Here is a 227,868-nt window from a genome sequence, read left to right as displayed (position 1 = left end):
ACCGGTTTCGACTCCGGCGCCGACGACTACATCACCAAGCCGTTCAGCCCTCGGGAGCTCGCCTCGCGCGTCGAGGCCCTCCTCTCCCGTTCGCAGTAGCTCCGGTGGCACCGTCGGTGCAGTCCGGCATCTCCCCGCGCGCCCCCGGCAAGGCGGCGCCGCTGCCGCGCAGCGGTCGCCCGGTCGCCCGGCTGGTCGCTCCCGTCGTGCTCCGACTCGGCATCCTGGTCGCGCTGATGGCCTTCATCGGCATCCTGGGCGTGGTGCTCTCCACGCCCGCCGTCGACCGCCTCACCAACGACCTGCAGCCGGCCGCGGCCGCGAACCAGGACGCGCTGCTCATGCTCACGTCCATGGACGCCGCCGTGTCGGCGTGGGCCAGCAGCAACGACCCCTCGACCCAGGCCGCCTACGGCCAGCTCCGACAGGCCCTCCCCGTCGACCAGCAGCGGGTGCGCGAGTTCGCCGACGGCGACGCCCAGCTCGACATCCTGGTCACCCGGCAGGAGGACGCGGCCCAGGCCTGGATCACGCAGTACGCCGACCCCCGGATCGCCGCGCCGGGTGGGCCAGGGTCCTTCGACCAGCAGCGTTTCGACCTCGGGCGGGCCACCTTCGCCACCGTCCTGGACGCCCACGCGGCGACCAGCGAGGCCTTCGACCAGCGGGTGCGACAGGCCCGCGACGAGGTGCAGTGGCGCTTCCGGGGCACCATCTTGGCCATCGTCCTGCTCGCCGGCATCGCCTGGCTCGGCGTCTCGCGTGCCCGGACCCGACTGCTCAGGGAGCTCTCCGCGCCGCTCGTCGAGCTCGAGAACGTCGTGCAGAAGATGGCGCGCCACGAGCCCGACGTACGCGCGCGCCAGCAGGGGCCCAAGGAGGTCCGGGCGATCGCGGCGAGGCTCAACGACTTCGCAGAGGCGCAGGCGCGAGCCCGCTCGGTCGAGCACCGGATCCAGCACGAGCTGCGCGCTCTCGACATCGCCAAGGACGACTTCGTCTCCAACATCTCCCACGAGCTGCGGACCCCGCTGACGACCATCAGCGGCTACCTGGAGCTGGTGGCCGAGGAGTTCGAGGACACCATGGCTCCGCAGCACGAGCGGATGCTGGAGGCGACGCGGCGCAACGTCTCCCGGCTCCGGCTGCTCATCGACGACCTGCTGACGCTCTCGAAGGCCGAGAACCGGGCCACCGACCTCGAGACGGTCGACCTGGGTCCCGTCCTTCGCGACGCCGTCACCGACGTCCGGATCACCGCGGCGGGTCGCGGGATCAAGCTGGTGGTGAGCACCCCCGAGGTGGCGATGCCCGTGCTGGCCGACCGGGTCATGCTCAACCGGGCCTTCCTCAACGTGCTGAGCAACGCGGTGAAGTTCAGTCACGACGGCGGACAGGTCGAGGTCGCGCTGACCCGGGAGCTGAAGCAGGCCACGTTGACCGTCACCGACCACGGGATCGGCATCCCGGCCGCCGAGATCAACCGCCTCGGCACCCGGTTCTTCCGGGCCTCGAATGCCGTCACCAACGAGATCGCCGGCACCGGGCTCGGCGTCCGGATCGTGCAGACGATCATCGACAAGCACGCTGGCGAGGTGCGCATCGAGTCCACGGAGCGGGTGGGGACGACGGTCGAGATCCGGCTCCCGCTGCAGGCCGAACGCTCGGCGCCGCTCGCCCAGGTCATGGAGTTCCCCAGCATCACCTGAGCGGGAATGCCCTCGATTACCGCGGCGTTCGAGAGGGTGGCACACTTGTGCGCTGGTTCCGGTTCACGCTCTCCGCACGGCGCGGAGACGACCCGGCGGCTGAGAGGAACTCACCATGAAGAAGGACATCCACCCCGAGTACGTCGACACCCAGGTGACCTGCACCTGCGGCGCGTCGTTCGTGACTCGCAGCACCGTGACGTCGGGCAACATCAAGTCCGACGTGTGCTCGCAGTGCCACCCGTTCTACACCGGCAAGCAGAAGATCCTCGACACCGGCGGTCGCGTCGCCCGCTTCGAGGCCCGCTACGCCAAGAAGGCCGCTGCCTCCAAGTAGCTGCCCTCGAGCGCCGGTCCCTGCCCTCGGGCAGGGACCGGCGCTCGTCATTTCTCACCCGCCCGCACCACCGACGAGGGGACCAGCGTTGTTCGAGGCCGTCGAAGGCATGCTCACCGAGCACCGTGAGCTCGAGGAGCGGCTCGGGGCTCCGGAGACGCACGCCGACCCCCGGCTGGCCAAGCAGCTCAACCAGCGCTACGCCGCGCTCTCCTCGATCATCGGGGCCTGGCGCGAGTGGCAGCAGCTCGGCGACGACGTCGAGGCCGCCCGCGAGCTGGCCGGCGAGGACCCGGCGTTCGCCGAGGAGGCCGAGTCGCTCGTGGTCCGGCGTCACGACGCCGAGGAGCGTCTGCGGCGGCTGCTGGTGCCGCGCGACCCGGCCGACGAGAAGGACGCCCTCCTCGAGGTGAAGTCGGGGGAGGGGGGCGAGGAGTCGGCGCTCTTCGCCGGCGACCTGCTCCGCATGTACACCCGGTACGCCGAGAGCCGCGGATGGCGCACCGAGATCCTCGACGCGACCGAGTCGGACCTGGGCGGCTACAAGTCCGTCACCGTCGCGGTCAAGGCGAAGGGCACGCCCGAGCCGGGCGAGGCGCCGTACGCCCTGCTGAAGTTCGAGGCCGGCGTGCACCGGGTGCAGCGGGTGCCGGTGACCGAGTCGCAGGGGCGCGTGCACACCAGCGCGGCCGGCGTGCTGGTGATGCCGGAGGCCGAGCAGGTCGACGTGGTGGTCGACGACAACGACCTCCGCATCGACGTCTACCGCAGCAGCGGTCCCGGCGGCCAGAGCGTCAACACGACCGACTCGGCGGTGCGGATCACGCACCTCCCCACGGGGATCGTGGCGAGCTGCCAGAACGAGAAGAGCCAGCTGCAGAACAAGGAGCAGGCGATGCGGATCCTGCGGGCCCGGCTGCTCGCGGCCGCCCAGGAGGCGGCCGACGCGGAGGCCAGCGACGCCCGGCGCAGCCAGGTCCGCACGGTGGACCGTTCCGAGCGGATCCGCACCTACAACTTCGCCGAGAACCGGATCTCCGACCACCGCACCGGCTACAAGGCCTACAACCTCGACCAGGTCCTCGACGGCGACCTGCAGCCGGTGCTCGCCTCCTGCGTCGAGGCTGATCTCGCAGCACAGCTGGAAGCGCTCGAGCAGTGAGCGGAGCGAGGTCGGCCCGCGACCTGCTCCGCAGCGCGGCCGCCCGGCTCGCCGAGGCCGGGGTCGCCAGCCCGGACGCCGACGCCGCGACCCTGCTCGCCCACGTGCTCGGCACCGAGCGGTCCCGGCTGTTCCTGGTGGAGGAGGTCGCGCTCAGCGCGACGGTCGAGTACGACGCGCTGCTGGCCCGTCGCGCGGCCCGCGAGCCGCTCCAGCACCTGACCGGCGTCGCCTGGTTCCGCCACGTCGAGCTGCAGGTGGGGCCCGGCGTCTTCGTCCCGCGCCCCGAGACCGAGCTGCTCGCCGGCTGGGCGATCGAGCAGGCGCTCGCCACGGGCTCGGCCACCGGACGGACTCCCGTCGTCGTCGACCTGTGCACGGGCTCGGGGGCGGTCGCGAAGGCGGTCGTCGACGAGGTGCCCGGTGCCCGGGTGCACGCGGTCGAGCTCGACCCGGCCGCCCACGCCTGGGCGGAGCGCAACCTCGCCGGAACGGACGTCGAGCTGCGGGAGGGCGACATGGCCACCGCCTTCGAGGAGCTGGCCGGTGCCGTCGACGTGGTCGTCTGCAACCCGCCGTACATCCCGCTCGACGCCTGGGAGTCGGTCGCGACGGAGGCGCGCGACCACGACCCGCACCTGGCGCTGTTCTCCGGCGACGACGGCCTGGACGCGATCCGCGTCCTCGAGCGGCGCGCCGCACTGCTGCTGCGGCCCGGGGGAGTGGTCGGCGCCGAGCACGCCGACCTCCAGGGCGAGTCGGCGCCGGCCGTCTTCTCGGGCGCCGGACGCTGGCGCGAGGTCCGCGACCACCAGGACCTGGCAGGTCGGGCGCGGTTCCTGACCGCGCGGCTGGCACGATGAGCCCCGTGATGCTGCCGTGACCGAGCGCTACCCGACCTCGTCCGACGACGAGCGCGAGGCCGCTGTCGAGGCCGCCACCCTGGCGATCCAGCGCGGCGAGCTCCTCGTGCTCCCGACCGACACCGTCTACGGCGTCGGTGCCGACGCCTTCGACCCGGACGCCGTGCGCGCCCTGCTCGCCGCGAAGGGCCGGGGCCGCGAGATGCCGCCGCCGGTGCTGGTCAGCTCGGCCACGACCCTCGACGCCCTCGCCACCAAGGTCCCCGACTACGCACGGGCGCTCGTCGAGGCGTTCTGGCCCGGGCCCCTGACGCTGGTGTGCCACCAGCAGAGCTCGCTGCGCTGGGACATCGGCGACACCCGCGGGACCGTCGCCGTCCGGATGCCCGACCACCCTGTCGCCCTGGAGATCCTGGAGCGCACCGGTCCGCTGGCCGTCAGCTCGGCCAACAAGACCGGGCTGCCCGCGGCCACCGGGGCCGGCCCGGCCATGGAGATGCTGGGCGACGCGGTGTCGGTGGTGGTCGACGACGGTGTCTCGCCCGGCGGCGAGGCCTCGACGATCGTCGACTGCACCGGCCCCCAGGGCCGGGTCCTGCGCCGGGGGGCACTCGGGATCGAGGCCCTCAACGCCGTTCTGGAGCCGCTGGGCGCCACCCTCACGGACGAGGGGTAGCGGTTGCGGGAGTACGTCCTCGTCTTCCTCGTGGCCGCCGCGGTCACCTTCCTGCTGACCGTGGTGGCGCGTGAGATCGCGCTGCGCACGGGCGCGGTCGCCCAGGTCCGCGACCGCGACGTCCACGACGAGCCGATCCCGTACCTCGGGGGCCTGGCGATGCTCGGCGGGCTGGTCGCGGCGTACCTCGTGGCGCGCGAGCTGCCCTTCCTCTCCCAGGGCAGCGGCCCCTTCGTCTTCCGGGACGCGGGGGTGGTGCTGATCGCGGGCGCACTGATCTGCGCGGTGGGGGTGCTCGACGACCTCTTCGAGCTGGACGCGCTCACCAAGCTCGGCGGCCAGGTGCTGGCCGCGGCGTTCCTGATCGGCTTCCAGATCCAGTACGTCTTCATCCCCTGGACCGGCGGTCAGCAGATCACCATCGACCAGGCGCAGGGTGCGCTGCTCACCGGCTTCGTGGTGGTCGCCACGGTCAACGCGGTCAACTTCGTCGACGGCCTCGACGGCCTGGCAGCCGGTGTGGTCGGCATCGGGGCGCTCGCGTTCTTCGTCTTCAGCTACGAGCTCACCCGCCTCAACAGCGCCGACCGGGCGACCACGGCGGCCCTGCTGAGCGTGTCGCTCGCGGGGGCGTGCGCGGGGTTCCTGGTGCACAACTTCCACCCGGCCCGACTCTTCATGGGCGACAGCGGGTCGATGCTGATCGGGCTGGTCCTCTCCGCGAGCGCGATCACCCTCACCGGCCAGTTCTCCGGCTCCGAGCTCACCCAGGGCGGGTCGGGGGCGCGGGCGAGCCTGCTTCCGACCCTGCTCCCTCTGCTGCTACCCGTCTCGATCCTGTTGGTGCCGATGCTCGACCTGGTGATGGCCGTGGTCCGTCGTACCCGTGCTGGGCGCTCGCCGTTCGCTCCCGACAAGCAGCACCTGCACCACCGGCTGCTGGAGATCGGGCACTCCCAGCGCCGGGCGGTGGCGATCATGTGGCTGTGGGCGGCGCTGGTCGCCTTCGGCACCGTCCTCGCGAGCCTGTACGAAGGGACCGCGATGTGGGTCTCGCTCGCGGTGATGACCGCGCTGACGGTCGTGCTGACCTTCGCGCTGCCGGTCCTGCACAAGCCCAAGGTGCTGGAGGCACTGGACGATCCGGGCGAGTCCTGAGCGCTCTGGATCGTTCAATTCAGGGGCTCGGAGACTTTGTGATAGTTTTCACGAGCGCCCCGGAGGGCGCTCAACGACACTGCACACCTCGATGGACGGGCCGCCGACGATGACGACCGAGTCACTGCAGGACCCCCGCGCCAGCGGGTCGCGCGTCCTCAGGGGCGCGGCCGGGTTCGCCCTGCTGCTCGGCCTCGGTGCCGCGGTGGTGGGCGGGTTCGCCGCCGGGTCGAGCGCGGCGTACGGCGCCCTCGCCGGCACCGTCCTGGTGCTCGCGGTCCTCGGCTTCGGGTCGAGCGTTGTCAACACCGTGGCCGGGCTGATGCCCGCGGCGTCGCTGATGGTCGCCATGCTCACGTACACGCTCCAGGTCGTGCTCATGGCGCTGGTCTTCGCCGCGCTGTCCCGGTCCGGGCTGCTCGACGACACCCTGGACCGGGAGTGGCTGGCCGGGGTCGTCATCGGCGGCACGTTCGTGTGGCTCACGGCGCAGGTCGTGCTGACCACCCGAGTTCGGATTCCCGTCTACGACCTGCCGGCGGAGGACTCGACGGAGCCGGTCGCCAGCGCCGCCGGACCCCACGCACAGGGGGGTGATCGGTGGTGATCGCTGGCTGCTATTGTCCGGTTCGCGATGGCTCCGCACGAACCCCCTGCAGGGCAGCGCGACCCCAACCGTCCCCAGGGCGATCCATGGAACGCCTTCGGGTACCTCGTGTCCGGCGTGTTCCTGTACGGCCTGATCGGCTGGGGTCTCGACCGCTGGCTGGGGACGTCGTTCCTGGTGGCAGTCGGAGTCATCGCCGGTGCCGCACTCGGCACCTACCAAACTTACAAGCGCTTCCAGATCCCGGACGACGATCCGCAGGACGAGGACAAGCAGTGACCCCAGCAGCGAAGACACAGGAGACACGGTGAGCGGCATCGGCAGCGCCCTGACGATCGGTGGGATTCGCGCCGAGGGCGGGTTCACCCCGCCCGGCCCGGCGGACTTCGACCTGCCCGCCATCGGCGGCGGACACGACACCTTCGAGATGTTCGGCCAGAGCTTCGTGGCCGGCGTGACCAAGCCGATGCTGCAGATCGTGCTCTCGGCGGTCATCCTCTTCGCCTTCTTCTACCTGGCCTCGCGCAAGCGCGCCATGGTGCCCGGCAGGCTCCAGTTCGTCGGCGAGGAGGCGTACGGGTTCGCCCGCAACTCGCTGGGCCGCGACATCATCGGCAGCCGCGACTTCGCGAAGTTCGTGCCGTACCTCTTCACCCTCTTCTTCTTCATCCTGCTGAACAACCTGTTCGCGACGATCCCGTTCATCCAGTTCCCGACGTTCTCGCGCTCGGGCATGGTCTACGGGCTCGCGATCATGAGCTGGGTCATCTACAACGCCGTCGGCATCAAGAAGCACGGCTTCTTCGGCTACCTCAAACTCCAGTGCGTCCCCTCGGGCATCGGCGGCCCGATGCTCCTGCTGCTGGTGCCGCTGGAGTTCATGTCGAACATCCTGGTCCGGCCGGTCACGCTGGCCCTGCGACTCTTCTGCAACATGTTCGCGGGCCACCTGTTGCTGATCCTGTTCGCCCTCGGTGGCGAGCACCTCATCGTCGAGATGGGCGGCGCCTACGCGCCGGTCGGCATCTTGGCCTGGGTGCTGTTCCTGCTCGTCGCCTTCCTGGAGATCCTGATCCAGTTCCTCCAGGCCTACGTCTTCGTCCTCCTGAACGCCATGTACATCCAGGGCGCGCTCGCGGACGAGCACTGAGCTCCACCGCACCACAGATTCACCCCTCTGAAGTAGAAACAACCGAAAGGAAATCGCCGTGGACGGCAACCTCAACATGATCGGTTACGGCCTGGCAGCCATCGGGCCCGGTGTCGGCATCGGCCTGATCTTCGCCGCCTACATCAGCGGTGTCGCTCGTCAGCCGGAGGCCCAGAGCCGCCTGCAGTCGATCGCCATCCTGGGCTTCGCGCTCGCCGAGGCGCTCGCGATCATCGGCATCGCCCTCGCGTTCGTTCTCTAACCGGTCCGACCGCTGACGTAGGACCCGGAAGGACCTGCCCATGCAGACACAACTCGCCCCCCTCGCGGGAGAGCTGAACCCGCTCCTGCCGCACACGGCCGAGATCGTTCTCTCGCTCGTGGTGTTCGGGCTGCTGTTCTTCGCCGTGAAGAAGTTCGTCGCGCCGAAGTTCGAAGAGATCTACACCGAGCGCACCAAGGCCATCGAAGGCGGCCTCGCGGCTGCCGAGACCAAGCAGGCCGAGGCCGACGCCAAGCTCGCCGAGCTCGAGAAGCAGCTCGCCGACGCTCGGCACGAGGCGGCTCGGATCCGCGAGGAGGCTCGCGAGCAGGGCGCCGCGATCGTGGCGGAGATGCGGGAGCAGGCCCAGACGGAGTCGTCCCGGATCGTCGACCACGGCAAGGCGCAGATCGAGGCGGAGCGCCAGCAGGCGGTCACCTCGCTCCGTGCCGAGGTCGGCACCCTGGCCACCACCTTGGCCGGCCGGATCGTCGGAGAGAGCCTCGACGACGATCAGCGCCAGTCGCGCGTCGTCGAGCGGTTCCTGGCCGACCTCGAGGCCGGCACGCCCGGGAGCGGGGTCAACTGATGAGCCTCCGCGGTGCCTCGGCCGACGCCCTCGCGGCGCTGACCACTGAGCTGGAGAGCGTGCTCTCCGGTGCCGGATCGTCGGCGTCGAAGGTCAGCGACGAGCTGTTCTCCGTCGCGACGACGCTGCGCTCCGAAGGGGCACTGCGACGGTTCGCGACCGACGGCTCGATCCCCACCGACGCCAAGACGGGGCTGATCTCGCAGGTCTTCGGCGGCAAGGTCGACGGTGGCACGCAGGCCGTGCTCACCAAGGCCGTGTCGAGCCGCTGGACGGCGGCGCGCGACCTCGCCGACACGCTCGAGCACCTGAGCGTCGTCGCGGCGGTCACGTCCGCGGGCAACGACGGCGGCCGGCTCTCCGACGAGCTGTTCTCCGTCGCCCAGCTCGTCAAGGCCAACCCCGAGCTGCGCGACGCGCTCTCGGACCCGGCCCGGTCGATCCAGGACAAGAGCGCGCTGCTGCACGGGCTGCTCGACGGCAAGGCCCTCCCGGCCACCGTCTCGCTCTCCGTGCGGGCCCTCTCCGGCACCCACCGCACGGTGGGCGTCGCGCTGAACGAGTACCAGAAGATCGCGGCCGAGGTGCACGGACAGGGCGTTGCCACCGTCCGGGTCGCCCGGGAGCTGTCGGACGCGGAGCGGGGGCGCCTCGAGCAGGCGCTGTCGACCCAGTACGGCCGCCCGGTCCACCTCAACCTCGTCGTCGACCCGAGCGTGCTCGGCGGCATCCGTGTCGAGATCGGCGACGACGTCATCGACGGGACGGTCTCCAGCCGCCTCGACGACGCTCGCCGCCGGCTCGTGGGCTGACCCCACACCACCCAGACGTCAGTAGAGACAAGCAAGAGAGAAGGCACAACGATGACGGAGCTCTCCATCCGTCCGGAGGAGATCCGCGACGCGCTGCAGAAGTACGTCGCCGACTACCAGCCCGAGGCGGCCAGCAAGGAAGAGGTCGGCACGGTTGCGGAGGCCGGTGACGGCATCGCGCGCATCAGCGGACTGCCCTCGGCGATGGCGAACGAGCTGCTCGAGTTCGAGGACGGCACGCTGGGCCTGGCCCTGAACCTCGACACTCGTGAGATCGGCGCCGTCGTCCTCGGTGACTTCGACAAGATCGAGGAGGGCCAGACGGTCCGCCGGACCGGCGAGGTGCTCTCCGTGCCCGTCGGCGACGGCTACCTCGGTCGCGTCGTCGACCCGCTCGGCAACGCCATCGACGGCCTCGGCGACATCGAGACGAGCGGCCGCCGCGCCCTCGAGCTCCAGGCGCCCTCGGTGATGCAGCGCAAGTCGGTGCACGAGCCGCTCGCCACCGGCATCAAGGCGATCGACGCCCTGACGCCGATCGGTCGGGGTCAGCGCCAGCTGATCATCGGCGACCGCGCCACGGGCAAGACGACCGTCGCGATCGACACGATCATCAACCAGAAGCAGTACTGGGAGACCGGCGACCCGACCAAGCAGGTCCGCTGCATCTACGTCGCCATCGGCCAGAAGGGCTCGACCATCGCCTCGGTGCGTGGCGCCCTCGAGGCGTCCGGTGCCCTGGAGTACACGACGATCGTCGCCGCACCCGCGTCCGACTCCGCCGGCTTCAAGTACCTCGCCCCCTACACCGGCTCGGCCATCGGCCAGCACTGGATGTACGAGGGCAAGCACGTCCTCATCGTGTTCGACGACCTGACCAAGCAGGCCGAGGCGTACCGCGCCGTGTCGCTGCTGCTGCGCCGTCCGCCGGGCCGCGAGGCCTACCCGGGTGACGTCTTCTACCTGCACAGCCGGCTCCTCGAGCGCTGCGCGAAGCTCTCCGACGACCTGGGCAGTGGCTCGATGACCGGCCTGCCGATCATCGAGACCAAGGCCAACGACGTCTCGGCGTTCATCCCGACCAACGTCATCTCGATCACCGACGGCCAGATCTTCCTGCAGTCGGACCTGTTCGCGGCCAACCAGCGCCCGGCGATCGACGTCGGTGTGTCGGTCTCCCGCGTGGGTGGTGCGGCCATGACCAAGGCGATGAAGGCCGTCACCGGCTCGCTCAAGGTCGACCTCGCGCAGTTCCGCGCGATGGAGGCGTTCGCGATGTTCGCCTCCGACCTCGACGCGGCGTCGCGTCAGCAGCTCGACCGGGGCCAGCGACTGATGGCCCTGCTCAAGCAGCCGGCGTACTCGCCGTACCCCGTCGAGGAGATGACCGTCTCCCTGTGGATCGGCACCTCCGGGCGCCTGGACCGGGTCCCCGCCGGTGACGTGCTGCGCTTCGAGTCGGAGTTCCTCGACTTCCTGCGCCGTTCGCACGACGGCATCCTGTCGGCGATCCGCGAGTCGCTGAAGTTCGACGACGACACCGCGTCGTCGCTCTCGGACGCCTACGACTCCTTCCTCGACCAGTTCGAGACCTCCGACGGCGGGTCGATCAAGGTCGGCCACGAGGCCACGGCCGAGGCGCTGGGCGACGAGGAGCTCGAGCAGGAGCAGATCGTCAAGCAGAAGCGGGGCTGACCCATGGCTCTCTCGCTGCGTGAGTACCGCGCGCGGATCAAGTCGACGGAGTCGATGAAGAAGATCACGCGCGCCATGGAGCTCATCGCTGCGTCCCGCATCATCAAGGCGCAGCAGCGGGCCCAGGCGGCAGCGCCGTACGCCCGTGAGCTGACCCGTGCGGTCTCTGCGGTGGCGACGTTCTCGAACGTCGACCACCCGCTGACCAAGGAGGAGGAGAACCCGAAGCGGGCCGCCATCCTCCTCGTGACCAGCGACCGCGGCCTCGCGGGTGCCTACTCCTCGAGCGCGATCAAGGAGGCCGAGCGTCTTGCCGAGCGGCTCCGCGAGGAGGGCAAGGAGATCGACTTCTACATCTGTGGTCGCAAGGGCGAGGCGTACTTCAAGTTCCGCAGCCGCCCGGTGATCCAGACGTGGACGGGCTTCTCCGACCAGCCGTCGTACGACGTGGCCGCGGAGGTCGGGCACGCCCTGATCGAGTCCTTCCTGAAGGACCAGGGCGAGGAGGGCGACGTCGACGAGGTGCACGTGGTCTACACGCGGTTCCGGTCGATGCTCGTCCAGGAGCCCACCGCGGTGCGCCTGCTTCCTCTCGAGGTCGTCGAGGCCGAAGAGGGCGAGGGCAACGAACGAGCCGGTGGCGACGACGTGCTGCCGCTCTACGAGTTCGAGCCGTCCCCCGAGGCGGTCCTGGACGGGCTGCTGCCGCAGTACGTCCAGAGCCGGATCTTCTTCGCCCTGCTGCAGGCGGCCGCCTCCGAGCTCGCCGCCCGCCAGAAGGCGATGAAGTCCGCGACCGACAATGCCGATGAGCTGATCAAGAAGTACACGCGCATCGCCAACCAGGCCCGCCAGGCCGGCATTACCCAGGAAATCAGCGAGATCGTCGGTGGCGTCAACGCGCTCGCCGACTCACAAGCCGGGAGTGAGTGAAGAGTTATGACTGCCACTGTTGATGAGACCCAGCAGAGCACGGGAGCGGGGGCGACCGGCCGCGTCGCTCGCGTGACCGGCCCCGTCGTCGACGTCGAGTTCCCTGCGGACGCGATGCCGGAGATGTACAACAAGTTGGAGGTCGACCTCGACCTCAACGGCGAGACCAAGACGCTGATCCTCGAGGTCGCGCTGCACATCGGCGACGGCATGGTCCGCGCCATCTCGATGCAGTCGACCGACGGCCTCGTGCGCGGCGCCACCGTCACCGACACCGGCGGGCCGATCACGGTCCCCGTGGGTGACATCACCAAGGGTCACGTGTTCAACGCGACCGGTGACGTCCTCAACCTCGAAGAGGGCGAGGTGTACGAGGTCAAGGAGCGGTGGGGCATCCACCGCAAGGCTCCGGCCTTCGACCAGCTCGAGGCCAAGACCACGATGTTCGAGACCGGCATCAAGGTCATCGACCTGCTCACGCCGTACGTCAACGGCGGCAAGATCGGCCTGTTCGGTGGTGCCGGCGTCGGCAAGACCGTGCTGATCCAGGAGATGATCGCCCGCGTCGCCAAGGACCACGGTGGTGTGTCGGTGTTCGCCGGTGTCGGCGAGCGCACCCGTGAGGGCAACGACCTCATCGAGGAGATGACCGAGGCCGGCGTCATCGGCCAGACCGCCCTGGTCTTCGGTCAGATGGACGAGCCGCCGGGCACGCGTCTGCGCGTGGCGCTGTCGGCGCTGACGATGGCGGAGTACTTCCGCGACGTCCAGAACCAGGACGTGCTGCTGTTCATCGACAACATCTTCCGGTTCACGCAGGCGGGCTCCGAGGTCTCCACCCTCCTGGGCCGGATGCCGTCCGCGGTGGGCTACCAGCCCAACCTGGCCGACGAGATGGGTCAGCTCCAGGAGCGGATCACCTCGACCCGAGGCAACTCGATCACCTCGCTGCAGGCGATCTACGTCCCCGCGGACGACTACACCGACCCGGCTCCGGCGACGACCTTCGCCCACCTGGACGCGACCACCGAGCTCTCGCGCGAGATCGCGTCGCTCGGCATCTACCCCGCGGTGGACCCGCTGACGTCGACCTCGCGGATCCTCGACGCCCAGTACATCGGGCAGGAGCACTACGACTGCGCCATCCGGATCAAGCAGATCCTGCAGCGCAACAAGGAGCTCCAGGACATCATCGCGATCCTCGGTGTCGACGAGCTGTCCGAAGAGGACAAGATCATCGTGTCCCGCGCCCGCCGCATCCAGCGGTTCCTGTCGCAGAACACCTACGTCGCCAAGCAGTTCACCGGCATCGAGGGCTCGACGGTTCCGGTCAAGGACACCATCGAGGCGTTCAACAAGATCGCCAACGGTGAGTACGACCACGTCGCCGAGCAGGCGTTCTTCATGTGCGGCGGTCTGGACGACGTCGAGGCCAAGTGGGCCGAGATCCAGAAGAACCTCTGATGGCTCGCCAGGAATCGGACTCCGCCCTGCAGGTGGAGCTCGTCTCGGCCGACCGTACGGTCTGGTCGGGCGAGGCCACCATGGTCATCGCACGGACGGTGGAGGGTGACGTCGGCGTGCTGCGCGGGCACGCGCCGATGCTGTCCCTGCTGACCGAGGCGGTCGTGGAGATCGCCGACGTCGATGGTGACGTGGTGATCGCTGCCGTCGACGGCGGGTTCCTCTCCGTGGCCAACGACCGGGTCTCGATCCTGTCCGAGCACACCCTGCTCGCCAGCGAGATCAACGTCGACGACGCCCGGGCCGAGCTGGAGGCAGCACGCTCCGGTGAGCTCGACGTTCCGGACGAGGCCGAGCACCGGATCCGGCTCGCCGAGGCGCGGATCCGCGCGGTCGAGAAGACCTCCTGACCCAGGTCGTGTACGACGCTCCGATCGTGGAGTGCGGTCGGGTCCGGCATGCCGGACCCGACCGACTCCTGCGGCTGCTCGCCCGCTAGGGTGAGCAGGCGCGGGATCACCGGTTCGCGTCCGGTGACAAGGGGGACGGAATGCCGGTGTGGCAGTGGCTGCTCGACGTGGCCGGACTGCTGCTCGTGCTTCTCCTCGGCTACGGCGTCGCACTCATCGTGCGTCGCCGTCTGTTGTCTCGCCACGGGGGCACCTTCGAGCTCAGCTACCGCGTCCGGTCCGCGAGGGCAGGACGCGGCTGGCTTCTCGGCCTCGGCCGCTACTCCGGGGAGACCCTGGAGTGGTTCCGCATCTTCTCGCTCTCGTTCCGGCCCAAGGCCACCTGGCTCCGCTCGGAGCTCAGCTTCGACGGGCGCCGCTCGCCTGAGGGCGCCGAGGAGATCGCGCTCTACCCCGACCACCTCGTGATCGAGCTCAGTGACCGCGACGGCGCGCTCGAGCTGGCCATGAGCGCCGCCTCGCTGACCGGCTTCCAGGCCTGGCTGGAGGCCCGTCCGCCGGGCACGGACTGGGACCAGCGCCAGCACTAGCCGTTCGGGTGGCCGATCGGGTGGTTGGCGGCGAACAGCCCGTGCGGGTCGACCGCGTCGCGCAGGCCGGTCAGCCGGCTCCATCGGTCCACGCCGTACGCCGTCCGGGTCGCCACGGGCGACTCGGCGAAGTTGAGGTACGACCGACCGTTGTCGAAGGGCGCGAGCGCGTCACCGAGACGTCCGGCGTCGGCCAGCCCCTGCGTGGCGGTGTCCGCGTCGAGGGCCATGGCGACTGCGTAGGTCACGAACTGTCCGTCGAGGCACGACAGTGCGCCGCCGGTCGGGTCCGACCGACCGAGCGCGCCGCCGAGCTGACGCAGCTCGGCTGCGAGCAGCGAGGTGTGGGCGTCGGGTCCGGCCTCGGCGAGGAACGCGTCCACGGCGGCGTCCGGGAGGGAGTGCAGCATCGTGCTGCCCGAGACGGCCGGTACGCCGCCCTCCGGGTCCATGTGCAGCCGGACCAGGGACTTCGCCGGAACCCGGGCGAACGTGTCGATCTCCGGTCGCAGCGCGCGCAGGCCGGCCAGCAGCTCGGCGCCGCGCTCTTCGGAACCGAGCACCGCCCCGTCGATGACCGCCACCGAGCGGCCGCGCAGGAACTCGGGCAGGTCCGGGAGCGGGGGCAGCCGCATCGCCCGGAAGGAGGTGGTGACCTCGTCGGGCGCCTCCGGGGCCCAGGCGGCCCACTCGCGGAGCACCGGCTCGATGTCCGCGAGGTCCCAGAGCAGGAAGCCGGCGTACGCCGTGGAGATCGGGAAGGTCCGGAGCTCGAGCGCGGTGACGACGCCGAAGCTGCCGCCGCCGCCTCGGACCGCCCAGAACAGGTCGGCGTCGTGGTCGGCGTCGACGCGGACCTGGGTGCCGTCGGCCAGGACCAGCTCGACCGCGGTGAGGCTGTTGGTGGCCAGGCCCAGCTTGCGGGCGTACCAGCCGATGCCGCCACCGAGGCTGTAGCCGGCGATGCCGACGTCCGGGGAGGACCCGTGCAGGACGGCCGTGCCCTGGGCGGCCGCCGCGTCGACCGCGGGCTCCCAGAGCGTGCCGCCGCCGACCCGGACCACGCCGCGGCGCGGATCGGCCGTGACCTGGTCGAGGGCCGAGAGACGAAGCAGGAGCACGTCGTCGAGGCCGCGGGCGGCGAGCGGTCCGGCGTTGTGGCCGGTGGTCTGCGGGGCGACCCGGAGGCCGGCGTCGGCGGCGGCGCGCACGACCTCGACGACCTCGGCGGCGTCGCGGGGGAGGGCGACGGCCGCAGGTCGCTGGTCGACTGCGAGGTTCCAGGCCACCCGGGCGGCGTCGTACCCGCCGTCGCCGGGCAGGTGGACACGGCCGCCGCAGAGGCCGCGCAGGCTCTCGGCGCGGACGGGGGTGAGGTCGATGGTCATGCTGACTCCGTTGTCTGGGCTGTCTGGGTGGGTGTCGATACCTTCGCTTCCACCACTGGGAGCCGGCTGGGAACGGACTGGAGCTCGACCGGGAGTCCCGATCCGGGCCCGGACAGGGGGTCGGAGTCCCTATGCTGCCCGCGTGGAGGTTGCGGTCCTCGGTCCAGCGGAGGTGAGCTCTGCAGGCGTCCGGATCGACCTCGGCACCCCCAAGCAGCGGGCGCTGGTGGCCGGTCTGGCGCTGGCCCGCGGGCGTGCGGTCTCCGTCGACGGCATCGTCGACCTGCTGTGGGGCGACGAGCCGCCCCCGGGGAGCGTGGCGACCCTCCAGGGCTACGTCTCCTCGCTGCGCCGGGTGCTGGAGCCGGACCGTGCTCGCCGGGCGCCGGCGAGCGTGCTCGTCACCGTCGCGCCGGGGTACGCCCTGCGGCTGCCCGAGGACGCGATCGACGCGGTCCGCTTCGAGCGCGAGGTGGCCGACACGCACGCGCGCCTGCAGGCCGTGCCGGCACTCGGGGAGTCCCCGCTCGACACCGCGGAGCTCGCCGCCGCGGTCTCCGTGCTCGACACCGCGCTCGCGCGGTGGCGCGGCACGCCGTACAGCGAGCTGAGCGAGGCGGCGGGCGCCGTGGCCGAGCGGCACCGGCTCGAGGAGCTCCGACTCGTCGCCCTCGAGGACCGGGCGGTCGCCGGCCTGGCCCTGGGCCACCACCGCACGGTGGCGGCCGAGCTGGAGGCGCTCACCGACGCCCACCCGTTGCGCGAGCGGCTGTGGTGGCTCCGGGCGCTCGCGCTGACCCGGTCGGGGCGGCAGGCGGACGCCCTGGAGGCGCTGGGCCGTGTGCGGGAGGTGCTGGACGTCGAGCTCGGCCTGGAGCCGTCCGTCGAGCTGCGCACCCTGCAGACGGCCGTGCTCCGTCAGGACCCGGCCCTGGAGTGGGTGGCGCCCGCTGCGGCGGTGCCAACGGCGAGCGTGCCCGTCGTACCGGCTCCCGTGCCGCCGCCGGTGCGCCCCGCCGAGGTGGTCGCCCCGTGGCCGATGGTCGGCCGGTCGGCCGAGCTGCAGCTCCTCGAAGCGGCGCTCGAGGCGGCCGAGGGAGGCCGGGCGAGGTACGCCGTCCTGACCGGGGAGCCCGGCATCGGGAAGTCGCGGCTCGCGGCCGAGCTGGCCGCCCTGGCCCGCGCGCGCGGCGCGCAGGTGCTGGTCGGTCAGTGCTCGCAGGACGACGGCGCCCCGCCCCTGTGGCCCTGGCGCACGGTGCTGCAGGCCCTGGACGCGGACGTCGATCTCGGCGAGGTCGCCGACACCGGAGGCCAGTTCCGGCAGGCCGAGCTCGTCGCCGGGGTGCTCCGGGCCGCTGCCACCCGAGCGCCGACGGTCGTGGTGCTGGAGGACCTGCACTGGGCCGACGGCGCCACGTTGCGCGTGCTCCGGCTGGTCGCCGAGACGACCGAGGCGGCACGGCTGCTGGTGCTCGGCACCTGGCGCGACCACCCCGCCCCGACCGGGGCGCTGGCCGACCTGGCCGAGACCCTGGCTCGTCGGCACGCGGTCCGCGTCCAGCTCGGCGGGCTCGACCGGGAGTCGGTCGCGGGGATCGTCGAGGGCGTCACGTCCGCACGACCGTCGGGCGAGCTCGCCGAGCACCTGCGCTCCCGCACGGACGGGAACCCGTTCTTCCTGGTCGAGTACGCCCGGCTCGCGGGGGAGCGGGCCGACCTGGACACGCTGCTCGACGACGAGGGCCCGCCGACCGGGGTCAGCGAGGTGCTGACCCGTCGGTTGGGTCGGCTGCCCGAGGAGACGCTCGCCCTCCTCCGGACCGCTGCCGTCGTCGGCCGCGCCTTCGACACCCCGACGCTGGCGGGCGCCTCCGGCGTCGACGAGGACGACGTGCTCGACCTCGTCGAGCCGGCCCTGGTCGCCGGCCTGGTGCACGAGGACGGCATCGACGAGTTCCGGTTCGCCCACGCCCTGGTGCGCGACACCCTGCGGTCGACGATGTCGGCGTCGCGCCGGGCCCGGGCCCACGCCCGGGTCGCCGAGGTGCTCGCCTCGGCCGTCGGGCGCGAGACCGAGGTCGCGGTGCACTGGCGGGCCGCGGGGCCGGCGTACGCCCGACGCGCCTGGCAGGCCGCGGTCGACGCCGCCCTCATCGCCCGGGCGCTGCACGCCCATGACGAGGCGGCCGCGCTGCTGACCGACGCGCTCGACTCGCTGGACGCCGACCCGGAGTCGACCCCGCAGGCCCAGTACGCCGTGCTGATGCAGCTCGTCGACGCGTACCGCTGGGCGGCGCTGCTCCCGCAGCTGGTCGCGACCGTCGAGCGGGCTGTCGCCGTCGCCCGCGAGATCGGTGACCCGGCCGCCGTCGCGGGCGCCGCGATCGCGCCGACGTTCGGGACCCTGTGGCGCTCGGCGCCCGACGGCGAGGTCAACGACACCGTCGTCACCGCCCTGCGCACCAGCCTGGCGGGGCTGCCCGAGGGAGACTCGGCCCTCAGGGCCCGGGTCCTGCTCGCCCTGGCGAACGAGCTGCACCACCGCACGTCGTTCGCCGACCGGCGGGCTCTGGTGGACGAGGCCTTCGCCATCGCCCGCCGGCTGGGCGACGACATGCTCCTGGTCGACGCCTGCCAGGTCGCCTGCGTGTCCCTCTGGGTGGCCCGCACCGCTGCGGAGCGGCTGGCGTGGACCACCGAGTCGATGGCGCTGGCGGCCGAGCTCGGCGAGGAACGCGCGCACCTGGTCTCCGCGTGCCTGCAGGCCGTGGCGTACGGCGAGCTGGGCCGCCGCCCCGAGTTCGACGAAGCCGTCCGGGAGGCGCGCGAGGAGGCGCGCCGACTGCGGATCGCGTACGGCGAGACCGTCCTGGACAGCGCCGAGATCCCGTGGCTGGCCATGGCCGGCCGGTTCGACCGGTGCGCCGAGCGTCTCGAGCACCTCGCTCGCACCGCGCGCCAGATCTCGCACGACTTCGCCGACCACGCGGTCGTCAGCGCCACCATCGCGGTCCGGCTGTGGGAGGGACGCTGCGCCGAGGTGGTCGCGCTGCTGGCGTCCTGGTCCGGCCCGGCCCATGAGGTCCCGGCGGTGGTGACGGCGTTCCTGCTGCGCGCCGGTCGTGAGGAGGAGGCCCGCGCCCATCACGCCGAGCACGGCGCCCGGGTCGAGCAGGATACCATCGTGTCCCTCGCCAACGCCTGCTTCGCCGCCGAGGTGGCGCTCCGGCTCGCGGACGCCGAGCTCGGCGCCGCCTGCCGCAAGGTGCTGGAGCCGCTGGCCGACCTGGCCTGCTCGTTCGGCTCCGACCTGAACGTCGGCCCGGTGCGCGCCTACCTGGCGCTGGCGGCCGCGGCTGCGGGCGACCGCGAGGCCGCGACGTCGTACGCCGACCGGGCGGTCGCCCAGTGCGAGGAGTGGCGGGTCCCGCTGGTCGGACTCTGGCTGGCCGAGGCGCGCGAGCGACACGGCTTCTGATGAACTGCGGCGTGTGCCCACCGAGGTGATCCCCGCCCGCAACGCCGTGGGCCTCTCGTTCGCCCTCAACGGGCTGCTGTTCGCGACCCTCGTCTCCCGGATCCCGCTCGTGCGCGAGCACCTCGACCTCGGCAACGGCGAGCTCGGGCTGCTGCTCCTGGCGATCGCGGCCGGGTCAGTGCTGACCCTGCCGACCACCGGGGCGCTCATCCAGCGCTCCAGTGCGGCGACCGTCGTCCGGCTGGGGGCGGCGTTCGACGCGTGCGGCCTGGTGCTCGCCGCGATCGGCGCGGGCGTCGCCGAGCTGGTGCCACTCGCCGCCCTCGGGTTGTTCCTGCACGGCATCGGCATCGGCATCTGGGACGTCGCGATGAACGTCGAGGCCGCCGAGGTCGAGCGCCGGCTCGACCGGACGGTGATGCCGCGCTTCCACGCGGGCTGGAGCTTCGGCTCGATCGCGGGTGCGGCGATCGGGATTCCGATGGCCGCGGCCGACGTACCCCTGCTCGCCCACTTCGGCCTGGTGGCCGCGGTCGCGCTGAGCCTGGCGGTCCTCACCTCCCGGTCGTTCCTGCCCGCCGAGCCGGAGCCGGGCGAGTCGGCCGGTCGCGCCGCCTCGGCCTGGGCGGAGCCGCGCACCCTGGCCATCGGCGCGATGGTGCTGGCCTTCGCGCTCGTCGAGGGCACGGCCAACGACTGGCTCGCCCTCGCGCTCATCGACGGGTACGACGCCCGGCACTGGGTCGGCGTCGCCGGCTTCTCGCTGTTCGTCTGTGCGATGACCGCCGGACGGCTGTTGGGGCCGGTCGTCCTGGACCGGTTCGGCCGGGTCCCGGTGCTGCGGCTGACCGCGGTCGCGGCCGTGGCCGGGATCGCGCTGGTGGTGCTGGGCCAGCATCCGCTGCTGGTCGCGCTCGGCATCCTGGTCTGGGGGCTCGGCGCCTCGCTGGGCTTCCCGGTCGGCATGAGCGCGGCGGCCGACGACCGGGCCCGCTCGGCCGCCCGGGTCAGCGTCGTCTCGACGATCGGCTACACCGCGTTCCTCGCCGGACCGCCGCTGCTCGGGGTCGTCGGCGACCACGTCGGCACGCTCGAGGCGCTGCTCGTCGTCGCGGTGCTGATGGTCCCCGCCGCACTCAGCGCCAGCGCGGCGCGCACCGGGCCCGATGGCGGACAATGACGCCATGCCCGCGCCCCGCGTCCTGATCACCTACTGCACCCAGTGCCGATGGCTGCTGCGCGCGCAGTGGTACGCCGGCGAGCTGCTGACCACCTTCGCCGACGAGCTCGGGGAGGTGGCCCTCGCGCCGACCACCGGGGGCGTGTTCCGCATCGACGTCGACGGGGAGCCGGTGTGGAACCGCAAGCGCGACGGCGGCTTCCCCGAGATCACCGAGCTGAAGCGGCGGGTGCGCGACCTGGTCGCGCCCGAGAAGTCGCTGGGCCACGCGGACCGGGCGGAGTCCTAGGGGCAACACCAAGTTGCTCCAAGTTGCTCCAAACCTTGGAGCAGGAGGTCAGTCGAGGCGAGCGGCGAGGTCGGGCGCCGGATACCAGGCGAAGTGCTTCCCCTCGCGCCGTCGTACGAACAGGTCACGATCAGCGAGATCGGCGAGATCCTTGCGTGCCGTCGGTGACGATCCGCTGAATCTCGCACACCAGCGCCGGGTTCAGGTCCTGGTCGCGCAACTCTCGCACGCGCTGCATGGCCACGAAGTTGTTGAGGATCATCCGCTCGCTGCGATCGCGGGGCGAGCGTCCGCTGGTGATCATCTGCTTGGCAACGCGTCTTGTCGTCGAAGCGCCCTCGAGCTGGCTGGAGGCGATCGCCTCCTCGATGAGAGAGCTCACGATGTACCGGTCGCGGGTGCTCGGATTGGTGACCGCCTCGGCCATGGCGATCTGCCCTTTCGCGGTCGCGCTGATGTGGTCGAGCAGTTCCAGGATCTGGTCGGCCAGCACGTAGTCGAAGGCGTGGCCGTCCCGGTCGCGAAGCTGCGTGAGGCTCCGCGCCGAAGCGTGTCGGCGGAACCTGATCAGCGACCGCTGCTGTTCGGGAGACACCTCGACACCGGTGGACGCCCGGAATCGGAAGTCATCCCAGGCGAGGTAGGGGCGATCGTGCTCGGGGAGTGCCGAGTAGGCACCGAGGAACTCACCTGCGTCGGCCCTCAGGCCGGGATCTGGCCCGTACGGCGGAGGGGGGACCGGGACGTGGGAAACTTGGAGAACAGTGACTTGTTCCAAGTCCTGCTTCGACTTGGAACAAGTTGGAGCAGCCAGGGCGAACCCAGCAGCGCGCTCGGCCTGGCCGACCTGCCCAGCTCAGCCCCGCTCGCCGCCGGGCACCCACAGCACGTCGCCCTGCGCCCGGTTGGCGTGGCGGGCCAGGATGAACAGCAGGTCGGAGAGCCGGTTGAGGTAGGCGATCGCGACCTTGTTCATGGTCTCGTGGTGCTCCTCGAAGGCGGCCCAGGCCGACCGTTCCGCGCGACGTACGACGGTGCGCGCGACGTGCAGGTGCGCGGCGGCCGGCGTACCGCCGTTGAGGATGAACGAGCGCAGCGCGGCCAGGCTCTCGTTGTACTGGTCGCACCAGCCTTCGAGGCGGTCGACGTACTCCTGCTCGATGCGCAGCGGCGGGTACTCCGGGTCGGGGACCACGGGCGTGCAGAAGTCGGCGCCCACGTCGAAGAGGTCGTTCTGAACGCGCGTGAGCAACGCGACCACGTCGTCCTCGATCCCGCCGCCGGCGAGCGCGAGCCCGATCGTCGCGTTGGCCTCGTCGACGTCGGCGTAGGCGTGCAGCCGCAGGTCGTTCTTCGTGGTGGTGCTCATGTCGCCGAGACGGGTCTCCCCGCCGTCGCCGGTGCGCGTGTAGATCCGGGTGAGGTTGACCATGCGTCGAGGGTATCGACGTCGGTGGTTGAAGAAGTCATCACCGACACGGGAGAGAAAGTTCGGTATTCCCTGCAACCGAACGGGCCTCTGGCGCGTCATTGTGGGTAAAGATCCACCTGACGTACTCCAGGAAGGCAGCGATGGACATCACGACGGACGGACCCGTGCTGGTGCTGTCCGGCGCGTTCGACGGCCGGAGCACGATGGAGGTCCGCAACGCGCTCTACGAGCTGCTGGCCCAGCACGACGGCGATGTGGTCGTGGACCTGACCGGGGTCGAGACGATCGACCTCACGGCATTGAAGGTCCTCGCCGTCGCCACCCGCCAGGCCGTCCGCGACGGTCACCGGCTCACGCTGCGCGGCTGCCGCCCCGCCGTCCGCCGGATGCTGCACATGTCCCGGTTGATCCGCGTGCTCGAGGTCGAGCGCGCCGCGGCGACGGCTTGAGGTGTCGGATTGACCACACTCGGGGCGGTTACCAATCGGTAGCCTTGGTCCTACTCTCGTCCCATGAGCGACAAGGCCCGACCGGTTCGTGACCGTCCCTGGGTGATGCGCACCTACGCGGGGCACTCGACCGCAGAGGCGTCCAACGCGCTGTACCGCACCAACCTGGCCAAGGGTCAGACCGGTCTCTCGGTCGCCTTCGACCTGCCGACGCAGACGGGCTACGACCCCGACTCGGTGATGGCCCGCGGCGAGGTCGGCAAGGTCGGCGTACCGGTCCCGCACCTGGGCGAGATGCGCAAGCTCTTCGCCGACATCCCGCTCGGCGAGATGAACACCTCGATGACCATCAACGCGACGGCCATGTGGCTGCTCGCGATGTACCAGGTCGTGGCCGAGGAGCAGTACCCGGACCTGACGCCGGAGGAGGTCGCGGCCACCCTGGCCGGCACCACCCAGAACGACATCATCAAGGAGTACCTCTCACGGGGGACCTACGTCTTCCCGCCCGAGCACTCGCTGCGCCTGATCGGCGACATGATCGCCTACACGGTCCACCAGATCCCGAAGTGGAACCCGATCAACATCTGCAGCTACCACCTGCAGGAGGCCGGTGCGACGCCGACGCAGGAGCTCGCCTACGCGCTGTGCACCGCGATCGCCGTGCTCGACCAGGTCAGGGCCTCCGGGCAGGTCGACGAGGCCGACTTCGAGAAGGTCGTCGGGCGGATCTCGTTCTTCGTCAACGCCGGTGTCCGGTTCGTCGAGGAGACCTGCAAGATGCGGGCCTTCGTCCAGCTCTGGGAAGAGATCACGGCCGAGCGGTACGGCGTGCAGGACCCCAAGATGCGGCGCTTCCGGTACGGCGTGCAGGTCAACTCGCTCGGCCTGACCGAGGCCCAGCCGGAGAACAACGTCCAGCGGATCGTGCTGGAGATGCTCGGTGTCACGCTCTCGAAGAACGCCCGGGCGCGTGCCCTGCAGCTGCCCGCCTGGAACGAGGCGCTGGGCCTGCCGCGTCCGTGGGACCAGCAGTGGTCGCTGCGGATGCAGCAGGTGCTGGCCTTCGAGTCCGACCTGCTGGAGTACGACGACATTTTCGACGGCTCGCACGTCATCGCGGCCAAGGTCGCCGAGCTGGTCGAGGGTGCGAAGGCGGAGATCGACCGGGTCCAGGCGATGGGCGGCGCCATCGCGGCCGTCGAGTCGGGCTACATGAAGCAGGAGCTGGTCTCCAGCCACGCCGTCCGCCGGGGCCGTATCGAGTCCGGGGACGAGATCATCGTGGGCGTCAACAGGTTCGACACCACCGAGCCGAGCCCGCTGACCGCCGACCTCGACGGCGCGATCATGGCGGCCGACCCGGAGGCCGAGCGGACCGCGATCGCCAGCGTCGAGGCCTGGAAGGCCGAGCGTGACGAGGACGAGGTCGCCGCCGCCCTGGCCACGCTGGCCGAGGCCGCCAAGACCGACGCCAACCTGATGGCCGCCACGCTGGTCGCCGCCCGGGCGGGCGCGACCACGGGGGAGTGGGCGGGCGTTCTCCGCGAGGTCTTCGGCGAGTTCCGGGCCCCCACCGGGGTCAGCGGCGCCGTCGGGGTCGCAGACGCCGGCGCCGACCTGACCGCGGTCCGCGAGCGGGTGCGGCAGACGGGTGAGGAGCTGGCCGGGAACAAGGGCGGCCGGCTGCGACTGCTGGTGGGCAAGCCCGGCCTGGACGGGCACAGCAACGGTGCCGAGCAGGTCGCCGTACGCGCTCGGGACGCGGGCTTCGAGGTCGTCTACCAGGGGATCCGGCTCACCCCCGAGCAGATCGTCTCGGCCGCGGTGGCCGAGGACGTGCACTGCGTCGGACTCTCGATCCTCTCCGGCTCGCACATGGAGCTGGTGCCCGCCGTGCTCGACGGGCTGCGGGCCGCCGGTCTCGACGACGTGCCGGTGATCGTCGGCGGGATCATCCCCGACTCCGACGCCCGCAAGCTGCGCGAGGGCGGAGTGGCGGCGGTCTACACCCCCAAGGACTTCGGGCTGACCGAGATCATGGGCGGCATCGTCGAGGTGATCCGCCGGGCCAACGGGCTGGACTGAGGGTGGTCGTCCGACTGTTCCTGGCCCGGCACGGTCTCGCCGAGTACGAGACCGAGCTGGTCACCGACGACGGCGGCTCGCTGACGGTCGAGGGGCGCGCCCAGGCACGAGAGCTCGGTCGGCGCCTCGAGGCGGAGGGCATCGCCGCGGTCTGGTGCAGCCCGCTGTCGCGGGCCGTGCAGACGGCCGAGATCGCCGCGGGGGTCCTGGGCGTGGGCGTCACGGTCCGCGAGGGCCTGCGGGAGTACGGCGTGGGCTCGCTCGCGGGCACGAGCGGCAGTGAGCGGGAGGTCATCGGCCCCGTCTTCGAGCGCTGGGTCGACGGCGACGACGAGGCCACCATCCCGGGTGGCGAGGTGGTCTCGGAGAGCATCGAGCGCGTGGTCCGGGTGCTGACCGAGGTCGCCGACCGGCACGAGGGCGAGAGCGTCCTGGTCGTCAGCCACGGTGGCGCGGTGATGGCGACCCTGCCGGTCCTGGTCGGGCGCCCGCGGACCACCGCCTGGCACCTGCTGCTCGGTGGCGGCGGGTACGTCGAGCTGGTCCGCGACGGGCGGGCCTGGTCGGTGACGCGGGAGACGCCGGACCTGGGCTGAGCCGGGTCTTCGACTCAGGCGCGACGCCGTCGGACGAGGGCGAGCAGGAAGCAGGTCGCGGCGCCGGCGAGCAGGACCAGACCGAGGGTGAGGAACGTGCCCTGGACGATGCTGCTGAGGTAGAGCTTCATCGCCCCGAGGTCGCCCTGGCCCTCGCCGTCGCCGAAGCCGGACCCGTGCGTGTAGATCGAGGGAAGGTCCGAGAGGACGACCGCCACGACTCCCATCACGCTCAGGATGATCCCGGTGGGCACGGCGTCGCGGGTTGCGGTCATGGCAGCCAGACTTCCGCCCGGGACGGGAGGTCAAACCCGTCGTACGTGTCGCCCGTCACAAAGGCAAGGCACGCCTTACCTTTGTCGGGTACGCTTCTCTCGTGGCGAAGAAGTCCAAGACGAAGCTCCCCAAGACGGAGTGCTGCGTCTCCAAGTCGAAGTGCGGCCGGTGCCCCCTCCGGATGCTGAAGGAGGGCACGCTGCCCGACGGGTATACGGTCAAGCAGCGCAAGCTCGTCCGGGTCGACGGCAAGAAGGTCACCAAGAAGAAGCTTGCGAAGGCCGCCTGACCCGTCACACCAGGAGAGCACCGATGCCCGCCGCCCGCTTCGCCGAGCAGCTCAACGTCCAGATCGGCAACGAGCTCGCTGCCCACAACCAGTACCTCGCCTGCGCGGTGTACTACGACGCCCTGACCATGCCGCGGATGGCCGCGTTCTTCTACGGTCAGGCGCTCGAGGAGCGCGACCACGCGATGATGATGGTGCAGTACCTCCTCGACACCGACGCCGATGTCGCCATCCCCGGCGTCGAGGCGCCGGTCGCGGGCTTCGCCGACCTGATCGCTCCCGTCACGCTCGCCCTGGCGCAGGAGAAGCGGGTCACCGAGCAGATCAACGGGCTGCTGCGGATCGCGCGCGAGGAGTACGACTTCGCCTCCGAGCAGTTCATGCAGTGGTTCATCAAGGAGCAGGTCGAGGAGGTCGCGACGATGACCGACCTGCTCGCGGTCGTCACCCGCAACGTCGACGACATCGAGGACATCGAGGAGTACGTCGCCCGCGAGCAGAGTGGCGCCGTCGCCGATCCCACCGCTCCTCGGGTCGCCGGAGCCTGAGCCGGGACTGCCAGCAGCCCGGGCCTGCCAGACTGCTCCCGTGAGTCGGGTGATCGTGGTCGGTGCGGGCGTCGTGGGACTGACCTGCGCGGTCCGTCTGCTCGAGGCCGGGCATCGGGTCGACGTCGTCGCCCGGGACCTGCCGCGGGAGACGACGTCCGCGGTCGCGGCCGCCCTCTGGTACCCCTACCGCGCCTTCCCGCCGGACCGGGTGACGGCCTGGGCCTCCCGCACGTTCGAGGTGCTCGCAGGCCTGGCCGACGACGACGCGACCGGCGTGCGGATGGTGCCCGGCACCGAGCTGCTCGCGGAGCCGCAGGCGCAGCCCCGGTGGGCGGCGGCCGTCCCTGGACTGGAGCGGGCGACGTCGCTGCCGCCGGGGTACGTCGACGGCTGGTCGTTCACCGCTCCGGTCGTCGAGATGCCGGTGCACCTGGACTGGTTGCGCGCCCGGGTGGACGATCTCGGGGGCACCGTGACCCGCCTCAACCTCCGGGCCCTCCCGGAGGGCGGCGACGTGGTCGTCAACTGCTCGGGTCTCGGAGCCCGGCTGCTCGGCGCCGACCTGTCGGTCACCCCGGTGCGCGGTCAGGTCGTCGTCGTCGAGCAGGTCGGGCTGGACCGCTGGTGGCTCGACCCCGCGGGGCCGACGTACGTCGTACCGCGCTCGGCGGACATCGTGGTCGGCGGTACCGACGAGGAGGGTGACTGGAGCCGGACGCCCGTGCCGGCCGCGGCGACCGCGATCCTCGAACGGGCGACCCGACTCGTGCCGGAGCTCGCCGGTGCCCGGGTGCTGCGGCACCGGGTGGGCCTGCGTCCGGTGCGTCCCGCGCTGCGGGTGGAGCGGGTCGGCCGGGTCGTGCACTGCTACGGCCACGGCGGCGCCGGCGTCACCCTCGCGTGGGGCTGCGCCGAGGACGTGGTGGGTTTCGTCTAGGCTCGGCTCGTGGCTATCGCCGGGGACGACAGCCTCTTTCGCAAGCTGATCGACGCGGCGCCGGACCCGACGGTGATCGTCGACGGCGATGCACAGATCGTGCTGGCCAACCGGCAGATGCTCAACGTCTTCGGCTGGTCCGGCGAGGAGCTGATCGGGGGCCCGATCGAGGTGCTGGTGCCCGAGCGGTTCCGCCCCGAGCACCCGAGCCTGCGGGGCGGATTCATGCGCAGGCCCAGCGTCCGGCCGATCGGGGCGGTCGAGGTGTTCGCCCTGCACCGGGACGGCCGCGAGATCCCGGTCGAGATCTCGCTCTCGCCTCTCGAGACCGATCAGGGACTACTCGTCTCCGCAGCCATCCGTGACCTGACCGAGCGCCGACGGATGCAGGCGGAGGCCGACCGGATGCGCGACGAGCTGATCGCGACGGTCTCCCACGAGCTGCGCACGCCACTGACCTCGATCGTCGGCTACACCGAGCTGCTCGCCGACCTCGGTCCCGACGAGCTCGGCCCGACCGCGCGGAGCCTGGTCGGGGTGATCGAGCGCAATGCCGCCCGGGAGATGCGGCTGGTCGACGACCTGCTCACGATGGCCTTCCTCGACGGCGGTCGGCTGCACATCGCGCGCGAGCCGATGGACCTGGTCGCCCTCGTCAACCGCGTGGTCACCGATCAGCGCACGGCCGCGGCGGAGGCCGGGCTGCGCCTTCTCGTCGAGGTCGAGGACGTACGCCCGGTCCTGGGGGACTTCTACCGGCTGGTCCAGGTCCTCGAGAACCTGCTCACCAACGCCTTCAAGTTCACCTCGTCCGGGGGCGAGGTGCGGGTCCGGGTGGTCGACGACGGGGGACTCGCGGTGCTGGAGGTGACCGACACCGGCGTCGGCCTGCGCGAGGACGAGAGGGCGCAGATCTTCGAGCGTCTCTACCGGACCCCGAGCGCCGTCGCCGCGCACACCCAGGGCGCCGGGCTGGGGCTCTCGATCGTCAGCAAGATCGTCGACGCACACGCCGGCGAGATCCAGGTGGACAGCGAGCTCGGCGTCGGGACCACCTTCCGGGTGGTGCTGCCCTACCTCGACCGGTCGTCCAGCGGCCGCACCTCGATGACCGAAGCCGGTCCCAGCGCGCCGTAGACGTGCGGGTAGGTCTCGGCCGCTCCCGGTGCCGGAGGCTCCTCGACGACCGGCACTCCGACCCGGTCGGTGTCGATGACCAGCAGCACCAGCGGCTCCCTGACGTCCGCGTAGTAGCGGGCCAGGACCCCGCGCCACTGGTCCTCGCGGCTGCAATGCAGGAATCCCTCCTGCGCCAGGGTCACGCCGTACGTCGAGGTCGTGTACTCCCCGGTCACCTGCGCGGCCGTCCAGTCGGCGGCGGTGGCGACGTGGTAGATCAGCATGCCGCTCATCCTGCGGAAGGATCTGGAAGACGGCGGACGACCTCGTTGAGGGTGGTCTCGATCCGATCGAACCGGCGGGTGTGGTCGTCCTGGGCGGACCTGACCTCCGTGATGATCTCGAAGATCGACTCGAACCGGCGCGTGTGGTCGTCCTGGGCGGACCTGACCTCCGTGATGATCTCGAAGATCGACTCGAACCGGCGCGTGTGGTCGTCCTGGGTGGACCTGACCTCGGTGATGAGCTCGTAGACCGACTCCGTGTCGTTCTCGAGTCGGGTCACGCGGCGACTCATGCCGGGATCGCTCGTCATGCCTGTCACCGTATGCCGGGTTCCCGTGAGCCGCCATCGTCGTCCGGTGCCCCTGTGGACGACGTGCGAGGCCGCTTGTCTCTCAGAACAGGCGAACCGTCGGATCGTCGAGACCCCGAAGCGCGTCGTAGTCGACCAGCGCACAGGTCATCCCGCGATCCTCTGCCAGCACCCGCGCCTGGGGCCTGATTACCTGGGCCGCGAAGATCCCGCGGACCGGTCCCTTGCCGGTCAGGAGGGGGTCGCGGTTGAGCAGTTCGAGATACCGCCCGAGTTGGAGGACGCCGTCGATGTCGCCGCGCCGCTTGATCTCGACGGCGACCGAGACCCCCTCGCCGTCGCGGCACATCAGGTCGACCGGCCCGATCGCGGTCGGGAACTCCCGGCGTACGAGCGTCAGACCGGGGGAGAGCGTCCCCGGGTGCTCGGCCAGCAGCTCCTGGAGGTGCTTCTCGACGCCGTCCTTCTGCAGGCCGGGATCGACGCCGAGGTCGTGGCTGGAGTCGCTGATGACCTCCGCCAGCAGGATCCGCAGGGTGTCGTCGGTCTTGGTGCTGGTCACCGTCCACTCGGGGGTGCCGTCGTCGGTGGTGCCCTCGCGCAGGGTGCAGGGCGGCGACATCCAGTTCAGCGGCTTGTAGGAGCCGCCGTCGGAGTGCACGAGCACCGACCCGTCCGCCTTGACCATCAGCACCCGGGTGGCCATCGGGAGGTGGGCGGTCAACCGACCGGCGTAGTCGATCTGGCACTTCGCGACGACGAGTCTCACGGGCCGTGAATCTACAGTGAGCACATGTACGCCGTGCGCCTGGCGCGTCCCTCCGACCTGCGGCACCTCGCGTCGATCGAGGACGCGGGCGGCGCGCTCTTCGAGGAGCACCTCGGCGACCTGACCGGCGACGCGCTGGTCGCACCCGCCGTCTCGGGTGGCGAGCGGGCCGACCGGCCGGGATTCCTGCTCGTGGCGGGCGACCCGGTGGTGGGGTTCGCGCACGTGCTCCTGATCGAGGGCGAGGCGCACCTCGAGCAGGTCTCGGTGCACCCGGACGCGATGCGGCAGGGCGTCGGGACGGCGCTGGTCCGGGCCGCGATGGAGGAGGCCCGGTGGGCCGGTCACGAACGGATGTCGCTGGCGACGTACCGCGACGTGCCGTGGAACGGGCCCTTCTACGTCGGCCTCGGGTTCGCCGAAGTCGCTCGACCGGCACCCTGGCAGGTGCGGCTGCGCGAGCACGAGGTGGAGCTCGGCCTGGACCGCCACGGGCCGCGGATTCTCATGGACACCGCGCTCCTCAGACAACCCTGAGCGGCGTGGCCCAGGTCACTGTTACTCGACAGTAATATGTGCCATGATCCCGGCCATGTCGACCTCTCCCGAGTCATCAGAGCGCACCATCACGACCGTCGGCGTCGTCGGCCTGGGCACGATGGGCGCCGGCATCGCCGAGGTGTTCGCCCGGCACGGGTACGCCGTGGTCGGCGTCGAGAAGGACGACGAGTCGCTGGCCCGGGGCCGGCAGTACCTCGAGCACTCGACGGCGCGTGCCGTGAAGCGCGAGAAGCTGACCGAGGCCGAGCAGGCCGAGCTGCTCGACCGGATCACCCTGACCACCGACCTGGCGGCCGTCGCCGACGCCGGTCTCGTGGTCGAGGCGGTCGTGGAGTCCATGGAGCTGAAGAAGTCGATCTTCCGCGAGCTGGACGCGATCGTGGCGCCGGAGGCGATCCTCGCGACGAACACCTCCTCGCTCTCGGTCACCGACCTCTCGACCGCCACCGCGCGGCCCGGCCGGGTGGTCGGGGTGCACTTCTTCAACCCCGCGCCGGTGCAGGACCTGGTCGAGATCGTCCGCACGGTCGTCACCGAGGAGGGCGTCCTCGCGGAGGCGAAGGCGCTGGTCGAGGGGCTCGGCAAGAACCCCGTCGTCTGCGGCGACAAGGCCGGCTTCATCGCCAACACCCTGCTCTTCGGCTACCTCAACCACGCGGTGTCGATGTTCGAGGGCAAGTACGCCTCCCGCGAGGACATCGATGCCGCGATGCGCTACGGCTGTGGCTACCCGATGGGTCCGCTGGCGCTGCTCGACCTGATCGGCCTCGACACGGCGTACGAGATCCTCGAGACGATGTACCGCCAGGGCCGCGACCGGCTGCACGCGCCCGCACCGATCCTCAAGCAGATGGTCACCGCGGGCCTGCTCGGTCGCAAGACCGGCCGCGGCTTCTACACCTACGAGGCGCCCGACAGTCCGGTCGTGGTCGCCGACGCGCTGACCCCGTCGGCCGACGAGCTGCCCGAGCTGCGGCACGACATCGCGCGGGTCGGCGTCGTCGGCACCGGCACCATGGCGACCGGCATCATCGAGGTCTTCGCCAAGAGCGGGTACGACGTCACGTACGTCGGCCGCAGCCAGGACAAGGTCGGCGGCGTGGTCGCCGCGATCACCAAGAGCTTCGACAAGCAGATCCAGCGCGGCCGGGCGACCGAGGAGGCCAAGGCCGAGGTGCTCGGCCGGCTGACCGGCTCCACCTCGCTCGACGACCTCGCGGCCGTCGACCTCGTGGTCGAGGCGATCGCCGAGGACCTGGCCATCAAGACCACGCTGTTCGAGAACCTCGACGAGATCTGTCGGCCGGGGGCGATCCTCGCGACCACCACCTCGTCGCTGCCGATCATCGCGATGGCCAAGGTGACCAGTCGCCCGCAGGACGTCATCGGCATGCACTTCTTCAACCCGGCCACCATCATGAAGCTGGTCGAGGTGGTCTCGACGGTCGCGACCGACGACGCCGTCACCGAGACCACGCGGGCCCTGTGCGCGAAGGTCGGCAAGGTAGCGGTCACCTGCGGCGACCGTGCGGGCTTCATCGTCAACGCGCTGCTGTTCCCGTACCTCAACGACGCCGTCAAGATGCTCGAGGCGCACTACGCCACCGCCGACGACATCGACACCGCGATGAAGCAGGGCTGCGCGCTGCCGATGGGCCCGTTCGAGCTGCTCGACGTGGTCGGCAACGACGTCTCGCTGGCCATCCAGCGCGAGCTCTACCTGGAGTTCCGCGAGCCGGGCTTCGCCCCCGCGCCGCTGCTGGAGCACCTGGTCACCGCGGGCTACCTCGGCCGCAAGACCAAGCGCGGGTTCCGCGACTACAGCAGCCGTTAGATGTACCTGGCCGACACGTTGGTCACTGGCGGCTGATGGGCGGGAGTCCTCCGAGTGCGCCGTGGTGGCGTTCAGTGCTGTCGTGCTCGATCCAGGGGGCAAGATCGGCGGCTCTCTGGTCGTCGCTGGAAACCCCAGCCCCGCGGACGTGTGCGGGACCGGGGCTCGGGCGTCTGGTCACCGCTCGGGGAAGGTCAGCTCGGGGCTTGCTGCGAGCTCTACGAGCTTGTCGATCCCGGGAAGGTCGGTTGCGGGTGCCGAGCCGGGCGCGACGTTGTTGCCCCAGGTGGCCGCGGCGTCGATGGTGACAGTGAGTCCGTCGGCGCGTTCGACAGCCACAGCGTGCCCGCCGCCGTCGTTGCTGTAGCTCGCGACCTCGGCCGCGCTGACACCGGTCGGAAGCTGTCCCTGGTAGGCGGTCCAGCCAGCGTGGTTGAGCACGGTCTGGGGCTCGTCGTCGTGCGCGGGTGTCACGACCTCGATTTGAATCACCCCGAGCGCTCCGCCGCCGGTCCAACCGATCTTGGTGCCGAGTCTGGTGAGATGCTCACCGGTCTTGGGATCGCAGTAGGAGCTGGCCTGGACGTTGTTCGACCGTTTGCGGTCGGCGCGGTCGAGGTGCTCGCCTGACGGGTCGAGGATTGCGGCCGCAGCCTCTCGATATGCAGGCAGCGCGGCAGCCACCTGGGGGTCGTTCTCGATTGTCAGGACGTCGCCGGGCTCGGACTTCGACGCGCCGATCCCTTCCCCGCGCTGGATCGCTCCTGGCAAGACCGTGGTGTCGCCGTCGGCGGGCGCCTCGATCGTGCACGGGTCCTTCGCAGTGGGCAGCGGAGAGGTTGTGGGCGAGGTCGCGCCGGAGGGTGACCCGGCAGGGGCGATGGCGGTGCTGCCACCGCCTCCGGGCAGGTGGAGGCCGGGGAAGGTCGTGGCGACCGCTCCGGCGGCGACGAGAGCGGTCGTGACGCCGGCGGCGCTGCGGGCGTGGCGGCGTCGGAGGGCGACGCGGCCGCGACGGATGTCCAGGAGCGGGTCGGCGATGGGGACGGGTGCGCGCTGTCCGAGTGCGCGGAGTCGGTCGGCGAACTGGTCGAGGTCGTTCATCGGACTTCTCCTGGGGTGTCGCTGGTTGTGGTTGCCGAGGAGGCTGCTGGTTCGGGGGTGAGGATGCGGCGGAGTGCCGCGAGTGCGGCGGAGGTCTGGCTCTTGACGGTGCCGATGCCGACTCCGAGGTCGTGGGCGGTCTCTTCGACGGACAGGCCCCAGTAGTGGCGCAGGACGACCACCCGGCGTTGTCCTGCTGGGAGCCCGCGGAGTGCGAGCCAGAGCTCGTCGGACTCCTCGTCCGGCCCGGGAGTTGAGGTCGTGTCGGGTGGCTGTGCGGTCGGGCGTTCGCGACGCCATGGCCGACGGCTGTCGTCGATGTGTCCGTTGACCAGCATCCGGCGGACGTAGGCGTCGATGTTGCCGACGCGAGAGACGCGCGGCCAGGCGAGGTAGAGCTTGGTCAGCGCCTCCTGGACGAGGTCCTCGGCCCGGTGCGGGTCACCGCAGAGCAGCCAGGCACTCCGGTAGAGATGCGCCCGTCGTCCGGCGACATACGCACCGAAGTCCTCGTCTCGTGACACGACTTGCCTCCTGTCTTCCTCTTCATCCACGTTGACGGAAGTCATGGCCCGGAAGGTTGGCGATGTCGGCAACTTCTTTCTCATCGCCGGGGCTTCGGTCGCTCCGCGGTGTCGGTCGACTCTGCCCATCAGGGCCGTGGGGTGTTGGTGTCGTCCGGCGCTCTTGCCGGAGCAGCCGGCGGCCGACCGGTCAGCGGGATGCTGTCGGGCGAGCCCCGTGCCCGGCCCCTACGGTCCGGGCACAGCCAACACCTAGGAGCGAGCATGGCCGACCGACTGCAGGACAGGACCGCCATCGTCACCGGTGGCGCCAACGGGATCGGCCGCGGGATCGTCCGCGCGTTCGTCGCCGAAGGCGCCCGGGTGCTCTTCGTCGACGTCGACGAGGCCCGCGGCGAGGAGCTGGCCGCCGAGCTCGGCGACGCCGTCCGCTTCCTGCCGATCGACATCTCCCAGGAGGCCAACGCCGAGGTCATCCGGGACGCTGCGGTCTCGACGTACGGCGCGATCCACGTGCTCGTCAACAACGCCCACGCGAGCCGGCAGGCGCCCTTCGTCGACACCACGATGGAGATGTTCGCGCTCTCGTTCGACACCGGGTTCTACCCGGCGTTCTGGCTGATGCGCGCCTGCTACCCGGACCTGAAGCTCACCCGCGGCTCGGTGATCAACTTCGCCTCCGGCGCCGGGCTGATCGGGCGCCCCACCCAGCTGTCGTACGCCGCTGCGAAGGAGGCCGTGCGCGCCATGAGCCGGGTGGCCGCTCACGAGTGGGCCCGCGACGACATCAACGTCAACGTCATCTCGCCGCTGGCCCGCACCGAGGGCGTGGACCGGTTCCTGGCCGAGCACCCCGAGCAGGAGGCCGCGCTGCTGAGCGGCGCCCCGCTGGGACGGCTGGGCGACCCCGAGGCCGACATCGGCCGTACCGCGGTCTTCCTGGCCAGCGACGACGCGTCCTACATCACCGGCCAGACGCTGATGGTCGACGGCGGCGGCGTGATGCTGCGCTGACCGGTGACCGCCCGCGACCGCGGGTCCGGGTCGTGCGTCACCGAATCGGGCCCGTGCGGTCGAGTGGCGATCGCCGAAGGAGGGTGGGGCCGGCCGGACGGCTGACACGGGCCGCAGAACAGCGCCGACGTGAGCTCCTCGATCCTCTGGCTCGATCGTCTGGCTCGAGCCACTCGGCCGCCTTCTGGCACTCGCCAGCATGCGCCCCGAGTCGTACGGTGACCTCATGACCGACACCGGCTCAGACGCCGGCGGCGCACCTTTGCCTGGCGCGCCGGTTGCTCCGCGCGCCGAGCGAGCTGCACCCAGGGAGCCGGTCAATCCGATGGCGGTCCTCGCCTACGACAGCGCCAGGGACAGGTTGAAGAGCCAGGACACCACCCTGGGGAACCTTCGCACTCGCTCCACCACCCTGCTGTCCAGTGCCGCCGTGCTCACCACGGTCGCCGCAGCCGTCGGCCTGCTCTACACCGACTCCACCAAGGGGCCCGTCCTGGAAGAGTGGGCGTCGTGGACGCTGATGGCCCTCGTCGCCGTCAACGGCATCTGCGCCATGTGCATCGTTTGGCCCGCGTCGTCATGGGTCTTCGTACCCAGCCCGGCCAAGCTCATCGAGTACTACGAGAACGATGAGGACGAGACTGCCGCCCGGATCGGGATGGTCGAGGTGATTCGGCAGGGCAGGGAGAGGAATGACGCGGAGATCCAGTGGCGCGTCGAGGCCTTCCGTGTCCAGATCGTCGCCCTTGTCGCCGAGGTCCTCGTACTCGTGTACGCCCTGACGCGACTCCACTAGTCCGGTGCAACCAGTCACTCGTCCGGGCAGCCGGGCTCGGAAAAGGAGACCACGATGACGTTCGAGGATGACGACGGGGCCGGCGGACGCCGGCGCTTCGGCGACGATTGGGACGGACCAAACGTCTCGCCCGATGAGGAGGGCGATGCGAACCCCACGGACGACGACTCGGAGAACGACGCGGCGGACGCGAACCCCCGCGAGTAACGGCCTCACGTTGTCCTCCACAGGCTGATGCGCCCAGTGGCAGGCAGCCGGGTCGAAGGATCCGCTGTGGACGCGGTTCGTCGACCCCGCCCTCGATCCGGAGCGTCGGCGGTGGACCGATGAACGGACCATCCGGGCTGGACACGATCTGCGCCTTCGGTGACTCACCCGCGATGGATGATCCGCTGCGCCTCCGTCGAGGCCATGCTGAGTACGCCGGCGATCGGCAGGCGGAAGGTCTGCAGGGGCGCGTCGGCTTCCGTGGAGGACACGATGTGCCGATGGCTCGCCTACTCGGGTTCGCCCGTGTCCATCGAGGACCTTCTGTACAAGCCGCAGAACTCCCTGGTCGTGCAGAGCCTGCACTCCCGTCTGGGTGCGGAGCCGACGAACGGGGACGGCTTCGGGGTGGGCTGGTACGGCAGCACGGAGACGCCAGGGGTGTTTCGCAGTGCCGAGCCGGCCTGGAACGATCGCAACCTCCGGGAACTGGCGGCGCACGTCGCCTCGCCGCTCGTCTTCGCGCACATCCGTGCCTCCATCGGTTCCCCGGTGCAGCAGACGAACTGCCATCCGTTCCGGCACGGTCGTTGGCTGTGGATGCACAACGGGTACCTCGACGGCTTCGCGGCGCTGAAGCGGGACCTCCTGGTGACGGTCGACCCTGACCTGTTCCCCTCGATCGAGGGTTCGACGGACTCGGAGCTGTTCTTCTTCCTGGCCCTGACGTTCGGGTTGGCCGAGGACCCGCCGGCCGCGGTGGCCCGCGCGGTCGGCTGCATCGAGGAGACGGCGCAGCGACACGGAGTGGCGTTCCCGGTGCAGATGACGGTGGCGACCACGGACGGCCAGACCGTGTGGGCCTTTCGCTACTCCAGCGAGGGGCGCTCGCGTTCCCTGTTCCACAGCACCGATGTCTCGACCCTGCGCCACCAGTATCCCGACAACCCGATGCTGCACGGTCTGTCGGACGATGCCCGCCTCGTGGTCTCTGAGCCACTGGGCGACCTGCGGGGCGCCTGGCGCGAGGTCCCGGAGTCGACCTCCATCACGGTCCGCGGGGGTGCGGAGGAGCTACACGACTTCGAACCGGCCTAGGTCCCGTGCCTAGTCCGCTGCGGACGTCCCGCGCGCCTGAGTGAGGGACGTCGCAGCATCCTCCCGGCTGCCTGCCGGGGTGTCGCGCACCTTGTCGTGAGGGTGCCGAGCGGCAGATCGCGTGCGTCGATGCCGCGCGACCATCGGACCAAGGACGATGCACGACGGACGACGTGTGGGGGCCTGTGGAAGACCCACGCGTTCGAACGTGCGTTCGAGTAGAATTGGAGCATCATCCCGCACCGTTTGTGGAGCTCTCGGAGGCTCGCATGGACCACCCGATCCGGGTCGCCGCCCAGGTCATTGACGGTGCCCTGAAGTCGGTCGCCGATGTGAACCCGGCGTTCATGACCACCCCCGACAAGGCCGCCGCCCTGGTCGAGCTCGCCGCGATCGAGGACCGGGTCGGCGAGCTGCGGCTGCGGGTCACCGCCGACGCTTCTGACGTCGCGGAGGAGTCGGGCGCCCGAGACATCGGGGCCTGGACCGCGGCCGCGACGCGGCGTCGTCGTGGTAATTGCGCTGCCGACTTGCGCCTCGCGTTGGCGTTGGCCGACCGTCCGGTGTTGGCAACGGCGGTGCGTGAGGGTGAGGTGAACCTCGACCAGGCCCGGGCGATCGCGGTGTCTCTCGCCGAGCTGCCGGCCGACGTCGACGCCGCGATCCTCGACCAGGCCGAGGCCGCGTTGGTGGCGTACGCCGCGCGCTTCGACCCGATCGAGCTGCGCCGCCTGGGTCGTCGGATCCTCGACGTCGTCGCCCCCGAGATTGCCGAGGCCGTCGAGGCCCGGCACCTGGCCGACCTCGAAGCCTCCGCCCAGCAGCGGATGCGCCTCGGGCTGCGGTCGCTGGGTGATGGGACCACGCGGATCACCGGACTGATCCCGGACGCCACTGCGGCGCGACTGGCGACGTACTTGCATGCCTTCACCAACCCCCGCCGCGACGACGCCGACCCCGAACCAGCGGAGGCGCGGCGGACTCCGCATGGGCGGAAGGCCGCCCGCGCGTTCTGCCAGCTCCTGGAGACCCTCGACCCCACCCGGCTCCCGATCCACGGCGGCGACGCCACCACCCTGGTCGTGACCATGTCGCTGGAGTCGCTCCGCGCGGAGCTCGGCACCGCGACCCTCGGCAACCCGGCCCCGGGCGACTCGGTCGACCGGATCACCGCCGACGAAGCGCGTCGTCTGGCCTGCACCGCGCACCTCGTCCCGGCCGTCCTCGGCGGCAAGGGCGAGGTCCTCGACCTCGGCCGCTCCCAGCGCCTCTTCACTCGCGTCCAGCGCCGCGCCCTGGCCCTGACCGATCGCGAGTGCCGCGCGGAGGGCTGCCGGGTCCCGGCGCCGTGGTGCGAGGCGCATCACGCCGGTGCCCCCTGGGCCGCCGGCGGGCGCACCGACCTGGCCGACGGGATGCTGCTCTGCTCCCACCACCATCATCGAGCCCACGACCCGACTTGCACCTCCGAGCGGCTCCCCGACGGCGGCGTCCGCTTCCACAGGCGGACGTAGGCCGATGTGCGTCATTGGCGGTGAAAGGGACTGTGAGGATCGCGGACGCAGCCTGATGGTGATGGGCTGTGGGTTGGCAGCGCTCTCAACTGTGTTCTCGACTGAGAACTTGGATGTCGCATTAGTGACAGCCAAGCCGACGACCGCCCCAGCGTTAGTCGCTCGTCGGGAGTGGCAAGAGCATCTCGGCCTGCTCGGGGATCTTCATCGCGACCGGAGCAGGGTTGTCGCGGTACGACGTGCTGGCTGCGACGGATCGGACCTTCAGGGCCACATCGCGAGCGGCGAACACGAGGATCGATCCGCCGCCCGCCGCTGGCGCTAGGTCCACGTCATCAACCAGAACCGCTGGGTGTCATTCCGCTCAGCGGAGTCCCTGCGCAAGCCGCGGGCCGAGGTCCCGGGCAAGCCGGGGAGAAGACCACTCGCGGCTACATCACCGTCTCCACCTGCGCCACGCCCGAGGACCACGCCCGCGGCAACGACTGGACCGACCGGTTCGGCAACCCCGAGCACCGGATCGACAAGGTCGGCAAGCCGATCGAGAGGGTCCCGATCCCGAAGCGGTAGGTGGGTTCCCGCGCGACTCCGGTCGCTCGCCGAGGTCAGTTGCCGGGAGCCGAACCCGGCTTGACCAAACGCCGGACACCGGGCCATGGGAAAACTAGGGTCACGGGGTCTTGGCCTACCACTTCGGAGTGTGCATGTCCCGCCTGCGCCCGACCTGCGTCGCATTCGTGCTCGCCGTCCTCGCCCCCGCCGTCACCCTCGGGCTGGCGTCCGCGGCCCCAGCGGCGGCGCAGCCGGTGCCGGCAGAGCCGGTGCCGGCGGACGGCCCCCACCTCTACGCCTCGACGTACCGCTTCACCGGCACCCAGCAGACGTTCACGGTGCCGGAGGGAGTGAGTCAGGTCCAGGTCGAGGCCGTGGGGGCGGCCGGTGGCGACGGGATCGACTCCGTCGTCTCGCACGGCGGGCGGGGCGCGGTGGTGACCGGATCGCTCGCCGTCACGGAGGGGCAGACGCTCTACCTGTGGGTCGGGGGCGAGGGCGGCAGCAGCGCCGCCGGCGGCGCCCGAGGCTGGAACGGCGGGGGACAGGGTTCCCAGTCCAACACGCGAGGCGGTGGTGGCGGCGGCGCGAGCGACGTCCGCACCTGCCCGGCGGCGGTCGCGGGGTGCGACTCCATCGGCTCCCGCGTGCTCATCGCCGCCGGCGGCGGCGGAGCGGGTGTCGCCGACGCCTGCGCCACCGCCCCCTCGTGCTCGGGGTACCCGCGCGGCTACGTCCCGGGCGGGGACGCCGGGCAGTCCGGCGCGTCCTTGACGTTCGGCAGTCGCGGTACGGCGACCGGCGGGGCCCCCGGCACCGCGACGGCCGGCGGTGCGGGCGGTCCAGGCACCAGCGACACCTCCGAGTACGCCGGGTACGGCGCAACCGGCACGTTCACCACTGGCGGTGACTCGATCCGGGCGGGCGGCCGCACCTCGTTGCGCGGCGGCGGTGGCGGCGGCGGCGGGCTCTACGGCGGCGGCGCCGGCTCCCTCGTCCAGTTCTACGGCGCCGGCGGTGGCGGCGGCTCCAGCCTGGTCCCGGCGGGCGGCACCTCGACGGTGGCCGAGCGCGGCACGACGGCCTCGCTGACCATCTCCTACGACCTCGGCCCGGTCACCGAGGTGCTGGTCCGCGCGGAGGCGGGCGCCGGTGCCCTGGTCGCGACCGGCACGGACACCCGGACGATCATCGCCACGGCCCGGACGGCCGGCGGCGCCCGTTTCCCCGGGCTCGGGGTGACCTTCAGCAGCACGGACCCCGACCAGTCCTTCGGCCCGGTGACCGACTACGGCGACGGCACCTACTCGGCGACCCTCACCGGCTCGACCACCGTCGGCACCGCCACCGTCACCGCCACCGCCGCGGGCAGCACACCCGCCCACGACGTCCTGGGCACCCTCGACGTGGAGACCGAGGGCTACAGCGTCGCGGTGGCCCCCGTGGCCGAGACGCTCGTGGCCACGGGAGCCGACTCGACCACCGTCACCGCGACCGCCGTCACGACGAGCGGCAAGCGTCTCGACGGCCTCACGGTCTCCTTCACCAGCACCGACCCCGCCCAGACCCTCGGGACCGTCGCGGCTCAGGGCAACGGCACCTACTCGACCACCCTCCAGGGGTCGACGAACCCCGGGAGCGCCACCGTGACGCCCGCCGTCACCGGAGGAGGCACGCCGACCCTGACGTCCACGACGGTGACGACCGAGGGCTACACCGTCACGGTGACCCCCGTCGTCAAGACGCTCGTGGCCACCGGTCTCGACCCGACCCCCGTCACCGCCACCGCCGCCACGACGAGCGGCAGGCGCCTCGACGGCCTGACGGTCTCCTTCACCAGCACCGACCCCGCCCAAGCCCTCGGCAGCGTGACCGCGGGCGGCAACGGCGTCTACTCGACCACCCTCCGGAGCTCCACGACCGTGGGCACCGCGACCGTGACGCCCACCGTCGCCGGGGCCGGTACGCCGACCCTGACGCCCGCGACGGTGACGACCGAGGGCTACGCCGTCACGGTCGCTCCCGTGAGCAAGACGCTCGTGGCGACCGGCCACGAAACCACCCCCGTGACCGCGACCGCCGCGACCACGAGCGGACGACGCCTCGGCGGGCTGGCGGTCTCGTTCACCAGCACCGACCCCGCCCAGACCTTCGGGGCGGTGACCGAGGGCGCCAACGGGACCTACTCGGCTGCCCTCCGGGGTTCCGTCACCCGGGGAGCAGCGACCGTGACCGCGACGGTCACCGGGGCAGGCGAGCCCACCCTGGACCCGGCCACCGTGACGACCGAGGGTTACACCCTCACGGTGCTGCCGATCTCCGAGCGGCTGCTGGCGACCGGGTCGGCGACCCGGACCGTGACGGCGCGCGCCCGGTCCGAGAGCGGTCGGAACCTGTCGGACCTGGAGGTCTCCTTCACGAGCACCGACCCGGGGCAGGGCTTCGGCGTGGTCGGCGACCGCGGTGACGGCACCTACACGGTCCGGCTGACCGGCTCGACGACCCCCGGGACCGCCGTGGTCACCGCGGCGGTGACCGGCGCCGGCACCCCCGAAGTGGTGCCTGCGACGCTGGTGACCGACCCGTACCTGAAGCCGGTCGTGACCGCCTCGGTGACCTCGACCGCGGCGCCCAGGAACGGGTGGTACCGCTCACCGGTGACGGTGTGGTTCACCTGCGCCGGAAGCCTGCCGCTGACGGCGGCCTGCCCGGCGCCGGTCGTGCTGGGCCAGGGTCGCGACCAGTCCGTCACCAGGTCGGTCACCGACAGCCTGGGGTCGTCCACGTCGGTGACGAGCCTCGCGGTGAGCATCGACCAAGCCGCCCCCCGGGTCCGGGTCACCGGTGCCCGCAAGGGAGCGTCGTACCCCCGGGCTCGGAAGCTGAGCTGCCGGGCGACCGACGCTCTCTCCGGGGTCGCAACCTGCCGGGTCACCACGAAGACCTCGCGCTCCGCGAAGGGGCGCGTCGTGCGCTGGACCGCGATCGCCGTCGACCGTGCCGGCAACCGCGCGACCTCCGCGGGCCGCTACACCATCCGCAAGGCGGTCCGTCGATGACCGCGGGCGTCCCTGATTCCCTCTCCTCACGATCCGGAGCCCGCATGTCCCTCCGCACCCGCCTGCGTCCGTCGAGACTGCTGCGCGCCGGGGTGAGCCTCGCCGTCGTCGCACCGGCGTTCGCCCTCACCGCGGTGCCTGGACCCGGGGCCGCAGCGGCCGACCCGACGTACCTCCCCGCCGAGCGGGCGATCGCGAGCACGGTGACGTTCTCCTACATCGGCGCCGAGCAGCTCTTCGTCGTCCCCGACGGCATCCACGAGCTCGAGGTCGTGGCGGTCGGCGCTCCCGGTGGTGCCGTCGGGGCGGTGGACCCGACCACCGGCGGCGGGCGGGCCGCCCGGGTCACGGCCGAGCTGTCGGTCGAGCCGGGCGACCGCCTCCACGTCCGGGTCGGCGGCGGCGGCTTCGCCGGCGGGGCCGGTTGGAACGGCGGCGGCCAGCCGGTCGCCAGCAGCACGGCGACCGCCTCCGGCGGTGGCGGCGCCACCGACGTGCGCACCTGCGGTCAGTCCGACACCGGGTGCTCGGCCCTGGCCTCCCGGCTGGTGGTCGCCGCGGGCGGCGGCGGGGCCGGCCTCACCGCCGACGGCACCACCAACGTCGATCTGGCCGGCGGGGACGCGGGCGCGTCGGCGCCCGACTACGCCGGGGTCCGCGGGACCTCGGGCGGAGGCCGTGCGGCCAGCGAGACCGCCGGCGGCGCGGGTGGCGTCGACAGCTCCTACGTCAACCCCGGCCGGGGCAACGGCAACGCCGGCACGTACGGCGCCGGTGGTGCCGCTCGCTACGTCGGAGCGCCGTTCCGCGGTGGCGGTGGCGGGGGCGGCGGCGTCTACGGCGGTGGCGGGGGTGGCACCGGCCAGTACTACGGAGCAGGCGGTGGTGGCGGTTCCAGCCTGGTGCCGGACGGCGGCACGATCTCCCTCGCCGACCGCACCGTCGCCTCGGGCGTGACCATCAGCTACGACGCCGGACCGGTGACCCAGGTCGCCGTCGGCGTCGCCGACGCCACGCTCGTCTCGACCGGCGAGGACTCGACCACGGTCACCGCGACCGCCACCCTTGCGGACGGCACCAAGGTTCCGGCGCTGGAGGTGCTCTTCGACAGCACCGACCCGGCCCAGTCCGTCGGGCCGGTGACCGACCACGGCGACGGCACCTACTCCGCGACCCTGACCGGGTCGACCACCGTCGGAGCTGCCACGGTCACCGCGACGGCCCGGGGCAGCCTCCGCGTCCACGACGTGTCCGGGACGACCTCGGTCACCACCGAGGGGTACGAGCTCCGGGTCGCGCCCGTGACCGACCTGCTCGTCGGCACGGGCACCGACGAGGTCACGGTCCGAGCGACGGCGATGACCGCGGGCGACGTCGGACTCGACGCCCTCGACGTGTCCTTCACGAGCACCGATCCCACCCACGCCTTCGGCGCCGTGACGGATCACGGCGACGGCACCTACTCGGTGACGCTGACCGGGTCGACCACGGTCGGCTCCGCGACCATCGGCGCGAGCTCGGCCGGCGCGACGTCGTACGGCGCCGAGGTGACGACCGAGGGCTACGCCGTCACCGTCCAGCCCGTGCTCACGTCGCTGGTCGCGACCGGGGACGACTCCGTGCCCGTGACGGCAACCGCCCGCTCCACGAGCGGCCGGCTGCTCACCGATCTCGACGTCTCCTTCACCAGCACCGACGCGGGTCAGTCCTTCGCCGCGGTCGTCGACCGGGGTGACGGCACCTACACGACGACCCTGTCCGGGTCGACGACCCCGGGCAGCGCGACCGTGGAGCCCGCGGTCGCGGACGCGGGTGCCCCGACCCTGGTCGGGACCGACGTGACCACCGACGGCTACGAGGTGAGGGTCCGCGCGATCGACCCGATCCTGGGGACCGGGGCCGCGACCACCGAGGTCCTGGCGGTGGCCCGCCGCCTGGGCTCGACCGAGCCGTCGCTGCCGGGCCTGACCGTGTCGTTCGCCAGCACGGATCCGTCGCACCTGTTCGGGCCCGTCACCGACCACGGCGACGGCACCTACTCGGCGACGCTCACCGGGTCGGCCACGCCCGGTGTGGCGAGCATCCACGCCGTGGTGACGGGCGCAGGCACGCCCTCGACACCGGCGGTCGAGCTGGTCACCGACCCGTACGCCCGCCCAGCCCTCAGTGCAGCGCTCGGCTCGTCGGGCCCCGCGCGCGGTGGGTGGTTCCGGACCCCGGTCACGGTGACGTTCGTGTGCACCGGGACGCTGCCCCTGACGACGGCGTGCCCGGTCCCGGTGGAGCTGGCCGCGGACGGCCGAAACCAGGTCGTGACGCGCTCGGTGACCGACACCCTGGGCTCGGTGGGGTCCGTCACGACCCCGGGGGTGAACATCGACCGGACCGCCCCGAAGGTCGCGGTCCGGGGCGCGCGCTCCGGCGCGACGTACCCGAAGGTCCGGCGGCTCGCGTGCCGGGCGTCCGACGCCCTCTCCGGCGTCGAGTCCTGCAAGGTCGTGACCACCAAGCGGAAGTCGCGCAAGCGCACGGTCGTGACGTGGCAGGCGACCGCCGTCGACCGGGCCGGCAACACGACGACCACCCGGGGGAAGTACACGATCCGGGCGAAGAAGCGCCGTTGAGGCCGGACGAGGGTCAGTGGTCGTGACGCCCTCGATCCTCGGGCGGTGGTGGGCGGGTCGCGTTCCTTGTGGGTCCTTCCTCGCGCCCGAGGGGATCGACGACCCCCCTAGCGCGGGGAGGCTCCTACCCCGGCCAGGACAGGACGGTTCCACCTGGTTAGAAACACTCGGTCAGAGTCGCAGCCGCAGGTCGAGCGCCCAGGACGGGAGGTCGACGTCGTCGGCGTCGACTGTGGCGAGCAGGCGTACGCCGGTCGGGTCGGTCGAGTCGGTCGAGCGCACCGCCAGTCCTTCGACCTTGGCCACCCGGCCGTCGAGCTCGGGCAGCAGTACTCGGTCGGTGAGGCGGCCGTCGACCAGGATCGCGAGCGCGGAGGCGAGGACCGCGCCGTCGTCGTAGGCGTCGGGGCTGTCCTCGAGGGCGGCGCTGACCAGCACGGTGTGGGCGTCGAGGGTCACGGCGTCGGTCACGGCCAGTCCGTCACCGAGGTCGAGCAGCTGCGGGACTGACAGCGGGACGGCGGTGGGGTCGAGGTCGCCGTGGACGGCGGCGAGCAGCGCCGCGAGAGGTACGTCGATGGCCGCCGACGGGAGTCCGGCCGCGGGGCGGCCCCGGTGGAACCAGCGCAGCGCGGTCCCGACCCGGCACGCTCCCTCGAGGTTCAGCTGCTCGGGATCGACCGCGAGGGCCGCGCCGATTCGCGCGTAGAGCCCGGAGAGGTCGGCCGTCAGCGGCTCGGCCTCCGGCCGCGCCAGCAGTACGCCGCGCATCCGGGCCGGCGTCGATCCGGAGCCCAGGATCAGGGCGCCGGGGCCGACGGCGCAGGCCGCTTCCAGGTCCGGCTTGAGGTGCTTGGTGCCGGCCGCCTCGTCGAAGGAGTCGTGACCGTCGACCGGTGGCAGCAGGCGCAGCGGGGTGCCGGCAGCGGTCGGCGTCGTCAGCAGGCAGGCGTGGGTCGCGTCGTCCTGGACGACCAGCCAGCCCGTGTCGTACTCCACCACGCCGGAGGCGGCGCGCACCGGCGTGCCGTCCTCGAAGCGCAGCGCGGTCCGGGCCGCGACCTCGACCCGCACGACGCGGTCAGCCCCGGACGTACCCGCGCCGGACGGTGCGGTCGAGGATGCCAAGTGTGCCGCGCAGCGCGCCCTCGGAGATGACGGGGAAGATCCCGGCGGCCGCCCAGTCCGGGTGGATGTCGGCCCAGTCGTAGAAGGACGTGACGACGGTGCCGTCGCTCCCGTCGGGGTCGGGCGCGAGGCGGTAGCCGTAGACGTGGCCGATCTGCGGGCGGATCCGGCCCAGGATCGTCCAGGAGATGAGCCGGTCCGGCTCGAAGTCACGGATGGTGACCGTGACGTCGTACCTCCCCATCTCGGGGAAGTCGTTGAGCGACTCCCGGTCCATGTGCACGACGAAGCTGTCACCCGCGGCTGTCACCGGCTCGCCGGTGGCATCCTGGAGCATCCCCGAGGAGTCGATCGCCACGTGGCCTTGCGGGTCGCACAGCAGCGCGAAGACGTCCGCGGGCGGGGCGGCGACGAGCCGGCTGGTCTCGATCCGTGTCACGGCGTCGGTGATGGCGTCGGTCATGGGTCGATCGTGCCACGGGTAGCGTCCGGGCATGCGCCGGCTCGTGCTCGCCCTCGTCGCCCTGCTGCTGCTCGCCCCGGCGCCGTCGTACGGCCTGCAGGAGCTGCCGGTCGGCACCGGTGTCGACTACCAGCTCGGTGGCAACCGCGGGGTGCCCGCGCACGTCGGGATCGTGGTGCGCGACCGCACCGCGCGACCCGCGGGACGCTACGACGTCTGCTACGTCAACGGCTTCCAGACCCAGCCGGGCGAGAAGCGGTTCTGGCAGCGACGCCGCCACCTGCTGCTCCAGGACGGACGCGGCCGGCTGGTCGAGGACGAGGCCTGGGGCGAGTGGCTGCTCGACCTGCGCACGCCCGCCGAGCGCCGAGCGCTGGCCCGGATCGTCGGGCGCTGGACCGCAGGGTGCGCGCGTGACGGGTACGAGGCGGTGGAGTTCGACAACCTCGACTCCTTCACCCGGAGCAGTGGCCTGATCCGGAGGCGGCACGCCGTCGCGTACGCCCGGCTGCTCATCCGCGCCGCTCACCGGGCCGGCCTCGCCGTCGGGCAGAAGAACCTCGCGGGCCTGCGGGGCACGCGGCTGGGCTTCGACTTCGCGGTCGCCGAGGAGTGCGGGAGGTACGACGAGTGCAGTCGCTACACCGCCGTCTACGGCCGGCGGGTGCTGATGATCGAGTACCGCCGTCCGGACTTCGAGCGGACCTGTGCGGCGTACGGCGCCGCGGCGGCGGTGGTGCTGCGCGACCGGGACCTGAGCCCGGACGGCGTGCGCGCCTACTGCCCTCGATAGCCTCGACCTCATGCCGGCCCTGCACACGACGACGCTGGGGGAGTCCGGTCCGCTGGTCGCCTTCTGCCACGGCCTGTTCGGCCAGGGCAAGAACTGGACGACGATCGCCAAGGCCCTCGCCACCGACCACCGGGTGCTGCTGGTCGACATGCCGAACCACGGCCGGTCGGCCTGGCACGATCGCTTCGACTACGTCGACGTCGCCGACGAGGTCGCCGCTCTCTTCAGCGCCGACGATCCGGTCGCCCTGGTCGGCCACTCGATGGGCGGCAAGGCGGCGATGGTGCTGGCGCTGCGTCACCCCGAGCTCGTCGAGCGGCTCTGCGTCGTCGATATCTCGCCGGTCGACTACCACGGGCTCTCCGAGTTCGGCGGGTTCATCGCGGCCATGCGGGGGATGGACCTGGACGCTCTCGAGCGGCGCAGCGACGCCGACGAGGCCATGGCCGAGGCGGTCCCGAACCGGACCGTGCGGAGCTTCCTGCTGCAGAACCTGCGCCGCGAGGGCGACGGCTGGACCTGGCTGCCCAACCTCGCCGTCCTCGACCGCGACCTCGCGCTGCTCGGCGGGTGGCCGGAGGACGAGCTGGCCGGCGCGGCGCCGTACCCCGGCAAGGTGCTGTGGGTGGCCGGGCAGACCTCGGGCTACGTCAAGGACGAGTACGCCGCAGCCATGGACCGCTGGTTCCCCCAGAACCGGAGGGTCACCGTGAAGAACGCCGGGCACTGGGTGCACTCCGAGCAGTCCGAGGTGTTCCTCGAGGTGCTGCGGCGGTTCCTCGCCTGACCGCTCAGCTGCTCGCGGCCTGGCGGGCGCGGTAGGCGGCGACGGCGTTGCGGTTGCCGCAGGAGTTCGAGCAGAAGCGGCGGGAGCGGTTGCGGGACAGGTCGAGCACGATGCCGAGGCAGTCGTCGTCGGCGCAGACGTCGAGGCGGGACAGCTCGTCGGCGCGGATCACGTCGATCATGGCCATCGCGGTTTCGACCAGGAACCGGGTGGCGAGCGAGGCGTCGTCGGGGACCGCGTGCAGGTGCCAGTCCCAGTGGTCGTGGCGCACCAGCCGGGGGAGCGCCCGGGCCTCGGCGAGCATCCCGTTGACGAGCTCGACGGCACGGTCGCGGTCGGCGGTCAGCAGGTCGTAGAGCCGGGGTCTCAGGGCGCGCACCTCGTCGAGCTCGGCGCGGGTGCGCTCGTGCCGGCCGGTGTACTCGAAGCGGCTGAAGAGCTCGTCGAGGTCGGCGACGGACTCCAGCGTGTCGGGCTCGAGGGCGCTGTTGGCCAGCGTCGCGGCCGCCTGCAGGGCCATCTCGGTGTCATGGGCGAATACCACGTTGACAGGTTACTCCACGGCCCGTAGCGTCATGTTCCATGACCGCATTGACTCATGACGGCGTCCCGGTGGTCCCGAGCGCGGCCCAGGGGTCGCGGCTCGCCTCCGGGCTGGTGTTCGCCGTCGTGTCGGCGATGTCGTTCGGCATGTCCGGGGCCCTGGCCCGCGGGCTGCTCGACACCGGCTGGACCCCGGGCTCGGTGACCCTGGTCCGGGTCGCGCTCGCCGCCTCGGTCGTGCTGCCGTTCGGCGTCGCCGCCCTGCGCGGACGCTGGTTCCTGGTCCGCCGCAGTGCCCCGACCATCGTGCTGTACGGCGTGCTCGCGGTCGCCGGCGCGCAGTTCTGCTACTTCTCCGCCGTCCAGCACATGCAGGTCGGGCCCGCGCTGCTGATCGAGTACACGGCCCCCGCGGCCGTCGTGGTCTGGCTCTGGCTGCGCCACGGCCAGCGTCCGGGGCCGGTCACGCTCGTCGGGGCGGGCCTGGCCGCCCTCGGGCTGGTGCTGGTGCTCGACCTGATCTCGGGCGCCGACCTCAGCACCGCCGGGGTGCTCTGGGCGCTGGCGGCGATGGTCGGCGCGGCGTCGTACTTCCTGATCTCGGCCGACGAGTCCAACGGCCTGCCGCCGATCGCGCTCGCCGCCGGCGGGCTGGTCGTCGGCTCGACGGCGCTCGGCCTGCTCGCGCTGGTCGGCCTGCTGCCGATGGCGGCCAGCACCGACGCGACGTCGTACGCCGGCCGCGAGGTCGCCTGGTGGGTCCCGCTCGCGGTGCTCGGCCTGGTCACGGCCGCGATCGCCTACGTCACCGGCATCGCAGCCAGTCGCCGGCTCGGGTCGCGGCTCGCGTCCTTCGTGGCGCTGCTGGAGGTCGTTGCCGGCGTCGGCTTCGCCTGGCTGCTGCTCGACGAGCTGCCCCGCCCGATCCAGCTCGTGGGCGGCCTGCTGATCCTGGCCGGGGTGGTCGGAGTGAAGCTGGGGGAGAGCCGCGTGCGCGCCGAGGAGCCGGCGCTCGGCTGAACCGCTGGGAAAGTCCGGGGTCGGCTGCAACAACCTCGCCCGCCGGGGCGTGTGTTGTGCATGGATGTGGTGGTGACCGACTTCGAGGCGTGGGCGGAGGCCCGGGTCGCCGGGCTGCTCCGCTTCGCCTACCTCGTGACCGGGTCGCAGCACGCCGCCGAGGACGCGGTCCAGGCGGCGCTGACCCGCGCGTGCGAGAAGTGGACGCGGGTCAGCCGAGCCGACGACCCGGACACCTACGTGCGCCGGATGGTCGTCAACGAGCACGTCTCGTCGTGGCGTCGCTCCGGCCGCCGCGAGGTCGCGGTCGCCGAGGTGCGTGACACGGCCGTCGATGCGACGGCCGGGGTCGACACCTCCGACGCGGTCTGGCGGATGTGCTCCGCGCTGCCGCGCCAGCAGCGCGCGGCGGTCGTGCTCCGGTTCTACGAGGACCTGGAGTACGCCGAGATCGCGGCGCTGCTGGACTGCTCGGAGACCACGGTCCGCTCCCACGTCCACCGGGCCCTCACCTCGCTGCGGGCCACCCTGACGAGCCAGGAGGAGCGGTGATGGACGACCTCGAGCAGCTGGTGCGCGACGGCCTGCGGGCGCGCGCGGACGGCGTGGACACGACCGCGCCCCTGGTGGCTCGCGCGCAACGGGCGGCCCGCCGACGGCGGGGGACCCGCGCGGTGTTGGCGGCGGCCGCCGCCGTCGCGGTGGTGGTCGGGGTGTCGACGGTTCTCGACCGCCCGCAGGAGGTGACGCCGGCCCCGGCGCCCGCTCCGACGACGGCGCTCGACCCCGTCGAGCCCCCGACGCCGATGGCGCCGGACGGCTGGCGCACCGAGCGGTGGCACGACCTGGCCGTGGACGTCCCGGCGGACTGGGGCTACGGACCGGCGCCGCTGCGGACCGCTGGGGCACCCTACGTGTGCGGCTACTTCCCGGAGGCCCCCTACGTCGGCCGCCCGGTCCGCCTGGTCGACGAGTGCATCGGCGGCGGCCAGCTCCGCGCTTCGTCGGCGCCGTACGTCTGGCTCGGCGCGGACGTGGAGCCCGGCACCGTGCAGCTCGACGACGGGACCGTCCAGGAGACCGTCGAGGTCGCCGGCGCCATGCTCACGGTCGCCGCGGACGAGCCGCTGCGCCGGCGGATTCTCGCCTCGGCCCGGGTCGGTGGCGCCTGCCCTTCGGAGCTGCTGCGGGCGCCGAGTGCGAAGCTGCCCGTCGGCGACACCGGTGACGGCCTCCTGGTCTGCGGCTACCGGCAGGACCAACACCGGTTCCGGCTGGTCGGTGGGCAGCTGCTGGGAGCCGACCGGGCGCTGGCGCAGGCGGGGGCCTACGACGCGGCGCCGCCGGTCGGCAGCTGCAACGAGCCACTCGACCTGGAGCAGGTGCTGCTCCAGGCGGGAGACCGGCAGTGGGTCTTCGACCTCTCCTGCCCCGCGATCACCGAGCTCGGCGAGCCCGGCGACCGGCGGTCGCTCACCGTCGCGACGCTCGAGCCGTGGACCATCGGGTTCGTGCCGCAGACCCTCTACGGGCCGCGTACCTCCGGCATGACGGGGATGGTCGGCTTCATCGGCTGGTGGGGCCGACCTACCGGGCGTCCTGCCGTCTGACGTAGACCTCGCGCACCAGCATCAGGATCGCCGCGGCGGTCGGGATGGCCAGCAGCGCGCCGACGACGCCCAGCAGGGCCGCGCCGACCAGGGCCGCGATCACGGTGACCGCGCCGGGGATGTCGACGGACTTCGACATCACCCGCGGATAGATCACGTAGTTCTCGAGCTGCTGGTAGACGATGTAGAAGATCGCGCAGATCAGCCCGGTCTTCACGTCGGTGGCGAAGGCGATGGCGGTGACGATGGTCGCGCCGATGGTCGCGCCGATCATCGGGATCACGTCGAGCAGGGCGACCACGAACGCCAGCGCGACGGCGTACTCGCCCAGGCCGATGACGAACAGGAAGATCAGCGAGGAGATACCGGCGCACAGGGCGACGACGAAGGCGCCCGAGACGTAGCCGCCGATGCCGGCGATCACCCGGTCGCCCAGCTTGGTGACCCGCTCGCGCCGCGACGCGGGGGCCAGGCTGTAGAAGGCGTGCGTCGTGGTCTTCATCGAGGCGAGGAAGTAGAGCGTCAGCACCAAGATGATGAAGGCGTTGAACAGCGCGCCCAGCACGGCCAGGCCGACACCGAGGGCGCCGCCGAAGACGGCGCTCGCGAAGTCACCGTTGGCGACGTAGTCCCGGAGCTTGTCGAGGATCTCGTACTCGTCGTTGAAGTCCTGCACGCGGCGGTTGCGTTGCAGGTCGTCGAGCCAGTGGGGTGCGTTCTCGGAGATCTTCGAGATCTGGTCGGTGATCACCGGCACGATCGCCACGACGAACAGGGCGAGCGCCCCGAGGAAGGCCACGATCACGGCCATCACCGCGACGCTGCGTGCCAGTCCTCGCCGCTCCAGGAAGAGCACCACCGGGTTGAGACCGGCGGCGATGAAGAACGCGACGATGATCAGGACCAGCGTCGAGCCGATCTGCTCGAACAACCCGAAGAGCCACCAGGCCAGGGCGAAGCCGATCCCGCCGACCAGGCCGACGAAGAACGGCGCCCGGTGGTTCAGCGGTGGGCCGGGCTCGCCGAGGTCGTCGGGGTCCTCGGTGGTGATCGCGGCCTCGTCGCTCGGCCCCTCCGGGTCCGCGGGTGGGACCGCCGTGGCCGGGGCCTGGTCGCTCAAGCGTCGTCCTCGCCGAAGCCGGCGACCACGTCGCGCAGCGAGGCGAGCTGGGCGGTGATCGCGTCGCGGCGCTTGCGCAGTCGCTCGAGCTCGGCGCGGGTCTGGGCCAGCTCGCGCTCGGCCTCGGCGTTGCCGGAGGAGCTGATCGACTCGGCCTGGGTGCGCGCCGAGGTGACGATCTGCTCGGCCTCGCGCCGCGCCCGGCTGAGCAGCGCCTCGGCCTCGGTCTGCGCCTGCTGGCGGTGCTGGGTCGCCTGCGAGGTGGCCTGGCGGGCCCGCTCCTCGGCCGCGGTCGCGCGCTCCTCGGCCTCCTGGACCAGCTTGCGGGTCTCGGCCGTCGCGCTGTTGTGGAAGTCGGTCGCCTCGCGGGCGAGCCGCTCCTTCTCGACCGCCAGCATCCGACGGGCCTCCTGGACCTCGCGGTCCGCGGCCGCGCGGGCCTGCTCGACCTCGCGCTGCGCGGTGGTGCGCAGCTCGGTGGTCTCCTGCTGCGCGGCGAGGCGCAGCTGCTCGGACTCGCGACGCGCGGACGCGCGCAGGTCGTCGGACTCGCCGCGGGCCAGGGTGCGCTCCTGCTCGGCGTCCGCGTTGGCCCGCTGGCGCTGCTCGTCGAGCTCGGCGAGCTGGACGGTGCGCATGTCCTCGGCCTCGCGGGCGGCGTCGGCGCGGATCGCCTTGGCGTCGCGGGTCGCCTGCTCGCGGATCTCGGTGGCGTCCCGGTCGGCGGTGTCGCGGATCTCGTTGGCCTCCTCCTCGGCCAGCCGCAGCATCGCGCTCGCGCGGCCACCGAGGCCGGCGTACGACGGGTTCGCGTTCTCGGCCAGCTCCTGGCGGGTCGCCTCCAGCTGCTCCTCGAGGGCGACCGCCCGGCGCTCGGACTCGGCCAGGCTGGCGCTCAGGCCGGCCTTCTCGGAGGCGAGCTGGGTGAAGGCTCCGTCGACCGCGGCGGGGTCGTAGCCGTTGCGCCGGATCACGGGGAAGGACGGCGTCGTCGAGGTCGCGCGCGGGGCGGCGGACCGGGACGGGGCCGCGGGGGGACGGGCGGCCGGAGGGATCACCGGGCGGCCCTGCGCGGGTGCCGCCGGCTTCTCCGTGGGCTTCCCGGCGGCCTTCGCGGGCGCGGTCTGCGCCGCGCGCTTCGGGTCCACCGCGGGGATCACCTGGGTCTTCTCGCCGTCGACCGGCTCCCGGTCCGGCTCGTCGTCGAAGATGGACAGGCCCTGGTCGCTCATGGTCGAAGCATCCTTCTTCCGGTCGGGGAGTCTCGCGGTCCCATCCTCCCCGATGACGCCTAAAAAGCTCCCACCCCGGTGCCGGCGATTCCGGGACCGGGGTGGGCGGACGCTGGAGCGAGCGGGCCTCAGACGCCGCGGAAGCGGTTGATGGCGCTCTCGTGCTGGGCGCGGAGCTCGTGGTTGCGGACGCCGAGTCCCTCCTCGGGGGCCAGGCAGAGCACGCCGACCTTGCCCTGGTGGGTGTTGTGGTGGACGTCGAGGGCGGCCTGGCCGACCTGGTCGAGGGTGTAGGTGCGCGACAGGGTGGGGTGGATCTTGGCCTTGGCGATCAGCCGGTTGGCCTCCCAGGACTCGCGGTAGTTGGCGAAGTGGGAGGAGATGATCTTCTTCAGGTTCATCCACAGGTAGCGGTTGTCGTACTCGTGCATGTAGCCGCTGGTGGAGGCGCAGGTGGTGATGGTGCCGCCCTTGCGGGTGACGTAGACGCTCGCGCCGAAGGTCTCGCGGCCCGGGTGCTCGAAGACGATGTCGATGTCCTCGCCGCCGGTGAGCTCGCGGATCTTGGCCCCGAACCGCTTCCACTCGCGCGGGTCCTGCTGGGTGCCCTCCTCGTTCCAGAAGCGGTAGTCCTCCGCGGAGCGGTTGATGATCATCTCCGCGCCCATCGAGCGGGCGATCGCGGCCTTCTCCTCGTTGGAGACCACGCAGACCGGGTTCGCGCCGCCGTTGAGGGCGTACTGGGTCGCGAAGCCGCCGAGGCCGCCGGAGGCGCCCCAGATCAGCACGTTGTCGCCCTGCTTCAGGTCGCCGCCGTTCTTGGAGACGAGCTGGCGGTAGGCGGTGCAGTTGACCAGGCCGGGGGAGGCGGCCTCCTCCCAGGTGAGGTGGGCGGGCTTGGGCATCAGCTGGTTGGCCTTGATCAGGGCGATGTGGGCGAGGCCGCCGAAGTTGGTCTCGAAGCCCCAGATCCGCTGCTCGGGGTCGAGCATCGTGTCGTTGTGGCCGTCGGGGGACTCCAGCTCGACCGAGAGGCAGTGCGCGACGACCTCGGTGCCGGGCGGCCACTTGGTCACCCCGGGACCGGTCTTCAGCACCACGCCGGACAGGTCGGAGCCGACCACGTGGTACGGCAGGTCGTGGCGCTTGCCGAGCGGGGAGAGCCGGCCGTAGCGCTCCAGGAACCCGAAGGTCGAGACCGGCTCGAAGATCGAGGTCCACACGGTGTTGTAGTTGATGGCGGAGGCCATGACGGCGACGTACGCCTCGCCCGGACCGAGCTCGGGCAGCGCCACCTCCTCGACGTGCAGGGACTGGCGGGGGTCCTTGTCCTTCGAGGCGATGCCCTCGAACATGTCGGCCTCGTCCTTGTGCACCGTCACGGCACGGTAGGACTCGGGGATCTGAAGGTTCGCGAAGTCCTCGCTGGCGGTGTCACCAGCGAGAATGGCGTCGAGGATGTGCTGCACATCGGCTCCTACAGGTCAGGGTCGTCGAGGAGTGCCCAGAAAGTTGACCGAGTATTACCGGTCGGTAACGCTGCTGGCGACCACGTGTGACCTATCTGGCTCTACCGTGGCCCGGTGGACCTGACCGTGGACCTCAACAGCGACGTCGGCGAGTCCTTCGGCCGCTGGGAGCTCGGCGACGACGAGGCGGTGCTGGCCGTGGTGACCAGCGCCAACGTCGCCTGCGGCTTCCACGCCGGCGACCCGCTGACCCTCCGTCGTACCTGCGAGGTGGCGGCCGGGCACGGGGTCCGGATCGGCGCCCAGGTCGGCTACCGCGACCTCGCCGGCTTCGGGCGCCGCTACATGGCCTACGAGCGGGCCGAGCTGACCGCCGACGTGCTCTACCAGCTGGGGGCGCTCGACGGGCTCGCGCGAGCGGCCGGCAGCCGGGTCTCCTACGTCAAGCCGCACGGTGCCCTCTACAACACCGCCGTCCACGACGCGGACCAGGCGGCGGCCGTCGTCGACGCGGTGACGGCGTACGACGCGAGCCTGCCGCTGCTCGGCCTGCCCGGCTCGGTCCTGCTCGCGACGGGGGAGCGGGCCGGGCTGCGCACCGTCCGTGAGGCCTTCGTCGACCGCGGCTACACGCCGGCGGGCACGTTGGTGCCGCGCTCCCAGGAGGGTGCCCTGCTCACCGACCCCGGAGAGGTCGCGGAACGGGTGCTGCGCCTCGTGACGGAGGGCACGGTCGTCGCCGTCGACGGCTCGGTCGTCGAGGTCGAGGCCGACTCGGTCTGCGTCCACGGCGACTCGCCGGGCGCGGTCGCGATGGCGCAGGCCGTCCGCGACCGGCTGACGGGCGCCGGGGTGCGGGTGGCGGCGTTCGCGTGACGCCCGCCCCCACCCTGCTGCCGTACGGCGACCGCGCGGTGCTGGTCGAGCTCGGCAGCACCGAGCGCGCGCTGGCCTGGGCCGATGCGCTGGAGGCCGACCGCCCCGCCGGAGTCGCCGACGTCGTGCCCGCCGCGGAGACCGTGCTGGTGGTGCTCGCGGAGGACGCCCCCGTCGACCGGGTGCGCGAGGCGCTCCGCGCGGTCCGCCCGGCAGCGCAGGACCGTGGCGCGCCCGGGACCGTGACGGTCGAGATCCCGGTCGTGTACGACGGCCCGGACCTCGCCGACGTCGCCCGCCTCACCCGCCTCAGCGAGGCCGAGGTCGTGGCGGCCCACACCGGCACCAGCTGGCGGGTCGCCTTCGGCGGCTTCGCCCCGGGCTTCGGCTACCTCGTCGGGGGCGATCCCCGGCTGCGGGTGCCCCGCCGCGACCGGGCCCGGACGACGGTGCCGACCGGGTCGGTCGGCCTGGCGGGGGAGTTCAGTGGCGTCTACCCGCGCCCCTCGCCCGGCGGCTGGCAGCTGATCGGCCGCACCGAGGTGCGCCTGTGGGACCTCGACCGCGACCCGCCCGCGCTGCTGCAGCGCGGCGCGGAGGTCCGCTTCACCGAGGCCGGGTCGTGACGCTGCTGCGGGTACGACGCACCGGTCCGCTGACTCTGGTGGAGGACCTCGGCCGGCCCGGTCACGCCGCGATCGGCGTCGCGCGCTCGGGCGCGGCCGACCGGGGCGCGCTCCGGCTCGCGAACCGCGCCGTCGGCAACCCCGAGGGCGCCGCCGCCCTGGAGGTGCTGCTGGGCGGGCTGGAGCTGGAGGTCGTCGGCGGGTCGGTGACGCTCTGCGTGACCGGTGCTCCCGCGCCGGTCCGGGTGGGCGGGCGCGACACCGGCCCGTCGTACGTCACGACCGCGCGGGCCGGCGACGTCGTACGCCTCGGCACCCCTGCGGTCGGGCTGCGGTCGTACGTCGCGGTCCGCGGCGGGATCGACGTGCCGGCCGTGCTCGGGTCGCGCAGCCGCGACGTGCTCGCCGGCGTGGGGCCGGAGCCGCTGGCCGAGGGCGACGAGCTGATCGTCGGTGCCTGGACGGGCGAGCCGCCCGTCGCGGACCTGCTGCCGCCGCCGCGCCTGCCCGACGTGGTCGAGCTGCGCGTGGTCCGCGGTCCCCGCGACGCCTGGCTGGTCGACGCCGACCGGCTGACCAGCACCGCCTGGACCGTCTCCGGCGAGAGCAACCGGGTGGGCATCCGGCTCCTCGGCGAGCCCCTCCACCACCGCGACCCCGATCGCCAGCTGCCCAGCGAGGGTGCCTGGCGCGGTGCGGTGCAGGTGCCGCCGGGCGGCGAGCCGGTGGTCCTCCTCGCCGACCACCCCGTCACCGGCGGCTACCCGGTCGCCGGCGTCGTGGTCGACGCCGATGTCGACCGCGCCGCCCAGGCCCGCCCCGGCCAGCAGCTCCGCCTCCGCTGGGTCCCCGCCCCCCGTTGAGTCCGGACTCCTGACCGTTGAGTCCGGACCTGGGGACGCGACGTGTCAGCCCGACTCCCGACTCAACGGTCAGGAGTCCGGACTCGACTTAGCGGGCGGGCTGGACCAGCTCGACGAGCACGCCGCCGGCGTCCTTGGGGTGCACGAAGTTGATCCGCGAGTCCGACGTACCGCGCTTCGGGGCGTCGTAGAGCAGCCGCAGACCGCGCTCGCGCAGGATCGCGCTCACCTGCTCGACGTCCTCGACCCGGTAGGCGACCTGCTGGCAGCCGGGGCCGTTGCGGCCGATGAACTTCGCGATCGTCGAGGTCTCGTCGATCGGCGCGAGCAGCTGGACGCACGAGCCGGAGTCGCCGACGGCCATCATCGCCTCGCGCACGCCCTGCTCCTCGTTGACCTCCTGGTGGGCCAGCGTCATGCCGAGGGTGTCGCGGTAGAAGGCGATCGCCTCGTCGAGATCGGGCACGGCCATGCCGACGTGGTCGATCGCGGTGAACAGGTGCTGCGGAAGGTCGGTCCCGGTCGTGGAGGCGCTCATGGCGCCATGGTCGTACGCCGGCCCCGGGCCCGGCGACCGCTTGTGAGATGTGCCTCATGAGCCCGGGTGCGGACTCCCTCGCCACCCCTGTGACTCGTGGGTAGGGTCCGAAGCATCGGCCCGTCCGTCTTTCCATCCGGAGGAACCATGTCAAGCGTCGTCCCCAGTGTCATCGTCGCCGGGGCCCGTACCCCGATCGGCCGCCTCTCCGGCGGTCTCAAGGATCTGACCGCGGCCCAGCTGGGCGGCCACGCCATCGAGGGCGCGCTCGCGAAGGCCGGTGTCTCCGGGGACCAGGTCGACTACGTGATCATGGGCCAGGTCATCATGGCCGGGGCCGGCCAGAACCCCGCCCGCACGGCCGCCGTCGCCGGCGGCATCCCGATGAGCGTCCCGTCGATGACGATCAACAAGGTCTGTCTCTCCGGCCTGAACGCCATCGCCCTGGCCGACCAGCTGATCCGCGCCGGCGAGTGCGAGATCGTCGTGGCCGGCGGCATGGAGTCGATGACCAACGCGCCGCACTTCCTGCCGAAGTCGCGCGAGGGCATCAAGTTCGGCGACGTGAAGCTGGTCGACTCGATGGCCTACGACGCCCTGTTCGACCAGTTCACCACCCAGGCGATGGGCCTGCTCACCGAGGAGTGCAACGCGGCGGCGCAGAACCTCACCCGCGCCGAGCAGGACGAGTTCGCCGCCCAGTCGCACCAGAAGGCCGCGGCCGCCTGGAAGAACGGCGTCTTCGACGCCGAGGTGGTGCCGGTCTCGATCCCGCAGCGCAAGGGCGACCCGGTCGTCATCTCCACCGACGAGGGCGTGCGCGGCGCCACCACCGCCGACTCGCTCGGCAAGCTGCGCCCGGCGTTCTCCAAGGAGGGCACCATCACGGCCGGCTCCTCCTCCCAGATCTCCGACGGCGCCGCCGCGGTCGTCGTGATGAGCAGGGCCAAGGCCGAGGAGCTCGGCCTGGAGTGGCTCGCCGAGATCGGCGCGCACGGCCAGGTCGCCGGCCCCGACTCCACCCTCCAGCTGCAGCCGGCGGCGGCCACCGCGAAGGCGTGCGCGAAGGAGGGCATCGCCCCGACCGACCTCGACCTGGTCGAGTTCAACGAGGCCTTCGCCGCGGTCGGCATCGCCTCGGCCCGCGAGCTCGGCCTGGACGACGCCAAGGTCAACGTCAACGGCGGTGCGATCGCGCTCGGCCACCCGGTCGGCATGTCCGGCACCCGCGTGGTGCTGCACCTGGCGCTTGAGCTCCAGCGCCGCGGCGGTGGCGTCGGCGCGGCCGCTCTGTGCGGCGGCGGCGGCCAGGGCGACGCGCTGATCGTGCGTGTCCCGAAGAAGTAGCGCCAGCGCACCGGACCTCGTCGAGCGCGCCCGCGCCGGCGAGGTCCGTGCCGTGGCGCGCCTGGTCTCCCTCGTCGAGGACGAGTCGCCGCTGCTGCGCGAGGTGATGGCCGCCCTGGCCCCGCACGCGGGCCGGGCGCAGGTCATCGGCGTCACCGGCTCGCCCGGCGTCGGCAAGTCGACCACCACCAACGCGCTCGTGCGCGAGCTGCGGGCCGCCGGTAGGCGGGTCGGGGTGCTGGCGGTTGACCCGTCCTCGCCCTTCTCGGGCGGCGCCCTGCTCGGCGACCGGGTGCGGATGTCCGACCACGCCTCCGACGACGGCGTCTACATCCGCTCGATGGCCGCCCGCGGACACCTCGGCGGGCTGGCCTGGAGCACCCCGCAGGCCATCCGGGTCCTCGACGCCGCCGGGTACGACGTCGTGCTCGTCGAGACCGTCGGCGTCGGCCAGAGCGAGATCGACATCGCCGCGCAGGCCGACACCACCCTGGTGCTGCTCGCACCCGGCATGGGCGACGGGATCCAGGCGGCCAAGGCCGGCATCCTGGAGATCGGAGACGTGTACGTCGTCAACAAGGCCGACCGCGACGGCGCCGACCGGGTCCGCCGCGACCTGCGCTCGATGCTCGATCTCGCGCAGCGCCCCGAGGAGGCCTGGCGACCGCCGGTCCTGGCCACGGTCGCGCAGGCCGGCACCGGTGTCCCCGAGCTGGCGGCGGCGATCGAGGAGCACCACGCCTGGCTGGCGTCGACCGGCGAGCTGGCGCGGCGTCGTACTCGCCGGGCCCGACGGGAGATCGAGGCGATCGCCGTCACCGCGCTCCGGTCGCGGTGGGCCGACGTCGGCGGGCGCACCGAGCTCGACGAGCTCGCGGCGCGGGTGGTCGCGGGGCAGAGCGACCCGTACGCCGCGGCCGACGAGCTGCTGGCCGAGTCGTAGGCCCCGGCGCCCCGAGCGTCCTTGCTGGTCTGGACCGGCGCGCCTGCGTGGCGCGCGGCCCGGTGCGCGGCATCCTCGGGGCGAACCAGTCATGACTTTCGGGTGTCAGAGGATGGTGTCGTCGTGAAGAGGGCTGTCGTGCCGCTGCTGGCGGTGTTCCTGGGCGTCTGGCTGGTCTCCGACCCGCGGGGTCTCGCGGACACGGCGGGCTCGGGCGGGGACCGGGCCTGGGCCGCCACCGGGGACGTGCTCTCCTCGGCCGTCGCCCTCATCGACGAGCTCTGAGCCTGCGCCGGAGTCGGACGTCGTCCGATCCGGCGCCCAGGGCGACCAGGTCGTACGACGTCAGAAGTCCCGCCGCGGCCCGGGGCGAACGTCCTCGCCTGCGGTGACCCGGGGCCCGGGCCACCCCCTTGTCTGCTGTGATGGGATCGGGACGTGGATCTCGCCCGTGCACTCGCGACCCTGCCCGCCAACCCCCGTGTCGTCGTCACCGGCAACCACGCGACCCCGTGGCACACCCTCGGTCTGCTGAACGCGGCGCTGCCGTCGTACCGGCTGTGGGCCCTCAACGGGCAGCCCGGACTGCCCGACCGGGACGGGGTGATCCTGGAGTCGTCCTTCGTCGGCCCGGGGCAGCGGCGCAGCCCGCGGCTGCGCTACGTGCCGGCCCGGCTGTCGATGGTGCCGCGGCTCTTCGCCGACCAGCTGCCGCCCGACGTCGTCGTCCTGCACACGACGCGGCCGCGCGACGGGAAGGTCTCCCTCGGGGTCGAGGTCAACGTGCTCCCGGCCGCGGTCGAGGCCTGCCGTCGACGCGGTGGCGTCGTGGTGGCGCAGGTCAACGCGCGGATGCCCTGGACGTACGGCGACGCCGAGCTCGACCTGGACCAGATCGACGTCCTGGTGGAGGCCGACGAGGAGATGCCGCACGCGCCGCAAGGGGCCGTGGACGAGACCTCGGCGCGGATCGGGGCGCTGGTCTCGGAGCGGGTGGCCGACGGATCGACGCTGCAGGCGGGGATCGGCGCCGTCCCCGACGCGACCCTGCGCGGACTGGTGGGCCGCACCGGGCTGCGGGTCTGGACCGAGATGTTCTCCGACAGCGTGCTCGCGCTCGAGAAGGCGGGGGCGCTGGACCGCAACGTCCCGATCACGGCGTCGTTCATGTTCGGCTCGTCCGAGCTGCTCGAGTGGGTCGACCGCAACGACCGCATCGTGATGAAGCGGACCGAGGTCACCAACAGCCCGGCCCGGATCGCCCAGAACCCGCAGATGGTCAGCGTCAACACCGCGCTGCAGGTCGACCTGTTCGGCCAGGTGAACGCGTCGCGGATCAAGGCGCGCATCCACTCCGGCTTCGGTGGGCAGACGGACTTCTACGTCGGGGCGCTGCACAGCCAGGGCGGGCAGGCGTTCATGGCGCTGCGCTCCTGGCACCCGAAGGCGGACACCTCGACGATCGTGCCGCTGGTCGACGAGCCGGTGACGTCGTTCCAGATGAGCGCGGTCGTGACCGAGCAGGGGCTGGCCCAGGTCTTCGGCGTCGACGAGCGCGAGCAGGCCCGGCAGATCATCGCGGTGGCTCACCCGAGCGTGCGCGACGAGCTGCTCGAGGAGGCCGTCGAGCTGGGCCTGGCGTGACGCGTGTGGAGCGATCCCTAGGATTGGGCCCATGAGCCAGCAGCCGTTCTCCCGTCCCGGTGCCATCGACCTGTCGGCGCTCAAGCGCACCGCGCCGAGTGCCCCTCCGGCTGGTGCCGGAGGCCCGGGTGCCGGCGCCCCGGGCGCGCCGGCGGGTGCCGGTCCCGCTGCGGTCGGCGGCTCGTCGTACGCCGTCGAGGTCACCGAGGAGAGCTTCCAGGCCGTCCTCGAGTCCTCGATGACCGCGCCGGTGCTGCTGGTCTTCTACTCCCGCACCCGGATGCCCGAGAGCGGCCGGCTGGCCGACGACCTCGCGCTGCTGTCGGCGGAGTTCGAGGGGCGGTTCCTCGCGGGTCTCGTCGACATCGACGCCGCACCCGGCATCGCGCAGGCCATGCAGATCCCGTCCATCCCGCTCGTGGTGGCTGTGCTCGACGGCCGGCCCGCGCCGCTCCTGCAGGACGCGCTGCCGCTGGAGGAGCTGCGCACCGCGCTCACCCAGGTCGTGCAGCAGCTCACCGCGCAGGGCATGACCGGGCGGCACCAGCCGCGCCAGGGCGGCCCCGCGGCGGTCGAGGGCGACGACGCGGAGTACGTCGACCCGCGCTACGCCCCCGCCCAGGACGCGCTCGCCGAGGGCGACGTCGACCGGGCGGTCGCGGAGTACCAGAAGCTCCTCGCCGCCAACCCCGCCGACGCCGAGGCGGCCGCCGGGCTGGCGATGGCCAAGGTGCTGCAGCGGGCGCTGGGTGCCGATCCGCAGGCCGCCCGGGCCGCCGCCGACGCCAGCCCCGACGACGTCGAGGCGCAGACCCTGGTCGCCGACCTGGAGCTGTACGACGGGCAGGTGGAGCAGGCCTTCACCCGGCTGGTCGAGCTGATCCGTCGTACGTCCGGCAAGGAGCGCGACGCCGCCCGCGAGCACCTGCTGGGACTGTTCGCGGCCGTCGGCAACGACGACGCGCGGGTCCTGAAGGGCCGTCAGGCGCTGGCCTCGGCCCTGTTCTGACCGCCCCAGGAACGAGCCTGCGAGGTCCTGCAGGGCGGTCAGGTCGAGTAGCCGCGCGAGCGACGAAGGAGCTCGCGACCGGCGTATCGAGACCTCGATCCGGTGACGGTCTCGATACGCCCCTCGTTCCTCGGGGCTACTCGACCAGCGAGGGGAGGGTCTCGATACGCCCCTCGTTCCTCGGGGCTACTCGACCAGCGTGTGGTCTATCGACGAGGTAGCCAGGGCCGCCAGCACCGCTGAGACGGCGGGGGAGTCGGCCATGCTGCGCCGGTGCACGGCGACGACGTCGCGGGTCGGCACCGGGTCGTGGGCGCGGACGGCGACGACGCCGTCCAGGGGCTGACGGCCGAGCCGCGGCACCAGGGCGATGCCGAGCCCGGCGCGCACGAGCGCGAGGTGGGAGTCGAACTCCATCGCGGTGTGCGCGATCCGCGGGAGGCGGCCGGTGCCGTCGTACATCCGGTTCAGCCACTGGCGGCAGATCGTGCCCTCGGGGGTCGCGATCCAGTCCTCGTCCACGAGGTCGGCGGGGGTGACCCGGTCGCGCCCGGCCAGTGGGTGCTCGGGGTGCACGACGACGTCGGCGACGTCCTGGGCCACCTGGGTGGTCTCGAGGTGGTCGGGCACGGGGATGGCGACGTCGCCCCAGCGGTGCACGACGCCGACGTCGGTCTGCCCGGTGGCGACCAGGTCGACGGTGTCCCAGGGCTCGCGCTCGGTGAGGGTGACCGTCAGGCCGGGGTGTGCGGTCAGCAGGTCGTGGACGACCGGTGCGATGAGCCCGCGCATCGCGGTCGAGAACGTCGTCAGCCGCAGGTGCCCCGAGATCGCGTCGGCCTGGCGGTGCAGCCCCGCCTCCAGCTGCTCGAGGTCGGCGAGCAGCCGGCCGCCCTCGTCGACGAGGTGCCGGCCGTGGCCGGTGAGCATCACGCCGCGGCCGACCCGCTCCAGCAGCGGGACGCCGGTCTGCCGCTCCAGCCGCTTGACCTGCTGGGAGACCGCGCTCGGGGTGTAGCCGAGTGCGTCGGCCGCGGCGACCACGGAGCCGTGGGTGGCGACGGCCCGGAGGGCAGTGAGCGCTGCGAGGTCGATCATGCAGCGATGCTACAAGGAACTGCGTATGAGGATTCGCTGGTGCTTCATGGTTGTCGTCCGGGAGGCTGGCCGGGTGACTCGCCGTGACTGCCTGCTCGCCGCCCTCGTCGCCGCCGTCTGGGGGTTCAACTTCGTCGTCATCGACTGGGGGATGGACGGCGTCCCGCCACTGCTCTTCCTGGCGCTGCGGTTCGTGCTGGTGGTCTTCCCGGCGATCTTCCTGGTCCGGCGCCCGGACGTGCCGTGGCGGACCCTGGCGGCGGTGGGCACCTTCATGTCGATCGGCCAGTTCGGCTTCCTCTACGTCGCGATGGACGCCGGGATGCCGCCGGGTCTGGCCGCCCTGGTGCTGCAGGCGCAGGTCGTGTTCACGATCGTGATCGCCGCCGGGGTGCTGCGCGAGGTGCCAACCTCCGCCCAGGTGGCGGGCGTGCTGCTCGGGGTCACCGGCCTCGTCGTGGTCGGGCTGGGCCGCGGCGGGCAGGTCCCCGCGGCGGCGCTGCTGCTCTGCCTGCTCGGTGCGCTCTCGTGGGGAGTCGGCAACGTCGTCTCGCGGGCGGCGCGGGTGCCGGGTGGGCTGTCGCTCACGGTCTGGTCCGCGACCGTCGTACCCGTGCCGCTGCTGATGCTCGCTCTGGTCGTCGACGGCCCGAGCGCGGTGGCCGACGGTCTCGCGGCGTTCGGCTGGCAGGCGGCCCTGTCGACGCTGTACACCGCGGGACTCTCCTCGTTGGTCGGGTACGGCATCTTCAACTCCCTGCTCGCCCGCAACCCCTCGGCCGCCGTCGTGCCGTGGGTGCTGCTCGCCCCGGTCGTCGCGATGGCCTCGGCCTGGCTGCTGCTCGACCAGGTGCCGAACGGGGCCGAGGCTGGCGGCGGGCTGCTGCTGGTCGGTGGCGTGCTGGTCGCGCTCCGGTCGGGCCGGCGGCCCGGGGGCAGCGGTGAGCGGTCCACCGAACCGCGTCCAGGAACGGTGGACGGCCCGCCGCTGGTCGACACGGCTCCGCGGCGGCGGTGAGCGGTCCACCGAAGAGCGTCCAGGAACGGTGGACGGCCCACCGCTGGTCGACACGGCTCCGCGGCGGCGGTGAGCGGTCCACCGAAGCGCGTCGAGAAAAGGTGGACAGTCCACCGCCGGACGGCGCAGCCGGGGCCGAGCGAGCCGGCTACCGCCCCGACTCGGTGTACGACGAGCCGCGGCCGTCCAGGTTCGTCAGCGCCGACCGCACCCGCCGTGCGGTGAAGTCGGCGCACCGCTCGTCGACCTGCTCGAGGGTGCAGAACTCCGCGGACCGGATCTCGCGCTCCTGACGCACGACCTGCTCCAGGATCGAGGCCGGCCGGACGCCACCGTCGAAGACCAGGCAGAGCGCGTCGTCCCAGCCGCTCCACGGGGGCAGCCAGTCGGTGAGCACGAGCGGGCCGGGAGTGATGACGAGACCGAGCTCCTCCTCGACCTCGCGGCCGACGGCGACCTGCGGCGACTCGCCGACCTCGACGACGCCGCCGGGCAGGTCCCAGTCCTGCTTGTAGGTCAGCTGGCACAGCAGCACCCGCTCGGACTCGTCGCGCATCAGCAACTGGGAGATCGCGCGCTTGCGGGGGAGGAACGAGTTGAGCAGCGCCCGGAACCCCTCGGGCTCGTGGGTCGGGAGGTCGCTGGCCAGCCGGGCGTAGACGATCCGGTCGGCCGGGGCACCGTCGACCGGGACACCGCGCATCACGCCCTCGCGCCGCATCCCCGACCACGTGGCGGTCCGCTGCGCCGCCTCGTCGGCGGGGTCGACCAGGGCCTCGACCCGGTCGTGGTCCAGCAGCGCGGCGACGACCTCGTGGCGGACCACGTCGACCGGCTGGCCGGCGTCCCAGGAGATCCGGGCGACGCCGACGGCCACCGTGGTCACGGTCGTCGTCATCGTCGTCGGCTGCTCGCTCACGCCGCCAGGGTAGTGGGTGGGTGCGCGCCGGCCGGCGTGGGTGAACGCGAACCAATCACGGTATGCAGACGAGTCGGCACATTCCACGGCGTACCCACCGTGGGGAGTGCGAACTGGCCTGCATACCGTGATGAACCTGGGGTTCCTGGGCCTCCTGAGGCACCAGGCCCCCAGACTCAGGCCCGCTTGCGGAACCACACCGTCGCGAGCGGCGGCACCACGATGTCGGCGTACGCCGGCTGCCCGGACCACTCGCCCTCGACGCCGGTGATGGCGCCCAGGTTGCCGACGCCGGAGCCGGTGTACGCCGACGCGTCGGTGTTGAGGATCTCCTCCCACTCACCGGCCTCGGGCAGGCCGAGCCGGAAGTCGAAGTGCGGGACGGCGGCGAAGTTCGCCACGCAGGCTACGTCGGGCGCACCGGGGGAGCGGCGTACGAACGAGAAGACGTTGCGGCCCGCGTCGTTGGCGTCGATCCAGGCGAAGCCCTCCGGGTCGTGGTCCTGGCCCCAGATCGCCTCCGAGGAGCGGTAGGCGGAGTTGAGGTCGCGCACCAGGGACTGCACGCCGCGGTGCTCGGGGTGGTCGGTGAGCCACCAGTCGAGCTCGCGGGACTCCGCCCACTCCGACTCCTGGCCGAACTCCGCGCCCATGAACAGCAGCTGCTTGCCGGGGTGGGCCCACATGAAGCCGAGGTAGGCGCGCAGGTTGGCCAGCTGCTGCCAGCGGTCGCCGGGCATCTTACGCAGCAGCGAGCCCTTGCCGTGCACGACCTCGTCGTGGCTGATCGGCAGCACGTAGTTCTCCGACCACGCGTAGACGAGGGAGAAGGTCATCTCGCCGTGGTGGTAGGCGCGGTGCACCGGCTGGTGCTGGACGTAGCCGAGCGAGTCGTGCATCCAGCCCATGTTCCACTTGAAGCCGAAGCCCAGGCCGCCCTCGGACGTCGGCTTGGTGACGCCCGGCCAGGACGTCGACTCCTCGGCGATCGTGGTGATGCCGGGGACCCGCTTGTAGACGGTGGCGTTCATCTCCTGCAGGAACTGCACCGCCTCGAGGTTCTCGCGGCCGCCGTTCTTGTTCGGCGTCCACTCGCCCTCCTCACGGGAGTAGTCGAGGTAGAGCATCGACGCGACGCCGTCCACGCGCAGCCCGTCGGCGTGGAACTCCTCCATCCAGTACAGCGCGTTGGCGTAGAGGAAGTTGCGCACCTCGTGGCGGCCGAAGTTGAAGATGTGCGAGCCCCACTCCTTGTGCCAGCCGCGCTGCGGGTTGGGGTCCTCGTAGAGCGGGGTGCCGTCGAAGCGCGCCAGCGCCCACTCGTCGGTGGCGAAGTGGCCGGGCACCCAGTCGAGGATGACGCCGATCCCAGCCTGATGCAGCCGGTCGACGAGCAGCCGGAAGCCGTCGGGGTCGCCGAAGCGTGCGTCCGTCGCGAAGTACGACGTCACGTGGTAGCCCCACGAGCCGCCGAACGGGTGCTGCATCACCGGCATCAGCTCGACGTGGGTGAAGCCCAGGTCGGAGAGGTACGCCGGCAGCTCCTCGGCGAGCTGCTCCCAGGTCTTGTCGCGCCGCCAGGACGCGAGGTGCATCTCGTAGGTCGACATGGCGGAGGTGATCGGCTGCTTCTCCGGCCGCGCCGCCATCCACTCCTGGTCGCCCCACACGTAGGTCGACTCGAACACCTTCGACGCCGTCTGGGCGGGCGTCTCAGACCAGGCCGCCATCGGGTCGGCCTTCTCGCGCCAGACCCCGTCGGCCCCGAGGACGGCGTACTTGTAGGTCGCTCCGGTGCCGATCCCGGGCACGAAGAGCTCCCACACGCCGGACGTGCCGAGCTGGCGCATCGGGTGCGCGCGGTCGTCCCAGGCGTTGAAGTCGGCCTTGATGCGGATCGCGCGGGCCGAGGGGGCCCAGACCGCGAAGGAGGTGCCGGTGACCGGGCCGATCGCGCCGTCGTAGCGGTGCACGCGGGCCCCGAGCACCTGCCAGAGCTGCTCGTGGCGGCCCTCGTTGATCAGGTGCAGGTCCATCTCGCCCAGCGTGGGCAGGAAGCGGTACGGGTCGTCGACGACCGTCGGCGGGCCGTCGTACGCCACGGCGACGCGGTAGTCGGGCACCTCGGCGACCGGCAGCACGCCGACCCAGACGCCTTCGTACTCGTGCTCGAGGCGGGTCTCGCCGTCGGCGTGCTGGATGGTCACCGAGGAGGCCAGGGGCTTGAGGACCCGCACGGTGACGCCGCCGTCGTGGGGGTGCGGGCCGAGGACGGCGTGTGGGTCACCGTGCTCGCCACGCACGATCTGGGCGAGCAGCTCCTGGGCGACGGGCTGGATGGTCGGGATGCTCATCGGGCTCCGATCCTCGCGATGGCGTCGAGTGGGATGGCCACCCACGTCGGCCGGTTGCGTGTCTCGTACACGGTCTCGTAGACGGCCTTGTCGGCGACGTAGGCGTCGAGCAGCACGCGCTGCTCGTCGCTCACCTCGCCGCCGGCGTAGGCGACGAGGAAGTGGTTGCGGTTGCGGTGGGCCCACTCCTCGGCGCGGTAGGCGCGCTGGGCGGCACCCTCGGGGTCGTCCTCGTCGTGGCTGCGCTCGACGACGCGGGGGGCGTAGTCGAAGGAGCGCAGCATGCCGGCGACGTCGCGCCACGGCGAGTCGGGCAGCTGGCGCTCGGCCATCGTCTTGGCCGGCTCGCCCTCGAAGTCGACGATCTTCCACCCCGTCGACGTGCGCAGGGTCTGACCCAGGTGCAGGTCGCCGTGGATCTGCTGGACGGTGATCGACGGCAGGTCGGCGACCCGGTCGTACGTCGCCCGCAGCGCCTCGGCGTGCTCGGCGAGCTCGGGGACGACCGCCAGCGCGGCGTCCAGCCGGGCCCGCATCGCCTCGGCCAGGTCGCGGGTGGCCTCGGGGCCCCGGTCCGCGCTCGGGAAGTGGGCGGCCAGCGCGTCGTGCACCTCGCGCAGCGCCTCGCCGAGCCGGGAGGCCTCGCCCGCGAAGTCGCCGCCGACCTCGTGGGCGTGCAGGTCGGCCTCGGCGAACAGGTTGCGGACGCTCGACAGGGCGAGGTCCCAGCCGTCGGTGGCGGTGCGCAGGAACTGCTGCAGCATCGCGAGCTGGACGACCTCCCCGGACGCGGGGTCGCGCCAGTCGACCCAGCCGAACAGGGCGGCGACGTGCTCGGAGCCGGTCCGGGTCAGCACGTCGTGGACGGCGATGTCGGGGTTGCTGCCGGGAGTGACCTTGCGGAACAGCTTCATCAGCGAGTCCTCGCCGAAGAGCACCGAGGAGTTCGACTGCTCACCGGAGAAGAGGGCGGAGTGCACGTCGCTGTCGAGCGCGTGCCCGGGCAGCCGGTGGAAGGCCAGCCCGCTGGCGGGATCGACGAGGGTGCCGTCCGAGGCGGCCTCGGCCTCGACGAAGCTGCGCAGCCAGCTGGCCATCGCCACCTTGTCGTGCAGCGCGTCGTAGGCGTGCACCCAGCCGTGCTCGGGCTCCTCCCACCAGCCGACGAACGCGTGGTCGAGCCGGCTCTGGGCCTCGATGTAGAGGGCCAGCGGGACCTGGTAGTGCTCGGTCCCGCCCTCGGTGTCGCCGTACGTCAGCTCGACGAGGTGTACGACGACGTGCGGGCCGGCGTCGACCGCACCGGGGACCACCCCGATCCGCTCGACGTCGGTCACGTCGAACGGCCGTCCCTTGCCGCCGAACCAACGGGTCTTGCCGAGGTAGTCGGCGAAGACGGTCGGGTCGATGTGCTCCACCTTCACAGCAGCTGCCCCTCTTCCTGCGACTCGGGCGCGGTCAGCCGGAACCAGTAGAAGCCGTAGCCGGCCAGGGTCAGCAGGTACGGCAGCTCGCCGATCACCGGGAACGGCACGCCGCCCAGCAGCTCGATGGGGCGCCGACCCTCGAAGCGGCGCAGGTCGAGCTCGACGGGCTGCGGGAAACGGGAGAGGTTGTTGACGCAGAGGATCACATCTTCTGCCGCTTGTCCTGAGCCTGTCGAAGGGTCCTCGTCGACGTGCTCGCGGACGTAGGAGAGCACGGTGGAGTTGGAGCCGCCGAGGTCGGTGAAGGTGCCGAGCCCGAACGCCGGGTGGTGCCGTCGGGCGTGGATCATCCGGCGGGTCCAGTGCAGCAGCGAGGAGGAGTTCTCCAGCTGCGCCTCGACGTTGACCGACTCGTAGCCGTAGATCGCGTCCTGGACCACCGGCAGGTCGAGCCTGCCGGGGTTGGCCGAGGAGAAGCCGGCGTTGCGGTCGGAGGTCCACTGCATCGGGGTGCGCACGCCGTCGCGGTCACCGAGCCAGATGTTGTCGCCCATCCCGATCTCGTCGCCGTAGTAGAGGACGGGCGAGCCCGGGAGCGAGAGCAGCAGCGCGTTGAACAGCTCGATCTGGTTGGTGTCGTTCTCGAGCAGCGGGGCCAGGCGCCGGCGGATGCCGATGTTGGCCTTCATCCGGGGGTCCTTGGCGTACTCGCCCCACATGTAGTCGCGGTCCTCGTCGGTGACCATCTCCAGGGTCAACTCGTCGTGGTTGCGCAGGAAGATGCCCCACTGGCAGTTGTGCGGGATCGCCGGCGTCTGCTCGAGGATCTCCGAGATCGGGAAGCGCGACTCCCGGCGTACCGCCATGAAGATCCGCGGCATCACGGGGAAGTGGAAGGCCATGTGGCACTCGTCGCCGCCGACCTCGAAGTCGCCGAAGTACTCGACGACGTCCTCGGGCCACTGGTTGGCCTCGCACAGCAGCACCCGGCCGGGGTAGTTGTCGTCGACGAACCGGCGCACGATCTTCAGTACGTCGTGGGTCTCCGGGAGGTTCTCGCCGTCGCCGCCCTCCCGCTCGAAGAGGTACGGCACCGCGTCGAGCCGGAAGCCGTCCATGCCCATGTCGAGCCAGAACTTCATCGCGTCGATCATCGCTTCGAGAACCTTGGGGTTGTCGAAGTTGAGGTCGGGCTGGTGGGAGAAGAACCGGTGCCAGAAGTACTGCTGCCGCACCGGGTCCCAGGTCCAGTTCGACGGCTCGGTATCGACGAAGATGATCCGGGCGTCCTGGTACTTGTCGTCGGTGTCGGACCAGACGTAGAAGTCGCCGTACGGGCCGTCCGGGTCGGACCGGCTGGCCTGGAACCAGGGGTGCTGGTCGCTGGTGTGGTTCATGACGAAGTCGATGATCACCCGGATGCCGCGCTCGTGCGCCTGGTCGAGGAAGTAGCGGAAGTCCTCGATGGTGCCGATCTGGGGGAGGACGCCGGTGTAGTCGGCGACGTCGTACCCGCCGTCGCGCAGTGGGCTCGGGAAGAACGGCGGGACCCACAGGCAGTCGATGCCGAGCCACTCCAGGTAGTCGAGCTTCTCGACCAGACCCCGGAAGTCGCCGGTGCCGTCGCCGTTGGAGTCGCGGAACGAGCGGACCAGCACCTCGTAGAAGACGGCCGTCTTGAACCAGTCGGGCGTGGAGTGTGCGGCCGACCGGGCATCGACGCCGGAGTCGGTGTGGCCGTCGACGATCGGGTCCTCGCCCAGCGGGGGTCCCTCCGGGACGGGGGTGGGACCGTCCTCGGCGGTGGTGGGGTCGGTCTCGGTCTGGCTCACACAGTCCTCCTGACGCTCAGCACGTGAGCGGGCTCGTTGTAGGGGTCGAGACGGACGTAGTTGTGCTGGCCCCAGCTCCAGTCCTCGCCGGTGATCTCGTCGTGGACGACGAGCGAGTCGGTCCAGTCCAGACCCAGCGCGGGGAGGTCGAGGTGGATCATGGTCTCCCGGGTCGCGTGCGGGTCGAGGTTGACCACGACGATCACCAGGTCCTCGCCGGTCTGCTTGGAGAAGCACAGGACGTTCTCGTCGTCGCTGCTGTGCACGGCGACGTTGCGCAGCTGCTGGAGACCGGGGTGGCGGCGCCGGATCTCGTTGAGGCGGGTGAGGTACGGCGCCAGGGTGCGGCCCTCGCGGGCCGCGCCCTCCCAGTCCCGGATCCGGATCTGGTACTTCTCCGAGTCGAGGTACTCCTCGCTGCCCGGCTTGACCGCCACGTGCTCGTAGAGCTCGTAGCCGGCGTACACGCCCCAGCTCGGCGACCCGCAGGCCGCGACGACGGCGCGGATCTTGAACGCCGCCGGGCCGCCGTACTGGAGGTAGGCGTGCAGGATGTCGGGGGTGTTGACGAAGAAGTTCGGCCGGAGCAGGTGGTCGGACTCGTGGGAGAGCTCGGTGAGGTACTCCTCGATCTCCCACTTCGCCGTGCGCCAGGTGAAGTAGGTGTAGCTCTGGTGGTAGCCGACCGCGCCGAGGCCGTGCATCATCGCCGGGCGGGTGAAGGCCTCGGAGAGGAAGAGCACGTCGGGGTCGGTACGCCGGACCTCCTTGAGCAGCCACTCCCAGAACGCCAGCGGCTTGGTGTGCGGGTTGTCGACCCGGAAGATCCGCACGCCGTGCGACATCCAGTGCCGCACCAGCCGGAGCACCTCGCGGCAGATGCCGCTCGGGTCGTTGTCGAAGTTGACCGGGTAGATGTCCTGGTACTTCTTCGGCGGGTTCTCGGCGTAGGCGATGGTCCCGTCGGCGCGGGTGGTGAACCACTCCGGGTGCTCGGTCACCCACGGGTGGTCGGGCGCGGCCTGCAGAGCCAGGTCGAGGGCGACCTCCAGGCCGAGCTCGGCGGCGCGCGCGACGAAGGCGTCGAAGTCGTCGAAGGTGCCGAGGGCGGGGTGGATCGCGTCGTGGCCGCCGTCCTTGGACCCGATCGCCCACGGCGAGCCCGGGTCGTCGGGGCCGGGGGTCAGCGTGTTGTTGGGCCCCTTCCGGTTGACCTCGCCGATCGGGTGGATCGGCGGCAGGTAGATGACGTCGAAGCCCATCTCGGCCACCGCGTCGAGGCGCTCGGCAGCGGTCGCGAACGTGCCGCTGGTGACCTTGCCCGTCTCGGGGTCCCTGGTCGCGCCCTCGGAGCGCGGGAAGAACTCGTACCAGGAGCCGAACAGCGCGCGGGGTCGGTCGGCGTACGCCGGGTAGGGGCCCTCGACGGTGACCAGCTCGCGCAGCGGGTGGGCCAGCAGCAGGGCCTCGAGGTCGGGGGACTGCAGCACCGCCAGCCGGGCCGGGGCCGGCCGGGCGCTGTCGGTGCAGGCGGCGATCGCGCCCGCGAGCAGCTCGTGGGCCGCCCGGTCGGTGCGCGCGACGTCGGCCTGGACCCGCTCCAGCAGCAGCCGGCCCTCGGTGAACATCAGCTCGACGTCGATCTCGGCCGGGATCTTGATGCCGGCGGCGTGCTGCCAGGTGCCGATCGGGTCGGACCAGGCCTGCACCTCGAAGGTCCAGGCACCGGGTGCGTCCGGGGTCACCCAGGCGGCGTACCGGTCCGGGACGTCGGGGTCCTTGCCCATCCGGACCGGGTCGCGTCGGACGCCGGAGGGGTCGGTGAGGACCACCTCGGCTCCGAGCTTGTCGTGGCCCTCGCGGAACACCGAGGCCGACACGGGAAAGGGCTCGTCGACGGTCGCCTTCGCCGGCAGCCGACCGAGGTCGACGACGGGCATGACGTTCATGACGGGGATGCGTCCGACCATTTCACCAACCTAGCGAGAGCATGGGGCGGGCCGGCAAGGCGGATGCCGGCCCGGGATGCTGATCGAGTACCCACTGCTCACCGATGGAACCGGATCCGAGCGTGGAGGTTGGATCGTTCAAGCAGAGCCGCTAGCGTCGCTCCGGTGCGCGCGATCCGACGATTCACCGTCCGCCCCGTCCTTCCTCCCGCCCTTGCGGCGCTCGGCGACCTCGCCGGGAACCTCCGGTGGTCCTGGCACCCCGAGAGCCAGGACGTCTTCGCCGAGGTCGACGCGGACCTGTGGGAGTCGACGGGCCACGACCCGGTCCGGCTGCTCGGTGCCGTCGGCCGGGCGCGGCTCGACGAGCTGGCCGCCGACGAGGGCTTCCTGGAGCGGCTGGGCGTCGCCCAGGCCGACCTCGACGCGTACCTGACGCACGACCGCTGGTACCAGAGGGTCTCGACGAGCTCGACCACCGAGTTCTCCGGCCCACGAGCCATCGGGTACTTCTCACCCGAGTTCGGCATCACCGCGGTGCTGCCGCAGTACTCCGGCGGGCTCGGTATCCTGGCCGGCGACCACCTCAAGGCCGCCAGCGACCTCGGCGTGCCGATCGTCGGCGTCGGCCTGCTGTACCGGCACGGCTACTTCCAGCAGGCGCTCTCCCGCGAGGGCTGGCAGCAGGAGACCTACCCGGTCCTCGACCCCGACGAGCTGCCGATCTCGCTGCTGCGCGAGGCCGACGGGTCGCGGGCGATGATCTCGATCGCGCTGCCCGACGGTCCCGAGCTGCTGGCCCGGATCTGGGTCGCCAGCGTCGGCCGGGTGCCGCTGCTGATGCTCGACACCGACGTCGAGGGCAACCCCGACCACTACGTCGACGTGACCGACCGGCTCTACGGCGGCAACTCCGAGCACCGGCTGCGCCAGGAGCTGCTGCTCGGCGTCGGCGGCGTCAAGGCGCTGCGGGCCTACTCCCGGATCACCGGCCACCCCGAGCCCGAGGTCTTCCACACCAACGAGGGCCACGCCGGCTTCCTGGGTCTGGAGCGGATCCGCGAGCTGACGGTCGCCGAGGGCGGCCCGCGCCTCGACTTCGACACCGCGCTCGAGGTCAGCCGCGCCTCGACCGTGTTCACCACCCACACGCCGGTCCCGGCCGGCATCGACCGGTTCCCGCTGACGCTCGTCGAGCAGTACTTCAGCGACGCGGGCGCGACCCCCGGCGTCCCCGTCGAGCGGATCCTCTCGCTCGGGCGAGAGGACTACGACGGGGGCGACCCGTCGGTGTTCAACATGGCAGTGATGGGCTTCCGGCTGGCCCAGCGGGCCAACGGCGTCTCGAAGCTGCACGGCGAGGTGTCGCGCGGCATGTTCAACGGGCTGTGGTCGGCCTTCGACGAGGCCGAGGTGCCGATCGGGTCGATCACCAACGGCGTGCACGCCCCGACCTGGGTGGCCCGCGAGATCTTCCAGCTCGCCGCCGGCCAGGGCGCGGACCCCGACGGCGACGACACCGAGACGTTCTGGGCGGCGGTCGACAAGGTGTCGGGCACCGACGTCTGGTCGGTCAAGCGGCAGCTGCGCGAGCGGCTGGTCCTCGACGCCCGCCGCCGGCTGCGGCAGTCCTGGGAGAAGCGCGGGGCGGCCAAGGCCGAGCTCGGCTGGATCGACTCCGCCCTCGACGCCGACGTGCTGACCATCGGCTTCGCGCGCCGGGTGCCGTCGTACAAGCGCCTCACGCTGATGCTCCGCGACCCCGAGCGGCTCAAGCGGCTGCTGCTGCACCCCGAGCGCCCGGTGCAGCTGGTGATCGCCGGCAAGTCGCACCCGGCCGACGACGGCGGCAAGCGGCTGATCCAGGAGCTGGTGCGCTTCGCCGACGACCCCGAGGTCCGGCACCGCATCGTCTTCCTGCCGAACTACGACATCGCGATGGCCCAGCCGCTCTACCCCGGGTGCGACGTGTGGTTGAACAACCCGCTGCGTCCCTACGAGGCGTGCGGCACGTCCGGCATGAAGGCCGCGCTCAACGGCGGTCTGAACCTCTCGATCCTCGACGGCTGGTGGGACGAGTGGTACGACGGCGAGAACGGCTGGGCGATCCCGTCGGCCGACGGCGTCGAGGACACCGACCGCCGTGACGACCTCGAGGCCGAGGCGCTCTACGACCTGATCGAGCACGAGGTCACGCCGCGCTTCTACGACCTCGACGGCGAGGGGGTGCCGACCCGCTGGGTGGAGATGCTGCGGCACACGCTGAAGTCGCTGGGTCCGAAGGTGCTCGCCACCCGGATGGTGCGCGACTACGTCCGCCAGCTCTACGCGCCGGCGGCGGTCAACGCCCGCCGGCTCAACAGCGACTACGCCGGTGCCGCCGAGCTGGCCGCCTGGAAGAAGCGGGTGCGCGCGGGCTGGCCCGGCGTCCGGGTCGAGCACGTCGAGAGCAGCGGGGTCGGCGACGCCCCCGAGGTCGGAGCGACCCTGCACGTCCGCGGCTTCGTCGCACTGGGCGACCTGGCTCCCGACGACGTGATCGTCCAGCTGGTGCACGGGCGCGCCAGCGGCGAGGACGAGATCGTCGAGGCCGCCACCCTCGAGCTGACGCTCGCCGAGTCGTACGACGCCGGCCGGCACCGCTTCGACGGCGACCTGGTCCTCGACCACTCGGGCGGCTTCGGCTACACCGTCCGCGTCGTACCTCGCAACGAGCTCCTCACCTCGGTCGCCGAGCTCGGCGTGGTCGCCCTGCCCTGAGCGCGACCCGTCACTTTCTCGGCACTTTTCGCGGTGTGGCGGCGCAGCATTGACAGGTCGGCCGACCGTCGAGCGCGTCACTGGGAGAGATCACCGGCGCCGCCCCGCCCGTGGCCCCTATGCTGGCGCCCGCTCCGGCGACTGGGCCGGGCCTTCTGTGCTGGTGGCTCGGACCGGCCGACCTGAACGGGGTGTCCTCATGTCCGCCTGTCTGCGGATCGCCGTCGTGGGATCGCTCCTGGGAGCGGCGCTGACCCCGTGGGGGCTCGCGGCGCCGGCCAGCGCAGCGGTCGCCGTCGCCTACGTCGACGAGGACGGTGCCGACACGGGCAACTGTGCCTCCACCGCGACCGCCTGCGAGACGGTGTCGTACGCCCTCGCCCAGGTGGACGGCGAGGCCACGGTCAAGGTCTCCGGCACCATCCACGACAACGTGCAGGTGCCGGGGGAGCTGCCGAGCATCACCATCACCGGCGCCTACGCGCCCGCAGGGAGCCCCGCCGTACTCCAGGCAGCCGCCGACGGCACGGTGATCACCACGCAGTCCGCCCTCACGGTCGACCACCTGACGGTCCGCGGCGGCAACGGCGGCAGCGGCGGCGGCATCCACGCCAGCTCCGCGGCGCTGACGATCTCCCACAGCACGATCACCGGGAACGAAGCCCAATCCGGGGGCGGTGTCTACGCGTGGCAGGGCGAGAGCCTGCTGATCACCGACAGCACCATCAGCGACAACACGGCGAGCGGTGCGGGCGGGGGCGTGTGGGCGGGCGGCGCGGCCGTGACCATCGCGCGCTCGACGCTGTCGGGCAACGCCGTCGCCAGCGGTGACGGAGGCGCGGTCTACCAGTACGGCGCCGCGGACGCGCTCAACATCGGCGACAGCACGATCTCGGGCAACAGCGCGTCCAGCAAGGGCGGCGGCATCAGCAGCGTCAACCTCGCGATGGCCAACAGCACGATCACCGGCAACAGCGCTCTCTGGGGCAGCGCCGTGGAGAACCGGACGGGGACGATGCTGGTCCGCGGCAGCACGGTCGTCGGCAACTCGACCCGGGCCATCCACACCAGCTCCGGCAAGATCCGGCTGGCCGGCACGATCATCGGCGCCAACGGAGCCGTCAGCTGCTACGACTCCATGATCGTCAGCCTGGGCTACAACACCGACGCCGGAACCGGGTGCGAGCTGGACCACGCGACGGACCTCGTCGGCACCGACCCCGCACTCGGCAGCCTCCTGGACAACGGCGGGCCGACGTCGACCCACCGTCCGGCCACCGGGAGCCCCGTCGTCGACCGGATCCCGGCGGGCGCCACCGCCGACGACCACCCCTTGTGCGAACGACTGGACCAGCGCGGCGTGGCCGGTCCGGTGGCCGGGGCGACGGGCTGTGCCATCGGCGCCGTCGAGCCCGCGGACTGGGTCGCGGTCGAGCAGACGCCGCTGCTCGTGACCTCGACGTCGGGCAGCGCCGGCACCCCGCTGACGCTGGTGACGTCGGGCGGCAGCGGGTCGGGCACCGTGACCTTCGTGGCCGGGGACGGTACGGCGTCCGGGTGCACGGTCGGCGGCTCGCCGGCGCAGCTGAGCGCCGACAGTGCCGGGACCTGTCTGGTGACGGCGGCCAAGGCGGCGCACGCGACGTACCTCGCGACCTCGTCGGCGCCGACCCCGGTCTCGCTCGCCGCCGTCGACCAGGAGCCGCTCGTGCTCGTCGCCGGGTCCGGTGTCGCCGGGGCCACCGTGGCGCTCGACACCAGCGGTGGTTCGGGGAGCGGTGCTGTCGGCTACGAGATCGTCGGTGGCACGGCCTCCGGATGCGCGTTGCTCACCTCTCCCACCCGGGTGAGCGCCACGACGGTCGGGACGTGCCAGGTCCGGGCGACGAAGGGCGCGGCGGGGATCTACCTGCCGGCGACGTCCGAGACGGTGCCGGTCACGTTCGGGCCCGCCGAGCAGGCACCCCTCCGGGTGCACGCGGCCGACGGCTCCGTCGGGACCCCGGTCGAGCTGTCGACCACCGGCGGCTCGGGCTCCGGTGCGGTGAGCTTCGCAGTCGTCGGTGGGTCCGCGGCCGGATGCACGGTCGTGGCCGACCGGCTGAGCGCGACCGGCGCCGGCGGCTGCGTCGTGACCGCGACCAAGGCGGCCGACGCCGTCCACCGCGCGGTGACCTCGGCGGGGACGAGCGTGTCCTTCAGCGCCCGGGCCGTGATCACCTCGGCGCCCGGTCCGGTGCGGAGCCTCAAGGTGGGTGGCAAGGCCCGGTCGGCCAAGCGGGTGGCGACCTGGAGGGCCCCGGCCCTCGACGGTGGCGCTGCCGTGACGGCGTACCGCGTGCTGGTCACCAAGGGCGGCAGGACGCTGCTCTCCACGTCGGTGCGCTCGACCAGGCTGGTGCTCCGGGCGTCCAGGCTGCGGCAGGGCAGGCTGCGGATCACCGTGCGGGCGGTCAACCGCGTCGGAGCCGGCACTCCGGCTCGGGCGGCGTTCACCGTCCGGTAGCGCGCCGACCGCGGGCGGACGCGCCGACCCGTCAATCTTGCACCGACACACCGCAGAAAGGGCCGACTGAGTGACGGGTCGGCGCTAGACCTCGCGCAGGACAACCACGGTACGGCGGCCGACGGTGATCCGGTCCCCGGCCTTGACCGTGGTGCCGAGGGGGAGCTTGGCGTCGGTGGAGAGGACGACCTCGCCGGCCTGCACCCAGTCGTTCTCGGGGACGTGGACCGGCTGGGGGAGCCAGCCGGAGTTGAACCACACCATGAAGGACTTGTCGACCTGCTGCTGACCCTGTGGCCCGGGTGCCCGGAGCGGCTGGCCGGAGACGAACATGCCGACCGTCCGCAGGTCGGGGTCGTGCCAGTCGTCGCCGGTCATCTCCCGGCCGGTGGGGTGCAGCCAGGCCAGATCCTTGGGTCCGCCGCGGATGGTCGGCCGACCCTCGAACCAGTGCCGCTGCCGCAGCGCGGGGTGCTCGCGGCGCAGTCGCAGCGCCAGCTTGGTGATCTCGTAGACGTCCAGCCAGGCGTCGTCGGGCCGCCAGTCGATCCAGGAGGTCTCGTTGTCCTGGCAGTAGGCGTTGTTGTTGCCGCCCTGCGTGCGCCCGCGCTCGTCACCGGCGGTGATCATCGGGACGCCGTTGGAGAGGCACAGCGTGGCCATGATGTTCGCGGCCTGCCGGCGGCGCACGGCGATCAGCGCCGGGTCGTCGGTCTCGCCCTCGGCGCCGTGGTTCCAGGCCCGGTTGTTGTCGGTGCCGTCGCGGTTGCCCTCGCCGTTGGCCTCGTTGTGCTTGTGCTCGTAGGTCACCAGGTCGCGCAGCGTGAAGCCGTCGTGCGCGGTCACGAAGTTCACCGAGTTGTACGCCGACCGGCCGTCGTCGGCGTACAGGTCGGAGGAGCCGGCGAGCCGGGTCGCTACGGTGCGGATGCCGGAGGTGTGGTTGCGCCAGAAGTCGCGGATCTCGTCGCGGTACTGGTCGTTCCACTCCACCCACGGCGGCGGCATCCGGCCGACGAGGTAGCCGTCCATCGAGGCGTCCCAGGGCTCGGCGATCAGCTTCACGTGCCGCAGCACCGGGTCCTGGCCGATGGCGACCAGCAGCCGGCAGTTCATGTCGACGTCGTAGCCCGTGCGGGTCAGCGCCGACATCAGGTCGAAGCGGAAGCCGTCGACGTGCATCTCGGTGACCCAGTAGCGCAGCGAGTCGAGGATCAGCCGCAGCGCCAGCGGGTCGTTGGAGTCGACGGTGTTGCCGCAGCCGGTGACGTCCCAGTAGCTGTCGTCGAAGACCGACAGCCCGCTCGCGGCGTCGATGCTGGGCTTGACCCGCTTGTAGAAGCCGCGGTCGTCGAGGCCGCGGAAGGAGATCGTGGGCCCGAGCGCGCCGCCCTCGGCGGTGTGGTTGTAGACGACGTCGAGGATCACCTCGATGCCGGCGGCGTGCAGGGACTTGACCAGGTGCTTGAACTCGCGGACCTGCTCGCCCCGGTCGCCGGCGCTGGAGTAGCCGGCGTCGGGAGCGAAGTAGCTGATCGTGTTGTAGCCCCAGTAGTTCGTGGTCCCGCGCTGGACGAGCGCGGGCTCGGAGAAGAACTGCTGGATCGGCAGCAGCTCGACCGCGGTCACCCCGAGGTCGCGCAGGTAGTCGACGACGGCGGGGGTCGCGAGGCCGGCGTACGTCCCGCGCAGCTCGTCGGGAACCCGGTCGTGGAGCTTGGTCATGCCCTTGACGTGCGCCTCGTAGATGACGGTGTCGCGCCACCGCCGGCGCATCGGGGTGTCGCCCTCCCAGTCGAAGGACGGGTCGACGATCACGCTGCGTGCGGTGTACGGCGCGGAGTCGCGCTCGTCGCGCACGGTCGGGTCGGCGAGGTCGTAGCCGAAGAGCGGTGGCTCGGGGCGGATCGTCCCGGAGGTGGCCAGGGCGTAGGGATCCAGCAGCAGCTTGTGCGGGTTGAACCGGAAACCCTGGGTGGGGTCCCACGGCCCGTCGACTCGGTAGCCGTAGCGGGTGCCCGGGGCGATGGCGGGCAGGGCACCGTGCCAGATGCCCAGGGAGCGCTCGGTGAACTGGTGCCGGGTCTCGACGTCCTCGTCGTCGAAGACGCACAGCCAGCACTCGGTGGCGTTGGGGGCGTAGACCGCGAAGTTGGTCGACTCCGGTGACCAGGTCGCGCCCAGCGGCCAGTTGCGGCCGGGCCAGACCCGGGCCTGCTGACCGAGATGCGTCCAGATGCCAGGGCTCACGGACGTCATTGTCGCCGATGCTGGCAGAGTGCCGAGCAGCAGCGTCGACGTACGGTCGCCGCACCGTCGTCGAGAAGAGGCACAGCAGATGGGTGAGCACGTCAGGCTCGAGGTCGCGGACGGCGTCGGCACGATCCGGTTGGACCGGCCGAAGATGAACGCCATCAGCCTCCAGGTGCAGGACGAGCTGCGAGCCGCGGCCGCCGAGGCGACGGAGCGCGACGACGTCCGGGCCGTCGTGGTGTACGGCGGGGAGCGGGTCTTCGCGGCCGGCAACGACGTCAAGGAGATGGCGGACATGTCCTACGCGGACATGGTCAAGCGCTCCGGCCCGCTGCAGGGCGCGGTCACCGCGATCGCCCGGATCCCGAAGCCGGTGGTCGCGGCCGTGACCGGCTACGCGCTGGGTGGCGGCTGCGAGCTCGCGCTCGCCGCCGACGTGCGCTTCGCCGCCGAGAACGCCGTCTTCGGCCAGCCCGAGGTGCTGCTCGGCATCATTCCCGGCGCCGGTGGCACCCAGCGGCTGGCCCGCCTGATCGGCCCCGCGAAGGCCAAGGACCTGATCTTCACGGGCCGCTTCGTCAAGGCCGACGAGGCCCTGGCGATCGGGCTGGCCGACAAGGTGGTGCCGGCCGAAGACGTGTACGCCGAGGCCGTGGCCTGGGCCGCACAGTTCAGCGGGGGAGCGGCCCTGGCCCTGCGTGCGGCCAAGGAGAGCATCGACCGGGGCCTCGAGACGGACCTGGAGACGGGGCTGGAGATCGAGCGCCAGCAGTTCGCGGCGCTCTTCGCCACCGAGGACCGCGCGGCGGGGATGAGCTCCTTCGTCGCGAACGGCCCCGGCAAGGCGACCTTCACCGGCCGCTGAGGTTTGGGCCGACCACCGCTGTGCCATCCTCCCGACGTGGCAAGAGAGAGCAAGACGGCGGTGTCCGGGTCGGCGCGCGTGCGGGTACGTGCCGCCCAGGCGGTCTGGACGGTCGCGGCCCTGATCGCGCTGGTGCTGGCCGTGGGGGCGCTGCTGGTGGCGATCGACCAGACCAACGAGTCGAACGGGCTCGTGACGTTCGTCCTCGACCTGGCCGACAGCCTCGACCTCGGGGTCTTCGACCGGCAGGACGGGGTGATGACCTTCGACACGGAGGCGGCCAACGCTCTGGTCAACTGGGGCCTCGCCGCCATCGTGTGGCTGGTGATCGGTCGGCTCCTGGAGCGCCTGATCCGGCCCTGACCTGCTGAGATCCGACCGCGGTCGGTCGCGTCACGCGGCCCGTCGCGAGAGTTCAACTGTGAGGTATCCGACCATTCGGCGCGGTTACAGGTCCGGTGACCGACCGGTAGCCTCACGGACACATTCGAGTGCACAGGAGGGGCCTTCGCGGCCATCGCCATGAACATTGTTGTCTGTGTGAAGTACGTGCCCGACGCCACTGCCGACCGGCAGTTCGAGTCGGACAACACCGTTGACCGAGTAGGTGTCGACGGGCTGCTGTCCGAGCTCGACGAATACGCCGTGGAGCAGGCGCTCCAGCTGAAGGAGAAGGCCGGCGACGACACCACCGTGACCGCGCTCTGCGTGGGGCCGGAGAAGGGTCTCGACGCGGTGCGCAAGGCACTCCAGATGGGTGCCGACCAGGGCATCCACGTGATCGACGACGCGATCGCGGGCTCCGACTACGTCGGCACCTCGCTGGTGCTGGCCAAGGCCGTCGAGAAGGCCGGTGCGGAGAAGAAGGTCGACCTGGTCATGTGCGGCATGGCCTCGACGGATGCCTCGGGCGGTGTGCTGCCGGCGATGCTCGCCGAGCGGCTCGGCCTTCCGCAGGTCACCTACGCCTCGGTCGTCGAGACCCAGGGCGACCAGGTCCGCGTGAAGCGTGACTCCGACACCGCGACCGAGGTCATCGGCGGCACCCTGCCGCTGGTCCTCTCCGTGACCGACCAGACCGGCGAGGCTCGCTACCCGTCGTTCAAGGGGATCATGGCGGCGAAGAAGAAGCCGCTGGAGACCTGGTCCCTGTCCGACATCGGCGTCGACGCCGGCGAGGTCGGCCTGGACGCGGCCTGGACCGCGGTCGAGGAGACCTCGGCCCGCCCGCCGCGCACGGCCGGCGAGATCGTCAAGGACGAGGACGGGTCGGGCGCCACGGCCCTGGTCGACTTCCTCGTGTCGAAGAAGTTCATCTGAGGTCGGGGAGAGACATGTCTGAAGTTCTGGTGGTCGTCGACCACGTCGACGGCGCGATCCGCAAGCCCACCTACGAGCTGCTCACCCTGGCCCGCCGTCTCGGCGAGGCGTCCGCGGTGTTCTTCGGCTCTCCCGACAAGGGTGCCGAGGTCGCGGCCAAGCTCGGCCAGTTCGGTGCCGAGAAGGTCTACGTCGTCGACGACGCGCAGATCAAGGGCTACCTGGTGGCCCCCAAGGCCGAGGCCCTGCAGCAGCTGGTCGAGAAGACGTCGCCGGCCGCCGTGCTCTTCGTCTCCGGCTACGAGGGCAAGGAGGTCGCCGCCCGCCTGGCGATCAAGGTGTCCTCCGGCCTGATCACCGACGCCGTCGACATCGACGCGAGCGGCCTGGTCACGCAGAGCGTGTTCGCCGGCAACTACACGGTGACCGGCAAGGTCACCAAGGGCACGCCGCTGATCACGGTCAAGCCGAACTCCGCCCCGGTGGAGGAGGTGGGCGCCGCGGGCACCGTCGAGGAGTTCGCAGCGACCATCTCCGACGGTGCGAAGACCGCGCAGATCGTGGCCCAGCAGCCGCGCAAGGCGACCGGTCGTCCCGAGCTGACCGAGGCCGCGATCGTGGTCTCCGGCGGTCGGGGCACCGGCGGCAACTTCGAGCCGATCGAGGGCCTGGCCGACGCGCTGGGCGCCGCGGTCGGTGCCTCGCGTGCCGCCGTCGACTCGGGCTGGATGCCGCACAGCTTCCAGGTCGGCCAGACCGGCAAGGTGGTCTCGCCGCAGCTCTACGTCGCCAACGGCATCTCGGGTGCGATCCAGCACCGCGCGGGCATGCAGACCTCGAAGACCATCGTCGCGGTCAACAAGGACGAGGAGGCGCCGATGTTCGAGCTCGTCGACTTCGGCGTCGTCGGTGACCTGCACGCGGTCCTCCCGGCCGCCACCGAGGAGATCAACAAGCGCAAGGGCTGACGAGGACGCGTCAGCGGACTCGTCGATGGTGGTCGAGCGAGCGGCACGGCTGAGCTTGCGAAGCCGTGACCCGCGTGTCGAGACCCGCTGACGTGACCAGCGCGTCCACCCCGCATCCCCAGGCCCGCCTGTCGTCCCCGGACGGCAGGCGGGACTTGCGCTTCACTACGCTGGAGGCATGACCTCGCACGACCCCCAGCACGACGTCCTCCAGGTCGCGGCCCGCGCCCGCGCCGCCAGCCACGGCCTCGCCCTGGCGACCCGCGCCCAGAAGGACACAGCCCTGCACGGCATGGCCGAGGCGCTGCTGGCCCGGTCCGCCGAGCTGCTGGCGGCCAACGCCGAGGACGTCGAGCGGGCCGAGTCCGGCGGCACGCCGCCCAACATCGTCGACCGGCTGCGGCTCACGCCCGAGCGACTCGAGGGCATGGCCCAGGGGCTGCGCGACGTCGCCGGCCTGCCCGATCCGGTCGGCGAGGTGGTCCGGGGCAGCACCCTGGCCAACGGCCTGGAGCTGCGCCAGGTGCGGGTGCCGTTCGGGGTCGTCGGGATGATCTACGAGGCCCGGCCCAACGTCACGGCCGACGCCGCGGGCATCTGCCTGAAGTCCGGCAACGCGGTGCTGCTGCGCGGCAGCTCCAGCGCCCGGTCCAGCAACGCCGCGATCGTCGCCGTACTCCGCGACGCCGTGGCGGCGGCCGGTCTGGAGGCCGACGTGGTGCAGCTGGTCCCCGGCGACACCCACGACAGCGTCAAGGAGCTGATGCGGGCGCGCGGGCACGTCGACGTGCTGATCCCGCGCGGGGGAGCGGGCCTGATCCGCAGCGTGGTCGAGGAGTCGACGGTGCCGGTGATCGAGACCGGGGTCGGCAACTGCCACGTGTACGTCGACGCGGCGGCTGATCTCGACAAGGCGCTCGCGATCGTCCTGAACGCCAAGACCCACCGCACCAGCGTCTGCAACGCCGCCGAGTCGCTGCTCGTGCACGCCGACATCGCCGGCGCGTTCCTCCCGCGGGTCGTCGCGGCCCTCCAGGAGGCCGGCGTGACGATCCACGGCGACGAGGCATTCGCGTCGTACGACGGGGTCGTGCCGGCGACCGAGGACGACTACGCGACGGAGTACCTCTCGCTCGACATCTCCGCGGCCGTCGTCGCCTCGGTGGACGCCGCGATCGAGCACATCCGGCGCTTCTCGAGCCAGCACACCGAGGCGATCGTGACCGAGGACCAGCGCGCGGCCCGGCGCTTCACGGCCGCCGTCGACTCCGCGGCGGTGCTGGTCAACGCCTCGACCCGGTTCACCGACGGGGGCGAGTTCGGCTTCGGCGCGGAGATCGGCATCAGCACCCAGAAGCTGCACGCGCGCGGCCCGATGGGACTGCCGGAGATGACCTCGACCAAGTACGTCGTGACCGGGGACGGGCAGGTGCGCTGACCGTCCGAGGCGGACGGTAGGCTCAGCCCATGCTCAGCACTCTCACGACCGCCGTGCTCGCCGCCGAGGAGACCCACCACGAGGTCAACCAGCTCCTGGCCTGGGGCATCGGCGCGCTCACGCTCGGGATCCTGTTCGCCCTGGTCTTCGCCCTGATCGCATTCGGAGCGGGCCGCGAGCACAGCTGAGGTCGCCGCCGCCCCCGTGCCCCGCCGCGTCGGGGTCATGGGCGGCACCTTCGACCCCATCCACCACGGCCACCTGGTGGCCGCCTCCGAGGTCCAGTCCTGGTTCGACCTCGACGAGGTGGTGTTCGTCCCCACGGGCGACCCGTGGCAGAAGTCGGACCGGCACGTCTCGCCGGCCGAGCACCGCTACCTGATGACGGTCATCGCGACCGCCGCCAACCCGCGGTTCACGGTCTCGCGCGTCGACATCGACCGCGACGGTCCGACGTACACCCGCGACACGCTGCGCGACCTGAAGGCCGCGATGCCGGACGCGGAGCTCTACTTCATCACCGGCGCCGACGCGCTCACCGAGATCTTCACCTGGCGCAACCCCGACGAGCTCTTCGAGCTCGCCCAGTTCGTGGGGTGCACCCGGCCCGGGTACACCATGGACGACGCGATGCTCTCGGCCCTCCCGGCCAACCGGGTGACGGTGGTCGAGATCCCCGCCCTGGCGATCTCGTCGACCGACTGCCGGGCGCGCAGCCAGCGCGGCGAGCCGGTCTGGTACCTCGTCCCCGACGGCGTCGTCCAGTACGTCAACAAGCACCACCTCTATCCGAAGGACTCTTAGTGAGCACCCCACGAAATTGCGGGATTCCCCCGCTTCGCTCCTCCGTCCCGCGATTCCGCAGGGACCCCGCATGACTGCCACCGAGCACGCCCAGGAGCTGGTGACCGCGGCCGCGCGCGCCGCCTCCGACAAGCTCGCCACCAAGATCGTCGCGTTCGACGTCAGCGAGCAGCTGGCCATCACCGACGCCTTCCTGCTCGCCTCGGCCAGCAACGACCGGCAGGTCAAGGCGATCGTCGACGCGGTCGAGGACAAGCTCCGCGAGATCGGCGCGAAGCCGATCCGCCGCGAGGGCGAGCGTGACGGCCGCTGGGTCCTCATCGACTACGGCGAGATCGTCGTGCACGTCCAGCACGAGGAGGAGCGCGAGTTCTACGCCCTCGAGCGGCTGTGGCGCGACTGCCCGACCATCTCGCTGCCGGCCGACGTCGTCGCCCACGAGCGGTGACGGCCCGGCGCCTCGTCCTGCTGCGTCACGGGCAGACCGCCTGGAACAAGGCGCGCAGGGTGCAGGGCCAGCTCGACGCCGAGCTCGACGACACCGGCCGCCGCCAGGCCGCCGAGGTCGCTCCGCTGATCGCGGAGCTGGCGCCGGTCGTCCTGTGGTCCTCCGACAGCGTCCGGGCGCGCGACACGGCGGCGTACGTCGCCAAGGAGACCGGCCTGGACCCGACGTACGACGCCCGGCTGCGGGAGTACTACCTCGCCGAGCGGCAGGGCCTCACGCACGACGAGTACGCCGCTCTCGCGCCGGAGGAGTTCGCGGAGTTCCGGCTCGGCGACTTCGACGTCGTACCGGGCGGCGAGCGTGCGGGCGAGGTCGCGGACCGGATGAGCGCCGCGCTCGGCGAGCTGCTCGTCACCCTCGCCCCGGGGGAGACCGCCGTGGCCGTCTCGCACGGCGCGGCGATCCGCGACGCGGTGCCGGCACTGCTCGGCTGGCAGGCCGCCCGGCGCAGCTCCCTGCACGGGCTCGACAACTGCGGATGGGTCGAGCTCGACCAGCACGACGCGGGCGCGCCGCTGCGGCTGCGGGCCTACAACCGGGTCGCGCCGCGCTGAGGCACCCCCGATTTCGCATCCGCGATCGGGGTTGGCTAATATTCCGCAGGTCGCTCGCCACCACGGGAGCAACGAGATGGGGCTGTGGCGCAGCTGGTAGCGCATCTGCATGGCATGCAGAGGGTCAGGGGTTCGAGTCCCCTCAGCTCCACCGAAAGTGCAGGTCACAGGCCATGGGCGAGCCCGTTTGAAAGGGCAAGCTCATGGCTTGTGTCCATTTACTGTCCAGTTCGCCTCGGCCGGTCGAGTCCGCGCGACAACATCTCGGTCCGTTGCGACCGACTGCGGCCCGCTCCGCGCACCTCACCGGCATGGAGACCTCCCGCGACGCCGCTCCGGACCAGACCACCTCAGTCGTCACCCTCGCCCAGCTCGCCGACGAGCTCAGCGTGCCGGTGAAGACCCTGTACGACCTGCGCAGCAAGGGACGTGGCCCTCGGGGGTTCAGGATCGGACGTCAGCTGCGCTTCCGGCGTGCCGAGGTGGAGGCCTGGCTCGCGAGCCTGGAAACCGACGACGCACACCGCCACCCGCGCCGGGAGCGGGGATGAGGGGCGGTCGCCCCCGGACTGCCATCGGCACCTTCGGGACGATCACGGTCACCAAACTGGCCACGGGCCGGTTCTGCGCCTCCACCCGTCACCGAGACCTGGACGGCCGGCTGCGCCGGGTCCGCGCGACCGACCGAACCGAACGGCTTGCCGAGGCGGAGTTGAAGCGCCGCCTCGCCGGCCGCCGCGGATTCGGGAGCGGGGGCACCCTGGGGATCGAGAGCAGCTTCACCGCACTGGCCGATCAGTGGTTGAGCGACCTGGAGACGCGCACGATCGGTGAGGGCACGAAGGACAACTACCGCGACGACCTGCGACTGCACGTGCGTCCCTACTTCGAGCACTTCAGTCTCGCCGAGGTCACGACAGCACGGGTCGAGACCTTCCTGAAGGCAGAGGCCGCGGTGTCCTATTCGCGGGCGAAGCACTCCCGCACGGTGCTGAACCAGCTCTTCGGCTACGCCCTCCGCAAGGACGCGCTGTCTCGAAACCCCGTCGAGGGGACCTCGCCGCTCGCCAAGCCGAAGGGTCGCGTCCAGGCGATGAGCTTGGAGCAGGTCCAGGCGATCCGGAAGGCCGCGGCGGAGTGGCGAACCGGGCCCGGAGTGATGGGGCCGAAACCGGACGGTCAGGTTCGTGATGCGTGTGAGGTGATGCTGGGTACCTCGGTCCGCCCGGGCGAGGTCCTGGCGCTGCGTGGCTGTGACGTCTTCGACGGCCGCAAGGGCATGGTCATCGCCGTTCGCGGCACGGTGGTGTACCGCAAGGGCGACGGGTCCTTTCGCCAGGACCACCCGAAGACGGACGCCTCGGTGCGGATGCTCCCTGTCCCCAACTTCGCCGCCGACATCATCCGAGTTCGCGTGAAGATGCTGCAGCCCGATCAGCGGCAGTGGACCATCTTCCACAACCGGAGTGGTGCGCCGCTCAGCCTCCACAACTTCCGCCGCACGTTCCGCGAGTTCGTGACACTCGCCGGCCTGGCGGACTCCGGGATCACGCCGCGGTGGTACCGGCGTACCGGGGCCACCGTCCTCGCGCGGGGATTGAGCGTCGAGGCAGCGGCGGCCCACCTGGGTCACACCTCCACCGCCGTCACCGAGGGTCACTACATCGAACCCGAGCGGGCCATCGACTTCGTCGCCTCGAACACGCTCGAGACCGCGTTCCGGCCCGTCGATCCGGACGGATCCCTGCTGGGCAGGACCGGAAGCGACGATGAAGAGGAGATGTTGGAGCGCATCGATCCCCTCGGAGACCGGGATGCTGATGACGAGCAGGGCGAGGCGTGACACACCGGTGCGCAGCGGCGAGAGCGGGCCGCGGTCGATGCGTTGTGACCATTGGCCAGCCCGAACGAGGCTGGAACTCCAGGGTCATCGGGGGAGTCCTGCGGGACATGAACGCGCATCGAGACCCGCGTCGGGTGGTCCGGTGCACGGTCCAGCAAGAGCAGGGTCGAGGTTCGCCGCCGCCGCAGTGCTTCCACGCGCCGTTCGTGCTCGGTGGCGGAAACTCTGCTCTCTCGGCGGCTGGGTCAGAGTCCTGATCGCGGCGCCAAGTTGGTCCCGTCTCGACGAGGAGTGCTCCGAGCAACGCGTGGTGCCGGTCTCCCTTCCCAGCACTCCCAGATCGCTTCCGGCCGGAGCTTACGACGCGGCGACCCGCGGTGCTCGGCCGACGCTTGTTCTCCGATCCGGCCCGTAGCTATCGCGGTTGCGGACAGATGCTGTCAGGCGTAGGGGAAGTCATTGGACCGCCGTTGGAGAGGCCGATGGATCACGGCGAAGTGCAGGTCGACGCGGGACGGGCCGGGGGTGGCCTCGGCTCGGGCGGTGGCGGCGGGGCGTAGTCGTTCCCGCACGGTGCGGACCACGGCGAGGTCGATGCCGGCCGTGATCGGGACGAATCGTTCGCGGACCGGCTGGACGAGGTCCCCGCTGCCCTCGACCAGGCGGGGCAGGGTGACGCGTTGGACGAAGGTGCTGCGCTGGATGCCGTGTTCGATGACGTCCGCGATCCGGTGGTCGAGGCGGTGGAACAGGAGTTGGAGTCCGGCGAGGACGCGGGGCTCGATGATCGTGTCCGCGGGCAGCGCGCGGACCCGGGCGACGGCGTGGGCGCCTTCGGCGGCGGCCAGGCCGCCGTTGCCGATGAGGCTGCTGATCTCGCGGAGCTGGCGCTGGAGCAGGGTGTAGGTCGCGGCCCGGTCCGCCCACGCGCCGGTCAGGCGCGGATCGATGCGGGCGGCGAACGGGCCCAGGTGGTGGGTGAGGAGTCGTTGGGAGTCCACGACCAGGCGCAGGTTGGGCACCGAGGGTCGGGCCCGCATCCGGATCACCAGGTTGTGCTCGGCCTGCAGCACGCCCAGGATCCCGGGTCGGGCCGGGCCGGTGATGACCTTCGTCTTGGGCCGCCAGCCCAGGTGGTCGACGGTGTAGTCGGGTTGGCGGAGGCCCACGTCAAGCGCGGCCGCGAGGGAGGCCCAGCCCAGGCGTGGGCTCTCGGCCAGGGGCTCCCAGCCGGGCACTCTCGTGTAGCGCCGGTCGAGCACGACCAGGGCCTGGGTCAGGGCGGCGATGTCGCCGACCAGGGCCTGGGCCTGGGCGGTCGTCATGGCGACGGCGACCTCGGGTGCGGTGTCGTGCTCGGCGAGGGCCGCGGCCCGGGCGGCCCGGCGCCAGTGCTCGACCATCGCGTTGGGGTGCGGGGTCGCGAGTGCCTCGCTCGTCGCGAGGTGGGCCGTCGAGTGCTGGGTGGCGAGGTGGACCGTGCGGGCGAGCTCGGCCGCCGCTGTCAGGGGCCCCGAGGACCCGACGGAGCGGAAGGGGTTCGGGTCCGCCGGCGGCAGGTTGGAGAACACGACCGGCCGAGCGGCGTGCATGGCCTGGTTCATCCAGACGAGGACGCTCTGGCGGTACTCGCGGATGAGATTCCCGAGCTCGACGCGGGCCTCCCGGGTTGGCCCGCCCAACTGCTGCTGGACCCGGTGCTGGCGCAGTAGGGCCGCGAGTTCGTGGCGCATCGCGGCGCCGGTCTCGGCGTACATCACGTCCTGTCCAGGGACGCGGCGTCGACGAGCATCGCCAGGACGAGCTCGACACTCAGGGCATCGACGCCGTGCTGGTGGAGGTTCTCGATTGCCGACGTGGCGTGGGCAATCAGCAGGGCCGGGTCGGCGGGGACGTCGTCGGGGTCGATGGCGGGGCAGTCGTCGGCGTGGAGGCGGTCCAGCTCGATGAGCACGTGCTCGTAGGCCGAGGAGGCGTCGATCGAGGGCGCCTGATCGGCGAGCGCGGCCAGGCACGATCTCGCCCGGGTGAGGGTGCGGGCGTGGGGGAGAAGCACGATCGGTTCCTTCCGTGAGCGTTGCTTCGAGGGTCGCGGGCTCCGCCCGGTCGGGCCGGTGTCTGTCACGCGGTTGTGGAGACGGGGCCGCGAACCGGGGCCACAGGGCTCCTCTGGATCACTCCGGAGGCGAGCCGGTGGTCAGCGTTTCGATGCGTTGACGGCGCAGGACGTCGGCGCGGACGAAGTCCTCGAAGTGCCGGTCCCGGTCCGGGATCTCGACCTCTGGAGCCTGGGGGAGCGGGGTCTCGTCTGGCCAGGCGGTGATCCGGGTCGGTCGGTCCCGGTCGAGCCGAGTGCCGCAGAGCGCGACCCAGTCGCGCAGCCGGCGTCGGGCGTCGTCGAAGTCGCGCCGCCAGGAGATCGGCGCGGAGGGTGAGGCAGTCGGGTGGTAGCAGCTGAGCCAATGCGTGTGCAGGGCCGAGAGCTCCCAGACCAGCTCGTCGTGGAGGTAGTAGAACGGCGGCACGACGGAGGGCGGGAGTCCGTGGCTGTCCTTCAACCACCTCACCCACCGGTCGAGGTCATGCCACTCGTAGTCAGCCTCCTCGCCGGTGAGGAGGTTCCAGTTGATCGGCGCCGGCAGGTCCTCACGAAGGGGCCCGGCGGGCGCGAACGGGTCGGGGGACTCGTCGTACCGCGAGTGGGTGTCCACGACGGGCGCTGGTCAGAGACCGACCGCGGGTCGCTGTTGCTCGCTGGGCGGCAGCGGTGTCGGTGTGGCTGGGTCGAGGCGGTGGCGTTGGACCTCGTAGGCGGTCTGGGTGACGTTGTGGCCGATCTTGCGGGCGACGAACTCCTCGCGGATCTGACCGGTGCGCTCGGCCTCGTACTCGTGGATGTGACCGCTGGCCACGAACGAGTCACCGCGGCGGAACCGTGCGTAGATCTCCCGTGCGGTGTTCTCGAACGCGACCATGTCGTGGAAGGTCGGGTCGAGCTTGGTGAAGCTCCCGTCGACCTCCTTGCGCCACTGCTCCACACCCACCCGGAGACGACAGCGCTCGGCGCCGGCGTTGGTGAAGTACAACTCAGGCGACGAGGCGACGAACCCGACCAGGCTCATCTGGGTCGGAATGGACATCAGCGGCTCCTCCCGGCGAGCAACCCCGATTCAGGGCTGCGTTCACCAGGTAGGTGCTCCCCCAGGGCCGCTCCTTCGATCAGACAGCAACTGATTCCGATGGGCGAGACGCGGCAAAGGCGGGGGAAAGACGCGGGTGGCCCACGCGCGACTCGCGGCATGACCGGCGTCCACAATCGAGGTGAACTGCACAGCTCGACGTATGTGCGGAAACCCAGGTCGGCTCGTGCTCCTGGCCACCGCGGATCAAACGACCTCTTCGGCGGCCCTCAGGACCGCGCGCCCGAGGTCCGTAAGGGGATAGGCGTTGGCTCCAAAGACGGAGGTCAGCGTGGTCAGTCCACTGTTCGCCAGGTTCAACAGGCAGTGCTCAACCACGACCTCCGACATTGCCGCTTTCGTAGCCACATAATCCGCCACAAATTGTCCAAGGTTGTCGCCGCCGTCTTGCTGGGTTACGACGACGCTGTCAGCGAGCACAGCCAGCACCCTGAAATGCAGAGGGCCGAGATCGGTCATCGCTTGCAGTGCCAACTCAGCGCGGGTGAAACCCTCCTCGTCCTTTCGCGCGGTCGCGCTGGCGGCCTCACCAAGCACGGCACCCATCGCGCGGAGAGTGGCGTCATGACCGTTCATCCCTGCAGCCCACAAGACTTTCATGTAGAGCGGAACGGCCCGAGGCTCCGTCTCGACCCAATCCGCGAACTCCTCGCGTGTCAGGCCCGAGCGCTCCTCGGCAACTTTCAGGGCCCGTGATGTGAGCCGAGCCCACTCTCGACGAACCAAGCCCGCTGCCTTCTCGCCGATCGTGTTGGCACCTGGGACAAGCGTCCCTAGCGCATCACCGGCAAGACGATCCGCAACGTTATCCTCTGATCCCACGTCGCCACCCTAGCTAGAAGCTCACCCGACACGATCCTGCCGACTTTCCGGGAAAGTGTCGGTGGCGACCCGTATCTTCGGGCCCTACGAGATGGATCAGGCGTGGGGCCTGGGTCCGGGGCAGCTCGTGACCGGCTTCGGCTAGCAAGCGGGGGAACATGACAGAAAGCATGAGGCTGTGGGACGACAATCCCACAGTCACTGATCTTCTCGGAATTGACACCGTCGTCGACGCGGTCGCCGCAGCACTCCTCGCCAAGGATCTCGACCCGGTCACCGTCGCCTTGCAGTCACCGTGGGGTGGCGGCAAGTCGTCTGCGCTCGACATGCTCGCAGAGCGGTTCGAAGCCAACGAGCGTGTCCTGGTCGTTCGGGTCGATCCGTGGGAGTTCGAGGATAGCGACGACGTACGCGCCACCCTGATCAGTCACCTGCTCACCGAATTGCGCACTCAGCGTCCGGCCTGCTTCGCCGAGAAGGTCGGCGACCTGTTGACGCGTATCGCTTGGAAGCGCGTAGGGGCCACGATCGCCAAGAGCGCCATCACGATGTCGGCTGATCCACTCGCCATCATCAAGGCTTTCACGCCTGACCCGAAGGAGCAGCCCACCAACATGGCGGGCTTCCGTGACGAGTTCGACAAGATGATGGACAGCGCGAAGGACATCGACAAGGTCGTTGTGCTTGTCGATGACCTCGATCGTTGTAAGCCCGCGTCGGTGGTCGCGTCCCTCGAAGCGATCAAGGTGTTTCTTGCGGTGCCGAAGATGGCGTTCATTCTCGCCGCCGAGGAGGACATGATCCGGTGGGCCATCGCTCAGGACATCCACGCGGGCGGCCGAAGTGAGTTCGCCGACCGCTACCTGGAGAAGATCGTCCAGTTGCCGGTCTCGCTGCCGCGGCTCACTCCGGAGACGACCGAGGACTTCGTGACGCTCCTGCTCTGCCAGAAGCGCTGTGAGGCCAACGATACCCAGCCCGCGTTCAAGGCACTCGTCTTGCACACCGCCGAGCGGCGTCGCGAGCGCCAGTACCCGCTGCTCCACGACGGCGACTACCCGGAAGCCGCCCACCGTCCTGACGTGGCCGACCGGCGTATGGCCGCCCTGGTGGCGCGCGGACTGAGTGGTGACCAGTGGTCGAGCCCGCGAGCGATCAAGCGTTTTCTCAACGCTTGGGGTGTGCGTGAGGCCATCGCGAACGCCCGCGAGGTCACCATCAAGCCGGACGTGTCGCTCAAGTTGTATCTCCTGGAGCAGCGGTTCCCGGAGGACTTCGAGGCCCTCCAGCAGGTCGACCCCAACGACCGGACGGCGTTCGTCAGCGCATGGGAGGCCTGGGGCAGGGGAGATGAGCACGCCGAGAAGCCCGACGATGTTTCTGGCGCCTCCAGATTCTGGGCCGGATCGGATCCCTCGATCGCAGCGGCGATGGACCAGTTCGACCGGTACGTGAACCTTGCGGCATCGTTCACTTCGTTTAGCGCTGGCTCCGGTCTCACCGATGCTGAGCTCGCGCTCCTCGCTGAGCTGGCCCACGCGTCCGAAGCCACTCGCATGGGCGCCGTCGAGCAGGTCCTGGCCGCTGAGGCGGCTGTTCGGCGCGTCATTGTGGAGCGCCTCTTCAGTCGCCTCGTCGCGATCGACAACCCGTCCTACTCCATCGAGTCCGCGTGCCGCATCGCCATCGGAGACCCGTTGCTGGCGGCCGAGGTGTGTGGGTGGTTGCGTCGCTACGGTCTCACGAGGATCGCGGTGATCGACGTCTTCGAGATCTCGCAGGTGCCCGGAGGTGCGGTCGACCAACTCCTCCAAGACCTCGCCACCAACCAGCAGGTGTCGTCCGGCGTCCGCGCGACCGCGCAGGAACAGGCCGATGCGCGAGCCGGAGTCGGTGCCTGATGGGCACGTCCGGGGCTTACGGAGGCAGCGGTTCGCAGTCCTGGGGTGACGCACACGAGGCGGTGAGTGCCCTCCCGGCATCGGGACCGGCGACACCGACGCAAGTGGCGACCACGGTGCAGCAGATCGCCAATGCGGTGAACCGTCTATTCCCGGTGCCCCGCACGCCCACGACCTACGACTACGACCCTGGTGTGCTCCTCGGTCGACGGACTGGGGCCGACGGATCACCTAGCAGTGGTCGCAGTCGTCGCTCCGGTGGCGGGATGTCGTCCTCGAACGCCGCCCGCGGCGGCGCTGCGGTCTACGCAGGGCATGCAGCGCTCACAGGGAGTCAGACCGACCTTGATGCTCTCGGCGTCGGCATACGGCTCGAAGACATGCGTGACATGTCGATCAACGACCGCTGCAATTACATCCTCGACAAGGTGCTGGGCGCGCCCGGGTCACCCGACGAAGAAGTGTTGCGGCGTGCCGCCCTTGAGGCGCTCAAGGAACTCAGCTACGACCCCACTCGAAGCACCGAAGATTCCATCACCGCGTTCATGTCCGCCTACATCTACCAAACCGCCCTCGTCGAGCTGACCTCACACAAGGCGTCGCTCAAACTCACCCCCGACCAGGTCCTCAAGCACGAGAAGGACCTCAAGCAGTACATCCGGGGAACCGCCAAGTACAGCGGCGTCACCGACGGCCCCCGTATCGGCGTGAAGGCACTGATGAACAAGGTCGCTGAGTACCGCGATAAGGCGCTGGGGTTCCTGCGGAAGGCAATCGGATGACTGACCGGACGCGACACTTTGAACTCCTCGCACCCGACGAGGCCATCACTCTCCCCACCTCCACCGGCGTGCAGCGGCTCTGGTGGCCTGCGAAGGGCCAAGGAAGCGCCGTCCGCACCGCACTGGAGTGGGACCTCACCAGCTATGGAGACGTAAGCGCCGCCGCCGCCGACCTCCTCCACATCGCCGCAGTGGCTTACGTCGCCGACCTCCGCACCCGACGCCCTGCAACCTTCGGACGCCAACTGGCCATGACCGTGCACGTCCACGACCCCAAGGTGTGGACCGGCCGTGCAGGGGAGACTGTCACCGACCTGCTCGCGTGGATCAGCGGCGACGAATGGACCCTGCACTCGGTGCCGATCGGCAAACACACACCCACAGCCGATCCGGCGATCACGGCGCCGCACCAGTCCGCCACGTCCGCGATGCTCCTCTCCGGCGGGCTCGACTCGCTCTGTGGCGCAGTCGACCATCTGGCCACCGCGAAGGACCGAGTGCACGTCGGTCACCGCGACTCCGCCACCTCAGTCAAGCACGCCCAACGCTCCATCAATGCATGGCTGACCGAACAAGTGCCCGAGTTCACCTGGCTGCGCGACGAACTGCGTCCCCGCGACCGCAAACAGGAGAACACCACTCGCACGAGGTCGTTTCTCTTCATGGCGATGGCGATCGCTGCCGCCGACGGTGTGAACGCACCCACCGTCATCGTCCCGGAGAACGGCTACACCAGCCTCAACGTGCCACTGGTCGCCTCCCGCGGTGGCGCCCTGTCCACCAAGTCCACCCATCCGTGGACCTTCCACCTCGTGAATCAGATCCTCACCGAGACCGGCATCAGCGTCGAGGTCACCAACCCTTACCTGAACCTCACCAAGGGCGAACTGCTCAAGCAGACCCTCGCCACCGCACCCGCTGGTTTCCTCGACATCACCAAGCACACCCTTTCCTGTGCCAAGTTGGACTCCGGGCGCATGAAGAAGGCCCTCGGCGGCGACCCCAACATCAACTGCGGTCTCTGCTACGCATGCCTAGTCCGGCGTGGCTCCTACGACGGAGCCGGGGTCAGCGACCCCACCGACTACCTCGTCAACCGCCTCAAGAAGACCGTCCTCAAGGCGTACCGCAAGCGCAGGCACGACGACCTGTGGGCACTCGAACTCGCAGAAAAGCGCAGCATCACTGAGGACGACCTCATCGCGTCCGCCTCATGGCCACCTGGCTACGACCTCACCGCCGCACTCAACCTCGTCCAGCGAGGCCGAAAGGAACTGTTCGGTGTCCCCAGATGACAACCAGGATGCTGGGGCTGTGAACCCGCCGACGAACCCGCCGATGCTCGACACCCACGCACACGTCGCTCCCGACGTCACACCCGCACAAGTCAATGCACTCGGCAACGCCCACGTCTTCGCCGTCACCCGCAGCATCGACGAAGCCCGCCTCGTCGCCCGCCGCAAAGACACCAGCCTCACCTGGGGACTCGGCGTCCACCCCGGCAGGCCCGACGCGCTCGACGCCTACAACGCCGGAACCTTCACTCGGGCCCTTAACTACTTCACCCTCGTCGGCGAAGTCGGCATGGACCGCCGCGGCGACCGCACCCGACAGCGCGAAGTGTTCGACAGCATCCTCACCGCCTGCACCAACCGGACCGTCCTGATCTCGATCCACAGCACCGGACGCGCCAAAGACGTCCTCGAGGCACTCACCGAACAACCCCACCCCGGCGCCATTCTCCACTGGTTCAACGGCACCCCTGACGAGATCGACCAGGCCGCCACGCTCGGCTGCTACTTCTCCGTCAACGCTGCGATGCCCGCCGAAACCATCGCCCACATGCCAGTAGAGCGACTCCTCACCGAAACCGACTTCCCCAGTTCCCGCCGCAAAACCCAAGCCTCCAAACCAGGTGACGTCCAGGCCATCGAACGAATCATCGCGGACATTCACCAAACCGATGCCCGAAGGCTGGCCAGAACCAACCTCGAAGCTCTGCGTCGCGCAGCCGGCCTCTGACTCAGCTCAGACGTCGCGTCACAATCTCGAAAGGAAGAACAATGCCGAACTCAAGTTCACCTCTCCTGTTTTTTGCCGCCGCCGGAGCACTCATCGGCGGTGCAATCGGAGCCACGGGCGGCGGCTGGTACATGTGGCAGCGCGGGCAGCAGGAAGCAGCCAAGAGACTGCGGCACGAAGACGCCATCGCTGCGAAGGAAGCCTTGGAGGACGAGATTGAGGTCGCGGAGTTGCGTAAGAAGGCCAAGGCGGCGGGCCTAGATCCAGACCAAGTGATCGCGGGCTATGAGCAACTGCGCGACAAGCAGGTGACACCGGGTCATGTGCTGGAAGCCCTCCAGCAGGCCCCGATCACCGACCAGTGACTCGAGTTCCTACGAGGTGTAGCAATCCGATGTGCTGAGCCCATCAAACGCAGGACCAACTACATCGTGGCTTGGCGACAAGTTCGCAGTCCCGCATCCGCAGAGCCGGAGCAACTGCGTCATTCTGGGCTACTAGAGACTCCCGGCAGGATCGATGTCTGGCCAGACTCGGTCCAGGTGCCCGGCGGGTTCGCTCTCTATTGGGCTGCCCACCCGGCTACCGGGTGTGGCTCGCTATCGGTCTGCAGCCCGCCGGGCACCGCTGACGAGGCGTGGCTCAAGAAGGGACTGCCCTGCTCGTAGTAGCAATGCCCACCTCGCCGTCCACCACGGAACGAGCAACAGGCGGGAGCAGCACATGGGACAGCAAGCAGAGCACGTGATCATCGGGGTCGACCCCCACAAGTTGTCGGCCACGATCGAGGTCGTCGACCAGCACGAGAAGCTTCTCGGCTCAGGCCGCTTCACCACCGACCAGGCCGGCTACACCGCGATGCGGGCGTACGCGAACAGCTGGCCCGACCGGATCTGGGCAGTTGAAGGCGCCAATGGTGTCGGGCGCCCGCTGGCGCAACGGCTCCTGGAAGCCGGTGAGCAGGTCGTTGACGTGCCGGCCAAGCTTGCTGCCCGGGTCAGGCTCTTCGACACCGGGCACAACCGCAAGACCGACGCCCGCGATGCCCACTCCATCGCGATCGTCGCGGTCCGCACCAATACCCTGCGAGTCCTTCACGTCGACGGTGAGCTCGAGGCGCTGCGGATGCTCACCGACCGCCGCGAAGCGCTGACCCGGCGGCGGGTCCAGACCGTCGACCGGCTCCAGGCGCTGCTGGCCGAACTCCTGCCCGGCCAGGCCAAACGCGACATCACTACCGGACAGGCCAAGGCCATGCTCGCCTCTGTCCGCCCACGGGACATCGCTGGGAAGACCCGCCGCCGGATCGCCGCCGACGAACTCGCGGAGCTGATCGCGGTCGAGGCCAAGATCAAGAAGGCCACCGCCGAGCTGAAGACCATCGTCCTCGCCCGCGAGTCACGGCTGATGGACATCCACGGCGTCGGCCCAGTGGTCGCGGCCCGCGTGCTCGCCGACGTCGGCGACGTGACCCGGTTCGCCGACCGCAACCGGTTCGCGTCCTGGACCGGTACCGCACCACTCGACGCGTCCTCCGGCGAGCAGAACCGCCACCGGCTCTCGCGTGCCGGGAACCGACGGATGAACCACATGATCCACATCGCCGCCGTCACTCAGCTCCGTCTCGACACCGAGGGCCGCACCTACTACCGCCGAAAGCGAGCCGAGGGCAAGAAGCCCCTCGAAGCCCTGCGATGTCTCAAGCGCAGGATCTCCGATGCGATCTACCGACAGCTCCTCGCGGACGCCGACCTCGCAGCAGTCACCGAAGCTGGCACGGGTCCGGGAGGGCACTGCGGGGCGACTCAAGAATCCAGCGCGGTCGACCTGCCCCCGCACATCGACACTTCGGATCAGCCACTTCCCGGACCCGCGAAACCGACGCTACGCCCGACCAGTCCAGCCCGGAAGACCCAACGCGGCGACACCCTCAGACCGGCCGGTTGACAACAGAAGGGAGCCGGTGTGCAGTGCCCGAGGTCGGGGTCGGACGGTGCGCGAAGGTGGCTACCGCGCGGCCCAGCGGCGAAGTCCTGCCACGATGGGTGGAGCGCTGCGGAGCAGGACGAGACCGGTGCCGAACGGGAGCATGCGGATACGTTCGGGCGGCATGATCGGCCGCTGCCGTGTGGATCGTTGGATGGATTTCGCGCCGTGCTCGCTGATCGTGACGGTGTCGGTGGGTTCGTCGCGTTCTCCGACGAGGAGGGAGAGTTCTTGGAGGTCCTTTGAGGCGGAGGCGCCGCCGAGGATGACCTTGACGATGGAGGCGTCCCAGATGGTGCTGGCGGCGTGCTCGCCCCACTTGTTGCGGGCCTGCGCCAGTGACTGAAGGACCGGCATGGTCGTGATCCCGGTGCCGCCTCCCTCTGCCATGAGTACCGGCAGGGAGGGCAGTGGAGCGAGATTGCCGATCTCGTCGAGCGCGAGCAGGAGCGGGGGGTCGAGACGTGTTCCGGGGGCTGAGGCTGCGAGGTGGCGTGCGGTTTCGGTGAGGTCTTCGAGGAAGGCGGCGACGAGCGGCCAAGCGGCGCCGGCACCGGCGCCGGTGGCGAGCAGGTAGAGGGCGCCGTTGTCGGTGAGGAACCGGGTCGGGTCGAACTCCTCACCGGGCTCAGGGCTGACGGCGTCGAGGACCTGAGGGTCGGCGAGGCAGGCCATGGCTTGGGAGACGGCCATCCAGATCGAGTCCCGGGTGCGGGGGTCGGACTCGATCATTCCTTGGAGGGAGTCGGCCCAGCCTGGTGCGGCTCCGGCTTGGCTGGCGAGGATGCCGACGGCGTCCATGGCCGCGTTCGCCGACAGGGACCACTCGAACAGGACCCGGGTCGGTAGCTGGTCGAGGGCGGCGGCGTGCAGGAGCGATTGGAGCGCGGCGCGGGCGCGTCCTTCCCAGAAGCCGCCGGAGTCGGTGCCGCCGGTCGACAGTCCGGTGGAGGAGGCGAGCCCGGTGGCGCGGATCATCGCGGTCAGCGGGTTCTCGCAGCCGCGGATCGGTGACCAGCGCACCCCGGCGTTGTGTACTTCGTCGATGCCGGCGGTGAGGCGTTGGGGATCGAAGACCGCGACCGGCCCGAGCTTCTGCCGACTCCGGATAGTGGCGGCGAGGTTGTCCGGGCGGGTCGAGGTGGTCACGACGGCGCCGGGTGCGTCGAGGATCGCGTTGATGACGAGGTGGAGTCCCTTGCCGGACCGGGGTGGGCCGATGACGAGGATCGAGTCTTCGACCGAGGCCCAGATCCCGCGTCCGCGGCTGGTGCCGAGGAGGTAGCCGACGTCGGCTGCTCGGGGGCGGGCCAGGGAGGGACGCAGGGTGCCGGCCCGGCGTAGCAGGGCCTTCTCGGAGGCGACGGCGTCGATGTCGCGGACGGTGGCCGTGCCGCGGATCCGGCGGGGGTCGTGGGCGGCGCGGTGTCGAGCGCGCGCGACGAGGAGCCACGTGCCCCACGCGGCTGTCGCGAAGACGCCGACGAGGAGGAGTACGACGGCCCAGTAGGCGGGTGTGGGGAGATCGTGAGCCGCGAGCGCGACCCCCGGCGAGCCGGGCTGAGCGAGCACCCGCAGGCTTGAGGTCGGGCCGGCGTCGGGTTGTTGTGTGCCGGCGGCGAAGGCGGTGATGGAGCCCGCCGCCCACAACAGGAGCGTTGTCCCAGCTGCTGCGCAGAGGGCGATGAGGGCGGCGTTGGTGAGGTCGTTGTCGACCGAGTGGCTTCGCGGGCCCATCAGCGTGGTTCCATGGCCGTGGTGATCTGGGAGGTCATGCCGAGCAGGACGAGCCGGTTCCGGTTCGCGGCGGCGAGGACCGGTGGAAGCTGGAGGTGTGCGCGCCCGTTGGCGTCGGCGGTGTAGCGGGCGACGACGTAGGCGATGGCGACTTCCTCGCCGGGTTGGAAGCCGGCGCCGGTCAGGCCGGGCATGGGTACGGGCTCGACCGGTTGGACCGGTTCCGGGACGTCGGCGGCGTGGTCGGGGTCGGGTGGGGTGGCGATGTCGGCGTACGTGGTGCCGTCGTGCTCGTGGACCTCGACCCGTACGGCGGTGCCGAGGGTGGTGGTGATCTGGTCGAGTACGGTCGACAGATCGTCCCGGTCCAGGTGTCTGTCGGCGGCGAAGGGTTCCCCGTCGACGTCGACGAGCAACTGTCCGTCCCCGCCGACCTCGACGTGGGCGGTGGCCAGGACGACGGGGATCCTCATGACCCGAGCACCGGGTCGCCGCGTCGCACGCCCGAGGGCAGCGTCGGGGCAGCCGACCGCCGGCCGAGGGTGTCGCGGTCGAGCCCGGGTGGGGTGCCGTCGCCGACCTGAGTTGTGTCGAGTCGGTCGAGGATCCCGATCGCGGTGCTGCGGACCCGTTCGGCGGTGGACTGGACGACCTCGGCGGGGGTCTTGTTGGGGACGCTCGCGGCCCAGGTGGAGACGTAGGGGACGGTGTAGGAGGTGGTGTCGAGGCCGTGGGCGGCGCCGACCATGAGGGCGACGGACTCGGCTTCGACCTCGGCGATCCCGCGGTGCAGGGTGGCGTCGGCTGCCGCTTCGGCGTCCAGGGTTCGGTCTCGGGGTGCGTGGAGGAGGACGTGGCCGAGTTCGTGGGCGAGGGTCTTGGTCTGGGCGGCGTCGTCGATGTCCATGCGGATCGAGACCTCGCGGGTGAGGAAGTCGGTCGGGCCGTTGGCGCCACCGATCGCCGTGGCGGAGGAGACCAGGCGGAGTTCGTAGCCGCGGGCGGTGATCTGGTCGGCGAGTCCGTCCCACAGCCCGGCCGGTGCCTGCCCCTGGAGCAGAACGGGGCGGGGGAGCACGGGGACGGGGTCGCCGGCGGTCTGGGAGACATCCCAGACGTGGGTGGGCTTCAGCCCGATGAGCTTCGACTTCACCGACTCCCCGGCTCCGGGTCTCTCGCCTCGGCCGAGGCGGTGCCAGGACCCGGCGTCGGCGGGGGTGGCCGAGGCGAACCGGGCCGTGACGGGCGCGAGGATGCCGTACCCCTGTTGGCCCTTCATCACGTGGCGGCCCAGGGAGAGCCATTGGTGGAAGCCGGCGACGTAGGTCGGGGTCGGGTCGGGCACCCGGCCCTCGGTGTGGGCGGCGTAGTGCTGGGCGTGGATCAGCATGGTGTTGTTGAGGCTGCGGGAACGGAACTGCGCGGCGAAGGTCAGCGCGCGTTTCCAGTCCTCACCGGTCACGAGCGCTGTGACCGCGTGGGTGAGCTGGTCGTGGAGTGCGGCGAGCTTCTCCTCGCGTGCGGTGCGGCCGCGGACGTGGGTGGTCATCGGGGGTCGCCTCCTCGCATGCGGGCGGTGGTGTCGAAGAGGTCGTGCTCGGCGGGGTGCATCTGGTGTTGCACGACGAAGGAGCGGTGCTTGATCCGCCACAGCCCTTGGCCTGTGCCGAGGGTGGGGATGAGGGACTGCTCGGTGCCGGTGAGCCCGAGTGCGGCGGAGGTGGGGCCGAGCTGGTCGGACTCTTGGCGGTAGACGATGCGGGTCTCGGCGTTCGCGAGGAGCGAGGAGGCGAGGGCTCGCATCGCGGAGCCGGAGTCGCCGACGTTGTCGAGGTCGGAGAGCTTGTGGAAGATCAGCATGTTCGCGATCCCGTAGTGCCGGGCCAGGCGCCAGTGCGCGTCCATGCGACGCAGCAGCGCGGGGTGCGACGTGAGCCGCCAGGCCTCGTCGTACACGACCCACCGCTGGCCGCCGGCGGGGTCGAGGAGCGCGGACTCCATCCACGCCGAGGCACACGTCATCAGCACCGAGACCAGGGTCGCGTTCTCGGTGACGCGGGACAGGTCGAGGGAGATCATCGGCAGCGTCGCGTCGAAGGTCACCGTGGACGGCCCGTCGAACAGCCCGGCCAGGTCGCCGGCGACGAGACGGCGTAGAGCGTGGCCGACGAGTCGTCCGTCCTCGGCGAGCCGGCCGTCCGGGTCGTCTGGGGTCTCGGGGGCGAGGAGCCGGTCGACGACCATCGGCAGCACGGGTACATCGGCGCCGCGGACGGCGCGATCGATGGCGAGGTCGACGGCGGTGTGCTCCACGGGGGTGAGTCGACGGCCGAGGACGGTCTCGGCGAGGGCGCCGACGAGGTCGCGTCGGCGGGAGGCGACCTGGGCGGCCCACTGCGCGTCGTCGTAACCGGAGGGCCGGTGGCCATCGTCGAGCGGGTTCAGCCGGGTCGCCATCCCGTGACCCAGCGCGATCGCGCGCCCACCGACGGCCTGGGCAACGGCGGTGTGCTCGCCCTTCGGGTCACCGGGCACGTAAACGCGGCGCCCGAACGGGATCGACCTTGTGTAGAGGCTCTTGGCCAGACACGACTTGCCGGAGCCGACGATGCCGGCCAGGACGAGGTTCGGGGCGGTGATCAGACCGCGGGCGTAGAGCACCCAGGGGTCGTAGACGAACGAACTCCCGGAGTAGAGGTCCTGGCCGACGAAGACGCCTTCGCTGCCCAGGCCGCCCTCGGCCAGGAACGGGTACGCGCCCGCGAGCGTGGCCGAGGTGTCCTGGTGGCGGGGGAGCCGGAACCGGCCCGGTGTCCGCAGCGCCGCGGGTCCGGGTTCACCTGCGCGCGGCAGCCGCACCGTCGAGCGACGTTCGGCCGTGAGCTCGTCGGCCTTGCGCTTCGCCTCGGTACGACGCGCGTCGCGGTCCTGAGACACCATGGATCGCGCGGCGGCCTTGCGCAGCTTGCGGTCCTTGCGGCCTTCTCGGCCGGGAGAGACCAGGACGGCGGAGTGGAGGCGCCCGTCCTGCCACGGGGTCATAGTGACAACCCGTGGTCGCGAACCGACCGAGGAGCCGGAGCCGGAGGTGGTGCGACGGGGGCGTCGTGGGCGCCGTAGGCGATCGTCGCCTCGACCTCGTGCGCCCGATCGACCACCTCCGCGGCCTGATGGACCATCTCGGCCGCACGGTGGAGCTCGGAGGAGACGCGGTACGACGCGGCCCGGCCGGCGTGCGGATCCCCGGCGACCAGCCTCGTGTTCGGGGCGGGGGCGTCGTGGACGTTGCCCAGTTGATGCAGCGTCTGCGTCAACGACGCCAGCGCGGAACTGATCGAGCCGAGGACGGCGTACACCCCGGCGGGGTCCTCGATGCGGCGCGTCGCGTGGGCCAGTCCGCGGACCGCTTCGCGGACCTCGTCGGCATCGACCACCGAGTCGTCGAAGGTAGGCATGCGGGTCCTCCTCGGTCGACGTACGTGCTCATCGATGAGGTGCGCGCGGTGCTCCGCCGTGTCGACCGGGCCCCACGCGCCGGTCGACCTACGCTGAGGTCGTGGCTGATCTGACCGAGCCGTGTCCGAACTGCGACACGATGATGCGCTGGGAGACCTCGCACGAGCGCTGCGACGGATGCGGCTACATCCGTCCCTGCTGCGAAGGCGCGCCCTGCTACTGAACCGGGCTACCGGGCGACCATGTCAACGCGAACGGCTGCGGCGGACGCGAGTCGCCAGCGACGGACCAGCGATCAGATGCCCCGGGCGAGCGGCAGCGCCCCTGCGCAGAACCCCTGCGCCTGCTGTCCCCATAGCCGTCGGGTCTCGCAGGAGGCCTGGATCGCGGCCTGCTCGATCGCCGCGACCGCTCGTTCGAGCTCGTCGGGGTCGGTCGCGCTGACGGCGACCAGGCCGGTACAGCGCAGTACGCCGTGGCCCGCGGTGAGGTCGGCCTCCTGCTGCAGGACGTCGTGGTACTCGGCTGTCTGCTGGGCGTCCTCGATCTGACCGATCTTCTGCCGTTGCGCGGCATCGGAGATGTACTCGGTCTTCTTCTTACGGATGTCGCGCGCCGCGCGGTCGGTGCGCATCGGCGTGTAGAGCAGCGAGAACGTGCGGCGGATCCCCGAGGACAACAGCAGCGGTGCGAGAAAGCCGGGGAACACCAGCGAGCGGGGCCACTCGCTGACCCACAGCACGCAGTGGTGCGCGGAGTCGCTGCGCAGGCTGCCCCACGACTCGCACACGGCCACCGGTCCGGCGGTGGCGAGGTCACGACCGATGCCGCCATGGCGTTCAAGCGCGCCGGCGACGGCCGGGTCGTAGGCCGAGCGCAAGATCAGCGCAAGGTCTCCGGGTGTCAGCCACTCGGTGGGGGAGAGATCGGCGGAGCGGAGCGCGGCGAGCACCGTGGCCATCTCCTGACGCAGGACGGCGGCTGCCCCCCGGTTGCCGCCGCCGGCTGCGCGGATGGCGCGCCCGGCGGTCTTGAGGTCGAGGGAGATCGAGATGGTGCTGGCGTGGCGCTCGCCGGCGGGCCCGGCGCGGTCGACGAGCTCGGCGTACGTCGTCGACGCCCACGAACCCGTCCGGGTGCCGTGGGCCTCCCACCAGTCCGCCAGGCCCTTGCCGGACTCAGGCAGCGTCCGCTCCATCACCTGCAGCGACGCGAGTCGGCCGGATCGGCAGGCGGTTGCGAGGACGCGTCCCCAGGACACGACGCGTCGTTCCTGCTCGGCGGGGTCGAGGAGCACGAACGCCGGATGAGCGACGCCGACGATCGCGGTCAGCGTCGCGGCGTGGGGGTCGTGCACCATCACCGCGTCGGTCTCGGGGTCGACCCACTGACGCAGCCGCGCGGCGTCACCGGGCAGGGCGAGGGTTCCCGCGGGGCGCGGCTTCGCGATGCGTCGCCGGTACAGCAGCTGCCCGCCGGATGAGCGCCACAGCCACCGGGCTCCGATCGGCACCCACTCGATCAGCTTCCGCCCGCCCGCGCCGACGAACGCCAGGGCGACGAACACCCCGATGACAGGAAACGTGAGCACCACGGCGCCCACGTAAAGACCGAGGGTGAGCGTGCCCGAGGCGAGGCTGGCCATCAGGAGCTGTGGCCCGGACAGGCCGAGGAGTACCCCGCGGCGGGTGAGGCGGGAGAACTTGACCGGCGTCAACGCCGGGTCGGAGTCAGTCGAGGCCGGCACGGCCGCGTCACCTCCGCTCGGCGGGGTCGGCTAGCGTGGACTCGGCGACCGGCGGCGGGACCGGTGCGGGCGCCGCCGAGGAGACCGCAGGGTCGGGCGCCTTCGCCTGGTCGGTGGCCTGTGCCGCGACGAATCCACCGAGCCGTGGTCCGGCGGTGGCAGCCTCCTTGGCCACCACCGCGCCGGCCGCGGCCGCACCACCCGCAGCCGCAGCCCCTCCGGATCCGGCAGCCCCATTGCTCACCGCTCCGGAGCCGCCACCCGTTGCTGCACCGGCTGGAGATCCGCCCGCAGGACCGCCGCTGGGACCCGGGCCGCCGCTCGGCGGCGCAGCAGGCGACCCGCCGGGCGCCGTACCGCCACCACCGTCTCCCAGGATCTTGGTCGGCTCGCTCCCGGTCCTGCGCGCGAGTGGGATCGGCATGGGCCGATTGAGCGCTCCCTTGGCTTCCTGTTCGGCCGACATTGCGTGGTGCATGTCGAAGCCCATGAAGGCGATCGCCTTGTAGGTCAGGTACGGCGCGAACCCGGCCATGAGCATGAGTACGACCCCGGCCATCGGCTGACTGACCGACTCCAGGTCCGCGTCGATCGGCGCCGAGACCTGCGCGGTGGCGAGGAGGAAGATCACCACCAGCACGACCTTCGACAAGATCATCGCGATTACGAACGTCGCCCACCGGCTGACCCAGCCCCGGGTGTGATCCCAACTCGACCCCGCCAGGGCGATCGGGGCGAAGACGATCGCGATCAGCAGCAGCGCCTTGCGGATCAGCAGGCTGATCCACACCACCATCGCGCCGGCGATCGCGAGGCCGGCGAGGAAGATCGTCAGGATCGACCCCGCCCCGGGTGCGGCGAGGTGGATGGTGCCGAGTCCCTTGGCCAGGACGCCGACCCGCTCGCCCATCTCGTCCATGTTGGTGCCGGCGGCGTTGACGATCCCGACGCACAGCTGGTCGGTCACTTCCAACGCCGTACCCACGAGGGCGAGTACGACGAAGGACCCGAGGATCGACTTCGCCAGCCCCAGGGCAGCGCGGGTGAGGCCGGCTGGTTCGCGGCGGATCATGGCGCCGATGACCTGGAGCATGAAGAAGCCGAGCATCACGACGACACCGACGCCGAACATGATTCTGTAGACGTCGGTGTACTCGCCGCTGGTCACATCGACGTACGTCGTGGAGTCGATCACCAGCCACACCGAGGTGAACATCCACTCCGCCGCGCCACTCATGCCCTGGGCCAGCCAGTCGAACGGCGCCGTGACGACCGCGCCCGCAGCGTCGCCGGCGGCGTTGCAGACCGGGTGGATCACCGGCACATCGCACACACCCATGCCACGTCTCCGTTCAGACCTGCTGGCCGACGTTCCAGAAGAAGTTCACGAGCGTCACCGACGCCCCGCACACGATCGCGGCACCGAGCGCGACCAGGACGCCGACCTTCCCGCGACCCGCGAGGTGCGGGTTGGACGAGTTCGCGCCGAGTGCCCAGACGATGGCCGAGAGGATGAGGGCGAGTACGGCGAGGATCAGCCCGATCGTCATCGAGGCGCCGACCACGTCGCGCAACTGCTGGATGCCGGGCAGCCCGTCGGAGTTCGGGCTGATGCTGATGTCGAGCGGGAACAGAACGGCGGCCGTGGCGAGGTTCATCGGGGCTCCTGAGGACGAGGGCGGACGTCTCATAGGTGAGCGCCGAGGTCCAGCAGCCAGTTCGCCCAGGCGAGCGCCCCACCGGTCAGGACGGCCCCGCCAATGGCGACGAAGCAGCCGACCTTGGCCTTCTGCGCCGTGTGCCAACTCCCCGAGCTGGATGCGATCGCCCACGTCGTGGCCGACACGACGAGCATCAGGACGGCGATGATCAGGCCGTATGTGAGCAGCGCTCCGACCAGGGTGCGCAACTCTCCCAAGCTGCCGATAGCGCCGTAGTCGGGGCCGATCGCGGTCGCGGTGACCCGATGTGTGTCCATGCCTGACAGGTGCGCAGGCGAGGCAGTCGTCGGCTCCCCTGGGCCTCGCGATGCTCGTTGTGGCCTGGCGTCCCGCGGTCCGCACGCATCACTCTGAGCCTTGTCTGCTTCCACGGGCGAACCCGGAACGCCTCGTCCGCCACTAACATTGCCGGACAATTAGCCTCTGCGCTGTGAGGGGCGCCGACAGGCGGTGGAATGACTCATGTTCGGCGAGGTTGGCGGGACAGGGCTGAAGCACCCGCATGGGCCCTCTGGCGTCTTGACGCTGTCGCTGCCTCGCTGGAAGTCCTCGACGCGCCGGGCTCGCAACTACGACAGTCAGGGGCGCTGGATTCGGCTCATACGGCGGTGTGCTGGCGAAGCGCCCTGCCCAAAGTGGCGGCGACATGAGTCGCGACAGCGTTCCCGATGACGCCCATGACGCGGCTGCGGGGGCCTGGGAACTCGTAGTCCTGCGGAAAGCCTTGGACCATGGCTGCTTCGCGGACCGTGAGGTAGCGGACTGTGCCGTCGAGCTCGCGCAGCATCGCTTCGCCGCCAGCGACGCCGTGCACCCCGGCCTTGATGGTCTTGCTAGGCATGTCGAGGGGGCTGCCGTTGTGCTTGGCGTACGTGCGTGCGCCGGGGATGAAGTGGTGGTTCGGCCACAGGTGTACGTCTGAGCCCTGTCCTGGCTCGGGGATGGTCGTGAGGACGTCCCGAAGGGTCTGCCATGGCTGGTCGCCAGGCGGCCCGATGGCCTCTAGGCGCTTCACGGCGTTGGCGAGCCGGGCGGGTGCGTCCTGTGGCGGGAGGTTGTGTCGTGCCCAATATGTGCCTGTGACGTACTGGTCGTGCAGGAGGGCGTCGCGGCTGTGGCTCATGTCGAGCTCGTGCCAGGTGTCGGCGCCTGAGACGTCGGCGCGGATGCCGATGATAAAGACGCGCTTGCGGGACTGGGGAACGCCGAGATTGGCCGCGTCGATGCCTTCTTGGTAGACGCGGTAGATGGGGAGAGCTTTGGTCTTGTTGATCCGGGCGTGGTGTTCGTTCCAGAGTTCGTCGTCGCTCTTGGCAGTGATGTCGGGGTGCCGGAGCTGGGCCTTGACGTAGTCGACGTACGGCTCAAAGCCTGGGCGCAGCAGGCCGGGAACGTTCTCGAAAACGACGAGTTCGGGGCGGAGCCGACGGACGACGTCGAGTGCCGCGGGGAACTGGTTGCGATCGTCCGTGTCTCCCGCATGGGTACCGCCGAGACTGAACGGCTGGCATGGCGGCCCGCCCGCAACGAGCTGGACCGTGCCGCGCTCGCCGAGTTGGTTGAGCGATAGGCGGACATCCGCTTCAATGACGTTGTCGGGCTTCCACAGGTCAGGCTTCAGCACGGCATTGTGACGGAGGACTTTGGCGGCCGGGGCCCACCATTCGACGAGTGCACTGTGCTTGAACCCGGCTTCGCGCATGCCGAGCGCCATGCCTCCACCGCCGGCGAAGAGTTCGACCGACTGGCAAGAGTTCCGCTGCTTCGTCTTGCTCTGTTTGCCAGTCATGCGGCCCGTTCCCGTACAACGGCCTCGATCCGGTCGACCACAGTGTTGAGGTCGACCGTGAGGTCGGTCTCCCAGACCCGGATCACGCACCACCCATCGGCAGAGAGCCCTTCGGTGACGTGCTTGTCGCGTTCCATGTTTCGGCGGATCTTCTCCGCCCAGAACGCGCCGTTCTCGCCGCGGGCGTAGTAGCTGTCGAAGTCGGCGTAACCGCGGCTTCGCCATGCGTTGCCGTGCCAGTAGTCACCGTCGACGAAGACGGCGACTCGAGGGCCAACGAAGGTGATGTCGGGCTTTCCGAGCATGCGCCGGTGTACTCGGTAGCGCAGACCACGGCGGTGAAGGGCGGACCTGAGCGAGCGCTCGGGCCCCGTGTTCGCGTTGCGGACACTCGCCATGATGCGGCTGGTGACCTCGGGAGCGCGTGTCATGGCTCGTCTGTCTCGGGTGTCATGGTTCCGAGGAGCTCCCGCAGGTGGTGAAGGCTGAGGCCACAACGATCTGTAACGGCCTTCTGCTGTTCTGCGGTCGCGCTCGGCGTCACTGTGCCGGGCGGCTCGAGAACGACGACGTGTCCTGGCGCGTCATGCTCGATGGAACCGCGCACCGCGGCCCACAGGAGGTGCTTGAGGCTGCTGGCGTCGCCCCAGGTGACGTAGGCCTTGGTTCCGTCGCCGGCTGCGGCGAGGCAGTGCGGCGGCTTCGTCCCGATCTTCCCTTCGATCTGCGCGCCGTCGCCGAGAGCACGGTTCACGATGTCCTGCGGGCTGGTGCCGCCTTGTCGTCCAAAATCGGCGAAGCGGCCGCTGCCGCGCATCGCACGGGCGTACTCCTTCATGGGGCCGTCTTTGATCCACAGTCGGGCCTGCTCTGGGCTCATGTAACTGGTGAGCCGGCCACCGACTCGCGGGTCGTCGATCCAACGGTTGAAGGCGACGGTCTTGGCCTGAGGGCCGAGGCTGGCCCAACCGAGCTGGTTCGCGTCCGCGTAGAGCGCGCGGACAACATCGGCCCGTAGTGCGTCAGGCAGCAGCAGGTCGCGCGTCATGCCGGGAGGATGTCCGGGTCGAGGAACTGCAGTTTCGCCTCGTCGTTTGCGGTTTCAAGATCGGCTGCGTCGAGAATCCACTGCTCGAGCAGGCTCTCGGCCTGGACGTCGTTAAACGCGATCCGGGTCTGAGGGACGCGAGGGAGGACTTCGACGTCGCCATCGGGGTCGAGCTGGCGGCGAATGTTGAGGAGCGCGGCGACGCGGCGGATGTCGCTTACGAAGTCGAGCGCGACGACTCTGTCCTTGCCGGTCCGGAGGCGGAGACCGCGACCGAGTTGCTGGACGAAGATCCGGCGGCTGTGCGTGACGCGCGCGAACGCGAGGATGTTGACGTCCGGGACGTCGACGCCCTCGTTGAGGATGTCGACAGCGATGAGGAGCGGGATGCGGCCGGACCGGAAGTCGAGCAGACGCTGCTGCCGGTCACGCTTGGGCATCTTCGCGTGGATCGCGCTGGCGTTGCGCCACTCTGGACGCCTGCGGACGAGTTGCTCCATGTGTTCGCAGTGCTCGATCGTCTGGCAGAAGATGATGCCCCGCGGGGCAGGGACGTTGCGCCAGGCATCTGACAGGGCGTCGATGATGGCGTCGTCGCGCTGCACGAGGAACAGTTTGCTGTTGAGCTCCTTGAGTGAGTACCGGTTCTCGCTCGCCTCTCGGACGACGTCCCAGTCGATGTTGTCGACGAACAGGCGGTAGTCGACTGCGGCCAGGTACCCGCGGCGCATGCCTTCCTCGATACCGAGCTTGTAGCTCGCGGCCCCGAATCGCTGCTCGATGTCGTACTGGTCCGCGCGCCACGGGGTGGCTGTCACACCGAACTGGAGCGCGTCCGCGAGTTCGGTGAGCAGCCGGTCGAACTGCCCGTCTTCACCGACGTGATGGGTCTCGTCCACCATGACGAGACCGGGGCGCCAGCCTTTCAGAACGGCGTCAAGTGCGCTGGCGACGGTTGCGCAGGTGACGCCGTGCAGGTCGCGAGGCTTGTCGTCCCCGGTCAGTACCTGCGTCTTGACACCCTTGGGAAGGTGCCGCCAGAGGGCACGCTCGAGCTGGTTAACCAGGTCTTTCGTGTGAGCGACAACGAGGACTTCCTGCTCGAGGTTCGCGCGCAGGAACCGGCCTATGATCTCCCCGCCGACGACGGTCTTGCCAAGGCCAGTCGCGAGGATCAGTAGGGCTCGCTGCTTGCCTTGCAGGTCGCTCCATAGCTCGCTGACGGCGTCGTCCTGGTAGTCGCGCAGGACGAGCGCGGGGTGCTCGGGGGCCCCGGCGTACAGCTCCTGCAGAAGCGCGCCGTCCCACGGCTTGATGTCCTTGCCGATGCGTCCAAGCTGGTCGATGCGGCGTAGCGCGTCGGGGGACAGGCGCGTGTTCGTGACTACGACAGCACGATCGGTTCCGTAGTGATCCTGCGCGCAAGCGACCTCATCGACAGCGTCGTCGCCAACCGCCTGCCGGCTCTTCCACTTCGCTTGGAACGCCCAAAGCTTGCCCTGCCTCGTCGCGAGGAGGTCTCCGCCATGGTCTCCGCTGCCGTCGATGTTGACGACATCGGTGAACCCGAGCTGCCCCAGGAGCCGCTCGATCTGGCGGGTGAAACGGTAAGGCCCGCCCTCTGTCAGCAGGCTCGGAGCGACGTACGAGGTCATGCGGACTCGATGAGCTCGTCCGAGAGCAGGCTGATCGACAGGCGGCCACGCTGCAGCTCCTCGGAGCGGCGCCGGACCGGCTGGTCCGAGAGCGCAGCGACGTCCGACAGCAAGTCAGTCACACGTTCGAGGCCGGCGCGCTGCGCGTCTGCGTCCGTCAGCCTCGCGTACGCCGCGGCGAAGACGCGGCCGTCGAGAAACGCATCCGGGCGTCCGGTCAACAGGCGCACAAGGCACTTCGCGGGCGCGTAGTTAAGCCAGCGGCCCTCTGTCAGGGTGTCGTCCCAGTGGCGGCCCCCCTCACGGACGAACCGCTGCTGAGTCGCGGCCTTCTCCGCGTCGAGCAGCAGCGTCCAGTAGCCCGTGCTGTTGCCGGAGATCATCGGTGCCATCGCCTCTCGTATCCGGTCCAGAAGGCCGTCCGCGCTGTCCTTCAGGAACGGGCCCGTGACTCGCTGGTCGCCGAGGCACTGCTCCTTGAGTTGGGCGAACAGCGTGGTGAGATCATCCTGGGCGCCCTCGCGCGTCCGCAGATAGTCGGCGAGAGCGACCGTGACGAGATCGCGCACGTCGACGGCGAAGTCGGTGAAGATGGGGTGCTCGTCATCAATGAATATCTCGACCTGTGCGCCGCGTCCCGTGCCGATGTAGACCGGCTGACCAGGACGTTCCGCGGGGCCGATCTGGCCCCGGTTGCATGCCACGCGCCACGCGCCCGTCACCTGGAGAGCGCTGCCGCGTCCACGGAGGCCGAACTGCGTCTGCAGGTCGGGGATCGCGGCCCCATTGGCCTTCCACCGCTCACGGCGGGCGTCCTCGGTCTCTGGAGGCGCGGGAGGAGGCGCGGCCGGGCTTGGCGCCGACGCGTCGAAGGCGCCATCGTTGCCGAGGCCGGCGCGCGAGAACGCGTCCCCGCCAGGCTCGGGTGTGGGATCGGGGTTTGGCTCGGCGGTAGGGCGGTCGTGCAGCGCTGCCTGCACATACCAGCGCTCGTCGGTCTGGTACTCCGCGTCGCCGCGCTGGAACGCCTCGGCCCATTCGCGCGCCCGTTCGCGCAGCGCCGTCCGTCCGTCGCCCGGTACGAGGTAGTTCAGCCCCGGGTCTGTGCGACGGAAGCCCGCGAATAGTTGTGCGAGAGGACTCACGTTTGGGGTGTAGCCGAGTTCGCGAGCCTTCTGCGGCCGCAGCGGCGAGTCGCCCCGCAGCGTCCGACGCACTTTGACCCAGTCCGACGAAGCCGTCTCGAAGCCGTTCTTCTGGTATGGCACCCACAGGTGGTCGACGTGGATCTCGCCCACGATCCGGCCTTCGTAGGGGACCTCAACGGGGTACTCGCGCTCGCCGCTACCGGTGGGGTCATCCGGGTCGAACCAGTCGAACATGCTCTTGTCTCGCAACAGGATCTTGCGACCGTTACGCAGGAAGTCGATACCGAAGTCGGTCTTATGCGTGTACCGCTGGATGCCGAGCCAGCCCCAGATGCGCCGCTCCCGGTTCTGAAGCCGCTCACTCCGGCAGTTTCGGCACTCGGTGTCTGTCAGGTCGTCCTGCCAGGCGCCGCAATCCAGGCAGGCGAGGCGCTCGCCCAACGGTTCGTTGATCTCTCGCCAGGCTTGGATGCGCTCGCCGCTGCGGACAACGAAGCGCTCGGGAGCCCAGACACAGGGGCGACGCGGCTGGACGGCTGTGGAGTCGACCATGAGCTCGAAGTGATGCTCCGTCAGCAGATAGCTATAGACATCGCCGAGCGTGTCGCGGAGCTTCCTCGAGTTGCGGGACAGCTGGTCATGCAGCGCCTGCTTCAAGTCACTCACGACGATCTCCGTGCCGTGTTCGCCGGGATGACTCTTCGGCTCGGTGCGGACCGGCACGTCGAAGTGCCCGGCGCGCTGCATCTCTGGCAGGTTCAGCGTCACGACGGTCCAGTGCGGGTCCGCGGCACGCGCCGTGCGGACGCGTGTGATGTTGCCCATGCGTGCGGTGGCGATGTTGAAACCCATGCCGAACAGGCCGAGGTGCCCGTGCCTGTCGTTGCTCGTCCAGCCGGCCCGCAACGCGTTCTGGAGCTGGTCGAGCGTGAGCCCAGGGCCGTTGTCCACGATCCACAGTTCGGCCTCAGCCGGACGGCTGCTCCGGCCGGGAAGCGTGACGCTGACGCGCGGGCGCTCACCCTCAATGGGGTGCCGGAGGAACTCGTCGAAGCTGTTATCGACAAGCTCGGCAATGCACTGCCATGGCGCGAACGGGATGTCCCCGAGGACGCTCAGTACTCGCGGATGCGGGCGCAGGTCGATGCTGGGAGCGGGCTCGGTCACGGACGTTGTTCCCCCTGGTCTGGGCTGTCCCTCAGCCTGCCAGGGACCTGCGACAGCTTCTGCAAACCTAGTATTGCGCCGAGAAGAGTTCTCGTGAGTGCTTGAGCAAAACCGGCTGATCGCGTTCACGAGCGCCCCGAGCCTCGCGACGGTCTTGCCGGTGGCCAACCAGGTCTGGATTGGTCAACTTAGCTTAGTATCAACTGAGTTCGGATTCGGACGAACTTCTTACACCACGGGCGAGCAACTCGCGGCTCGCGTCATTCCGGAGCCGGGATGACCGCCGGAAGTTGCGTTCGGCAACGGCAGGGTCCTCGTACGTTCAGTCGAGTCGGCGGACGGTGATGACCTCGCCGGCGAACTCGGACACGGTCCCGTAGCGGACGTGGTCGCCGGTGCGTGGCGCGTGGAGGATCTTGTCGCCGCCGATGTAGATGGCCACGTGGTGGGGGCGCCCGGCACCCGGGTAGCTGAAGAAGATCAGGTCGCCGGGTTGCTTGTCGGCCCAGGCGATCCCTTGGCCGAGGCGGATCTGGTCGCCGGTGTAGTGGGGGAGCCGGATGCGTCCGCGGGAGGCTTGGTAGGCGGCGTAGAGCACGAGGCCGGAGCAGTCGAAGCCGCCGCCGGTGGGGCCGTTGAAGTCGCCGCCGCCCCAGACGTAGGGCTTGCCGATCTGGGTCATGGCTGCCGCGATCAGTGCTCCGGGGAAGCCCGGTGGCAGTTCCGCCGGGAGGTCACCGCCGGCCTGCGCGCAGTCCACGCCGTTGTTCAGCCTGGCACCGCTGAGGGTGGTCAGGACCTTCTCGGCGACGGGTTGGTTGACGGCGTACCGGTCCGGATAGGCGGAGACCTGCACCGCTTGGGCGGCCGCGCCGGGATCCATCGTCTGCCAGTCGTCGATGTCGAGGAGACCGCGTGGTGAGCCGTGGTTCGGGCCGTCGGGTCCGCCGTAGAAGGCGCGGGAGGACCAGATGGGGTCCATGAGGTTCTCGACGGTGCCCCATCCTGCTGCGGGGCGCTGTTGGAAGAGGCCTACGGAGTCGTGGTCGCTGCCGTTGCCGTCGTTCGGAATCGATGCGGATCCGGGGTAAGCGCTCGTGTTCGACAGCACCCGGATCGAGGATTCCGTCAGGGCGGTCATGATCGCTATGAGCTGGCCCCGGACCGGGATGGCCTCGGCTTTGCCGACCGCGATGATCGTCGCGGCGCGATTGAGCTGTTGCTGGTCGAGCGTGACGGTCTCGCCGTAGGTGTTGACCGCGCTCATGCTCGCGGGCACCGTCCCGGTCACGCCGAGGCTCCCGGTCGCTTCGGGGTCCCACAGACAGCTGCCCGAGCCCGCCGCGGCGGGGCTGATCAGGGTCGCGATTCCGAGGACGGCGGCACCCGGAGCGAGGAGCACAGTCGCGGCCACGCCGGCGCCGAGGATCTTGATGCCCATGAATCGTTCACCTGAGCGGGTTGTCGAGCTGGGAAAGGCGGAGCACGTGGCATCGCTCGAAGGCGGGTCGGCAGGCGAGGAAGACCGTGAAGGACACTGGATACGAGGACTCGGCTGTCTCGCCGCTCCAGACGCCGGTGCGGTGTCGGGTGCCGGTGATCGTGATGGCGGTGGTGCCAGGTCGGAGTTGGCCGTTCGCCTGTGTGAGTGCTGCGGCCCAGGAGTCGGGGACGACGGCGTTCTCGATCTCGATCGACTGGGCGACTTCCATCGCGGCGAGGTCGAGCCACTGGTCCACGGTGGGCAGGTAGCTGGTGACGTCGTCGATCAGTCCCGGGGTCTCCTGGCCGGACGGGTCGGCGTCGGCGAGGACGGCGGCGGTGTAGTCGGTGGGCAGGAAGCCGGTGCTGGTGTCCCAGTCGAAGAGCGAGGTGGCGACCGCGCGGGCATAGGCGACGGGGTCCGTGGTCCGAGGAAGCGAGCGGCCTGCGAGCGTTGCGGCCGGGGCCGGTGGTGCCGCGGTGATCGGGGCTGCGGGTGTGGCGCTCGTTCTGGCGGGGCGATCGTTCCCTCCGTCTAGTCCGCTGACCAGTCCGTAGATGCCCACGGTGAGGGTGGCGAGGAACAGGGCGCAGCCGGCGATGAGCATGAGTTGGCGGCCGGTGAGGTGGGCCATGACGACTCCCAAGACGGTGACAGGGGGACGTCGAGAAGGTGCTCGGCCTACCCCGATGCCGTGGCGTGCCGGCGTGCGGTGATGAGCTGGTCGCGGAAGGCAATGGTCGCGGTGACGACGCGGTCGAACCGCTCCCAGTCCTCGTCGTTGAGGGATGCGGCGAGCTCGTCGACGTCGTACATCTCGGTCCAGCCGTCGAGCTCGGTCCAGGTCAGGACGAACGAGCGGACGCTGCGGTAGTGGGTGGTCATGCCGGGGCGACGCGTGAGGTTCTTCCGCCCCTTCTCGGCAGCCTCCCGCTCAGCCCGGGCGCGGGCCTCCCGAGCCTGTCGGGTGAGGTCGTCAGTTCCGGTCGGCGGGGGTAGCTGGGTCTCCTCGTAGGCGGCCTTGACCTCGGTGTAGAGCGGCTTGACCGGTTCGCCCTGCTCGATGCGGCGCAGGGCGTCGTTGGCCATCGCCCGGATCTCCGGCGGCGTCGCCTTGCGTGCGGCCCAGTCCATCAGGGCGCAGACCCGCTCATGGGTGCTGTACGACGCCTGACCGGTGACGGCTATGGCCGCCTGTCGCCGTGCATCGCCGGTCACTCCCGGTCCCGCGCCGGGCGCGGGACCGGAGGTTCCCCCGATGCCGGGAGCGCCGAACTGGGTCGCTTGCTTGCGAAGCTCAGCCTCCTCGGTCCTGATCGCCATCAGCTCCCGGTACAGCGAGGCTTTCTCCAGTTCGTTGAGGGGCTTGTGGAGCTGGTTCTCGTCCTGTTGGGCGAGCAGGTGCTGCAGCTGGTCGGAGATGCCGGAGCGGACCCAGACCTTCACCGTCCGCCAGCCCAGGCGGCGTACCGCCTCCAGGCGGCGCCAACCGCAGACGAGCACGCCCTCGGGGGTGATCGTGATCGGCTGGAGCAGGCCGAGTCGTTCGATGGACTCGATCAGCTTTCCGAGGTCGCCGGGGTCCTTGCGGTGGCGTACGCCGATGAAGATCGAGTCGAGGGTCCGGTCGAGCTCGATGTGGCCGCGGTGCTCAGACATGCACGTCTCCTCGCGGGTCCGGGGCCGTGTCGGCGATCTCCAGGACGAGCAGGTCATCATCGAGCACCTCGGTGACCGGATGGCCGATCAGCAGCCGCAGGAGCAGACCGTGGCCATCGGAGGTCCAGGCCTCGTCCGGGTTCGGGTTGCCGAGGACGACCCTGAGCAGGGTGGCCCACGCGTCCCGGTCGAGGTCGAGAAGCGCCCGGGCGCTGTGGTCACGGCGCAACGCTGCGTGGGTCGTAGCTCGGTTGCCGGATTCGACCAGGCGCGCGGCGATGTAGTCCAGTGCGCAGGTGGCGGTGTCGCGGGGCCACCCGAGTGCGGTGACGAGGTCGATGACGGTCTCGACCGCCTCGAACGCGGCCGTCGGGGGAGCATCACCGGCTTCCACGGGCTCCACGGCGAGGGCGGGCAGGAGGTTCGGAAGGTCGGCTTCGGTGTCGCTGAAGCGGCGTACGTCGTGGTGGCAGGAGACCTCGGGACGCCGGGCGCGGTCGGGCGAGCACAGGAGGCCCTCGGCGCGCTCTTCAGCGATCAGGCTGACCTTGACCGCCTGGGTCACCACCGCCCACGGGTCGGCGGCGGTGCGCACGGCGTAGGTACGCATCGCCTCGAACGCGGCGGCTGCACCGACCGCGGGATCGCAGCGGTGCTTGATCGACAGCGCCCGGTACCTGCGGGAGGCGAACACCATGAGCTCGCGCGCCTCGGCGTCGTGCTCCCAAGCGCGTGGCCCCGACACTCGGAGCCGGACGAGGAGACGCCGAAGTCCCTGGGCCGTGGTGAACGAGTGAGTCATAGCTGGAGTCCTTCCTCGCGTGCCGCGGGCGAGTTCGATCGGGATGAGGGACCGGGGGATCGGCGCACGGTGCGGCTGACCGTGACCGGGGTACGGCGGGCACGCCGGATCAGCTCGGCCTGGAGGTCGATGCCGCGACCGATCAACGGTGCGACGTAGGGGGTGAGTTCGGTCGGTCGCACCCAGGCGATGCGCGTCGCCGCCGCTGCCTGATTAGCGGGGGGCCTGGCGAGTGAGCGGTCGCGGTGCCGAGCCAGTTCGTTGGCTGTGCCATCTGGCAACAGAGCGGGAGCGGGCTGGTGCTGAGGGCGCTGGCTGTGGCGGCGGTATTCGGTGTGGGTGTTCACAGCTGGATCGCCTCACTCGCTCGGGTAGGGCCCGGGCGGCTCGCGGCGCTGAGGCGGGAGGTGCTGCGGAAGGCGGAGTCGATCGTGGTCTCGATCTCGCGATCGGGGAGCCCAGCGTGCTGCGCGGCGGGCAGCAGGTAGCTGGCGACCGTGGTGCGGTCGAGGCCGTCCTCGACCATGCGGCACGAGGCCCAGAACAGTGATCGGTTGCGTCCACCCTCCGGGGCGGCGGCCACGGTCGCGGCGAGTGCATCTGGGCGACAACCCGTCCCTACGACGGAGGGCGATGGCACAGACGGTTTGCGGCGCGGCGGCTCGAGGAACGCACGGAGCTTGGTCGCGTCGACCGAGCGTGCCGGTCGCGTCGCGACGGCGATCACGTCGTACGTCCGGAGCACCCCGTCGATCTCGACGCGGGACGGGGGAGCGATCACGTAGCCGCCGTCGCCGCGGAAGTCGATGTGCGCCGACGGGACCTGCCAGCAGCGCTGCTCCTGGCCGGCAACGGTGGGGTAGTAAGCGTGGACGCCGCCGGACGGGGTCCGGACCAGCCACCCCCAACCCTCGGCCAGGCCCTCGGACCGGGCCCGTTCGAAGGCACCGAACCCGCTAGCTCGGGAGTAGACGTCGACGTCGACGACGAGGATGCCGGTGCTGGCCCCGGTGGGGAGCCCGATATTCGCCGCGGGGGTGCGCTGCCACCACCGGTGGACGGCACGGGCTGATGAGGTCGCGTCGTGGAAGCCGTTCGGGGTCAGCGGTTGCTTGCCGCCCGGGACGCACGGAAAGACCGGGATCCCGAGGTTCGCGTAGCGGATCGCGGCACCGGCCAGCGTGTCTTCGGTGGCGACGTGGCGCATCGTCGCAACGGTCCAGTGCGGGACGGGGTTCGTGGGGTCGTACATGCGGCGATCGTGCATCGCCAGGTTCCCCCGAATCGGGGGAACTCAGCAGGGGAACACGAGGGGGTACCTGCGTTTCCGCAGGTCAACAGGTACCCCCAAGTCGGCAAGCGGATTTCGGGGCTCGTCCGAACACGTATCCGGACGAGCCCCTGGAGCCTGGCCCGACTCGAACGGTGCTGCCATCCCTGGGCTCAGTGATGCGCGGTACCAGCGCCGCGCATTGGGCAGGCCGGCGACAGAGGCTACGGACTGTGAGCGCGATCTGCACGGGCTGACTAGCCCGCCGCGGGCCTCGCTCGGCTGCCGTGTGTAAGGCCGTTGGCGTCCTCGTAGTCCCACAGTGCCCACTCGTAGCCGGCTACGTAGGCGATGTCGGCAGCCGGATGCGTGGCGAGCCAGCGGTGCCCGGCTTCGGCGGATCCCGTCTGTAGTGCGAGCGTGCGGCCAGCGTTGTATCCCGCCATGTACTGCTGCTCGCCTCTCGTCATCGCCACCCCCTGAGTCGAACATACGTTCTAGTTCATGGTCAACCTGGTACGCATCGCCAGTGTCAGGTCGCGGCACATCGACGAACGGACGATGGGGGCGGTGATCCAAAGCGCGGCCCTCTATCCGGTCCTGCCTACCCGTTTGCGCGTCCATGCCTTGTCCCGAACGACGGCCGAGGTCCGCGCCGGCAGGTCGACCGGGCCGAGTTCGTCGTCGCTCCGGTTGAGCACGTCATCCCTCAGCTGGGCGTCGGCGTGCGCGTGGTGGCCGCTTGCTCGCTCGACGGCGATCATGTCGAGCTGGGCGATGTCGTCGTACGGCGCCGCGGTGAGGCTGACCTGTGCGGAGAAGCGGGCGAGGTCGAGATCACCGGTACTGAGTGCGTGGGTGGTGACGACATGGCTGACGTCGACGATGGCGCTCGTCATGATGTGGTCGAGGCGCTCGCCCTCCAGCAACCAGCTCCAGCCGCCATTGCGGAGGTCGGTGAAGGGCTCGCCGCTGACCAGCCGGAGCGCGGTGACGAGGTCCGAGATTCCTTCCGCGCCTCGGCTCTCACCGCGGGTACGGAGGCGTCGGAACAGGTCCAGGTCGGACAGGACTCTGTGGACCCGGTACGGCGCGGTCACCCCGGGTTCGTGGGTCTGTCGCGCCCGTGGCAGGTAGGGCTCGCCGGTGTGGTCGACTCCGAGCCAGAGGCGGAGTGCGCTCATGTCGGTGCGGGCGCGTTTGGGACGGAGCCCGATCGCGGCGGCGAGGTCGTCCGCGGTTGCCCCGGCGGGGTGCAGCACGAGGTAGGCCAGCAGTTCGATGTAGTACGGGCGACGGTTGGCCGTTGCCTTGATGTCGCCCATCGTCCGGGCCGACACGGGTCCGAGGAGGGTGAGCTTGGGGGCGACGGGGATGGGTGACTCCCAGCGTGCGAGGTCCTCGTCGAGGTCGGGATCGGCCATGTCCACGGCTGACCCTGCGTCGCGACGAGCGAGGGGAGCGAGCTGGTCCACGTCGGCGACCGTCGTGGCCGCGATGTCGGCGTAGGCCTGCGCGTCTTGGGGCAGGAGTGAACGGTCGCCGGCCGGGCCGTGGGGGCGTGGTTCGGTCAGGTGCGCGACGAGGGCGCCCGAGGGGTCCGCGACGGCCGTCTCGTCGGTGGGCCGTGGGACGGGAGTGATCTCGGCTTCGCGGCTGATGTCGACGAGGGTGGCGCAGGCTTTCGCCTCGTCTGAGGTCAGGCCCGCGGTAGCCAGGTGGAGGCCCAGCGGTGGACTCGTCAAGTGGCCGTCGCTGGAAAGGTGCAGGTCGGTGCCAGTCGCCGTCGGGGCAGGGCCGAGGTTGACGAGCGCGGCAGCTGGCCGCGTGGGGTAGCCGGTGATCGCGTTGGCGAGGTCGGCAACGTCGGCGTCGGGGTGATCGGTGTTGGCGATGATCACTGCGCGGAACTGGTCTGGTTCCTGGGCGGGCTCGTCGGCGGAGAGTTCACGGACGAGCCGGCTGATGAACGCGCGGTCACCCGGAGCATGGATGCGGAGGCGGCCTGGATGGAGGTCGGTGAGTTCTGCTCCGACGCCCAGGGTGTCGACCTCGACGAGCATCGACCAGGGGTTGAGCGCGAGCTCCGCGGTGAGGTGTCGGGCAAGTGCCTCGCCGCGCTCGTGGTTCCCGGTCACCGCCACGGTGCGGAGCTCCTCGAGGTTCAGCAGGATCAACGCACCGTCGGCGGCCTGGCCGACGCTCACCAGCAGCGGGTACGGCGCGCTGGCGTCAGCGGAGACCACCGGGACGTCGGCCAGTTCGAGGTGCCAGGTCGTAGCGGAGCCGGTCCACGGCCGCGGCAGGTCAGCGGTCTCCGCGAGTGTCAGGGTGATCCGATGTTCGGACAGGGACGCGGACAGCAGTCTCGGAGAGGGCGAGAGGGACCGTAGTGCTCGGTCGAGGTCCTCGATGCGAGGCGCGATGACGGATCCGGTGACGTGTGCACTCTTCTCCACGTCCCGGAGCTCCTCGGGTGGCGGGGCGAGGATCGTGCCGGGTCGTCGGTGCCGCAGTTGAGTCCGTCGGTGTTGGCGCAGGACGAGCCAGAGCGAGCCGGCGAGTACGGCGCCTGTGCCGGTCAGGCCGGAGAGGAGCCAGGACCGCTCGGCGTCGTCGTCGGCGTTGTCCTCCGTGTCGTCGACGTTGTCCGTTGGCGGGGGGACGGCTTCGTCGGGGGCTGGAGGGGTGGCCGGCACGGGAGGAGGGACGGCTTCGGGAGGCGTCTCGGGCGGCGTTGGAGGTAGCTCGACGGGGGGCTTCTGCGGAGCCGACGATGGGTGCTGCCCGGGGATGGTCAGTCGCCAGCCTGGGTGGATCAGGTCGGGGTCGGTGAGGTGGACTCCGTTGGCCTGCGCCGTGTTCTGGGATGCTTCGAAGATCGCCTGGTACGCGGCGGCGTCGTCGAGTTGCTCTGCGGCGATCTCGGAGAGGGTGTCGCCGGGCTGGACGACGTACTCGTCCTCCACCACCTCGGCCGCTGCCGGGGTTGCCGGCACGCGCAGCACGGTGCCGGGCAGTAGGAATCCGGGTCGGCCGTCGAGCATGGCGTGGTTGAGGTCGACGAGCTCGACGTACCGGGTGCCGTCCCCGAGCCGCTCATCCGCGATCTTCCAGAGGCTGTCGCCGCGCTTGACGGTGTAGCGCTCAGTGCCGTGTGGCTCGGCCTTCTTCGGTGCGACGACGACGGCGGGGGCCGGCGCGGCCGGCGCCACCGGCTGCGCTTCGGCGACGTGGTAGTCCGGTAGTGGTGCGGCTGCCGGGGTCGCTTGGGCTCGCGGTGGGGACAGGAGCGCCGTGGTCGCAGGGATGGCGACGAAGAGGAGGGCTGCCGCGGCGACGAGTCGGTCCGCAGCGAGCTGGGGCATCGCGAGGCCCGGCAGGCGTGGGGCCCGGATGCCCCGGGCGTGGGACACGATGGCGGCGATGACTGAGTAGGCGAACACGGCCCAGGCGATCCACGCGACCACGGTGATCACTTCGAGCGCGAGCGTCCCGTCGTCTGGTGCGCTCAGTCGGGACCAGGAGAAGGCAGAGAGGTCTGGGACTGCGTCGATTGCGAGGAGCAGGGGTGGTGTGCCGCCGACGAAGGCCAGCAGGGCCAGGGTTGCTGTCAGGCCCCGCAGCCGGGAGTGGACGTTGCTCATCGCGGATTCCCTCCGAGGGTGCGGGTCAGGCGTGCGGTGGCGGTGCCGGTGACGTCGAGCCGGTTGATGCCGAGCAGGCCGAGGAACCGGGGGTCGTAGGAGTCGTGGACGGTCACGGTGAGGGTGGTGGCGTTGGTGATCTCGGCGTTGCCGGTGACGCCGGCAGTCTCGAGGTAGTGCTGGGCGGCGGCGCGGGCGAGGGTCGGGTTGATGGTCAGGACGCGTCCTTCGATCGCCGCTCCGCCGTCGACCTCGCCGCCGCCGGCGCGGGCGGCCTGGGCAGCGAGGTCGTGGGCGCGTTCGTGGGCGTGGACCTGGCCGCCGAGATCGACGGCCAGCCCGACCAGGAAGATCATCGCGAGGCTGGACAGCGCCAGCCAGACGGTGATGGATCCGCCCTCGTCGCGTGGGCGGCTCATCGTTCCCGCCAGGTGTCGATCGGGCTGGACATCGTCGCGCGCAGCACCCGGGAGCCGGGGACGCCCGGTACGGCGAGGTCGGAGAGGTCCAGGCGACACGAGACGGTCACGTCGACCGCCCCGGGGACGCCGGGTCGTTTGTCGAAGTCGGCGGTGTCGACGCTGACCTTGACGTGATCGCATCCGATCTGCTGGTTGGTGATGCTGGTGGTCGCCGCCTCGCGAGCGTCAGCGGCGGCGGTGTCGGGGCTGCGGGCGAGCGAGGCCGACCGGGCGCCATCGGCGGCCGCGGATTGCAGTGCTTGGTGGGTGCTCGCGGTGCGTCCGCCGAAGATGATGAGCCCGACGAGCAGGGCGAAGGCCGGTACGCCGATTGCTGCCTCGATCGCTGCTGATCCCCGTTCGTCGCGGCGCCGGGTCATGGTGTGGTCAGCCTCTCGACCGGGACCGTCGCGCTCTGGGTAATCCGGACCTTCCAGCCCGGGATCACGCTCATGCTGAATCCGCTCACCGTGACGGTGGCGATGGCTGTCGTCCGATTAACGGTCACCTGGGCTCTGGTCAGCACGTCGTCCCCGCCTGCTTCGGTGATGAAGTCGTCCGCCGCACCGAGACCGTCGGACTCGCGTCCGTGCTCGGCACCGGCTGCCCGGGCGCCCTCCTGCGCGGCCGCGATGGCCACCGTTCGGGCCTGGTAGAACAGCGCGGCCTGCATGCCCAGGAACATCAACGCGAAGAGGGCAGGCAGGAGGATCACGAGCTCGATCGAGACCGAGCCCCGCTCACCGCGCCGCCGCCGTGGGTGGCGACTAGTTGATGTTGCCGGCTTGGGACTTGACATAGGACGTCACCGCCGCGACCACGACTCCGACGATGGCGATCACCGCCACCGCCCAGAGCACGTGCTCGATGGTCACGGAGCCGCGCTCCCCGGCCCGCTCTTCTGCCCGGTGGCCGGGCCGATGGGTGGGCCGATGCGTGCGCAGGTCGTCGTAGTGGAGTGCGGCGATCTGGAGCAAGACGAGGGCTTTTAACATCGGGTTCCTCCTGGGGTGGTGGCGGTTGTTGTCATGAGGTGGTGAACATGCGCAGTAATGAGGGGGCGACGAGCAGCGCCATGAAGGTGACGCCGAGCAGGGAGCCGGGGATGGTCATCCGTTCGCCGACGGCGTTGGCCTGGGCGATCTCGTCGTTGAGCATCGCGGTGCGCATGGCTGCGGATCTGGCGCGCAGGGTGGCGTACACGCTTGCTCCTTGTTCTCCCGAGAGCCGCATGATGTCGGCGAAGTCGTCGAGCTCGGGCAGGCCGAGCTCTGCTGCCAAGGTGTGTAGGGCGTCCCAGGGCGGCAGGCCGGACCAGCGCGAGCGGGTGAGCTCCTCGGCGAGGCGGGTGAAGACCCACGAGTCGCCGACCTGGGCGGCGGCCTCCATCGCTTGGCGCACGCCGATCCCGTTGTGGCGCTCCAGGGCGACCAGATCGATGTAGGCACCCAGGGCGCGGGCGAACTCGAGCCTCGCCTTGCGGGCCTCGTCGAGGGCGTTGTAGTTGGGGATGAAGAACATGACCGCGGCGAGCCCGATCGAGGCCGCGGCCGGGATTGGGAGCGGGATCGCCAGGCCGAGTGCGTTGAACAGGGTGGTGAGCAGCGGCGGGATCAGCAGTCCGAGTGCGGCGAAGGTGAGCTTCTCGCCGTAGAAGCGGGCCACGGGGACCCGGAGCAACGCCAGCTCCCGGACCGGTGTGCGCGCCCAGAGTCCGGGGGGTAGGACGCGTAGTCCCCACAGCCCGATCCGCTCCGTGCCGCTGATCGCCGGTGCCGGGGTGGCCGTGGTTCCGGTGTGGGTCGCCGAGACCCGGGCGAGGGCGTCGGCGAGGTCCGGTTCGGCGGGCAGGAGGCGGGCGACCAGGAGCATCAGGCCGAGTCCGATGAGTCCGCCGGCCAGGAGCGCCAGCTGCAGTCCGGTGGTCATCGGAGTGCCGCCGCGTCGGGGTGGGGGCCGAGGAACCGGGGCGGTGGTTGGCCGTTGGCCATGCGCCGCATCCAGATGAGCGTGGCGACGTAGGCGGTGAGCAGGACGACGAGGATGACCTGGCCGATCGGGGTCCGGTACGGCTCGACGTAGGTGCCGGATAGGGCGAGGACGACCAGGACGCTGGCGCTGATCAGGGTCACCCACCGCGCGGTCGAGCGGGGTTTGGCTCGGTCGGCCTCGACCTGGCGGCGAGCACGGACGTCGGCGGCCACGGACTCGGCCAGGCCCTCCAGGACGCTGGCCAGGCCCGCTCCGCGGCGGCGGGTGCCGAGGATGAGGTTGGCGGCGATCAGGTCGCCGGTGGAGTCGTCGAGCTCGTCGGCGAAGGCCCGCAACGCGGTCTCGGTGTCCCACCTGGCACGCAGCCGGGCCACCAGGCGGGTGACCTCGCCGCTGATCGGTGCGGGAGCGGAGCGCAGGGTCGCGACCAGCGCCTGCTCCAGCCCGACACCGACGGTGAGGACCCCCGATAGGGACCGGGTCCATTCCTCCATCGCCTCCAGCCGGGTGATCTGGGCGAGCGCCGGGGGAGCGGACAACAACACCGGCAGCCCGACGACCGCGACCGGCGCGATCACCAGCGCCAGCACCCACCCGGTGAGCAGCCACCCGGCAAGACCGAGCCCCAACCCGGCCAGGACGAGGACCCGGGTCCGGGGGCTCAGCGTCAGGAGCCGGCGGCGAGGCTGCGGCGGCTGCCGGGGCGGCTCGGCGGTCGGTCGCAGCCCGACGCCGATGGCGAGGAGGCCGGCGGCGATCAGTCCTCCGGCCAGGCCGGGAACGAGCGCGTTCACGGCCGCGCTCCGGATGGGTGGGCGGGAATCGGGTGGGTCGAGAGGTACGCCGCGAGGTCGAAGCCGTGGTGGGCCAGGGTGCGGTACTCATCGGGGAGGACGTCGGGCACCGCGACGCCGGTGGCGTCGGTGCGGAAGACGTGGGTGGTGGCGTAGCCGACCTCCTTCTCGCCCGGGGTCACGGCGACGACCTCGGCGATGCGGCGGGTGCGTTGGGTCCGTCCCTCGACGGTTCTGGTGTCGAGGTTGAGGTGGACGATGAGGTCGACGGTGGCGGCGAGCTTGCTGGTCGCCAGAGCCTGGGTGACGTGGGGGCCGGCTTCCATCGCGCAGGTCACGAGCTTGCGGACGGCGGCGATGGCGTCGGCGGCGTGGGTGGTCGAGATGGAGCCGGTGCCGGACTCCATCGCCTTGATCATCGCCCAGATCTCCTTGCCGCGGACCTCGCCGACGATCTGGCGCGACAGGTTGAACCGGAAGGAGTCGATGAGGGCCTCATCCAGGGTGAACTCGCCCGCCTGGCGCCCGTCGGTGCTGCGTTCGCCGGAGCCGGGGCGGGCCTCCCAGGCGTGCACGATCTTGTGTCGGCCGAGCTCGTGGAGGTGTAGCTCGTACTCGGTCTCGAAGGTCCCGATCGCCTCCATCTGGTCGATCTCGGCGCACAGCGCTCGGACCAGCGTCGTCTTCCCCGCCCCCTGGGCGCCGGTGACGACGATCGAACGACGGGCCTGCACCGCCGCGCGGAGGAACGACGCCGCGACCGGACTCATCATGTCCCGGGCGACGAGGTCGTCGAGGGTGACCTGCATCAGCCGGTGCCGGCGGATGACCACCGAGGGCCGGGGGGTCACCCAGGCCGCTGCGGCGAGACGCGAACCGCCGTCGAGACGCAGATGGAGGCGGGGCTGGGCCTCGGAGAAGGACCGGGCGTTGACCTCGCTGCGGGAGGCGAGGAAGACCAGGAAGTCGATCAGCTCGGCGTCGGAGTCGGCCACTGGCGGCCCATCGATGAGGGTGCCGTCGACCAGCTCCAGCAGGACGTTGTCGTGGCCGACGATGATGATGTTCTCCACCGCGTCGTCATCGACCAGGGGCTGGAGGCGCCCGAGCCGGAACAGCGAGTCGAATACCGCCTGGGCGGTGGCCTGCTGACGCGCCGGCGACCACGCCCCCTGACCGGCGTCGACCGCCTCCGCCATCGCCGACTCGATCAGGTCCAACACGATGGACCGGCCGAGCTCCTCCTGGGCGGCCCTGTCGAACCGGGTCCGGGCCGCGGCGACCGCCTGGCTCAGCTGCTCCGAGGCCCGCGCCCGCAGCACCGCCACGACCGACCAGTCGACGTCGGTATTCGCGGACGGTGCCACGCTCACCGTCGCCGTGGCGGCCGGCGCCGTCATCGAGGTGCCGTTGACGGGTTGGGTGAACAGCGGCAGCCGCGCCAGGTCGCCGTACTCGTGGAGATGACGGAACGTCTCGCTCACGGTGTGATCTCCTCGCTCAATGCGGCGTCGCTCAGGGCGACCCGGCTGCGGGCGACGTGGGACTGGACCGCCTGGGCTGCGGCTCGCAGGCCACGCAGGTAGGGGCCGGTCTCGAAGTGGCGCGGGGCGGACGCGCCCCGGTGGTAGACCGCCGCCGCGGCCGGATCGTCGGGCAGGTCGGTCACCACCGGCATCCCGAGTACCTTCGAGACCTCGGTGGCCCGGTAGGGCTGGCCCTCGCCGATGAGCAGCAGCCCGGGGTGCCGCCACCCGGTCCCCGGCTGGCGGACGGACTCGGCCCAGGACCGGGCCGCCGAGATCGCCGGCAGCGTGGCCCGCGTGAGCAGGAGCGTGAGGTCGGCGGCCTCCAACAACGGCTGCGGTGACCCGGCCAACCCCAACCGGCCGGCGTCGATGATCACGTCCTGCCCGTTGGCCTCCAGCTCACCCAATGCCACCGACAGCGGCTCCCACACCTCGCGCAGCGCCGCGGCCTGCGCATGGGACCGGGTGCCGGCCACTAGCGACACGCTCGGGCTCAACGGACGGACCACGTCGCGTAGCGCCTCGGCCACCCCGAGCGGGGACAGGGCCAACTCGACCAATCCGACCTCGTACGGCGTCGTACCGCGAAGGAACCCGGCCAGCACGCCCGACCCGCCCGTCGGGTCGGCCTCGAGGAGCAGCACCGGGCGCGGCCAGCAGAACGCGAGCCCGACCGCGGTCGTCGTGACGCCCGGGGAGCCGGAGGCCGAGGTCAAACAGATGACGGCCATTACGGGGTCCCGGAGTCGAGGACCAGTGCGACATCACCGGTCGCCGCCCTGGCGGCGAGGAGACCTGCATCCCCGTGGGGGACCAGGACGTTGACGACCGTGTTGCCGGTGGTCTCGTCCAGGCCGGTGTCGACCACCTCCGCGTTCGTGAACTCAGGGCCGCTGGCCGGGACCGTCCCGGTCTCACCCGGGGTCACGATGATCCGGACATTGTCCCCACCGTGCAGGGCCAACGCGGGGACCTGGGCGGGGGTGAGGGAGATCCCGACGACCGACCGGCCCGGGGGAGGCATCGGGTCGTCGGTGGTCGACTCGCTCGTCAGCAGCCCGCCGGCGGTGATGTCGAGCGCAGCGCGCCGGCCGACGATGTCGTCGTACGCCGACGCAGGCACAGGGGACAGCGCCGGGTCACCGCCGATCCGGACACGCTGGGGTCCTCGGCCTCGATCACCTCACCGCGGTGGATCGTGGAACGTGCCGCGAGGACCTCCTCGGTGTCGGTGGTTGCACTCCAGGCCCAGGCCCCGAGCAGGCAACCGACCGCGGTCACCGCGACCCCGGCGGCGAGCAGGGCCGGGCGTCTGCGGAGCTTGGGCGGGGGAGTCATGACCGGGCCGGCGTCCGGCACGGCGGAACGGGGGCCGGGGTGCCGGTCCTCGCGTGCAGATGTGGTCATCGTCGTCCCTCCGCCTCTTCGCTCGTCAGTTCACGAGCACCTGCGCTTCGCCGATCTGGATCTGGGTCGAGCGGTTAAGGCCGTTGAGGCGGATCGTTCCGGTCTGGCCGGCGCCGGACCAGGTGATGACCCAGCTCGACGTCGCCGTCACGGTGTAGGCCTCGTCGGGCTCACGCGCGCTCGACCTCTCGTAGACATGACCGCAGTCGGGAGAGTCCTTCCTCCCGTACGACGGCAGGTACGGCGTGCCCGCCCTCTCGCAGACAACCTCGGTGCCATCACCCATGTCCCACGTCACGCGCAGCACCCTGGCGGTCGCCGTGATCGTCATCCCGCCAGCCGACGCGGTGGCCGTGATCGGGCCGAACGTGTGCTCATCCGGAGACTGGACCCACATCCACACCGGCATCCCGACCAGACCGACACTGTCCGGACCGGGCTTCGGGGCGATCCCGATGTTGATCGCTGACAGGTTCATCTGTTTGACGGCGAGTTCGGCAACGTCGCGTGGAGAGGGACCAGCGCCTGATCCCTCCGGAGTGTCCAAAGACCAGATGTAGACGAGCATCGACGTTTGGGGCTGGAAGCAGGTGTAGACAGCGCCGTCTCCCGGCTCATGCCCTTGCCAGTTGGGATCGCCGGCGGGCGGCTGCGGATCGGCGAGCTTCAGATAGCAGTTATAGGCGTTCGACCAGAAGCCGTACTCCGAAGTGCACGGCACCGGTCCCGCCGACGGACCACCAACTCCCTGCTTCGACGGATCCCAGTAGCAGGCGGCGCCAGAGCCGGAATCCTCTGGCCCGTTGTCCTCCGGTGTCGCTGGGTTGGATGGGGCAGGTGGAGCCTCGACGTAGACCACGCACACACCCGTCGCCGGGTTCACGTGTGCACACGTCGGGTCGGCGTAGGCCTCCGTGCGCAGGACCATCGTCAGGCAGGCGGCCCAGATCGTGGCGAGGATAAGGCGAATCAGGAGGCTACACACGGCGGCCGCTCCAAGTCGCGCGCGGTCGCGACCCGCCAAGCGCCGCTGGGATCCGCGGCGAACTCGTAGTTCGCGACGGCGTATCGAGTCCACCCGGTGTCCGGGCGGTTCGGACTGACAACCGACGTGCCGTCCTTGCGAAGGACATCGACGTTGGTGACATCCCAACAGACGTCGATAACCACGGTCGGGACCCTGCCCGCATGCGGGTCGGAGTTGCTGAGGTTGACCGACTGGATCTCTAGGTTGGCCAGCAGAGTGTCACCAACCTGATGTTCCCCTCGACGGTGCTGCTCTCGGAGGAACTCCTTCTCCGCGGTGCGCTCAATGCTCGTTGTCACGGCGTCGAGCGCGCGGAGGTCGGCGCCCGGGTTTTGAGCGAGCTCGTCGATCGTCGAGAAATACTCTCGCACCGTCCGGGTCGCGTTCGCCGAAGCGGATTCGGCTGGTGACGTGGGTGTACTGCTGGTCTCAGGTGGTGATGGCGCTGAACTCGCGACAATCGGCGAGTTGGCCGAGTCCGCTGGTTCGGAGTCGCCAGCGGCACAAGCACTTACCGCGGCCAACACCAGAGCGCCGGTCGCCCAAGACTTCAGCCCGAGTCGTTCAGTCATGTGCGGTCTCCTGCTTCCTCTAACCGGTCGGGCTCGAGGCGCAGACGGCGCCCGCGGGCGGGTGTTGATGCCGTCTGGCCAACATCGTAAAGCCCGGCCTGACGATGGGGAACCCGGCATTTTCACCGAGCTCTTCCCTCCTCAGGTGCTCCCCCCGCACCAGGCCCTCCTCACGTCCCCACTCCGGCTCGACCCCGCCCCACGCGCCTGGCCCCGCCAGGTCCCCCCGTTCGCGACCCAAACCCTTCTCGCCTTCACACGGTTTGCACCTCGAGGGGGCTGTGGAGGAAGCCGCCCACCTGGAGTCTGTGGAACGGAACTGGCCGTGACGGTCTCGATCCGCCGGATCTCCGCGGGCGCGGGTTATCGGTACCTGCTGCGCAGCGTGGCCGCGGGTGACGGCAACCGCGCCATGTCGACGCCGCTGACCCGCTACTACACGGAGGTCGGGACGCCGCCGGGTCGCTGGATGGGCTCGGGGTTGGGTGCGCTCGGTGACGGTCGGCTCCGGTCGGGCATGCCGGTGAGCGAAGAGCAGTTGGCGCTCCTGATTGGCATGGGACGAGAGCCGGTGACAGGTGATCAGCTCGGGCTCGCCTACCCGACCTTCACCAAGCTGGCGACCCGTATCGAGAAGCGCGTGACCGCCCTCGATCCCGCCATGACCCCAGAGGACCGCGCAGCCGAGACGGCCAGGATCGAGGCAGAGGAGACGGCGGCCGGGATGCGTCACGCGGTCGCGGGTTACGACTTGACCTTCAGCGTCAGCAAGTCGGTCTCGGTGCTGTGGGGTCTCGCTGACGCACCCACTCAGGAGCGGATCGTGGCCGCCCACCACGCCGCGGTCGCCGACGTCCTCGCCTACTTCGAACGGGAAGTAGCCGCCACCCGGACGGGCCGTGCGGACCGCGACGGTGCGGTGGCGCAGGTCGGGGTGGGCGGGGTCGCGGCCGTGGCGTTCGATCACTACGACTCCCGGGCCGGTGACCCCCAGCTCCACACCCACCTCGTCATCTCGAACAAGGTCCAAACACTTCGGGACGGACGCTGGCGCAGCCTCGATGGGCGGCCGGTGTTCGCCTCGGTGACCGGCCTGTCCGCGCTGTACGACGCGCTGCTGGCCGACCGGCTGACCCGTGACCTCGGTATCGGGTGGGAGCTGCGGGAGCGGGGTCCGGATCGGAACCCCCGCTGGGAGATCACCGGTGTCAGTGATGAGCTGATCGGGGAGTTCTCCAGCCGGACCCGGGAGATCGAGCTCGCCAAGGATGACCTCATCGCCGACTACGTGACCCGGCACGGGCGACACCCCTCAGCCAAGACCATCGTCGAGCTCCGCGCCCAGGCCACCCTCGCCACCCGACCCCCGAAACAGACCCGCTCCTTGGCCGACCTCACCACCGAGTGGCGCCGGCGCGCCGCGGCCAAGATCGGCACCGACCCGGCCTCGTGGACCGCAGACCTGGTCGGCGGCACTGGCCAGGTGCTGGCGGTCGACGATGTCCCGCTCCCGGTGATCGAGGCGATCGGGGCCGAGGTGGTGGCCGCGGTGAGTGTGAAGCGGTCGGTGTGGTCGCACTGGAACCTGCTCGCCGAGGCAGCTAAACAGACCATGGGACTGCGGTTCGCCACCACCACCGACCGCGAAGCGATGGTGGGGATGGTGGTGGACGCAGCCCAACTCCACTCGGTGGCGTTGACGCCGCCGGAGCTGGCACCGAGCCCGGTGCGATTCCTGCGCGATGACGGCAGCAGCATCTTCCGACCCCGGCACGCGATGAAGTACTCCTCCACCCCGGTGCTCGACGCCGAGGCCCGTCTCCTCGACCGCGCTGAATCCACCACCGCACCGACGGCGCACCCGGTCGTGGTGGCCCGGACCCTGGCCCGGGCTCCGGGTCCGCTCAGCCCAGAACAACGCCGGGCGCTGGAGGCCATCACCGGCTCGGGGCGGCAGATCGATCTCCTCGTCGGCCCGGCCGGCGCCGGGAAGACCACCGCGATGCGGGCCCTGCGGTCGGCCTGGGTGGCTGGGCACGGGCGGGGGAGTGTGGTCGGGCTCGCCCCGTCGGCCGCAGCCGCGCAGGCGTTGGCCGACGACTTGGGCATCGCCTGCGACAACACCGCCAAGTGGCTGCACGACCACGACCACGGACGGACCACGTTGCGGGCCGGGCAGCTGGTGATCCTCGACGAGGCCACGCTCGCCGGGACCACGACCCTGGACCGGATCACCGGCATCGCGGCCACGGTGGGGGCGAAGGTGCTGCTCGTCGGTGACCCGCACCAGCTGCAGTCGGTGGATGCTGGGGGAGCGTTCGCGCTGCTGGTCGACCGACGCCCCGACGCCCCCGAACTCACCGAGATCCACCGGTTCACCCACCCCTGGGAGAAACCGGCCTCCCTCGCCCTGCGCCGCGGCGAGGTCGAGGTCATCTCCACCTACGCCCACCAGCACCGGATCCGGCAAGGCCTGACCGAGGAGATGCTCGACGCGGCCTACACCGCCTGGTCCACCGACACCACCGCCGGGAAAGCGAGTGTCTTGGTCACCGAGTCGGTCCATGCCGTCCGGGCTCTCAACGAACGCGCCCGCGCTGATCGCCTCATCCTCGACGGAGCGGTCGATGGCCGCGAGGTCCACCTCGCCGACGACACTCGCGCGTCCATCGGTGATGTCGTGATCACCCGCCGCAACGACCGCACCCTCCGCACCAGGACCAGGAGCTGGGTCAAGAACGGCGACCGGTGGCGCATCACCGACCTCCGGGCCGACGGCACCGTGGTCGTCGACCGCCTCAACGAACGCCGCCCCGGGCGCACCGTGCTGCCGGCGACCTACGTGGCCCGGCACGTCGACCTCGGCTACGCCGTGACCGCGCACCGCGCCCAGGGCATCACCGTCGACACCGCCCACGTCGTCGTCACCGCGACCACAACCCGGGAGAACCTCTACGTGGCCATGACCCGTGGCCGGGAGTCGAACATCGCCTACGTCGCTCTCGACCAACCCGACGACACCCACACCACCCCCGAACCCGACGACGTCACCGCCCGCACCGTGCTTTACGGCGTGCTGCAGCACAGCGGCGCTGCCATGTCCGCCCACCAGACCCTCGCCGCCGAGCACGAGTCCCACGCCAACATCGGGCGTCTCGCCGCCGAGGTCGAGACCATCGCAGCCGACGCCCAGCACGACCGGTTCGTCGACCTGCTCCGCCGATCCGGCCTCACCCCCGACCAACACTCCGCGGTCATCGCATCGGCCGCCTTCGGCCCCCTCGCCGCGGCCCTGCGCCGGGCCGAGTCCTACCACCACGACCTCGAACGCCTCCTCCCACGCGTCATCGACCGCCGCGGCCTCGACGACGCCGACGACATCGCCGCAGTCCTGCGCTACCGGATCGACAAGCTCACCGCGACCACCCCCCGCGGCTGCCGACAAGCCCCGCGACTGATCGCTGGCCTCATCCCCGAACCCCTCGGCCCGATGAGCGACGAAGACCGACACGCCATCACCGAACGCAAGCACCTCATCGAGACCCGCGCCCGAGCACTCGCCGAACACGCCATCACCGACGGCGTTCCGTGGACCCGCCGGCTCGGCACCCCACCACCCGACCCGGTCGACCGGGCGCGATGGGTCGACGCCCTCAGCACCATCGCCGCGTACCGCGACCGGTACGCCATCACCTCGACCCTTCCCGCCGGCGGGGGAGCAGCCAACGACGCCCAACGAGCCGACCGCCGGCGTGCCCTCGCCGCCGCACGTGCCACCACCGGGGTTGCAGAACGTCAACCGGAACGCGCCGCCGCGGTCCAAGCTCGATCCCCTTTGTTGCCATAGGAACCGTCAGGGCGTGTCTCTCCACAGCCCCAGGCTGAACCTGCCTACGGACGGCCCGCAGTGGTGTTACCGAGGTAGGACCAGCAACGAGAGGAACATCGGATGCTCGCCCTCCTCGTACTCCCCGTCTTCTACGTAGTGGCGCTCACGCAGCGCTACCTCCAGATGCATGCCCCCTCGAACAGACTGTGCCGACGAGTGCGCTCATTGACGCCGCGGTGGCGCACAGCCACGGCGCTGGTCGCGCTCGCCGCTGCGCTACTCGTCGCGATGCACGCCGTGGCCGAGATCGTCGCCAGGGGAGCGCCTGGCTGGCTCAACCTCGTCGTCCTCGTACTCGCCTGGGACAGCATCAAGATCTTCCTGGCCGGGCTCCTTGTCGCGGCCCGATGCGTCGATGGCCTATGCAGGACGGCGATGAGCTCACTCAGAGCGCAGCTTCGACCTGTTGAGACCGGCACCACGACCGGTTCCAGCACGCGGATGTCGCACCAGGGAGTCACCGTTCTTCGCTGAGGGCGCGGATGGCTACGGATCTCGTCACGCAAGTGTCAACGGCGGCCGAAATCTGACCCCCTGGCGGCAATCGAAAACTGACCCCCTCGGCTACTGGTTCTCTTCGTTGATGGCCGCGGGGACACGGCCGAGTTCTCGGTTCTTCAGTCGGTAGGAGTCGCCCTTCAGGGCGATGACCTCGGCGTGGTGGACGAGCCGGTCGATCATCGCGGCGGCCACGGTGTCGTCGCCGAAGACCTCTCCCCAGCGGGCGAAGTTCTTGTTCGACGTGACGATCAGGCTGGCGCGCTCGTATCGGGATGAGACGAGTTGGAAGAACAGGTTCGCGGCCTCGGGCTCGAACGGGATGTAGCCGACCTCGTCGATGACCAGCACCGGGTAGCGCACCAGCCGTCGGAGCTCGTCTTGCAGGCGTCCGGCCTGGTGGGCCTCGGCGAGCCGGTCGACCCACTGGGACGCGGTGGCGAACAGGACCCGGTTGCCGGCCTGGCAGGCCCGGATCGCCAGCCCGGTGGCCAGATGGGTCTTCCCGGTCCCGGGCGGTCCGAGCAGGACGACGTTCTCCTTGCCAGCGACGAAGTCCAAGGTGCCTAGGTGCGCGATGGTCTCCCGCTTCAGGCCTCTGGCGTGGTCGTAGTCGAAGTCCTCCAACGACTTCCTCGCTGGGAATCGGGCGGCCCGGATCCGGCCCTCGCCACCGTGGGACTCCCTCGCCGACACCTCGCGTTGCAGGCAGGCGGCCAAGAACTCCTCATGAGTCCAGGACTCCTCCCGGGCACGCTCGGCCAGCCGCTCGACCGACTCGCGCAGCGTCGGCGCCTTCAACGCCCGCGTCAGGTACTCCAACTCGCTGGTGACATCACGGCCGGTCTTCGGTGTCGTCTTCGCGGTCGTCCGCGCGGCCATCAGGAGACCTCCTCGTCGACGAGTCCGAGGATCTGGTCGTAGATGCCGAGTGATCGGACCTCGACCTCCTCACCAGTGACCGCGTCCGCGACCGGCCGCAGCAGATCACCACGACCTTGGCGCAGCAGCTTGGCGGCGACGGTGTGCTCGAAGTCGGTGATGGTCTGGTGCTGGGCCCATACCCGGGCGTGGTCGGCGACGATCGCGCCCTCGCAGGTCACCCAGACCCGGTCGAGGTCGGCGTGGACCTCGATCCGTCGCCCGACCACGGCGGGGTGCACGGAGTAGTCGTTGGAATCGAGGCGGATGTAGTGGTCACGCGGCAGCCGCAGGCCCTTGCGCCAGCCGACCTCAGGTGGGACCGGCGGCAGCGGCATCATCGCCGCCTTGTCGGCTGCGATCCGGTCCGCCGGCCTGCAGCCCAGCACCCGCATCCGACGGGTGTTGGCCTTGGCCACCCACTCGCTCAGCTGGGTGTTGAAGTCTTTCGGTGACTCGAAGGTGCGCCCGGGCAGGAATGACCGTTCGAGGTAGTCGTGGAATCGCTCCAGCATTCCCTTGGCCTCGGGATCGGCGGGCTTGCAGATGTAGACGCTGGCGCCCAGTACGCCACGGAACGCCTGACAGTCGCTGGTCAGCTCGGGCTGGCGAGCACGCCAGCGCCCGACCGCTCCTTCGCCGTCCCACACCAGCGTCCGAGGGACCGCACCGAGCTGTTGGATCAGGTGCCACCAACCGGGAAAGAGGTCCTCGGTCTCTCGGCGCGGGATCAGCACCGCGCCGGCCCACCGCGAGTAGCCCGACACCATCGTCATCACCGGCAGCCGCTTCGCCGTCCTGGTCTGGCCGTACCCGACCGGGAGCTCGATCGCAGGGAACCAGAAGTCGAACTGCGCCAGCTCGCCGGGCTCATAGATCGTGCGCGACGCGGGATCCGGCGGAAGGTACACCGGCCTCAGGTCGCTGACCCTGGACCGCAGAATCCGGATCGAGTGCTCCCAGCCGATCCGCTCCGCCACCACCGTGGCCGGCATCGTGGGCGTGACCCGCAACAACTCCCGGATCTGCGGCTCGACCGCATCGACCACCGATCCTCGCGCTACCCGGTCGTAACGCGGCGGACCGTCAACACGCAGCGCCTTGCGCACGGTGTTCTTCGAGATCCCCATCGTCCTGGCGATCACCTTGATCGGCACTCCATCCGCACGGTGCAACCGCCGGATCTCAGCCCAGTCCTCCACTGACAACACTCCGCATCTCCTGCCTCGAGGATGAGGACAGGGTCTCGGAGGGGGTCAGCTTTCAGTTGCCGTCTGGGGGTCAGTTTTCACGTGCCGTCGACAGCAAGGAGGCGCATCGAAGCGAATCGGCACAGGCAACATCCCTAGGAAGAGACGGCCCCAGCTGGAGGTAATGACTCCAGCCAGGGCCTCGGCATCAGTGACAGGAGCACCGAAACCGTGACCACATCATCCAACGAACCTTCATCCTCCGACCAGCCATCCGCGACGACAGCACGCGATGGCGGCTCCGCGTCCTGTCCTCCGTGGTGCACCTACGACCACGACGGGCCATTCTTCGCCGAGCCCGGGGAGCACGCGCGGTACCTCACCACCACGCACCTGCGGAACTTCGTCAGCCTCCACACCCCCGACGACGGCACGTCGATCAAGGTGTCGGTCTGGCTCCTCGGCAACGGCGTCGTCGAGATCCCACTCGACGCGAACAGCGCCCACCAGCTGCGCGCCTGGGCAGACATGCTCGCCGAGGCCGCGACCGAACTGGACCAATTGGTGGTTGACCACCTGCTCCCGGAACGAGAAGCCGGCAGATGACGAGCTGGCGAGGAGCCAAAGGGCACCCTGGTCACCATCGAGTGCCGCGAACGGCGAGCGGGCGACGGCACGGCCGAGACCACGATGACGATCGCCCACGACGGCCTTCCCGTCGAGTGGCTCACCGACATGAAGGCGTGGTGGACACTCCAGCTCAGCATGGTCGACTGGCACCTGAGGAACAGGTGAGTCCTGGCCGGACGCCCGCGCAGATCGGGTGTCACTAGACCGTGCAGCAGTCCCCCTTGGTCAGGCGGGCCGACGGGTTCGAGGTCCGACCTGCCGGTCGTGTCCGGGAGAGAGGTCCGTGAGTTCTGGACGGGAGCTGGCGCCACGCGGAGTCAGTAAGGATCGAACGCCGTTAGTCCCAATGCTCTCGCTGACGCGCAGCTGCGAGTACGTCGACCGGACGTCCTTGGAAGGGGGCACACGGCTTGCTTGCCCGTGAGCAACATCGTCGCAACGGTTCCGGAGTCCTCCGATCCTTCAGCAGTCCGGATCGGGATCACCGACCAAGCAACCCCGAGATCTCGTCCGCGGCGGCTCGGATAGAGGACGCGATGCGGTCCCGGCGATCTGCATCTGTGCGATAAACAGGGGCGGCAGTGCCGATCGCTGCGACCACGTCGGCCCCCATCCGGATGACTGCCGCGCAGCCCCAGATGCCTTCGTCGATCTCCTCGAAGCTCTCGGTCCACCCCTCTGCCAGGTTGCGGTCCAGCGACTCTTCGCTCAAGGTCACCGCCCGCTCGGGGCTGAGCTGCGGCAGCGCCTGGTCGACATAGCGACGTCGCTCAAGTCGAGGCATGCTGGCGAGCAACAACCGGGCAAGGGCTCCCGAATGTAGTGACATCGCCTGCCCGCGGTCGAACTGCAGACGTACCGGCCGCTCGGACTCCACCCGCTCCACGCAGTACGCAGCAGTGCCGCTCCGTCGCGCGACTAGAACCGTCTCGTCGAAGTCCGCGCGAAGTTTGTGCATGACCGGAAGCGCTACCACCTCCAAGGGGCGTTGAGCCGCTTCGCACGCCTTGGCAAGACCAAGGGTCAAGTCGGTGAGCCGATATCCGCCGTCGCCGGCTGGCTCCAACAAGCCGACCTCTCGCAGGAGGCCCACGTAGCGGTAAGCCGTGGTCGTGGGGAGGCTGAGGTCGACAGCCATTTCGGCCACGGACCATATCGGCCGCTGCTCGGTGAAGCAGAGCAGCATGTTCAGCAGTTTTCGAGCGCTGCTGGCACCGCTCACGCGTTGCCCCTCAGTTCGCGGGTGCATACGCCCTCCTCTGTCCGCCTGTTCGGCATTGCCTCTTGCCGTGACCTCGAGCGCTCCGTAGGCTTCTTCCATATCGCGGGAAGGATGTTACCACATAATGGAAATTGGTCCCGATACCAGCTCGAGCAGGTGGGAGCTATGGATGGACGAGAAGACCCGCCTCGAACGGCGTGACGACCCGCTGTTCGAGCAGATGCACACTGTCGCGGTCGCAGGGATGGGCCCCGTCGGGATGGTCGCAGCCCTGAGCCTTGCCAGGATTGGGCACGACGTGATCGTGTTCGAGGCAGGGGCGGCCCTCTCTGCGGAGGCTCGGGCATCCACTTTCCACCCCTCGACGTTGGAGCTGCTCGATGAGCTGGGGGTAAGCGAGGCACTCCATCGCGTCGGGCTGCGGGCGCCGATCTATCAATACCGCAGGCGCGGGGGTGGCGTGCTCAGTGAGATGGACATGTCCCTGCTGTCGGCAGAGACCCGCTTTCCGTACCGGCTGCAGAGCGAGCAGAACAACCTGACCGCTCTCATCCTTGACGAGCTTCGCAAGCTGCCGAACGTGACGCTCTCCTTCGCCAGCCCGGTGGCCCGCGTGGAACGGTCGGACAGGCACGTGCGGATCCACCTCGAAGGTAGGAACCGTGACGAGCCGGTGCTCGCCCGCTGGCTGATCGCGGCCGACGGCGCCAGCTCCGTGATCCGCAAGTCGCTGGGGATCGCCTTCGAAGGCACCACCTATGACGAGCGTTTCCTGGTCATCTCCACCACCCACGACTTCCGCGATGACTTTCCAGACCTGGCCTATGTCAGCTACATCTCCGACCCGGAGGAGTGGGGCGTGCTGCTGCGCACCCCCAAGCACTGGCGAGCGCTCTTCCCCGTGAGCTCGGACGAGAGCGACGAGCAGGCGATGGCGCCCGAGGCGCTGGAACGCCGGTTGCAGCGGATCGCGCCGCAGTCCACGCCGTACGAAGTGGTGCACGCCAACGTCTATGCGGTCAACATGCGAGCCGCGGCCACCTTCGCCTCCGGGCAGGTGCTGCTCGCCGGCGACGCGGCGCACGTCAACAACCCCCTCGGGGGCATGGGGATGAACAGCGGCATCCACGACGCGTGGGCAGCGGCGAAGTGCATCGATGCCGCGCTCACCGGCACCGACGCGCGGCACGCCGCCACTCTCTACAGTGAGCTGCGCCGCGATGCCGCGCTCCACCACGTGCAGGCCACCGCCCAGGTCACCTACGACACGATGCGGGAGCCGGACGATCGCACGAGGTCCTTCCGTGCCGCCGAACTGTCGGTGGCGGAGAACGACGAGCTGGCGATGCGCGAGCATCAACGGGGCGCGGCCATGTTCACCTCCCTCCGGATCACGACCGGCCGCCTGGCGCGAGAGCTGCGTGCCGTGCCGGACGGACGGATGGCGCCGGGGCAACGGCTCTCCAGACTGCTCTGCCGAGGTCCGGTCGCCGCGGTCGGGGCGTATGACGGGGTCAGCGCCACCCTGGTGGCCCGCGCCGGCTTCGACGCCGTCTACCTCTCCGGAGCCGCTGTCTCGGCGGCAGTCCTGGGGCAACCGGACCTCGGCTATCTCGGCCTCGCCGACATGGCCGAGCAGGTACGCCGGGTCAGCACCGCGTCCGGCCTGCCGCTGGTCGTCGACGGCGACACCGGCTACGGCGGCGTCCTCCAGGTCGCCGAGGCCGTGCGGCGGTTCGAGGCCGCCGGGGCAGCAGCTGTGCAGCTCGAGGACCAGGCCGCGCCGAAGCGGTGTGGTCACCTGGCCGGGAAGGAGCTCCTCGACCTCTCCGAGATGGTCGCCAAGGTGGAGATCGCGGCTGCGGAGCGGAGCTCGCTACTCGTGATCGCCCGCACCGACGCGATGACGGTCGAGGGGTTCTCGGCCACGCTGAAGCGTGCCTCGGCGTACGCCGCTGCCGGGGCTGACCTGATATTCGCCGAAGGGGTGTACGCGAAGGCAGAGCTCCTGGCGTTGCGCGAGGCGGTCGGCGGGACCCCGCTGGTGGTGAGCCTCTCCGAGGCCGGGGACCACTCCGACCTCCCGGCCGACCGGATCCTCTCCGAATGCGGCGTGGCGTTGGTGATCCAGCCGGTCTCCGCACTGCTGGCCTCGGCGAAGGCGGTCGCCACGACCTACGACCAGGTCCGTCGTGGCGGTAGCTCCGGCTGGTCCCCGCAGGACTGGAGCGACTTCACCGAGCTGATGGGCCAACCCGAGCAGCTGGCCAGGGCGGCTGCCCTGGCGAACGACGAGATGATCCCGACCGACAACCTCAGGAGTCGATCATGACGACCACTCGCACGGATCCCGCGAAGGGGCCGAAGTTCGCCCTGGTGCTCCCTTCGACCAACACCTCCGTGGAGCGGGAGTTCCATCGCCTCCGCCCGCAGGACTGCTCGTGGCACACGGGGCGGATCATGATCAAGGCACCCGCGTTGGAATCCGACGACGCTTTCGGCGCATTCCGTGAGTCACTCAACGAGTCGCTCCCCGACGCGTTGGAGACGGTGATGACCTGCTTGCCCGACTACATCGTGATGGGGATGTCGGCGGAGACCTTCTGGGGTGGGGTCCAGGGCAACGCGGAGTTCGAGCGAAAAGTACGAGACCACACTGGGTTGGAGGTGACCACCGGTGCGACCGCCGCAGGTGAGGCCCTCCGTGCTTTCGGTGCCGAGCGGATCGGCATCGTGACGCCCTACCAGGCGGTGGGGGACGAGCAGGTGGTCGCCTACTTCACCGAGCTGGGGTTCGAGGTGGCGTCGATCAAGGGGCTGCGCTCGGCCTCCGCCACCTCGATCGCGGAGGAGACCCCCGAGACGCTGCGGGAGGCGTTCCTGGCAGTGGACGGTCCCGACGTCGATGCCTTGATCCAGTGCGGCACGAACCTGGAGTGCGTGGCAGTAGCCGCCGAGCTGGAGAGGGAGCTAGAGAAGCCGGTGATCGCCATCAACCTGGCCACGATGTGGCACGCGTTCCGAGCCAACGGGATCAACGACCGGATCACCGGCTACGGCTCGCTCCTCGAACAACGCTGAATCCTCCCCCTGACGCGAAGGAGACGCTCCTGATGTTCAATCATGTAGGCCACTTGACCCTGGTTCCCGACAGCACCGAAGAGCAGGTCGAGGCGATCCTCGAGGGACTGCTGGCCCTACCCGGACTTGTCGACGGGCTCGTCGAGGCGCAGGTGGTCCGCGACGCCGGCCTGGCCGAGGGAAATGCCGCACTGCGCTTCCAGATGGTCTTCGACTCCCAGGCATCGTGGTGGGAGTACGGCAGCCACCCGGCCCACCTGGCCCTGATCGGGGAGCACATCAAACCCGTGCTCGCCGCCAAGGCCTTCGTGCAATTCGACGACAGCGATGTCCGGCGCAGCACGGCCGAGCCGTCATGACCTGGCAGCAGCCGTTGCGGGGCGCGACCCTCGAGGAGGACTACGTCAGCGTCGGGTTCGGCGGGCGGCTCGAGCCCGGCGCACGGCCGGCGTTGGTGGTCGTCGATCCGGCGCGGGCCTATCTGGACAGCGAGTCGCCTCTGTACGCCGCGGTCGAGCAGTCGGCGGTCGCGATGCGCGAGCTACGCGAGGCGGCCGCGGAAGCCGGCATCCCCATCTACCTCACCCGGGTGCTCTACGCGGACGACGCGGCCATGCTGGGCGGTCTCTTCTTCCAGAAGGTCCCCGCGTTGAAGTGTTTCGTGGAGGGCAACCCGCTCGCCGAGTTCATCGACGGCTTCGAACCGCGCGCGCGGGAGGTGGTGGTGACCAAGCACTATCCGAGTGCCTTCGCGGGCACCTCCCTCGCGGCCTCGCTGGTGGCACAGCGAATCGACACGGTGCTGATCGCCGGCTGGTCCACGAGCGGCTGCATCCGGGCCACCTCCCTGGACGCACTGCAACACGGATTCGTTCCGATCGTGGTGCGTGAGGCGGTGGGTGACCGTCACCCGGAGGTGCACGAGGGGAATCTTCGCGACATCGCCGCGAAGGCCGGAGAGGTGCGGGACCTGGCCGAGGTGCGCGCCTATCTCGGGGCTCTGACGGATGAGTGATCCTGCGGTCGATCGGGGAGTTTGGGCGCCTCGTGCCAGGAGATCCCTCGAGTCTCAGCCCACGGTCGGGTAGGCCTGCGGGTCCGTCGAAAGGCGCTCCGGGGCGAACAGCGAGTGGGTCTGGACGTACTCCAGCAGCCCGTCAGGGCCGTACTCGCGGCCGAAGCCGCTGCCCTTCACACCGCCGAAAGGCGCCTCGAGCGTCATGCCGAACCGGTTGTGCGAGTTGATGAACGTGTAGCCGACCTCGAGGTGGCGTCCGACGTCGAAGGCGCGGCGTACGTCCGCGCTCCAGACGGAGGCGCCGAGGCCGAGGGGATCGGCGTTCACGCGGCGTACGACCTCGTCGACGTCGTCGAAGGGGAGGACCGGCACCACGGGGCCGAACTGCTCCTCGCGCACGATCCGGTCGGAGTCCTCGGCTCCCGTCACGACGACCGGTCGCAGGAAGTAGCCGGCGCCGAGGAGCTCGGGGGAGACGACCCCGCCGACGGTCCGGGCCGAGGCGCCGCCAGCCACTGCCTCCTCGACGATCCCCTGGACCCGTTCGACCGCCGGGCGGTTGATCAAGGGACCCACGGAGACGCGATCGAGCAGAGGGTCACCCACCTGGAGCACGTCGTCGGCGGCGCGCAGGTAGGCGTCGACGAACTCTTCGTAGCGGGAGGAGTGGACGTACACCCGTTTCGCCGCCATGCAGACCTGGCCTGCGGAGAGGAACGAGCCGAGCACGGCACGCTCCACATTCGCGCGCGAGAGGTCGACGTCGTCGAGGAAGACCGCGGCGTCGTTGCCGCCCAGCTCCATCACGGTCGGCACCAGGTTCTCCGCGGTCGTCCTGAGGATCGAACGCCCCACGGTCGAGCCGCCGGTGAAGACGACCTTCCGGACGAGCGGGTGCGAGGTGAGCCGGGCCCCGACCTGGTGGTCGCCGTTCACCACGTTCAGCACGCCCGGGGGCAGGCCCTGCGCGACCCTTGACAGCGCTTCGGTGATGGCCAGCGGCGCCAGCGGGGACGGCTTGAGGACGAGGGTGTTGCCGGTGAGGAGCGCCGGGACCACCTTCAGGAAGGCGAGGATCAGCGGAGCGTTCCACGGGGTGACGGCGGCCACCACGCCGTACGGCTGGTGGTGGACCTCGAGGTGTCCCGCGCGGCTGCCGCCGATGCGGGGCGCGAGCACCTCCTCGGCGATGTCGGCGCAGTACTGCGCGTGGGCAAGGGAGAAGCGCAGCTCGCCGAGCGACCCGGCCAGGACCTTGCCGCTCTCACGGGTCAGGAGGTCGGCCAGCGAGTGCTCCGCCTCGCGCACCGCCTGGCAGGCGCCGAGCACGAGGGACGTCCGCTCCTGGAGGGAGCGTGCTGCCCACGGACCGAAGGCGGCATCGGCGGCCTCGACTGCGCGATCCACCCCCGCCGCGTCCGTCGCGCTGACCCTCCCGGCCGTGAGGTGAGGTCGGGACGGGTCCTCGCGGACGATCCACTCGCCGTCGTCGACGGCGGTGCCGGCGGCGTACGAAAGGACCGTGCGTGGCGCGACATCAAGCGCCACCGGACACGACCTCGTACGTCTTCTCGGGCAGCTTCGGCACCGAGTCGATGAGCTTCTGGGTGTAGGGGTGCTGCGGGTTGAGCAGCAGGTCGTTGCAGGCCCCGTGCTCGACGGTCCCCCCCTTGCGCATCACGACGATGCGGTCCGCCAGCTGGGCGACCGTACGCAGGTCGTGACTGATGAACATCATCGAGAGTCCCAGCTGTCGCTTGAGGTCGTCGAGCAGTGTCACGAGCCGGGCACTGGTGATCACGTCGAGTCCGGTCGTGGGCTCGTCCGCGACGACGAAGTCGGGGTTCGTGGCCAGGGCGCGGGCGATCACCACGCGCTGCAGCTGACCTCCCGAGAGCTCGTGCGGGAAGCGGTCGAGGTGGGTGGGCAGCAGGCTCACCATGTCGAGCAGCTCGACGCACCTCGACCGTCGGTTCCCCCGGTACAGGTTGTGCACCTCCAAGGGCGCCGCGAGGATCCGTTCGATCGTGTGGCGGCGGTTCACCGCGCCGTACGGGTTCTGGAAGATGTAGTTCATCCGGCTGCGCATGCGGCGCACGTCGGACTCCTTCATGGCGAGCAGGTCCCGGCCGTCGAACACGACTCGACCCGACGTCGTGTCGGTCAGCCTGAGCATGATGCGTCCCAGGGTGGACTTGCCCGAGCCGCTCTCCCCGATGATGGCGAGCGTCTCACCGCGCTGCACCTCCACGCTCACGCCGTTCAGGGCCGGCGGCGCGGACGGTGCCTTGGCGAACGGGCCTCGGCGGCGCGCGCCGTACTGCTTCACGATGTCGACAGCCTCGACGAGGGGCGTGCTCGCGTCACTCATGGTGTCCTCCGGCTGCGTCGGGCAGCTTCGGGATGCTGCTGATGAGTGCCTGCGTGTAGGGGTGCTGGGGGGAACCGAGGACGTCGGCGACCGTGCCGGCCTCCACCACGACGCCCTTGTCGAGGATCACCGCCGAGTCGCAGAGCTCGTTGACCACCCCCAGGTCGTGGGTCACGAGCAGGAGGGTCAGCTCGAGCTCGGAACGGATCTGGCGCAGGAGCTCGAGGATCTCTGCCTCGATCGTCACGTCCAGGCTGGTCGTGGGCTCGTCCGCCACCAACAGCTGTGGACGCCCCGACATGCAGGCAGTCGCGATGAGGACGCGCTGCAGCTCGCCCCCTGACAGCTGGAAAGGGTAGCGCTCGCGCACCACGCTGCCATCGAGGCCGACGCGGTCGAGGATCCTGACCACCTCGTCGTTGCGGGCCTTCTTGTCCATGTCCGGCCGCGCGTACCTGAGCACTCGCGCGACCTGCGGCCCGAGGCGACGGTTGGGATTGAAGGAGCGGCCCGGGTCCTGGTAGACGTAGCCGATCCTCGAGCCCCTCACCTGGGAGAAGCCCTTCTCGTCCAGCGTCAGCAGGTCGAGGTCGTAGAAGCTCATCGAGCCACTCTCGATGGTGGCCGTGCGGGGCAGCATGCCGATGATCGAGCGCAGCACCGTCGACTTCCCGGACCCGCTCTCACCGACCAGGGCCACCGAGGCGCCGTGCGGAACGGTCATCGAGAAGTCGACGATCGCCGGACGGGGTGCCGAGCCGTAGCGGATCGACAGGTTCTCGATCCTGAGGGCCGGGACGACCGAGGACGCCGGCGGTTCGCTCGGGGCCGTCGTGGTCGACAGGGCCCGGGTGGTGGGCGAGTCACTCACGGTGATCATGTCTCCTTCTTCTCGGCCTCGGCACTGACGGTCTCGACGGAGTGGCGCGTGCGGTTGCGTGGATCCATGGCGACGCGGAGTGCCTCTCCGAGACCGGTGAGCACGATCGAGACGGCGATGACGACAGCCGTGGGGAACGCAGCGATCCACCACGCGCCGAGGACGATCGCGTCCAGCCCGTCGCGGATCATGTTCCCCCAGCTGGGATTGGGCTTCTGGATGCCCAGGCCGAGGTAGGAGATCGCAGCCTCGGCGGCGATGGCGATGACCACCGAGAACGAGGTCTGCACCACCAGCGCCGGCATGATGTTGGGGAACAGCTCGGTGCGCAGGATCCGACCCTGGGTCTGACCACAGGCCCTCGCCGCCGAGACGTAGTCGCGACTGTTCTCCTCCAGGGCCGTGCCTCGGGCGAGGCGTCCGAAGATGGGGATCTGGATCAGGGCGAGTACCGCGGCAAGGATCGACAGCTCACCGAACCTGATCGGGCCGACGCCGACGCTCTGCCCGAAGGTGACGCTGGCCGTCACGGCGGCGAGCACCACGAACGGGAAGGCGAGGATGGCGTCCATGAAGCGCAGCAGCAGGGTGCTCACGAGGTGTCCCTCCATGGCAGCCACGACGAGGCCCATGGTGGTGCCGACCACCGCTCCGAGCGCCACCGAGAAGAGCGCGATGCCGAGGGAGATGCGGCTGGCGAACAGGAGTCGGCTCAGCACGTCGCGTCCGTCGGCGTCTGATCCGAGCAGGTAGGAGCCCGACGGGGCCTCGAGCGGCAGGCCGACGCCGGTGTTCGGGGGGTGCGGCGCCACCAGCGGGCCGAGCAGGCAGACGGCCGCGAGTAGGAAGAAGGCGAGGCTCCAGCGCTTCAGCGACGGGGACGAGGTGCGCCACGCAGTGAGGGCGCGGCGTACTCGCGAGGGTCGCGCCGGAGGTGCGACAGCCGTGTCGGTGGAGGCGGACGGGCCTGCTCCCCTGGTGGTGGTCTGCGGCGGGACGGTCATGAACTCACTCCCAGGTCGAAGCGCACGCGCGGTGCCAGAACGAGGTAAAGCAGGTCGACGACGAGATTGACGAGCAGCACCGCGGCGACGATGACGAGCGTCGTGCCGATGGTGACGGGGTAGTCGCGATCGTCGAAGCTGTCGACGAGGAGAGCGCCGAGACCGGGGATGCCGAACGCGTTCTCCAGGACGACGCTGCCCGACAGGGCCACGCCGAGGAACAGTCCGAACACCGTGGTCGCGGCGACGAGCGAGTTGCGAAGGACGTCGGTCCACAGCAGGCGTCGGGGCGGCACGCCCAACGCCGTGCCGACGAAGACGAAGTCGTCATTGAGCGTCTCGATGATGCTTGCCCGAAGCACGCGGGCGATGATCGCGACACCGCTCGTCATGAGGGCCAGTGCCGGCAGGATCGTGTGGGACAGTGCGCCGAAGAAGTCTTCCCGTACTGACACGTACCCGTAGTACGGGAGGATGCCCGGCACCAGCCAGCCGAAGATCAGGACGAGCATGATGCCGACAACGAAGTTGGGGACGGCCGGACCGAGGACCGTCACGGTGTTGCCCAGCCAGCGTGCGGCGCGTGAGGTGCCCACTGCCGTCCAGATGCCCAGTGGTACGCACAGCAGGATCGTCAGCGCTGTGGTCAGGGCTACGAGCTGCAGGGTGGGGCCGACGTGGGTGCCGATCACCTCCGTGACCTTGGCGCCGTCCGCGTAGGACACACCCAGATCCCCGGTGAAGGCACCGCTGAACCATTCCCACAGCTGCTCGGTGAAGGGCCGGTTGAGGCCCATCTGCTCGCGGATTAGCTCGACCTGCTCCCTGTTCGCGGCGACGCCGGCCTGGGCGAGGGCGGGATCTCCGGGCGCCAGGCGCAGCATGGCGAAGGCCCCCAGCACCACGAGACCGAAGGTCGCGAGTGTCTGGAACACCTTGGAAAGGATGTAGGACAGCACGAGGATTGCCTCTCGTCCGGTCGGGGTGCGCGGATGCGGGTGTCACCCGGTGCCGATGCGACCCGAGGGTTGGCGGCAGACGCTCGCGGGAGCAACGAGGTGATCGATGATCACGGGGGTCGTCCCACAGGCGTCTGGCGTCAGGACTCGGGTCGTTCTCCGATGCCAGGAAGTGTTCCTTGGAACACAGGAGGACCGTAAAGTTGCAGACTGATAATTGTCAACAGTTTGGGTGAACCACTCTGCCGCATGGCTTCACGGTGGCATGTCCGGTTGCGTGACCTATTTTCGCAGGGACGACGAGCGATCTTGTTACTGTCCAGTATCGGACCGAATGCAAACTGTTGACAGTTTGCACCACCGCTGATAGACCTATCCCCGTGACGAACGTGGACGAGCCCCAGCTACTCCGTGCCGAGACGCTTGGCCACCAGGCCGAGGCAGTCTTGCGCAACATGATTCTCCGGGGGGACATTCCGGCGGGATCCCGTCTGAACGAGGTGGCGCTCTCCGCGAAGTTGGGCGTCAGCCGCGGGCCACTGCGCGAAGCTGTGCAGCGACTCCGCGGCGAGGGACTCGTCACCGTGGTGACCCATCGCGGCGCGTTCGTCCGAACCTTCGAGGCCGGCGAGATCGTCGACCTCTACGAACTTCGCGCGGCCCTCGAACTGCACGCCATCCGCTTGGCTTGCCAGAGGGTTCCGGACGCCGAGCTCGCCGAGCTGGACGACCTGCTCGACGAGACCGAGGAGGTGATGCGCACCGAGGGTGGCCAGAGCTACCCGGAGAGCATGGACTTCCACATGTGCCTCGTCTCGCTGGTGGGGAACCAGGCGCTTCTCGACCGAGCACTCGAGACCAAGAACAAGCTGTCGCTGGCCCGGAGCATGTCCGCACGCCAGCCCGTGCGTGCCCAGCACGCCATCTCTGAGCACCAACAGATCGTCGACTCACTCAAGAAGCGTGATCTTCACGCTGCCACGGATCTGATGCAGAGCCACCTCGACGCCGCCCGCGAGAGCGCGCTGAAGGCGTTGGGGCTGACTGTGAAGGATCCCCTGCCCTAGGAGGACTCATGAGGATCCCTCAGTCGCCCCGGTTGCGCGACCGCCTGGACGATGCGACCGGACCGCTGCTCATGGCGGGCGCGGCCAACGCACTCACCGCCCGCGTTGTCGAGGAGCAGGGGTTCGAGGCTGTCTACGTCAGTGGCGCCGGCATCTCGAACACATACCTGGCGGCCCCTGACATCGGCCTCCTCACGCTCACTGAGCTGAGCAGCCACGTCGCGGCGATGGCGGAAGCCGTCAGCATCCCGGTCGTGGTCGACGCCGACACCGGGTTCGGCAACGCGATCAACGTGCGTCGAACCGTGATGCAGCTGGAGCGCGCCGGCGCGTCCGCGATCCAGCTCGAGGACCAGGTGTCCCCGAAGCGGTGCGGTCACTTCAACGGCAAGGACGTGATCGAGGCCGACGAGATGGTCGGCAAGATCGCTGCCGCGGTCGAGGCTCGGAGCCACGACGACCTACTCATCATCGCTCGCACCGACGCCGCGGCCGTCCACGGACTCGACGAGGCCTTGAAGCGGGTAACCCTGTACCGAGAGGCCGGCGCGGACGTCCTCTTCGTGGAGGCCCCGCGCTCGCAGGAGGAGATGCAACGCATCACGACGGAGGTCCCCGGGATCCACCTCGCGAACATGGTCGAGGGCGGGAAGACCCCCATCCTGGGGCGCGGCGAGCTGGGCCGGCTCGGGTTCTCCATCGTGCTCTACGCGAACTCTGCGATGCGCGCCTCGGTCGTTGCCATGAGGACCGTTCTCCAGCACCTCAGGGACGCGGGGGACACCAACGGCGTCCAGAGCCTGATGCTCTCGTGGGCGGATCGTCAGGCGCTGGTGGGCAAGGACGAGTACGACGCACTCGAGCGGCGCTACGCGGTCAATCGGGAGGGCCTGTGATGGCGAACGACCTCCCCGACCTCCGGCTGCACGGTGGCAAGGTCTTCGTCCACGGCTCGGGACTCGTCGACGCCGACATCCTGGTCAAGGACGGCACCGTCGTGGGGCTGGTCGACGCGTCCTCACCTGCGCTTGCGACCGAGACCCTCGACGTCTCGGGCCAGTGGGTCCTTCCGGGCGCGATCGACCCGCACGTCCACCTGGGCAAGGACATCCGGGTGCCCAAGGACCCCGACGACGCCGACCTCGAGTCCGCGTCCGCCGTGGCCGGAGGCATCACGTCGATGCTGGTCTACCTCATGAGCTCGGAGTCCTACGCGGGCGTGCACGAAGCCGCAGATGGGGCGATGGCAGGCAACTCGCGGGTCAACTACGGGTTCCACTACGTACTCGGCACGGACGAGCACCTCGCGGAGCTCCCGTCGTACGTGAAGGACCTGGGGGTCTCGTCGTTCAAGTTCTTCATGAACTTCCGCGACGACGAGGGCGCTTACCTGGGCATGCCGGGCAACGACGACGGATTCATGTACGACCTGCTCGGTCTCTCGGCCGACCACGGGGCGATGATCAATCCTCACCCCGAGAACATCGAGCTCGTGCGTCGGCTGGCCGGGCGCACCCTCGTCGACCCCGATCACCCGTTGCGGTCCTGGAACGCAGCGCGGCCACCGTTGGTGGAGGCGGACGCCCAGCAGCGGGTGGCCTACCTGGCGGCCGCCACTGGCGCGTCCGTGTACGCCGTGCACACGTCCTCCGGTGCCGCCCTCGACGTGGTGCGTCGCCAGCGTGAGTCGTACGAGAATCTCTTCGTCGAGACCTGCACCCACTACCTGACGCTCAGCACCGACTCGGGATGCGGCAGCTACGGCAAGGTCAACCCGCCGCTGCGCGATCCCGCCGACGTCGAGGCGCTGTGGGCCGGTGTGGCGGACGGGTCGGTCGACACGGTGGGGTCGGACCACAACGCCCGACACCGCAGCCACAAGGAGAAGGACATCTTCTCGGCGACCGCCGGCTTCCCGGGCACCGGAGTGGTGCTGCCGCTGACCCTGGCCGAGGGCCTGGCGCGGGGGATCGGCCTGGAGCGGCTCGTCGACGCCACCAGCACGCGCTCGGCCAAGCTCTTCGGTCTCTACCCGCGCAAGGGAACCATCCAGGTCGGGTCGGACGCCGACCTCGTCGTCGTCGACCCGACGGGTGGAACCGTCATCGATGCCGCCACCCAGTACTCGGCGGCGGAGTACACCCCGTGGCAGGGCACCCGGGTCGACCCGAAGGTCGTCCACACGGTCGTCGGAGGGACTTTCGCGGTTCGCAACGGTCGCCTGACCGACGAGCGACCGGGCAGCTTCCTGCACCGACCGCGCAGTGGCGCGAGCGCCCTGGCGGCAACCACCCCGACCCCCCAGGAGCAGCCGTCATGAGCACGGACCCCCAGCAGACCGCGCCCGGTGTGATCGACGACGAGACGCGGGCCCGGTACGCCGCTGCCGGGTTCGGCGGCCCCTCACCCCTCGGGGAGCGTCCGGCGCTGCTGATCATCGACGTCCAGTACCGCACCACCGGTACCGTCCGAGCACCGTTCGACGAGGCGGTGAAGGAGTACACCACCAGCTGTGGTGACGTCGCCTGGGACGCGGTGGACAACATCGCGAGGCTTCTCGAGGTCTTCCGTGAGCGCGGGTGGCCCGTCCTCTACCCGCACGTGGCACCCAAGCGGGCCTACGATGCGGGCCAGCTGGGCGCCAAGGTCCCCGGGATCATGGAGATCGACGCCCACGGGTACGAGTTCGTCGAGGAGGTCGCCCCCACCGCCGAGGACATCCTCGTCCCCAAGCGCCAGCCGAGTGCCTTCTTCGGCACCTCGCTGACCAGCTACCTGGTGGACCGCAAAGTGGACTCCGTGGTCGTCACGGGATGCACCACGTCGGGGTGCGTGCGCGCGAGCGTGGTCGACGCCTTCTCCTACAACTTCGCCGTCGCCGTTCCGTCGGACGCCGTGTACGACCGGTCGCCCGTCGTCCACGAGGCGAACCTCTTCGACATGGCGCAGAAGTACGCCGAGGTCAGCTCGACCGACGAGGTGATCGCAGCGCTCAGGACGTTGCGATGACGCCCTGACGCGGGGCGCCAACCGAGCACGCACTGACAACCCATCACACCCAGAGCCATCACACCCAGAGCCTGGCTGACCCAGCCGGAGAGGAAGAGACGTGGACCGCGGATTCATCGGCACCATGGACGCAGCAAGTACCTTCGACGACGAGGCCTACCTCGACTTCGTCGAGGGGATGCGAGTCTTCGCCCTCACTCGCATGGCCCCCGCCATGCGCCAGCAGGCAGCCCGCACGCTATCGACGGACAGCTCTCTCGAGCCCTACGTCGACAACCTGCCGGCAGTCCAGAACGTGCTGGACCCCATGCCTGTGGTGGGGATTCGGAACCACCTCTTCCGCAATGTGCAGGAGATGGCGTGGCGCCGGGCGGTGCTGACCAAGGAGCGTGACGGTGAGCGACTGCGCGGGGAGCTGTCCCGAGCCGACGACGAGGGACCGGGCAGGCTGACGCTCGACCCTGCCCTCGAGTACCCCGAGTACTACGACTCGATGGACGTACACATCCAGCCGGGCAGCTACCACCGCTACGACCTGGCGGGATTCGTCTACCACCAGGGAAGCAACGTCTTCCACCTCGGCGAGAACTACCAGGACCACCTCCAGAGCCAGATCGCCAAGACGATCCCGGGCCCCCCGGACGGCAAGGTCGCCGAGGTGCTCGACATCGGCTGCACGCTCGGCCGCTCGACCTGCTCGCTCAAGGAGCGCTTCCCGGATGCGCACGTGACGGGCGTCGACATCTCCGGCGCCGTCCTGCGGTACGCGCACCGTCGCGCGAACCGGCTCGGCGTGGATGTCGACTTCACCCAGATGGCGGCCGAGGCGATGACGTACGAGGACAACTCGTTCGACCTCGTGCTCTCGTACATCCTGTTCCACGAGGTCCCAGTGGAGATCGGTCGACAGGTCATCGACGAGGTGCACCGCATTCTGCGCCCCGGCGGCGTGTTCGTGGTCGTCGACTTCCCGTCGGACAATCCCCCTGCGACCACCCCCGAAGGGCTCGTGGGCGAGTACGAGCGCGGCTTCGACGCCCGTCTAAACGGAGAGCCGTACTCGTTCGCCATGGTGCGTTCGAACCTGAACGACTACCTGAGCAAGACCTTCAGCAGCACCTTCATCGACGACCAGCCCTTCGAGGCCCTGCGCGGCGCCCGTCTTCGCGTCGGCCAGAAGTAAGAGAGGTGGACACCATGACCGAGCTCGAGGACTTCCCCGAGACAATCTCGCCCTCGCCGTTCCTGGCCGAGTACCGCGGATCCTTCCTGAACGCGGAGGGGCGCACGCTTGACGCGGTCCTGCGCGTCGCGATGGAGATCGCGGGCGAGCTGTGGGTCGTCAAGGAACGCAACCGGGTGCTCGAGGAGAAGCTGGTCGCGGCCGGCGTGCTCACCGACGAAGCGGTGGAGATGACGCACCTCAGCCCGGCGAAGGGTGAGGCGCGACGCCGTCGCACCGAGTACGTCGACACGATCTTCCGGCACCTGCTCCTGGACGACGCGGACGACCCGCTGGCCGTGGTCTCGCCCGCCGACGTCCAGACGCCGATGCACGGCGCGTTCAAGGAGCACGTCAAGACGACCTGAGCCCGGACACCGGCGCCCGGGGTGGGCGGTGACGACAGTGTAATCGTCACCGCCCACCCCTGTTTCGTCTTCAGGCCGCTGCGCCGGCTGAGGAGGGCGGGGACTGCGGCATGCCCCGCTCCAGGACGTCGTTCACCAACCACTGCAGCGCCGCCGCTGTTCCCAGGACGATCCACGGGAGGGCGTACCCGCCGGAGCCGTCGAGAAGCACGCCGAAGAGCATGGGTCCGACCATGAATCCGCTCATCATGCCGAGCGTGACGTAGCTGCTGGCCCACCCGACCCGTCCGGGGACCACCGTGAGCACCTCGATGATCACCACGAGCGTGGCGGCCATCGCGCTCACGCCGAAGAGGAGCACGCCGGACAGGAGAATGACGATCCCGGCCGACCTGCTGTCGGCGAGGTCTCCGAGTGGAGCGGAGGAGGCGAGGACGGCGACTCCGACGACGGTCGTGGCCGACAGCCGAGACCGCAGGCGGCCCATGCGCCCGAGCTGGCCGTCGAGACGACGGGCCCAGGCCAGTCGAGCCACGATGCCGACCGCTCCGAGGGCTGCCGTCATGAGCCCCGCTGTGGCTGCGCTGAACCCGTGCTCGTCGTGCGCGAAGAGCGGGAGGTAGACGTTGGTGGCCTGCAGGACGACCCCGGTCAGAGCGGCGTGCACGACGAGGGCGACCAGGGGGCGGGGGAGCCGCCGGCCGGCGGTCGCGCGGACAGCGCGCCGGGCCGCGCGAGTCCGGGCGGTGTCACGGGGATCGTGAGGGAGTCGATGAACCACGACCAAGGACGCCACCCCGACCAGCGCGAGCACGAGGAAGCCCACACGCCAGCCGACGAGGACGGCTGCGACGGGGGCGATGAGCCCGGCGCTCAGCTGTCCGGCCTGGACGGCTGCCTGCTTGACGCCCACGACCATGCTTCGTCTCGCCGGCGGCACGTACTGGATCACTCCCAGGTTGGTGGAAGCGCCGGACCCGCTCTGGGCGGCACCCGACAGCACCAGCGCCGCGACGATCCACCAGTAGCCCTCCGCCAGACCGAGCAGGACCAGAGCGGCGGTCGCCAGCGTGAGTACGAGCGTCATGGCGTTGCGAGGCCCGAGCCGGTCGCACAGGCGCCCCGCTCCGAGGCTGAGGGCCACGGCTGCGCCGAAGGAGACGGTCCACAAGGTTCCGAATTCGGACCGGGCCACGTCGAGCTCGTCGATCAGCACCGGTCCCAGCGCGCTCAGGAGGTACGGCGTCACGGGCCCCAGGCTCACGACCACGCCCATCAGTGCCGCCAGCCTCCCCAGCGGCGCGGGCGCGACGTCGGGGGATGATGGGGTCGAGGCCATACTTCATCTCCGCATACTGTTGACAATCTTCAGTTAGCAACCTTACTGTCTCTCCCGGAAGCCGCGCCGAGAACTTCGTCGAATTCGACGTCGCGAGGAGGAGACCCGAACGTGAGCGAAGCAGTCGACGTGATCGTGATCGGAGCCGGAACAGCTGGCGTTCCTGCCGCAGTCGAGGCCTCGTCGCTCGGCGCTCGCGTCCTCCTGCTGGAGCGTTCGGACCGCATCGGCGGGACGCTCCACGTCTCGGGGGCGGACCTGTCGGGCGCTGGGACGCGCCGCCAGCTCGAGAGTGGCGTGACCGACGACAGCCCCCAGCGTCACTTCGCCGACATCGTGCGGATCACCGGCGACACCGTGCGCCACGACCTGCTGCGCAGGTCGGTGACCCTCGCTGCGGACTCGATCGACTGGCTCGAGGACAACGGGCTGAGGTTCACCGACCGCACCCCGTTCATCATGATGGGCCACGAGACCTACGCGACGGCCCGCACCTGCAAGCCCCTCAACGGCGGACACAGCATCGTCGAGGTGTTCGAGAGCCTCATCGCCCAGCAGTCGGCCACCGGACGTCTGGACCTCCAGCTCGGCGCCACCGTGACCGACCTGGTCACGGTCGACGGCGCCGTCGTCGGCGTCGAGTACGAGCGGGGTGGGGAGACCCACCGGGTGGACTGCGACCACGTGATCCTCGCGTGTGGCGGGTACGTGGGAAACCACGAGATGTTCCGCGAGCGTCACGGCCGACCGTTGACCAGCGTGGGCATCGACACCTCCCGCGGCGACGCGATCACTCTCACCGAGAAGCTGGGCACGCGCGTGGTGGGTGACGAGCGGTACCTGCCCACGGTCGGTGCCCTCCTCGGCGGCGACGACCTCGACTGGGCGCTGTGGGCCTCGCCCCGTCCGGTCCTGAACTCGTCCGTCCGGTCACCGTGGGAGATCCACGTGACCCGCGCCGGGCGGCGCTTCTGCTCCGAGGACCACCCCAGCCTGACTGCTCGGCAGGAGGCGGTCCACGCCCTCGACGACCTGACCTTCTTCGTGGTCTTCGACGAGCACGCCCTGACCGAAGCGCCCCCGATCATGCGCGAGTGGGGGGCACAGGGGCTCCGAGACGCTGCGAACGCCGTCCCGGGGGTGCTGCGTGCAGACTCCCTCGGGGAGTTGGCGGCTCTGGCCGGGATCGACAGTCAAGGGCTGGCGCGCACCGTGGCCGAGTACAACGTCGCCGTCTCCACCGGACGCGACGTCCACCTCGATCGCCGGTTCATGCCCGCCCCGGTCGCCCAGGGCCCGTTCTACGCTCTCGAGATCCACGGCATCGCACTCGACACCTTCGCCGGTGTCGACGTGGACGCGCAGCTGCGCGTGCTCGGCGGCGACAACCGTCCCGTTCCTGGTCTGTACGCGGTCGGTGAGGCGATCGGCGCCGCGGCCATGACCGGAAGCATCATCTGCAGCGGCATGTTGGTCACGCCCTGCATCTCACTGGGCCGGGCCGTGGCCCGGAGCATCGTCGAGTGCCTGCCCGTGGCGGCGAGGACCTGACGAGGTCTCCTCCTCCCAACGCCCGAACCGCCCCCTTCACCGCAGGAGTTCCTCATGTCCCAGGTCACCATCGCCACCTGCCAGTTCACCAGCGGCAACGACACCGGTGCGAACCTGCGTCGCATGGTGGGCCTGGTGGACGACGCGGCCGATGCCGGCGCGGACCTGGTCGTCTTCCAGGAGTTCTGCAACCACCCCGCGCTGTACGCCAGCCCCGACCACGTGTGGCAGTCGGCGCTGAGCGAGGACGACGAGTTCCTGCGTGTGCTGAAGGCCAAGGCGGCCGAGCGGTCGATCCACCTGTCGTTCAACGCGACGGTGAGGTCTGACTGGCCTCTGGTCATCGATCAGAACTTCCTGCTGTCGGACGAGGGGGAGGTCATCCTCACCAGCCACAAGCAGGTGCTCATGGGATCCGAGCGCGACCACTTCGTGCCCGGGACCCGCGAGGCCGGCGTGGTCGACACCCGGTTCGGTCGTGTCGGGATCATGTCGTGCATGGAGGGCCTGATCCCGGAGAACCCTCGCGTCCTGGCCGTCAAGGGCGCCCAGCTCATCCTGAACTCGCTGTCGTCGAACGGCCTGGACGAGGCGCACACGCACATCCCGGTCAGGGCTGCGGAGAACGGCGTCTTCGTGGTCTCGGCCAACCGTGCCGGACCGCTGGTCGACCCCGTCGACCTCGACGCGCTCACTGCGAAGAACGGCATCGACAAGTCCAAGCTCGTCGGCGGCGGCGAGAGCCAGGTCGTCGACCCGCGCGGGGTCAGCCTGGTCCGCGCCAAGGCGCACGTCGACGACATGGCGATGACGACCGTTGACCTCTCGCTCGCCGGGGGCGACGGCCTCCTGACGCAGCGGCGTCCCGACCTCTACGGGGCTCTGGTTGCCCCTGTCGAGAGTCATGAGGAGACGCTCGCGGGACGGACGGACGCCGGCCCCGTCACTCTCGCCGTGGGCGGCCCCGGCCGGGGCGTGGTGGGGGAGGCCGCACTCGAGGCTGTCGTCACCTGGCTCGAGGGCCTGGCGGTCGACCTGGCCGTCCTCCCGGAGCTCTTCGCCTGGGACGTCACGTCCTTGCGCGGGGGTGCGGCGGTCGATCCCGGGTTCGTCGAGAAGGTGCTGGTGACCCTCGGCGAGGTAGCGGCTCGCCGCGGTCTGCACGTCGTCGCCGGCGTCCCGGGCGCGTCCGGTGCCGGGACGAGCAACGCCACCGTGCTCGTCACTCCGACGGGAGCACGTACCTGGTACCACCAGGTGCACGTGCACCCTGACGACCGCGGTTGGGCCGCGGCGGGGACCGAGTTCGTCACCGCCGACCTGCCCTTCGGTCGCATCGGTCTGCTGACCGGGCACGACCTCGTCTTCCCCGAAGCCGCCAGGATCCTGACCCTCGCGGGGGCCGACCTCCTCGTGCTGCCCGGGGGATGGCGCCACGGGTGGGAGCACCGTCTGGTCGCGCCCGAGCGCTCGGCGGAGAACCACGTGGCCGTGGTGGTCGCTGCGCGCGCGGACTCGGTCGAGCCGACGGGGCACGCCGTGCTCAGTACGCCGACCACCTACCAGTTCCCCATCACGGGCGAGGTCAACATGCCTGAGCGACACGCCGCCGAGCTCGGTACGCCGCTGGTGGCGGAGATCGATCTCCGCGCGAGCAGGGACAAGCTCCTCATGCGGCGCACCGACCTGTTGGCCGACCGGCAGCCCGCTCTCTACGCCGCCCTCGCGGATCCCTTGCCGGTGCGCTGAGCGCCCTGCTCAGATCCGGGCCACTCCGGGCGACAGATCACCTCCGAGCCGCCACCCGACGTGGCACTCGCAACACCCCAACCAACGGTCCGCACGCCGGACCGCCATCCCATAACACGTCAGGAGACGACCGACATGGCCAGTTTGAACAGCGTCAACCAGTGGGACCGCGAGGTCGACATCCTCATCGTCGGCTACGGGCTCTCCGGAGCCGTCACCGCCATCGAGGCCCACGACACCGATCCCGACGCCGAGATCCTGGTCATCGACAAGTGCACTGAGCGCTTCCAGGGCGGCAGCAGCCGCGCCTCCGGCCAGACCCTCTGGTGCCCCAAGGACGTCGACGCGACCGTCGAGTACCAGCGTGCCCTCAACTACACCAACCCCGTCGACGACAGCCTGCTGCGTGTCTGGGCCGAGGCCATGGCGACGCAGGAGGAGTGGATCGAGGAGCGCGCCGTCGAGGCCGACATGGAGTACGTGCGCCGCAGCGCCCGTCCCGGTGCGGACCCGAAGCACGTCACCGTCGAGTTCGAGGAGCTGCCGGGCGCCAAGAAGGCCGTCAGCTACAACTCCACGATCATCCCCGGTCCCGCCGGCGTGTGGGAGGCCTTCCGCAAGAACGTCGAGAAGCGTCCCCGTATCGAGCGCCAGTTCGAGACCGCCGCTCTGGACTTCGTCCAGGATCCCGACACCCTGGAGATCTTCGGCGTGATCGTCGAGCGCGACGGCCGCCGTCAGGCGTACAAGGCGCGCAAGGGCGTCGTCATGGCGACCGGCTCCTTCGAGGGATCCATGCAGATGCAGCGTGACTTCTGGGGCGCCGAGGAGATCTACGCCCTGGGCAACCCGGAGAACACCGGTGACGGCATCCGCATGATGCAGAAGGCCGGCGCCGAGCTGTGGCACATGCGCAACTTCACCCAGACCGGCGGCCTCCAGCCGGCCATCAAGGTGCCGGAGTACAAGGGCGCCTTCTTCCGCCAGCAGTTCATGGAGGCCACCAGCTGGCTCGACATCGCCGCGGACGGCAAGCGCTTCTACGACGAGGGTGTCATCTACGCCTACACCCACTACCGCATGAAGAAGCACGGCAACTGGGTCGACGTCCCCACGCACCAGGTGCTTCCGATCCACATGATCATGGACGAGACCACCCGCCTCGCGCAGCCGCTGGTCGCGCTGTGGAAGAGCTGGAACATCGTCGTCGAAGGCTACGAGTGGAGCGAGGACAACTCCAAGGAGGTCGAGAAGGGCTGGATCACCCGGGCCGACACGATCCGCGAGCTGGCCGTCCTCATCGGGCGTGACCCCGACCTCCTCGAGGACACCGTCAACCGCTACAACGAGGCGGCCCGCGCCGGCGTCGACCCGGAGTTCGGTCGTGAGGCCGACCGAATGACCCCGATCGAGAACGGCCCGTTCTACGCGATCAAGGTCGTCCCCGGCGTCGTCGCCCACACCGGTGGAGCCCGTCGCGACGAGAAGTCCCGCGTGGTCACCCACGAGTCGACCCCGATCCCGCGCCTGTACGAGGTCGGCGAGATGGGCTCGATCTTCTCGAACATCTATCAGAACGGTGGGTTCTTGGCCGAGTGCATCGCGTTCGGCCGGATCGCGGCCCGCAACGTGCTGGCCGAGACGCCGCTCTGACGGGCGTGGAGGGGTGTTCCACTGGGCACCCCTCCCGCGCTCCTCGAGTCCACCCCATGAGTGCCCTGTGACAACGGGCGTGGCCGTGCCACGCCGAGAGTGAGGATGCTGTGATCTCGTCCCGAGCTGCCGTACTGCGCAGCCCCGGTTCCCCCCTGTCCATCGAGAACGTGACGTACGCCGACCCGGCGGCCGGGGAGGTGGCCGTCCGCATCGTCGCCGCGTCGATGTGCCACTCCGACGTGCACGCCATCAACGGGGGCGGTCCACACCTCCCGATGATCCTCGGGCACGAGGCGGCCGGGGTGGTCACGTCCGTGGGCCAGGGCGTGACCGATCTCGACGTGGGCTGCAAGGTGGCACTGTCCTTCGTCCCGTCCTGCGGGTCCTGCTGGGCCTGCATTCGCGGTCTCGGCGTGGAGTGCGAGCGCGGTAGCGGCATGGGCGGCGACGGACGCGCCCTCGACGGCAGCTTCAAGGCCCGGTCGGAATCCGGCGAAGAGGTGGGCCAGATGGTTCGCCTCGGCGCCTTCAGCGACAAGGTGGTCGTCCACCGTGACTCGTTGGTCGTCCTCGATGACTCGACGGACCTGCGGATCGCTGCCCTGATGTCCTGTGGCTTCCTCACCGGCGCAGGTGCCGCGATCAACATCGCCGGCACGGCTCCCGGTGACGACGTCGTCGTCGTCGGCACGGGGGGCGTCGGTATCGCCGCAGTCCAAGGAGCCCTGGTGGCGGGCGCGGCCCGCATCATCGCGGTGGACGTGAGCGAGGAGAAGCTGGCCCGAGCCAAGGAGTTCGGCGCGACCCACACGGTCAACGCCCTCGACTCGGACTGGCCCGCGGAGGTCACCGCCATCGCCGGCGGGCGCGGCGCTGACCGTGCGATCAGCTGCGTGGGCATGCTCGACGACACCCACATGACCCAGCTGCTGGCTTCGCTCAACCCGCTCGGCACGGCGGTGCTCGTCTGCGCCGGGCGCGCGAACCTGGACGTCGGTCTGCTCGGACGCAAGACCCTGAGGCGCACGCTCTACGGGAGCCTCGATCCGAAGGCCGACCAGGTGCGCTTCCTCGACCTGTACGCCGCCGGCCGCTTCCGGATGGACGAGATGATCACCAACACCTACACCCTCGACTCCATCAACGACGCAGTGGAGGATCTGCTCGCGGGCAAGAACATCCGCGGCATCATCCTCTTCGAGGAGGCGTGACGATGCCCGAGGTGCGCACCCCGCAGATGTTCGTCGACGGCGCGTTCGTGGACGCCGCCTCCGATGCGACTTTCGACTCCGTGAATCCGGCGACCGAAGAGGTGGTCGCCCGTCTGGCCGTCGCAGGCGAGCGGGACGTCGACCGGGCTGTCGACGCTGCTCGCGCCGCGCTCGACGGTCCGTGGGGGAACACCGGGCCCCGCGAGCGGCAGCGGCTCCTGATGAGACTGGCGGGCCTCGTCCTCGACAACGCGGAGGAGCTGGCGCAGCTCGACACCGCCGAGGTCGGCATCCCGATCGCACGGTCGCGTGGCCTGGCCATGGCGTCCGCGGGACTCCTGGAGTGGTACGCGGCACTCTCGCGGACGGTGCGCGGGGCCACGATCGAGAACAACCGCCCGGCCGACCTGATCTCCTCGACGCTCCGCCAGCCCATCGGCGTCGTCGGGGCCATCACGCCCTGGAACACGCCGTTGCCGATGATGATGTGGAAGCTCGGGCCGGTCCTGGCGACGGGGTCCACGCTGGTCCACAAGCCCGCCGAGATCTCCTCGCTCAGCGCCCTCAGGATGGCTGAGCTCTGCATCGAGGCCGGCGTGCCGGACGGCGTGGTCAACGTGGTCACCGGGAACGGCGGCACCGGTGCGCTGCTCGCGGAGCACCGTGGGGTCGACAAGATCGCCTTCACCGGATCGGTCGCCACCGGACAGGCCATCGTCCGTGCCTCGGCAGGCAACCTGAAGCGCCTCACGATGGAGCTCGGTGGGAAGTCACCGAGCATCGTCTTCGCGGACGCCGACCTGGATCGCGCTGCGGCATCGGTGGCCCGCTCGATCTTCGACAACAGCGGCCAGGTCTGCGTCGCCGGATCCCGACTTCTCGTGCAGGACGATGTGCACGACGAGTTCGTGGATCGCGTCGCCGAGCACGCCCGGGCGCTGCGTGTGGGCGATCCGCTCGCCGACGGCACCGACATGGGGCCGGTGGCGTCGAAGGCGCAGTGGGAGAAGGTGAAGGACTTCGTCGCGGGCGCCCTCGAGGACGGAGCCGAGCTGACCACGGGCGGTGGCGGCGCCGGGCAGGAGAAGGGCTACTACGTGGAGCCCACCGTCCTCACGGGCGTCGCGAACCACTCGCGACTCGCGCAGGGAGAGGTCTTCGGGCCGGTCCTCGGCGTGACCCGGTTCTCGACCCTGGACGACGCGGTGGCGCTGGCGAACGGGACCGACTTCGGCCTCTCCAGCTACGTCTGGACGACGAACATGTCGACCGCGAACACGATGGTCCGGCGGATCAAGGCCGGCATCGTCCAGGTCAACACCATCGAGGGACTGGACCCCGCCGTGCCGGTGGGGGGCCACGGGATGAGCGGATACGGCAAGGAGCTCGGGCTGGAGCAGCTCGACGAGTACCTCAGCACGAAGTCGGTCTGGACGGCTCGCTGAGTCCTCGCCGGCCGGTCGGACGTGCCCGCAGAGTGACCCCAGCAGGGTGTCCGCCCGCCCGACGGCGGCTGGGGCGGGCCGCTGCTCTCATCAAGCGGAATAGCGGCCCGTGGGCCGCTGTCGTTGCCCACAGTGAGGGCGTGGAGGACGAAGGGCGTCGCCAGCTGGACCTCCGGCTGCTCGAGCCCGCTGCGCGTCATCGCCATCGGCGAGCTGAGCTGGCTGCACGCCCAGACTCGGGTCGACCGTCCCTCGGGCACCGTCGAGGGCGCCGAGATCGTCTCCTCCTGGACGATGACGGCTGCCGACACCGGTTGTTCACAAGAAGGTGACAAATAACTGTTGACAATCTTCAGTCAACACAACAAGGTGGCTGTCATCACACCGACACCCACGCAGGGTGCTGTCAACGGAGGTTGGATCACTGATGCTTCACAGGTCATCACAGGCAGGGCGGCCCCGGCTGCGAGCTGCCGTCGCGCTCTCAGCGGTCCTGGCTTTCGGGCTCGGCGCCTGCGGATCGGACTCCGACGCCGCGGGAGGCGACAAGACGCCCGAGGAGCTGGTAGTCGGTCTGTCGGCGCTCCCGATCGGGGTCGACCCGGTGCAGTACAACGACAGCGAGACCCAGATGGTCTACCGCCTGGTGAACGAGCCGCTGTTCCGCTACACCGGACCGGGCGAGATCTCGCCGCTTCTCGCCGAGAAGATGCCGGAGGTCAGCGAGGACGGCAAGACCTGGACGATCCAGCTGAAGAAGGGCGTCGAGTTCACCAACGGCGACCCCTTCAACGCCGACGACGTGATCCACACCTTCGAGACGATCCTGGACACGGACAACGGGTCATACAACCGAAGCGCTCTCGTCGCGCTCGACAAGGTGGAGGCGGTCGACGAGCACACGATCAAGCTGACCCTGTCGTACGCCTTCTCGCCGCTGCTCTACCAGCTCACCCGCCTCGCCATCGTGAGCGACACCATCCCCTACGAGCAGGGCAAGACGTACGCGACCACGCTCGTGGGCACCGGCCCGTACAAGCTGGACAGCGTCAAGCGCGGCCAGGAGATCAAGCTCGTCGCCAACGAGAACTTCCGCGAGGAGGGCGTGCCCACCATTCCGGCCATCATGGTCAAGGCCTACCCGGACTCGAACTCGCAGCTGACTGCACTCAAGACCGGCGAGGTCCACGTGCTGCCGCAGGTTCAGCCCGCCGCGGTCGACACCATCAAGAAGTTCGCCACCATCCACCAGTCGGACTCCAAGCTGGTCTCCACCCGGTTCTGGTTCTGGCCCAACCAGGGCGACGGTCTGATGAAGGACCAGAACCTGCGCAAGGCGGTCACCCTGGCCATCGACCGCGGCCGCGTCGTCGACAACACGCTGCGCGGCTACGGCGTCCCGATCTCGACGATTCCCTCCGCCTACGACGATGGTGACCTGTTCATGTCGCCGCTCGCCCAGGCGTACGGCCGCGACGCGCAGATCGACGAAGCGAAGAAGCTGGTCGAGGCCGCCGGCGCCACGGGCAAGGAACTGCACATGGTGGTTCCGGACGGTCCCACGATCCCCGCGGTCGCGGACTCCGTCCAGCAGCAGCTCGAGGAGGTCGGGTTCAAGGTCAAGCGCGAGGACCTCACCCAGGCGGCGGCTCTGGACCGGATCTTCAACAACAACTACGACCTCTACCTGAACGGCAACACCTCGGCGGCCGAGGACTCCGGTCTCGACGGCGCGTTCGGCCTCTACGGCATCGGTGGTGCCTACAACCTCAATGGCGTCAACGACAAGGAGCTCGACAAGCTCGTGCGGGAGTCGGTGGAGGCGCTCACGCCCGAGGCCGCCGTGGATGTGGTCGAGAAGATGCGCCAGCGTCAGCTCGAGTACGTCCCGGACATGCCGATCGCCATCGGGTACGACCTGACGGCCCTGGCGAAGGGTCTTGACGGGTTCGAGATCAACAACTTCGGCGACTTCTACGGCTTCGCCTACATGAAGTGACGCGTCCGATCTGACGCGAGCGGGCGTCGCGCCCCACCCACCACGCGTGGGCGTGTGTGCGACGCCCGTTTCCCTTTTTCCCAGCTTCCCGACCAAGGAGTACGAATGCCTCAGGTGACGATCGCTGCGGTCCAGTTCAGCAGCGGAAACGACACGGACCGCAACCTCGCTCGGATGCTCGAGCTCGTCGACCGCGCTTCGGACAGCGGAGCCGACCTCGTCGTCTTCCAGGAGTTCTGCAACCACCCGGTCGCCTACGACTCGCAGGACCACGTCTGGCAGAGCGCCATCAGCGAGGACGGCTGGTGGGTCCAGCGCCTCGGGGCGAAGGCCGCCGACCGAGGAGTCTTCATCTCCTTCAACGCCACCACCAGGGGTCCGTGGCCGAGCGTGCACGACCAGAACTATCTGTTGTCCGACTCAGGCGAGGTCATCCTCACCAGCCACAAGCAGATCCTCATGGGCGACGAGAAGACGCACTTCTCGCCGGGCCGCAAGCTCGAAGGCGTCGTCGAGACACGGATCGGCCGGATCGGTCTGATGTCGTGCATGGAGGGGCTGATCCCGGAGACGCCGCGCGTGCTCGGCGTGCGTGGGGCCGACATCATCCTCAACTCGCTGTCGTCGAACGGGCTGGACGAGGCACACACCCACATCCCGGTCCGCGCGGCCGAGAACGAGGTCTTCGTCGTCTCCGCCAATCGGTCGGGGCCGCTCGTCGACCCCGTCGACGTCGAGCGGGTGGCGCGGGAGATCGGCTTCGACCCTGACACGCTGCTCGGCGGTGGGGAGAGCCAGGTCGTCGACCGTGACGGCGAGTCCCTCGTCCGTGCGAAGGCGCACGTCGACGACATGGTCGTCACGACCGTCGACCTCTCCGTCCTGCGTCCGGATGGCTACCTGTCCCAGCGTCGCCCCGAGCTGTACGGCGTACTCGTCGAGCCGACAGAGCTCGTCGAGAAGCGCTGGCAGGACAGGCCGCAGGCGCGCCCGGCCGTGGTGGCGGCCACCGGGCTCACCGCGACTGCCGCTGGCGAGGACGTCGTGGAGGTCGCACTCGCGTGGTGCCGATCCACGGAGGCGGACCTGATGGTCCTGCCCGAGCTCTTCAGCTGTCGCCCGGCTGACCTCCGTCCGGGGACCCTGAACGAGGCGGTCGCGTCCGCGGCACGGGTGGTGGACCAGCTCCAAGACGTCGCCCGGGAGCGGGGCTGCCACGTCGTGGCCGGCCTGCCGCGGCGCGTGACCGGAGGCTTCGCGAACTCCGCCGTGCTCGTTGGTCCGGACGCGGAGCCGATCTGGTACGACCAGGTCCACGTCCACCCGGACGACGCGGACTGGGCGGTGCCGGGTGCAGAGTTCGTGGTGGCCGACCTGCCGTTCGGACGCGTCGGCCTCATGCTCGGGCAGGACATGGCGTTCCCGGAGAGCGCCCGGCTGCTCACCCTCATGGGAGCCGACGTCGTTATCTGCCCGACCACATGGAGAAGGCCGTGGGAGGCCCGTCTGGCCGCTCCCGAGCGTGCGGCGGAGAACCACGTCACCGTGGTCGCGGCAGCGCGCGCCGACTCCCCGGTCGCCAAGCCGAGCACCGTGCTGACGTTCCCGGCCCAGTACCGCTTCCCGGAGACGGGCGAGGTCAACATGCCCGACCGCTACGACGGGGAGGATCTCGGAGGCGCGGTGGTCGTCCGGATCGAGACGAGCACCTCGCGTGACAAGTTGCTCATGCAGATGACCTCGCTCGTGGCGGACCGCCAGCCCGACCTCTACACGGCGCTGACCGAGCCGGTGTGACTCGCCCAAGGTTTCGTGGAGCGGCCTCCCGGCGCAGGCGCGGTTGCCGAATTGAGCGACGAATCAGCCGTCAGACGAGTCGGCACAAACGTCCGTTGCGCCGGTGGTGGGCCTTCCACCCTTGAGTCGTGCGCCACGCCCGTGAGCCCGTTGCCCGCGACGGAAGCGCAGGGTCGCTGTTGCTGACGGACTGGTTCCCGCCACCTGCACGGTTCCGGCGAGTCGTTATCGCTCACCAAGAAAGCGCGCGGGACTTCTCAGAGTGCGGTCTTGTCGGTGTAGCCACGAGCGCCGCGCTGGGCAGATGAAGGTCTCCCACCGTAGATGCTGTCCAGAAACTGTCCAGTTCACGATGCCGCAAAGCATCGAAGTGTCCCGCAGTGAGGCGTACAGTGAGTCCGTCGTAACCGCACGCTCGTCTCATATCTGCAGGTCAGCACGCATTCGAGCGAGGTATCTCGCATCGCCTGGTCCCGACGAATCTGCCCGACGGGTACAGAGGGTCAGGGGTTCGAGTCCCCTCAGCTCCACCATCAACGCAGGTCAGTGGCCGTGCCCGAGTCCTCCACGGAGGAGCCGGACATGGCCATTCGGCATTTCGTGGCTCCGCGGCGGCCGGTTCGCCCCCGGCCACCGGCAGGGGTACGCCGCACCGGCGCGTGCGTGAGCCGCCGACCGCGGAAGGTTCCAGGCCCGCTGCGGGTTGGGACGACATGCGCATCGGGGAGCTCGCGGTGGCCACGGGGGTCAGCAGCCGGTCGCTGCGGTACTACGAGTCGCTCGGGCTGATCGCCTCGGCACGGACGGCCGGCGGCTGGCGGGACTTCGACGCCGAGATGGTCGAGCGCGTCGTACGGATTCAGCACCTGTTCGCCGCCGGACTGTGCAGCTCGACCATCTCGGATCTCCTGCCGTGCCTCGAAGCGCCGCCGGCGGAGCGGACGAGTCACCTCGGCCGACGGCTCGCCGAGGAGGTGAGTCGGCTCGAGGCCCGGAAGCGAGACCTCGACCGGCAGCTCGACGTACTGGGTGCTCTGCAGGACGAGGCCGGCTCGGCTGTGGAGTAGCAGCGAAATCCTTGCTCTTGACATTGATGTCAGGACTCAGACTTCAGGTATGACCCAGAACCCTTCCCGCGTCCGCCAGCTGCGAGTCATCGTGGAGGCGGACGACTACGACGCAGCCGTGACCTTCTACCGCGACGTGCTCGGCATGAGTGAGCTCGCCGCGTACGCCGAGGGCGGGGACGACCGCGTGTCGATCCTCGACGCCGGCCGGGCGACCCTGGAGATCGCCAATCCGGTGCACAAGGCCGCCATCGACCGGGCCGAGGGCGTGACCGAGGCGAGTCCGCGGCTCCGGCTCGCCTTCGAGGTGGACGACTCCACCCAGGTGACCGACGACCTCGACGCGGCCGGCGCCAGGGTCGTGGCGCCGCCGACGCTGACGCCGTGGCGTTCGCTGAACGCGCGTCTCAGCGCACCGGCCGGACTCCAGATCACGGTGTTCCAGGAGACCGTCGATGCCGCCGAGCGGGCGAGCCTGCCCGGCTTCGACACCGACGAGACTCGCTGACGCCCGAGGCCGCATGGCGGCTCGGGCGTCAGCGACGCCCGAGCCGGCCGTCAGTCGTCCGGTGCAGCGCCCGCAAGAGGGCGCGCGTGCGGGAGCCGGCGTAGGTGTCGGAGATGTGCGAGCCGCCGCGGTACACGAGGATGCCGCCGATCACCGCGGCGCACTTCGACCCGCGGCACATGTGCCGGGTCATGTCGATCGCCTCGACCTGCTTCATCCGCCGAGCCGCCTCCCGTGCCGCCGACGCCCCGGAGAGGGCCACGGCGGCCGCCTTGGGGAAGGCGCAGCGCGCAGGCCGACTGCGGTTCTTGCGCACACACGCGGGCGCGTCGCCCGACGGCGGCCCGGGGGTGTCGAGGATCGGGCTCAGCCGGGCCCCGGTCCTGAGGATCTGACGCCAGTACGCCGTGAGCCCTCGCACCATCGCTTCCTCGGTGGGCTGGCCGCTGGCGACCCCGAGGGGGAGGCCGCTGCTCCAGCGGGTCACGGGTACGACGACCTCGGGACGCATGCGCTTGATCGTCCGCAGGGCCCGCGCCCCCCACTCCTCGCAGCTCCGGTCCCGCTTGCCGTCCTCGGGTCGGGAGACCCGGGCGAAGGAGCAGCCGTTCTTCAAGATGACGACCAGCCGCCAGCCCTGGGCCTTGGCGATCCGGTCCATCGGCGTGAACCACTGCGCCGCCTTCGAGTCGCCGACCAGGACGACCGTCTTGCGACCGCGCTCGTCGCCGAACGGGCAGGTCTTGAAGCCCCGTCCGGTGACGGAGACGACGCAGTTCGTCTCGTAGAGGGCCGGCACGTCCTGGTAGGCGCGCGCCGGAGACGGGCGGACGGGTGCGGCGGAGCTCGTGGGGCCGGGTGCCAGCGCCGCGGCGACGAGGGTCCCGAGGACGACCACGCCGAGCCGCCGGGCCAGCTGTCGAACGGACGAGGCGCAGGTCATGAGGCATTCATACCCCGTTGATCCGCCGGCACTCGCACCTCCCCGGCGCCGTCGTCCTTGGTCGGGTTGACAGGATGCCCACGTGCGTCGTGCCGTGGCCCCTCTGCTCGCCGTGACCGTCGCGCTGGTGCTGGCGGACTCGGCCGTGGTGACGCTGGCCCTGCCCGACATCCTCGCGGAGCTGGACGCCACCGTCGGGCAGGTCGCGTGGGTGCTGATCTCGTTCAACCTGGTGCTGGGCCTCTGTGCCGTGCCGACGGCCATCTGGTTCGACCGGGCTCAACCGCGGATCTTCACCGCGGTCGGCATCGCGGTCTTCGCCGGCGCCTCGGCCTGGTGCGCGGTTGCGGGCTCGATCGACGTGCTGGTCGTGGCGCGGTGCGTGCAGGCGCTCGGCGGCGCGTTGGCGCTGGTCGGGTGCCTGGAGCTCATGGTCGCGGAGTGGGGTGAGCGCCGCGGCGTCGCCGCCTGGGTCACGGCGGGGGTGGTCGGCACCGCCGTCGGACCGGTCGCGGGCGGGCTCCTCACGCAGGCGATCTCGTGGGAGGCCATCTTCGTGGTGCAGGTGCCGTTCGCCGCGCTCGCGGTGCCGGCCGCGCTCGCCGTCCGCGCCGTACCCGTGCTGCCGCCCGACCGGCATCGGCCGGCCGTGCGTCCCAACCTGACCCTCGCCCTGCTGTCGGCCGCGCTCACGGCCGCGCTGTTCCTGCTGGTCCTGCTCCTGGTCGAGGGCTGGGGCCGCTCGCCGGCGACCGCGGCCCTGACCGTGTCCGTCGTCCCGGTGGCGGCCCTCGCCGCTCGCCCGCTCGCCCGCCTGCTGCGGCCCTCGCCCGAGGTGGAGGTCGCGGTGGGTTGCTTCCTGATCGCCGGGGGACTGGTCGGCCTCGCGATCCCGCCCTCGGCCGAGCTCTTCTGGACGGTCGCGCCCCAAGCACTCGTGGGCCTCGGGCTGGGACTGACCATCGACCGGCTGACCGCCCAGGCGATGGAGCTGCGGCTGCCGCGAGCCCGGCACGCGGGGTGGACCATCGGCGCACGGCACGTCGGCGTGGTCGTGGGGCTGGCGATCCTGACGCCGGTCTTCACGGCGGACCTGCAGGACGCCCAGGAGCCCGCCCAGGAGGCGATCGCGTCCCTGGTGCTCGATGCTCCGCTGAGGGCGGAGGACAAGATCTCGATCGCTCGCGCACTCGGCGACGAGCTGACGCAGCAGCGCGGTCAGATCCCCGACCTGCACCGCGCCTTCGCCGCGGCGAACCTCGACCCCGCCGAGCGCCCGGCTGCGGCCGAGCTCGAGCGCGACCTCGACGCCCAGCTGGAGGGTGCGGCCACGCGGGCGTTCCGCGACTCGTTCCTCATCGGCGCCGGCCTCGCGCTCGTCGCCCTGCTCACCGTGATCGCGCCGCGCCGGCGGAGGGCCTCATGAGCGGTCGCCTCCACGCACTCGGTCTGCCGGCGGTCGCGCTGGCCCTGGTGAGCGGAGTGCTCGCCGTACAGCTCGCCAACGGCGGTGGGACGTTCGAGCCGCTCCGGACGGCCGACCCGTGTACGACGCGCGCTGTCACCTCGCGCTCCGACGGCATCGAGGGCCTCACCGAGCGACTCGTGCTGCGCGGCATCGACGAGGCCGCCTGCCGGCTGCACGTCAGCCGCGAGGCGCTCATCCTCGAGCTCGGGCAGTCCGACACCCGCACCGACGCCGAGGTCGAGGCCCTCCACCGAGGCCTGTCGTCCGCGGTCCGAGAGCTGGAGGCCGACGGGTCGTTGCCGCCCGCCTCGGCGCTGGTCGACGAGGCGCTCGACTCCGCCGACCTCAACGGCTTCCTCAAGGCCGCGATCCGTGCGCTCCCGGACTCCGTGGTCGACGCGGCCCTGAAGACCGACGACGTCCTCATCCGCACGATCGACGACCTCGACCTGCGCGCCGTGCTGGCCGACCTCGACAGTCCGCAGGACCTCAACGCCCAGGTGGAGGAAGCGGTGACCCAGGCCGTCAAGGACTCGCTCTCCGATCGCGTCCGCAACCTGCTGTGACGACCGCCGGATCGCCCGGCGGTACCGAAGACGGCTGCGCGCTCCGCGCGTTTCACCTATCGTGCCTAGAACGTGTTCTACCTCACCTGGGAGTGATCGATGACCGACTTCAACCTCTCGACCGTCTTTGCGACCGTGGCGGCCGCGGTCCCGGACCAAGAGGTCGTCGTCTGGCGCGACCTGCGGATGAGCTACGCCGAGATGGACCGCCGCATCGACGGGCTGGCGCACTTCCTGGTCGAGCAGGGTCTGGGCTGCCACACCGAGCGCGACCAGCTCGCCGGGCACGAGTCGGGCCAGGACCAGGTCGGGATCTACCTGCGCAACGGCAACCAGTACATCGAGTCGATGGTCGCCGGCTGCCGCTCCCGCACGGCGGCGTTCAACGTGAACTACCGCTACGTCGAGGAGGAGCTCCTCTACCTGCTCTCCGATGCGGACACCAAGGGCCTGATCTACCACGCCGAGTTCGCGCCGACGGTCGCCGCGATCCGAGACCGGCTGCCCGGCCTGCGGGTTCTGGTGCAGGTCGCCGACGAGTCGGGCAACGCGCTGCTGCCGGGCGCGGTGGACTACGAGGAGGCGCTTCGTACGCCGCGCCCGGCGGCCGGCATGCCCACGCCCAGCGGCGACGACCTGTTCCTGATCTACACCGGCGGCACCACCGGGATGCCGAAGGGCGTGATGTGGCGCCAGGCCGACATCTACGTCAACTCGATGGGCGGCACGCCGTTCGGCGCGACCGAGCCGTACCCCTCCTACGAGGCGATCGGCGAGGCCGCCAAGGCCGCGAACGGCGGGATGGGGCTGCTGATGGTGGCCCCGCTGATGCACGGCGCCGCCCAGTGGTCGACCTTCTTCTCGATCACCTCCGGCGGCCGGATCGTCTTCCCCGACGACGTGAGCACCTTCGACCCGGCCAACGTGCTGATGCTCGCCGCGCGGGAGCGGGTCGCCAGCATCCCGACGGTCGGTGACGCCATCGCCAAGCCGCTGGTCGAGGAGATGGAGCGGACGTCGTACGACCTGTCGGGGCTGTTCGCGCTCGGCAACGGCGGGGCGGCGCTCACGCCCGGTGTGCGTGAGCGGCTCTTCGCCGTCGCGCCGCACGTAATCGTCATCGACTCCGCCGGCGCCTCGGAGACCGGGCTGCAGATGAGCCAGCTGGTCGGCAAGGGCGGCAGCGAGGAGGCGATGGTCTTCGACCCCAAGACCGGCACCGGGGTCGTCGACGACCTGATGACCCGCCAGCTCGGGCCGGGCGAGACGGGCGGCTGGCTCGCGATGCAGGGCCAGATCCCGCTGGGCTACCTCGGTGACGAGGCGAAGACCGCGCGGACCTTCCCGGTCGTCGACGGGGTCCGCTGGGCGGTGCCGGGCGACCGGGCCAACGTGCTCGAGGACGGCCGGATCCAGCTGCTCGGCCGCGAGAGCGTCACCATCAACTCCGGCGGCGAGAAGATCTTCGTCGAGGAGGTCGAGCGCGCGATGTCGGCGCACCCGGCGGTCCGCGACGTGGTGGTCGCCGGCCGGCCCTCGGAGCGGTGGGGGAGCGAGGTCGTCGCGGTCGTCCAGCTGGAGGACGGCAGCACGGCCACCGACGAGGAGCTGCTCGCCGAGTGCGCGATCCACGTCGCCCGCTACAAGCTGCCCAAGGCGATCATCCGGGTGCCCTCGGTGCAGCGCTCGCCCGCCGGCAAGGCGGACTACCGTTGGGCCAAGGACCAGGCAGCCGGTCAGCCGGTCTGACGGATGGGTCGGTTCGGGGACAGGAGGCTCGTGGGGTTGTACGCTCTGCCCGTTCCGGGCTGGCCGGAACCCACCGCCTCGGGCCCGCAGCGATCAGTTCGCCGACGAACGGAGCCGTCATGGCCAGGATCCACCTGAAGGTCACCACCGGTGAGGAGTTCACCGTCAGCAACGCCTTCTACGGCGCCGAGGGCCCGATGGCCGACCGTCGGTCCGCCGAGATCCAGATGAGCTTCATCCTCACCAAGCTTGCTGCGATCGGCACCGACCAGGGTCGCACGGTCAACACTTCGCAGATCGTCTACGAATGGGTGCAGGACTGAGAGATCCAGGCGGCCCGGGTCGGTCGCGGGCCGTCGCTGGTCGCTCGGCGCTGCCGCGCGGTGGACCCTGACGCTGCGGACCATGTCGGCGGCGGGTGGTGCTCAGGACGCCAGGGCCGGCGATCTCGCTGCCCCGGTTCTTCGGACTGTACGTCGACACGATCGTCGACCATCCGGCCCACCGTCGTACGGCCACGTCCTGCGCTTACGTCGGGAGGTCGAGCCAGCCGACCGCCTCACCGTTGCCGTCAGGGTTCCAGCGAATCTCGTCGAAGTCGATTCCGACCCCGGTGAGCTGAGCGATCTTGGCGCCGTTGGCGGCCGGGGTGTCGTAGAAGCCGATGGCGAACCGGCCACGCGGCGCGGTCAGCCCCATGACCTTGCGGAGCCACCTCTGATGGTCTGCCCGCTGGAAATCGAGGTTGTCGCCGACCGCCCAGTACACCTGGTCGAAGTCGGCCGGGTACCCCGGGCGACCCAGCTGCTCCGGGTGCGTGAAGTGATGCTCCCGACCAGGGAACAGCTGCTGGGCCAAGGCGACGCGATCCACGTCGATGTCCACGCCGTACGGCTTCAGGGGCAGCCGCGACCACTCCAGCAGGCAGTGGAGCAGGAACCCGTTGGCGCAGCCGTAGTCCAGCAGCTTCCCGGAGGGGCGGAGGGCCTCGACGAGGAAGCGGCGCGACCCCTCCCAGGCCGCCAACGAGGCCGCGGCGTCGGACAGGTCGCCATCGATGCAGCTGTTCTGGAGGAGTGCCCGCAGCGTCCCAGGGGTCTTGGTGAGACCGGCGAGCGGCCCGATCACGCTGGTGTCCCGTTCGGCGGGGGGAGGACCTCGGCGAGCATGGTGGCCAGCTCGACGTAGGCCGCTCGGCGGTAGTGGAACATGACCGGATCGTGGGGACTGTGGAGATCGTCCATGCCCCGAACCACGCTTCGGACATCGGCGAGGCAGAGGCGGTTGCTCGACGTCGCAGCTGCTTCGAGTGCGCGGTTGAAGACTCGGTGTCGCTCCACCTGGGACTCGCGCCACGCGTACTCGTGACCGTTGTCGACCTCCGGTGCGGTGAGCACCACCACGTGTCTCTCGGGCCCGACCTCCTCCGTCAGGCGGAGCAGCCGCGAGATGATCTCGGACTCGTCCAGCGGCGGGGTGGGCACCCAGTCCCTGAGGAAGAGGTCCCGGCCCGGGTTGTCGCCCCACCAGTGGTTCCAGTCCCACTCGCTGGAGGACGCGTCCAGCCGGACGTAGCTGGGAATCCGCACGCCGGAGACCCGGTGGGTGTAGGTCAGGCACGCACAGTCGACCCAGGGGCTGAGGACCAGGGTGGTCCAGCCGTCCGGCGGCGGGAGGTGGCCGTGCGTCCAGGGGATGGCGTCGAGCAGGTCGCCGTCGGCCGGGTCGCCCAGCAACAGCAACGAGCTGCGCGCGTAGACCTGGGCTCCCCCTCGTTCTTCGGGGAGGAGCCAGATGTCGTCATCGCCGCCCCGCAGGAGTCCGGAGAGGATCTGCAGGTCACAGCCACCGGCCCAGAGGGTCGTCGGCCGCGATGGGGGCGTCGGCGAGGTCTCCGTCCCGACCCTGACCCAGCCTGCGTCGGCGGCCAGGTCGCGCCACTGCTCGCTGCGCACCCGATCGGCACGCCGGACGAATGCCGGCCGGCCGAGCCGGTCATGGACGTGCGCCTCCACTCCCAGGTGGAGAACTCGGCAGGAGAAGAAGAAGTGCTGCAGGGGCCCGTCGAGCGACCGCGCGTAGAAGCCGGTCAGGCCGTAGTCGCCGTACTGGTCGCGGGTCCACACGGCGCCCGAGTCGATGCCCGGCCTCGCGGCCAGCTCGCGCACCTCGGACGGGTTGAGGCGGCTTCCGGTGAAGTTCAGCTGGTTGGCCCGCTGGGAGAGCGCGGCGATTCCCTCGACGTGATCGAGAGCGTCGGCGATGGTGACCGTCACGCCCGACGCCTCCAGGAAGGCCTGGGCATCGCCGGCGCGTCGGGCATCGGTCGTGCGTCGCTCCAGGACTCGGTAGTGGGCGAGCCGGGGCGAGAGCGCGGTCCGGTCCAGCTGGCCGTCGAACGCGGAGAGGTCGGCCGGGTCCGCGGCACGCATCCCGAACAGGTCGATCGCACGTTGCCGGTGCCGTGCCAGGTCGTCGACGACCAGGACGTCGGCGGCGCGCAACCTGGCACTGCTGAGGATGCTGCCGAGCATCTCCTCCTTCGGGGACCAGGAGATCTGCGGGAAGACCATCCACTTGAGAACTCCCAGGCGGGCGAGCTCGACACGCCCACGGACGGGATCGTTGTTCGAGCAGACCGCGCTCATCACGCCGGCACGGCTCAACGGCTCGATCCAGCGGTGCAGGCCGGTCGGGACCGGCACGTCGTCATCGTCCAGGGTCCCGTGCCACAGGGTGCCGTCCAGGTCCCAGACGACGAGCTTGGCCGCTGCGAAGGCGGCTGGCCCGATCACGTCGCCGTGCGGTACGACGCGATCACGGTGTACCGCGGGTACGGGGACAGGTTGGTCGTGACCTCGTGCAGTGCCGAACGGGCAACGTCGAAGAGCAGTCCCTGGCCGAACTGTGGCTGAGTTCCGATCGTCGGGTCATGGTCCGTGGTGAGGAGTCGCAGGTCGCCGCTGCGCAGGTCATGGGGTGTCAGACCGAGCACCAGGCGGTGGCTGAGATCGGCGTGATGAGCGTCGGAGTGGGCGGTGATCCGGTCACCGTTGCGTAGCCGATGCGCCTTCACCGAGGTCAGCTCGAGCCTCACCCCGGTGCGATCTGCGACCAGGGCTGGGACGAGGGAACTCAGCAGCGCCGGTGGCCCCACGTCCAGCTCGCCGCGATCCTGGTGGGGGTAGCCCGGCACGCCACGTGTCCACGAGGTTCGCATCAGCGGCCCGTAGAGCTCGTTCGCGGCCGCGCGTACGTCGGCGCCGTCGAGCAGCAGCCACCCGAAGCCCGGGCCGCTGCCCTGGTCGCCGGCCAGGACGCTCAGTCCGGTGGTGGAGTCCGGCGGTGGAGAGTCGACTCCGCGAAGGTTGGCAACCAGCCATTCCGAGAGCTCGTCGGGCAGCTCGCCGAGCTGTCCGTCCAGCAACCTCCCGGTCACCTCGGCGAGCCACCCATGCTCACGGTCCAGTGCCTCGGCGTTGGCCGAACCGTCGATACCGGCTCGGGCCGCGCGGGAGCGCACGGTGGCAGTACGTCCGAAGGCGATCAGTCCGTGGAGCACGCCGCTGAGGCTGCGCCGCACGCCCGGCTTCCACGGCACGGCGACGTCGGCCGCGGAATCCGGCAGGAGGTCGGGCACGAGCTTCGCCAGGGTCTGCACCAACGCGTGCGACTCCTCGTGTGCGAGTGCTGCCACCAGATCAGTCGGTTCGCGGCCGAAGGAGAGGTAGACGGCCCACGGCGCGGCGTCGTCCGTTCCGGCGTGGGCGACCCCGGGTTCCGGCTCGAGTGGAACCACGTCGCTGAGGTACCGCTCGAACAAGGTCGGCGCGATGGTGGCGGCGAGCTCGCGGGCAGCGGCAAGCTCCTCGGCGGCGGCCGCCGACACGAGTCGCGATCCCGGCCGGACGGCGAACTGGGACATCGACCTCGGACTGCGGAGCAGTGGCTCGAACCCGTCGATCCGCAGCCCGGCGATCGTCGGCATGCTCCAGTGCTCGGCGGCCGGCACTCCGGACCTGATCCTGAGGAACCCGGACGGTGATGCGACGACGAGCCCAGTGCCGGGAAGGGCGACCGGCTCGCTCGAGGGGAGAACGCCGTCGTACTCGACCCCGGCGGACACCGCGGCGGCCGCCTCGAACCGCGAGAATCCTGCGAGCAGTCGGTCCAAGCCATCGCGATCGTTGCCCGCGATCACGGCGTACACCGCATTCAGCCAGCAGTAGCCGGCTGCGTTCGTCACCACCTGCGGCGCTACCGCCAGAACCTCGCTGAGCCGTCTGCCGGCGGTGGTCTCGACCTTCTCCAGGAGCGTCGCGAGGTTCGCGTAGGACGTGCGGACCGACGCGGCAAGGCCCTCGTAGACGGTGAAGCAGTCCCGGGGCCGGACGTCCAGGGCGGCAACACCGGCGAACCTCGTGCTCTGGCTCATCCACGTCCACCTTGCTTCGTCAGTCGGTCGGCCATCACTCGTGCGGAGTGCTCCGTTTCGGCGGCATAGGCCGTCCAGGCGGTGTCGTGGGAAGCGCGCCGGAACAGCACGTCGGCCGCCGTCAACGCGGTGGTGTCACCGTGTAGCGTCCGCACGCGGAGGCCGACCTCGACGTGCACGGACCGGACCTCTCGCAGCGCCTCGGACACCAGCCGCTCGATGCTGGCGATCTGGCCGTTGTCGAAGGTGACCAGCCCGCAGTACGCCTCGGAATAGACGACTCGCGGCCCCGGGCTGACCAGGTGTCCGGCGCACGACGAGTAGGACACGAAGTTCCAGTGCTCGGCGAGCGCGAGGACCAACGGCCGGATGCGGTCCTCGATCGCACGCGCGAAGTCGGGATGGTGTCTGGAGAGTGACGCGCCCTGGCCGAGCGCGAGCGCACCTGCCGGCCGCACCCGCCGGGTCGCGTCGGGAGCTGCCCACGTAATGGGCCTGCGGTTGCGCGGGTGCTGAGGGTTAGCCCAGGAGTCCAGGAAGTCCGTGAGGTCGCTCAGGTAGTTGAAGCCCTTCGTGGCGCGCAGGAAGTAGAACAAGGACGACGAGCCGTCAGGGTGCTCCAGCGGGCGTGTGGCCTCCACCTGGAAGCCGCAGTCCTCGGCAATCGAGCGCCAGCGATCGGGGGCCACCTGAAGGGCGTGCACGTCGGCGGCGGAGGTTCGACCGTGAGCGACCACGTCGAAGTGGTGAAGGTGCCCGGTGGGCGTCGGCGTCCGCACCTCCTCGACGGTGATTCCGCGGTTGGACCAGTGGATCGCGCCTGCTTCCGCGGGCATCACCTCGACCACCAGGAGGCCGTAGTCCGGCATCGCCCCACGCAGCCGCTGAAGAGATCGAACCAAGGTCGGCTGGTCGTCGACGAGCAGAGCGCAGTGCGAGAACGCGCAGACCACGTCGAAGGCGCCGTGCTCGGCGAGGTCGTGGAAGCTGCCGTGCTCGACGACCGCGCCGGTGGCGAAGTCGCGTGCGATGTCGACGAGAGCCTCGGACGACTCGATGCCCACCGCTTCGCTGGCCTGGTCGGCCAGGGCGACGAGATGTCGTCCGACGCCGCAGCCCAGGTCGGCGACGCGTTTCGAGAGGAGGTCCGGGACGTAGTCGGTCACTAGCTCGACGACACGGGCCGCCTCCTCCAGGCTGTCCTCGGTCATCCCGACAGCCGTGAGCTGCAACCAGAGGTCGTCGGGCGTGTCCCGAGAGCGCTGTTCGAGACTGGCCAGGACGCGGGACCAGCTCGTCATTGCGCAGCCAGCACGCCGGTGGCTACGCCGATCCGCGCCTCGAGGTCCCGACCGATCACCTCGATGAGGGTGTAGAGGTCGGAGCAGTAGACGGTGGGGTTCTTGAAGCCATTGACCTGGTCGAATCGATGCGTGATCAGGCCACCGCCGCAGGTGTCCACCAACGCGCAGTCCGAGCAGCTGTCCGCGAGTGCGGATCGTCCGAGTTGGCGAGAGGTGACGCCCGGGTGTCGAAGGAGGTCGTCCACCCGGTGGGTCAGGACGTTCGCTCCCGTTTCGGCCGCACCCTCGTAGGTGACACCGACGTGGTCGACGAGCTCCAGCCCGCCATCGGCCTCGACGACTGCCAGCCGAGCCGGAGAGACACCCAGGGTCTCGAAGGAATGCTGGCCCCCGAGGAGGAGATGGATGATGTCGTCGAAGATGCGCACGCGCATGCGGTCGGGATCGTCGGCCCACTCCTCGTAGATCGCGAGCAACCATTCCGCGTACGGCGCCGGCGCCGACGGCGTCCGGTCGGTCGCCGTCTTTCCCGGCGGCAGCAGCTCCCAGGTGCCGTGCGGGAACAGGAAGTCGACGCTGCGGAACCCGCAGTCGGCGATGGCCCGGTAGGTACGCGCCGGATCCGCGGTGATGTCGATGACTGCGAGTGCCCCCTGGAGCAGTCCTTCGTGCTGAGCCAGCAGCTGGACGCCACGCACCGTGCGGGCGTACGACGACTTCCCGCCCAGGTCCAGCCGGTGCTTGTTGCCCTCCTCGTCACCGTCGAGGCTGACCCCGACCCGGAGGCCCATCGCCGCGAGGTCGGCGGCGACCTCCTCGGTGATCAGGGTCCCGTTGGTCTGGATCGAGTACTCGGCCGGCAGGTCGCCGAGCTCCTGGCTGATCGAGTCGTACAGCCGGCGTACCGGCGCCACGCCGCGCAACAGCGGCTCTCCACCATGGAAGGAGATCCCCACGCTCGTGAGTCCATGGGTCTCGGCGTGTGCACGGATCCGACGTGCCGCCATCCGGGCGATGTCCGGTGTCATGAACCGTGGCGCGGTGCGCCAGGACTCGTCGCCCAGGTTGTAGACGTAGCAGTAGTCGCAGTTCAGATTGCACCGAGACTCGATCTTGAAGATGAACTCGTTGAGCGGCGAAGGGGTCCAGCCGGTGCCGATCAGGTGGTCGTAGTCGCAAGACCCGTCAAACGGCCAAAGGTGCACTGGCGATCAGGCGTTGTGACTGCCGAACTGACCATGCTTGAAGAAGTCGACGTGCTGGCCGTCGGCCTCATCCTTGAGGCGCTGGAGCGCCTGGCCGAGAAGGGTGTCGTTCGCAGCCGCGGTTTCGAGGAGTTCGGACAGGTCCTCGGCATTCTGATGCATGTGATTGCTCCCCTTGATTTCGAGTTGCCTGAAGTTGGCGCCGATTGTTGATGAATCGCCTGAGTCCTTGCAAGAAGCTCCAGCAGAAATCACGACTGGTCTGGATGGCTCGGCCCGGACGGCGCAGCAGCAAGGGCACGTGTGGGGACGCGACACGCGGCCGCTTCGATCAGGAGCGCAGGCGAGAGGTCGGCTGACGCGACTCTCGTCCCCCGGACGTCCACCAACCACCCGGCGTCCTCGTCGTACTCGAAGCTGTAACCCGGCCGGCAGGCGGCGAAGCGGCTTCGCATGGACTTGAGGCCGGCGCGAAAGCCGCCCACCTGGGTCTCCCGCTCGACGTGACGCGAGCAGGAGACCGCAAACAGGCAGGACCGGGTCCGTGGAAACCGTCGCGACACCAGGCGGTACAGCCTGATCGCGAGAATGAGAGACCACGCGGCAGGTGACCTCATGAATTGCTGAAGACGGCCACGTAGGCGGAGACGCTGGCGCGTTGCTCGGGTGTGCTCGGGATGGCGCCGAGGCCGAGGCAGCCGTTCGTCCCAGGGGTGGCGGGCGTGACGATGGTGGTGTCGATGGTCTCCAGTCCGTGGAAGGTCCATCCGTTGGAGGCGTACTGGTTAACCAGCGCCTCAAGCTGCGCAGCGGCCCGAGCGGCCCCCTCCCCGGCCTGGATCTGCGCGTTGAACGGGACGACCTTGTAGGCCATGGAAACTCCTAGGAATCGGGCGACGCATGGGCGCCATCTGCCACGTGGATTACGACGGATCCCGAGGGCCGTCACCTTAGCGGCACCGAAGATGGTCGCGAGTGGTTTCCATTGATCGGACGTTGATGGGCAGCCGAAATTTCAGGCCGTCCGATTATCGGCGCATTCTGCTCTTTCGCACGTTTCTTGTGGGCATGGAAATAAAAGGGGTGTCGAGTCGACGGTGTCGGACCGTTCCAGTCGGCTCTCGACCATGCGGGTCCGCGAGTCGTGCCGAGGTCCGGTCAGCCGCGCCGCGACTTCGCCGCGGACGACCTCGTGGCCGCCGCCCGACCCGGGTGGGCCGGCGCGACGTAGAGCGGCAGGCGCAGCGCCGCCGGCGCGCTCGGAGGTACGACGGGGGCGCGCGGCGCGACCGCGGCCAGCCGCGTGTAGCCGGCCGCGGGCCGCGGGTCGGCCTCGCCCCGGTTCGGCCACAGCGACGCGGCCCGCTCCGCCATCGCGGTGATGGTCAGCGACGGATTCACCCCGAGGTTGGCGGCGACGACGGAGCCGTCCATCACGTGCAGGCCGGGATAGCCGTGCACCCGGTGGTAGGGGTCGACGACGCCGGTCTCGCGGGTCACCCCGATCGGGCAGCCGCCGAGGAAGTGGGCGGTGATCGGGATGTCGAACGCCTCGTTCCAGCCGGCCCCGGGGATGCCGACCATCCGCTTCGCGATCTGCCGACCGACCAGGTTGGCCTCCGGCAGGTGGGTGGGGTTGGGCTCGCCGATGCCCTGCCGGGTCGTCATCACCCGGCCGCGGCCGAGTCGCCGGCGCTTGGTGAAGGTGGTGAGCGAGTTGTCGTCGGTCTGCATGACCAGCAGGCCGATGGTCTGCTCCGACCAGCCGCGCGGGTCGTGCAGCCGGCGCAGGTCGCGGCGCCCGCGCCACATCTCCCGGAGCATCAGGCCGAGCCGGCGCCGGCCCGGCTGGGGGTCGGTCATGGTGGCCATGGCCAGGCCCATCGTGTTCGAGCCCTTCCCGTAGCGGCAGGGCTCGACGTGGGTGCGCTCGTCGAGGTGGATCGAGGAGGTGATCGCGACCCCCTCGGTGTAGTCCACGTCGTCGCCACGGGCCCGCACCGCCAGGCCGGCCTCGGAGTTGGTCCGGGTCAGCTCGCCCAGCCGGGGGGACAGGTCGGGCAGCGTGCCCGCGTCCCGCAGTCCGTGCAGCAGCTTCTGGGTGCCGAGGGAGGCGGCCGCGAAGACGACGTGCTCGGCGGTGAACGTCCGACGTGTCCGGCGGCGGCCGGTGTGGTGGGTCTCGACGGCGTACCCGCCGGTGGGCAGCGGGCGCACGTCGGTCACGGTGGTCAGCGGGTGCACGGTCGCCCCGCCCCGCTCGGCCAGGTGCAGGTAGTTCTTGACCAGGGTGTTCTTCGCGTTGTGGCGACAGCCGGTCATGCACTCCCCGCAGTGCCGGCAGGCGTTCCGGTCGGGCCCGACCCCGCCGAAGAACGGGTCGCCGACGGGCGCGCCCGGCTCCGGACCGAGCACGACGCCGACGTCGGTCGGCCGCCAGCTGTCGCGGACGCCGAGATCGTCGGCGACCTGCTGCATGATCCGGTCCGCCGGGGTGACCCGGTCGTACGTCGTGACGCCGAGCATCCGGCGGGCCTGGTCGTACCAGGGCGCGAGCTCCGCCTCCCAGTCGGTCACGTCGCGCCAGTGCGGGTCGTCGTAGAACGACCGGCCCGGCTGGTAGAGCGTGTTGCCGTAGACCAGTGAGCCGCCGCCCACGCCGGCGCCGCTGACGACCAGCACGTCGCGGAGCAGGTCGAAGCGCTGGATGCCGAACATCTTCAGCGCGGGCACGAAGAGGTACTTCTTGGTGTCCCACGAGGTCGCGGCGTACTCGTCGTCGGCGAAGCGGCGACCGGCCTCGAGCACGCCCACGTCGTACCCCTTCTCGGTGAGCCGGAGCGCCGTGACGCTGCCGCCGAAACCGGAGCCGATGACGAGGACGTCGTGGTCGAAGGAGGCCATGGCGGGACAGTACGACGAGTTGCGGACGTTCGTCGTCGGAATCTCGTTCAGGCAAGGCTCACCTTTCTGGAATCATTCCAGAAAACCTGGTTGGGTGGTGACGTCACCGACCGAAAGGAACTCTCGTGTCCGACCTTCTCCACGCCGGCGCTCCCACCCACGTCGCCCGGCCCGCCTTCCAGGCCTCCGCCCAGCTCGCCGCCCACCTGCAGCAGCTGCTCGTCGACCTGACCGACCTCCACCTGCAGGGCAAGCAGGCCCACTGGAACGTCGTCGGCCTGAACTTCCGCGACCTGCACCTCGCACTCGACGAGGTCGTCGACGCGGCCCGCGAGTTCTCCGACACCGTCGCCGAGCGGATGCGCGCGATCTACGCCGCCCCCGACGCCCGCGCGGCCACCGTCGCCGAGCGGACCAGCCTCGCGACGTTCCCGGCCGACGAGGTCAACACCTCGCAGACCGTCGACCTGATCGCCGCCGCGCTGTACGCCGTCGCCGGCACCGCGCGCCGGATCCACGACGAGGTCGACGCCGAGGACCCCACCTCGGCCGACATCCTGCACGCCATCCTGGAGCGCCTCGAGCAGCTCGCCTGGATGATCGACTCCGAGAACCGGGTCGCCGGCAAGAGCCTCCCGCGCCCTGTGCACCGCTGAGACGCAGTCCCAACAGCCTCAGGGGTCACTGAGCTGTCGAGGAACTCATTGCTCTGTCGTGATGCTTCATGACAGGGGCGTGAGTTTCTCCGCCCAGGCGGAGAAACTGTCTCGGCGTCACGACCCGAACCGCATCGCGAAGTCCTCGGCCACGACCGAGGTGACCGGACGGCCCGCTCGCAGCCAGGCGAGCGGGCCGTCGGCGTCCAGGTCCCAGGTGCCGCGGGACGGCCGGATCCGACCGCCGGTGCGGATCGGGCTCGCGAGGGTGCGGCCGGCGCGGGTCTGGACGGTGGACCCCCGCAGCACGCGGGGGACGGGGAGGCCCGGCACGCCCCGCGGGGTGAACGAGGCGGAGGCGATCGGACCGGCGACGGTGGACGCGCGCAGCGAGCCGAAGGTGGCCAGCTCCTTGGGGATGCCCCACAGCTCGCGGCCGCCGCGCATCGAGGTCTCGCTGTCGACCCAGATGTCGGTGATCGAGAGTCCCACCCGCCGCCCGAACCGGACGAGCACGCCGGCGAGCAGCTCGTCGTAGGCCATCAGCCCACGGTCGTCGTACGTCACGAACGCGGTGGCGACCAGCGCCTGGTCGCGCACCGTGAGGGGCCGCGCGGAGAGGGGCAGGACGGGCAGTGTGCCGACCGGGACCCGCCACAGCGTCACGTGACCGACGCCGGTGAGGTCCCAGGGCTCGGGCGGGAAGTCGGTCACCGGATCTCCTCCAGGTCGTTCCAGTCGACGTGCGCGAGCCGGGCGCGGTACTCCGCGACCAGGCCCGGCCAGTTGGTGGTGATCCGGGCGCCGTCGAGGTACCAGCTGTCGCAGCCGGCGAACGCGCTGCGGCCGAGTCGCTCCTGCATCTCGCGGTCGTAGTCGTCGTACCGCTCCGGTCGTACGCCGACCACCCGGGCTCCACCGTCGGCGATCCGGCCCGCGATCTGCGCGACGTACTCGGCCTGCGCCTCCAGCATGTTGACGATCGAGCTGCCGCCGAGGTTGGTGTTGGGGCCGTAGATGCAGAACAGGTTCGGGAAGCCCGGCACGCTCATCCCGAGGTGGGCGCGGGCGCCGTCGGCCCAGGCCTCGTGCAGGTCCCGGCCGCCGACGCCGGTGACGGTGAGCGGGCCGAGGAACCGGGTGGCTGCGAAGCCGGTGCCCCAGATGACGACGTCGACCTCGTGCAGGCGGCCGTCGGCGGTCCGGATGCCGGTGGGCTCCAGGCCCGTCACGTCGTCGGTGACGACCTCGACGTGGGGCCGGTCGAGGGCGGGGTACCAGTCGTTGGAGAAGAGCAGCCGCTTGCAGCCCAGGTCGTAGTCGGGCACCAGCCTGCGGCGCAGATCCGGGTCGGCGACCTGGCGGCGCAGGTGAGCGCGCCAACCGAGCCGGAGGGCGCCGAGCAGCGGGCGGCTGATCGGCGAGTCGCCGGACAGCGCCGCGTTGAACCGCTCGGTGAGCCAGAACCAGGAGCGCCGCTCGGCTCGGATCAGCCCTGGATGGCGGCGGAACAGCCGGTGGTGCCGGGGCCGGTAGGCCTGGTCCGGCTTCGGGACGACGTACGGCGCGGAGCGCTGGAAGACCGTCATGGTGCCGACGCGGTCGACGATGCCCGGCACCAGCTGGATCGCGCTGGCGCCGGTGCCGATGACCGCGACCCGCTGGCCGGTGAGGTCGACGTCGTGGCGCCACTGGGCGGAGTGGAAGGTCGGCCCGTCGAAGCCGCCCGGGATCGCGGGGACCACCGGGTTGGACAGCTGGCCCAGGGCGGGGACCACCAGATCGGCGTCGTACGTCGTGCCGCCGGCGGTCGCGACCCGCCAGCGGGAGGTGGTCTCGTCGAACGTCACGGCGGTGACCTCGACGCCGGTGTGGACCAGGTCGAGCAGCCCGGCATCGGCGGCGGCCTTGCGGAGGTAGTCGAGGATCTCGGGCTGGGTGCCGTAGCGGCGGCTCCAGTCGGGCTTGACCGCCCACGACCAGGAGTAGAGCGGCGACGGCACGTCGCAGGCGGCGCCCGGGTAGGTGTTGTCCCGCCACACGCCGCCGACCTCGTCGGCGCGCTCCAGCACCACGATGTCGTCCAGGCCCCGCTCGCGCAGCGCGTGCGCGACGCCCAGCCCGCCGAAGCCGGCTCCGATCACGACCACCCGTGGCTGTCCCATGCGACGACGGTAGGAAGCAGCGGCCCGATCCGGGAGTGCGCGACCGGGCTGTGGTTGATAATTCCGGACATGCGCCTCCCGCCCCCGGCTGCCGACGACTGGGAGTTCCCCCGTGCCGTCGCGGGCATCGCCCACCTCGTGGAGTACGCCGCGGCCCGCGGCGCGGACCGCTCCGCCCTGCTGGCCGGGACCGGGCTCGGGCTCGCGGACCTCGCGGTCGCCGACCGCGAGGTGACCGCGGCGCAGGAGCTGCGGGTGGTGCGCACCCTGCAGCGACTCTTCCCCGGGGCGGGCGCCGACGTCGGGGCGACGTACCGGCCGGAGAGCTTCGGGGTCTTCGGCTTCGCGCTGCTCGCCAGCCGGACGGTGCTGGACGCGATGGAGCTCGCGCTGCGCTTCATCGACCTCAGCTACACCTTCGCGATCCCGAGCGCCGAGATCGTCGGCGACCGGGTGGTGGTCACCGTCGACGGCACCCGGCTGCCGCGCGACGTGCGGGCCTTCCTGGTCGCCCGGGACGCGCGTGCGATCGACGCGGTCCTCGCCGGGCTGGTGCCGGGCGGGGTCGGTGCCCGGCTGGCCCTGGACGAGGACGTCGCCACCCTCGAGCTGGCGGCCGCCGAGCTCGACCGACCGCTGCCACCCCGCGGCTCACCCGAGGTCGCCGAGGCGATGTGCCGCGACGTCGTGGCCCCCCGGCGATCTCGGACCGGCGTCGTCGGCGACGTCCGGGTGCTGATCACCCAGCAGCTCCCCGAGGGGGCGCCGATGGGCGCGGTGGCGGCCGAGCTCGGGCTCACCGAGCGCAGCCTGCGTCGCCGGCTGAGCGCCGAGCAGACCAGCTACCAGGCGGTGCTCGACGAGGTCCGCTCGGCGCTGGCCCGCTCGCTCCTCGGCGGCCGGGCGACCATCCCGGTGGCCGACGTCGCCGCCCGGCTGGGGTACGCCGACGCCGCGGCGTTCACGCACGCGTTCCGGCGCTGGACCGGGACGACGCCCGCGACGTACCGGGACCGCTGACGACGCTCAGAGCGAGACCATCGCCCCGCAGGTGGTGTCGCCGAACCGGTAGCTCGCCACCAGCGACGTGCCGTCGCTGCCGGTGACCGTGGTCAGCTCCAGAGCGTTGCCCTCGGCGAGGGTGGGCCCGGCGAGTGTGACGACGTACTCGTCGCCGTCGCGCTCCAGGGCGATCGGCGGGGTGCCGGCAGCGGTCAGGCCGCAGGTCGAGCCCGGGTCGTCGGACGGGCCGTTCGTGAACGTGCTGTCCATCGGGGTGGGGTCCTCGGGAGCGAGGCCCTCGGGGAACGCGAGGTCGTCGCCGACGCTGATCCCGCCGTCCTGGTCGACGGTGATCGTCGAGCCGCTGCCGCCGTACTCCACGTCGGCGGTGACGCCGCGTTCGGCGAGCGCGGCCTCGAGCTCGTCGGCGTCGGTCAGCTCCAGGATCCGGATGACGGTGGATCCGTCCGTGCCGGACTCCACGGCGAAGGCGGGCGAGCCGCCGGTGAGGACGGCCGCGCCGGTGGCGGCGGCGACCGTGCCGGCGGCAGCCACGGCGGCGAGCCGGATCCGGCGCGACCGGGGGGCCCGGGTGGGGGTGGCGCTGCGCTGGACGACGACGGAGCGCAGCTCCGTGAGCAGCTGCTGCTCGAAGCTGTCGAGGTGGGTGGGCGTGGACATCAGGTGGCCTCCTGGGTGTGCAGTCGGGACGGTCGGCCCGCCGACTGGATGAGTTGATCGACCCGGGCGCGGCTGCGGTGCAGCCGGACCCGCGCGGTGGCCGGCTTCACCCCCAGCACGGCCGCGGCGTCGGTGATGGTGAGCCCGTCGAGCGCGACCAGCTCGAAGAGCCGTCGGTCGCGCTCGGGCAGGTCCACCAGGGCGTGGTGGACCGCACGCAGCTCGTGCTCGGCATCGATGCGCTCCTCGATGCGAGCCAGCGCATCCGGCTCCAGGTGACGCCGGCCGGCGGCGCGCTGGACGGCCGAGCGCTCCCGTGCGCGGCGTCGTACCTGGTCGGCCAGCACGTTGCGGGCGATGCCGTAGAGCCAGCCGAGGGGGCTGCCCCGGTCGGGGCGGTACGACCCCGACGCGTCGAGGGCAGCCAGGAAGATGTCCGAGGTCAGGTCGGCGGCCCACGCGGGATCGTCGACGCGCCTGGCCACGAAGCGGCCCACCGCCTCGACGTGCTCGCGGTAGAACGCCTCGAACGCATCGGGATCGCGGCCGATGGCGGCGACCGGTCCGGCGTGGTGCTCTGTCATGCCCCTACTTGGTCCGCGCGGCCGCGAGCGTTACAGACCGGCTCGGGTCAGGTGATCGTCAGGCCGCCGTCGACGGCGAGGGTCTGGCCGGTGATGTAGCCGCCCGCGGGGGAGGCGAGGAAGACCGCGGTCGCGGCGAGCTCGCGCGGGTCGCCCTTGCGGCCGGCCGGCGTGCGCGGGCTCTGGGACTCGAGGTAGCCGGGCGGGTACTGCTCGGTCATCTCGGAGGTGAAGAACCCCGGCGCGATCGCGTTGACCCGGATGCCCTTGCGCCCGGTCCACTGCTGGGCCAGGTCGCGGGTCAGGCCGATCAGCCCGGCCTTGGACGCGGCGTACGCCGCCTGCGGCAGGCCCGCGGTGGTGAGGGCGAGGACCGAGGAGATGTTGATGATGGCCGACCCGGGCTGCATGACGCGGCCGCAGGCCTGGGCCATCCAGTAGCAGCCGTTGAGGTTGACGTCGATGACCTGGCGGAACTGCTCGGGGGTCTCGCGGGTGGCGGGGACCGCCGTACCGATGCCGGCGTTGTTGACGAGCACGTCGACGTGGCCGAACTCCTCCATCGCCAGCGCGACGAGGTTCGTGCACGCCTCGGGGTCGGCGACGTCGGTCTGCACCGAGAGCGCCTTGCGGCCGGCGGCCTCGACGAGGGCGGCGGTCTCGGCGAGCCGGTCGACGCGGCGCGCGCCCAGCACCACGTCGGCGCCCGCCTCCGCGAAGCCCTGCGCGAAGGCCACGCCGAGACCGCTGGAGGCTCCGGTGACGACGACGACCTTGCCGTCGAGACGGAACAGGTCGGGAAGGAGGGTGTCGGTCACCCTCGCCACTCTAAGCGCGCCCCACCGCCGTTGCCGAGCACTACGGTGGAGGTCAGCGGCGCGGCCGCGGAGAGGAGCACCCGGTGCCGGTGACCTGGCGGACCAGCGGGCGGCTCGCGGTGCTGCTGGCCGCCGTCGCGCTCGTGTGTGTCCAGGCGCCCCTGCTCGTCACCGGGCACGACGTCGCCTGGGGTCTGGCGATCGGCCTGGCCCTGGCGCACGGTGCCGCGGCGCCGATCGCCCTGGGACGGCCGCTGTCGGGCGCGGCGCTCGCTCTCCTGGCCGCGGCCGCGCAGATGCTCGTCACGATGCAGGACGCGAGCGGGCAGTGGCCCTGGGCGGTGGCCCCGCTGCTCACCCAGCTGCTCGTGCTGGTGGTGCTGGCGATGGTCGACGACCGGCCGGTGGCGGTGGGCTGCCTGGGCGCCTCGGTGCTGCTGGGCGTCGTCCTCGCCCTCGTCGGCCTGCCCTGGCGGCACGGTCCGGACTCGCTGGCCAACGTGGTGCTGTTCGCCTCGCTCGGGGTGGTGGCCGTCGCACTCGGCGTCGGCGGCTCGCGGCTCACCGCGATCGCCGACGCCCTGCGTCAGGAGCGGGTGATCAGCGCCGAGGAGCAGGCCCGGCGACTGGTCGTCGAGGAGAAGGCCCGGGTGGCCCGGGAGCTGCACGACGTGATCGCCCACAACATGTCGCTGATCACCGTCCAGGCCCGGTCCGCGGCGCACCGGATGCCCGGGCTGCCCACCGCGGCCGCGGCCGAGTTCGAGGAGATCGCCGTGCGGGCCGCGGAGGCGCTCTCGCAGATGCGCGGCGTGCTGACCGTGTTGCGGACCGAGCCGGGACAGTCCGGCCGCCGGCCGGTGCCGGGCCTCGATCAGGTCCCGGAGCTGCTGGCGAGCGTGCGCGAGGCGGGGGAGGAGATCCGCGACGACTGGTCGCTGCCCGCCCGGACGGTTGTGGACGAGGAGGTGGGCGCGAGCGCCTACCGGATCGTCCAGGAGGCGCTCAGCAACGCCCGCCGGCACGCGGTGGGCCATCCGGCCGAGGTGAAGGCCCGCCTCGAGGGCGGCGGGCTCGCGCTCACCGTGACGAACACCCTCGACGGGCCGCTCGGGACCGCGGCCCCCGGGCACGGCCTGGTGGGCATGCGGGAACGGGCCGCGGCCGTCGGCGGCCGGGTCCGGACCGGCGAGCTGGAGCCGGGCTCGTTCGTCGTGAGCGCCTGGCTGCCGCTGCACCGCCCGCCCGGGGGCGAGGCATGAGCATCCGGGTCGTCGTGGTCGACGACCAGGAGATGGTGCGGGCCGGCTTCGCCGCCCTGCTCGGCGCCGAGCCCGACATCGCGGTCGTGGCCACGGCGGCCGACGGCGCTGCCGCGGTGACCGTCGTACGACGGGTGCAGCCGGACCTGGTGCTGATGGACGTCCGGATGCCGGTGCTCGACGGGATCGAGGCGCTGCGCCAGATCCTGCGCGACCCGGCGAACGCCGGCGTTCGCGTCGTCATGCTCACCACCTTCGACGCCGACGACTACGTCATCGAGTCGCTGCGGGCCGGCGCCAGCGGGTTCCTGCTCAAGGACGCCTCACCCGCCGAGCTGGCCGACGCGGTCCGGGTCGTGGCGGGCGGCGACGCCCTGCTGTCGCCGGCGGTGACGCGGCAGGTGATCGAGCGGTTGGTCACGGGGTCGCCCCGCCGGCGCCGTCAGGACCCCCGGCTGCGCCGACTGACCGAGCGCGAGCGGGAGGTGCTGGTGCTGCTCGCCGCGGGTCGCTCCAACGCGGAGATCGCGGTCGACCTGGTGCTGGCCGAGCAGACGGTCAAGACCCACGTGAGCAGGATCTTCGCCAAGCTCGACCTGCGCGACCGCGCCCAGGCGGTGGTGCTCGCCTACGAGTCGGGCCTGGTCGCCCCGCAGGAGTGACCCCCTACTCCGGTAGGGGGTCGGGTGGCTCTGCCGGGGGACGCGGTCGGATGCTGCGGGTGCCTAGCCTCGCGGCCATGACGACGACGAGCGGCTCCCTCCCACCGGCGGCGGCACGCCAGGTGAGCCTCTACACCGACCTGGCGCGCGAGGTCCGGGCCGCGGGGCTGCTCGACCGTCGGCCCTACGCGTACGCCGGCCGACTGGTCGCCCTGGTCGCGGCCTTCGCCGTCGCCACGGCGCTGCTGCTGACGCTCGGCGAGAGCTGGTGGCAGCTCGGCGTCGCCGCCCTGTTCGGGGTGCTGTTCACGCAGACCGCGTTCCTGTGCCACGACGGGGCACACCGCCAGGTGTTCTCGTCCGGGCGCGCCAACGACTGGGCGGCGCGGATCCTGGGCGACCTCGTCGTCGGGCTCAGCCACGGCTGGTGGATGCGCAAGCACACCCGGCACCACGCCAACCCGAACAAGATCGGCTCGGACGACGACGTCGGTCCCGGCGTCCTGCTCTGGACGCCCGAGGACGCCGCTCGCCGGCAGGGCGTCGCCGGCTGGCTGGCCGCCCGGCAGGGCACGCTGTTCTTCCCGCTGCTGACCCTGGAGGGCCTGAACCTGCACGTCGGCGCGGTCCGCACCGTGCTCGGCCGCGCACCGCTCGCGCACCGGCGCACCGAGATCGCGCTGCTCGCCGTACGCCTGCTGGGCTGGCCGACGCTGCTCGTCGTCGTCCTCGGTCCCGGCCTCGGCCTGGCGTTCCTGGCCGTCGAGCTCGCGGTGTTCGGCGTCTACATGGGCGCCAGCTTCGCCCCCAACCACAAGGGGATGCCGCTGGTCCCGCGCGACTCCCGGCTGGACTTCCTCAGCCGGCAGGTGCTGACCTCGCGCAACGTCCGCGGCGGCCGGCTCGTGGACTGGGCGATGGGCGGGCTCAACCTGCAGGTCGAGCACCACCTCTTCCCCAGCATGCCGAGCATGAGCCTGCGCCGGGCCCGGCCGATCGTGCGGCGCTACTGCGCGGAGCACGACGTGCCCTACACCGAGGCCGGGATCGTCGAGTCCTACGTCATCGTCGTGCGTCACCTGAACCGCGTCGGGCTGGGCGACCGGGACCCGTTCGCCTGCCCGTTCGTGGTCGAGCGCCGCACCGGGTGAGCCGTCGGCTCGGACCCCCGGGCCCGGTCCGGTATCCTGGCGGCATGCGCAGGACCCTGCTCCTTACCTAGCCGCGCCGAGCACCACTCGACGCGGCTGCCCCTCGTGCCCGAGGGGCTTTTTTGTGCCCGGAGCAGACCCGTCCCCGACTGCGAGAGAGACAGATGATGAGCGAGCAGACCCCGGTCGCCGAGCAGAGCAACGCCGAGCAGACCTACGACGCCGCCGCCGTACAGGAGAAGTGGCGGCCGGTCTGGGACCGCCTCGACTCGTTCCGCGCGGGGTCGGCGCCCGAGGGGGCCGAGAAGCGCTACGCGCTGACGATGTTCCCCTACCCCTCCGGCGACCTGCACATGGGTCACGCCGAGGTGATGGCGCTGCACGACGTGATCGCGCGCTACTGGTGGCAGCGGGGGTACGACGTCCTGAACCCCATCGGCTGGGACTCCTTCGGCCTGCCGGCCGAGAACGCCGCGATCCGCAACGACGAGCACCCCTCGACCTACACCTACGCCAACATCGAGACCCAGGCCGAGTCGTTCCGCCGCTACGCCGTCTCCTTCGACTGGTCGCGCCGGCTGCACACCTCCGACCCGGAGTACTACACCTGGACCCAGTGGCTGTTCCTGAGGTTCCGCGAGCGCGGGCTGGCCTACCGCAAGAACAGCCCCGTCAACTGGTGCCCCAACGACCAGACGGTGCTGGCCAACGAGCAGGTCGTGCAGGGGATGTGCGAGCGCTGCGGTGCCGAGGTGACCAAGCGCGAGCTGAACCAGTGGTACTTCAAGGTCACCGACTACGCCCAGCGGCTGCTGGACGACATGGACGCCCTGGCCGACACCTGGCCGGACCGGGTGCTGGCCATGCAGCGCAACTGGATCGGCCGCTCCGAGGGTGCGCACGTCGACTTCGACATCGCGCTGTCCTCCGGCGAGACGCGCACGGTCACCGTGTTCACGACCCGCCCCGACACGCTGTACGGCGCCACCTTCATGGTCGTCGCGGCCGACGCGAAGCTGGCCGCCGACATCGTCGCGCCCGAGCAGGCGGACGCGCTGGCGTCGTACCTCGAAGGCGTCCGGAAGGCCACCGACATCGACAGGCTGGCCACCGATCGGCCCAAGAGCGGCGTCGACCTGGGCGTCACCGCGACCAACCCGGTCACCGGCGAGCAGATGCCGGTGTGGGCCTCCGACTACGTGCTGGCCGACTACGGCACCGGCGCGATCATGGCCGTGCCCGCCCACGACCAGCGCGACCTGGACTTCGCGAAGGCGTTCGGGCTGCCGGTGCGCCGCGTCGTGGACACGGGGGAGGACAACCCCGAGGAGACGTACGTCGCGACCACCGGCGACGGCACCTACGTCAGCTCCGGCCCGCTGGACGGGATGTCGGACAAGGTGGCCGGCATCGGCCGGATCATCGAGCAGCTGGAGGCCGACGGCCGGGGCACCGGCACGGTCAACTTCCGGCTGCGCGACTGGCTGCTGAGCCGGCAGCGCTTCTGGGGCGCGCCGATCCCGATCATCCACTGCGCCGACTGCGGCGAGGTCGCCGTGCCCGACGACCAGCTGCCGGTCCGGCTGCCCGACAACCTCAAGGGCGCCGACCTGAAGCCGAAGGGCACCTCCCCGCTGGCCGCGGCCGAGGACTGGGTCAACGTCGACTGCCCCCAGTGCGGCGGCCCCGCCAAGCGGGACAGCGACACGATGGACACCTTCGTCGACTCGTCGTGGTACTTCCTGCGCTACGTCTCCCCGGAGTACACCCAGGGCCCCTTCGACGAGGAGGCCGTGCGCGAGTGGATGCCGGTCGCGCAGTACGTCGGCGGCGTTGAGCACGCGATCCTGCACCTGCTGTACAGCCGGTTCTTCACCAAGGTGCTGCACGACATGGGCATGATCGACTTCGTCGAGCCGTTCACCGCGCTGCTGAACCAGGGCCAGGTGATCAACCAGGGCAAGGCGATGTCGAAGTCGCTGGGCAACGGCGTCAACCTGGGCGAGATGATCGACCGGTTCGGCGTGGACGCCGTCCGGCTGACCATGGTCTTCGCCGGCCCGCCGGAGGACGACATCGACTGGGCCGACATGTCGCCCGGTGGTGCGGTGAAGTTCCTGCAGCGCGCCTGGCGGCTGTCCGGCGACGTCACCTCCTCGCCCGGCGCGGTCGAGTCCGGTGACCTGGCCCTGCGCCGGGTGACCCACAAGACGCTGCACGAGGTCGAGCAGCTCATCGAGGCGCACCGGTTCAACGTGGTGGTCGCGCGGACCATGGAGCTGGTGAACGCCACCCGCAAGGCGATCGACTCCGGCTGCGGTCCGGCCGACCCGGCGGTGCGCGAGGCTGCCGAGGCGGTGGCGATCCTGCTGTCGCTGGTGGCGCCGTACACCGCCGAGGAGATGTGGGAGCGGCTGGGCCACGAGCCCACCGTCGCCCGGGCGGGCTGGCCCGTGGTCGACCCGGCGCTGCTGGTCGAGGACTCGGTGACCGCCGTCGTCCAGGTCCAGGGCAAGGTGCGAGCGCGGCTGGAGGTCGCGCCCGACATCTCCGAGGCCGACCTGGAGGCGCTGGCGATGGCCGATCCGGGCGTCGTACGCGCCATCGACGCGAAGCCGGTCCGCAAGGTGATCGTGCGCGCGCCCAAGCTGGTCAACGTCGTGGTCTGACCCGTGCTCGTCGGGTGGTCTAGGGTGCGCGCATGCCGGTCGTGATCGTCACCGACTCGACCGCCAGCCTCCCCGTGGAGGTGGCGGCCGAGCGCGGGATCATCGTCGTACCCCTCCAGGTCGTGATCGGTGCCGAGATCCACGACGAGGGCTCCGCGGAGGTGGCCCCGGAGCGGCTGGCCGAGGCGCTCTGGGCCTGGACGCCGGTCAGCACCTCGCGGCCCTCGCCCGCGGTGATGCGCCGGGTCTACGAGCGGGCCGCCCGCGAGGGCGCCACCGAGATCGTCTCCGTGCACCTCTCGGGGGACATGAGCGGCACCTACGAGTCCGCCCAGCTGGCCGCGCGGAACGCCCCGGTCCGCGTGGTGACCGTCGACAGCCGTCAGGTCGGGGTCGCGACCGGGTACGCCGCGCTCGCCGCGGCGGACGTGCTCGCCGCCGGGGGCAGTGCCGACGAGGCGGCCGAGGCCGCTCGGGCCCGGGCCGCCGCCTCCGTCTCGCTCTTCTACGTGGACACCCTCGAGTACCTCCGCCGCGGTGGCCGGATCGGTCCCGCGGCCGCCCTCTTCGGCGGGGCGCTGGCGGTCAAGCCGCTGCTGCAGATCGCGGACGGCAAGGTCGCCTCGCTGGAGCGGGTGCGGACCTCCGGGCGGGCCCTCGCCCGGCTGGAGGAGATCGCCGTCGCCGCAGCCGGGGAGGCCCAGGTCGACGTCTGGGTGGGGCACCTCGCCAACGCGGAGCGGGCCGAGCAGCTCGTCGAGCGGCTCGCCGGCCGACTCGCCCCCAACCTCGCCGGGCCCGAGGGTGACCGCCCGATCTGGTGCGGCGAGCTCGGCGCGGTCCTCGGTGCTCACGTGGGGCCGGGCATGATCGCGGTCTGCGTCGCCCCCCGGCTGACCTGAGGCTCGACGCCGGTTCAGTCGAATGCGGGGTCAGGTCCGAGCGCAGCGAGCCTCGAAGACCCACCAACCGTCCACGTCGTCCCGGCCCGCGCGGGTTCTCCACAGATCGCCGTTGCCGGGCTGCGGTGCGGCGCAGGTCTTCCTAGGTTCTTCTCATGCGCACCCGCCGCACGAGCCCCGAGCACCAGGAGGCCGTCGCCCGACGGCTGGCGCAGCTGAGCGCCGAGCTGGCCACCTCCCGTCCCGAGCCGGACCCGTGGCCGGCGGAGGGGCCCGAGCCGGTGGCGGCGTTCGAGGAGCCCGACGAGTGGTGGGCCGACCACACCCGGGTGGCGTGGTCGAGGCCGGCGGAGCCGGTCCCCGAGTCGGCCCCTGGCCCTGGCCCGGAGACTGGCCCGGAGACTGGCCCGGAGGCGCTCGCGCCGGAGCTGCCGCTGCCCGGCCGGCACGCCGCGCGGCGCCGGCTCGCGCCCGGGCGGATCGTCGCGGGGCTGTTGCCCGAGACGCTCCGCGGGTCTGTCGGGCTCGGGCCGGCCCACGTGGCCGTGGTGGCGGTGCTGGTGGCGCTCGGGCTGGCGGTCACCTGCTGGTGGGTGGTGCGCGGGGACGCGGAGCCCGGCCCGGCCGGCCTCGAAGCCGCCGCCGGGGGTGACCCGGTCGCGGCGCCCGCCGCGCTGGAGCCGCCGGCGACGGGGACCCCGACCGGGGGCGCACCGGCATCGGGCGGCGCAGTCCCGGCCGCCGGCACGGTGACGGTCGACGTGGCGGGCAAGGTCCGGCGACCGGGCATCGCCGTCCTCGACGTCGGCGCCCGGGTCGTCGACGCCGTGCAGGCCGCCGGGGGAGCGCGGCGCGGGGTCGACCTGTCCTCGATCAACCTGGCCCGGGTGCTGATCGACGGCGAGCAGATCCTGGTGGGCGAGCCCGCGCGGCCCGCGGGCGCTGCCGCGGCGCCGGGAGCCGGTGCCCCGGCGGCCGGCGCCCTGGTCAACCTGAACACCGCGACGGTGACCGAGCTGGAGCTGCTGCCCGAGGTCGGGCCGGTCACGGCCCAGGCCATCGTGACCTGGCGCGACGAGCACGGCGGCTTCACCGCGGTCCAGGAGCTGCTCGAGATCGACGGCATCGGCGACAAGACCCTCGCGACGATCACGCCGCACGTCACGGTGTGAGGTGCGGCTCGACCCCGTCGAGGCCCGGGAGCCGCCGGACCTCCGGATGCCGTTGCTCGCCCTGGCCGCGTGGCTGGGTGCGCTCCTCGGCCAGCTGGGGAGCTGGCCGGCCGCCGCGGGCACGGCCGCGGCGATGCTGGCGGCGCTCCCGGTCCTGGCCCGGCGACGCGGCCGACGGGCGGCCCTGACGGCGGCGGCGGTGCTCCTCGTCGCTGCCGCGGTCGCCTGGGCCGCGTTGGTCCGCACCGAGCAGGTCACCGGCAACCCGGTGGCGCGGCTGGCCGCCGACGGCGCTGTGGCGACCCTGGAGGCGACGGTGACGTCCGACCCGCGGGTCGTCCCCGGGCAGTACGCCGACCGGATCCTGCTGCGCCTGGAGGTCCGGCGGGTGACGGGGCGCGGTGCGTCGTACTCCCTGGCGACGCCGGTCGTGGTGCTGGGGGACGAGGCCTGGCGCTCGGTCCCGCTCGGGGCGACGGTGCGCACGACGGGCCGGCTGTCGCCGTCCGACGACGGCGACGCCGCTGCGGTCCTCGGCGCCGCCGGTGACCCGGTCGTGCTCGCCGATCCCGACCTGTGGTGGCGGGCGGCCGACCGGGTGCGGAGCTCGATCCGGGACGCGGTGGCCCACCGACCCGCGGACCAGCGGGCGCTGGTGCCCGCGCTGGTCGACGGCGACGACGGGGGACTCGACCCCGCGCTGGCCGACGACTTCCGGGCCACCGGGCTGACCCACCTGCTGGCCGTGTCGGGCACCAACCTGACCCTGGTGGTGGGGTTCCTGCTGGTGGTGTGCCGGTGGGTCGGCGTGCGCGGCCGCTGGCTGTACCTCGTGGGCGCGGCCGGGATCTGCGGCTTCGTGCTGCTCGCCCGCACCGAGCCGAGCGTCGTCCGCGCGGCCGCGATGGGCACGGTCGGCCTGGTGGGCATGGGCGTCGACGGTCGCCGGCGGGGGTTCCGGGCGTTGGGGGTCGCCGTGACGGTCCTGCTGCTCGCGCAGCCCGCACTCGCGGTCTCGATCGGCTTCGCGCTGTCCGTGCTGGCCACCGGCGGGATCCTGGTCCTGGCTCCGGGCTGGCGCGACGCGCTGGCCCGCTGGCTGCCGCGGTCGCTGGCGGAGGCGGTCGCGGTGCCGGCGGCCGCCCAGCTCGCGTGCACGCCGCTGGTCGCGGCGATCTCCGGTCAGGTCAGCCTCGTCGCGGTGGCGACCAACCTGCTGGTCGCCCCGGTCGTCGGGCCGGCGACCGTGCTCGGTCTCCTCGGTGGGCTGGTCGGACTGGTGTCCGACCCGCTCGCGCGGCTGCTGGGCACCCTCGCGGCCTGGTGCGTCGCGTGGATCGTGCTGGTCGCCCGCCGGGGCGCGGACCTGCCCGCCGCGGCGATGGACTGGGGGACCGGCGTGCTGCCGCTGGTCGGGCTGACGCTGCTCACGGTCGTGGTGGCGCTGGTCGCGCCGCGGGTGCTCCGGCACCGCTCGGCCGGACTGGCGTGCGCCGCGACCATGGTGCTCGCGGTCGCCGTCCGGCTGCCGACCCCGGGCTGGCCGCCCGAGGACTGGGCGGTGGTGGCCTGCGACGTGGGCCAGGGCGACGCCCTGGCCGTGCGGGTGGCGACCGGGACGGCGATCGTCGTGGACGCCGGTCCCGACCCGTCTGCGGTCGACGGCTGCCTGGACCGGCTGCACGTCACGTCGGTCCCGCTGCTGGTGCTGACCCACTTCCACGCCGACCACGTCGACGGCCTCGCCGGCGTCCTGGAGGGGCGCATGGTCGGCGTCGTCGAGACCAGCCCGGTGCTCGATCCGCCGTCGGGGGTGGACGTGGTCCGCGACGCGACCGTCGCGGCCGGGGTCCCGGTCCGCACCGCACTGGCGGGCACCCGCACGATCGGCGAGGCGACCGTCCAGGTGCTCGGCCCGGTCGGACCGGTGCGGGCCGGCCCGGGCGACGGCAGCGCCGCCAACGACGCGAGCGTGGTGCTCCTCGTCGAGGTCCGCGGCCTGCGGGTCCTGCTCACCGGCGACCTCGAGCCGCCCGGTCAGGCCGCGCTCGCCCGGAGCACGCCGGGCCTGCGGGTCGACGTACTGAAGGTCCCGCACCACGGCAGTCGTCACCAGGACCTGGCCTTCCTCGACGCGCTCGGGGCCGACGTCGCCCTGGTCTCGGTCGGCGCCGACAACGACTACGGCCACCCGGCGGCGAGCGTGCTGGAGCCCCTGGAACGCGGCGGCACCGAGGTGCTGCGCACCGACCAGGGCGGTGACGTGGTGGTCGGTGTCGAGGGGGAGGAGGTGTTCACCCGAGTCAGGTGACTAGTCACGGACGCCAGATACGCGAGGATCACGTCCATGCTGAGACGAGCCGTGCGCCGACTCCGATGCCCGATCGCGCCGACCACCGGCGCGATCGTCTTGTTCTGGCTGGCGCTGACCCCGTCCCTGCTGCCCCGGAGCCCGCTGTTCCAGGGACTGGTGTGCGGGGTCGCGGCCGCCCTGGGATACGCCGTGGGCGCCCTGCTCGGGTGGCTGCTGCGCAGCTGTGGGCTGCGCCTGGTGGGCCGCGTCCGCCGGATCGCCTGGTGGCTCGTCGGCCTCGCCGCCGTGGTGGGCTCGGTGATCTGCCTGGTCTGGTACGTCCGCTGGGAGGACGACCTGCGCGAGCGCGTCGGCACGGAGTCGGTCGACCCCGCCCATGTGCCGGTGCTGCTCGGCGTCGGTCTCGTGGTCTTCGTGCTCGTCGTGGGGATCGCGCGGCTGCTGCGGCTCGTCGGCCGGTTCGTGGGGCGTCAGGTCTCGCGCGTGCTGCCGCAGCGGGTCGCGGCCGTGATCGGGGCGCTGGTGGTCGCGGCGGGCTGCTGGGTCGTCGTGGACGACGTGGTGGCCGCCCGGGTGCTCGCCACGATGGACTCGACCTTCATCGCGATCAACGACGAGTTCGCGAGCGACCACCCGGCCCCGACCAGCCCGTCGCTCTCGGCCGGCCCCGCTTCCTCGGTGGAGTGGGAGGACCTCGGGCGCCAGGGCCGGGTGTTCATCGCGAACGCACCGACCGCGGAGACCATCGCCGCGTTCACGGGCCGCCCGGCGCTGCAGCCGGTGCGCGCCTACGTCGGGGTCGGCACCGACGGGGAGATCGACCTCCGGGAGGAGGCGCAGCGGGCCGTGGAGGAGCTGGAGCTGACCGGCGGCTTCGAGCGGCAGGTCGTCAACGTCGTCACGGGGACCGGTCGCGGCTGGGTGAACGAGAACCAGGCCCGGGCCCTGGAGTACATGTGGGACGGTGACGCGGCCACGGTCAGCATGCAGTACTCCTACCTGCCCAGCTGGATGTCCTTCCTGGTCGACGGCAGTCGGGCCCAGGAGGCGGGACGGCTGCTCTTCGACGCCGTGTACGCCCGCTGGCTGGAGCTGCCCGAGGACGCCCGGCCGCTGCTGGTGGTGAGCGGCGAGAGCCTGGGCACCTTCGGCGGCGAGGCGGCGTTCAGCGGCGCCCAGGACCTGGCGGAGCGGACCTCCGGCGCGCTGTTCGTCGGTCCGACCGGGAACAACCGGCTCTGGCAGCAGTTCACCGACGAGCGTGACCGCGGCACCCCCGAGGTGCTGCCGGTGTACGGCGGCGGCGAGATCGTCCGGTTCGGAGACCAGGAGGAGGACTGGGACCGACCCGACGCGACCTGGACGGGCCCGCGGATCGGGTACCTCCAGCACGCCAACGACCCGATCACCTGGTGGACCTGGTCCCTGGCCCTGCACAAGCCGGACTGGCTGGACGAGCCGCGTGGTCGGGACGTGTCGCCGAAGATCCGCTGGATCCCGGTGGTCACGATGCTGCAGCTCGCGGCGGACCAGATGGTGGCCAACGACGTACCCCAGGGGCAGGGACACCAGTTCGGGCAGGAACCGGTCCGCGCCTGGGCGAAGATCCTCCCGTCCCCGGGCTGGGACGACGCCGACACCGACCGGCTGGCCGAGGAGATCGCGAGCCAGCAGCTCGACGACGTCAGCTGAGCCGATCGGCTCTCCTCAACCCAGCAGGAACCCGACGACCGTGCCGCCGGCGTTCGTCGTCCAGTGCACCAGGGCCGGTGCCAGCAGGCTGCCCGAGCGACGGCGCAGCTCGGCGAAGAGCAGGCCCGAGGCGCCGGTCGCCACCACGATCCCGACGACCACCGCCACCGTCCCGAGGACCGACTCGGACGCGGTCTGCAGTGCGTCGTTGGTCTCGAGGACGACGAACGCCGTCGGCAGGTGCCACAGGCCGAAGGCCGCCGAGGACCACCAGGTCGCGGCGCGCGGGCCCCGACGCTCGGCCACCAGTCCCCACAGCACGCCACGGAACGCCAGCTCTTCCAGCAGCACGGTGCGCAGCGGGATCACGACGAGGACCTTGAGCGCGACCTCGCTCGCCCGGTCCGGCGTACGACCGTCCGCGAACGCGGCCTCCAGCGCAGGGAGCAGGGCCGCGGCCACCAGCCCCGCCCCGATCACTGCGGAGGGGACCGCGCCCCAGAGCAGGCCGCGCCCCAGGCACGCCGGATCGAGGCCGAGTCCGGCCCGTCCGAGGCCGGCCCGCCGCGCGGTCACGAGCAGGGCGGCCGTGGCGGCGAGGGAGACGAGCACGGTCCACCGGTCCTGGTCGAGCAGGACCAGGTCGGTCACGACGAGGATCGCGGCCACGCTCAGCAGCGGTGGCGCGAGGGCCTGGTGGGCCATGCTCGTCCTCCTGCCGTTCGGCGTCGGGAGGACCGTACGGCACGGTCGGTGGCCTGTGGGAGGCTGAGCGCACCATGGTGAGAGGTCCTCAAGCAGCAGACGTCCTCGGTCGGGTCACCCTGGTGACCGGCAAGGAGGAGTTCCTCAACGAGCGCACCGTCGTGGCCGTCCGCGCCGCGGTCCGCGCCTACGACGCCGAGGCCGAGCTGGCCGAGACCCCCGCGGCCGACCTGTCGCTGGCCACGCTGGGCGAGCTGGCCGCCCCGTCGCTGTTCTCCAGCATCCGCTGCGTCGTCGTCCGGTCCCTGGAGAACCTCCCCGAGGAGTCGGTCGAGGGCCTGCTGGGGTACGCCGCCGCGCCGGCCGAGGAGGTCGCCCTGGTGCTGGTGCACGGTGGCGGCCCGAAGGGCTCCGGCGTGCTGAACAAGCTCCGCAAGCTGCCCGCGGTCACCGAGTCCAAGTCCGGGGAGCTGAAGACGTCCGAGCTGCCGGCGTTCGTGGCGAGCGAGGTGCGCAGCTACGGCTCCAGCATCGACAAGGAGGGCGCGGTCTTCCTGGTCCAGGCCGTCGGCCAGGACCTCCGCTCACTCTCGGCCGCGGCCCACCAGCTGACCAACGACTTCGCCGGCGCCGCCATCGACGTGGAGAAGGTCAAGAAGTACTACGGCGGCCGGGCGGAGGCGAAGTCCTTCGCCGTCGCCGACGCGGCGTTCGCCGGCCGTCGCCAGGCCGCGCTCGAGGAGCTCCGGTGGGCGCTGGAGGGCGGCACGGCCGCGGTGCTGGTCACCTCGGCGTTCGCGGGCAGCGCCCGCGGGCTCGCGCGGTTCAAGTCGGCGCCGGGCCGGATGAGCGAGGCCGACCTGGCCCGCGAGGTCGGGGTGCCGCCGTGGAAGCTGCGGACCCTGCGCGACCAGTCCCGTGGGTGGAGCGACGCCGCCATCGGCCGCGCGATCCGGGCCGTGGCCCAGGCCGACGCCGACATCAAGGGGGCGGCGACCGACCCGTCGTACACCCTCGAGCGGTTGGTGCTCACCGTCACCGGCCTGCGCGACCAGCGCTGAGCCGAGCGCTCGGCCGAGCGCTCGTCAACGCGAAAAAGGCGCCGACCCCGAGGGGACGACGCCTTCGCGAGGGCGGCTCAGAGAGCGGCGACCTTCTTGGAGATCTCAGACTTGCGGTTCGCGGCCTGGTTCTTGTGGATGACGCCCTTGGAGGCGGCCTTGTCGAGCTTCTTGGTGGCGTCACGGCCGGCCACGACCGCGGCCTCCTTGTCGCCACCCTCGGCGAGCTCGCGGAACTTGCGAACGGCAGACTTCAGGCCGGTCTTCACAGCCTTGTTGCGCTCGTGCGCCTTCTCGTTCTGCTTGTTCCGCTTGATCTGGGACTTGATGTTCGCCACTTCTGCGCCTTCGTCGTAGGTGTGGATGCTCGCCCCCCGGAGATCCTGGGGCCGTCGTTCGTGGTGCTGAGTCGTACGTCTAAGTCGTGATGTGCGGCCGGCGCAGGCTGCGGCCAGACACGCGACGTACGAGATTAACAGCGGCGCGGCGGCTCACCCAAATCGCACGGTGGCGGGGGCGTGCCCGGCCGCTCACGACCAGCCGCGCCGCTGCGCGAGCCAGTCCCAGGCCACGTCGCCCTGCCAGCGCTGGAAGTCGCGGAGGTACGGCGAGGTTGGCGGCACCCGCTCGTCGCCCTGGCGCCAGAAGTAGCCGGTGACCAGGGCGAGGAAGGCGTCGACGGAGTCGGCCGGCACGTCGCGGGTGAGGGGGAGTCGCGCGAGCAGGGCGTCGACGTCGAGTCCGTCGCCGCGCGGGCCGATCATCAGCAGCACGGTGTCGAGCCAGGCGGCGCCGACCGCCGGCCAGTTCCAGTCGCAGAGCAGCACCCGCCCGTCGGCGGCCAGGAGCACGTTGTCGTCGCGGACGTCGGTGTGCACGAGGGTGTCGCCGGCGCTCACCCCCGCGAAGCCGGCGGCCAGGGTCGCGGCCTCCTCGAGGTGGGGGAGATCCGGGCGGGTGGTCCGGACGTGGTCCCAGGCCCGCGGCCAGTCGGCGAGCTCGTCGGCGACCGGGTCGAGCGCCATCGCGGCGGGCGGTGGCGTCAGGGTGTCGGCGACCCGCTCGAGCATCCGGGCGCTCGCCTCCAGCTCGGGGAGCCGCCAGGGGCGCCGCGGCGCTGCCGCGTCGACGTACTCGATGCCGAGGACGACCCAGTCGTCGCGGTCGTGCACCCAGAGCAGCCGGGGGGCGGGCGCCTCGACCGGCAGCTCGGCGAGTCTGCGGGCCTCCTCGCGGTAGGACAGGGCGAAGGCCCGCTGGGCCTTGGCCGAGGCGGCCTTCACGAAGTGCCGGGTCTGGTCCGCGCAGACCAGCACCGAGGCGAAGCCCGGAGTGAAGCCGCCGCCCTGCGTGATCGCCTCGATGACGGGCGAGCCGCACTCGCCCTCGACGAGGGCCCGGACGTGGGGCGGCAGGTGGGCCCACTCGAGGCGGCGGGCGGTGCGGCCGACGGGCACGGGCGGGGTATTGCTGGGGGGCACGGGGACATCCTGTCGCGAGCGGGGTACCGGCGCCGCATGACCACCGTCGCTGAGCTGCTGATCGAGTCCCTGGCCGAGCACGGAGTCACCCAGGTCTGGGGCGTCGTCGGCGACGCGCTCAACCCGGTCACCGACGCCATCCGGCGCGAGGACCGGATCGAGTGGATGGGGGTTCGCCACGAGGAGGTCGCGGCGTTCGCCGCCGGTGCCCAGGCCCAGCTGACCGGACGGCTGGGGGTGTGCATGGGGACCGTCGGCCCGGGGTCCATCCACCTCCTCAACGGCCTCTACGACGCCAAGAAGTCGCAGGTCCCGCTGCTGGCGATCTGCGGTCAGGTGCCCCGCGAGGACATCGGCAGCGACTTCTTCCAGGAGGTCGACAACGACGCCCTCTTCGCCGACGTCGCGGTGTTCCGCGCGACCGTGACCAGCCCCGACCAGCTGCCCGGGGTCGTCGAGCAGGCCGGCAACGCCGCGCTCCAGCAGCGCGGGGTCGCGGTGCTCACCCTGCCCGGGGACGTCGGCGGCCTCGACGTCGCGAAGCACACGGCCACCCCGCGCTTCGTCGTCGAGCAGCCGCCTGCCCCGCCGTCGGAGGCGTCGGTCGACGAGGCCGTCCGGGCGATCGACGCCGCGGACCGGGTGACGATGCTCGTCGGCCAGGGTGCGCGTCATGCTCGCCAGGAAGTGCTTGCGCTGGCCGACCGGCTGCAGGCCCCGATGGTGCTCACCTTGAAGGCGAAGGAGGGGCTGGAGCGCGACAACCCGTTCGAGGTCGGCCAGTCCGGGCTGCTGGGCAACCACGCCAGCGCGGTCGCGCTCGAGGGGTGCGACCTGCTGCTGATGGTCGGCACCGACTTCCCGTACACCGAGTTCCTGCCGCACGAGACGGTCACCGTGCAGCTCGACGCCGACGGGTCGCACGTCGGCCGGCGTACCCCCGTCGAGCACGCCGTGGTCGGGGACGCGCGCCTGAGCCTCCAGGCCCTGCTCGACCGGGTCGGCCCGAAGCCCGACGGCGCGCACCTCGACCAGGCGCGGTCGTCGTACGACGCCTGGCGCGAGCGGCAGCAGCAGTTCCTGGACCCGTCGTACGACCGCAGGCCGAAGGGGCTGCTGCGCGGCAAGGTCGACAACCCGGGGGGACGCGTGCGGCCCGAGCTGCTCGCCGGACTGATCGACCGGTACGCCGCCCCGGACGCGATCTTCACCGTCGACACCGGGATGGCGACCACCTGGCTGGCCCGCTTCGTCCGGCTGACCGGCGAGCGTCGGCTGCTCGGGTCGTTCAACCTGGGCTCGATGGCCAACGCGATGCCCCAGGCCCTCGGGGCCGTCGGGCTCGACCGGTCCCGACAGGTGGTCGCGTGCTGCGGCGACGGTGGGCTGTCGATGCTGATGGGCGACCTGCTCACCGCCGTCAGCCACGACCTCCCGGTCAAGCTCGTGGTCTTCGACAACGCCCGGCTCGGCATGGTGAAGCTCGAGATGGAGCAGGCCGGCCTGCCGGAGTTCGGCACGGTGCTGCACAACCCCGACTTCGCCCGGGTGGCCGAGGCGGTCGGGATGCGCGGGATCCGGGTCGAGGATCCGCACGACCTGGAGGAGGCCGTCCGCCAGACGATGGCGCACCCCGGACCGGTGCTGCTCGACGTGCTCACGAACCCCGACGAGGTCGCGATCCCGCCCAAGCCCACGCTCGCGCAGGGCTGGGGCTTCGCGATCGCCAAGACGAGGGAGGCGCTGACCAGCCCCGAGTGAGTCCCGCCGGGGGGCCGCGGAAGGCGGGAACGCCTGGACGGTGTGGGAGAATCGGGCTGTCCCCGAGCACTCGAACGAGAGACGTCTGTGCCCACGAACACCGCGCCGCCCCCGGGCCGCACCGCTCCGGCGATCATCCGGAACTTCTGCATCATCGCCCACATCGACCACGGAAAGTCGACGCTGGCCGACCGGATGCTGCAGCTGACCGGTGTCGTCGACGCGCGGGCCGCGCGGGCGCAGTACCTCGACCGGATGGACATCGAGCGCGAGCGCGGCATCACGATCAAGAGCCAGGCCGTGCGGATGCCGTGGACGGTGCCGGCCGGCAACGACGAGGGTGCGGAGCCGGGCACCTACGTGCTCAACATGATCGACACCCCGGGCCACGTCGACTTCACCTACGAGGTCTCCCGGTCGCTGGAGGCCTGCGAGGCCGCCGTCCTGCTCGTCGACGCCGCGCAGGGCATCGAGGCGCAGACGCTGGCCAATCTCTACCTCGCCATGGGCGCCGACCTGCACATCATCCCGGTGCTCAACAAGATCGACCTGCCCGGCGCGAACCCCGACAAGTACGCCGCGGAGCTCGCGGGACTCGTCGGCTGCGAGCCCGAGGACGTGCTCCGGGTCAGCGCCAAGACCGGTCTGGGCGTCGAGGGTCTGCTCAACCACATCGTCAAGGAGACCCCGCCGCCGGTCGGCGACGCCGACGCACCGCCCCGCGCGCTGATCTTCGACTCCGTCTACGACACCTACCGCGGCGTGGTCACCTACGTCCGGGTGATCGACGGCAAGCTCTCCCATCGCGACCGGATCAAGATGATGTCGACCGGCGCCGTGCACGAGATGCTCGAGGTCGGCGTGATCAGCCCGGAGCCGGTCAAGGCCGGCGACCTGGGCGTCGGCGAGGTCGGCTACCTCATCACCGGGGTGAAGGACGTCCGCCAGTCCAGGGTCGGCGACACGGTCACCAGCCAGCACCACGGCGCGACCGAGGCGCTGGGCGGCTACAAGCACCCCAACCCGATGGTCTACTCCGGGCTCTACCCGATCGATGGCGACGACTACCCGACGCTGCGCGACGCCCTGGAGCGGCTCCAGCTCAACGACGCGGCGCTGACCTTCGAGCCGGAGACCTCCGGCGCGCTCGGCTTCGGCTTCCGGATCGGCTTCCTCGGGCTGCTCCACATGGAGATCACCCGCGACCGCCTCGAGCGCGAGTTCAACCTCGACCTCATCTCGACCGCGCCCAACGTGGTCTACGAGGTGCAGATGGAGGACGGCACCGAGCTCGTGGTGACCAACCCCAGCGAGTACCCCGAGGGCAAGATCGCCGAGGTCCGCGAGCCGGTCGTCAAGGCCACGATCCTCAGTCCGAGCGACTACATCGGCACGATCATGGAGCTGTGCCAGACCAAGCGCGGCACCCTGCAGGGGATGGACTACCTCTCCGAGGACCGCGTGGAGATGCGCTACACGCTGCCGATGGGCGAGATCGTCTTCGACTTCTTCGACCAGCTGAAGTCGCGCACCAAGGGCTACGCCTCGCTCGACTACGAGCGGTCCGGCGAGCAGGCCGCCGACCTGGTGAAGGTCGACATCCTGCTCCAGGGCGAGCCGGTCGACGCCTTCTCGGCGATCGTGCACCGCGAGGCGGCGTACTCCTACGGCGTGATGATGGCCGGCAAGCTGAAGGAGCTGATCCCGCGCCAGCAGTTCGAGGTGCCGATCCAGGCCGCGATCGGCGCCCGGGTGATCGCCCGCGAGAACATCCGCGCGATCCGCAAGGACGTGCTCGCCAAGTGCTACGGCGGCGACATCACCCGCAAGCGCAAGCTGCTGGAGAAGCAGAAGGCCGGCAAGAAGCGGATGAAGAACATCGGCACCGTCGAGGTCCCGCCCGAGGCCTTCATCGCCGCGCTGTCGACCACCCAGCCCGCGGAGAAGACCGGCAAGAAGTAGGCCGGCGGTCGGGCTCGACCCCCCCGGGTCCTGACGCTCGAGGCGATTCGCCGACCTGGCCGACGTTCGGTCCCGCCTCGGTCGCCTCGGCCCACTCCGACAGCGAGCAGAGCTGCTGCCGGGCCGTCGCGGCCCTCGGCCGGTGGGCCGACGCCGACGAACGCCAGCGCGAGGTGCGCCGCGCTGGCGCGGCCGGCCGACCACGGCGCCCCCGCGCCCGGGAGAGGCCGCGGAGGGTCGTCGCAACCGCCGTACGAAGCGGGGACGCGGAGGCATCCGCGGGGTCCGGGCGCGCCGGGAAGTTGAGACGCACGTTTACAACCCGCCCAAACCGAGCAGAGGACTGGGGTCGCTGTCTCGGGCACACAGAGGGCGACAGAACTTCCCAGGGGGGAACTGCAAGTGTCAAAAGATGAGGGCCGAGCCGTGCCCTACGAAGCCACCACCGACCAGACCCGCAACCGCGCCGAGGCGTTCCGAGCGACGCTCGGATCCCATCACGAGGCGGACACGATCCTGGCCGAGGCGGCCGCCGTACGCCGCGAGGCCGGCCAGCAGGCCGAGCGCCTGGTCGCCGAGGCCGACGAGCTCGTCCGCGAGCTCACCGAACAGGCCCGGGCGAGCGCGGCCCAGGTGACCGCCGAGGCGCGGGAGCGTGCCGACGGCATCCTCGTCCAGGCACGTCAGTCGGCCGAGCAGATCCGCACCCAGGCCAGCGCGGACGCCGAGTCCGCCCGCGAGCAGCTCCTCGCCGAGCTCGAGGCCGAGAACCGGGAACGCCTGCACGGGGTGCGGCACCGGGCCGAGGAGCTGCTCTCCGGCCTGGAGAAGGTGGTCCGAGGTCTCGGGACGACCCTCCAGCAGGCCGAGGGCTCGGTCGACGAGGTGGAGCGGACGCTCACCCACCTTCGCACCGAGACGGTGGCCAGGCTGCCCGAGACGCCCGCGGGGCCCTCGAGCGAGTTCGTCGAGTCCGAAGACGCCGCGGAGCGGGCACGCACGGAGATGGCGTTCGCCGAGATCACCGCCGACCGGACGCCGGAGCCAGCGCTCGTCGAGTCGGTGGCGAGGGCGGACCGGGAGCTGACGACCACTCCGCACGCCTTCGACCGGTCCGAGCTGCACCAGAGCAACGGGGACCAGCGCCCGCTGGGGTGGTTGTTCCGCTCGACCAGGTGACGGGATCAGGGCACCGGGGGGCAGCTGCCGCTCTCGGGGGTGAGCTCGTCGACGAGGTCGGGCGCGGGGTGGGGCGCTCGGACCGGCGGCACCCGGCGGGTTCGCTCATGCCCTGGTCCGGGCCCTCGCCCTGCTCCACCACAGCGGCCTCCGCAGCCGGACCGGCGGCCGTCTCCTCGTGGCTCCAGGAGACGTCGCCCCCGGTCGTGTCGGCACGTGGCTCCCATCGGACGCCGTCGGCGCAGGCGGTCCTGCGACACGCCCGATGATCGGCACGCTGCCGCCTGAGCAGGTCGGCGACCGCCCGGTCGCGCTTCCGGGTCCCGCTCCCCGCCGATCTCGGACCGCTACCCGCGAACCCACGACGAGCACAACCGATCGAGGCGCCCGTGACCCGGTGCGCCTGCCCAGGAGAACCGAGCGTGGGACGACCTCCCACGCTCCGATGCGCGTGCCCCGGCACGCAGTGGAGTGACATGAACCTGAGCGAATTCGGCGCGACCGTGTGGCGGCACAAGCTCCTCGTGCTCCTCGTGCTGCTCGTCACCGGAGGCGCCGCGACCGTCGGGCTGTGGGCGGCGCCGCGCACCTACACCGCGACCGCCACGGTCGCCGCCGTGGAGGATCCGGCCAACCCGGTGGGGGTGGAGGACCCCGACTCGCTGCGCGGGACGATCGCCGAGCTGGCCAACGCCCGTGACGTGGTCGACGACGTCCGTTCGCAGCTGAGCGTCGAGAGGTCGACCGAGGAGCTGCGGCGCGAGATCACCGGGCAGTGGGTGGAGGGCACGATCCTCGTCCGGGTCACGGTGCAGGACGAGGATCCGCAGATCGCGGCCGAGATCGCCAACCTCGTGGCGGACGCGCTGCCCTACTACGACCCGACCTCCGGCTCGTTCCTCGTCACGGTGAGCAACCCGGCGGTCGCGCCCCGCACCTTCTCGAGCCCGGACCTGCTGCTCGGTGCCGGGATCGCCGGGGTGCTCGGCCTCGTCCTCGCGATCGGGGCGGCGCTCCTGCGCGACCGTCGTACCGCCACCGTGGCGGACCAGCGCGAGGCCGAGGCGGCGGCCGGCGTGCCGGTGCTGGCGAAGGTCGCTCGCCCCCGCGACTCCACGAGCCTGCCGTCGCTCTATCCCGGTACGGCGGCCGCCGGCGCGTTCCATCGCCTGCGCATCGCGCTCGAGGCGGAGGCGAGCGCCGAGTCGGTCGACCTGCTCGTGGTCGCCGGGGTGACCCAGGACGACGCCAGCGTCTGGCTGGGCGCGAACCTCGCGGTGTCCCTGGCCGTCGCCGGTCGCCAGGTCCTGCTGGTCGACGGCCGGCTCGGCACGCAACACGGGCGCCCGATCGCCACCGCGCCCGGCACAGCCGGTCTGTACGACGTGCTGACCGGGGCCGACCTGAGCGACGGGCTCAGCGAGGGACCGGTCGAGGGTCTCCGGGTGCTGCCGGCGGGCGAGTGGGGCGGCGAGCCCACCGAGCGGCTCCTGGAGACGCGCTTCGCGGCGGTCATGCGGGAGGCCACGCGGCGCTTCGACGTGGTGGTGGTCCTGGCCCCGGCCCTCGACGTGTGCGACGACGCCCGGGTGATGGCGGCGGGCGGGTCGATGGTGCTGACCGTGCCCTCGGGGGCGGTGTCGCCCGAGCAGCTGCACCGCGCGGCGGAGCGGGTCCGGTCGGTCGGCGTACGGCTGCTCGGGACGGTGCTGCTGACCAAGCAGGTCGCCTGGACCGTCCGGAGCGCCCGGGCCTCCCGGGCCGCGGCCTGACCCGGCCGCCGGCCGCGTCCCGGGCCGGAGCCTGACCCGGCCCGCCCGGGCTCAGGCCTCCGGGACCGCCGCGGCGAGCACGCGTGCCTGGCGCGGTCGCCCGAGCTCGCCGGGGCGGGACGACGCCGGCAGGAGCTCGGGCGCCCGGCCGGTCATGGCGAGGGGCTGGAGGGCGACCAGGACGTCGCCCTCGCCGCGGGCGTTGCGGAAGTGACGCATCGTCTGCCGGGCGATCTCGCGGGCCGAGGCGCGCTCGTCGTGGTGGGCCTCGACGTGGGCGCGGCCCACCGCCCCCTCCGCGGTCGTCCCGGCCGGGTCGACGAGGCGGGCGGCGATGCTGTCGGCGAGCTCGCGGACGTCACCGACGTCGACCAGGGCACCGGCGCCCCGCGGGACGCTGTCGAGCATCCCCGTGGCCTGGGTCGCCACGACGCTCCGACCCGCTGCCATCGCCTCGATCGGGGCCACGGCCATGCCCTCCCAGTGCGACGGCGCGGCGACAACGTCGGCGGCGGCGAGCCACTCGTCGACGTCCCCGCGCCGCCCGACGAGCAGGACGCTGTCGTCGACCGCCGCCCGCTCCTGCAGGACGGCGCGGTCGGGCCCGTCGCCGACGAGCACGAGCTGGGCGGCGGGCACCCGCTCGAGCACCCGGGACCACGCGTCGAGCAGATCGGCCTGGCCCTTCTGCGGTGACAGGCGGCCGACGCACACGACGGTCGGTACGTCGGGCAGGCCGAGCCGGCGGCGGGCGGCACGACGCGCCGCGTCGCTCCTCGGGCGGAAGTGCTCCAGGTCGACGCCGTTGTGGGCGACGGCGGCCGAGACCATGATGCCGTGCTTCTCGCCGACGATCTGCTCGCCCCGGCTCACGCACACCAGCTCGGTGGTCCAGCGCTGGGCGTACCGCTCCCAGCGGATGGCGGCCCTGCGCATCGGGCCGCGCGCGGCTTCGAACGACCAGGCGTGCGGCTGGAACATCGTCGGCACCCGGCCGCGCAACGCCAGCCGGCCGGCGAGTCCCGCCTTCGCGCTGTGGAGGTGGACCACGTCCGGACGGACCTGGCGCACGATCCGCCGCAGCCGGCGTACCTCGGCGGGCAGGGTGGGTCCGGGACTGCGTCGGGCCTCCCACCGCACGACCCGGGCCCCGGCGTCGTGGGCGGCGTCGGCCAGCCAGCCGTCCGCGGGACAGGCCACGGTCACGGTCCAGCCTCGGGCGACCTGGTCGCGCACGTAGCCCACCAGCACGGTGGCCACCCCCTCGGTGGTGGGCATGGAGACGTGGAGGACCTGCGGGGCGACGGTGGGTCCGGGGATCGGCCGGGGGGCGCCGGGCCCGGCGTCGGGCGCGGCGGGCAGCAGGGCGAGCGGCCGGTCGCCACCCGGTGCGGGCCGGGCCAGGGTGCGGGCGGTGCGGAGCAGGATCTTGACGTCCGTCCACAGCGACCAGTTCTCGATGTAGTGGTTGTCGAAGCGGACCCGCGCGTCGATCGGGGTGTCGCCGCGCAGGTCGTTGACCTGGGCCCACCCGGTGAGGCCGGCGGCGACCCGGTGCCGGTCGTCGTACCGCTCGTGCGTGCGGGCGAACTCCCGCACGAAGAACGGCCGCTCGGGGCGAGGGCCGACCAGGCTCATGTCGCCGCGCAGGACGTTCACCAGCTGGGGGAGCTCGTCGAGGCTGGTCCGACGCAGGAACCGGCCGACCCGGCCCAGCCGCGCGTCGTGGTCGATCGACCAGGCCGTCGCGCTCTCCTCCTCGGAGGCGGGCTTGAGCGAGCGGAACTTGTAGAGCTGGAAGGGCCGGCCGTGCCGGCCGATGCGGAGCTGCTTGAAGATGATCCCCGGCCCGGTCTCCAGCCGGACGGCCAGGGCGCACACGAGCAGTACCGGGGCGAGCAGCAGCAGCGCGAGGCCCGACACGCTGACGTCGAGGGTCCGCTTCGCGAGCAGGGTGAGGGGGCGCATTCCCCAGCGGCGCAGCCGCATCACGGCGACGTCGCCGACCACCTCGACCCGGCGGTGGTGGTCGAGGCCCATCATCTCGAAGAACCGCGGCACGACGAAGACCTGGTAGTCCTGCTCCAGGCAGCGGCGTACGACGTCGATCGTCCGGGCGTCGGGCTGGCCGGGGAAGGCGAAGACGACGTCGTGGACGCCCAGGTCGGCCATCGCCGCCTCGAGCCGGTCGATGCTCCCGAGGTAGGGGACCGGCAGGTCACGGGGGTCGATCTCCGGGGCGGAGTCGATGATCCCGACCGGGTACAGACCGTGCTGCGGCCGGGCCAGGAAGGTCTCGGCGAGCCGGACCCCGACCGTCCCGGCGCCCACGACGATCGCCGGGTGCGCGCTGCGACCGCTGCGCCGTCGGGCATGGGCGAGCGCGTAGACGGCGGTCCGCAGCACGACCATCGCCACGAACGCGGCCCCGGCCGTCGCCGCCATCTCCAGCGCGGTCGGCAGCGCCTCGGGACGACGCGGGTCGAGCGCCACCACCGCGGTCGTCGCGACCGCGGCCGCGACGGCCACCTTCGGGACGTCCTCGATGACCGACAGCACCAGGCGGGAGCGGTGCAGGCCCGCGCCGGCGGCCGTGAGCACCGCGGCCACCGCGCCCGCCAGCACCACCAGCGGCGCGCGGTCGGGCCGGAGCGCCAGCGCGACCAGTGCGACGGCGAGTGGATCCACCAGGACGAGCAGCGGACGGATGCTGCCGAGCGGCGGAAATAGATCAAGAGCACGTGCGCGCATTGCGGGACCCCCCAGTACCTGGTCAGCGGCGACAGGGGAGTCATGCCCCGTGGGGGGCGGTTCGGAAACCCTTTCGGCCCTGCCAGGATGACCGGGTGCCTGTGCGCCTCCCCACGTTCGTGCTCGGTTTCGCCGCCCGGGGTCCGGCGTGGGCGGCCTGGGTCGAGCGACTGCCCCGGCTCGTCGACGACGTGCTGGCCGAGTGGGAGCTGACCGGCGACGGCGAGCCGATGCACGGCTGGACCGCGCTGGTGCTCCCGGTCCGCGACCGCGACGGCACCCCGGCCGTGCTGAAGCTGGTCTGCCCCGGGGTCCCGGGCGGCGACGAGGAGGAGCACGAGGCGCTGGCCCTGCAGCGCCTCGGTGGCAACGGTGCCGTGCGGCTGCTCCGCGCAGATCCCGGGCGCCGGCTGCTGCTCCTCGAGCGGCTGCACCAGCGCGACCTCACCGAGGTCTGGGACCTCGAGGCCTGCGAGATCGTCGGCGGTCTCTACGGTCGGCTGCACGTGCCCGCACCGCCCCAGCTGCGGCTGCTGACGTCGTACGTCGGGCGCTGGACCGACCGGCTCGCCGAGCTGCCCCGGGACGCGCCGGTCCCGCACCGGATGGTCGAGCAGGCGGTCTCCCTGGGACGCGACCTGGTCGCGGACCCGGCCAGCACCGGGACGCTGGTGCACACCGACCTGCACTACGAGAACGTGCTCGCCGGCGACCGGGAGCCGTGGCTCGTGATCGACCCCAAGCCGGTCAGCGGCGACCCGCACTACGAGGTGGCCCCGATGCTGTGGAACCGCTGGGCCGAGCTCGAGGGCGATGTCCGGGGCGGGATGCGTCGGCGCTTCCAGGCCGTGGTCGACGCCGCGGGCCTCGACGAGGACCGGGCCCGGGACTGGGTGGTGGTCCGGATGCTCCACAACGCGCTCTGGGAGCTCGAGGACCACCCCGACGCGCCGGACCGCGCGTGGCTGACGACCTGCGTCACGGTCGCCAAGGCCGTCCAGGAGTGATTGGCGGATCGCCGGGGACGAAGCCGCGACGGCCGGACGGGCCAACGTCGGGTCACGATTCCGGACACGCTCGGGTGATCGGGTTACCCGCGAGTTGCGAGTGACGTAGGTTACTCCGCAATAGCCGCGCTTGGGAGGGTGCCGGGGACCGCCAGCCTCCCTCCGCCATCCACTGCAGGAGTGACATGCCCGCGAATCATGACACGAGCTTCGTCGACCATCTCGAGCCCAATGTGGCCGTGCAGTTCCTCAACCGGGTGGCGGCGTCGCCCGGCAACGAGGCCTTCCGGTTCCCGCGCGGCGAGGCCTGGGAGTCCGTGACCTGGCAGCAGGCCGGAGACCTCGTCTCGCGGCTCGCCGCCGGGCTGCTCTCGCTCGGGATCGAGTCCGAGCAGCGGGTCGGCATCGTGTCCGGGACCCGCTACGAGTGGATCCTCGCCGACCTGGCGGTGATGTGCGGCGGAGCTGCCACCACCACCGTCTACCCGACGACGAACGGCGAGGACACGACGTACATCCTCGCCGACTCCGAGTGCCGGGTCGTGTTCGCCGAGGACGACGAGCAGGTCGCCAAGCTCCGTGAGCACAAGAACGAGCTGCCCCACGTGCTGAAGGTCGTCACCTTCGACGGGACCGCCGACGGCGACTGGGTGATCAGCCTGGACGCGCTGGCCGAGCTCGGCGACGCCTACCTCGCCGAGCACCCCGACGTGATCGAGCAGACGGCGAAGTCGATCGCACCCGAGCAGCTCGCGACGCTGATCTACACCTCCGGGACCACGGGCAAGCCCAAGGGCGTCCGGCTCAAGCACAGCTCGTGGGTCTACGAGGGCGCGGCGATCGAGGCGCAGCACATCCTGCACGAGGACGACCTGCAGTTCCTGTGGCTGCCGATGGCGCACTCCTTCGGCAAGGTGCTGCTCTCCGCCCAGCTGGCCTGCGGCTTCGCGACCGCGATCGACGGTCGCGTCGACAAGATCATCGAGAACGTCGGCATCGTGAAGCCGACCTTCATGGGAGCCGCGCCCCGCATCTTCGAGAAGGCCCACGGCCGGATCGTCACCATGCAGGCGGCCGAGGGCGGCATCAAGGAGAAGCTGTTCCTCAAGGCCTTCGAGGTCGGCATCAAGGTCGACAAGCTCAAGCGCGAGGGCAAGAGCGTCCCGCTCCTGCTCAACCTGCAGCACGGGCTGTTCGACAAGCTGGTCTTCAGCAAGGTGCGCGACCGGTTCGGCGGCCGGGTGCGGTTCTTCATCTCCGGGTCGGCGGCGCTGAACTCCGAGATCGCGGAGTGGTTCCACGCCGCCGGCATCCTCATCCTCGAGGGCTACGGCATGACCGAGAACGCCGCGGGCGCCACGGTCAACCACCCCGACCAGTACAAGATCGGGACGGTCGGTCCCGCCCTGCCGGGTGCGGAGGTGCGGATCGGCGAGGGCGACGAGGTGCAGCTGCGCGGGCCGCACATCATGGAGGGCTACCACAACCTGCCCGAGGAGACCGCGAAGGCGTTCACCGAGGACGGCTGGCTGCGCACGGGCGACAAGGGCAGCCTCGACGCCGACGGGTTCCTGACCATCACCGGCCGGATCAAGGACCTGTTCAAGACCTCCGGCGGCAAGTACATCGCCCCCTCGGCGATCGAGTCGAAGTTCAAGGCGATCTGTCCCTACACCAGCCAGTTCATGGTCTTCGGCAGCGAGCGCAACTTCGTCGTCGCCCTGGTCACCCTCGACCCGGACGCGATGGCGGGTTGGGCCGAGGAGAACGGCATGGCCGGCGCGTCGTACACCGACATCGTGTCCTCCGACGCGGTCAAGGCGATGGTCGCCGGGTACGTCGACGAGCTCAACGCCAAGCTCAACCGCTGGGAGACCATCAAGAAGTGGGAGATCCTCGACCACGACCTCACCATCGAGTCCGGCGAGCTCACGCCGTCGATGAAGGTCAAGCGCAACATCGTCGAGGGCAACAACTCCGACCGGATCGCGGCGCTGTACACCTCCTGAGAAGGCGAGGAGCTCGCTTCGCTCGCGGTTGTCCGGGCTGCTCGCGCAGCAGTAGGTGGTGACGGTTGCCTGAACGCCGAGTCAGCAGAAACAGTGGGCCGAGTCGGCACTACTTCTGCTGACTCGGCGTTCACTGATGGCGACCGGATTGACTCCTTCGAACAGGTGTTCGATGATGGGGTGTGTCCGCAGCCGCCGCCTCGCTGAGCCCCGATCAGCCCCCTGATCTGGCGGTGCTCCGCGAGCGGATGCAGCGGATGGCCGGGGGGATGCCGCGGGTGCCGGTGTCGATGCACCCGGCGCTCTCCGGGGTGGTCCAGCTGTACGCCGGTGCCAGCTACGAGGTCGACGGACTGGGCCTGGCGATGGCGCTGCTGGCCGGGCCGTCGCGGGCCGGGGAGTGGTGCGCCGTCGTCGGGATCCCCGACTTCGGGGCCGAGGCCGCGGCCGAGACCGGGGTCGAGCTCGCCCGCACCGTGCTGGTGCCCGAGCCGGGGGAGCAGTGGCTGGAGGTCACCGCCGCCCTCGTCGACGTCACGCCCGTGGTGCTGCTCCGGCCGGGCGGGCGGGTCGCCCCGTCGGTCGCCGAGCGGTTGGGAGCCCGGCTTCGCAAGCGCTCCGCGGTGCTGCTGGTCCAGGGCGACTGGCCGCGCAGCGAGGCCCGGATCGGCGTCGAGGAGCCGGCCTGGTCGGGGCTCGGCCAGGGGCACGGCCACCTCCGGGCGCGTCGGGTCGCGGTCACGGTGCGGCGCGGGACCGCCCCGGCGCGGGGCACCGACCTCTGGCTGCCCGACCCCGCGGCCGGCGTACGACGGGCGACGCCGGAGGCGGTCCCGATCACGGCCGCTCGCAATGCCGCTCCCGACAGCAGGGAGGCGGGCTGATGCTCGGCCGGGTGCTGGTCGTGTGGTGCCCCGACTGGCCGGTGGTGGCCGCGGCCACCGAGGCCGGGCTGCCCGGCAAGCTGCCGGCGGCGGTCTTCCACGCCAACCTGGTCCAGGCCTGCAACGAGCCCGCCCGCGCCCTGGGCGTACGACGGGGGATGCGCCGGCGCGACGCGCAGGCCCGGTGCCCCGAGCTCGCCGTACTCCCCGCGTCGCCGGAGCGCGACGCGCGCGCCTTCGAGGACGTGCTGGTCGCGGTCGAGGAGATCCGGCCCGGGATCGCGCCGCTGCGGCCGGGGCTGGTCGCGCTGCGCTCGCCCGGCCGGTTCTACGGCGGCGAGGCGGAGGCGGGGGCGGTGCTCGCCGAGCGGCTGGTCGCCCTCGGGGTCTGGGACAGTCGCGCAGGGGTGGCCGACGAGCTGTTCACCGCCGAGCAGGCGGCGCGGCGGGCGGGATCGCAGGAGAGCCTGGTGGTGCCCGCGGGCGGGTCGGCGGAGTTCCTGCGTGCGCTGCCCGTCGACGTCCTCGACGAGCCCGACGCGGTGAGCCTGCTCCGCCGGCTCGGCCTGCGCACCCTGGGCGACCTGGCCCGGCTGCGGGCGGCCGACGTCCGCGACCGGTTCGGCAGCCACGTCGCCTGGGTGCACCGGGTGGTCGCCGGTGGCGGCTCGGTCCACCTCCCGACCCGCACCCCGCCCCCCGAGCTCGAGCGTCACGTCGACTTCGAGCCGCCGCTGGACTCCGCCGAGACGATCGTCTTCAGTGCCCGTCGTACCGCCGAGGCGTTCGTGGCGGGCATCGCCCGGCAGGGCCTGGTCTGCACCGAGGTGCGGATCGAGGCCCGCTGCGAGGGCGAGGACCCGCAGGGCCGGCCGGCCTCGGCCCGCACCTGGCTGCACCCCCGGTTCTTCACCGCCTCCGACCTGGTCGACCGGCTGCACTGGCAGCTGGGCGGCAGCTTCCGGGCCGGCGAGGTGCGCTCGCCGATCGAGCGGGTCCGGTTCGTCCCCGAGACCGTCGTCCCCGACGCCGTGCACGCCGACGTGCTCTGGGGCGGCACCGACGAGCGGGTCGAGCGGGGCATCGCGCGCGTGCAGGGGATGCTCGGCCACGACTCCGTCGTCGTCCCGGTGCTGCAGGGCGGCCGCGGCCCGGCCGACCGGCAGGCCTGGGTGCCCTGGGGGGAACGGGCGACCGGGCTCCGCCCGACCGGGCCGCCGTGGCCCGGCAGCCTGCCGCCGCCCGCGCCGTCCCGCGTGCTGCGCACGCCCTGGGCGGCCGAGGTCGCCGACCGCGCCGGCCGGCCGGTCGCGCTCGACGACCGCGGCGCCCTGACCGGCGAGCCGGCCCGGTTCTGCCCGGGCCCCGACGAGGACCGGCAGCCGGTCGCCGCCTGGGCAGGACCGTGGGTCGTCGAGGAACAGTGGTGGGAGTCCGGCGGTCGACGGGTGGCCCGGTTCCAGCTGGTCGGCGTCGACGGCCGGGCCTGGCTGCTCACACTCGACGGCAACGTCTGGTGGACAGAGGCGGCCTATGAGTGAGCAGAGCGACTGATGGGCTGGAACAACCCCGCCAACATGTCCTGGGGCGAGCTGGAGGCGCGGCTCTCGGGACGGCCGCGCCCGAGCGTTCCCGAGGCCCCGATCTCGACGCGCAAGCACCGCCGGGAGCAGGTCGTCGTCACGCGCCCGTCCGGCCCGCTCACGCCGTACGCCGAGCTGCACTGCCACAGCAGCTTCAGCTTCCTGGACGGGGCCAGCGGGCCGGACCACCTGGTGATCGAGGCGGCTCGACTCGGCCTGCACGCGTTGGCGATCACCGACCACGACGGCTTCTACGGCGCCCCGCTGTTCGCCGAGACCGCCCAGCTGCACGACCTGCGCACGGTCTACGGTGCCGAGCTCTCGCTGGGGCTCAGCAAGCCGCAGCTGGGCGTGCCCGACCCGGAGGGCAGCCACCTGCTGGTGCTGGCCCGCGGGGTGGAGGGCTACCACCGGCTCGCCGCGGCGATCACCGACGCCCAGCTGCGCGGCGACGAGAAGGGCCGGCCGCTCTATGACCTCGACGAGCTCGCCGAGCGGGCCGGCGGTCCCCACGACGGCCATTGGTTGGTGCTGACCGGCTGTCGCAAGGGCACGGTCCGCCAGGCGCTGACGGCCCACGGCTCCCGGGCCGCCGCGGCCGAGGTCGACGCGCTCACCGGCCGGTTCGGTGCCGAGCACGTCGCGGTGGAGCTGACCGACCACAGCTTCCCGCTCGACTCCCGGCACAACGACCTGCTGGCCGCGGTCGCCGCCGAGCGCGGGCTGCCGGTGGTGGCCACCAACAACGTCCACCACGCGACCCCGGAGGGGCACCGAACCGCTGCCGCGATGGCCGCCGTACGGGCCCGGCGCAGCCTGGCGGAGATGGACGGCTGGCTGCGCCCCTCGGGAGCGGCCAGCCTGCGCTCCGGCGACGAGATGGCCCGCCGCTTCGCCCGGCATCCCGGTGCCGTCGCGCGCAGCGTCGTACTCGCCGACGAGTGTGCGTTCGACCTGCAGAAGGCCACCCCGAGGCTGCCCAAGAACGGGATCCCCGAGGGGCACACGCCGATGAGCCGACTGCGGGAGCTGACCGAGCGCGGCTTCGCCGAGCGGTACGCCGGCACCCCGCACGAGGCGGACGCCCGGACCAAGGTCGAGCACGAGCTGACCGTCATCGAGCGCAAGGACTTCGCCGGCTACTTCGTGATCGTCCACGACATCGTCGAGTTCGCACGCTCGCAGAGGATCCTCTGTCAGGGCCGGGGGAGTGCGGCGAGCTCGGCGGTCTGCTACGCCCTCGGCATCACCGCGATCGACCCGGTCTTCTACCGGCTGCCGTTCGAGCGGTTCATCTCCTCCCATCGCGACGAGGAGCCGGACATCGACGTCGACTTCGACTCCGACCGTCGTGAGGAGGTGATCCAGTGGGTCTACGACACCTACGGGCGCCACAACGCCGCCCAGGTCGCCAACGTGATCGGCTACCGCCCCAAGATGGCGATCCGCGACGCCGCGAAGGCGCTCGGTCACGCGCCCGGGCAGCAGGACGCCTGGTCCAAGCAGGTCAGCTCCTGGACCGAGGTCACCGCGGGTGACGACGTACCCGAGCAGGTGGTCGCCCTCGCCAACGACCTGCTCGGCGCCCCTCGCCACCTCGGCATCCACTCCGGGGGCATGGTGCTCACCGAGCGGCCGATCGGCGAGGTGTGCCCGATCGAGCGGGCCCGGATGGACAAGCGCACGGTGCTGCAGTGGGACAAGGACGCCTGCGAGTTCATGGGGCTGGTGAAGTTCGACCTGCTCGGCCTCGGGATGCTCTCGGCGCTCGACCACATGATGCGGATCTCGGAGACCCACCTGGGCGAGCCGTGGGAGCTGAGCACGATCCCGAAGGAGGAGCCGGCAGTCTTCGACATGCTCTGCCGGGCCGACTCGATCGGGGTCTTCCAGGTCGAGAGCCGGGCCCAGATCGGCACCCTGCCGCGGCTCCGGCCGCGCACCTTCTACGACCTGGCCATCGAGATCGCGCTGATCCGGCCCGGCCCGATCCAGGGCGGTGCCGTGCACCCCTACATCCGCCGCGCCACCGGCCGCGAGCCGATCACCTACCCCCACGAGGACCTGGTCCCGGTGCTGGAGCGCACCCTCGGCGTCCCGCTCTTCCAGGAGCAGCTGATGGACATGGCCAAGGCCATCGGCGACTGCACCCCCGACGAGGCCGACCTGCTGCGTCGGGCGATGGGCTCCAAGCGCGGGGTGGAACGGATCGAGAGCATCAAGGAGAAGCTGTACGCCGGCATGGCCCGCCGCGGGATCCACGGCGAGGACGCCGACTCGATCTACCTGAAGATCCTGTCCTTCGCGAACTTCGGCTTCGCCGAGAGCCACTCGCTGTCCTTCGCCAAGCTGGTCTACGCGAGCTCGTGGTTCAAGCTGCACTACCCCGGCGCGTTCCTGGCCGCGCTGCTGCGCGCGCAGCCGATGGGCTTCTACTCCCCGCAGTCGCTGGTCGGCGACGCGCGCCGGCACGGCGTCAGCGTGCTCCGACCCGACCTGGCCAGCTCCGCCGCCACCGCCGACCTGGAGCTGCTGCCGGGTGCCGCACCCGGCTCCACCGGGCTGACGGAGTGCCTCGAGGACCACCCCGAGCGCACCGAGTTCGTCGAGGGCACGCCCGACCCGACGCCCGCCCACCGCCGAGACACCTCGTACGCCGTCCGCCTCGGGCTGGACTCCGTGCGCGGCATCGGCACCGCCGTCGCGGAGCGGATCGTCGCCGCTCGTGCCGATCGGCCCTTCGCCGACCAGCTCGACCTGTCCCGCCGGGCCGGGCTCGACGCCCGGCAGCTGGAGGCGCTGGCCACCGCCGGGGTGTTCGAGAGCGCCGGGCTGAGTCGACGGCGGGCGCTGTGGAACGCCGGCTGGACCGAGCGCGACGACCAGCTGGAGGGGCTGCAGCTGACCGCCGAGGCGCCGATGCTGCCCGAGATGGACGCCGTCGAGACCACGATGGCCGACCTCTGGGCCACCGGGATGACTCCCGAGGCGCACCCGTTCGTCCACCTGCGCGACCGGCTGCGGGCCGGCGGGATCCGGACGGTCACCGACCTGGCGGAGGTCGGGTCGGGCCGGCGGGTCAGCGTCGCGGGGATGATCACCCACCGGCAGCGGCCCGGCACCGCCGGCGGGGTCACCTTCCTCAACCTCGAGGACGAGACCGGGATGCTCAACGTCATCTGCACCGTCGGGGTGTGGCGGCGCTACCGCGAGGTCGCCACCACGGCGGCCGGGATGGTCATCCGCGGCGTGGTCGAGCACGAGGACGGAGCCACCAACCTGCTCGCCGACCGGCTCGGCACCCTCGAGGAGGTCGACCCCGACGCCGGCCGAGCGCTGCGGGCCCGGCACCGCTCGCGCGACTTTCACTGATCGGGGACAGGGCCACCGTCGCGGGTCGGCTGGGGGGCTCGACAACGTCAGGACCTCGTCCTTCCTGCTCGGCCACCGGGTCCTCACGCGGCATGCACAGGGGACGCACAGACTCCCGAGCTTCGATGTCCTCATGAACCACCACGACCACAGCCACGGCCACGACGGCGAGCTCGAGGACCACGACCTCGGCCTCTCCCACGACCTGCCCCGGATCGTCGAGCGCAACCGGTTGGGCCGGCGCGGGATGCTCTCGATCTTCGGCGGCGTCGGGGCCGCGGCCGTGCTCGCGGCCTGCTCCTCGGACGGCGGTACGACGATCAGCTCGCCCCCCGGCGCCGCTCCCTCCGGGGGTCCCGGCGGAGCACCGCCCGGCGGTGCCCCGCCCGGCGGCGGTCCGATGGGCGCCGAGTCCGACGTCGAGGTCGCCGACGGCGAGATCCCCGAGGAGACCGCCGGGCCCTACCCGGGTGACGGCTCCAACGGTCCGAACGTGCTGAGCGAGTCCGGCATCGTCCGCAGCGACCTCACCACCAGCTTCGGCGACGCCTCCGGCGTGGCCCAGGGTGTCCCGACCACGGTGCGGCTGAAGGTCCACGACCTCAACGGCGACGACATCACGGTGCTCGCCGGCGCGGCGGTCTACCTGTGGCACTGCGACCGGGACGGCAACTACTCCCTGTACTCCGAGGCGATCGCCGACGAGAACTACCTGCGCGGCGTCCAGGAGACCGACGCCGCCGGCCTGGTGGAGTTCACCACGATCTTCCCCGCGGCCTACTCCGGCCGCTGGCCGCACATGCACTTCGAGGTCTACCAGAGCCTCGCGGACGCCACGACGTACACCAACAAGCTGCGCACCTCCCAGCTCGCGATCCCCGAGGACGTCTGCGGCGCCGTGTACGCGACCGAGGGCTACGAGCAGAGCGCCACCAACATGGAGCAGACCCCGCTCGAGAGCGACGGCATCTTCTCCGACGGCTACTCCCTGCAGATGGCCAAGGCGACCGGCTCGGTGGCGCAGGGCTACACGCTCACCCTCAACGTCCCGATCTGACCGGTCGCCCCACCCTGGGGGATGATGGGCGGATGCCGTCCGCCCTGCCCGCCGGAGACCCCGTCCCGGAGGACGGGGCCCTTCCCGAGACCGCCCTCGCGGAGCTCGGACGGCGACCGTTCGGCTTCTACGTGCACGTGCCGTTCTGCACGGTGCGGTGCGGCTACTGCGACTTCAACACCTACACCGTCGAGGAGCTCGGACCGGTCGGCGGAGCTCCGGGCGCCTCGCGTGCGACGTACGCCGAGGCCGCGATCGCAGAGGTACGCCGGGCCCGCGCCGCCCTGGGCGACGTCGACCTTCCCGTCTCGACGATCTTCTTCGGCGGCGGCACTCCGACGCTGCTCAGCCCGGCCGACCTCGGGTCGGTGGTGGCCGCGATCGCCGGCGAGTTCGGGCTGGCCGACGACGTCGAGGTCACCACCGAGTCCAACCCCGACAGCGTCGCGCTGTGGGACCTGGAGGAGCTGCGCTCGGTCGGCATCAACCGGATCTCCTTCGGCATGCAGTCCGCGGTCGACCACGTGCTGAAGGTGCTCGAGCGCACCCACGACCCGCTTCGGGTGCCCGCGGCGGTCGAGTGGGCCCGCGCGGCCGGCTTCGAGCAGATCAGTCTCGACCTGATCTACGGGACGCCGGGGGAGAGCATCGCCGACTGGGAGACCTCCGTCGAGGCGGCCCTGGCCTGCGCGCCGGACCATGTCTCGGCGTACTCCCTCATCGTCGAGGAGGGCACGGCCCTCGCTCGTCGGGTGCGGCGCGGCGAGCTGCCGATGCCCGACGAGGACGACCTGGCCGACAAGTACCAGCTGGCCGACGAGCGGTTCGGGGCCGCCGGGCTCGGCTGGTACGAGGTGTCGAACTGGTCGACCGGTCCGGACACCCGCTGCCGCCACAACCTCCTGTACTGGACCGGCGGCGACTGGTGGGGCGTCGGCCCCGGGGCGCACTCGCACGTCGGCGGGGTGCGCTGGTGGAACGTCAAGCACCCGGCCGCGTACGCCGACCGGCTGGCCGCCGCTCGCAGCCCCGCCCACGCCCGGGAGCTGCTGAGCGAGGAGGACCGGCGGGTGGAGCAGGTGCTCCTGGAGCTGCGACTGCGCGACGGGCTGCCGGTGGCCGTGCTCGACCGCGCGGGCCGGGCCGCGGTGGCCGGCCTGGTCGGCGACGGGCTGCTCACCCTCGAGGTCGAGCGGCTGGTGCTCACCCCCCGCGGCCGGCTGCTCGCCGACGCCGTCGTGCGCGCCCTGCTGCCCTGAGCGGCACTAGGCTGCTCGCATGACCCAGGGACCTGAGTACCCCGCCTCGCAGGAGCCCTCGGGCGACGAGCCCACCCAGCCCTACGGGAGTCGCCCGTACGGCGAGCAGCCTCCGCCGCCTCCGTCGGCCGACCAGCCGGCGTACAGCCAGCCGCCGTACGCCCCGCCGCCCTACACCCAGCAGCAGCCGGCCTACCCCGGCTTCCCCGGAATGCCGTACGGCGCCTCGCCGGCCGCGCCGTACGGCGTGCACCCGCTGACGGGCGTGCCGTACTCCGAGAAGTCCAAGATCGTCGCCGGCCTGCTGCAGATCCTGCTGCCGCTGGGCATCGGCCGGTTCTACCTCGGCGACACCGGCATCGGGGTGGCCCAGCTGCTGGTCACGATCTTCACCTGCGGCATCGGCGCGCTGTGGCCCGTCATCGACGGCATCATCATCCTGGCCTCGGACAGCAAGGACTCCCAGGGTCTGATGCTGCGGTCGTGATGCGTCCGCGAGACCGGATGGGTCTCGATACCACGGGCTCCGCCCTCGCAGGCTCGGTCCGAGCCCGTCTACTCGACCTCGTGACCTGACGCTCGTCCTTCGCAGGCTCAGTCCGAGCTGGTCACGAAATCGATCAGCTCCTCGACTCGGCCGAGGAGAGCCGGGTCGAGGTCGTGGTACGACGAGACTCGGCCCAGGATCTGCTTCCAGGCGCGGGCGATGTCGGCCTGGTCGCGGTGCGGCCAGCCCAGGTGCTGGCACACGCCCCTCTTCCACTCGATGGAGCGGGGGATGTCGGGCCACCGCTCGAGGCCGACCCGGGCGGGCTTGACCGCGGCCCAGACGTCGATGAACGGGTGGCCGACGATCAGCACGTGCTTGCCGACCGGGGACTTCGCGACGCCCTGGGCGATCCGGCTCTCCTTGGAGCCCGGGACCAGGTGGTCGACCAGCACGCCGACCCGCCGATCGGGACCGGGGCGGAAGTCGCGCAGGTGCTCGGCGAGGTCGTCGACACCGTCGAGGTACTCCACGACGACGCCCTCGACGCGCAGGTCGTCGCCCCAGACCTTCTCGACCAGCTCGGCGTCGTGCCGGCCCTCGACGAAGATCCGGCTGGCTCGCGCCACCCGGGCCTTCGCACCGTGGACAGCGACCGAGCCGGATGCGGTGTGGGTGGGCTTGGCCGGCGCACTCTGACGCACGGGCGCGACCAGGATCACCGGGCGGCCCTCAAGTAGGAAGCCGGGGCCGAGCGGGAAGGTGCGCCGGCGGGCCCGCCGGTCCTCCAGGGTGAGGGTGTGCAGGTCGCGGTCGACGGCGACGATCTCGCCGCACCAGTCGGTGGTGACCTCCTCGACGACCGTGCCGAGGTCGGCCGGCGCCTCGACCGCACGCCCGCGCTTGGGGGCGCGCCAGTCGGTCGAGAGGACGTCGGAGCCGTACCGGTCAGCCATGCCCGCCACGCTAGGCGGCGCGACCGACAGTCCGCGGCAGGGCGCGCCGCCTCACTCCTCCTGTGAGGTGTCCGACGGGTGCCGGCCCTCGCCGGCGGCGTCGCCCGGCTTCGGCTCGCCCTTGCCCTCCTGCTCGGCGGCCTTGCCGCCGGTCAGGAGGTCCTCGACGGTGCTGCCGGGCTCCAGTCCCTCGGCCAACGGGTTGTCGTCGCTCGGCACCAGGTCCTCGGGCAGGTCCTCGTCGGGGACGCCGGGCTCGTTCTCGTTCTCCGCGTTGCTCATGCCGCCCGGTACCCGCTCAGATCAGCGGCAGCCGCTTCTGGCTGCGGGGCAGCTGCTCGTAGCCCCGGCGTACGGCCTCGCCGAGCTGCTCGCGCGGGTAGGGCCACTCGGCGGCGGCCAGCGCGTCGCGGACCGGGACGCCCGTGGTCGCCAGGTGCCGGATGGTCTCGGCGACGATCCCGATCGTGTTGCGCTGCTCCTCGACGAAGTCGCGGTCGACCGGCGCCCCGTGGCCGGGTACGACGACCGACGACCCGGTCGTCAGGCCGAGCACGATGTCGAGCGCCAGCGGCCACTCCAGCGGGTGGCAGTCGCCGCCGAAGCCGGGCGGGCCGGACTCCTCGACCAGGT

210 protein-coding genes, 1 tRNA gene and 1 pseudogene (2 of these 212 cut by a window edge) are annotated in these 227,868 nt (G+C 71.0%); 121 read left to right on the top strand and 91 right to left on the bottom strand.

Annotated features, from left to right (window positions below; all coding sequences use genetic code 11):
- From MUB56_RS23105 to MUB56_RS23020, 18 genes are all read left to right on the top strand, one after another.
- A protein-coding gene (locus MUB56_RS23105) for a response regulator (protein WP_244929358.1) crosses the window boundary here: on the top strand, positions 1-99 show its 3' end. Its footprint begins 273 nt before the window's first position; the window shows 99 of its 372 coding nt (coding positions 274-372); the start codon falls outside the window, past its left edge; its stop codon occupies positions 97-99.
- A 5-nt stretch (positions 100-104) separates the two neighbouring features.
- The gene (locus MUB56_RS23100; RefSeq protein WP_244929357.1) at positions 105-1,709 is read left to right on the top strand and encodes a HAMP domain-containing sensor histidine kinase; all 1,605 of its coding nucleotides are present in this window, start codon (positions 105-107) and stop codon (positions 1,707-1,709) included.
- A 115-nt stretch (positions 1,710-1,824) separates the two neighbouring features.
- Entirely contained in the window at positions 1,825-2,046 is a 222-nt protein-coding gene (gene rpmE, locus MUB56_RS23095) for a 50S ribosomal protein L31 (RefSeq protein ID WP_244929356.1), read from the top strand.
- Between the two features lie 88 nt (positions 2,047-2,134).
- Positions 2,135-3,208: a peptide chain release factor 1 gene (gene prfA / locus MUB56_RS23090; protein ID WP_244929355.1), complete on the top strand. Its 1,074-nt coding sequence runs from the start codon at positions 2,135-2,137 to the stop codon at positions 3,206-3,208.
- A complete protein-coding gene (gene prmC / locus MUB56_RS23085; protein ID WP_244929354.1) occupies positions 3,205-4,071 on the top strand; it encodes a peptide chain release factor N(5)-glutamine methyltransferase in 867 nt (288 codons plus the stop codon). Before prfA ends, prmC begins: the two co-directional genes overlap by 4 nt.
- A 16-nt stretch (positions 4,072-4,087) precedes the next feature.
- A complete protein-coding gene (locus MUB56_RS23080) occupies positions 4,088-4,747 on the top strand; it encodes an L-threonylcarbamoyladenylate synthase (RefSeq protein ID WP_244929353.1) in 660 nt (219 codons plus the stop codon).
- A 3-nt stretch (positions 4,748-4,750) separates the two neighbouring features.
- Positions 4,751-5,905 carry an MraY family glycosyltransferase gene (locus MUB56_RS23075; protein ID WP_244929352.1) on the top strand — a complete coding sequence of 385 codons (1,155 nt, stop codon included), beginning with the start codon at positions 4,751-4,753 and terminating at the stop codon, positions 5,903-5,905.
- A gap of 109 nt (positions 5,906-6,014) precedes the next feature.
- Entirely contained in the window at positions 6,015-6,512 is a 498-nt protein-coding gene (locus MUB56_RS23070) for a hypothetical protein (protein ID WP_244929351.1), read from the top strand.
- A 108-nt stretch (positions 6,513-6,620) separates the two neighbouring features.
- Positions 6,621-6,791, top strand: coding sequence for an AtpZ/AtpI family protein (locus MUB56_RS23065; protein WP_244929350.1), 171 nt, complete (start codon positions 6,621-6,623; stop codon positions 6,789-6,791).
- Positions 6,792-6,819: 28 nt separating this feature from the next.
- Complete coding sequence (gene atpB / locus MUB56_RS23060) at positions 6,820-7,662, top strand: F0F1 ATP synthase subunit A (protein WP_244929349.1); 843 nt, start codon at positions 6,820-6,822, stop codon at positions 7,660-7,662.
- A gap of 58 nt (positions 7,663-7,720) precedes the next feature.
- Entirely contained in the window at positions 7,721-7,924 is a 204-nt protein-coding gene (gene atpE, locus MUB56_RS23055) for an ATP synthase F0 subunit C (RefSeq protein ID WP_056908071.1), read from the top strand.
- Positions 7,925-7,964: 40 nt separating this feature from the next.
- Positions 7,965-8,513, top strand: coding sequence for a F0F1 ATP synthase subunit B (locus tag MUB56_RS23050; RefSeq protein ID WP_244929348.1), 549 nt, complete (start codon positions 7,965-7,967; stop codon positions 8,511-8,513).
- Positions 8,513-9,325 (top strand): F0F1 ATP synthase subunit delta, encoded by an 813-nt coding sequence (locus MUB56_RS23045; RefSeq protein ID WP_244929347.1) that lies wholly within the window; start codon positions 8,513-8,515, stop codon positions 9,323-9,325. The genes MUB56_RS23050 and MUB56_RS23045 overlap by 1 nt, the downstream gene beginning before the upstream one ends.
- Before the next feature lie 51 nt (positions 9,326-9,376).
- Positions 9,377-11,020 (top strand): F0F1 ATP synthase subunit alpha, encoded by a 1,644-nt coding sequence (atpA, locus tag MUB56_RS23040; RefSeq protein ID WP_244929346.1) that lies wholly within the window; start codon positions 9,377-9,379, stop codon positions 11,018-11,020.
- Between the two features lie 3 nt (positions 11,021-11,023).
- A complete protein-coding gene (locus MUB56_RS23035) occupies positions 11,024-11,953 on the top strand; it encodes a F0F1 ATP synthase subunit gamma (protein ID WP_244929345.1) in 930 nt (309 codons plus the stop codon).
- Positions 11,954-11,959: 6 nt separating this feature from the next.
- On the top strand, positions 11,960-13,417 hold the full coding sequence (gene atpD, locus MUB56_RS23030) for a F0F1 ATP synthase subunit beta (RefSeq protein WP_244929344.1): 1,458 nt from the start codon (positions 11,960-11,962) through the stop codon (positions 13,415-13,417).
- A complete protein-coding gene (locus MUB56_RS23025; protein ID WP_244929343.1) occupies positions 13,417-13,827 on the top strand; it encodes a F0F1 ATP synthase subunit epsilon in 411 nt (136 codons plus the stop codon). Before atpD ends, MUB56_RS23025 begins: the two co-directional genes overlap by 1 nt.
- A 140-nt stretch (positions 13,828-13,967) precedes the next feature.
- Positions 13,968-14,417: a DUF2550 domain-containing protein gene (locus MUB56_RS23020; protein ID WP_244929342.1), complete on the top strand. Its 450-nt coding sequence runs from the start codon at positions 13,968-13,970 to the stop codon at positions 14,415-14,417.
- Here the strand turns inward: MUB56_RS23020 and MUB56_RS23015 are convergent.
- Positions 14,414-15,805, bottom strand: a complete 1,392-nt coding sequence (locus tag MUB56_RS23015; protein WP_244929341.1) for an FAD-binding oxidoreductase — start codon at positions 15,803-15,805, stop codon at positions 14,414-14,416. The genes MUB56_RS23020 and MUB56_RS23015 overlap by 4 nt on opposite strands.
- 172 nt (positions 15,806-15,977) lie before the next feature.
- Here MUB56_RS23015 and MUB56_RS23010 point away from each other — a divergent pair, with 172 nt between their 5' ends.
- From MUB56_RS23010 to MUB56_RS23000, 3 genes are read left to right on the top strand one after another with little or no spacing between them, the layout of a single operon-like run.
- Positions 15,978-19,286: a BTAD domain-containing putative transcriptional regulator gene (locus MUB56_RS23010; protein WP_244929340.1), complete on the top strand. Its 3,309-nt coding sequence runs from the start codon at positions 15,978-15,980 to the stop codon at positions 19,284-19,286.
- Between the two features lie 13 nt (positions 19,287-19,299).
- A complete protein-coding gene (locus MUB56_RS23005; RefSeq protein ID WP_244929339.1) occupies positions 19,300-20,466 on the top strand; it encodes an MFS transporter in 1,167 nt (388 codons plus the stop codon).
- A gap of 4 nt (positions 20,467-20,470) precedes the next feature.
- Positions 20,471-20,755 (top strand): SelT/SelW/SelH family protein, encoded by a 285-nt coding sequence (locus tag MUB56_RS23000; RefSeq protein WP_244929338.1) that lies wholly within the window; start codon positions 20,471-20,473, stop codon positions 20,753-20,755.
- Positions 20,756-20,885: 130 nt separating this feature from the next.
- Here MUB56_RS23000 and MUB56_RS22995 read toward each other — a convergent pair whose 3' ends face one another.
- Together MUB56_RS22995 and MUB56_RS22990 are read right to left on the bottom strand one after the other, a co-directional pair.
- Positions 20,886-21,350: a hypothetical protein gene (locus MUB56_RS22995; RefSeq protein ID WP_244929337.1), complete on the bottom strand. Its 465-nt coding sequence runs from the start codon at positions 21,348-21,350 to the stop codon at positions 20,886-20,888.
- A gap of 261 nt (positions 21,351-21,611) precedes the next feature.
- Positions 21,612-22,187 (bottom strand): cob(I)yrinic acid a,c-diamide adenosyltransferase, encoded by a 576-nt coding sequence (locus MUB56_RS22990; RefSeq protein ID WP_244929336.1) that lies wholly within the window; start codon positions 22,185-22,187, stop codon positions 21,612-21,614.
- 140 nt (positions 22,188-22,327) lie between these two features.
- On the opposite strand from MUB56_RS22990, the gene MUB56_RS22985 reads away from it, so the two are divergent.
- The 3 genes from MUB56_RS22985 (at position 22,328) to MUB56_RS22975 (ending at position 25,320) form a co-directional block, all read left to right on the top strand.
- Positions 22,328-22,636 carry an STAS domain-containing protein gene (locus MUB56_RS22985; RefSeq protein ID WP_244929335.1) on the top strand — a complete coding sequence of 103 codons (309 nt, stop codon included), beginning with the start codon at positions 22,328-22,330 and terminating at the stop codon, positions 22,634-22,636.
- A gap of 63 nt (positions 22,637-22,699) precedes the next feature.
- Positions 22,700-24,724, top strand: coding sequence for a protein meaA (locus tag MUB56_RS22980; RefSeq protein WP_244929334.1), 2,025 nt, complete (start codon positions 22,700-22,702; stop codon positions 24,722-24,724).
- A 2-nt stretch (positions 24,725-24,726) separates the two neighbouring features.
- On the top strand, positions 24,727-25,320 hold the full coding sequence (locus tag MUB56_RS22975) for a histidine phosphatase family protein (RefSeq protein ID WP_244929333.1): 594 nt from the start codon (positions 24,727-24,729) through the stop codon (positions 25,318-25,320).
- Between the two features lie 14 nt (positions 25,321-25,334).
- Here the strand turns inward: MUB56_RS22975 and MUB56_RS22970 are convergent, their stop codons facing one another.
- Positions 25,335-25,595, bottom strand: coding sequence for a hypothetical protein (locus tag MUB56_RS22970; RefSeq protein ID WP_244929332.1), 261 nt, complete (start codon positions 25,593-25,595; stop codon positions 25,335-25,337).
- A 101-nt stretch (positions 25,596-25,696) separates the two neighbouring features.
- Here MUB56_RS22970 and MUB56_RS22965 point away from each other — a divergent pair, with 101 nt between their 5' ends.
- Genes MUB56_RS22965 through MUB56_RS22950 form a run of 4 tightly spaced genes read left to right on the top strand, consistent with a single transcriptional unit; the run spans position 25,697 to position 28,510 of the window.
- Entirely contained in the window at positions 25,697-25,885 is a 189-nt protein-coding gene (locus MUB56_RS22965; RefSeq protein WP_244929331.1) for a hypothetical protein, read from the top strand.
- A gap of 23 nt (positions 25,886-25,908) precedes the next feature.
- Complete coding sequence (locus MUB56_RS22960) at positions 25,909-26,433, top strand: ferritin (protein WP_244929330.1); 525 nt, start codon at positions 25,909-25,911, stop codon at positions 26,431-26,433.
- Between the two features lie 40 nt (positions 26,434-26,473).
- A complete protein-coding gene (locus tag MUB56_RS22955; RefSeq protein WP_244929329.1) occupies positions 26,474-27,373 on the top strand; it encodes an FAD-dependent oxidoreductase in 900 nt (299 codons plus the stop codon).
- Between the two features lie 9 nt (positions 27,374-27,382).
- Entirely contained in the window at positions 27,383-28,510 is a 1,128-nt protein-coding gene (locus MUB56_RS22950) for an ATP-binding protein (protein ID WP_244929328.1), read from the top strand.
- Here the strand turns inward: MUB56_RS22950 and MUB56_RS22945 are convergent.
- The 3 genes from MUB56_RS22945 to nucS all read right to left on the bottom strand — a co-directional run bounded on the left by MUB56_RS22945 (position 28,447) and on the right by nucS (position 29,856).
- Positions 28,447-28,776 (bottom strand): DUF952 domain-containing protein, encoded by a 330-nt coding sequence (locus MUB56_RS22945; RefSeq protein WP_244929327.1) that lies wholly within the window; start codon positions 28,774-28,776, stop codon positions 28,447-28,449. The genes MUB56_RS22950 and MUB56_RS22945 overlap by 64 nt on opposite strands.
- A 5-nt stretch (positions 28,777-28,781) precedes the next feature.
- On the bottom strand, positions 28,782-29,087 hold the full coding sequence (locus MUB56_RS22940; RefSeq protein ID WP_244929326.1) for a hypothetical protein: 306 nt from the start codon (positions 29,085-29,087) through the stop codon (positions 28,782-28,784).
- Positions 29,088-29,169: 82 nt separating this feature from the next.
- A complete protein-coding gene (gene nucS / locus MUB56_RS22935) occupies positions 29,170-29,856 on the bottom strand; it encodes an endonuclease NucS (RefSeq protein ID WP_244929325.1) in 687 nt (228 codons plus the stop codon).
- A gap of 24 nt (positions 29,857-29,880) precedes the next feature.
- Between nucS and MUB56_RS22930 the strand changes: the two genes are divergently transcribed.
- Positions 29,881-30,393, top strand: coding sequence for a GNAT family N-acetyltransferase (locus MUB56_RS22930; RefSeq protein ID WP_244929324.1), 513 nt, complete (start codon positions 29,881-29,883; stop codon positions 30,391-30,393).
- Positions 30,394-30,448: 55 nt separating this feature from the next.
- A complete protein-coding gene (locus MUB56_RS22925; protein ID WP_244929323.1) occupies positions 30,449-32,251 on the top strand; it encodes a 3-hydroxybutyryl-CoA dehydrogenase in 1,803 nt (600 codons plus the stop codon).
- 22 nt (positions 32,252-32,273) lie between these two features.
- Here MUB56_RS22925 and MUB56_RS22920 read toward each other — a convergent pair.
- The 3 genes and pseudogenes from MUB56_RS22920 to MUB56_RS22910 all read right to left on the bottom strand — a co-directional run.
- Positions 32,274-32,381, bottom strand: a pseudogene (locus MUB56_RS22920) (IS481 family transposase); the annotation flags it as partial.
- 47 nt (positions 32,382-32,428) lie between these two features.
- The gene (locus MUB56_RS22915) at positions 32,429-33,355 is read right to left on the bottom strand and encodes a hypothetical protein (RefSeq protein ID WP_244929322.1); all 927 of its coding nucleotides are present in this window, start codon (positions 33,353-33,355) and stop codon (positions 32,429-32,431) included.
- Positions 33,352-33,879 carry a SigE family RNA polymerase sigma factor gene (locus tag MUB56_RS22910; RefSeq protein WP_244929321.1) on the bottom strand — a complete coding sequence of 176 codons (528 nt, stop codon included), beginning with the start codon at positions 33,877-33,879 and terminating at the stop codon, positions 33,352-33,354. Before MUB56_RS22910 ends, MUB56_RS22915 begins: the two co-directional genes overlap by 4 nt.
- Positions 33,880-34,143: 264 nt before the next feature.
- Between MUB56_RS22910 and MUB56_RS22905 the strand changes: the two genes are divergently transcribed.
- The 5 genes from MUB56_RS22905 to MUB56_RS22885 all read left to right on the top strand — a co-directional run bounded on the left by MUB56_RS22905 (position 34,144) and on the right by MUB56_RS22885 (position 38,508).
- Positions 34,144-34,893, top strand: a complete 750-nt coding sequence (locus tag MUB56_RS22905) for an SDR family oxidoreductase (RefSeq protein WP_244929320.1) — start codon at positions 34,144-34,146, stop codon at positions 34,891-34,893.
- A gap of 226 nt (positions 34,894-35,119) precedes the next feature.
- On the top strand, positions 35,120-35,689 hold the full coding sequence (locus MUB56_RS22900) for a hypothetical protein (protein ID WP_244929319.1): 570 nt from the start codon (positions 35,120-35,122) through the stop codon (positions 35,687-35,689).
- A gap of 54 nt (positions 35,690-35,743) precedes the next feature.
- Positions 35,744-35,896 carry a hypothetical protein gene (locus MUB56_RS22895; protein WP_244929318.1) on the top strand — a complete coding sequence of 51 codons (153 nt, stop codon included), beginning with the start codon at positions 35,744-35,746 and terminating at the stop codon, positions 35,894-35,896.
- Between the two features lie 306 nt (positions 35,897-36,202).
- Positions 36,203-36,994 carry a class II glutamine amidotransferase gene (locus tag MUB56_RS22890; protein WP_244929317.1) on the top strand — a complete coding sequence of 264 codons (792 nt, stop codon included), beginning with the start codon at positions 36,203-36,205 and terminating at the stop codon, positions 36,992-36,994.
- Between the two features lie 269 nt (positions 36,995-37,263).
- Positions 37,264-38,508: an HNH endonuclease signature motif containing protein gene (locus tag MUB56_RS22885; protein WP_244929316.1), complete on the top strand. Its 1,245-nt coding sequence runs from the start codon at positions 37,264-37,266 to the stop codon at positions 38,506-38,508.
- A 154-nt stretch (positions 38,509-38,662) separates the two neighbouring features.
- On the opposite strand, the gene MUB56_RS22880 is transcribed toward MUB56_RS22885, so the two are convergent.
- Entirely contained in the window at positions 38,663-38,839 is a 177-nt protein-coding gene (locus MUB56_RS22880; protein ID WP_244929315.1) for a hypothetical protein, read from the bottom strand.
- Positions 38,840-39,212: 373 nt separating this feature from the next.
- Here MUB56_RS22880 and MUB56_RS22875 point away from each other — a divergent pair, with 373 nt between their 5' ends.
- Both MUB56_RS22875 and MUB56_RS22870 read left to right on the top strand, forming a co-directional pair.
- On the top strand, positions 39,213-42,119 hold the full coding sequence (locus MUB56_RS22875; RefSeq protein WP_244929314.1) for an invasin domain 3-containing protein: 2,907 nt from the start codon (positions 39,213-39,215) through the stop codon (positions 42,117-42,119).
- 44 nt (positions 42,120-42,163) lie between these two features.
- Positions 42,164-44,743, top strand: a complete 2,580-nt coding sequence (locus MUB56_RS22870) for an invasin domain 3-containing protein (RefSeq protein ID WP_244929313.1) — start codon at positions 42,164-42,166, stop codon at positions 44,741-44,743.
- Positions 44,744-44,914: 171 nt separating this feature from the next.
- On the opposite strand, the gene MUB56_RS22865 is transcribed toward MUB56_RS22870, so the two are convergent.
- Together MUB56_RS22865 and MUB56_RS22860 are read right to left on the bottom strand one after the other, a co-directional pair.
- Entirely contained in the window at positions 44,915-45,817 is a 903-nt protein-coding gene (locus tag MUB56_RS22865) for a hypothetical protein (RefSeq protein WP_244929312.1), read from the bottom strand.
- 7 nt (positions 45,818-45,824) lie between these two features.
- The gene (locus tag MUB56_RS22860; RefSeq protein WP_244929311.1) at positions 45,825-46,334 is read right to left on the bottom strand and encodes an SRPBCC family protein; all 510 of its coding nucleotides are present in this window, start codon (positions 46,332-46,334) and stop codon (positions 45,825-45,827) included.
- A 31-nt stretch (positions 46,335-46,365) separates the two neighbouring features.
- On the opposite strand from MUB56_RS22860, the gene MUB56_RS22855 reads away from it, so the two are divergent.
- Together MUB56_RS22855 and MUB56_RS22850 are read left to right on the top strand one after the other, a co-directional pair.
- On the top strand, positions 46,366-47,127 hold the full coding sequence (locus MUB56_RS22855) for an endo alpha-1,4 polygalactosaminidase (protein ID WP_244929310.1): 762 nt from the start codon (positions 46,366-46,368) through the stop codon (positions 47,125-47,127).
- A 10-nt stretch (positions 47,128-47,137) separates the two neighbouring features.
- Positions 47,138-47,914 (top strand): alpha/beta fold hydrolase, encoded by a 777-nt coding sequence (locus MUB56_RS22850; protein ID WP_244929309.1) that lies wholly within the window; start codon positions 47,138-47,140, stop codon positions 47,912-47,914.
- A 4-nt stretch (positions 47,915-47,918) separates the two neighbouring features.
- On the opposite strand, the gene MUB56_RS22845 is transcribed toward MUB56_RS22850, so the two are convergent.
- Positions 47,919-48,458 (bottom strand): CGNR zinc finger domain-containing protein, encoded by a 540-nt coding sequence (locus MUB56_RS22845; protein WP_244929308.1) that lies wholly within the window; start codon positions 48,456-48,458, stop codon positions 47,919-47,921.
- Positions 48,459-48,496: 38 nt separating this feature from the next.
- On the opposite strand from MUB56_RS22845, the gene MUB56_RS22840 reads away from it, so the two are divergent.
- The 3 genes from MUB56_RS22840 (at position 48,497) to MUB56_RS22830 (ending at position 51,087) form a co-directional block, all read left to right on the top strand.
- Positions 48,497-49,477 (top strand): EamA family transporter, encoded by a 981-nt coding sequence (locus MUB56_RS22840; RefSeq protein WP_244929307.1) that lies wholly within the window; start codon positions 48,497-48,499, stop codon positions 49,475-49,477.
- A gap of 72 nt (positions 49,478-49,549) precedes the next feature.
- Positions 49,550-50,029: a SigE family RNA polymerase sigma factor gene (locus tag MUB56_RS22835; RefSeq protein WP_244929306.1), complete on the top strand. Its 480-nt coding sequence runs from the start codon at positions 49,550-49,552 to the stop codon at positions 50,027-50,029.
- Positions 50,029-51,087: a hypothetical protein gene (locus tag MUB56_RS22830; RefSeq protein ID WP_244929305.1), complete on the top strand. Its 1,059-nt coding sequence runs from the start codon at positions 50,029-50,031 to the stop codon at positions 51,085-51,087. The genes MUB56_RS22835 and MUB56_RS22830 overlap by 1 nt, the downstream gene beginning before the upstream one ends.
- Here the strand turns inward: MUB56_RS22830 and MUB56_RS22825 are convergent.
- From MUB56_RS22825 to ccrA, 3 genes are all read right to left on the bottom strand, one after another.
- Positions 51,065-52,207 carry an AI-2E family transporter gene (locus MUB56_RS22825; RefSeq protein ID WP_244929304.1) on the bottom strand — a complete coding sequence of 381 codons (1,143 nt, stop codon included), beginning with the start codon at positions 52,205-52,207 and terminating at the stop codon, positions 51,065-51,067. The genes MUB56_RS22830 and MUB56_RS22825 overlap by 23 nt on opposite strands.
- Positions 52,204-53,439, bottom strand: coding sequence for a hypothetical protein (locus MUB56_RS22820; protein ID WP_244929303.1), 1,236 nt, complete (start codon positions 53,437-53,439; stop codon positions 52,204-52,206). Before MUB56_RS22820 ends, MUB56_RS22825 begins: the two co-directional genes overlap by 4 nt.
- A gap of 128 nt (positions 53,440-53,567) precedes the next feature.
- Positions 53,568-54,908 (bottom strand): crotonyl-CoA carboxylase/reductase, encoded by a 1,341-nt coding sequence (gene ccrA, locus MUB56_RS22815; protein ID WP_244929302.1) that lies wholly within the window; start codon positions 54,906-54,908, stop codon positions 53,568-53,570.
- A gap of 120 nt (positions 54,909-55,028) precedes the next feature.
- Between ccrA and MUB56_RS22810 the strand changes: the two genes are divergently transcribed.
- Genes MUB56_RS22810 through MUB56_RS22800 form a run of 3 tightly spaced genes read left to right on the top strand, consistent with a single transcriptional unit; the run spans position 55,029 to position 57,273 of the window.
- A complete protein-coding gene (locus tag MUB56_RS22810; RefSeq protein WP_244932458.1) occupies positions 55,029-55,784 on the top strand; it encodes a 5-oxoprolinase subunit PxpA in 756 nt (251 codons plus the stop codon).
- A complete protein-coding gene (locus MUB56_RS22805) occupies positions 55,781-56,410 on the top strand; it encodes an allophanate hydrolase subunit 1 (RefSeq protein WP_244929301.1) in 630 nt (209 codons plus the stop codon). The genes MUB56_RS22810 and MUB56_RS22805 overlap by 4 nt, the downstream gene beginning before the upstream one ends.
- A complete protein-coding gene (locus MUB56_RS22800) occupies positions 56,407-57,273 on the top strand; it encodes a biotin-dependent carboxyltransferase family protein (RefSeq protein ID WP_244929300.1) in 867 nt (288 codons plus the stop codon). Before MUB56_RS22805 ends, MUB56_RS22800 begins: the two co-directional genes overlap by 4 nt.
- 88 nt (positions 57,274-57,361) lie before the next feature.
- Here the strand turns inward: MUB56_RS22800 and mce are convergent, their stop codons facing one another.
- Complete coding sequence (mce, locus tag MUB56_RS22795) at positions 57,362-57,811, bottom strand: methylmalonyl-CoA epimerase (RefSeq protein WP_244929299.1); 450 nt, start codon at positions 57,809-57,811, stop codon at positions 57,362-57,364.
- Between the two features lie 147 nt (positions 57,812-57,958).
- Here mce and MUB56_RS22790 point away from each other — a divergent pair, with 147 nt between their 5' ends.
- The 5 genes from MUB56_RS22790 to MUB56_RS22770 all read left to right on the top strand — a co-directional run bounded on the left by MUB56_RS22790 (position 57,959) and on the right by MUB56_RS22770 (position 62,754).
- The gene (locus MUB56_RS22790) at positions 57,959-59,158 is read left to right on the top strand and encodes an acetyl-CoA C-acetyltransferase (protein WP_244929298.1); all 1,200 of its coding nucleotides are present in this window, start codon (positions 57,959-57,961) and stop codon (positions 59,156-59,158) included.
- Positions 59,142-60,101 carry a methylmalonyl Co-A mutase-associated GTPase MeaB gene (meaB, locus tag MUB56_RS22785; protein WP_244929297.1) on the top strand — a complete coding sequence of 320 codons (960 nt, stop codon included), beginning with the start codon at positions 59,142-59,144 and terminating at the stop codon, positions 60,099-60,101. The genes MUB56_RS22790 and meaB overlap by 17 nt, the downstream gene beginning before the upstream one ends.
- A 123-nt stretch (positions 60,102-60,224) precedes the next feature.
- Positions 60,225-60,386, top strand: a complete 162-nt coding sequence (locus MUB56_RS22780) for a hypothetical protein (RefSeq protein ID WP_244929296.1) — start codon at positions 60,225-60,227, stop codon at positions 60,384-60,386.
- 153 nt (positions 60,387-60,539) lie between these two features.
- Positions 60,540-61,745, top strand: a complete 1,206-nt coding sequence (locus MUB56_RS22775) for an acetyl-CoA hydrolase/transferase C-terminal domain-containing protein (protein ID WP_244929295.1) — start codon at positions 60,540-60,542, stop codon at positions 61,743-61,745.
- A gap of 31 nt (positions 61,746-61,776) precedes the next feature.
- The gene (locus MUB56_RS22770) at positions 61,777-62,754 is read left to right on the top strand and encodes a tetratricopeptide repeat protein (RefSeq protein ID WP_244929294.1); all 978 of its coding nucleotides are present in this window, start codon (positions 61,777-61,779) and stop codon (positions 62,752-62,754) included.
- 186 nt (positions 62,755-62,940) lie between these two features.
- Here MUB56_RS22770 and MUB56_RS22765 read toward each other — a convergent pair whose 3' ends face one another.
- A complete protein-coding gene (locus tag MUB56_RS22765) occupies positions 62,941-63,852 on the bottom strand; it encodes a LysR family transcriptional regulator (RefSeq protein WP_244929293.1) in 912 nt (303 codons plus the stop codon).
- A 73-nt stretch (positions 63,853-63,925) separates the two neighbouring features.
- Between MUB56_RS22765 and MUB56_RS22760 the strand changes: the two genes are divergently transcribed.
- The gene (locus tag MUB56_RS22760) at positions 63,926-64,870 is read left to right on the top strand and encodes an EamA family transporter (RefSeq protein ID WP_244929292.1); all 945 of its coding nucleotides are present in this window, start codon (positions 63,926-63,928) and stop codon (positions 64,868-64,870) included.
- Between the two features lie 148 nt (positions 64,871-65,018).
- Here the strand turns inward: MUB56_RS22760 and MUB56_RS22755 are convergent, their stop codons facing one another.
- The 5 genes from MUB56_RS22755 to MUB56_RS22735 form a co-directional block, all read right to left on the bottom strand.
- Entirely contained in the window at positions 65,019-65,789 is a 771-nt protein-coding gene (locus MUB56_RS22755) for an NUDIX hydrolase (RefSeq protein ID WP_244929291.1), read from the bottom strand.
- Between the two features lie 176 nt (positions 65,790-65,965).
- A complete protein-coding gene (glgB, locus tag MUB56_RS22750) occupies positions 65,966-68,143 on the bottom strand; it encodes a 1,4-alpha-glucan branching protein GlgB (protein WP_244929290.1) in 2,178 nt (725 codons plus the stop codon).
- Entirely contained in the window at positions 68,140-69,567 is a 1,428-nt protein-coding gene (locus MUB56_RS22745) for a phosphotransferase (protein WP_244929289.1), read from the bottom strand. Before MUB56_RS22745 ends, glgB begins: the two co-directional genes overlap by 4 nt.
- Positions 69,564-71,318 (bottom strand): maltose alpha-D-glucosyltransferase, encoded by a 1,755-nt coding sequence (gene treS, locus MUB56_RS22740; RefSeq protein WP_244932457.1) that lies wholly within the window; start codon positions 71,316-71,318, stop codon positions 69,564-69,566. Before treS ends, MUB56_RS22745 begins: the two co-directional genes overlap by 4 nt.
- Positions 71,319-71,398: 80 nt before the next feature.
- Complete coding sequence (locus tag MUB56_RS22735; RefSeq protein WP_244929288.1) at positions 71,399-73,372, bottom strand: alpha-1,4-glucan--maltose-1-phosphate maltosyltransferase; 1,974 nt, start codon at positions 73,370-73,372, stop codon at positions 71,399-71,401.
- A 144-nt stretch (positions 73,373-73,516) separates the two neighbouring features.
- On the opposite strand from MUB56_RS22735, the gene glgP reads away from it, so the two are divergent.
- Together glgP and MUB56_RS22725 are read left to right on the top strand one after the other, a co-directional pair.
- Complete coding sequence (glgP, locus tag MUB56_RS22730; RefSeq protein WP_244929287.1) at positions 73,517-76,111, top strand: alpha-glucan family phosphorylase; 2,595 nt, start codon at positions 73,517-73,519, stop codon at positions 76,109-76,111.
- Positions 76,112-76,310: 199 nt separating this feature from the next.
- The gene (locus MUB56_RS22725; RefSeq protein ID WP_244929286.1) at positions 76,311-78,617 is read left to right on the top strand and encodes a right-handed parallel beta-helix repeat-containing protein; all 2,307 of its coding nucleotides are present in this window, start codon (positions 76,311-76,313) and stop codon (positions 78,615-78,617) included.
- A gap of 84 nt (positions 78,618-78,701) precedes the next feature.
- Here the strand turns inward: MUB56_RS22725 and glgX are convergent, their stop codons facing one another.
- A complete protein-coding gene (gene glgX, locus MUB56_RS22720) occupies positions 78,702-80,867 on the bottom strand; it encodes a glycogen debranching protein GlgX (RefSeq protein WP_244929285.1) in 2,166 nt (721 codons plus the stop codon).
- 88 nt (positions 80,868-80,955) lie between these two features.
- On the opposite strand from glgX, the gene MUB56_RS22715 reads away from it, so the two are divergent.
- The 12 genes from MUB56_RS22715 to MUB56_RS22660 all read left to right on the top strand — a co-directional run bounded on the left by MUB56_RS22715 (position 80,956) and on the right by MUB56_RS22660 (position 89,170).
- Entirely contained in the window at positions 80,956-81,735 is a 780-nt protein-coding gene (locus tag MUB56_RS22715) for an enoyl-CoA hydratase-related protein (RefSeq protein ID WP_244929284.1), read from the top strand.
- 36 nt (positions 81,736-81,771) lie between these two features.
- A complete protein-coding gene (locus MUB56_RS22710; RefSeq protein WP_244929283.1) occupies positions 81,772-82,098 on the top strand; it encodes a hypothetical protein in 327 nt (108 codons plus the stop codon).
- Positions 82,099-82,275: 177 nt separating this feature from the next.
- The gene (locus tag MUB56_RS22705) at positions 82,276-83,055 is read left to right on the top strand and encodes an electron transfer flavoprotein subunit beta/FixA family protein (protein ID WP_244929282.1); all 780 of its coding nucleotides are present in this window, start codon (positions 82,276-82,278) and stop codon (positions 83,053-83,055) included.
- A 14-nt stretch (positions 83,056-83,069) separates the two neighbouring features.
- Positions 83,070-84,023, top strand: a complete 954-nt coding sequence (locus MUB56_RS22700) for an electron transfer flavoprotein subunit alpha/FixB family protein (RefSeq protein ID WP_244929281.1) — start codon at positions 83,070-83,072, stop codon at positions 84,021-84,023.
- 178 nt (positions 84,024-84,201) lie between these two features.
- Entirely contained in the window at positions 84,202-85,461 is a 1,260-nt protein-coding gene (locus MUB56_RS22695; protein WP_244929280.1) for a glutamate-5-semialdehyde dehydrogenase, read from the top strand.
- 29 nt (positions 85,462-85,490) lie between these two features.
- A complete protein-coding gene (locus tag MUB56_RS22690; RefSeq protein ID WP_244929279.1) occupies positions 85,491-85,649 on the top strand; it encodes a hypothetical protein in 159 nt (52 codons plus the stop codon).
- A gap of 16 nt (positions 85,650-85,665) precedes the next feature.
- Positions 85,666-86,265, top strand: a complete 600-nt coding sequence (gene nadD, locus MUB56_RS22685) for a nicotinate-nucleotide adenylyltransferase (protein ID WP_280637326.1) — start codon at positions 85,666-85,668, stop codon at positions 86,263-86,265.
- 70 nt (positions 86,266-86,335) lie between these two features.
- Complete coding sequence (gene rsfS, locus MUB56_RS22680) at positions 86,336-86,713, top strand: ribosome silencing factor (protein ID WP_244929277.1); 378 nt, start codon at positions 86,336-86,338, stop codon at positions 86,711-86,713.
- Positions 86,710-87,327 carry a histidine phosphatase family protein gene (locus MUB56_RS22675; RefSeq protein WP_244929276.1) on the top strand — a complete coding sequence of 206 codons (618 nt, stop codon included), beginning with the start codon at positions 86,710-86,712 and terminating at the stop codon, positions 87,325-87,327. Before rsfS ends, MUB56_RS22675 begins: the two co-directional genes overlap by 4 nt.
- Positions 87,328-87,405: 78 nt before the next feature.
- Positions 87,406-87,478: transfer RNA gene (locus MUB56_RS22670), tRNA-Ala, on the top strand.
- A 160-nt stretch (positions 87,479-87,638) separates the two neighbouring features.
- Complete coding sequence (locus MUB56_RS22665; protein WP_244929275.1) at positions 87,639-87,878, top strand: helix-turn-helix domain-containing protein; 240 nt, start codon at positions 87,639-87,641, stop codon at positions 87,876-87,878.
- Positions 87,875-89,170 (top strand): tyrosine-type recombinase/integrase, encoded by a 1,296-nt coding sequence (locus MUB56_RS22660; protein ID WP_244929274.1) that lies wholly within the window; start codon positions 87,875-87,877, stop codon positions 89,168-89,170. The genes MUB56_RS22665 and MUB56_RS22660 overlap by 4 nt, the downstream gene beginning before the upstream one ends.
- 440 nt (positions 89,171-89,610) lie before the next feature.
- Here the strand turns inward: MUB56_RS22660 and MUB56_RS22655 are convergent, their stop codons facing one another.
- The 5 genes from MUB56_RS22655 to MUB56_RS22635 form a co-directional block, all read right to left on the bottom strand.
- Entirely contained in the window at positions 89,611-90,930 is a 1,320-nt protein-coding gene (locus MUB56_RS22655) for a hypothetical protein (protein WP_244929273.1), read from the bottom strand.
- Positions 90,927-91,226 (bottom strand): hypothetical protein, encoded by a 300-nt coding sequence (locus MUB56_RS22650; RefSeq protein ID WP_244929272.1) that lies wholly within the window; start codon positions 91,224-91,226, stop codon positions 90,927-90,929. The genes MUB56_RS22655 and MUB56_RS22650 overlap by 4 nt, the downstream gene beginning before the upstream one ends.
- A 118-nt stretch (positions 91,227-91,344) precedes the next feature.
- Complete coding sequence (locus tag MUB56_RS22645; protein ID WP_244929271.1) at positions 91,345-91,881, bottom strand: hypothetical protein; 537 nt, start codon at positions 91,879-91,881, stop codon at positions 91,345-91,347.
- A gap of 12 nt (positions 91,882-91,893) precedes the next feature.
- Complete coding sequence (locus MUB56_RS22640; RefSeq protein WP_244929270.1) at positions 91,894-92,310, bottom strand: single-stranded DNA-binding protein; 417 nt, start codon at positions 92,308-92,310, stop codon at positions 91,894-91,896.
- A 246-nt stretch (positions 92,311-92,556) separates the two neighbouring features.
- Entirely contained in the window at positions 92,557-93,192 is a 636-nt protein-coding gene (locus tag MUB56_RS22635) for a hypothetical protein (RefSeq protein ID WP_244929269.1), read from the bottom strand.
- Positions 93,193-93,362: 170 nt separating this feature from the next.
- Here MUB56_RS22635 and MUB56_RS22630 point away from each other — a divergent pair, with 170 nt between their 5' ends.
- From MUB56_RS22630 to MUB56_RS22605, 6 genes are all read left to right on the top strand, one after another.
- Complete coding sequence (locus MUB56_RS22630; RefSeq protein WP_244929268.1) at positions 93,363-95,093, top strand: P-loop NTPase fold protein; 1,731 nt, start codon at positions 93,363-93,365, stop codon at positions 95,091-95,093.
- Between the two features lie 104 nt (positions 95,094-95,197).
- Positions 95,198-95,875 (top strand): hypothetical protein, encoded by a 678-nt coding sequence (locus tag MUB56_RS22625; RefSeq protein WP_244929267.1) that lies wholly within the window; start codon positions 95,198-95,200, stop codon positions 95,873-95,875.
- A complete protein-coding gene (locus MUB56_RS22620; RefSeq protein ID WP_244929266.1) occupies positions 95,872-97,170 on the top strand; it encodes a hypothetical protein in 1,299 nt (432 codons plus the stop codon). The genes MUB56_RS22625 and MUB56_RS22620 overlap by 4 nt, the downstream gene beginning before the upstream one ends.
- A gap of 19 nt (positions 97,171-97,189) precedes the next feature.
- Positions 97,190-97,897, top strand: a complete 708-nt coding sequence (locus MUB56_RS22615; RefSeq protein ID WP_244929265.1) for a TatD family hydrolase — start codon at positions 97,190-97,192, stop codon at positions 97,895-97,897.
- Between the two features lie 41 nt (positions 97,898-97,938).
- A complete protein-coding gene (locus tag MUB56_RS22610) occupies positions 97,939-98,262 on the top strand; it encodes a hypothetical protein (protein ID WP_244929264.1) in 324 nt (107 codons plus the stop codon).
- Positions 98,263-98,488: 226 nt separating this feature from the next.
- The gene (locus tag MUB56_RS22605; protein ID WP_244929263.1) at positions 98,489-99,844 is read left to right on the top strand and encodes an IS110 family transposase; all 1,356 of its coding nucleotides are present in this window, start codon (positions 98,489-98,491) and stop codon (positions 99,842-99,844) included.
- A gap of 60 nt (positions 99,845-99,904) precedes the next feature.
- Here the strand turns inward: MUB56_RS22605 and MUB56_RS22600 are convergent, their stop codons facing one another.
- The 32 genes from MUB56_RS22600 to MUB56_RS22445 form a co-directional block, all read right to left on the bottom strand.
- A complete protein-coding gene (locus MUB56_RS22600) occupies positions 99,905-101,620 on the bottom strand; it encodes a TraM recognition domain-containing protein (protein ID WP_244929262.1) in 1,716 nt (571 codons plus the stop codon).
- Positions 101,620-102,093 carry a hypothetical protein gene (locus MUB56_RS22595; protein WP_244929261.1) on the bottom strand — a complete coding sequence of 158 codons (474 nt, stop codon included), beginning with the start codon at positions 102,091-102,093 and terminating at the stop codon, positions 101,620-101,622. The genes MUB56_RS22600 and MUB56_RS22595 overlap by 1 nt, the downstream gene beginning before the upstream one ends.
- Entirely contained in the window at positions 102,090-103,169 is a 1,080-nt protein-coding gene (locus MUB56_RS22590; RefSeq protein WP_244929260.1) for an ArdC-like ssDNA-binding domain-containing protein, read from the bottom strand. Before MUB56_RS22590 ends, MUB56_RS22595 begins: the two co-directional genes overlap by 4 nt.
- A complete protein-coding gene (locus MUB56_RS22585; RefSeq protein WP_244929259.1) occupies positions 103,166-104,662 on the bottom strand; it encodes an ATP-binding protein in 1,497 nt (498 codons plus the stop codon). Before MUB56_RS22585 ends, MUB56_RS22590 begins: the two co-directional genes overlap by 4 nt.
- The gene (locus MUB56_RS22580) at positions 104,659-105,075 is read right to left on the bottom strand and encodes a hypothetical protein (RefSeq protein ID WP_244929258.1); all 417 of its coding nucleotides are present in this window, start codon (positions 105,073-105,075) and stop codon (positions 104,659-104,661) included. Before MUB56_RS22580 ends, MUB56_RS22585 begins: the two co-directional genes overlap by 4 nt.
- A gap of 296 nt (positions 105,076-105,371) precedes the next feature.
- A complete protein-coding gene (locus MUB56_RS22575; RefSeq protein WP_244929257.1) occupies positions 105,372-106,823 on the bottom strand; it encodes an SCO6880 family protein in 1,452 nt (483 codons plus the stop codon).
- A gap of 7 nt (positions 106,824-106,830) precedes the next feature.
- The gene (locus tag MUB56_RS22570; RefSeq protein WP_244929256.1) at positions 106,831-108,162 is read right to left on the bottom strand and encodes a type IV secretion system protein; all 1,332 of its coding nucleotides are present in this window, start codon (positions 108,160-108,162) and stop codon (positions 106,831-106,833) included.
- A gap of 13 nt (positions 108,163-108,175) precedes the next feature.
- Positions 108,176-108,481 (bottom strand): DUF6112 family protein, encoded by a 306-nt coding sequence (locus MUB56_RS22565; protein ID WP_244929255.1) that lies wholly within the window; start codon positions 108,479-108,481, stop codon positions 108,176-108,178.
- A 29-nt stretch (positions 108,482-108,510) separates the two neighbouring features.
- Complete coding sequence (locus MUB56_RS22560) at positions 108,511-108,801, bottom strand: DUF6112 family protein (protein WP_244929254.1); 291 nt, start codon at positions 108,799-108,801, stop codon at positions 108,511-108,513.
- 341 nt (positions 108,802-109,142) lie between these two features.
- Positions 109,143-110,333 carry a DNA cytosine methyltransferase gene (locus MUB56_RS22555; RefSeq protein ID WP_244929253.1) on the bottom strand — a complete coding sequence of 397 codons (1,191 nt, stop codon included), beginning with the start codon at positions 110,331-110,333 and terminating at the stop codon, positions 109,143-109,145.
- Positions 110,330-110,764 carry a very short patch repair endonuclease gene (locus MUB56_RS22550; RefSeq protein ID WP_244929252.1) on the bottom strand — a complete coding sequence of 145 codons (435 nt, stop codon included), beginning with the start codon at positions 110,762-110,764 and terminating at the stop codon, positions 110,330-110,332. Before MUB56_RS22550 ends, MUB56_RS22555 begins: the two co-directional genes overlap by 4 nt.
- On the bottom strand, positions 110,761-111,381 hold the full coding sequence (locus MUB56_RS22545) for a hypothetical protein (protein ID WP_244929251.1): 621 nt from the start codon (positions 111,379-111,381) through the stop codon (positions 110,761-110,763). The genes MUB56_RS22550 and MUB56_RS22545 overlap by 4 nt, the downstream gene beginning before the upstream one ends.
- A complete protein-coding gene (locus tag MUB56_RS22540; protein WP_244929250.1) occupies positions 111,378-113,036 on the bottom strand; it encodes a DEAD/DEAH box helicase family protein in 1,659 nt (552 codons plus the stop codon). Before MUB56_RS22540 ends, MUB56_RS22545 begins: the two co-directional genes overlap by 4 nt.
- Positions 113,033-115,351, bottom strand: a complete 2,319-nt coding sequence (locus tag MUB56_RS22535) for an ATP-binding protein (protein WP_244929249.1) — start codon at positions 115,349-115,351, stop codon at positions 113,033-113,035. Before MUB56_RS22535 ends, MUB56_RS22540 begins: the two co-directional genes overlap by 4 nt.
- Before the next feature lie 322 nt (positions 115,352-115,673).
- Entirely contained in the window at positions 115,674-116,792 is a 1,119-nt protein-coding gene (locus MUB56_RS22530; protein WP_244929248.1) for a C40 family peptidase, read from the bottom strand.
- A 7-nt stretch (positions 116,793-116,799) separates the two neighbouring features.
- Entirely contained in the window at positions 116,800-117,468 is a 669-nt protein-coding gene (locus MUB56_RS22525; RefSeq protein WP_244929247.1) for a hypothetical protein, read from the bottom strand.
- A 47-nt stretch (positions 117,469-117,515) separates the two neighbouring features.
- On the bottom strand, positions 117,516-118,493 hold the full coding sequence (locus MUB56_RS22520) for a ParB N-terminal domain-containing protein (protein ID WP_244929246.1): 978 nt from the start codon (positions 118,491-118,493) through the stop codon (positions 117,516-117,518).
- Complete coding sequence (locus tag MUB56_RS22515) at positions 118,486-119,295, bottom strand: serine/arginine repetitive matrix protein 2 (RefSeq protein WP_244929245.1); 810 nt, start codon at positions 119,293-119,295, stop codon at positions 118,486-118,488. Before MUB56_RS22515 ends, MUB56_RS22520 begins: the two co-directional genes overlap by 8 nt.
- A gap of 343 nt (positions 119,296-119,638) precedes the next feature.
- Positions 119,639-120,547, bottom strand: coding sequence for a bifunctional DNA primase/polymerase (locus tag MUB56_RS22510; RefSeq protein WP_244929244.1), 909 nt, complete (start codon positions 120,545-120,547; stop codon positions 119,639-119,641).
- A 608-nt stretch (positions 120,548-121,155) separates the two neighbouring features.
- Positions 121,156-124,212 carry a LysM peptidoglycan-binding domain-containing protein gene (locus MUB56_RS22505; RefSeq protein WP_244929243.1) on the bottom strand — a complete coding sequence of 1,019 codons (3,057 nt, stop codon included), beginning with the start codon at positions 124,210-124,212 and terminating at the stop codon, positions 121,156-121,158.
- Positions 124,209-124,631 carry a pilus assembly protein TadG-related protein gene (locus MUB56_RS22500; protein WP_244928511.1) on the bottom strand — a complete coding sequence of 141 codons (423 nt, stop codon included), beginning with the start codon at positions 124,629-124,631 and terminating at the stop codon, positions 124,209-124,211. Before MUB56_RS22500 ends, MUB56_RS22505 begins: the two co-directional genes overlap by 4 nt.
- A complete protein-coding gene (locus MUB56_RS22495) occupies positions 124,628-125,053 on the bottom strand; it encodes a TadE family protein (protein ID WP_244928510.1) in 426 nt (141 codons plus the stop codon). Before MUB56_RS22495 ends, MUB56_RS22500 begins: the two co-directional genes overlap by 4 nt.
- On the bottom strand, positions 125,050-125,472 hold the full coding sequence (locus MUB56_RS22490; RefSeq protein ID WP_280637313.1) for a pilus assembly protein: 423 nt from the start codon (positions 125,470-125,472) through the stop codon (positions 125,050-125,052). The genes MUB56_RS22495 and MUB56_RS22490 overlap by 4 nt, the downstream gene beginning before the upstream one ends.
- A complete protein-coding gene (locus MUB56_RS22485) occupies positions 125,441-125,668 on the bottom strand; it encodes a hypothetical protein (protein WP_244929242.1) in 228 nt (75 codons plus the stop codon). Before MUB56_RS22485 ends, MUB56_RS22490 begins: the two co-directional genes overlap by 32 nt.
- Positions 125,669-125,699: 31 nt before the next feature.
- On the bottom strand, positions 125,700-126,602 hold the full coding sequence (locus MUB56_RS22480) for a type II secretion system F family protein (RefSeq protein WP_244929241.1): 903 nt from the start codon (positions 126,600-126,602) through the stop codon (positions 125,700-125,702).
- Complete coding sequence (locus MUB56_RS22475; protein ID WP_244929240.1) at positions 126,599-127,459, bottom strand: type II secretion system F family protein; 861 nt, start codon at positions 127,457-127,459, stop codon at positions 126,599-126,601. The genes MUB56_RS22480 and MUB56_RS22475 overlap by 4 nt, the downstream gene beginning before the upstream one ends.
- Positions 127,456-128,943: an ATPase, T2SS/T4P/T4SS family gene (locus MUB56_RS22470; RefSeq protein ID WP_244928505.1), complete on the bottom strand. Its 1,488-nt coding sequence runs from the start codon at positions 128,941-128,943 to the stop codon at positions 127,456-127,458. Before MUB56_RS22470 ends, MUB56_RS22475 begins: the two co-directional genes overlap by 4 nt.
- Positions 128,940-129,719: a hypothetical protein gene (locus tag MUB56_RS22465; protein ID WP_244929239.1), complete on the bottom strand. Its 780-nt coding sequence runs from the start codon at positions 129,717-129,719 to the stop codon at positions 128,940-128,942. Before MUB56_RS22465 ends, MUB56_RS22470 begins: the two co-directional genes overlap by 4 nt.
- Entirely contained in the window at positions 129,719-130,111 is a 393-nt protein-coding gene (locus MUB56_RS22460; protein ID WP_244929238.1) for a hypothetical protein, read from the bottom strand. The genes MUB56_RS22465 and MUB56_RS22460 overlap by 1 nt, the downstream gene beginning before the upstream one ends.
- The gene (locus tag MUB56_RS22455; RefSeq protein WP_244929237.1) at positions 130,039-130,395 is read right to left on the bottom strand and encodes a hypothetical protein; all 357 of its coding nucleotides are present in this window, start codon (positions 130,393-130,395) and stop codon (positions 130,039-130,041) included. Before MUB56_RS22455 ends, MUB56_RS22460 begins: the two co-directional genes overlap by 73 nt.
- Positions 130,396-130,420: 25 nt before the next feature.
- Positions 130,421-131,380 (bottom strand): hypothetical protein, encoded by a 960-nt coding sequence (locus MUB56_RS22450; RefSeq protein WP_244929236.1) that lies wholly within the window; start codon positions 131,378-131,380, stop codon positions 130,421-130,423.
- Positions 131,365-131,994, bottom strand: coding sequence for a hypothetical protein (locus MUB56_RS22445; RefSeq protein ID WP_244929235.1), 630 nt, complete (start codon positions 131,992-131,994; stop codon positions 131,365-131,367). The genes MUB56_RS22450 and MUB56_RS22445 overlap by 16 nt, the downstream gene beginning before the upstream one ends.
- A 325-nt stretch (positions 131,995-132,319) precedes the next feature.
- Here MUB56_RS22445 and mobF point away from each other — a divergent pair, with 325 nt between their 5' ends.
- Entirely contained in the window at positions 132,320-135,841 is a 3,522-nt protein-coding gene (gene mobF, locus MUB56_RS22440) for a MobF family relaxase (protein ID WP_244929234.1), read from the top strand.
- 102 nt (positions 135,842-135,943) lie between these two features.
- A complete protein-coding gene (locus MUB56_RS22435) occupies positions 135,944-136,357 on the top strand; it encodes a hypothetical protein (protein ID WP_244929233.1) in 414 nt (137 codons plus the stop codon).
- A 90-nt stretch (positions 136,358-136,447) separates the two neighbouring features.
- Here MUB56_RS22435 and istB read toward each other — a convergent pair whose 3' ends face one another.
- Together istB and istA are read right to left on the bottom strand one after the other, a co-directional pair.
- On the bottom strand, positions 136,448-137,263 hold the full coding sequence (istB, locus tag MUB56_RS22430; protein ID WP_244929232.1) for an IS21-like element helper ATPase IstB: 816 nt from the start codon (positions 137,261-137,263) through the stop codon (positions 136,448-136,450).
- The gene (gene istA, locus MUB56_RS22425) at positions 137,263-138,513 is read right to left on the bottom strand and encodes an IS21 family transposase (protein WP_244929231.1); all 1,251 of its coding nucleotides are present in this window, start codon (positions 138,511-138,513) and stop codon (positions 137,263-137,265) included. The genes istB and istA overlap by 1 nt, the downstream gene beginning before the upstream one ends.
- A 210-nt stretch (positions 138,514-138,723) precedes the next feature.
- Here istA and MUB56_RS22420 point away from each other — a divergent pair, with 210 nt between their 5' ends.
- On the top strand, positions 138,724-139,098 hold the full coding sequence (locus MUB56_RS22420; protein ID WP_244929230.1) for a hypothetical protein: 375 nt from the start codon (positions 138,724-138,726) through the stop codon (positions 139,096-139,098).
- 505 nt (positions 139,099-139,603) lie between these two features.
- On the opposite strand, the gene MUB56_RS22415 is transcribed toward MUB56_RS22420, so the two are convergent.
- A complete protein-coding gene (locus MUB56_RS22415; RefSeq protein ID WP_244929229.1) occupies positions 139,604-140,344 on the bottom strand; it encodes an IclR family transcriptional regulator in 741 nt (246 codons plus the stop codon).
- Between the two features lie 169 nt (positions 140,345-140,513).
- Here MUB56_RS22415 and MUB56_RS22410 point away from each other — a divergent pair, with 169 nt between their 5' ends.
- From MUB56_RS22410 to MUB56_RS22395, 4 genes are read left to right on the top strand one after another with little or no spacing between them, the layout of a single operon-like run.
- A complete protein-coding gene (locus MUB56_RS22410; RefSeq protein ID WP_244929228.1) occupies positions 140,514-142,676 on the top strand; it encodes an FAD-dependent monooxygenase in 2,163 nt (720 codons plus the stop codon).
- Positions 142,673-143,425 (top strand): hypothetical protein, encoded by a 753-nt coding sequence (locus MUB56_RS22405; protein WP_244929227.1) that lies wholly within the window; start codon positions 142,673-142,675, stop codon positions 143,423-143,425. Before MUB56_RS22410 ends, MUB56_RS22405 begins: the two co-directional genes overlap by 4 nt.
- A gap of 53 nt (positions 143,426-143,478) precedes the next feature.
- Complete coding sequence (locus tag MUB56_RS22400; protein WP_244929226.1) at positions 143,479-143,784, top strand: Dabb family protein; 306 nt, start codon at positions 143,479-143,481, stop codon at positions 143,782-143,784.
- Entirely contained in the window at positions 143,781-144,440 is a 660-nt protein-coding gene (locus tag MUB56_RS22395; RefSeq protein ID WP_244929225.1) for an isochorismatase family protein, read from the top strand. The genes MUB56_RS22400 and MUB56_RS22395 overlap by 4 nt, the downstream gene beginning before the upstream one ends.
- A gap of 54 nt (positions 144,441-144,494) precedes the next feature.
- Here MUB56_RS22395 and MUB56_RS22390 read toward each other — a convergent pair whose 3' ends face one another.
- The 5 genes from MUB56_RS22390 to MUB56_RS22370 are packed head-to-tail and all read right to left on the bottom strand — an operon-like array spanning position 144,495 to position 149,657.
- Positions 144,495-145,991, bottom strand: coding sequence for an aldehyde dehydrogenase family protein (locus MUB56_RS22390; RefSeq protein WP_244929224.1), 1,497 nt, complete (start codon positions 145,989-145,991; stop codon positions 144,495-144,497).
- A complete protein-coding gene (locus tag MUB56_RS22385) occupies positions 145,981-146,814 on the bottom strand; it encodes an ATP-binding cassette domain-containing protein (RefSeq protein ID WP_244929223.1) in 834 nt (277 codons plus the stop codon). Before MUB56_RS22385 ends, MUB56_RS22390 begins: the two co-directional genes overlap by 11 nt.
- Positions 146,807-147,694: an ABC transporter ATP-binding protein gene (locus MUB56_RS22380; protein ID WP_244929222.1), complete on the bottom strand. Its 888-nt coding sequence runs from the start codon at positions 147,692-147,694 to the stop codon at positions 146,807-146,809. The genes MUB56_RS22385 and MUB56_RS22380 overlap by 8 nt, the downstream gene beginning before the upstream one ends.
- Positions 147,691-148,698, bottom strand: a complete 1,008-nt coding sequence (locus MUB56_RS22375; RefSeq protein WP_244929221.1) for an ABC transporter permease — start codon at positions 148,696-148,698, stop codon at positions 147,691-147,693. The genes MUB56_RS22380 and MUB56_RS22375 overlap by 4 nt, the downstream gene beginning before the upstream one ends.
- Positions 148,695-149,657, bottom strand: a complete 963-nt coding sequence (locus MUB56_RS22370) for an ABC transporter permease (RefSeq protein WP_244929220.1) — start codon at positions 149,655-149,657, stop codon at positions 148,695-148,697. The genes MUB56_RS22375 and MUB56_RS22370 overlap by 4 nt, the downstream gene beginning before the upstream one ends.
- A 380-nt stretch (positions 149,658-150,037) precedes the next feature.
- Here MUB56_RS22370 and MUB56_RS22365 point away from each other — a divergent pair, with 380 nt between their 5' ends.
- The 6 genes from MUB56_RS22365 to MUB56_RS22340 all read left to right on the top strand — a co-directional run bounded on the left by MUB56_RS22365 (position 150,038) and on the right by MUB56_RS22340 (position 155,323).
- Positions 150,038-150,724, top strand: a complete 687-nt coding sequence (locus MUB56_RS22365) for a GntR family transcriptional regulator (protein ID WP_244929219.1) — start codon at positions 150,038-150,040, stop codon at positions 150,722-150,724.
- An 8-nt stretch (positions 150,725-150,732) separates the two neighbouring features.
- The gene (locus MUB56_RS22360; protein WP_244929218.1) at positions 150,733-151,620 is read left to right on the top strand and encodes an oxaloacetate decarboxylase; all 888 of its coding nucleotides are present in this window, start codon (positions 150,733-150,735) and stop codon (positions 151,618-151,620) included.
- On the top strand, positions 151,620-153,044 hold the full coding sequence (locus tag MUB56_RS22355) for an amidohydrolase family protein (RefSeq protein ID WP_244929217.1): 1,425 nt from the start codon (positions 151,620-151,622) through the stop codon (positions 153,042-153,044). The genes MUB56_RS22360 and MUB56_RS22355 overlap by 1 nt, the downstream gene beginning before the upstream one ends.
- The gene (locus MUB56_RS22350; RefSeq protein WP_244929216.1) at positions 153,041-153,733 is read left to right on the top strand and encodes an isochorismatase family protein; all 693 of its coding nucleotides are present in this window, start codon (positions 153,041-153,043) and stop codon (positions 153,731-153,733) included. The genes MUB56_RS22355 and MUB56_RS22350 overlap by 4 nt, the downstream gene beginning before the upstream one ends.
- A 100-nt stretch (positions 153,734-153,833) precedes the next feature.
- Positions 153,834-154,916, top strand: coding sequence for a class I SAM-dependent methyltransferase (locus MUB56_RS22345; protein ID WP_244929215.1), 1,083 nt, complete (start codon positions 153,834-153,836; stop codon positions 154,914-154,916).
- A gap of 14 nt (positions 154,917-154,930) precedes the next feature.
- Entirely contained in the window at positions 154,931-155,323 is a 393-nt protein-coding gene (locus tag MUB56_RS22340; RefSeq protein ID WP_244929214.1) for a hypothetical protein, read from the top strand.
- Between the two features lie 70 nt (positions 155,324-155,393).
- Here the strand turns inward: MUB56_RS22340 and MUB56_RS22335 are convergent, their stop codons facing one another.
- Positions 155,394-156,662 carry an MFS transporter gene (locus MUB56_RS22335; RefSeq protein WP_244929213.1) on the bottom strand — a complete coding sequence of 423 codons (1,269 nt, stop codon included), beginning with the start codon at positions 156,660-156,662 and terminating at the stop codon, positions 155,394-155,396.
- A 111-nt stretch (positions 156,663-156,773) separates the two neighbouring features.
- Between MUB56_RS22335 and MUB56_RS22330 the strand changes: the two genes are divergently transcribed.
- The 9 genes from MUB56_RS22330 to MUB56_RS22290 all read left to right on the top strand — a co-directional run bounded on the left by MUB56_RS22330 (position 156,774) and on the right by MUB56_RS22290 (position 169,645).
- Positions 156,774-158,213, top strand: a complete 1,440-nt coding sequence (locus MUB56_RS22330) for an FAD-dependent oxidoreductase (protein ID WP_244929212.1) — start codon at positions 156,774-156,776, stop codon at positions 158,211-158,213.
- Between the two features lie 54 nt (positions 158,214-158,267).
- Entirely contained in the window at positions 158,268-159,962 is a 1,695-nt protein-coding gene (locus tag MUB56_RS22325) for a nitrilase-related carbon-nitrogen hydrolase (protein ID WP_244929211.1), read from the top strand.
- 135 nt (positions 159,963-160,097) lie between these two features.
- On the top strand, positions 160,098-161,615 hold the full coding sequence (locus MUB56_RS22320; RefSeq protein WP_244929210.1) for an FAD-binding protein: 1,518 nt from the start codon (positions 160,098-160,100) through the stop codon (positions 161,613-161,615).
- Positions 161,616-161,725: 110 nt separating this feature from the next.
- Complete coding sequence (locus MUB56_RS22315) at positions 161,726-162,829, top strand: zinc-binding dehydrogenase (protein ID WP_244929209.1); 1,104 nt, start codon at positions 161,726-161,728, stop codon at positions 162,827-162,829.
- A 2-nt stretch (positions 162,830-162,831) separates the two neighbouring features.
- On the top strand, positions 162,832-164,274 hold the full coding sequence (locus MUB56_RS22310) for an aldehyde dehydrogenase family protein (RefSeq protein ID WP_244929208.1): 1,443 nt from the start codon (positions 162,832-162,834) through the stop codon (positions 164,272-164,274).
- Positions 164,275-164,701: 427 nt separating this feature from the next.
- Positions 164,702-166,273, top strand: a complete 1,572-nt coding sequence (locus MUB56_RS22305) for an ABC transporter substrate-binding protein (RefSeq protein WP_244929207.1) — start codon at positions 164,702-164,704, stop codon at positions 166,271-166,273.
- A gap of 105 nt (positions 166,274-166,378) precedes the next feature.
- The gene (locus MUB56_RS22300) at positions 166,379-168,070 is read left to right on the top strand and encodes a carbon-nitrogen hydrolase family protein (protein WP_244929206.1); all 1,692 of its coding nucleotides are present in this window, start codon (positions 166,379-166,381) and stop codon (positions 168,068-168,070) included.
- A gap of 713 nt (positions 168,071-168,783) precedes the next feature.
- Positions 168,784-169,137: a MerR family transcriptional regulator gene (locus MUB56_RS22295; RefSeq protein ID WP_244929205.1), complete on the top strand. Its 354-nt coding sequence runs from the start codon at positions 168,784-168,786 to the stop codon at positions 169,135-169,137.
- Between the two features lie 49 nt (positions 169,138-169,186).
- Positions 169,187-169,645, top strand: coding sequence for a VOC family protein (locus tag MUB56_RS22290; protein ID WP_244929204.1), 459 nt, complete (start codon positions 169,187-169,189; stop codon positions 169,643-169,645).
- Positions 169,646-169,673: 28 nt separating this feature from the next.
- Here MUB56_RS22290 and MUB56_RS22285 read toward each other — a convergent pair whose 3' ends face one another.
- The gene (locus tag MUB56_RS22285) at positions 169,674-170,588 is read right to left on the bottom strand and encodes an SGNH hydrolase domain-containing protein (protein ID WP_244929203.1); all 915 of its coding nucleotides are present in this window, start codon (positions 170,586-170,588) and stop codon (positions 169,674-169,676) included.
- 82 nt (positions 170,589-170,670) lie between these two features.
- Here MUB56_RS22285 and MUB56_RS22280 point away from each other — a divergent pair, with 82 nt between their 5' ends.
- From MUB56_RS22280 to MUB56_RS22265, 4 genes are all read left to right on the top strand, one after another.
- Entirely contained in the window at positions 170,671-172,014 is a 1,344-nt protein-coding gene (locus MUB56_RS22280; RefSeq protein WP_244929202.1) for an MFS transporter, read from the top strand.
- Positions 172,011-172,622 carry a hypothetical protein gene (locus MUB56_RS22275; RefSeq protein WP_244929201.1) on the top strand — a complete coding sequence of 204 codons (612 nt, stop codon included), beginning with the start codon at positions 172,011-172,013 and terminating at the stop codon, positions 172,620-172,622. Before MUB56_RS22280 ends, MUB56_RS22275 begins: the two co-directional genes overlap by 4 nt.
- Positions 172,623-172,721: 99 nt before the next feature.
- The gene (locus MUB56_RS22270; RefSeq protein WP_244929200.1) at positions 172,722-174,371 is read left to right on the top strand and encodes an acyl-CoA synthetase; all 1,650 of its coding nucleotides are present in this window, start codon (positions 172,722-172,724) and stop codon (positions 174,369-174,371) included.
- Positions 174,372-174,490: 119 nt separating this feature from the next.
- A complete protein-coding gene (locus MUB56_RS22265; RefSeq protein ID WP_244929199.1) occupies positions 174,491-174,694 on the top strand; it encodes a hypothetical protein in 204 nt (67 codons plus the stop codon).
- A gap of 205 nt (positions 174,695-174,899) precedes the next feature.
- On the opposite strand, the gene MUB56_RS22260 is transcribed toward MUB56_RS22265, so the two are convergent.
- The 5 genes from MUB56_RS22260 to MUB56_RS22240 form a co-directional block, all read right to left on the bottom strand.
- A complete protein-coding gene (locus MUB56_RS22260) occupies positions 174,900-175,499 on the bottom strand; it encodes a class I SAM-dependent methyltransferase (protein ID WP_244929198.1) in 600 nt (199 codons plus the stop codon).
- Positions 175,496-177,166, bottom strand: coding sequence for a hypothetical protein (locus MUB56_RS22255; protein WP_244929197.1), 1,671 nt, complete (start codon positions 177,164-177,166; stop codon positions 175,496-175,498). The genes MUB56_RS22260 and MUB56_RS22255 overlap by 4 nt, the downstream gene beginning before the upstream one ends.
- Positions 177,163-178,806 (bottom strand): HEXXH motif-containing putative peptide modification protein, encoded by a 1,644-nt coding sequence (locus MUB56_RS22250; RefSeq protein ID WP_244929196.1) that lies wholly within the window; start codon positions 178,804-178,806, stop codon positions 177,163-177,165. The genes MUB56_RS22255 and MUB56_RS22250 overlap by 4 nt, the downstream gene beginning before the upstream one ends.
- Positions 178,803-180,017, bottom strand: coding sequence for a class I SAM-dependent methyltransferase (locus tag MUB56_RS22245; protein WP_244929195.1), 1,215 nt, complete (start codon positions 180,015-180,017; stop codon positions 178,803-178,805). The genes MUB56_RS22250 and MUB56_RS22245 overlap by 4 nt, the downstream gene beginning before the upstream one ends.
- 86 nt (positions 180,018-180,103) lie before the next feature.
- Positions 180,104-181,315, bottom strand: coding sequence for an FxsB family cyclophane-forming radical SAM/SPASM peptide maturase (locus MUB56_RS22240; protein ID WP_244929194.1), 1,212 nt, complete (start codon positions 181,313-181,315; stop codon positions 180,104-180,106).
- Positions 181,316-181,330: 15 nt separating this feature from the next.
- On the opposite strand from MUB56_RS22240, the gene MUB56_RS22235 reads away from it, so the two are divergent.
- Positions 181,331-181,528 (top strand): hypothetical protein, encoded by a 198-nt coding sequence (locus MUB56_RS22235; protein ID WP_244929193.1) that lies wholly within the window; start codon positions 181,331-181,333, stop codon positions 181,526-181,528.
- Positions 181,529-181,928: 400 nt separating this feature from the next.
- Here MUB56_RS22235 and MUB56_RS22230 read toward each other — a convergent pair whose 3' ends face one another.
- Both MUB56_RS22230 and MUB56_RS22225 read right to left on the bottom strand, forming a co-directional pair.
- Positions 181,929-182,189, bottom strand: coding sequence for a hypothetical protein (locus MUB56_RS22230; protein ID WP_244929192.1), 261 nt, complete (start codon positions 182,187-182,189; stop codon positions 181,929-181,931).
- Positions 182,190-182,473: 284 nt separating this feature from the next.
- The gene (locus tag MUB56_RS22225; protein WP_244929191.1) at positions 182,474-184,219 is read right to left on the bottom strand and encodes a GMC family oxidoreductase; all 1,746 of its coding nucleotides are present in this window, start codon (positions 184,217-184,219) and stop codon (positions 182,474-182,476) included.
- 125 nt (positions 184,220-184,344) lie between these two features.
- Between MUB56_RS22225 and MUB56_RS22220 the strand changes: the two genes are divergently transcribed.
- Entirely contained in the window at positions 184,345-184,875 is a 531-nt protein-coding gene (locus MUB56_RS22220) for a DNA starvation/stationary phase protection protein (protein WP_244929190.1), read from the top strand.
- 117 nt (positions 184,876-184,992) lie between these two features.
- On the opposite strand, the gene MUB56_RS22215 is transcribed toward MUB56_RS22220, so the two are convergent.
- On the bottom strand, positions 184,993-185,589 hold the full coding sequence (locus tag MUB56_RS22215; RefSeq protein ID WP_244929189.1) for an acetoacetate decarboxylase family protein: 597 nt from the start codon (positions 185,587-185,589) through the stop codon (positions 184,993-184,995).
- Positions 185,586-187,040 (bottom strand): NAD(P)/FAD-dependent oxidoreductase, encoded by a 1,455-nt coding sequence (locus tag MUB56_RS22210; protein ID WP_244929188.1) that lies wholly within the window; start codon positions 187,038-187,040, stop codon positions 185,586-185,588. The genes MUB56_RS22215 and MUB56_RS22210 overlap by 4 nt, the downstream gene beginning before the upstream one ends.
- Before the next feature lie 69 nt (positions 187,041-187,109).
- Here MUB56_RS22210 and MUB56_RS22205 point away from each other — a divergent pair, with 69 nt between their 5' ends.
- Positions 187,110-188,060 (top strand): AraC family transcriptional regulator, encoded by a 951-nt coding sequence (locus tag MUB56_RS22205; RefSeq protein WP_244929187.1) that lies wholly within the window; start codon positions 187,110-187,112, stop codon positions 188,058-188,060.
- A 6-nt stretch (positions 188,061-188,066) separates the two neighbouring features.
- Here the strand turns inward: MUB56_RS22205 and MUB56_RS22200 are convergent, their stop codons facing one another.
- From MUB56_RS22200 to MUB56_RS22190, 3 genes are read right to left on the bottom strand one after another with little or no spacing between them, the layout of a single operon-like run.
- Complete coding sequence (locus MUB56_RS22200) at positions 188,067-188,723, bottom strand: hypothetical protein (RefSeq protein ID WP_244929186.1); 657 nt, start codon at positions 188,721-188,723, stop codon at positions 188,067-188,069.
- A complete protein-coding gene (locus MUB56_RS22195; RefSeq protein WP_244929185.1) occupies positions 188,723-189,307 on the bottom strand; it encodes an RNA polymerase sigma factor in 585 nt (194 codons plus the stop codon). Before MUB56_RS22195 ends, MUB56_RS22200 begins: the two co-directional genes overlap by 1 nt.
- Before the next feature lie 47 nt (positions 189,308-189,354).
- Complete coding sequence (locus tag MUB56_RS22190; RefSeq protein WP_244929184.1) at positions 189,355-190,125, bottom strand: 3-oxoacyl-ACP reductase family protein; 771 nt, start codon at positions 190,123-190,125, stop codon at positions 189,355-189,357.
- 83 nt (positions 190,126-190,208) lie between these two features.
- On the opposite strand from MUB56_RS22190, the gene MUB56_RS22185 reads away from it, so the two are divergent.
- From MUB56_RS22185 to MUB56_RS22150, 8 genes are all read left to right on the top strand, one after another.
- Entirely contained in the window at positions 190,209-191,387 is a 1,179-nt protein-coding gene (locus MUB56_RS22185) for a histidine kinase (protein WP_244929183.1), read from the top strand.
- Positions 191,384-192,049, top strand: coding sequence for a response regulator transcription factor (locus MUB56_RS22180; protein WP_244929182.1), 666 nt, complete (start codon positions 191,384-191,386; stop codon positions 192,047-192,049). The genes MUB56_RS22185 and MUB56_RS22180 overlap by 4 nt, the downstream gene beginning before the upstream one ends.
- A gap of 77 nt (positions 192,050-192,126) precedes the next feature.
- Complete coding sequence (locus MUB56_RS22175; RefSeq protein WP_244929181.1) at positions 192,127-193,200, top strand: acyl-CoA desaturase; 1,074 nt, start codon at positions 192,127-192,129, stop codon at positions 193,198-193,200.
- A gap of 167 nt (positions 193,201-193,367) precedes the next feature.
- Positions 193,368-195,869: a leucine--tRNA ligase gene (gene leuS, locus MUB56_RS22170; protein WP_244929180.1), complete on the top strand. Its 2,502-nt coding sequence runs from the start codon at positions 193,368-193,370 to the stop codon at positions 195,867-195,869.
- A gap of 32 nt (positions 195,870-195,901) precedes the next feature.
- Positions 195,902-196,771 (top strand): DegV family protein, encoded by an 870-nt coding sequence (locus MUB56_RS22165; protein WP_244929179.1) that lies wholly within the window; start codon positions 195,902-195,904, stop codon positions 196,769-196,771.
- Positions 196,772-196,926: 155 nt separating this feature from the next.
- Positions 196,927-197,943, top strand: coding sequence for a helix-hairpin-helix domain-containing protein (locus MUB56_RS22160; protein ID WP_244929178.1), 1,017 nt, complete (start codon positions 196,927-196,929; stop codon positions 197,941-197,943).
- A gap of 1 nt (position 197,944) precedes the next feature.
- The gene (locus MUB56_RS22155) at positions 197,945-200,254 is read left to right on the top strand and encodes a ComEC/Rec2 family competence protein (RefSeq protein ID WP_244929177.1); all 2,310 of its coding nucleotides are present in this window, start codon (positions 197,945-197,947) and stop codon (positions 200,252-200,254) included.
- 36 nt (positions 200,255-200,290) lie between these two features.
- Positions 200,291-201,949, top strand: coding sequence for an alpha/beta-hydrolase family protein (locus tag MUB56_RS22150; protein ID WP_244929176.1), 1,659 nt, complete (start codon positions 200,291-200,293; stop codon positions 201,947-201,949).
- A gap of 15 nt (positions 201,950-201,964) precedes the next feature.
- Here the strand turns inward: MUB56_RS22150 and MUB56_RS22145 are convergent, their stop codons facing one another.
- Positions 201,965-202,654, bottom strand: coding sequence for a CPBP family intramembrane glutamic endopeptidase (locus MUB56_RS22145; RefSeq protein WP_244929175.1), 690 nt, complete (start codon positions 202,652-202,654; stop codon positions 201,965-201,967).
- 74 nt (positions 202,655-202,728) lie between these two features.
- Between MUB56_RS22145 and holA the strand changes: the two genes are divergently transcribed.
- Positions 202,729-203,715: a DNA polymerase III subunit delta gene (gene holA, locus MUB56_RS22140; protein ID WP_244929174.1), complete on the top strand. Its 987-nt coding sequence runs from the start codon at positions 202,729-202,731 to the stop codon at positions 203,713-203,715.
- 77 nt (positions 203,716-203,792) lie between these two features.
- Here the strand turns inward: holA and rpsT are convergent, their stop codons facing one another.
- Positions 203,793-204,053: a 30S ribosomal protein S20 gene (rpsT, locus tag MUB56_RS22135; protein WP_244929173.1), complete on the bottom strand. Its 261-nt coding sequence runs from the start codon at positions 204,051-204,053 to the stop codon at positions 203,793-203,795.
- Positions 204,054-204,245: 192 nt separating this feature from the next.
- Positions 204,246-205,196 carry a hypothetical protein gene (locus tag MUB56_RS22130; protein ID WP_244929172.1) on the bottom strand — a complete coding sequence of 317 codons (951 nt, stop codon included), beginning with the start codon at positions 205,194-205,196 and terminating at the stop codon, positions 204,246-204,248.
- 36 nt (positions 205,197-205,232) lie between these two features.
- On the opposite strand from MUB56_RS22130, the gene MUB56_RS22125 reads away from it, so the two are divergent.
- The 4 genes from MUB56_RS22125 to MUB56_RS22110 all read left to right on the top strand — a co-directional run bounded on the left by MUB56_RS22125 (position 205,233) and on the right by MUB56_RS22110 (position 211,870).
- Complete coding sequence (locus MUB56_RS22125) at positions 205,233-206,957, top strand: thiamine pyrophosphate-dependent enzyme (protein ID WP_244929171.1); 1,725 nt, start codon at positions 205,233-205,235, stop codon at positions 206,955-206,957.
- Positions 206,958-207,044: 87 nt separating this feature from the next.
- Positions 207,045-208,919 (top strand): translation elongation factor 4, encoded by a 1,875-nt coding sequence (gene lepA, locus MUB56_RS22120; RefSeq protein ID WP_244929170.1) that lies wholly within the window; start codon positions 207,045-207,047, stop codon positions 208,917-208,919.
- Between the two features lie 426 nt (positions 208,920-209,345).
- On the top strand, positions 209,346-210,098 hold the full coding sequence (locus tag MUB56_RS22115) for an ATP synthase F0 subunit B (RefSeq protein ID WP_244929169.1): 753 nt from the start codon (positions 209,346-209,348) through the stop codon (positions 210,096-210,098).
- A 476-nt stretch (positions 210,099-210,574) separates the two neighbouring features.
- Positions 210,575-211,870, top strand: a complete 1,296-nt coding sequence (locus tag MUB56_RS22110; RefSeq protein ID WP_244929168.1) for a Wzz/FepE/Etk N-terminal domain-containing protein — start codon at positions 210,575-210,577, stop codon at positions 211,868-211,870.
- Between the two features lie 51 nt (positions 211,871-211,921).
- Here the strand turns inward: MUB56_RS22110 and MUB56_RS22105 are convergent, their stop codons facing one another.
- Positions 211,922-214,621: an exopolysaccharide biosynthesis polyprenyl glycosylphosphotransferase gene (locus MUB56_RS22105; RefSeq protein ID WP_244929167.1), complete on the bottom strand. Its 2,700-nt coding sequence runs from the start codon at positions 214,619-214,621 to the stop codon at positions 211,922-211,924.
- A gap of 95 nt (positions 214,622-214,716) precedes the next feature.
- On the opposite strand from MUB56_RS22105, the gene MUB56_RS22100 reads away from it, so the two are divergent.
- The 8 genes from MUB56_RS22100 (at position 214,717) to MUB56_RS22065 (ending at position 226,279) form a co-directional block, all read left to right on the top strand.
- The gene (locus MUB56_RS22100; RefSeq protein WP_244929166.1) at positions 214,717-215,628 is read left to right on the top strand and encodes an aminoglycoside phosphotransferase family protein; all 912 of its coding nucleotides are present in this window, start codon (positions 214,717-214,719) and stop codon (positions 215,626-215,628) included.
- Positions 215,629-215,813: 185 nt separating this feature from the next.
- The gene (locus tag MUB56_RS22095) at positions 215,814-217,637 is read left to right on the top strand and encodes an AMP-dependent synthetase/ligase (RefSeq protein WP_244929165.1); all 1,824 of its coding nucleotides are present in this window, start codon (positions 215,814-215,816) and stop codon (positions 217,635-217,637) included.
- Positions 217,638-217,819: 182 nt separating this feature from the next.
- On the top strand, positions 217,820-218,521 hold the full coding sequence (locus MUB56_RS22090; protein WP_244929164.1) for a hypothetical protein: 702 nt from the start codon (positions 217,820-217,822) through the stop codon (positions 218,519-218,521).
- Positions 218,521-220,062: a DNA polymerase Y family protein gene (locus tag MUB56_RS22085; RefSeq protein WP_244929163.1), complete on the top strand. Its 1,542-nt coding sequence runs from the start codon at positions 218,521-218,523 to the stop codon at positions 220,060-220,062. The genes MUB56_RS22090 and MUB56_RS22085 overlap by 1 nt, the downstream gene beginning before the upstream one ends.
- A 12-nt stretch (positions 220,063-220,074) precedes the next feature.
- The gene (locus MUB56_RS22080; RefSeq protein WP_244929162.1) at positions 220,075-223,476 is read left to right on the top strand and encodes an error-prone DNA polymerase; all 3,402 of its coding nucleotides are present in this window, start codon (positions 220,075-220,077) and stop codon (positions 223,474-223,476) included.
- A 133-nt stretch (positions 223,477-223,609) separates the two neighbouring features.
- Entirely contained in the window at positions 223,610-224,533 is a 924-nt protein-coding gene (locus tag MUB56_RS22075) for a 3,4-dioxygenase subunit beta (protein ID WP_244929161.1), read from the top strand.
- 32 nt (positions 224,534-224,565) lie between these two features.
- On the top strand, positions 224,566-225,792 hold the full coding sequence (gene hemW, locus MUB56_RS22070) for a radical SAM family heme chaperone HemW (protein ID WP_244929160.1): 1,227 nt from the start codon (positions 224,566-224,568) through the stop codon (positions 225,790-225,792).
- Between the two features lie 19 nt (positions 225,793-225,811).
- Positions 225,812-226,279: a TM2 domain-containing protein gene (locus tag MUB56_RS22065; RefSeq protein WP_244929159.1), complete on the top strand. Its 468-nt coding sequence runs from the start codon at positions 225,812-225,814 to the stop codon at positions 226,277-226,279.
- Positions 226,280-226,386: 107 nt separating this feature from the next.
- Here the strand turns inward: MUB56_RS22065 and MUB56_RS22060 are convergent, their stop codons facing one another.
- The 3 genes in view from MUB56_RS22060 to MUB56_RS22050 are tightly spaced (at most 51 nt apart) and all read right to left on the bottom strand, a layout consistent with a single transcriptional unit that may run on beyond the window.
- Positions 226,387-227,235 (bottom strand): DUF3097 domain-containing protein, encoded by an 849-nt coding sequence (locus MUB56_RS22060; RefSeq protein ID WP_244929158.1) that lies wholly within the window; start codon positions 227,233-227,235, stop codon positions 226,387-226,389.
- 51 nt (positions 227,236-227,286) lie between these two features.
- The gene (locus tag MUB56_RS22055; protein WP_244929157.1) at positions 227,287-227,517 is read right to left on the bottom strand and encodes a hypothetical protein; all 231 of its coding nucleotides are present in this window, start codon (positions 227,515-227,517) and stop codon (positions 227,287-227,289) included.
- Positions 227,518-227,533: 16 nt separating this feature from the next.
- Positions 227,534-227,868 carry the 3' portion of an MBL fold metallo-hydrolase gene (locus MUB56_RS22050; protein ID WP_244929156.1) on the bottom strand. It continues 514 nt past the right edge of the window, so 335 of the gene's 849 nt are visible here — the last part of the coding sequence; its start codon lies beyond the right edge, outside the window; its stop codon occupies positions 227,534-227,536.

The sequence above is a fragment of the Nocardioides sp. W7 genome (genome assembly GCF_022919075.1).
Classification (GTDB): domain Bacteria; phylum Actinomycetota; class Actinomycetes; order Propionibacteriales; family Nocardioidaceae; genus Nocardioides.
This window is presented reverse-complemented; position numbering and strand designations above follow the sequence as displayed.

What these genes read in the sequence shown, in the direction of transcription:
- rpmE (WP_244929356.1), top strand. Translation starts at nt 1,825, where the DNA reads ATGAAGAAGGACATCCACCCCGAGTACGTCGACACCCAGGTGACCTGC.
- MUB56_RS23070 (WP_244929351.1), top strand. Translation starts at nt 6,015, where the DNA reads ATGACGACCGAGTCACTGCAGGACCCCCGCGCCAGCGGGTCGCGCGTC.
- MUB56_RS23050 (WP_244929348.1), top strand. Translation starts at nt 7,965, where the DNA reads ATGCAGACACAACTCGCCCCCCTCGCGGGAGAGCTGAACCCGCTCCTG.
- MUB56_RS23045 (WP_244929347.1), top strand. Translation starts at nt 8,513, where the DNA reads ATGAGCCTCCGCGGTGCCTCGGCCGACGCCCTCGCGGCGCTGACCACT.
- atpA (WP_244929346.1), top strand. Translation starts at nt 9,377, where the DNA reads ATGACGGAGCTCTCCATCCGTCCGGAGGAGATCCGCGACGCGCTGCAG.
- MUB56_RS23035 (WP_244929345.1), top strand. Translation starts at nt 11,024, where the DNA reads ATGGCTCTCTCGCTGCGTGAGTACCGCGCGCGGATCAAGTCGACGGAG.
- atpD (WP_244929344.1), top strand. Translation starts at nt 11,960, where the DNA reads ATGACTGCCACTGTTGATGAGACCCAGCAGAGCACGGGAGCGGGGGCG.
- MUB56_RS23025 (WP_244929343.1), top strand. Translation starts at nt 13,417, where the DNA reads ATGGCTCGCCAGGAATCGGACTCCGCCCTGCAGGTGGAGCTCGTCTCG.
- MUB56_RS23020 (WP_244929342.1), top strand. Translation starts at nt 13,968, where the DNA reads ATGCCGGTGTGGCAGTGGCTGCTCGACGTGGCCGGACTGCTGCTCGTG.
- MUB56_RS23015 (WP_244929341.1), bottom strand. Translation starts at nt 15,805, where the DNA reads ATGACCATCGACCTCACCCCCGTCCGCGCCGAGAGCCTGCGCGGCCTC.
- MUB56_RS23000 (WP_244929338.1), top strand. Translation starts at nt 20,471, where the DNA reads ATGCCCGCGCCCCGCGTCCTGATCACCTACTGCACCCAGTGCCGATGG.
- MUB56_RS22990 (WP_244929336.1), bottom strand. Translation starts at nt 22,187, where the DNA reads ATGGTCAACCTCACCCGGATCTACACGCGCACCGGCGACGGCGGGGAG.
- MUB56_RS22985 (WP_244929335.1), top strand. Translation starts at nt 22,328, where the DNA reads ATGGACATCACGACGGACGGACCCGTGCTGGTGCTGTCCGGCGCGTTC.
- MUB56_RS22980 (WP_244929334.1), top strand. Translation starts at nt 22,700, where the DNA reads ATGAGCGACAAGGCCCGACCGGTTCGTGACCGTCCCTGGGTGATGCGC.
- MUB56_RS22970 (WP_244929332.1), bottom strand. Translation starts at nt 25,595, where the DNA reads ATGACCGCAACCCGCGACGCCGTGCCCACCGGGATCATCCTGAGCGTG.
- MUB56_RS22960 (WP_244929330.1), top strand. Translation starts at nt 25,909, where the DNA reads ATGCCCGCCGCCCGCTTCGCCGAGCAGCTCAACGTCCAGATCGGCAAC.
- MUB56_RS22945 (WP_244929327.1), bottom strand. Translation starts at nt 28,776, where the DNA reads ATGCTGATCTACCACGTCGCCACCGCCGCCGACTGGACGGCCGCGCAG.
- MUB56_RS22940 (WP_244929326.1), bottom strand. Translation starts at nt 29,087, where the DNA reads ATGACGAGCGATCCCGGCATGAGTCGCCGCGTGACCCGACTCGAGAAC.
- MUB56_RS22930 (WP_244929324.1), top strand. Translation starts at nt 29,881, where the DNA reads ATGTACGCCGTGCGCCTGGCGCGTCCCTCCGACCTGCGGCACCTCGCG.
- MUB56_RS22925 (WP_244929323.1), top strand. Translation starts at nt 30,449, where the DNA reads ATGTCGACCTCTCCCGAGTCATCAGAGCGCACCATCACGACCGTCGGC.
- MUB56_RS22915 (WP_244929322.1), bottom strand. Translation starts at nt 33,355, where the DNA reads ATGAACGACCTCGACCAGTTCGCCGACCGACTCCGCGCACTCGGACAG.
- MUB56_RS22905 (WP_244929320.1), top strand. Translation starts at nt 34,144, where the DNA reads ATGGCCGACCGACTGCAGGACAGGACCGCCATCGTCACCGGTGGCGCC.
- MUB56_RS22900 (WP_244929319.1), top strand. Translation starts at nt 35,120, where the DNA reads ATGACCGACACCGGCTCAGACGCCGGCGGCGCACCTTTGCCTGGCGCG.
- MUB56_RS22895 (WP_244929318.1), top strand. Translation starts at nt 35,744, where the DNA reads ATGACGTTCGAGGATGACGACGGGGCCGGCGGACGCCGGCGCTTCGGC.
- MUB56_RS22885 (WP_244929316.1), top strand. Translation starts at nt 37,264, where the DNA reads ATGGACCACCCGATCCGGGTCGCCGCCCAGGTCATTGACGGTGCCCTG.
- MUB56_RS22875 (WP_244929314.1), top strand. Translation starts at nt 39,213, where the DNA reads ATGTCCCGCCTGCGCCCGACCTGCGTCGCATTCGTGCTCGCCGTCCTC.
- MUB56_RS22870 (WP_244929313.1), top strand. Translation starts at nt 42,164, where the DNA reads ATGTCCCTCCGCACCCGCCTGCGTCCGTCGAGACTGCTGCGCGCCGGG.
- MUB56_RS22860 (WP_244929311.1), bottom strand. Translation starts at nt 46,334, where the DNA reads ATGACCGACGCCATCACCGACGCCGTGACACGGATCGAGACCAGCCGG.
- MUB56_RS22855 (WP_244929310.1), top strand. Translation starts at nt 46,366, where the DNA reads ATGCGCCGGCTCGTGCTCGCCCTCGTCGCCCTGCTGCTGCTCGCCCCG.
- MUB56_RS22850 (WP_244929309.1), top strand. Translation starts at nt 47,138, where the DNA reads ATGCCGGCCCTGCACACGACGACGCTGGGGGAGTCCGGTCCGCTGGTC.
- MUB56_RS22840 (WP_244929307.1), top strand. Translation starts at nt 48,497, where the DNA reads ATGACCGCATTGACTCATGACGGCGTCCCGGTGGTCCCGAGCGCGGCC.
- MUB56_RS22830 (WP_244929305.1), top strand. Translation starts at nt 50,029, where the DNA reads ATGGACGACCTCGAGCAGCTGGTGCGCGACGGCCTGCGGGCGCGCGCG.
- MUB56_RS22820 (WP_244929303.1), bottom strand. Translation starts at nt 53,439, where the DNA reads ATGAGCGACCAGGGCCTGTCCATCTTCGACGACGAGCCGGACCGGGAG.
- mce (WP_244929299.1), bottom strand. Translation starts at nt 57,811, where the DNA reads ATGAGCGCCTCCACGACCGGGACCGACCTTCCGCAGCACCTGTTCACC.
- MUB56_RS22790 (WP_244929298.1), top strand. Translation starts at nt 57,959, where the DNA reads ATGTCAAGCGTCGTCCCCAGTGTCATCGTCGCCGGGGCCCGTACCCCG.
- MUB56_RS22770 (WP_244929294.1), top strand. Translation starts at nt 61,777, where the DNA reads ATGAGCCAGCAGCCGTTCTCCCGTCCCGGTGCCATCGACCTGTCGGCG.
- MUB56_RS22765 (WP_244929293.1), bottom strand. Translation starts at nt 63,852, where the DNA reads ATGATCGACCTCGCAGCGCTCACTGCCCTCCGGGCCGTCGCCACCCAC.
- glgB (WP_244929290.1), bottom strand. Translation starts at nt 68,143, where the DNA reads ATGAGCATCCCGACCATCCAGCCCGTCGCCCAGGAGCTGCTCGCCCAG.
- MUB56_RS22735 (WP_244929288.1), bottom strand. Translation starts at nt 73,372, where the DNA reads ATGGTCGGACGCATCCCCGTCATGAACGTCATGCCCGTCGTCGACCTC.
- MUB56_RS22725 (WP_244929286.1), top strand. Translation starts at nt 76,311, where the DNA reads ATGTCCGCCTGTCTGCGGATCGCCGTCGTGGGATCGCTCCTGGGAGCG.
- MUB56_RS22715 (WP_244929284.1), top strand. Translation starts at nt 80,956, where the DNA reads ATGGGTGAGCACGTCAGGCTCGAGGTCGCGGACGGCGTCGGCACGATC.
- MUB56_RS22700 (WP_244929281.1), top strand. Translation starts at nt 83,070, where the DNA reads ATGTCTGAAGTTCTGGTGGTCGTCGACCACGTCGACGGCGCGATCCGC.
- MUB56_RS22695 (WP_244929280.1), top strand. Translation starts at nt 84,202, where the DNA reads ATGACCTCGCACGACCCCCAGCACGACGTCCTCCAGGTCGCGGCCCGC.
- MUB56_RS22690 (WP_244929279.1), top strand. Translation starts at nt 85,491, where the DNA reads ATGCTCAGCACTCTCACGACCGCCGTGCTCGCCGCCGAGGAGACCCAC.
- rsfS (WP_244929277.1), top strand. Translation starts at nt 86,336, where the DNA reads ATGACTGCCACCGAGCACGCCCAGGAGCTGGTGACCGCGGCCGCGCGC.
- MUB56_RS22665 (WP_244929275.1), top strand. Translation starts at nt 87,639, where the DNA reads ATGGAGACCTCCCGCGACGCCGCTCCGGACCAGACCACCTCAGTCGTC.
- MUB56_RS22660 (WP_244929274.1), top strand. Translation starts at nt 87,875, where the DNA reads ATGAGGGGCGGTCGCCCCCGGACTGCCATCGGCACCTTCGGGACGATC.
- MUB56_RS22640 (WP_244929270.1), bottom strand. Translation starts at nt 92,310, where the DNA reads ATGTCCATTCCGACCCAGATGAGCCTGGTCGGGTTCGTCGCCTCGTCG.
- MUB56_RS22630 (WP_244929268.1), top strand. Translation starts at nt 93,363, where the DNA reads ATGAGGCTGTGGGACGACAATCCCACAGTCACTGATCTTCTCGGAATT.
- MUB56_RS22620 (WP_244929266.1), top strand. Translation starts at nt 95,872, where the DNA reads ATGACTGACCGGACGCGACACTTTGAACTCCTCGCACCCGACGAGGCC.
- MUB56_RS22610 (WP_244929264.1), top strand. Translation starts at nt 97,939, where the DNA reads ATGCCGAACTCAAGTTCACCTCTCCTGTTTTTTGCCGCCGCCGGAGCA.
- MUB56_RS22600 (WP_244929262.1), bottom strand. Translation starts at nt 101,620, where the DNA reads ATGGGCCCGCGAAGCCACTCGGTCGACAACGACCTCACCAACGCCGCC.
- MUB56_RS22595 (WP_244929261.1), bottom strand. Translation starts at nt 102,093, where the DNA reads ATGAGGATCCCCGTCGTCCTGGCCACCGCCCACGTCGAGGTCGGCGGG.
- MUB56_RS22590 (WP_244929260.1), bottom strand. Translation starts at nt 103,169, where the DNA reads ATGACCACCCACGTCCGCGGCCGCACCGCACGCGAGGAGAAGCTCGCC.
- MUB56_RS22585 (WP_244929259.1), bottom strand. Translation starts at nt 104,662, where the DNA reads ATGACCCCGTGGCAGGACGGGCGCCTCCACTCCGCCGTCCTGGTCTCT.
- MUB56_RS22580 (WP_244929258.1), bottom strand. Translation starts at nt 105,075, where the DNA reads ATGCCTACCTTCGACGACTCGGTGGTCGATGCCGACGAGGTCCGCGAA.
- MUB56_RS22570 (WP_244929256.1), bottom strand. Translation starts at nt 108,162, where the DNA reads ATGGGTGTGTGCGATGTGCCGGTGATCCACCCGGTCTGCAACGCCGCC.
- MUB56_RS22565 (WP_244929255.1), bottom strand. Translation starts at nt 108,481, where the DNA reads ATGAACCTCGCCACGGCCGCCGTTCTGTTCCCGCTCGACATCAGCATC.
- MUB56_RS22560 (WP_244929254.1), bottom strand. Translation starts at nt 108,801, where the DNA reads ATGGACACACATCGGGTCACCGCGACCGCGATCGGCCCCGACTACGGC.
- MUB56_RS22555 (WP_244929253.1), bottom strand. Translation starts at nt 110,333, where the DNA reads ATGACTGGCAAACAGAGCAAGACGAAGCAGCGGAACTCTTGCCAGTCG.
- MUB56_RS22550 (WP_244929252.1), bottom strand. Translation starts at nt 110,764, where the DNA reads ATGACACGCGCTCCCGAGGTCACCAGCCGCATCATGGCGAGTGTCCGC.
- MUB56_RS22545 (WP_244929251.1), bottom strand. Translation starts at nt 111,381, where the DNA reads ATGACGCGCGACCTGCTGCTGCCTGACGCACTACGGGCCGATGTTGTC.
- MUB56_RS22540 (WP_244929250.1), bottom strand. Translation starts at nt 113,036, where the DNA reads ATGACCTCGTACGTCGCTCCGAGCCTGCTGACAGAGGGCGGGCCTTAC.
- MUB56_RS22530 (WP_244929248.1), bottom strand. Translation starts at nt 116,792, where the DNA reads ATGGGCATCAAGATCCTCGGCGCCGGCGTGGCCGCGACTGTGCTCCTC.
- MUB56_RS22525 (WP_244929247.1), bottom strand. Translation starts at nt 117,468, where the DNA reads ATGGCCCACCTCACCGGCCGCCAACTCATGCTCATCGCCGGCTGCGCC.
- MUB56_RS22520 (WP_244929246.1), bottom strand. Translation starts at nt 118,493, where the DNA reads ATGTCTGAGCACCGCGGCCACATCGAGCTCGACCGGACCCTCGACTCG.
- MUB56_RS22515 (WP_244929245.1), bottom strand. Translation starts at nt 119,295, where the DNA reads ATGACTCACTCGTTCACCACGGCCCAGGGACTTCGGCGTCTCCTCGTC.
- MUB56_RS22510 (WP_244929244.1), bottom strand. Translation starts at nt 120,547, where the DNA reads ATGTACGACCCCACGAACCCCGTCCCGCACTGGACCGTTGCGACGATG.
- MUB56_RS22505 (WP_244929243.1), bottom strand. Translation starts at nt 124,212, where the DNA reads ATGAGCAACGTCCACTCCCGGCTGCGGGGCCTGACAGCAACCCTGGCC.
- MUB56_RS22500 (WP_244928511.1), bottom strand. Translation starts at nt 124,631, where the DNA reads ATGAGCCGCCCACGCGACGAGGGCGGATCCATCACCGTCTGGCTGGCG.
- MUB56_RS22495 (WP_244928510.1), bottom strand. Translation starts at nt 125,053, where the DNA reads ATGACCCGGCGCCGCGACGAACGGGGATCAGCAGCGATCGAGGCAGCA.
- MUB56_RS22490 (WP_280637313.1), bottom strand. Translation starts at nt 125,472, where the DNA reads ATGTCAAGTCCCAAGCCGGCAACATCAACTAGTCGCCACCCACGGCGG.
- MUB56_RS22485 (WP_244929242.1), bottom strand. Translation starts at nt 125,668, where the DNA reads ATGTTAAAAGCCCTCGTCTTGCTCCAGATCGCCGCACTCCACTACGAC.
- MUB56_RS22480 (WP_244929241.1), bottom strand. Translation starts at nt 126,602, where the DNA reads ATGACCACCGGACTGCAGCTGGCGCTCCTGGCCGGCGGACTCATCGGA.
- MUB56_RS22465 (WP_244929239.1), bottom strand. Translation starts at nt 129,719, where the DNA reads ATGGCCGTCATCTGTTTGACCTCGGCCTCCGGCTCCCCGGGCGTCACG.
- MUB56_RS22455 (WP_244929237.1), bottom strand. Translation starts at nt 130,395, where the DNA reads ATGACCACATCTGCACGCGAGGACCGGCACCCCGGCCCCCGTTCCGCC.
- MUB56_RS22445 (WP_244929235.1), bottom strand. Translation starts at nt 131,994, where the DNA reads ATGACTGAACGACTCGGGCTGAAGTCTTGGGCGACCGGCGCTCTGGTG.
- MUB56_RS22435 (WP_244929233.1), top strand. Translation starts at nt 135,944, where the DNA reads ATGCTCGCCCTCCTCGTACTCCCCGTCTTCTACGTAGTGGCGCTCACG.
- istB (WP_244929232.1), bottom strand. Translation starts at nt 137,263, where the DNA reads ATGGCCGCGCGGACGACCGCGAAGACGACACCGAAGACCGGCCGTGAT.
- MUB56_RS22410 (WP_244929228.1), top strand. Translation starts at nt 140,514, where the DNA reads ATGGACGAGAAGACCCGCCTCGAACGGCGTGACGACCCGCTGTTCGAG.
- MUB56_RS22405 (WP_244929227.1), top strand. Translation starts at nt 142,673, where the DNA reads ATGACGACCACTCGCACGGATCCCGCGAAGGGGCCGAAGTTCGCCCTG.
- MUB56_RS22395 (WP_244929225.1), top strand. Translation starts at nt 143,781, where the DNA reads ATGACCTGGCAGCAGCCGTTGCGGGGCGCGACCCTCGAGGAGGACTAC.
- MUB56_RS22385 (WP_244929223.1), bottom strand. Translation starts at nt 146,814, where the DNA reads ATGAGTGACGCGAGCACGCCCCTCGTCGAGGCTGTCGACATCGTGAAG.
- MUB56_RS22380 (WP_244929222.1), bottom strand. Translation starts at nt 147,694, where the DNA reads ATGATCACCGTGAGTGACTCGCCCACCACCCGGGCCCTGTCGACCACG.
- MUB56_RS22375 (WP_244929221.1), bottom strand. Translation starts at nt 148,698, where the DNA reads ATGACCGTCCCGCCGCAGACCACCACCAGGGGAGCAGGCCCGTCCGCC.
- MUB56_RS22360 (WP_244929218.1), top strand. Translation starts at nt 150,733, where the DNA reads ATGAGGATCCCTCAGTCGCCCCGGTTGCGCGACCGCCTGGACGATGCG.
- MUB56_RS22355 (WP_244929217.1), top strand. Translation starts at nt 151,620, where the DNA reads ATGGCGAACGACCTCCCCGACCTCCGGCTGCACGGTGGCAAGGTCTTC.
- MUB56_RS22350 (WP_244929216.1), top strand. Translation starts at nt 153,041, where the DNA reads ATGAGCACGGACCCCCAGCAGACCGCGCCCGGTGTGATCGACGACGAG.
- MUB56_RS22340 (WP_244929214.1), top strand. Translation starts at nt 154,931, where the DNA reads ATGACCGAGCTCGAGGACTTCCCCGAGACAATCTCGCCCTCGCCGTTC.
- MUB56_RS22335 (WP_244929213.1), bottom strand. Translation starts at nt 156,662, where the DNA reads ATGGCCTCGACCCCATCATCCCCCGACGTCGCGCCCGCGCCGCTGGGG.
- MUB56_RS22325 (WP_244929211.1), top strand. Translation starts at nt 158,268, where the DNA reads ATGTCCCAGGTCACCATCGCCACCTGCCAGTTCACCAGCGGCAACGAC.
- MUB56_RS22320 (WP_244929210.1), top strand. Translation starts at nt 160,098, where the DNA reads ATGGCCAGTTTGAACAGCGTCAACCAGTGGGACCGCGAGGTCGACATC.
- MUB56_RS22310 (WP_244929208.1), top strand. Translation starts at nt 162,832, where the DNA reads ATGCCCGAGGTGCGCACCCCGCAGATGTTCGTCGACGGCGCGTTCGTG.
- MUB56_RS22305 (WP_244929207.1), top strand. Translation starts at nt 164,702, where the DNA reads ATGCTTCACAGGTCATCACAGGCAGGGCGGCCCCGGCTGCGAGCTGCC.
- MUB56_RS22300 (WP_244929206.1), top strand. Translation starts at nt 166,379, where the DNA reads ATGCCTCAGGTGACGATCGCTGCGGTCCAGTTCAGCAGCGGAAACGAC.
- MUB56_RS22295 (WP_244929205.1), top strand. Translation starts at nt 168,784, where the DNA reads ATGCGCATCGGGGAGCTCGCGGTGGCCACGGGGGTCAGCAGCCGGTCG.
- MUB56_RS22290 (WP_244929204.1), top strand. Translation starts at nt 169,187, where the DNA reads ATGACCCAGAACCCTTCCCGCGTCCGCCAGCTGCGAGTCATCGTGGAG.
- MUB56_RS22285 (WP_244929203.1), bottom strand. Translation starts at nt 170,588, where the DNA reads ATGACCTGCGCCTCGTCCGTTCGACAGCTGGCCCGGCGGCTCGGCGTG.
- MUB56_RS22275 (WP_244929201.1), top strand. Translation starts at nt 172,011, where the DNA reads ATGAGCGGTCGCCTCCACGCACTCGGTCTGCCGGCGGTCGCGCTGGCC.
- MUB56_RS22270 (WP_244929200.1), top strand. Translation starts at nt 172,722, where the DNA reads ATGACCGACTTCAACCTCTCGACCGTCTTTGCGACCGTGGCGGCCGCG.
- MUB56_RS22265 (WP_244929199.1), top strand. Translation starts at nt 174,491, where the DNA reads ATGGCCAGGATCCACCTGAAGGTCACCACCGGTGAGGAGTTCACCGTC.
- MUB56_RS22250 (WP_244929196.1), bottom strand. Translation starts at nt 178,806, where the DNA reads ATGAGCCAGAGCACGAGGTTCGCCGGTGTTGCCGCCCTGGACGTCCGG.
- MUB56_RS22245 (WP_244929195.1), bottom strand. Translation starts at nt 180,017, where the DNA reads ATGACCGAGGACAGCCTGGAGGAGGCGGCCCGTGTCGTCGAGCTAGTG.
- MUB56_RS22230 (WP_244929192.1), bottom strand. Translation starts at nt 182,189, where the DNA reads ATGGCCTACAAGGTCGTCCCGTTCAACGCGCAGATCCAGGCCGGGGAG.
- MUB56_RS22225 (WP_244929191.1), bottom strand. Translation starts at nt 184,219, where the DNA reads ATGGCCTCCTTCGACCACGACGTCCTCGTCATCGGCTCCGGTTTCGGC.
- MUB56_RS22210 (WP_244929188.1), bottom strand. Translation starts at nt 187,040, where the DNA reads ATGGGACAGCCACGGGTGGTCGTGATCGGAGCCGGCTTCGGCGGGCTG.
- MUB56_RS22205 (WP_244929187.1), top strand. Translation starts at nt 187,110, where the DNA reads ATGCGCCTCCCGCCCCCGGCTGCCGACGACTGGGAGTTCCCCCGTGCC.
- MUB56_RS22200 (WP_244929186.1), bottom strand. Translation starts at nt 188,723, where the DNA reads ATGTCCACGCCCACCCACCTCGACAGCTTCGAGCAGCAGCTGCTCACG.
- MUB56_RS22195 (WP_244929185.1), bottom strand. Translation starts at nt 189,307, where the DNA reads ATGACAGAGCACCACGCCGGACCGGTCGCCGCCATCGGCCGCGATCCC.
- MUB56_RS22180 (WP_244929182.1), top strand. Translation starts at nt 191,384, where the DNA reads ATGAGCATCCGGGTCGTCGTGGTCGACGACCAGGAGATGGTGCGGGCC.
- MUB56_RS22175 (WP_244929181.1), top strand. Translation starts at nt 192,127, where the DNA reads ATGACGACGACGAGCGGCTCCCTCCCACCGGCGGCGGCACGCCAGGTG.
- leuS (WP_244929180.1), top strand. Translation starts at nt 193,368, where the DNA reads ATGAGCGAGCAGACCCCGGTCGCCGAGCAGAGCAACGCCGAGCAGACC.
- MUB56_RS22165 (WP_244929179.1), top strand. Translation starts at nt 195,902, where the DNA reads ATGCCGGTCGTGATCGTCACCGACTCGACCGCCAGCCTCCCCGTGGAG.
- MUB56_RS22160 (WP_244929178.1), top strand. Translation starts at nt 196,927, where the DNA reads ATGCGCACCCGCCGCACGAGCCCCGAGCACCAGGAGGCCGTCGCCCGA.
- MUB56_RS22150 (WP_244929176.1), top strand. Translation starts at nt 200,291, where the DNA reads ATGCTGAGACGAGCCGTGCGCCGACTCCGATGCCCGATCGCGCCGACC.
- MUB56_RS22145 (WP_244929175.1), bottom strand. Translation starts at nt 202,654, where the DNA reads ATGGCCCACCAGGCCCTCGCGCCACCGCTGCTGAGCGTGGCCGCGATC.
- holA (WP_244929174.1), top strand. Translation starts at nt 202,729, where the DNA reads ATGGTGAGAGGTCCTCAAGCAGCAGACGTCCTCGGTCGGGTCACCCTG.
- MUB56_RS22125 (WP_244929171.1), top strand. Translation starts at nt 205,233, where the DNA reads ATGACCACCGTCGCTGAGCTGCTGATCGAGTCCCTGGCCGAGCACGGA.
- MUB56_RS22110 (WP_244929168.1), top strand. Translation starts at nt 210,575, where the DNA reads ATGAACCTGAGCGAATTCGGCGCGACCGTGTGGCGGCACAAGCTCCTC.
- MUB56_RS22105 (WP_244929167.1), bottom strand. Translation starts at nt 214,621, where the DNA reads ATGCGCGCACGTGCTCTTGATCTATTTCCGCCGCTCGGCAGCATCCGT.
- MUB56_RS22095 (WP_244929165.1), top strand. Translation starts at nt 215,814, where the DNA reads ATGCCCGCGAATCATGACACGAGCTTCGTCGACCATCTCGAGCCCAAT.
- MUB56_RS22085 (WP_244929163.1), top strand. Translation starts at nt 218,521, where the DNA reads ATGCTCGGCCGGGTGCTGGTCGTGTGGTGCCCCGACTGGCCGGTGGTG.
- MUB56_RS22080 (WP_244929162.1), top strand. Translation starts at nt 220,075, where the DNA reads ATGGGCTGGAACAACCCCGCCAACATGTCCTGGGGCGAGCTGGAGGCG.
- MUB56_RS22075 (WP_244929161.1), top strand. Translation starts at nt 223,610, where the DNA reads ATGAACCACCACGACCACAGCCACGGCCACGACGGCGAGCTCGAGGAC.
- hemW (WP_244929160.1), top strand. Translation starts at nt 224,566, where the DNA reads ATGCCGTCCGCCCTGCCCGCCGGAGACCCCGTCCCGGAGGACGGGGCC.
- MUB56_RS22065 (WP_244929159.1), top strand. Translation starts at nt 225,812, where the DNA reads ATGACCCAGGGACCTGAGTACCCCGCCTCGCAGGAGCCCTCGGGCGAC.
- MUB56_RS22060 (WP_244929158.1), bottom strand. Translation starts at nt 227,235, where the DNA reads ATGGCTGACCGGTACGGCTCCGACGTCCTCTCGACCGACTGGCGCGCC.
- MUB56_RS22055 (WP_244929157.1), bottom strand. Translation starts at nt 227,517, where the DNA reads ATGAGCAACGCGGAGAACGAGAACGAGCCCGGCGTCCCCGACGAGGAC.